The sequence below is a fragment of the Deltaproteobacteria bacterium genome, assembly GCA_016709225.1.
GTDB classification, from domain to species: domain Bacteria; phylum Myxococcota_A; class Polyangia; order Nannocystales; family Nannocystaceae; genus Xiheibacterium; species Xiheibacterium phototrophicum.
Genome location: JADJEE010000001.1, coordinates 2,249,188 through 2,479,873, shown reverse-complemented (window position 1 = coordinate 2,479,873; position 230,686 = coordinate 2,249,188). Strand labels below are relative to the sequence as shown.

General features: G+C 71.5%; 181 protein-coding genes and 2 pseudogenes (2 of these 183 running past the window's edge). 96 read left to right on the top strand and 87 right to left on the bottom strand.

Annotation, left to right across the window (positions count from 1 at the left end):
- The 8 genes from IPH07_10030 to IPH07_09995 form a co-directional block, all read left to right on the top strand.
- Positions 1-41, top strand: the final stretch of a protein-coding gene (locus IPH07_10030) for an FRG domain-containing protein (GenBank protein ID MBK6917727.1). The gene continues 751 nt to the left of window position 1, outside the view; 41 of the gene's 792 nt are visible here — the last part of the coding sequence; the start codon falls outside the window, past its left edge; the stop codon is at positions 39-41.
- Positions 38-1,216, top strand: a complete 1,179-nt coding sequence (locus IPH07_10025) for a DUF262 domain-containing protein (GenBank protein MBK6917726.1) — start codon at positions 38-40, stop codon at positions 1,214-1,216. Before IPH07_10030 ends, IPH07_10025 begins: the two co-directional genes overlap by 4 nt.
- A 141-nt stretch (positions 1,217-1,357) precedes the next feature.
- Entirely contained in the window at positions 1,358-2,389 is a 1,032-nt protein-coding gene (locus IPH07_10020; GenBank protein MBK6917725.1) for a hypothetical protein, read from the top strand.
- Positions 2,390-2,393: 4 nt separating this feature from the next.
- Positions 2,394-3,107, top strand: coding sequence for a hypothetical protein (locus IPH07_10015; protein ID MBK6917724.1), 714 nt, complete (start codon positions 2,394-2,396; stop codon positions 3,105-3,107).
- Positions 3,108-3,358: 251 nt separating this feature from the next.
- Entirely contained in the window at positions 3,359-4,162 is an 804-nt protein-coding gene (locus tag IPH07_10010; protein MBK6917723.1) for a hypothetical protein, read from the top strand.
- 847 nt (positions 4,163-5,009) lie between these two features.
- The gene (locus IPH07_10005; GenBank protein ID MBK6917722.1) at positions 5,010-9,410 is read left to right on the top strand and encodes a DEAD/DEAH box helicase; all 4,401 of its coding nucleotides are present in this window, start codon (positions 5,010-5,012) and stop codon (positions 9,408-9,410) included.
- A gap of 158 nt (positions 9,411-9,568) precedes the next feature.
- Positions 9,569-10,762 carry an acyl-CoA dehydrogenase family protein gene (locus IPH07_10000; GenBank protein ID MBK6917721.1) on the top strand — a complete coding sequence of 398 codons (1,194 nt, stop codon included), beginning with the start codon at positions 9,569-9,571 and terminating at the stop codon, positions 10,760-10,762.
- 13 nt (positions 10,763-10,775) lie between these two features.
- Positions 10,776-12,770 (top strand): SRPBCC family protein, encoded by a 1,995-nt coding sequence (locus IPH07_09995; GenBank protein ID MBK6917720.1) that lies wholly within the window; start codon positions 10,776-10,778, stop codon positions 12,768-12,770.
- A 69-nt stretch (positions 12,771-12,839) separates the two neighbouring features.
- On the opposite strand, the gene IPH07_09990 is transcribed toward IPH07_09995, so the two are convergent.
- The 5 genes from IPH07_09990 to IPH07_09970 all read right to left on the bottom strand — a co-directional run bounded on the left by IPH07_09990 (position 12,840) and on the right by IPH07_09970 (position 18,210).
- A complete protein-coding gene (locus IPH07_09990) occupies positions 12,840-13,766 on the bottom strand; it encodes a tetratricopeptide repeat protein (GenBank protein ID MBK6917719.1) in 927 nt (308 codons plus the stop codon).
- A 192-nt stretch (positions 13,767-13,958) separates the two neighbouring features.
- On the bottom strand, positions 13,959-15,674 hold the full coding sequence (locus tag IPH07_09985; protein MBK6917718.1) for an amidohydrolase family protein: 1,716 nt from the start codon (positions 15,672-15,674) through the stop codon (positions 13,959-13,961).
- A gap of 213 nt (positions 15,675-15,887) precedes the next feature.
- Positions 15,888-16,211: a hypothetical protein gene (locus IPH07_09980; protein ID MBK6917717.1), complete on the bottom strand. Its 324-nt coding sequence runs from the start codon at positions 16,209-16,211 to the stop codon at positions 15,888-15,890.
- Positions 16,212-16,227: 16 nt separating this feature from the next.
- Positions 16,228-17,052, bottom strand: coding sequence for a hypothetical protein (locus IPH07_09975; GenBank protein ID MBK6917716.1), 825 nt, complete (start codon positions 17,050-17,052; stop codon positions 16,228-16,230).
- Between the two features lie 114 nt (positions 17,053-17,166).
- The gene (locus tag IPH07_09970; GenBank protein ID MBK6917715.1) at positions 17,167-18,210 is read right to left on the bottom strand and encodes a heparin lyase I family protein; all 1,044 of its coding nucleotides are present in this window, start codon (positions 18,208-18,210) and stop codon (positions 17,167-17,169) included.
- 175 nt (positions 18,211-18,385) lie between these two features.
- On the opposite strand from IPH07_09970, the gene IPH07_09965 reads away from it, so the two are divergent.
- The gene (locus IPH07_09965) at positions 18,386-19,372 is read left to right on the top strand and encodes a hypothetical protein (GenBank protein MBK6917714.1); all 987 of its coding nucleotides are present in this window, start codon (positions 18,386-18,388) and stop codon (positions 19,370-19,372) included.
- Here IPH07_09965 and IPH07_09960 read toward each other — a convergent pair.
- The 5 genes from IPH07_09960 to IPH07_09940 form a co-directional block, all read right to left on the bottom strand.
- Positions 19,339-19,743: a hypothetical protein gene (locus IPH07_09960; GenBank protein ID MBK6917713.1), complete on the bottom strand. Its 405-nt coding sequence runs from the start codon at positions 19,741-19,743 to the stop codon at positions 19,339-19,341. The two genes, IPH07_09965 and IPH07_09960, sit on opposite strands and share 34 nt — an antisense overlap.
- A complete protein-coding gene (locus IPH07_09955; protein MBK6917712.1) occupies positions 19,727-20,236 on the bottom strand; it encodes a hypothetical protein in 510 nt (169 codons plus the stop codon). The genes IPH07_09960 and IPH07_09955 overlap by 17 nt, the downstream gene beginning before the upstream one ends.
- Positions 20,237-20,309: 73 nt before the next feature.
- Positions 20,310-21,989, bottom strand: coding sequence for an energy-dependent translational throttle protein EttA (gene ettA / locus IPH07_09950; GenBank protein MBK6917711.1), 1,680 nt, complete (start codon positions 21,987-21,989; stop codon positions 20,310-20,312).
- 102 nt (positions 21,990-22,091) lie between these two features.
- A complete protein-coding gene (locus IPH07_09945; protein MBK6917710.1) occupies positions 22,092-22,895 on the bottom strand; it encodes a hypothetical protein in 804 nt (267 codons plus the stop codon).
- Between the two features lie 158 nt (positions 22,896-23,053).
- Positions 23,054-23,710, bottom strand: coding sequence for a DUF882 domain-containing protein (locus IPH07_09940; protein ID MBK6917709.1), 657 nt, complete (start codon positions 23,708-23,710; stop codon positions 23,054-23,056).
- A 125-nt stretch (positions 23,711-23,835) separates the two neighbouring features.
- Between IPH07_09940 and speA the strand changes: the two genes are divergently transcribed.
- Positions 23,836-25,752 (top strand): biosynthetic arginine decarboxylase, encoded by a 1,917-nt coding sequence (speA, locus tag IPH07_09935; GenBank protein ID MBK6917708.1) that lies wholly within the window; start codon positions 23,836-23,838, stop codon positions 25,750-25,752.
- Positions 25,753-25,769: 17 nt separating this feature from the next.
- Here the strand turns inward: speA and IPH07_09930 are convergent, their stop codons facing one another.
- Positions 25,770-28,529 (bottom strand): serine/threonine protein kinase, encoded by a 2,760-nt coding sequence (locus IPH07_09930; protein MBK6917707.1) that lies wholly within the window; start codon positions 28,527-28,529, stop codon positions 25,770-25,772.
- A gap of 65 nt (positions 28,530-28,594) precedes the next feature.
- Between IPH07_09930 and IPH07_09925 the strand changes: the two genes are divergently transcribed.
- Positions 28,595-29,218 carry an extensin family protein gene (locus tag IPH07_09925; GenBank protein MBK6917706.1) on the top strand — a complete coding sequence of 208 codons (624 nt, stop codon included), beginning with the start codon at positions 28,595-28,597 and terminating at the stop codon, positions 29,216-29,218.
- Positions 29,219-29,271: 53 nt separating this feature from the next.
- Here IPH07_09925 and IPH07_09920 read toward each other — a convergent pair whose 3' ends face one another.
- The 6 genes from IPH07_09920 to IPH07_09895 form a co-directional block, all read right to left on the bottom strand.
- On the bottom strand, positions 29,272-30,219 hold the full coding sequence (locus tag IPH07_09920; protein ID MBK6917705.1) for a hypothetical protein: 948 nt from the start codon (positions 30,217-30,219) through the stop codon (positions 29,272-29,274).
- The gene (locus IPH07_09915) at positions 30,216-31,136 is read right to left on the bottom strand and encodes an alpha/beta fold hydrolase (GenBank protein ID MBK6917704.1); all 921 of its coding nucleotides are present in this window, start codon (positions 31,134-31,136) and stop codon (positions 30,216-30,218) included. Before IPH07_09915 ends, IPH07_09920 begins: the two co-directional genes overlap by 4 nt.
- Positions 31,137-31,141: 5 nt before the next feature.
- Positions 31,142-31,519 carry a RidA family protein gene (locus IPH07_09910; protein ID MBK6917703.1) on the bottom strand — a complete coding sequence of 126 codons (378 nt, stop codon included), beginning with the start codon at positions 31,517-31,519 and terminating at the stop codon, positions 31,142-31,144.
- Between the two features lie 107 nt (positions 31,520-31,626).
- Positions 31,627-33,036: an aminotransferase class V-fold PLP-dependent enzyme gene (locus tag IPH07_09905; protein MBK6917702.1), complete on the bottom strand. Its 1,410-nt coding sequence runs from the start codon at positions 33,034-33,036 to the stop codon at positions 31,627-31,629.
- Complete coding sequence (locus tag IPH07_09900) at positions 33,033-34,433, bottom strand: amidohydrolase family protein (protein MBK6917701.1); 1,401 nt, start codon at positions 34,431-34,433, stop codon at positions 33,033-33,035. The genes IPH07_09905 and IPH07_09900 overlap by 4 nt, the downstream gene beginning before the upstream one ends.
- Positions 34,430-35,995, bottom strand: a complete 1,566-nt coding sequence (locus tag IPH07_09895) for an amidohydrolase (GenBank protein ID MBK6917700.1) — start codon at positions 35,993-35,995, stop codon at positions 34,430-34,432. Before IPH07_09895 ends, IPH07_09900 begins: the two co-directional genes overlap by 4 nt.
- 86 nt (positions 35,996-36,081) lie before the next feature.
- Between IPH07_09895 and IPH07_09890 the strand changes: the two genes are divergently transcribed.
- From IPH07_09890 to IPH07_09875, 4 genes are all read left to right on the top strand, one after another.
- Positions 36,082-37,029, top strand: a complete 948-nt coding sequence (locus IPH07_09890; protein MBK6917699.1) for a prenyltransferase — start codon at positions 36,082-36,084, stop codon at positions 37,027-37,029.
- Positions 37,026-37,790, top strand: coding sequence for a ferrochelatase (locus IPH07_09885; protein ID MBK6917698.1), 765 nt, complete (start codon positions 37,026-37,028; stop codon positions 37,788-37,790). Before IPH07_09890 ends, IPH07_09885 begins: the two co-directional genes overlap by 4 nt.
- 2 nt (positions 37,791-37,792) lie before the next feature.
- Positions 37,793-39,139 (top strand): glutathione-disulfide reductase, encoded by a 1,347-nt coding sequence (gene gor, locus IPH07_09880; GenBank protein MBK6917697.1) that lies wholly within the window; start codon positions 37,793-37,795, stop codon positions 39,137-39,139.
- 90 nt (positions 39,140-39,229) lie between these two features.
- The gene (locus IPH07_09875; protein MBK6917696.1) at positions 39,230-39,478 is read left to right on the top strand and encodes a hypothetical protein; all 249 of its coding nucleotides are present in this window, start codon (positions 39,230-39,232) and stop codon (positions 39,476-39,478) included.
- A 70-nt stretch (positions 39,479-39,548) separates the two neighbouring features.
- Here IPH07_09875 and IPH07_09870 read toward each other — a convergent pair whose 3' ends face one another.
- The 4 genes from IPH07_09870 to IPH07_09855 all read right to left on the bottom strand — a co-directional run bounded on the left by IPH07_09870 (position 39,549) and on the right by IPH07_09855 (position 45,744).
- Complete coding sequence (locus IPH07_09870) at positions 39,549-40,031, bottom strand: hypothetical protein (protein ID MBK6917695.1); 483 nt, start codon at positions 40,029-40,031, stop codon at positions 39,549-39,551.
- Positions 40,032-40,322: 291 nt separating this feature from the next.
- Positions 40,323-41,813: a carboxypeptidase regulatory-like domain-containing protein gene (locus IPH07_09865; protein MBK6917694.1), complete on the bottom strand. Its 1,491-nt coding sequence runs from the start codon at positions 41,811-41,813 to the stop codon at positions 40,323-40,325.
- A 188-nt stretch (positions 41,814-42,001) separates the two neighbouring features.
- On the bottom strand, positions 42,002-42,931 hold the full coding sequence (locus IPH07_09860; GenBank protein ID MBK6917693.1) for an alpha/beta fold hydrolase: 930 nt from the start codon (positions 42,929-42,931) through the stop codon (positions 42,002-42,004).
- A gap of 47 nt (positions 42,932-42,978) precedes the next feature.
- Positions 42,979-45,744 (bottom strand): fused MFS/spermidine synthase, encoded by a 2,766-nt coding sequence (locus tag IPH07_09855; GenBank protein ID MBK6917692.1) that lies wholly within the window; start codon positions 45,742-45,744, stop codon positions 42,979-42,981.
- 202 nt (positions 45,745-45,946) lie between these two features.
- Between IPH07_09855 and IPH07_09850 the strand changes: the two genes are divergently transcribed.
- Both IPH07_09850 and IPH07_09845 read left to right on the top strand, forming a co-directional pair.
- Positions 45,947-46,495, top strand: coding sequence for a hypothetical protein (locus IPH07_09850; protein MBK6917691.1), 549 nt, complete (start codon positions 45,947-45,949; stop codon positions 46,493-46,495).
- Positions 46,492-47,598 carry a hypothetical protein gene (locus tag IPH07_09845; protein ID MBK6917690.1) on the top strand — a complete coding sequence of 369 codons (1,107 nt, stop codon included), beginning with the start codon at positions 46,492-46,494 and terminating at the stop codon, positions 47,596-47,598. The genes IPH07_09850 and IPH07_09845 overlap by 4 nt, the downstream gene beginning before the upstream one ends.
- Before the next feature lie 13 nt (positions 47,599-47,611).
- Here IPH07_09845 and IPH07_09840 read toward each other — a convergent pair whose 3' ends face one another.
- From IPH07_09840 to IPH07_09825, 4 genes are read right to left on the bottom strand one after another with little or no spacing between them, the layout of a single operon-like run.
- Complete coding sequence (locus tag IPH07_09840; GenBank protein ID MBK6917689.1) at positions 47,612-48,106, bottom strand: cytochrome P460 family protein; 495 nt, start codon at positions 48,104-48,106, stop codon at positions 47,612-47,614.
- Positions 48,103-49,401 carry a hypothetical protein gene (locus tag IPH07_09835; protein MBK6917688.1) on the bottom strand — a complete coding sequence of 433 codons (1,299 nt, stop codon included), beginning with the start codon at positions 49,399-49,401 and terminating at the stop codon, positions 48,103-48,105. Before IPH07_09835 ends, IPH07_09840 begins: the two co-directional genes overlap by 4 nt.
- Entirely contained in the window at positions 49,398-50,579 is a 1,182-nt protein-coding gene (locus tag IPH07_09830; protein MBK6917687.1) for a hypothetical protein, read from the bottom strand. Before IPH07_09830 ends, IPH07_09835 begins: the two co-directional genes overlap by 4 nt.
- Positions 50,580-50,581: 2 nt before the next feature.
- Positions 50,582-51,619, bottom strand: a complete 1,038-nt coding sequence (locus IPH07_09825) for a hypothetical protein (GenBank protein ID MBK6917686.1) — start codon at positions 51,617-51,619, stop codon at positions 50,582-50,584.
- A 144-nt stretch (positions 51,620-51,763) separates the two neighbouring features.
- Here IPH07_09825 and IPH07_09820 point away from each other — a divergent pair, with 144 nt between their 5' ends.
- The 3 genes from IPH07_09820 to IPH07_09810 all read left to right on the top strand — a co-directional run bounded on the left by IPH07_09820 (position 51,764) and on the right by IPH07_09810 (position 56,239).
- Entirely contained in the window at positions 51,764-53,500 is a 1,737-nt protein-coding gene (locus tag IPH07_09820) for a nucleoside kinase (protein ID MBK6917685.1), read from the top strand.
- Between the two features lie 188 nt (positions 53,501-53,688).
- Positions 53,689-55,911 (top strand): bifunctional salicylyl-CoA 5-hydroxylase/oxidoreductase, encoded by a 2,223-nt coding sequence (locus IPH07_09815; protein MBK6917684.1) that lies wholly within the window; start codon positions 53,689-53,691, stop codon positions 55,909-55,911.
- A 16-nt stretch (positions 55,912-55,927) separates the two neighbouring features.
- Complete coding sequence (locus tag IPH07_09810) at positions 55,928-56,239, top strand: hypothetical protein (protein MBK6917683.1); 312 nt, start codon at positions 55,928-55,930, stop codon at positions 56,237-56,239.
- On the opposite strand, the gene IPH07_09805 is transcribed toward IPH07_09810, so the two are convergent.
- On the bottom strand, positions 56,236-57,915 hold the full coding sequence (locus tag IPH07_09805; protein MBK6917682.1) for a VCBS repeat-containing protein: 1,680 nt from the start codon (positions 57,913-57,915) through the stop codon (positions 56,236-56,238). The two genes, IPH07_09810 and IPH07_09805, sit on opposite strands and share 4 nt — an antisense overlap.
- A 210-nt stretch (positions 57,916-58,125) precedes the next feature.
- On the opposite strand from IPH07_09805, the gene IPH07_09800 reads away from it, so the two are divergent.
- Both IPH07_09800 and IPH07_09795 read left to right on the top strand, forming a co-directional pair.
- The gene (locus IPH07_09800) at positions 58,126-58,884 is read left to right on the top strand and encodes a hypothetical protein (protein ID MBK6917681.1); all 759 of its coding nucleotides are present in this window, start codon (positions 58,126-58,128) and stop codon (positions 58,882-58,884) included.
- A gap of 1 nt (position 58,885) precedes the next feature.
- Positions 58,886-60,379, top strand: coding sequence for a hypothetical protein (locus IPH07_09795; GenBank protein ID MBK6917680.1), 1,494 nt, complete (start codon positions 58,886-58,888; stop codon positions 60,377-60,379).
- 10 nt (positions 60,380-60,389) lie between these two features.
- Here the strand turns inward: IPH07_09795 and IPH07_09790 are convergent, their stop codons facing one another.
- From IPH07_09790 to IPH07_09775, 4 genes are all read right to left on the bottom strand, one after another.
- Positions 60,390-61,049 (bottom strand): rRNA methyltransferase, encoded by a 660-nt coding sequence (locus tag IPH07_09790; GenBank protein MBK6917679.1) that lies wholly within the window; start codon positions 61,047-61,049, stop codon positions 60,390-60,392.
- A complete protein-coding gene (locus IPH07_09785) occupies positions 61,025-62,242 on the bottom strand; it encodes a beta-propeller fold lactonase family protein (protein MBK6917678.1) in 1,218 nt (405 codons plus the stop codon). The genes IPH07_09790 and IPH07_09785 overlap by 25 nt, the downstream gene beginning before the upstream one ends.
- Positions 62,243-62,297: 55 nt before the next feature.
- Complete coding sequence (locus IPH07_09780) at positions 62,298-62,669, bottom strand: hypothetical protein (GenBank protein ID MBK6917677.1); 372 nt, start codon at positions 62,667-62,669, stop codon at positions 62,298-62,300.
- Between the two features lie 121 nt (positions 62,670-62,790).
- Positions 62,791-63,957 carry a hypothetical protein gene (locus IPH07_09775; protein MBK6917676.1) on the bottom strand — a complete coding sequence of 389 codons (1,167 nt, stop codon included), beginning with the start codon at positions 63,955-63,957 and terminating at the stop codon, positions 62,791-62,793.
- Between the two features lie 4 nt (positions 63,958-63,961).
- On the opposite strand from IPH07_09775, the gene IPH07_09770 reads away from it, so the two are divergent.
- From IPH07_09770 to IPH07_09750, 5 genes are all read left to right on the top strand, one after another.
- Positions 63,962-65,386, top strand: a complete 1,425-nt coding sequence (locus IPH07_09770; GenBank protein ID MBK6917675.1) for a hypothetical protein — start codon at positions 63,962-63,964, stop codon at positions 65,384-65,386.
- Positions 65,383-66,603, top strand: a complete 1,221-nt coding sequence (locus IPH07_09765) for a hypothetical protein (GenBank protein MBK6917674.1) — start codon at positions 65,383-65,385, stop codon at positions 66,601-66,603. Before IPH07_09770 ends, IPH07_09765 begins: the two co-directional genes overlap by 4 nt.
- 1,046 nt (positions 66,604-67,649) lie before the next feature.
- Positions 67,650-70,097 (top strand): methylmalonyl-CoA mutase, encoded by a 2,448-nt coding sequence (gene scpA / locus IPH07_09760; GenBank protein ID MBK6917673.1) that lies wholly within the window; start codon positions 67,650-67,652, stop codon positions 70,095-70,097.
- The gene (gene meaB, locus IPH07_09755) at positions 70,094-71,098 is read left to right on the top strand and encodes a methylmalonyl Co-A mutase-associated GTPase MeaB (protein MBK6917672.1); all 1,005 of its coding nucleotides are present in this window, start codon (positions 70,094-70,096) and stop codon (positions 71,096-71,098) included. Before scpA ends, meaB begins: the two co-directional genes overlap by 4 nt.
- Before the next feature lie 137 nt (positions 71,099-71,235).
- Positions 71,236-72,708 (top strand): hypothetical protein, encoded by a 1,473-nt coding sequence (locus IPH07_09750; protein MBK6917671.1) that lies wholly within the window; start codon positions 71,236-71,238, stop codon positions 72,706-72,708.
- A 67-nt stretch (positions 72,709-72,775) separates the two neighbouring features.
- Here IPH07_09750 and IPH07_09745 read toward each other — a convergent pair whose 3' ends face one another.
- The 9 genes and pseudogenes from IPH07_09745 to IPH07_09705 form a co-directional block, all read right to left on the bottom strand.
- Entirely contained in the window at positions 72,776-73,957 is a 1,182-nt protein-coding gene (locus IPH07_09745; protein MBK6917670.1) for an acyl-CoA/acyl-ACP dehydrogenase, read from the bottom strand.
- Between the two features lie 2 nt (positions 73,958-73,959).
- Complete coding sequence (locus IPH07_09740; GenBank protein MBK6917669.1) at positions 73,960-74,796, bottom strand: enoyl-CoA hydratase family protein; 837 nt, start codon at positions 74,794-74,796, stop codon at positions 73,960-73,962.
- A gap of 209 nt (positions 74,797-75,005) precedes the next feature.
- Positions 75,006-75,365, bottom strand: coding sequence for a transposase (locus tag IPH07_09735; protein ID MBK6917668.1), 360 nt, complete (start codon positions 75,363-75,365; stop codon positions 75,006-75,008).
- A gap of 215 nt (positions 75,366-75,580) precedes the next feature.
- Positions 75,581-76,564 carry a transposase gene (locus tag IPH07_09730; protein MBK6917667.1) on the bottom strand — a complete coding sequence of 328 codons (984 nt, stop codon included), beginning with the start codon at positions 76,562-76,564 and terminating at the stop codon, positions 75,581-75,583.
- A 79-nt stretch (positions 76,565-76,643) separates the two neighbouring features.
- Positions 76,644-77,042, bottom strand: coding sequence for a RidA family protein (locus IPH07_09725; protein MBK6917666.1), 399 nt, complete (start codon positions 77,040-77,042; stop codon positions 76,644-76,646).
- A complete protein-coding gene (locus IPH07_09720; GenBank protein ID MBK6917665.1) occupies positions 77,039-77,821 on the bottom strand; it encodes an SDR family oxidoreductase in 783 nt (260 codons plus the stop codon). The genes IPH07_09725 and IPH07_09720 overlap by 4 nt, the downstream gene beginning before the upstream one ends.
- Before the next feature lie 16 nt (positions 77,822-77,837).
- On the bottom strand, positions 77,838-80,873 hold the full coding sequence (locus IPH07_09715) for a hypothetical protein (GenBank protein MBK6917664.1): 3,036 nt from the start codon (positions 80,871-80,873) through the stop codon (positions 77,838-77,840).
- Positions 80,874-80,933: 60 nt separating this feature from the next.
- A complete protein-coding gene (locus tag IPH07_09710; GenBank protein MBK6917663.1) occupies positions 80,934-82,103 on the bottom strand; it encodes an EAL domain-containing response regulator in 1,170 nt (389 codons plus the stop codon).
- 132 nt (positions 82,104-82,235) lie between these two features.
- A pseudogene (locus IPH07_09705) lies at positions 82,236-83,558 on the bottom strand (cytochrome C).
- Between the two features lie 407 nt (positions 83,559-83,965).
- On the opposite strand from IPH07_09705, the gene IPH07_09700 reads away from it, so the two are divergent.
- From IPH07_09700 to IPH07_09670, 7 genes are all read left to right on the top strand, one after another.
- Positions 83,966-84,874, top strand: a complete 909-nt coding sequence (locus tag IPH07_09700) for a branched-chain amino acid transaminase (GenBank protein ID MBK6917662.1) — start codon at positions 83,966-83,968, stop codon at positions 84,872-84,874.
- Between the two features lie 16 nt (positions 84,875-84,890).
- On the top strand, positions 84,891-87,674 hold the full coding sequence (locus IPH07_09695; GenBank protein MBK6917661.1) for an MMPL family transporter: 2,784 nt from the start codon (positions 84,891-84,893) through the stop codon (positions 87,672-87,674).
- A gap of 216 nt (positions 87,675-87,890) precedes the next feature.
- Positions 87,891-88,670, top strand: coding sequence for an outer membrane lipoprotein-sorting protein (locus tag IPH07_09690; GenBank protein ID MBK6917660.1), 780 nt, complete (start codon positions 87,891-87,893; stop codon positions 88,668-88,670).
- Positions 88,671-88,682: 12 nt separating this feature from the next.
- Positions 88,683-90,548, top strand: a complete 1,866-nt coding sequence (locus IPH07_09685) for a hypothetical protein (protein ID MBK6917659.1) — start codon at positions 88,683-88,685, stop codon at positions 90,546-90,548.
- 49 nt (positions 90,549-90,597) lie between these two features.
- Positions 90,598-91,974 (top strand): penicillin-insensitive murein endopeptidase, encoded by a 1,377-nt coding sequence (locus IPH07_09680; protein ID MBK6917658.1) that lies wholly within the window; start codon positions 90,598-90,600, stop codon positions 91,972-91,974.
- Between the two features lie 569 nt (positions 91,975-92,543).
- Positions 92,544-92,903 (top strand): hypothetical protein, encoded by a 360-nt coding sequence (locus IPH07_09675; protein MBK6917657.1) that lies wholly within the window; start codon positions 92,544-92,546, stop codon positions 92,901-92,903.
- Between the two features lie 52 nt (positions 92,904-92,955).
- Positions 92,956-93,573, top strand: coding sequence for a gamma carbonic anhydrase family protein (locus tag IPH07_09670; GenBank protein ID MBK6917656.1), 618 nt, complete (start codon positions 92,956-92,958; stop codon positions 93,571-93,573).
- Between the two features lie 11 nt (positions 93,574-93,584).
- Here the strand turns inward: IPH07_09670 and IPH07_09665 are convergent, their stop codons facing one another.
- Positions 93,585-94,115 carry a hypothetical protein gene (locus tag IPH07_09665; protein MBK6917655.1) on the bottom strand — a complete coding sequence of 177 codons (531 nt, stop codon included), beginning with the start codon at positions 94,113-94,115 and terminating at the stop codon, positions 93,585-93,587.
- 184 nt (positions 94,116-94,299) lie between these two features.
- Between IPH07_09665 and IPH07_09660 the strand changes: the two genes are divergently transcribed.
- Positions 94,300-95,217: a serine/threonine protein kinase gene (locus IPH07_09660; protein ID MBK6917654.1), complete on the top strand. Its 918-nt coding sequence runs from the start codon at positions 94,300-94,302 to the stop codon at positions 95,215-95,217.
- A gap of 98 nt (positions 95,218-95,315) precedes the next feature.
- Positions 95,316-96,182: a hypothetical protein gene (locus IPH07_09655; protein MBK6917653.1), complete on the top strand. Its 867-nt coding sequence runs from the start codon at positions 95,316-95,318 to the stop codon at positions 96,180-96,182.
- Positions 96,183-96,186: 4 nt separating this feature from the next.
- Here IPH07_09655 and IPH07_09650 read toward each other — a convergent pair whose 3' ends face one another.
- Together IPH07_09650 and IPH07_09645 are read right to left on the bottom strand one after the other, a co-directional pair.
- A complete protein-coding gene (locus IPH07_09650) occupies positions 96,187-96,810 on the bottom strand; it encodes a CPBP family intramembrane metalloprotease (protein ID MBK6917652.1) in 624 nt (207 codons plus the stop codon).
- Positions 96,807-97,757, bottom strand: coding sequence for an FAD-binding oxidoreductase (locus IPH07_09645; GenBank protein ID MBK6917651.1), 951 nt, complete (start codon positions 97,755-97,757; stop codon positions 96,807-96,809). The genes IPH07_09650 and IPH07_09645 overlap by 4 nt, the downstream gene beginning before the upstream one ends.
- 74 nt (positions 97,758-97,831) lie before the next feature.
- Here IPH07_09645 and IPH07_09640 point away from each other — a divergent pair, with 74 nt between their 5' ends.
- The 26 genes from IPH07_09640 (at position 97,832) to IPH07_09515 (ending at position 128,139) form a co-directional block, all read left to right on the top strand.
- Positions 97,832-99,535, top strand: a complete 1,704-nt coding sequence (locus tag IPH07_09640) for a 1-acyl-sn-glycerol-3-phosphate acyltransferase (protein MBK6917650.1) — start codon at positions 97,832-97,834, stop codon at positions 99,533-99,535.
- Positions 99,532-100,467, top strand: coding sequence for an NAD(P)-binding domain-containing protein (locus tag IPH07_09635; protein ID MBK6917649.1), 936 nt, complete (start codon positions 99,532-99,534; stop codon positions 100,465-100,467). Before IPH07_09640 ends, IPH07_09635 begins: the two co-directional genes overlap by 4 nt.
- 2 nt (positions 100,468-100,469) lie before the next feature.
- Entirely contained in the window at positions 100,470-101,615 is a 1,146-nt protein-coding gene (locus IPH07_09630; GenBank protein MBK6917648.1) for a hypothetical protein, read from the top strand.
- 78 nt (positions 101,616-101,693) lie between these two features.
- Positions 101,694-102,320 carry a hypothetical protein gene (locus IPH07_09625; protein ID MBK6917647.1) on the top strand — a complete coding sequence of 209 codons (627 nt, stop codon included), beginning with the start codon at positions 101,694-101,696 and terminating at the stop codon, positions 102,318-102,320.
- Between the two features lie 198 nt (positions 102,321-102,518).
- Entirely contained in the window at positions 102,519-103,517 is a 999-nt protein-coding gene (locus IPH07_09620; protein ID MBK6917646.1) for a PDZ domain-containing protein, read from the top strand.
- 211 nt (positions 103,518-103,728) lie between these two features.
- A complete protein-coding gene (locus IPH07_09615; protein ID MBK6917645.1) occupies positions 103,729-105,171 on the top strand; it encodes a sigma-54-dependent Fis family transcriptional regulator in 1,443 nt (480 codons plus the stop codon).
- Positions 105,172-105,203: 32 nt separating this feature from the next.
- Positions 105,204-106,271: a hypothetical protein gene (locus IPH07_09610; protein MBK6917644.1), complete on the top strand. Its 1,068-nt coding sequence runs from the start codon at positions 105,204-105,206 to the stop codon at positions 106,269-106,271.
- Positions 106,268-108,814 (top strand): type II secretion system secretin GspD, encoded by a 2,547-nt coding sequence (gene gspD / locus IPH07_09605; GenBank protein ID MBK6917643.1) that lies wholly within the window; start codon positions 106,268-106,270, stop codon positions 108,812-108,814. The genes IPH07_09610 and gspD overlap by 4 nt, the downstream gene beginning before the upstream one ends.
- A gap of 39 nt (positions 108,815-108,853) precedes the next feature.
- A complete protein-coding gene (gene tadA / locus IPH07_09600; protein MBK6917642.1) occupies positions 108,854-110,761 on the top strand; it encodes a Flp pilus assembly complex ATPase component TadA in 1,908 nt (635 codons plus the stop codon).
- Between the two features lie 6 nt (positions 110,762-110,767).
- Positions 110,768-112,015: a type II secretion system inner membrane protein GspF gene (gene gspF / locus IPH07_09595; GenBank protein MBK6917641.1), complete on the top strand. Its 1,248-nt coding sequence runs from the start codon at positions 110,768-110,770 to the stop codon at positions 112,013-112,015.
- A 76-nt stretch (positions 112,016-112,091) separates the two neighbouring features.
- Positions 112,092-112,595: a prepilin-type N-terminal cleavage/methylation domain-containing protein gene (locus tag IPH07_09590; protein MBK6917640.1), complete on the top strand. Its 504-nt coding sequence runs from the start codon at positions 112,092-112,094 to the stop codon at positions 112,593-112,595.
- A 6-nt stretch (positions 112,596-112,601) separates the two neighbouring features.
- Entirely contained in the window at positions 112,602-113,426 is an 825-nt protein-coding gene (locus IPH07_09585; GenBank protein MBK6917639.1) for a prepilin-type N-terminal cleavage/methylation domain-containing protein, read from the top strand.
- The gene (locus IPH07_09580; GenBank protein ID MBK6917638.1) at positions 113,423-114,193 is read left to right on the top strand and encodes a prepilin-type N-terminal cleavage/methylation domain-containing protein; all 771 of its coding nucleotides are present in this window, start codon (positions 113,423-113,425) and stop codon (positions 114,191-114,193) included. The genes IPH07_09585 and IPH07_09580 overlap by 4 nt, the downstream gene beginning before the upstream one ends.
- Positions 114,190-114,879 carry a prepilin-type N-terminal cleavage/methylation domain-containing protein gene (locus tag IPH07_09575; protein MBK6917637.1) on the top strand — a complete coding sequence of 230 codons (690 nt, stop codon included), beginning with the start codon at positions 114,190-114,192 and terminating at the stop codon, positions 114,877-114,879. Before IPH07_09580 ends, IPH07_09575 begins: the two co-directional genes overlap by 4 nt.
- Positions 114,879-116,255 carry a general secretion pathway protein GspK gene (locus IPH07_09570; protein MBK6917636.1) on the top strand — a complete coding sequence of 459 codons (1,377 nt, stop codon included), beginning with the start codon at positions 114,879-114,881 and terminating at the stop codon, positions 116,253-116,255. Before IPH07_09575 ends, IPH07_09570 begins: the two co-directional genes overlap by 1 nt.
- A 12-nt stretch (positions 116,256-116,267) precedes the next feature.
- Entirely contained in the window at positions 116,268-118,106 is a 1,839-nt protein-coding gene (gene pilM / locus IPH07_09565; protein MBK6917635.1) for a pilus assembly protein PilM, read from the top strand.
- Positions 118,107-118,109: 3 nt separating this feature from the next.
- Positions 118,110-118,700 carry a hypothetical protein gene (locus IPH07_09560; GenBank protein MBK6917634.1) on the top strand — a complete coding sequence of 197 codons (591 nt, stop codon included), beginning with the start codon at positions 118,110-118,112 and terminating at the stop codon, positions 118,698-118,700.
- On the top strand, positions 118,697-120,169 hold the full coding sequence (gene gspN, locus IPH07_09555) for a type II secretion system protein GspN (GenBank protein MBK6917633.1): 1,473 nt from the start codon (positions 118,697-118,699) through the stop codon (positions 120,167-120,169). Before IPH07_09560 ends, gspN begins: the two co-directional genes overlap by 4 nt.
- A 30-nt stretch (positions 120,170-120,199) precedes the next feature.
- Entirely contained in the window at positions 120,200-121,096 is an 897-nt protein-coding gene (locus IPH07_09550; protein ID MBK6917632.1) for a formamidopyrimidine-DNA glycosylase, read from the top strand.
- Complete coding sequence (locus tag IPH07_09545; GenBank protein MBK6917631.1) at positions 121,093-121,446, top strand: cytochrome c; 354 nt, start codon at positions 121,093-121,095, stop codon at positions 121,444-121,446. The genes IPH07_09550 and IPH07_09545 overlap by 4 nt, the downstream gene beginning before the upstream one ends.
- Positions 121,436-123,061 carry an apolipoprotein N-acyltransferase gene (lnt, locus tag IPH07_09540; GenBank protein ID MBK6917630.1) on the top strand — a complete coding sequence of 542 codons (1,626 nt, stop codon included), beginning with the start codon at positions 121,436-121,438 and terminating at the stop codon, positions 123,059-123,061. The genes IPH07_09545 and lnt overlap by 11 nt, the downstream gene beginning before the upstream one ends.
- Positions 123,058-123,765, top strand: a complete 708-nt coding sequence (locus IPH07_09535) for a 16S rRNA (uracil(1498)-N(3))-methyltransferase (protein MBK6917629.1) — start codon at positions 123,058-123,060, stop codon at positions 123,763-123,765. The genes lnt and IPH07_09535 overlap by 4 nt, the downstream gene beginning before the upstream one ends.
- 54 nt (positions 123,766-123,819) lie before the next feature.
- Entirely contained in the window at positions 123,820-124,965 is a 1,146-nt protein-coding gene (locus IPH07_09530) for a hypothetical protein (GenBank protein ID MBK6917628.1), read from the top strand.
- On the top strand, positions 124,962-125,498 hold the full coding sequence (locus IPH07_09525) for a hypothetical protein (protein MBK6917627.1): 537 nt from the start codon (positions 124,962-124,964) through the stop codon (positions 125,496-125,498). Before IPH07_09530 ends, IPH07_09525 begins: the two co-directional genes overlap by 4 nt.
- A 38-nt stretch (positions 125,499-125,536) precedes the next feature.
- Positions 125,537-126,673 carry a hypothetical protein gene (locus IPH07_09520; GenBank protein ID MBK6917626.1) on the top strand — a complete coding sequence of 379 codons (1,137 nt, stop codon included), beginning with the start codon at positions 125,537-125,539 and terminating at the stop codon, positions 126,671-126,673.
- Positions 126,674-126,720: 47 nt separating this feature from the next.
- Positions 126,721-128,139, top strand: a complete 1,419-nt coding sequence (locus tag IPH07_09515) for an alkaline phosphatase family protein (protein ID MBK6917625.1) — start codon at positions 126,721-126,723, stop codon at positions 128,137-128,139.
- Between the two features lie 180 nt (positions 128,140-128,319).
- On the opposite strand, the gene IPH07_09510 is transcribed toward IPH07_09515, so the two are convergent.
- The 4 genes from IPH07_09510 to IPH07_09495 all read right to left on the bottom strand — a co-directional run bounded on the left by IPH07_09510 (position 128,320) and on the right by IPH07_09495 (position 134,431).
- Complete coding sequence (locus IPH07_09510) at positions 128,320-130,413, bottom strand: sulfatase-like hydrolase/transferase (GenBank protein MBK6917624.1); 2,094 nt, start codon at positions 130,411-130,413, stop codon at positions 128,320-128,322.
- A 71-nt stretch (positions 130,414-130,484) separates the two neighbouring features.
- Positions 130,485-132,167, bottom strand: a complete 1,683-nt coding sequence (gene thiC, locus IPH07_09505) for a phosphomethylpyrimidine synthase ThiC (GenBank protein MBK6917623.1) — start codon at positions 132,165-132,167, stop codon at positions 130,485-130,487.
- A 127-nt stretch (positions 132,168-132,294) separates the two neighbouring features.
- Positions 132,295-133,758, bottom strand: coding sequence for a right-handed parallel beta-helix repeat-containing protein (locus tag IPH07_09500; GenBank protein ID MBK6917622.1), 1,464 nt, complete (start codon positions 133,756-133,758; stop codon positions 132,295-132,297).
- 85 nt (positions 133,759-133,843) lie between these two features.
- Positions 133,844-134,431 carry an FHA domain-containing protein gene (locus tag IPH07_09495; protein MBK6917621.1) on the bottom strand — a complete coding sequence of 196 codons (588 nt, stop codon included), beginning with the start codon at positions 134,429-134,431 and terminating at the stop codon, positions 133,844-133,846.
- A 91-nt stretch (positions 134,432-134,522) separates the two neighbouring features.
- Here IPH07_09495 and IPH07_09490 point away from each other — a divergent pair, with 91 nt between their 5' ends.
- Entirely contained in the window at positions 134,523-136,727 is a 2,205-nt protein-coding gene (locus tag IPH07_09490) for a protein kinase (protein ID MBK6917620.1), read from the top strand.
- Positions 136,728-136,754: 27 nt separating this feature from the next.
- Here IPH07_09490 and IPH07_09485 read toward each other — a convergent pair whose 3' ends face one another.
- Positions 136,755-137,753 (bottom strand): hypothetical protein, encoded by a 999-nt coding sequence (locus tag IPH07_09485; GenBank protein ID MBK6917619.1) that lies wholly within the window; start codon positions 137,751-137,753, stop codon positions 136,755-136,757.
- Positions 137,754-137,817: 64 nt separating this feature from the next.
- On the opposite strand from IPH07_09485, the gene IPH07_09480 reads away from it, so the two are divergent.
- The 5 genes and pseudogenes from IPH07_09480 (at position 137,818) to IPH07_09460 (ending at position 143,905) form a co-directional block, all read left to right on the top strand.
- On the top strand, positions 137,818-139,275 hold the full coding sequence (locus IPH07_09480) for a hypothetical protein (protein MBK6917618.1): 1,458 nt from the start codon (positions 137,818-137,820) through the stop codon (positions 139,273-139,275).
- On the top strand, positions 139,235-139,987 hold the full coding sequence (locus IPH07_09475; protein ID MBK6917617.1) for a leucyl/phenylalanyl-tRNA--protein transferase: 753 nt from the start codon (positions 139,235-139,237) through the stop codon (positions 139,985-139,987). Before IPH07_09480 ends, IPH07_09475 begins: the two co-directional genes overlap by 41 nt.
- Positions 139,988-140,198: 211 nt before the next feature.
- Positions 140,199-140,879: pseudogene (gene nudC / locus IPH07_09470) on the top strand (NAD(+) diphosphatase).
- A 96-nt stretch (positions 140,880-140,975) separates the two neighbouring features.
- Positions 140,976-142,604 carry a DUF1592 domain-containing protein gene (locus tag IPH07_09465; protein MBK6917616.1) on the top strand — a complete coding sequence of 543 codons (1,629 nt, stop codon included), beginning with the start codon at positions 140,976-140,978 and terminating at the stop codon, positions 142,602-142,604.
- Positions 142,601-143,905 (top strand): DUF1552 domain-containing protein, encoded by a 1,305-nt coding sequence (locus IPH07_09460; GenBank protein ID MBK6917615.1) that lies wholly within the window; start codon positions 142,601-142,603, stop codon positions 143,903-143,905. The genes IPH07_09465 and IPH07_09460 overlap by 4 nt, the downstream gene beginning before the upstream one ends.
- A gap of 38 nt (positions 143,906-143,943) precedes the next feature.
- On the opposite strand, the gene IPH07_09455 is transcribed toward IPH07_09460, so the two are convergent.
- The 4 genes from IPH07_09455 to IPH07_09440 are packed head-to-tail and all read right to left on the bottom strand — an operon-like array spanning position 143,944 to position 146,836.
- Positions 143,944-144,471: a hypothetical protein gene (locus tag IPH07_09455; GenBank protein ID MBK6917614.1), complete on the bottom strand. Its 528-nt coding sequence runs from the start codon at positions 144,469-144,471 to the stop codon at positions 143,944-143,946.
- A 31-nt stretch (positions 144,472-144,502) separates the two neighbouring features.
- Positions 144,503-145,258, bottom strand: a complete 756-nt coding sequence (locus IPH07_09450) for a hypothetical protein (protein ID MBK6917613.1) — start codon at positions 145,256-145,258, stop codon at positions 144,503-144,505.
- The gene (locus IPH07_09445; protein ID MBK6917612.1) at positions 145,245-145,814 is read right to left on the bottom strand and encodes a sigma-70 family RNA polymerase sigma factor; all 570 of its coding nucleotides are present in this window, start codon (positions 145,812-145,814) and stop codon (positions 145,245-145,247) included. Before IPH07_09445 ends, IPH07_09450 begins: the two co-directional genes overlap by 14 nt.
- 32 nt (positions 145,815-145,846) lie before the next feature.
- Positions 145,847-146,836, bottom strand: a complete 990-nt coding sequence (locus tag IPH07_09440) for a hypothetical protein (protein ID MBK6917611.1) — start codon at positions 146,834-146,836, stop codon at positions 145,847-145,849.
- A gap of 240 nt (positions 146,837-147,076) precedes the next feature.
- Here IPH07_09440 and IPH07_09435 point away from each other — a divergent pair, with 240 nt between their 5' ends.
- Together IPH07_09435 and IPH07_09430 are read left to right on the top strand one after the other, a co-directional pair.
- Positions 147,077-147,838 carry a VOC family protein gene (locus tag IPH07_09435; protein ID MBK6917610.1) on the top strand — a complete coding sequence of 254 codons (762 nt, stop codon included), beginning with the start codon at positions 147,077-147,079 and terminating at the stop codon, positions 147,836-147,838.
- Between the two features lie 195 nt (positions 147,839-148,033).
- The gene (locus tag IPH07_09430) at positions 148,034-150,322 is read left to right on the top strand and encodes a hypothetical protein (GenBank protein MBK6917609.1); all 2,289 of its coding nucleotides are present in this window, start codon (positions 148,034-148,036) and stop codon (positions 150,320-150,322) included.
- A 117-nt stretch (positions 150,323-150,439) separates the two neighbouring features.
- On the opposite strand, the gene IPH07_09425 is transcribed toward IPH07_09430, so the two are convergent.
- From IPH07_09425 to IPH07_09410, 4 genes are all read right to left on the bottom strand, one after another.
- A complete protein-coding gene (locus IPH07_09425; GenBank protein MBK6917608.1) occupies positions 150,440-151,699 on the bottom strand; it encodes a M48 family metalloprotease in 1,260 nt (419 codons plus the stop codon).
- Positions 151,700-151,705: 6 nt separating this feature from the next.
- Positions 151,706-152,140 (bottom strand): tellurite resistance TerB family protein, encoded by a 435-nt coding sequence (locus IPH07_09420; GenBank protein MBK6917607.1) that lies wholly within the window; start codon positions 152,138-152,140, stop codon positions 151,706-151,708.
- A 65-nt stretch (positions 152,141-152,205) separates the two neighbouring features.
- Positions 152,206-153,729 (bottom strand): sigma 54-interacting transcriptional regulator, encoded by a 1,524-nt coding sequence (locus IPH07_09415; protein ID MBK6917606.1) that lies wholly within the window; start codon positions 153,727-153,729, stop codon positions 152,206-152,208.
- A 77-nt stretch (positions 153,730-153,806) separates the two neighbouring features.
- Entirely contained in the window at positions 153,807-154,484 is a 678-nt protein-coding gene (locus IPH07_09410; GenBank protein ID MBK6917605.1) for a molybdenum cofactor biosynthesis protein MoaE, read from the bottom strand.
- A 325-nt stretch (positions 154,485-154,809) separates the two neighbouring features.
- On the opposite strand from IPH07_09410, the gene IPH07_09405 reads away from it, so the two are divergent.
- From IPH07_09405 to IPH07_09380, 6 genes are all read left to right on the top strand, one after another.
- A complete protein-coding gene (locus tag IPH07_09405) occupies positions 154,810-155,649 on the top strand; it encodes a hypothetical protein (protein ID MBK6917604.1) in 840 nt (279 codons plus the stop codon).
- 222 nt (positions 155,650-155,871) lie between these two features.
- Positions 155,872-156,858 (top strand): ketoacyl-ACP synthase III, encoded by a 987-nt coding sequence (locus IPH07_09400; GenBank protein ID MBK6917603.1) that lies wholly within the window; start codon positions 155,872-155,874, stop codon positions 156,856-156,858.
- 49 nt (positions 156,859-156,907) lie between these two features.
- Positions 156,908-157,543 (top strand): phospholipase D family protein, encoded by a 636-nt coding sequence (locus tag IPH07_09395; protein MBK6917602.1) that lies wholly within the window; start codon positions 156,908-156,910, stop codon positions 157,541-157,543.
- Positions 157,544-157,552: 9 nt separating this feature from the next.
- Positions 157,553-157,951, top strand: a complete 399-nt coding sequence (gene queD, locus IPH07_09390) for a 6-carboxytetrahydropterin synthase QueD (GenBank protein ID MBK6917601.1) — start codon at positions 157,553-157,555, stop codon at positions 157,949-157,951.
- Between the two features lie 300 nt (positions 157,952-158,251).
- A complete protein-coding gene (gene rpmB / locus IPH07_09385) occupies positions 158,252-158,488 on the top strand; it encodes a 50S ribosomal protein L28 (GenBank protein ID MBK6917600.1) in 237 nt (78 codons plus the stop codon).
- 75 nt (positions 158,489-158,563) lie between these two features.
- Positions 158,564-160,009 carry an amino acid permease gene (locus IPH07_09380; protein MBK6917599.1) on the top strand — a complete coding sequence of 482 codons (1,446 nt, stop codon included), beginning with the start codon at positions 158,564-158,566 and terminating at the stop codon, positions 160,007-160,009.
- On the opposite strand, the gene IPH07_09375 is transcribed toward IPH07_09380, so the two are convergent.
- The 5 genes from IPH07_09375 to IPH07_09355 all read right to left on the bottom strand — a co-directional run bounded on the left by IPH07_09375 (position 159,999) and on the right by IPH07_09355 (position 168,627).
- Entirely contained in the window at positions 159,999-162,023 is a 2,025-nt protein-coding gene (locus IPH07_09375; GenBank protein MBK6917598.1) for a thioredoxin domain-containing protein, read from the bottom strand. The two genes, IPH07_09380 and IPH07_09375, sit on opposite strands and share 11 nt — an antisense overlap.
- A gap of 108 nt (positions 162,024-162,131) precedes the next feature.
- Positions 162,132-163,550, bottom strand: a complete 1,419-nt coding sequence (locus IPH07_09370) for a hypothetical protein (protein MBK6917597.1) — start codon at positions 163,548-163,550, stop codon at positions 162,132-162,134.
- Complete coding sequence (locus IPH07_09365) at positions 163,547-165,079, bottom strand: insulinase family protein (GenBank protein MBK6917596.1); 1,533 nt, start codon at positions 165,077-165,079, stop codon at positions 163,547-163,549. Before IPH07_09365 ends, IPH07_09370 begins: the two co-directional genes overlap by 4 nt.
- An 8-nt stretch (positions 165,080-165,087) precedes the next feature.
- Positions 165,088-166,377 (bottom strand): phosphopyruvate hydratase, encoded by a 1,290-nt coding sequence (gene eno / locus IPH07_09360; protein MBK6917595.1) that lies wholly within the window; start codon positions 166,375-166,377, stop codon positions 165,088-165,090.
- A gap of 147 nt (positions 166,378-166,524) precedes the next feature.
- A complete protein-coding gene (locus IPH07_09355; GenBank protein ID MBK6917594.1) occupies positions 166,525-168,627 on the bottom strand; it encodes a DUF4573 domain-containing protein in 2,103 nt (700 codons plus the stop codon).
- Between the two features lie 153 nt (positions 168,628-168,780).
- Between IPH07_09355 and IPH07_09350 the strand changes: the two genes are divergently transcribed.
- Positions 168,781-170,091: a homoserine dehydrogenase gene (locus tag IPH07_09350; protein ID MBK6917593.1), complete on the top strand. Its 1,311-nt coding sequence runs from the start codon at positions 168,781-168,783 to the stop codon at positions 170,089-170,091.
- A 51-nt stretch (positions 170,092-170,142) separates the two neighbouring features.
- Here IPH07_09350 and IPH07_09345 read toward each other — a convergent pair whose 3' ends face one another.
- The 5 genes from IPH07_09345 to IPH07_09325 form a co-directional block, all read right to left on the bottom strand.
- Positions 170,143-170,451: a hypothetical protein gene (locus IPH07_09345; GenBank protein ID MBK6917592.1), complete on the bottom strand. Its 309-nt coding sequence runs from the start codon at positions 170,449-170,451 to the stop codon at positions 170,143-170,145.
- A 79-nt stretch (positions 170,452-170,530) separates the two neighbouring features.
- On the bottom strand, positions 170,531-173,683 hold the full coding sequence (locus tag IPH07_09340; protein ID MBK6917591.1) for a hypothetical protein: 3,153 nt from the start codon (positions 173,681-173,683) through the stop codon (positions 170,531-170,533).
- Between the two features lie 137 nt (positions 173,684-173,820).
- Positions 173,821-174,954, bottom strand: a complete 1,134-nt coding sequence (locus IPH07_09335) for a VCBS repeat-containing protein (protein ID MBK6917590.1) — start codon at positions 174,952-174,954, stop codon at positions 173,821-173,823.
- A gap of 241 nt (positions 174,955-175,195) precedes the next feature.
- Positions 175,196-175,651, bottom strand: a complete 456-nt coding sequence (locus tag IPH07_09330; protein ID MBK6917589.1) for a hypothetical protein — start codon at positions 175,649-175,651, stop codon at positions 175,196-175,198.
- A 222-nt stretch (positions 175,652-175,873) separates the two neighbouring features.
- Entirely contained in the window at positions 175,874-176,044 is a 171-nt protein-coding gene (locus tag IPH07_09325; GenBank protein MBK6917588.1) for a hypothetical protein, read from the bottom strand.
- A gap of 772 nt (positions 176,045-176,816) precedes the next feature.
- Between IPH07_09325 and IPH07_09320 the strand changes: the two genes are divergently transcribed.
- From IPH07_09320 to glpX, 3 genes are all read left to right on the top strand, one after another.
- Positions 176,817-177,101, top strand: a complete 285-nt coding sequence (locus tag IPH07_09320; GenBank protein ID MBK6917587.1) for a hypothetical protein — start codon at positions 176,817-176,819, stop codon at positions 177,099-177,101.
- Between the two features lie 81 nt (positions 177,102-177,182).
- A complete protein-coding gene (locus IPH07_09315) occupies positions 177,183-177,614 on the top strand; it encodes an acyl-CoA thioesterase (protein MBK6917586.1) in 432 nt (143 codons plus the stop codon).
- A 39-nt stretch (positions 177,615-177,653) separates the two neighbouring features.
- Positions 177,654-178,610 (top strand): class II fructose-bisphosphatase, encoded by a 957-nt coding sequence (glpX, locus tag IPH07_09310; protein MBK6917585.1) that lies wholly within the window; start codon positions 177,654-177,656, stop codon positions 178,608-178,610.
- 6 nt (positions 178,611-178,616) lie between these two features.
- Here glpX and IPH07_09305 read toward each other — a convergent pair whose 3' ends face one another.
- On the bottom strand, positions 178,617-179,405 hold the full coding sequence (locus IPH07_09305; protein MBK6917584.1) for a DUF1080 domain-containing protein: 789 nt from the start codon (positions 179,403-179,405) through the stop codon (positions 178,617-178,619).
- 77 nt (positions 179,406-179,482) lie between these two features.
- On the opposite strand from IPH07_09305, the gene IPH07_09300 reads away from it, so the two are divergent.
- Entirely contained in the window at positions 179,483-180,376 is an 894-nt protein-coding gene (locus tag IPH07_09300) for an ROK family protein (protein MBK6917583.1), read from the top strand.
- Here the strand turns inward: IPH07_09300 and IPH07_09295 are convergent.
- The 7 genes from IPH07_09295 to IPH07_09265 all read right to left on the bottom strand — a co-directional run bounded on the left by IPH07_09295 (position 180,368) and on the right by IPH07_09265 (position 190,829).
- Entirely contained in the window at positions 180,368-181,552 is a 1,185-nt protein-coding gene (locus tag IPH07_09295) for a hypothetical protein (protein ID MBK6917582.1), read from the bottom strand. The two genes, IPH07_09300 and IPH07_09295, sit on opposite strands and share 9 nt — an antisense overlap.
- A gap of 122 nt (positions 181,553-181,674) precedes the next feature.
- Positions 181,675-182,343 carry a hypothetical protein gene (locus tag IPH07_09290; GenBank protein ID MBK6917581.1) on the bottom strand — a complete coding sequence of 223 codons (669 nt, stop codon included), beginning with the start codon at positions 182,341-182,343 and terminating at the stop codon, positions 181,675-181,677.
- A gap of 261 nt (positions 182,344-182,604) precedes the next feature.
- Positions 182,605-183,567, bottom strand: a complete 963-nt coding sequence (locus IPH07_09285) for a prolipoprotein diacylglyceryl transferase (protein MBK6917580.1) — start codon at positions 183,565-183,567, stop codon at positions 182,605-182,607.
- 103 nt (positions 183,568-183,670) lie between these two features.
- A complete protein-coding gene (locus IPH07_09280; protein MBK6917579.1) occupies positions 183,671-187,207 on the bottom strand; it encodes a hydantoinase B/oxoprolinase family protein in 3,537 nt (1,178 codons plus the stop codon).
- A gap of 1 nt (position 187,208) precedes the next feature.
- Complete coding sequence (locus IPH07_09275; protein MBK6917578.1) at positions 187,209-187,727, bottom strand: gamma carbonic anhydrase family protein; 519 nt, start codon at positions 187,725-187,727, stop codon at positions 187,209-187,211.
- Between the two features lie 92 nt (positions 187,728-187,819).
- Positions 187,820-188,578: a hypothetical protein gene (locus IPH07_09270; GenBank protein MBK6917577.1), complete on the bottom strand. Its 759-nt coding sequence runs from the start codon at positions 188,576-188,578 to the stop codon at positions 187,820-187,822.
- Positions 188,579-188,612: 34 nt separating this feature from the next.
- Positions 188,613-190,829, bottom strand: coding sequence for a hypothetical protein (locus IPH07_09265; GenBank protein ID MBK6917576.1), 2,217 nt, complete (start codon positions 190,827-190,829; stop codon positions 188,613-188,615).
- A 145-nt stretch (positions 190,830-190,974) separates the two neighbouring features.
- Here IPH07_09265 and IPH07_09260 point away from each other — a divergent pair, with 145 nt between their 5' ends.
- Positions 190,975-192,615 carry a hypothetical protein gene (locus IPH07_09260; GenBank protein MBK6917575.1) on the top strand — a complete coding sequence of 547 codons (1,641 nt, stop codon included), beginning with the start codon at positions 190,975-190,977 and terminating at the stop codon, positions 192,613-192,615.
- Positions 192,616-192,633: 18 nt separating this feature from the next.
- Here the strand turns inward: IPH07_09260 and IPH07_09255 are convergent, their stop codons facing one another.
- The 6 genes from IPH07_09255 to IPH07_09230 form a co-directional block, all read right to left on the bottom strand.
- Positions 192,634-193,506, bottom strand: coding sequence for an efflux RND transporter periplasmic adaptor subunit (locus IPH07_09255; protein MBK6917574.1), 873 nt, complete (start codon positions 193,504-193,506; stop codon positions 192,634-192,636).
- Complete coding sequence (locus tag IPH07_09250) at positions 193,490-195,709, bottom strand: peptidase domain-containing ABC transporter (protein MBK6917573.1); 2,220 nt, start codon at positions 195,707-195,709, stop codon at positions 193,490-193,492. The genes IPH07_09255 and IPH07_09250 overlap by 17 nt, the downstream gene beginning before the upstream one ends.
- On the bottom strand, positions 195,706-197,160 hold the full coding sequence (locus IPH07_09245; GenBank protein ID MBK6917572.1) for an HlyD family efflux transporter periplasmic adaptor subunit: 1,455 nt from the start codon (positions 197,158-197,160) through the stop codon (positions 195,706-195,708). The genes IPH07_09250 and IPH07_09245 overlap by 4 nt, the downstream gene beginning before the upstream one ends.
- Positions 197,161-197,172: 12 nt before the next feature.
- Entirely contained in the window at positions 197,173-198,477 is a 1,305-nt protein-coding gene (locus tag IPH07_09240) for a lanthionine synthetase C family protein (protein MBK6917571.1), read from the bottom strand.
- Positions 198,474-201,767: a lantibiotic dehydratase gene (locus tag IPH07_09235; GenBank protein ID MBK6917570.1), complete on the bottom strand. Its 3,294-nt coding sequence runs from the start codon at positions 201,765-201,767 to the stop codon at positions 198,474-198,476. Before IPH07_09235 ends, IPH07_09240 begins: the two co-directional genes overlap by 4 nt.
- 69 nt (positions 201,768-201,836) lie before the next feature.
- Positions 201,837-202,046, bottom strand: a complete 210-nt coding sequence (locus IPH07_09230; protein ID MBK6917569.1) for a hypothetical protein — start codon at positions 202,044-202,046, stop codon at positions 201,837-201,839.
- 263 nt (positions 202,047-202,309) lie between these two features.
- On the opposite strand from IPH07_09230, the gene IPH07_09225 reads away from it, so the two are divergent.
- Complete coding sequence (locus IPH07_09225; protein MBK6917568.1) at positions 202,310-202,795, top strand: RNA polymerase subunit sigma-70; 486 nt, start codon at positions 202,310-202,312, stop codon at positions 202,793-202,795.
- The gene (locus IPH07_09220; GenBank protein ID MBK6917567.1) at positions 202,792-205,911 is read left to right on the top strand and encodes a protein kinase; all 3,120 of its coding nucleotides are present in this window, start codon (positions 202,792-202,794) and stop codon (positions 205,909-205,911) included. The genes IPH07_09225 and IPH07_09220 overlap by 4 nt, the downstream gene beginning before the upstream one ends.
- Positions 205,912-205,915: 4 nt before the next feature.
- On the opposite strand, the gene IPH07_09215 is transcribed toward IPH07_09220, so the two are convergent.
- Positions 205,916-206,848 carry a hypothetical protein gene (locus tag IPH07_09215; GenBank protein MBK6917566.1) on the bottom strand — a complete coding sequence of 311 codons (933 nt, stop codon included), beginning with the start codon at positions 206,846-206,848 and terminating at the stop codon, positions 205,916-205,918.
- A gap of 104 nt (positions 206,849-206,952) precedes the next feature.
- Here IPH07_09215 and IPH07_09210 point away from each other — a divergent pair, with 104 nt between their 5' ends.
- A complete protein-coding gene (locus tag IPH07_09210) occupies positions 206,953-208,032 on the top strand; it encodes a hypothetical protein (protein ID MBK6917565.1) in 1,080 nt (359 codons plus the stop codon).
- A gap of 132 nt (positions 208,033-208,164) precedes the next feature.
- On the opposite strand, the gene IPH07_09205 is transcribed toward IPH07_09210, so the two are convergent.
- From IPH07_09205 to IPH07_09185, 5 genes are all read right to left on the bottom strand, one after another.
- On the bottom strand, positions 208,165-209,082 hold the full coding sequence (locus tag IPH07_09205; GenBank protein MBK6917564.1) for a hypothetical protein: 918 nt from the start codon (positions 209,080-209,082) through the stop codon (positions 208,165-208,167).
- A 159-nt stretch (positions 209,083-209,241) separates the two neighbouring features.
- Entirely contained in the window at positions 209,242-211,188 is a 1,947-nt protein-coding gene (locus tag IPH07_09200) for a sulfatase (protein ID MBK6917563.1), read from the bottom strand.
- Between the two features lie 89 nt (positions 211,189-211,277).
- On the bottom strand, positions 211,278-212,237 hold the full coding sequence (locus IPH07_09195) for a diguanylate cyclase (protein MBK6917562.1): 960 nt from the start codon (positions 212,235-212,237) through the stop codon (positions 211,278-211,280).
- 57 nt (positions 212,238-212,294) lie between these two features.
- Positions 212,295-213,683, bottom strand: coding sequence for a protein kinase (locus tag IPH07_09190; protein ID MBK6917561.1), 1,389 nt, complete (start codon positions 213,681-213,683; stop codon positions 212,295-212,297).
- Between the two features lie 71 nt (positions 213,684-213,754).
- Positions 213,755-214,870 (bottom strand): DUF3108 domain-containing protein, encoded by a 1,116-nt coding sequence (locus IPH07_09185; GenBank protein ID MBK6917560.1) that lies wholly within the window; start codon positions 214,868-214,870, stop codon positions 213,755-213,757.
- 174 nt (positions 214,871-215,044) lie between these two features.
- Here IPH07_09185 and pdxA point away from each other — a divergent pair, with 174 nt between their 5' ends.
- The 5 genes from pdxA (at position 215,045) to IPH07_09160 (ending at position 221,300) form a co-directional block, all read left to right on the top strand.
- On the top strand, positions 215,045-215,971 hold the full coding sequence (gene pdxA, locus IPH07_09180) for a 4-hydroxythreonine-4-phosphate dehydrogenase PdxA (GenBank protein MBK6917559.1): 927 nt from the start codon (positions 215,045-215,047) through the stop codon (positions 215,969-215,971).
- Entirely contained in the window at positions 215,971-219,036 is a 3,066-nt protein-coding gene (gene uvrA, locus IPH07_09175; GenBank protein MBK6917558.1) for an excinuclease ABC subunit UvrA, read from the top strand. The genes pdxA and uvrA overlap by 1 nt, the downstream gene beginning before the upstream one ends.
- A gap of 117 nt (positions 219,037-219,153) precedes the next feature.
- Positions 219,154-219,384 (top strand): DUF4266 domain-containing protein, encoded by a 231-nt coding sequence (locus tag IPH07_09170; protein ID MBK6917557.1) that lies wholly within the window; start codon positions 219,154-219,156, stop codon positions 219,382-219,384.
- 22 nt (positions 219,385-219,406) lie between these two features.
- Complete coding sequence (locus IPH07_09165; protein MBK6917556.1) at positions 219,407-220,621, top strand: DUF3570 domain-containing protein; 1,215 nt, start codon at positions 219,407-219,409, stop codon at positions 220,619-220,621.
- 202 nt (positions 220,622-220,823) lie between these two features.
- Positions 220,824-221,300, top strand: a complete 477-nt coding sequence (locus IPH07_09160; GenBank protein MBK6917555.1) for a TlpA family protein disulfide reductase — start codon at positions 220,824-220,826, stop codon at positions 221,298-221,300.
- A gap of 98 nt (positions 221,301-221,398) precedes the next feature.
- Here the strand turns inward: IPH07_09160 and IPH07_09155 are convergent, their stop codons facing one another.
- Together IPH07_09155 and IPH07_09150 are read right to left on the bottom strand one after the other, a co-directional pair.
- Positions 221,399-223,000: a sodium:calcium symporter gene (locus IPH07_09155; protein ID MBK6917554.1), complete on the bottom strand. Its 1,602-nt coding sequence runs from the start codon at positions 222,998-223,000 to the stop codon at positions 221,399-221,401.
- A gap of 25 nt (positions 223,001-223,025) precedes the next feature.
- On the bottom strand, positions 223,026-223,670 hold the full coding sequence (locus IPH07_09150) for a Crp/Fnr family transcriptional regulator (protein MBK6917553.1): 645 nt from the start codon (positions 223,668-223,670) through the stop codon (positions 223,026-223,028).
- A gap of 319 nt (positions 223,671-223,989) precedes the next feature.
- On the opposite strand from IPH07_09150, the gene IPH07_09145 reads away from it, so the two are divergent.
- From IPH07_09145 to IPH07_09120, 6 genes are all read left to right on the top strand, one after another.
- Positions 223,990-224,673 (top strand): prepilin-type N-terminal cleavage/methylation domain-containing protein, encoded by a 684-nt coding sequence (locus tag IPH07_09145; protein MBK6917552.1) that lies wholly within the window; start codon positions 223,990-223,992, stop codon positions 224,671-224,673.
- A 13-nt stretch (positions 224,674-224,686) separates the two neighbouring features.
- Positions 224,687-225,364 carry a prepilin-type N-terminal cleavage/methylation domain-containing protein gene (locus tag IPH07_09140; GenBank protein ID MBK6917551.1) on the top strand — a complete coding sequence of 226 codons (678 nt, stop codon included), beginning with the start codon at positions 224,687-224,689 and terminating at the stop codon, positions 225,362-225,364.
- Positions 225,361-226,950 carry a prepilin-type N-terminal cleavage/methylation domain-containing protein gene (locus IPH07_09135; GenBank protein MBK6917550.1) on the top strand — a complete coding sequence of 530 codons (1,590 nt, stop codon included), beginning with the start codon at positions 225,361-225,363 and terminating at the stop codon, positions 226,948-226,950. Before IPH07_09140 ends, IPH07_09135 begins: the two co-directional genes overlap by 4 nt.
- An 82-nt stretch (positions 226,951-227,032) precedes the next feature.
- Entirely contained in the window at positions 227,033-227,746 is a 714-nt protein-coding gene (locus tag IPH07_09130; protein ID MBK6917549.1) for a hypothetical protein, read from the top strand.
- A 49-nt stretch (positions 227,747-227,795) separates the two neighbouring features.
- Positions 227,796-229,340 (top strand): HAD-IG family 5'-nucleotidase, encoded by a 1,545-nt coding sequence (locus tag IPH07_09125; protein ID MBK6917548.1) that lies wholly within the window; start codon positions 227,796-227,798, stop codon positions 229,338-229,340.
- 212 nt (positions 229,341-229,552) lie between these two features.
- Positions 229,553-230,686, top strand: partial view of a type IV pilin biogenesis protein gene (locus IPH07_09120; protein ID MBK6917547.1) — the beginning only. Its footprint extends 2,871 nt past the window's final position; the window shows 1,134 of its 4,005 coding nt (coding positions 1-1,134); its start codon is at positions 229,553-229,555; the stop codon falls past the right edge of the window.

Here is a 230,686-nt window from a genome sequence, read left to right as displayed (position 1 = left end):
TTGCAACTGAGCTTGCGCGAACGGAAGGGTGGAGAACGTGAACAAGAAGGCACTGCCGCGCAAGGCTGTTGACGCGCTTGAAACTGAGGTGTCCGACGCGCGCCGAACAATCGCCGCCGACGGTTACCCGATGAGCATCGGCGAGCTGACAAATCTTTATAGAGAGGGCGAGCTTGTCATTCGACCCGAGTATCAACGCTTGTTCCGATGGTCGATTGAGCAACGCTCAAGGCTGATCGAGAGTATCTTGCTCGGAATCCCTCTCCCTTCCATTTTTGTTGCGCAGCAAGAAGGCGGCAAGTGGGAGCTAGTTGACGGTCTTCAACGAGTCTCCACTATCCTCGAGCTGCAGGGCGAGCTGCGAGGCGTCGACGGCAACGCGCTGCCACCCATGGTGCTTCGTGAAACAAAGTACTTGCCGGCTTTGGAGGGGCGCCGGTGGGAGCATGCCAATCCCCAGCAGAGTCTCTCTGCTGCTCTGAGACTAGACATCAAGCGAACAAAAATCGACCTCAAGATCATCAAACGCGAATCATCGCCACAGTCAAAGTATGATCTGTTCCAGCGGTTGAACAGTTACGGATCGAATCTCACGCCGCAGGAGCTTCGTTCCGCTCTGCTCGTGGCGGTTTCGCCCGAATTCCTTGCATGGTTGGAGAAGCTCGCGCGACACAAGAGCTTCGCCGAGACCACCTCACTCAGCGAGCGACTGCTCGAAGAGCGATATGACTTGGAGCTCGTGGTACGATTCATCGTGCTACACTCACGTGGTCCCGAGCAGCTTAGTCAAGCCGCTTTGCGAGACCTCAACCAGGTCCTGGATCGAGAAGCAGTCGCGCTTGCAACGAAGTCGCCGCGCGGAAGCACGCAACTCGAAGCGACGTTCGTCAAGACGTTTGATACGATCGTAGCAAACGGTGGAGATGCAGTATTTAGACGGTGGGACTCTGGCAAGAAGGCTTTCGTCGGATCGTTCTTGAACACGGCGTATGAGATCATCGCGCTGGGCCTCGGATATCATGTTGCGGCTGGCACGCAGCATAGAAAGGACCTTCTTGAGGTTGCCAAGGAAGTGTGGGCCCTGCCTGAGATGGCGAGGGGCTTTTCGACAGGGCGGTCGACAGAAGCGCGACTTGCCGGCTTCGTACCGCTTGGCCGAAAGGTCCTGACCCCAAAATCAACAGCCAAAAAGGTAGGAAAAGGCCTCAAGAAGTAAAGTGCTTACGCGCGCCGCCCAACAAGCCGCTGAAGCTGACGGCCGCTTCGCGGCCGCAGCTTAGCGCCTATTCGTTGTACGGACGAGGAGCAACATGCTGGTTCGCGCACCCTCCACGGCGCAAGATGAAGGACTCACGGGATGACCATCTCAGCCAAGACGCGCAAGATGCTGTGGGGCCGTTGCGCGAGTCGCTGCTCGTTCCCAGAGTGTCGGCGCGAACTCGTGATGGACATCGCGGAAGCTGACGACCCGACCGTTGTCGGAGAGGAGGCGCATATCGTTGCTCGCGAGGCGGACGGCCCGCGGGGCGCTAGTTCGATGACCGCCGATCAGCGCGATCTCTACGGGAATCTCGTGCTCTTGTGCAGCATCCACCACAAGATCGCCGACGACAACGAACAGGCCTATCCGGTGGCTCGCCTTCACGAAATAAAGAAAGCCCACGAAGACTGGGTGCGCACCTCTCTTGCGGGGTTCGATCCGATCGCACAGCGCGAAGAGGAGCAGCTGATCGGCTACGTAGATGAATGGGCCGAGAAATGTGAACTCGACAACTGGAAGAACTGGACGTCCTGGATATTTGGGGGCGGTCAACCGCAGCTACGCGTCGAGCGTGCCAAGTCGCTTCACGCGTGCGCAGAATGGCTGTTCAACCGTGTCTGGCCGAACAGGCACCCACGCGTCAAAGAAGCGCTTGCAAACTTTCGGTGGGTCTTGAACGACTTTCTCCGCGTCATGCACTCCGTGTCGACCGAGGAGGGGCGCGACGAGAACAAGGTCCTTGTTGTTGAGAAGGTCTACAAAAAGATGGTCAAGTGGGATCGCGAGGAAGAGAAACGACTCTCCGTCCAGTTCGAGTTCGCGGTCGACTTAGTAGAGGATCTCTGCTTCGAGTTGACGAGAGCTGCAAACTCGGTATGCGATGAAGTCCGCAGGCACCTACTTCCTGGCTACCGGCTTACCGAGGGCGTCCTTCTTGTGGAACGCGGCCCGGACATGAGCCTTCGCACAAGCATACTACGCGCTGAGTATCCCCCGGAGACGGATCCTGCCGACGCATATCCCGGCCTACAACGGTTCTTTGTCGAACGTGCGACGAGAACCCCCGTGATCGGCAGCGGGGAACCCCCAGAGCAGCTCAAGTGGGCAATCTTTGGTTTCACGCCGTAGTAAGATGAACGACGACGAAGACAACTCCGCGCGAGAAGAGGCCGCTCCGACTCACCTTGTCGGCAGCTCAGTGCGCTACCTACACCAGCGGGCGTTGTTCCGCGAGAGAGCGGTCACGGCATTTGAGAACGACCACCCTCGAGGAGAGTTCATTCTCGAAGCCGCGGGGGAGATCGTTAGCTCCCGCACGCTCTTCTTGTCGGACCGCGACCTTCGCCAGATACAAAGCGGGCCACAGATTGCAAGCCTGATCGTGTCATACTGCAGGACGCACTTCATCGCGGCGGACCTGATTCGTCAAGCCGAACTCATCGAGGCAACGACCCTGGCGAGGAAACAAATGGAACTGCTCGCGCGCGTGCGCGAGCTCGAGACCGCAGCCCCCGCCAGCCTTGAAGGGAGAACGCCTAACCTGCGGCACCTCGTGACGAAAGTGAAACGACTCTACGACTCTTACTCATCGATCGCGCACTCCGCTAAGGAAGAGCCCTTGCGCTTCCTTGGCAGCCGCGAGCGAGAAGACGGTGAAGGCTGGAACGCCCTTCTATACCCTGAATCGGACCACAACGCATTTGCCGCCGCTCACACGCTTGGACTCCTCGCGCTTGAGTTTGAATTGTGTGCGGACGACTTCTGCCGACGCGCTGCCCCGGATGCCCCACAGCCTGAAACCACCATTGTCCTCCATGCGCTTCATCAAGCCCTACTCAGGTACTAAAGGCCGCTGCTTGCCATGCGCGTGCACCTCGCTTACCCGGACGCCGTCCAACATGCCGTTGCAGCTGACGAGTCACGCGGGCTTCGCCCGCGCGGCTCGCAGCTGAACGCCTAATCGTTGGACGGATACTGACCAAGGGAGTGGGGCCGCAAGAAGCGTCTCGACGCCGGCAGCCTTAGTTGTCGCCTCGTCTGCGGCGGCGGCCGTCCGCGGCCCCGGCACGGGGGCCCAGGACGCGATAGACTGTGTCGATGGCCGAGTCAGAGTCCACGCCGCAAGCGTACCCCGTCGCGTTCTCCGGAAAGCTCATAGATTTCTTTCCCTCGACTGACGAGCGGTCCGCGTGGATGCTGCGCCTTGCGATCCTCCGAGATGATATGGGGCACGAACTCGGAAAGCTCGGCGTGCGCCAGGACGCCAGCGACGAGGAGACCTGGGTGTCATCGTACACCCTGCGCAAAATCGCGATCACGATCGCTGAGGTGCGCCGCCTGTTCGGAACGCAGGTCGCTACTTGGCTGAAGAAGAGCCGTTCGCGGTATTCGCCGGCATTCCTCAAACAGTTCGCCGAGTTCAGGCGCAGAATCGATGCCGGGTACAACGCAACCAAGACCATCCGCGACAAACTAGGCGCACACTTGGATCTCTGCGAAGACCCGGAGGCGGTCATCAGCGCTCACGCCAAGCTTCCTTGTCGCGCGCGGATCGACCTATCTAACGCAGCCAACACCTCCCTCCGACCACTGACAATCAACTCCCTCCTGTTCGCCACCCCAGAGGCAAAGACGCTGAAAGAGGTGCAGGAACTGCAATCCAAGACCGCTCAGGCGGTGATCCAGGCTATCTCTCCGATCGTTCACGGGATCGATACGCTGCTCTACATTTTCTGGAACGAGAATCACGTCGGCGCGTCACGTGCAGACGGAGGCGACGGGCCGCTCGCAGTCCTGCCCGATGGAAGAGAAGTTCGGGTGCGCCGGCCCGCAAAGCAGGCCGAGGCGAAAACCGGGCGCCCGAAGTGGTCGCGGCGCAAGAAGCGAGGCGACAGCACCTGACCGCGTGCCTGGTTGTCCGTGAGCCGGCCTGCAGGAGGTGCCTCGATCGGTGAGCAACCGGGATGATCGGTAACACTGACCCGGGTACATGGGTAACACTTCTGGTCATGGGTTGCGGCCTTGTTCCGTGCGGAAATCGACCCCCCGGTGATCCTACCCGACGCCTCGTCGAAGCGACCGAGCAAGGTTGTGTAGAACAAGATGTTCCAGAGGCCGTCGTCGACCTCCTCGAGGGCGATGTACTCCCCGTTGAGCGCCTGGCTGAGAATGACCTGGCCGGACGCGAGGCGGAAGCACCCTGCGTTCGAGACTCGCCGGACCTCGCAGTGACCAGGATATTCGGGCGGCGCGATGCGCTTCGGGAACGGCCTTGTCGACGGCACCCAGATCGAGCCGGGCGTCGCGTCGCCGAGGGCCTCGTGCGGACGCTCGTCGTTGAAGCTTGAAGCGACGTCGGAACCCGTCGAAGCGACGCTGCTGCGCGGCGTGGTTCGACGAGGGCGGACGCGCCGTCTCGCGCTTCAGCGTGCGGTGCATGCGTTCGTGCGCGCCGTTCTGTTGCGCTGGAGCGCGACGTCACTCGGTGCGGCGCTTGCGACCGAAGTCACCCCGAGGTCCGCGGGCCCTCGGTGCGGCGGGGTTCGATCCGCGATGCGCCGTTCTCCGGCGGCTGGAAGCCGAAGTCCGCCACGAGTTCCATGCCTTCCATGCTCTCGGTCGGGCGGCGATGCTCGTGCGTCGGGCGCCGGACCCGGGGTCTCGAGTCGGCTCGGGCGCCCGCAGATCGGTGGATGGCTCGACGGTGCCTCCGACGCACGATCGGGCGCTACACTGCGCGCCGTCGACGATGGATCACTTCGGGCCCGCGACGCGGCGTTGGTTCGCGCAGACCTTCGACGCACCGACGCCGGTGCAGGTCCGCGGCTGGCAGGCGATCGCGGCCGGTCGTCACGCGCTCTTGGTGGCGCCGACCGGCTCGGGCAAGACCCTGGCCGCGTTCCTGTCGAGCATCGATCGGCTCGTGCAAGCGCCCGCGCGCACGCCGGGCATCCGCGTGCTGTACGTGTCGCCGCTCAAGGCGTTGGTGCACGACATCCACCGCAACCTGCAGCGGCCGCTGGCCGGCATCGCCGCGGCCGCGCAGGCGCTCGGGCTCCAGCCGGCACTGCCGCGGGTGGCGATCCGCACCGGCGACACGACCGCGGGCGAGCGCGCCTCGATGCTGCGGCAGCCACCCGAGATCCTCGTCACCACGCCCGAGTCGCTGTTCCTGATGTTGGGCTCGCGTGTGCGCGAGCACCTCGCGACGGTCGAGACCGTGATCGTCGACGAGGTCCACGCGCTGGCACCGACCAAGCGCGGCGCTCATCTGGCGCTATCGCTCGAGCGCCTGGTGGACTTGTGCCCGCGCGAGCCACAGCGTGTGGGGCTCTCGGCGACCGCGCGGCCGCTCGAGGAGGTCGCGCGCTTCCTCGCAGGGGCACGGTCCGTCGAGATCGTCGACTGTGGCACGCGCCCGGATCTCGACATCGAGGTGGTGGTGCCGGTGCCCGACATGACGCGGCCGAGCGTCGACGCCGTGGCAGCGCCACCGATGAAGCAAGGCGGCGTCGCGGTGGCGCCGGCGGGGCTCGGCGAGCCGCTGGCCAACAGCATCTGGCCGGCGATCCACCCCCGGCTGCTCGAGATCATCCGCGGCGCCGCGACCACGATCGTCTTCGTCAACGCGCGCGGCCTGTGCGAGCGGCTCGCGCAGCGCCTCAACGAGCTCGCGGGTGAGCCGCTCGTGCGTGCCCACCACGGCAGCCTCGCCCACGCCCAGCGCACCGCGATCGAGGCCGCGCTCGCGAGCGGTGAGATCCGCGGCATCGTCGCGACCAGCTCGCTCGAGCTCGGCATCGACATGGGCACCATCGAGCGCGTGGTGCTGGTCGAGTCACCCGGTGCGGTGTCGCGGGGCCTACAGCGGGTCGGTCGTGCCGGGCACGGCGTGGGTCAGCGCAGCGTCGGGCGGCTGTTCCCCAAGCACCGCGGCGACCTGCTCGAGTCGGCGGTGGTGGTGCAGCGCATGCGCGAGGGCGCGATCGAGGCCATGCACGTGCCCCGCAACCCGCTCGACGTGCTCGCGCAGCAGCTGGTCGCGATGCTCGGCGTCGGCGAGGCCACGCTGGGCGAGCTCGCGGCGATGGTGCGTCGCGCCCACAACTTCGCGCAGCTGCCCGACGCGGCCCTACGCGCGGTGCTCGACATGCTCGCGGGTCGCTACCCCTCGCACGCGTTCGCCGACCTGCGGCCGCGGGTGGTGTGGGATCGCGAGCACGATCGGCTGGCCGCGCGCCGCGGTGCGTTGCAGCTCGCGCTGCAGAACGCCGGCACGATCCCCGATCGCGGGCTCTACCCGGTGCACGCCGGCGAGGGCGGGCCGCGCGTGGGTGAGCTCGACGAGGAGATGGTGCACGAGTCGGCGCCCGGCCAGGTCATCACGCTGGGCGCGAGTGCGTGGCGGATCGACCACATCACCCGCGATCGCGTGGTGGTATCGCCCGCGCCCGGCGAGAGCGGGCGGCTGCCGTTCTGGCGCGGCGACGGCCCCGGGCGACCGCTCGAGCTCGGTCGCGCGATCGGAGCGCTGACGCGCGAGCTGGCCAGCCGCAGCGGCGACGAGGCGCTGGCGTGGTTGCGCACCGCGTGGTCGCTCGACGCGTGGGCGGCCCAGAACCTGCTCGCCTACGTGCACGAGCAACGTGACGCCACCGGCGTGGTGCCGAGCGATCGCGCGATCACGATCGAGCGCTTCCGCGACGAGGTCGGCGACTGGCGGGTCTGCATCCTGTCGCCCTTCGGCGCCCGCGTGCACGCCCCGTGGGCGCTGGCGATCGAGGCCGAGTTCGCGGCGCGGCACGGGCTCTCGCTGCAGACCACGTGGAGCGACGACGGCATCGCGCTGCGCATCGTCGAGGTCGAGGAGCTGCCCTCGCTCGAGTGGCTGCTGCCCGATCCCGAGACGGTGCAGGAGCGCATCGTCGCGCAGCTCGCCCACTCCGCGCTGTTCGCCGGGATGTTCCGCGAGAACGCGGCGCGGGCGCTGCTGCTGCCACGACGCCGCGCGGGGCAGCGCACGCCGCTGTGGGCCCAACGACTGCGATCGCAGCAGCTGCTGGCGGTCGCGCGCGAGCACCCGTCATTCCCGATCGTGATCGAGACCTACCGCGCGTGCCTGCAGGACGTGTTCGATCTGCCGGCGCTGGTGGAGCTGCTGCGCGGGGTCGCGTCGCGGGAGATTCGGGTCGACCACGTGCAGACACCCTCGCCGTCACCGTTCGCGCGCCAGCTGGTGTTCGCCTACGTCGCGGCGTTCATGTACGAGGGCGACGTGCCGCTGGCCGAGCGCCGCGCGGCCGCACTCGCGCTCGACGAGGGCCTGCTGCGGGAGCTGCTCGGCGAAGAGGCGCTCGCGAGCGTCGCGGCCATGCTCGACCTCGACGCGCTGGCCGAGCTCGAGTCGCAGCTGCAGGGCACCGCGCCCGATCGACGCGCCCGCGATGCCGACGGCCTGCACGATCTGTTGCTGCGGCTGGGGCCGTTGCATGCATCGGAGCTGGCGGCGTGCTGCGTCGGTGACGACGAGGCTGCGACGACCTGGATGCGCGAGCTGTTGGCCTCGCGCCGCGCGGTGTGGATCGATCTCGCCGGCGTGCGCACGGCGGCGGCGATCGAAGACCTCGCGGCCCTGCGCGACGGCCTCGGTGTCGCGGTGCCGCCGGGGGTGCCGGAGGTCCTGCTGGCGCCGCGACCCGGCGCGCGCGCGGAGCTGCTCGCACGTCACGCCCGCAACCGCGGTCCGTTCGCCGTCGCGGGGCTGTCGCTGCGTTGGGGCGTCGAGCTGGGGCCGGTCGTGGACGCAATGGTGGCCACGCGTGCGCTGGTGCGAGGCCCGCTGCTGCCGGACGCCGGCGAGCTGGTGTGCGACGCCGAGGTGTTGCGTCGACTCAAGCGCCGCAGCCTCGCGCGCCTGCGCGAAGAGATCGCAGCGGTCGACGACGAGGTCTACGCGCGCTTCTTGCCCAGCTGGCACGGCCTCGATGCCGCGGCCGGCGGTGCCAGCGTGCTCGACGATGCACTCGCGCGGCTCGAAGGCATGCCGCTGTCGTGGCACGAGCTCGAGCACGCGATCTTGCCGGCGCGCGTGCCCGGCTTCCACGCGCGCATGCTCGACGAGCGCGGCGCGAGCGGGGAACTGTGCTGGGTCGGACACGGCACGCTGGGCGGTGACGACGGACGCGTCGCGCTGTACCGACGCGCGCAGGTCGGGCGGCTGCTGTCGCCGCCGACCGTGCCCGAGGGCCTGGGCCCGATCCCACTGGCGATCCTCGATCATCTGCGCCACCGCGGCGCGTCGTTCGTGGTCGAGCTCTCGCGCGTGCTCGGTGCCGAGGTCTCGCTCGCGCAGCTCGAGGACGCGCTGTGGCAGCTCGCGTGGGCGGGCCTGGTCACCAACGACACCTTCGCGCCGCTGCGCGCCCACGGCCCCGCGCGCGGGGCTCGCGGCAAGGTCATGCGCACCGGTGGCGGCCGTTGGTCGCTGGTCGCAGAGCTCATCGGCACGCCGATTGGCGACACCGAGCGCGCGCTGGCTCGCGCGCAGATGCTGCTCGATCGCCACGGCATCGTCGCGGCCGACGTGATCGCGCTCGAGGCGGAGCCGGGCGGCTTCGCGGGCGTGTTGCCGGTGTTCCGCGAGCTCGAGCAGGCCGGTCGCGTCCGACGCGGCCACTTCGTCGCCCACCTGCGCGGCGTGCAGTTCGCGAGCCCGGGCGCGGTCGATCGGCTGCGGGCCGAGCGGGAACGCGAGGGCCTGCATGCGCGCGTGCTCGCGGCCGCCGATCCGGCGCAGCCGTGGGGCGCGAGCCTGCCGTGGCCGCTGCGCGTGGGCAGCGACCGTGCGGGCGTGCGTCGGGCCGCGGGCGCGCGCGTGATCGAGGTCGACGGTGCGCCGGTGCTGTTCCTCGATCGCGGCGGCCGGCGCTGGATCAGCTTCGCCGCCGCCGATCGACCCGAGCTGCTGGCGGCCGCCATCGCAGCGCTGCCCGCGATGGTGGCGGCGTCGTCGGGCCGCAGCCTGCGGGTCGAGAGCATCGATGGCGAGCCGGCCCGCAACCATCGCATCGCCGCCGCGCTGCGCGAGGTCGGCTTCGCCTCCGAGCTGCGTGGCCTCGTGCTCGAGGTGCGCCGCGCCTCGCGATCTTAGGGCGGCGCCCGGTGCGGGTCATGCGATGCCGTCCGCGACGTCGGCAGATCGCAGGCATCGGTGGTTCGGCCGCGATCGCCGCGGCAATTTTTCTTCGTCACAAACGCGGTGGGGCGCCCCAATACGGGGCGCCGTAGGGCGCGCCCGAGAAGTCGCCCATGGTTTCATCCACCGCATCACCCTCCCTCGTCACCGCTTCCGCCACCCATCTGCTCGATGCCACGCGCGCGTTGCTTCCGCTCGTGCGGGAGTTCGCTGCACAGGGCGAGATCGATCGCCAGCTGCCGCGTGGCCTGGCGGACGCGTTCAACGACGCGGGCATCTTTCGCATGTGCCGGCCGCGCGAGCTCGGCGGCCTCGAGGTCGACCCGCTCACGATGATGCAGGTCGTCGAGGCCATCGCGCAGGTCGATGGGGCCGCGGGGTGGTGCGCGATGATCAGCGGCTCCGGCAGCGCGTTCGATGCCTTCATTCCGAAGGCGGGCGGCCGCGAGATGTACGCCGATCCACGCGCCGTCACGACCGGGGTGTTGGCGCCCAGCGGCCGTGCGACCCCGGTTGGCGGCGGCTTTCGGGTGTCGGGTCGCTGGTCGATCGCCTCGAACTGCCGCGCCAGTGACTGGCTCGGGGGTTCGAGTGTGGTGTTCGAGGGTGACCGGCCGCGGCTGGGCCCGGGCGGGATGCCCGAGGTGATCGTGCCGATGCTCGCGGCCGGCGACTGCCGCATCCACGACACCTGGCGAACGATGGGGTTGCGCGGGTCCGGCAGCCACGACTTCGAGTGTGTCGACGTGTTCGTGCCCGAGCAGCGCGTGATTCGGGTGCCGATGCTCGAGCCGTTCTACGAGGGGCCGTCGTTCACGTTCCCGTTCTTGGGGTTGCTGGCGGCGAGCATCGCCTCGGTGGCGCTCGGCATCGGTCGCCGTGCGGTCGACGAGCTCGAGGTGGTGGCGAAGTCGAAGACGCCGTTCGGCGGTCTCACCCCGTTGTCCGGTCGCGCGACGGCGCAGCTAGCCGTGGCCGAAGCGGAGGCAGCGCTCGCCTCGGGCCGGGCGTTCCTGTTCGACGAGGTCGGGCAGCTGTGGCGCCACGCGCTGGAGGGGCGCGCCGCCAGCCCGCTGCAGCGCGCCCGGCTGCGCCTCGCGGCGACCAACGCCGTGTCGTCGGCCGCCCGCGCCGTCGATCTCGCGTACACGACCGGCGGTGCGTCGGCGATGTACGAGCGCAGCCCGCTGCAGCTCGCGTTCCGCGATGTCCACGCGATCACCCAACACTTCACCGTGGCCCCTGCGTCGCGCGAGCTGCTCGGCCGCGCGTTGTTCGGACTGCCCGTCGAACCCCACCTGCTGTGAGCCCCGGAGGATCATGAAGACCGTCTTCAAGCTGATCGGGGCCCAAGCGCGGCTCCTGCAAAGCCACTCGTTGTTCACGCAGTGGTTCGCCAACCCGTCGATCTCACCGCAGGGCAAGCTCTCGTTCTGCCCGGCGGCGATCGACTTCGTCATGGGGTTTCGCGACCTGAATCGCTACTTCGTGCGGTACCCCGAGCCGCGCAGCGAGCTCGAGCGCGCGCTCAACGAGCACGCGGCCGAGGACGCGACGCACTCCGCCTTGTTCCTGACCGACTGGCGGCTGCTCGGGGTCGACGAGGCACTGGGCTGGGCCCCGCGCGACATCTACTGGTGGATCACCAGCACCGACACGCTCGAGGCGCGCCGCCTCGACTTCGAGCTCGCGTCGCTGGTCCATCGCAATCGCGACCCTCGGCTGCGTTTTGCGATCATCGAGTCGATGGAGGCGGCCGGCAACGTGTTCTTCCGCCAGACGGTGCCGTTGGCCACGCAGATCGAATCGGCGCGGGGCATCGAGCTGCCGTACTTCGGGCAGTTCCACCTCGACCGCGAGACCGGACACCTGCAGGCCGGCGACGAGAAGCTGTTCTTCGCCGAGCCGCTGTGTGACGAGGAGCGCGCGCGAGCGACCGCGTTGGTGCTGCGCACCTTCTCGATCTTCCACGCGCACTTCCGGGCCTGGGAGGAGCACGCCCGCCGGTTCGTCGCGGGGCAGCGGCCGCCGCAGCCGGCGGTGGCCGCCCGTGCCGCCGCCACGCTGCGGCCCGCCGCCGCGCACGACGTGTCGGCCGCGATGTCGCTGTCGCATCCCGCCCATCCCTCTGGCTACGGCGAAGGCCTGCGTGATCACCTGCAGGCGGCGTTCGACGAGCTGTGGGCGCATCCGTTCCACGCTTGGATCCGCAGCGGCCCACACCCCGGGTTCTTGCCGATGATCCGGTCGTTCTTCCTGCAGTGGGTGGTCGACGACTGGACCTGTGCCGACTGGTTCCTGCTCGACACCACCTACCCGGATCCGAAGACCCCGCTCGAGCGCGGCATCAACCGACTCTCCCAGCTCTACGCGGCCGAGATGAATCGCCGCTACGTCGAGTGGGAGACGCTCGGGTTCGACGAGCTGACCGGTTGGACCGCAGCCGACGCGCTCCAGCACTACTGGCTCGACGAGCGCGTCGAGGAGCACCGCGAGGTGTTCGCCGATCTCCGCAAGCTGACGCTCGATCACCCGTCGCCGGTCGCTCGCTACTGGATCCTGAAGTCGTTCGTGCGCTTCGGCGACGCGTTGATGCACTCGATCGGTCACGCAATGGCGCACCATGGCGTGGCCACCGAGGCATTCCTGGCGTTTGCGGGCCAGCCCGAGCGGATGCACCCCGACCTGCCGCCCGATCCGGAGGCCGACCTCGCGGTGCTGCGACTCGAGACCGAACCGATGCGCCCCGAGGACGCTGCGCTCGCGCACGAGCTGCTGCGGGCCACGCATGCGCAGGAGGCCCGCCGCGCGAGCATCACGTGGCGCGTGCTGCAGGAGCGCCGGTATGCGCACCTCGGCCCCGTGACCGCGCCCGCGATCGACACCACGACAGAGTTCGCGCTCGAGCGCAGCCTTGCGGCGAGCGCCGAGGCGGTATGGGAGATCCTCGGAGACTTCGGCGCGGCGGTGCGTTGGGGCGCGCCGGCGATGGAGACCTGCGTCGTCGAGGGCGCTGGCGTGGGGGCGGTCCGCAGCTTGTCCGGGCAAGGCCTGACGGTGCGGGAGCGGCTGCTCGCCCACGACCACGCCGCGCGCCGGCTGTCGTACTCGATCCTCGAGCCGCACCCGCTGCCGTTCGCCGACTACGTCACCACGATCGAGGTGAGCCCGCAGGGACCGGGTGCGTGCCGCGTGCGGTGGAGCGCCCGCTACTTGCCCAAGGGGTCGCCAACGTCGGCGAGCGAGCTGCTCGCGAAGGTGTACGACGCGAACATCGCGGGCGTGCTGCGTGCGCTCGGCCACATCGCGGCTTGAGCGTCGCGATGGCGCGCGGGCGGGCGCCAACTCCTGGGGCCGCCGATGGGATCGGCGGCGGCTCGCGACTCACGGTGTGGTCGCGAGCCGGGCGTGCCGCGCCGCGGCGCGGCCGTGGCCCTTGGCCTCGTGGGCCTGCGCGAGCATCGAACGCAGCTCGCGATCGCGGGGCTCGAGCTGCAGCGCGAGCTCGAGGTGCTCGATCGCGGCGGCGAGCCGACCCGCCTCGTACTCGAGGCGACCGAGACCCGCCAGCGCGGCGCGGTTGCGGGGATCGAGCTGTAGCGCCTCCTCGAACGCGGCGCGGGCCAGGCGAGGCATGCCGGCCGCGAGGTTGCGTTGCCCTCGCAGCGCGACGCGGCGTGCGAGCAGCCGCGGCGGCTCGGTGGTGGTGGTGGCGGCGGCCGTCACCACGGGCACCATCGCGGCCTGGGCGACCAACGCGGGGTCGTAGTGCAGCTCGACCGCATCGCTCGCGACGGCCGTCGAAGCGGCGGCGGCGTGATCGCTGCGGCCGATCATCGCGAGCGTGACCGCCAGCGCGGAGAGGCCAGCCGACAGCGCGGTGTAGCGCCACCACGGCCAGCGACCCGGCACGCGAGCGACGAGCGATCCGCTCGACACGCTGGCGACGGTACTGGACTCGGCCCGCGCGACGCGGCCCGGGTGCACGTGCGGACGGACCACCGCGGTCGCGCGCGCGACCACGGTCGGTGCCGCGGGATCCGGCGCGACCGCAGCGACGACGGGCGCGGCGACGACGGGCGCCGCGACGACGGGCGCCGCGACGACGGGCGCCGCGACGGCGGGCACCGCGACGACGGGCGCCGCCACGACGGGCGTCGCGGGCTCGTCCTCGAACACCAGCGCGGCGTCGATCTCCTCGAGCGACATGCCGGGATCGGGCTCTGCCTCGATCAGCTCGGCGTCGAACTCGACGATGGACTCGCTGGCGTGCACGACCGCGGCGCGCGGCGACTCGCGGGGGCTCGCCACCGTCGGGGGCGGTGCGACGCGACCGCGGCTGGGGTGCGGCAGGGGGGCGATCGACGTCCGAATGGCCATGACCCGACGTATTAAGAACTGAAATAGACGTAAGTCAAGAACCAAAAAATACGCTCGATAAAGAGCGCCGGCGGGATCCCCAAATTCGCGCGGAGCGGGTCCCATGGGCACCTGCGAGGCGCCTCAGCAGGCATCACCCTCGGCGAGGGGGCAGGGATCGCACGCGTCCCCGATGCCGTCGCCGTCGGCGTCGGCCGGGCCCCCGTCGAGCGGGCGGACCGGGTCGAATACGCCGGGGCAGAGGTCGTCGCCGTCGGCGATGCCGTCGCCATCGCGATCGCCGTCGGGTCGTCCTTCGTACTCGCCGGCGCGCCGAGGCTCGCAGGTCGGCTCGTCGTCGGGCGTGTCGCAGAAGAAGAGCGGATAGCTGGCCTCGATCGCCGCGCGCACGTCGGCGAGGGTCGCCACGCCCTGGGTGTCGCGCGCGACGCAGGCCCGCTTGGCGACGCCGCAGACGTCGAGCGTCTCGCACATGCTGCCGCCCGAGAAGCCCTCCGTCAGCAGGCCGTCGTCACCGAACAACGGCACGCCGCCACGCATCACCAGCACGACGTCGTCGGGCGCCGCGTCGATCACCGCGCGATGATCGAGGTGGGCGTCGCCGCGGAACACCGCGACGTCACCGACCCGGCCGGCCGCCAGCACGCCCAGCACCTCGCCGGCGCCGACCGCCCGCGCGGCGTGCTCGGTCGCCATCTGCCACAGCTCGCGATCGCCGAACGCATCGCCGAAGTAGTCGCGGTCGAGGGTGTCGGCGCACTGCAGCTCGCGCTGCATGTTCATCGAGCCCGACGCGACCCAGTCGGTGCCGAGCGCGATCGGCAGGCCCATCGCGCGCATGGTCGTGACCGGCGCGGTGTTGCCGTAGAGCACGACGTTCGAGCGCGGCGACCACACCAGCATCGCGCCGGCGTCGACCATCGCGGCGATGTCCGGTGGTCGCAGGCCGACGCCGTGGATCACGGCGGTCTGCGGGCCCATGAGATCCTCACCGGCGGCGCTGCCGGTGCACGTGAACTCGTTGGCCGCGGCGGGGTTGATGCCCTCGGCGATGTGGGGCAGGTACGCGTGGCCCTGGATGCTCGCGCGCGAGGTCGGCGAGCTGCCGTAGTCGCAGCCGAGCTCGCGCTGCTCGCCGCTGGCGTCGTCGAGCGGGAAGGTGTCGGAGTCGGCGACCGGCAGCGACAGGCCTTCGGACAGGCCGAAGGTGTCGAGGTTGCGCAGCAGGGCCGCCTCACCGCCGGCGCTGGCGGCCGCGGTCGCGCCGCCCATCACGAAGCGCAGCTCGGCGCCGAGCACCTCGTTCGCGCTGGCGCCCGAGTTCGTGTGCAGCGAGGCGTGGCCGTTCTGGCCCTTGCGCCAGTCGTGGCGATGCTCGTAGCGATCGACGCCCTGGCCGATGGGCGCGTTGTTGGCGTAGGTGATGTGATCGTGGGGATTGACGAGTCCGGGTGAGATCACCGCGTCGCCGCACTGCAAGACCCGCGCAGATGCGGCCCCTGTGGTGCCGCTGCAGTCACAGTCGACGCACGCGATCGTGCCGCTCGAGTCGATGAAGACCTCACCGCCGCGCAGCACGCCTTCGCCGTCGAGCACGGTGCCGCGCAGGATCGTGCCGGCGGTGCCGGCCCGCTCGACGATGCAGCTGCCGGCTGCGTCTGGCAGCGGATGCGCGGCGCACTCGAGCACCCGGCCGGCGTCATGGCTGCCGTCGGAGTCCGTGTCGCCACCGGAGTCGTCGCCGCTCGCGTCCGAGGCGCTGTCGGTCATGGGCCCGTCGTGGCACGCGCTCGCGGCGGTGAGCAGCGAGAGCCACGCGAGCGCGTGCAGGGGATCCATCGGCCGCGACATCGCCGGACGGTATCACCGCCCGGCGGGTCGCTGGCGGCTAGTACCTCGACACAGGGATTGTGACGGGCCATAACACCGCCCTGACCGCGCCTCGCTGCGTTGCCGCACCTTGGAATACGCCCGGTATTCCGGCGGCACGGCGCCTTGCGGAGTCGCGGCCATGACGGCGTTCTGACCCATCACAATCCCTGTGTCGAGGTACTAGCGCGGGGTCGGCATCGGGGTCGGCGGCGGCGGTGCAGGCGGCGAGGGCGGCATCGGCGGGGTGGGGTTGGGGTTGGGCTTGGGCTGCGGGTCGGGCTGCGGCGAGGGGTCTGGTTTCGGTTGTGGCTTCGGGTCTGGTTTCGGTTCTGGCTTCGGATTTGGCTTCGGTGGCGCGAGCGCGGCATCGCACGCGCCAGCGGTCGCGTGCGCCAGCGGGGCGTCGCTCGGCAGGCTCGGCGCGGCGCCGAGTTGCAGGCCGAGTTGTAGGCCGAGTTGTAGGCCGAGTTGTAGGAGGACGAGCGGGATGAAGGTGACGGGCATCGGTGGGCTCCTCGGGTCAGCGGGGCAGCGGCGTGCCGAGCACGCCCGCCCCCAGTGCAGCGGGTCGATGGGAGGTCGCGCGGCGCAGCGCGAGCACGATGGCCGCGAGCGTGCACACCACGGTCGCGATCGCGGCCGAGAGCATCGCGGTGCGATCGAGGTCGCGATCGGCGACCCAGATCGCCGCCGCCGCCCACGCGACCACCGCGGGCACGAGGAACTGTCGGAAGCCGACGCCGAGTGCGAGGCCGATGCCGGTGGCGGCCGCGAGCATCACGGCCGTCCACTGCGCGGGCCGCAGCGGGCCGCCGTGCCAGCCGAACGCGACCAGCGTGGCGGCGACGTCGGCGATGGTGGCCACGCAGATCCATCCGGCGAACAGCGCAAAGGGGATCGTGATCGCGAAGCGGGCCTTGCCGGCCTCGACCGCCGCGCTCGCGCGACGCAACATCACCACCGCGCTGACCAGCGCCACGGCGATGAGCACCACGCTCGCGATCATCCATTCGTGGCGGAACACGGCCACCCACAGCGCGGCCACGACGTTGCCGATCATCAGCGGCCACGCGAGGCGATCGTAGATCACCATGCTGCGCCGCGACGGCAGCAGCGCGACCACGCAGTGCACCAGGAACGCGCCGTAGATGAGCCCCCAGATCGCGAACGCGTAAGGGGCCGGCGTGAACAGGTTCTGGTAGCGGCGGCTGACCTCGCCGACGTCGTGGCCCCACGGCGAGAGCACATCGACGAGGTTGCTGTAGGCGATCGCCAGCGCCACCACGACGAGCGTGATCCAGCGCAGCGCGGGGGCACGGGCGGAGCGTGGGTGCGGATGCGGCATCGCTGCCAGCGGTCACTGCACCGTGGATGCCAGCTCGACCACGGACGTCGATGCGATGCTTGGCCCGCGCGCGAGCGCCCCACCGGGCGATCACGCCGCGGGCAGCCCTCGTCGTCAGCGACGGCGACGTCGCCGCGCACCGGCACCGAGCACGGCGACCACGAGCCAACCGGCCGCGCCGCCGGGCGCTTGGGAGCTGCAGCCGCAGCCACCGCTGCCATCGCCGTCGGCCGCCGCACCACCGCTGCTGTCGCCGCCGCTGCCGCTTTCGGTCGTCGTCGCGCCGGTCTCGCCCGCGCTCGCGCTCGCGCTGGCGCTCGCTCCGGTGGCGCTGGCGGAGCCGCTGCCGCCGGCGTCGCCGTTGCCACCGCCCGTGCTGCCGCCGCCGGTGGTGCTGCCGTCGCCGGCCGAGTCGCTGCCGCCCGAGCTGCTCTCGCCGCCTGCGGGCGTCAGCTCGGGGTGGACGTCCTCGTAGCTGTCGCCCTCCACGGCGTCATCGATGTAGATGACCGGGACGTCGTCGAAGTCGAAGTTGCCGCGCAGGAGTCCGAGCTGCGTGAACGCGGCGTTGGTGTCGGCGAGCGTGGCGACCGCGGCCGCGGTCACGACCTGCTCGCCGTCGAACCACACGTCGACCGCGCCGAGCTCGGGATCCTGCGACCACGCCAGGTGGATGGCGACGCGGTGCCAGCTGCCGGCGGTCGCCACGTCGGCCTGCCAGTGCTCGACGTAGTCGGGGTAGCGGGTCGCGAAGGTCACCTGCTCGCCGGTGATGTTCCATACCAGCAGCTGGTGGTAGCTCGCGGCGGTCTCCCAGTAGCCGATGCTCTGATCGACGTCGGCGCTCAGGGTCTCGGGGAGGTAGAAGCTCCATGCGAACCATGTCTGCGCGCCCTCGTCGGTGCGACCGCGCGCCGGCGTGTGGTGCAGCTCGACCCGGCGCAGCCCGTTGTTGGGCCAGATCGCGTCGTCGTGCAGCTCGATGCGCGCCGCGTACTGTCCCTGCGCCACCACGTCCTGCACGACGGTGATGTAATCGACGCCGTTGACGTTGGCGTTGAGCAGACCATCGAACTGCGAGAGGTCGTTGGTCTCGAAGTCACCGACCCACACCGGCGCCGCGAAGGCGAGGGTCGGCAGCAGCAGGAGCGGGGGCACGGCGAGCATCGAGGCCAGGCGCATGGGGGCATTTCGCGCCCTCGTCGCGGAGGATGTCAACCGTGGCATCGCGGGGTGCCGCGTGCGTACGCCGTGCTGCGTGCGCTACACTGCCACGCGCGTGGATGTTGGTGGTTCGAGCCCGCGTGGGGCCGGCGGGGTCGAGCCATCGCACGTGATCGCGCGTCGGCGGTCGTCATCACCCACGCGCGCGTCGCCGTGGGTGCTCGCGACGCTGCTCGGCGTCGCGGCGATCGCCGCCGTGGCGTATCCGTTGCTGGTCTACTCGGTGACGCTGGCGAGCCTCGGCCTCGCCCACGTCCTGGTCGAGCTGCGGGTGCTCGACGTGCGCTACCGGCGGGTGCTTGGTGCCGCGGCGCTGCGGCTGGTGGTGCTCGCGCTGGCGTTTGTGTTCGCGGCCCGCTGCGCCGCGACGGCGGGCTGGATCACCCGTGCGCTCGCGTCGCGCCTCGAGCTGCTCGCTGGCTGCGCGTCGGTGTTGGTGCTCGTTCCCCGCGCGCTGCGGCGTCGTGGTGCCCACGCGATCGTCACCGTCGCGGTCGCGGCCGCGCTGGTGTCATGCGTGCTGTTCGTGTCGCCCATCGCGACGCTGCTGGTGCTGGCGGTGCTGCACAACCTGACGCCGTGGCCACTGGTCGCGGCGACCACCGAGCCGGCCCGGTGGCGGCAGGTCGCATGGGGCGGTGCGATCGTCTTCGTCGCGGTGCCGTTGCTGATCGCGACCGGCCTGCCGTTCGCGCTGCTGCAGGGCCTCGCCGCACCCGAGGCGAGCGTGCTGCCCACCGGCCCGCTGTTCGAGCAGTTCTCCGCCTTCTGGGGCCCACCGCCGCTCGAGCACCCAGCGCTGGCGATGCATGTGTTCTGCGCGTGCGCCTACCTGCAGTGCGCGCACTATCTCTTCGTGCTGTGCGTGCTGCCGTCGCACGCACCGGCCGCACAGCGCGTCGACGGTCGCGTGGTCGCGACGCTGGTCGGTGTCGGGCTCGTGGTCGCGCTCGCGTACGCGGTCGATTTCGTCGGCGCACGCGCGTGGTACGGCACGCTCGCCGGCGTGCACGCGTGGGCGGAGTTCCCCGCGCTGCTGCTCGCGCTCGACGCGTTCTGGCCTCAGTGGGCGCGCAGCATCAGCCACACGCCATAGCCGAACGACGCGACGTTCATCGCCAGCGAGGTCACGATCGCGGCGCGCCACCGCAGCCGCAGCGCACCCCGCAGCAGCACGGCCTCGACGATCACCACCGCCGACTCCACGAGTGCGGCGCGGGTGGCGAACGGCAGCAGCGGCGCGAGCCCACGGTTGCTCCACCAGGCGAACGGATGGGTGACGAGGCTCACCGCGAAGGCCATCACGCACACCCGCCACGCCGCCGGGGGCGGCTCGTCGTCGCGACGCCCCCACGCGTTCGTGCGGGTGGCGAGCCACAGACACGCGATGCCGATCGGCATCTCGACCAGCAGCGTGCGCAGCAGTGCGTCGGCCTGGGTCGTGGGGCACCTACGCGCGTGTGCCACTCGGGCGGCGGCGCGCGAGGCCGACCAAGCCCAAGCCGGCGAGCACCGACACCAGCAGCCACGGACCGTCGTCGACGCCGCCGCTCGAGCAGCCCTTGGGGGTGTCGGTCTTCGCGGGGGTGTCGGTCTTCGCGGGGGTGTCGGTCTTCGCGGGGGTGTCGGTCTTCGCGGGGGTGTCGGTCTTTGCGGGCGTGTCGGGCGACGGTGCGGCGTCCTTGGCCGCGCCGCCGACCTGGCAGAGCAGACACTCGACGCTCACCGGCTTCGGCGGTGGCCCGGCGCTGTAGTCGTTGCGTCCGCACGTCGACTTCGCGCACGTGCCGGCCTTGCCGGCCGCCTCACAGGCGTCGCCTTCGTTCTTGCCGCGGCAGCCGGCCTCCTCGTCGGAGATGATATCGGCCTGGGCCGTGCCCGCGACGCCCAAGGCGAGCAGCCACGCGGCGGTGGGCAGGCATCGGACCAGCGCGGCTGCGGGAACGCGTACGCGGAACATGGCGAGATGCTAGCACGCCGGCGACCGACCCGCGCCGTGCGGGCCGGCCGGTGGCCGCGCCCGATCGACGGGGCTAGCGGGTCAGCTTGCGGTACTTGATGCGCTTGGGCACCAGTGCGTCCTCGCCGAGTCGCGCCTTGCGGTCGGCCTCGTAGTCCGCGAAGTTGCCCTCGAACCACGTCACCTGGCTGTCGCCCTCGAAGGCCAAGATGTGCGTGGCCACGCGATCGAGGAACCAGCGATCGTGGCTGATGATGACGGCACAGCCCGGGAACGACGCCAGTGCCTCTTCGAGGTGGCGCAGCGTGTCGACGTCGAGGTCGTTGGTGGGCTCGTCGAGCAGCAGCAGGTTGCCGCCCTTCTTGATGAGCTTGGCCAGGTGCACGCGGTTGCGCTCGCCGCCCGAGAGCTCGCCGACCAGCTTCTGCTGATCGGCGCCCGTGAAGTTGAACTTGCCGACGTAGGCGCGCGCGTTCATCTCGACGCCGCCGAGCGGGAAGGTCTCCTGGCCCTCCGAGATCTCCTCGTAGATGGTCTTCTTGGCGTCGAGCGAGTCGCGGCTCTGATCGACGTAGGCGATGTCGACGGTGTCGCCGATGACCACGGTGCCGGCGTCGGGCTGCTCCTGCCCGACGATCATGCGAAACAGCGTGGTCTTGCCGGCGCCGTTGGGGCCGATGACGCCGACGATGCCGCCGGGCGGCAGCGTGAAGCTCATGTCCTCGAACAGCAGGTTGTCGCCGAAGGCCTTCTTGACGCCCTTGACCTCGACCACCTTGTTGCCGAGCCGTCGCGAGAACGGGATCTTGATGTCGGTGGTGTCGACCTTGCGCTCCTGCTCCTCCTTCAGCAGGTCGTCGTAGGCCGCGATGCGGGCCTTGCTCTTGGCCTGGCGCGCGCGTGGGCTCATGTTGATCCACTCGAGCTCGCGGGCGAGCGTGCGCTGGCGGGCGGCCGAGGCCTTCTCCTCCTGCTCCATGCGCTTGCGCTTCTGATCGAGCCAGCTGGAGTAGTTGCCCTTCCACGGGATGCCCTTGCCGCGATCGAGCTCGAGGATCCACTCGGCGACGTTGTCGAGGAAGTAGCGGTCGTGGGTGATGGCCACGATGGTGCCGGGGTAGTCGTGCAGGTGGCGCTCGAGCCACGCCACGCTCTCGGCGTCGAGGTGGTTGGTGGGCTCGTCGAGCAGCAGCATGTCGGGGCGCGCCAGCAGCAGGCGGCACAGTGCGACGCGGCGGCGCTCACCACCGGAGAGCTTGGTGACGTCGGCGTCGCCGGGCGGCGTGCGCAGGGCATCCATCGCGATCTCGATGGTGCGGTCGAGCTCCCAGCCGTTGCCGGCGTCGATCTTGTCCTGCAGCTTGCCCTGCTCCTCGAGCAGCTTGTTCATCTCGGCGTCGCTCATCGACTCGCCGAGCTTCATGCTGACCTCTTCGAAGCGCGCCAGGGTGCGCACCATCTCGCCGACGGCCTCCATGATGTTGCCCTTGACGTCCTTGGCGGGGTCGAGCTGCGGCTCCTGCTGCAGGTAGCCCACGCTCGCGCCCTCGGCGGCCCACGCCTCGCCGCGGAACTCCTTGTCGACGCCGGCCATGATGCGCATCAGCGTCGACTTGCCGGCGCCGTTGCCACCCAGCACGCCGATCTTCGCGCCCGGGAAGAACTGCAGGTAGATGCCCTTCAAGACCTCCTTGCCGCCGGGGTAGGCCTTGCCGAGGTCTTTCATCGTGTAGATGTACTGATACGACGCCATGGGATGCTGCTCGTGCTCGTGCCCTCGCGGCCTGTGGTCGCGTGACGCGACCGCGGCTCGGGGGGCGCGAGCATAGCACCGCGGGCGTGCGCGGCGTGGCGGCTAGTCGCGTCGTCGACGTCGACGCAACAGCACGGCCCACAGCAGCGCGAGTGCGCCGTGCTCGGGGCGCGGGCTCGCGGTGCAGCCGCATCCACGCGGCGTCTCGCCGGTCGCACCTGCGCTGCCGGTGCTGCCATCGGCCGCCGCGGTGGTCGTGACGGTGGTCGCGAGGCCGTCGTCGCCGGTGCCCATCGCGACGCTGGTGATGCGCACGTCGAGGTTCTTGCCGGCGTCGCCGTCGGGATAGATCGCGAACGCCCGCAGCCCGTGGTTGCCCTCGGTGCCGGTGACCTCCCACGTGCACAGCGATGCGGTGCAGACCTCGCCCCACGCGACGGTGTCGACGAACAGCTGCACGAACATCACGTCCTGCGCGGCGCAGCTGCAATCGTCGCAGCTGCAGCGCGGCACCGCCTCGACCACGACCTCGAACGGTGCGGCCAGCTCGGCGCCGTCGGCCGGCGATGCGAACGTGACCGCGTCGTCGCCGGTGGGGCAGCCACAGGCGCCGTCGTCGGGGCCGCCGCTGTCCTGCGCGCCGGTGCTCGTGCCCGCCTGGCCGCCGGTGCTGCCGGTGTCGGTCGAGCCGCCGCTCGTGCCGTCACTGCCGGTCGAGCTGCCGCTGTCGCTCGCGCTGCCCGAGGACGACGCGCCGGCGGTCTCGCTCCCACCGGTCGAGCCGTTGCTCGCACCGCCGGAGCTCGAGCCGCCCGAGGAGCCGGAGCTGGTCGCCGACGCGGCGGTGGGCAGCAGCACCGCCCCGAGGGCGAGCGCGAAGAGGAATGACGGGCAAGGCGAGCGCATGGGGGCGTTGCGCGCGGCAGTCCACGCGCGCCCCTCGATCGTAGGGGATCGGGCCGCCACCTTGCGACCATTCGGCGAAAGCGACGGCGTGCGTCGACGCGCCGGCCAAGCCCTGGTCCCACGCGCGACGTACTGCAGCTCACGCACGGGCGGCGGCGTCAGCCCTCGCCGCCGGCGAGTCGGCAGCCCCGCGCGACCGCGGCCTCGTAGCTGGTGCGCTCGGCGGTGCCGTCGTCGAGGTCCGCCTGCGGCGTGCGGCTGTAGCACGGCACCTGGTCGGCGCCCGAGTAGTCGACCCACAGGGTCGCGCGATCGCGAACGTCGAGGTGCACGAAGGTGCCGTTGGGGTAGTAGCCGACGCCGACCTCGGCGAACGAGCCCCGCAGGACCTCGAACAGCCGCCGCTTGCCGACCCCCGACACGCGGATGTCGGCCGCGCGCCCGCGGGTGTGGTTGCTGCGCGCGGTGTGACGGCTGACGTGGCGATAGCCCGACACGATCTCGATGGTCGACTCGGGCCAGTGGGCTTGCACGGCCACCAGCAGCGTCGCCAGCCGCCAGTGGGTCGGGTGGTCGACGCCGCTGCGGGGGTCGGTCATCAGCGCGCGCAGCTCGGCGAGGGCGTCATGGCGCAGACGCCCAGCGTCATCGAACACCGCGATCGTGTGCAGCTTGCCGCGGCGGAGGATCTGGAGCGGTGGCGCAGTGCGGGGCTCCACCGGCGCGATGCGTTCGTGGGGATCGAGGGCGGGCGCGGCGGTGGCCGGCGCTGCGGGGCCGATCGCGACGAGCAGGGCGGTGAGTGTGGCGAGCACGTCACATCGGCATCGAGCAATCGCGGTGCCAACCGACGGTCCCGCATTGGGGCCGTGCGCCCGCGGCCTGCGCCGCCTTCGTTTCGGGCTTGCGTCGCGACGCCCGCGGGGGGTACCTAGCTGCCGTGGACACGCCCTCGGTCACGTACGCGATGGAGAACTCGCTCAAGCGCTACGGCGTCGACCGCTGGGGCGCGGAGAACGTCGGGGTCAACGACGCGGGGCACCTGCTCTACAAGGCGCCGAGCCTGCCGCCGGTCGACCTCCACGAGATGGCGATGTTCCTCGAGAAGCGCGGCATCCGGACGCCGTTCGTGGTGCGCTTCCCGAGCATGATCCACGGCCAGATGGAGCGCCTGAAGAAGGCCTTCGACGCGTCGATCAAGGAGAACGCGTTCGTCGGCGACTACACCGGCGTGTTCCCGGTCAAGGTCAACCAGCGCCGCGCGGTCATCGAGGCGGTGCTGTCGGCCCCGAAGGAGCTCGGCTACGGGCTCGAGGCCGGCAGCAAGCCCGAGCTGCTGATGGCGATGGCGCGCGAGCCCCATCCGACCGCGCCGCTGCTCATCAACGGCTTCAAGGACCGCGAGTTCATGCGCATGGCCTACCACGCGGCCGAGCTGGGCCATCACGTGGTCGTCATCATCGAATCCATCCGCGAGGTCGTGCGCTTCGGCGAGGTCGGCCGCGAGCACAACTGGCGCACGCGGCCCGATCTGGGCGTGCGCGCCAAGCTCTACACCAAGGGCAGCGGCCGCTGGCAGGGCTCGGGCGGCGAGACCTCGAAGTTCGGCCTCACCACCAACGAGATCCTCGAGGTCGTGCGGCGCCTGAAGGAGTGCGACCTGGTGCACCACCTGGTGCTGCTGCACTTCCACATCGGCTCGCAGATCACCCGCATCAAGCGCATCAAGCAGGCCGTCCGCGAGGGCGCGCGGCTGTACTCCGCGCTGCAGGCCTACGCGCCGCAGCTGCGCTACCTCGACCTGGGCGGTGGTCTCGGCGTCGACTACGACGGCAGCCGCACCTCGTACCCATCGTCGGCCAACTACACCATCGAGGAGTACGCCAGCCAGGTGGTGTTCGAGGTCTCGGCGGTGATCGAGGAGACCGAGGCCAAGCCACCGACCATCGTCACCGAGAGCGGCCGTGCGCTGGTCGCCAACCACGCGCTGTGCATCACCGACCTGCGCGAGGTCCAGGGCGAGCTGCTGCAGATCCCCGACAAGCACGAGGACGAGCACCGCCTGATCGACGCCCTGCGCGACACCCTCGAGCACATCACGGCGAAGAACTACGAGGAGTACTTCCACGACGCGATCGATCTCCGCGACGAGGCGCTCGAGCTGTTCTCGACCGGCTACCTGACCATCGAGGACCGCGCCAGCGCCGAGGGCCTGTTCCAGCGCGTGCGCATCAAGACCACCAAGATCCTCGAGTCGCTGTCGCGGCCGTCCGAGGAGATCACCGAGTACATCTCGACCGCGCAGCACAAGTACCTGGCGAACTTCTCGATCTTCCAGTCGCTGCCCGACGCGTGGAGCATCGATCACGTGTTCCCGGCCGCGCCGCTGTCGCGCCACGGCGAGCGTCCGACCCTGATGACGCAGATCGTCGACATCACCTGTGACAGCGACGGCTGCGTGAACACCTTCGCGCATCCCGACGAGAACCTGCGGTTCTTGCCGTTGCACGAGCCCAGCGACAAGGCCGAGCGCTACTACCTGGGCTTCTTCATGACCGGGGCCTACCAGGACAGCCTCGCCAACGATCACAACCTGTTCTCGCGCACGCACGAGATCGTCGTGCGCAGCTCGATCGATCCGCCGGCGCTGCCGGGGGTCGAGCGCATCCCCTACAACAACGTCTTCCTCGACGTGAAGATCGGCGCGACCAACGAAGACGCGCTGGCCGCGATGGGCTTCGACGTCGAGAGCATGCTGCACGAGGTCCGCAACCGTCACCGCGTGGCCGAGACCACGCTGGGCGAGTCGTGGGCGCTGGGGCTGCTGCAGAGCTACCCGTACCTCACGCGCGAGTAGGGTCGGCGCCGAGCGCCTCACGGCGCCAGGGGGCAGTCGCTCGCGTGCAGCTCGCGTTCGCCGTTCAGGATCTCGATCTCGCGATCGTGGCCACCCTCGGTGGCCCATCGCAGACCCGCGGCGACCGCCGCGTGGGCACGCTCGCATGCACCCGCGCGGGCCCACGCCGCCGCCTCGTTGGAGAACGTCAATGCGAGATCGCGGGCGTCGTAGGGCGCGTGCCGCAGCAACAGCGCCCGCGCCTCGAGGGCGTCGGCGACCGCACCGGCGATGTCGCCGAGCTCCATGCGCGTGTAGCCACGCGAGACCTGCGTGAGCGCGTGGGTGATGTCCGAGTCCGCGGTGGCGGCCAGGATGCCGTCGTACACCACGATGGCGCCGGGGTTGTCACCCGCATCGCCGAGGAGGTTGGCGTAGGTCGCCTGCAGCATGAGCATCTGCGGGTGGGTGGGGTCGAACGAGTGGGCGGCAATCTCGACCGCCCGGCGGGCGGCTGCGAGCGCGGCGTCGATGTCGCCCCGCTCCCGTAGCACCCGCGAGCGCAGCTTCTCGACGGACGCGCGTCGTGGGTGGGTGGGGGCGCCACGCAGCGCCGCGCCAGCCTCCGCGAGATCGAGCTGCTCGAGGGTCTCGTCGAGCTCGCCGGTGTGCGTGAGCGCTTCGGCCAGGTCGATGCGCGCGATCGCGGTCGGCAACGCATCGGGCCCGCGCAGCTCGAGCGCGCGTCGGACGACCTCACGGAACGCGGCGACCGCGTCCTCGGCGCGTCCGATCTCGCGCAGCACGACCGCGTGGTTGGCCGCGATCACGAGGCAGCGCTCGCCGCAGTGGTTGCGCTCGCAGTCGTCCGACAGCTTCTGAAGCTGGGCCTCGATGCCCTCGATGTCGCGCTCGACGATCTCCGAGGTCGCCCGCTGCATGCCGAGGTGGACGGCCTCGCACGTGGTGAACTCGGCCCGCGCTGCGCTGGCATCAAAGTGGCGCCGCCACAGCGTCGCACGCTCCACGTCGCCGCTCTCGGACGCCAGCGTGGCGAGCTCGACGGCGGCCTCTGCTGCGGTGCGGTGCACGTCGAGGGCGATCGCGCGGTGGTAGGCGTCCTCGAAGGTCTGTTCCGCGAGGCCGACCTGGCCGAGGTTCTGCTGCATGCCGCCGATCTGGTACTGCAGCGCCGGCAGCAGGGCCGATGCCGCGGGGGTGGCGACGGCCTCGTCGCGCGCGTCGAGGGCGAGCCGAAGGCCCGGGTCCAGCAGGTTCGCGTTCCACAGCGCGCGGGCCGTGGTCGCGCGGTCGCGCAGCGCGAGCACGGCGGGGTCGTCGACGCCCGCCGCGTCTGGGCGCTCGGCGCAGCTCGAGGGCGTGGTCAAGCCCGCGATGGTCGCGAGCGCCGCGTGGGCGGCTCGCTCCTCCTGCGACAGCGCCTCGATCGTGGCGCCGACCTCGGTGGTCGCGTCGTGCAGGCACACATCGTCGCCCGCGGAACCGGAGCGGCAGGCCCCGGCGATCGCGGCGCGGAGCTCGGCGACATGGGCGTCGAGCTGCGCAACCACGTGTCCGGCCCGCGCTGCGTCGTCGACCGACGAGACGAATCGCTGCAGGCGCTCGCGGGCCGCCGGCGTCCACGCGGCGTCGAGGCGATCGCGTCCGGCACACGGCGCCTCGCGGTCGCGCGTCGGCATGGTCACCACGGCGAGCACGCCGGCGACCGTCGCGGCCGCGGGCCAGCGCAGGCGCGCGCGTCGGGGTGGCGCGAGCTCGGCCATCAACGCGCGCATCGATGGCCAGCGATCCTCGGGCGCCGGTGACAGGCCGCGCATCAGCGCGTGGTGCAGTCGCCGCGGCAGCTCACGCCCGGCGCGGGCGCGCGCGGGCTGCTGCGCCTGCTTGGCTTCGAACAGCGTCTGCATCGAGCCCGCGAACGGACGCGTGCCCGTCAGCGCCTCGTACAGCGCCACGCAGAACGCGTACTGATCGCTGCGGGCGTCGAGCGTCGCCCCGCGATGCTGTTCGGGCGGCATGTACAGCGGCGTGCCGACCACGGTGCCGTCCTCGGTGATGCCGGTCGCGAGGGTCTCGACCAGCTCATGGCCGATCGCCGTCGCGGGGGCGCGTCGCGGTGCCCCCGGGTCCTCGCCGCCGCGGCGGGCGAGCCCGAAGTCGCCCACCCGCACGCGACCGTCGTCGCCCACGAACACATTGGCCGGCTTGAAGTCGCGGTGGACCATGCCGGCTTCGTGTGCGGCGGCGAGCCCCTGCGCGGCCTGGTCGAAGACCTCGAGGATCGCCGCGGTCGTGCGCCGGCGCGTGAGCCACTGCGCGAGCGTGACGCCGACGATCAGCTCCATCACGATGAACACGCCCGCGTCGGGATCGTCGTCGATCGCGTAGCTGCCGACGTCGAACACCGTGACCACGTGGGGGTCGGACAGTCGCGCGAGCGCACGCGCCTCTTGGGCGAGCCGTTGCAGGGCCATGCGACCGCTCGGGCCCGAGTCCGCGCGCACGAGCTTGATCGCCACCTCGCGCGCCAGCTGGGGATCGTGGGCCAGCCAGACCTGGCCCATCGCGCCTTCGCCGAGCTTTCGGATCAAGCCATAGCGCGGCAAGCGTGGCGGCACGTCGGACCCGCGCGCTGCGGGCGTCGACGAACCCACGCGGGTCTGATCGGGGTCACTCGCCGCGTCGCGGCCAGCGCTCGCACCCGAGGTGTCCATCGTGGTGTCCACCGTAACATGGGCGTGCATCGGCTTCCTCGTTGATCCTCGCCGGCGGTGCACGAGTGCGTCGACGTGCGCTCGTCCGCGCGGTGCTACACTCGTGGTCGCGCGCGCGCGCCGACGTCATGACGAATCTGCTCACGACATGGCTGCTTGTGTGGCTCGCGGCCGCGCCGGTCAAGCGTCCGAACATGCCCGTGGGGTGGACGTGGCCGCCGTCGAAGGCGATGAAGTCCGCCGGCGAGCGCTGCCTGCGACGGCTCGACGATGCGTCGCAGGACTACCACCGCGCCGAGCCGGTGAAGGCGATCACCACGCCGGTCACGATCCCCGCGCTCGCGCTCGGGGAGCTGAGCCTGGTGCCGCTCAAGGGCAAGGGCAGCTACCCGATGGATTGCCACCTCGCGGCCGCGCTGCGCGACGTCGCGCCCGCGCTCGCGCAGCTCGGCGTCGCCGCGCTCGGGTTTCGCACGCTGCACGAGTACCGCCGCGTCCGCAAGCACGGACGCACCACCAACATCCTCAGTCGTCACGCCCTGGGCCTGGCGATCGACGTGTTCGAGGTGCGGCTCGACGACGGGCGCGTGCTGCAGGTCGAGCGCGACTGGGCCGACGAGCCGCTGCTGCCGCTCGTGGTCGCGGTGTTCGAGGGGGCCGACGCGTTTCGGACCCCGCTGACGCCGGCCAACGACCCCGACGATCACGGCGACCACGTGCACCTCGAGGCGCACATGCGCATCGATCCCTGACGCCGCGGCTCGCGGCTGCGCGTCGAGGTCGCGCGTGCCGGCGGTGGCGGCGATCAGCGCGAGCGACGGAACTGCGGTCGACTGGGCTGCTGTCCCAGTGCGCGCTCGAGTCGGGTCACGCGCTTCGCGACGTCCTCGTGCACCGCGTGCCACTCGAGCGCGGGCGGGGTGTCCCCGAAGCGGACGCGATGCTCGAGCTCGTGCTGCAGCGCGCCGCCCCAGAAGGTGGTGCGGTTGCCCGAGCCGCAGCCGAAGCTGGGGCGATCGGCGGCCGCGGCGGTCAGCGCGGTGACGCGGTGCGCGTGGGTGATCGCGTCGGGGCCGACCACGAAGCCACCGGAGAAGCAGCCCTGCAGCACCACCAGCTTCTCGGTCGCGTCGGGCAGGCGCGCCAGCGCAGCGCGCAAGGTCGCGGGGCTGAAGAGCAGCGCCGCGTCGGGCGTGCCCGAGCGACGCGCGTCGAGCAGCGCGGCGGTCTCCTGCACGCGCAGCGCAGGGTCGCCATCGAGGGCGAGCGCGGGCTGCCGCAGCCACGCGCGCTCCTCGGGCGGCAGCGTCCACGTGCCCGGTGCCTCGTCGAGGCTCGGCACGCCGTGGCCGCTCACGTAGAGGTACAGCCACGGCGGCGCCGCCTGGGCCAGCTCGGCGAGGTCGGCCAGCACGACCGCGGGGCTGGCCTCACCGCAGCCCGCCAGCGCCGGCGCGAGCCGACGGTACTGTCGACGATCGCGTCGCAGCGCGCGGCCTTTCGGCTTGGCCCAGTAGCACGCGATCGCATTCTCCGACAGGCCGGCGCCGCGCCACAGCTTGCGCTGGCGCACCACCTCCTCGGCGAAGTTGGCGACGTCGTCGCCGCCGGCGACCAGCATCACGCGGGTGTCGGGGCCGATCGATTGCGGCGTGTACGGGGCCGCGACGATCCGCGCGAGCGCGGCGTCGCGGCCGTGCGCGCAGCCGCTGGCGAGCACGAGCGCGAGCGCGAGGCGATGCGCCACCTTCACGACGTCACCTCGCCGGCGTGTCGGCGTAGGAAATCCGCGAGCGCGGGCGCCACGCAGCCCCCGTGATCGCCGTCGACCTCGCGGATCTCGAGCGGTGCGTGCACGCGCGCGGCCGCGGCCGCGAGCGCGTGGGCGTTGTCCAGGAACGGCGCGTCGTCGCGGCCGATGTACGCGACATGCGGGTGCACCATCCGCGACAGCTGCGGGCCCAGCACCCGCAGCTCGCCCTCGCTCGGCACCGCGGGATCGAAGCGCACCAGCTGGCGGTCGTCGTCGCGCGCGGCCCAGCGGACGAAGGTCGCCGGCGTGTACAGACCCGCGATGCTGGTGGTGCTCGCGACGTCGGCGTCGGCGCGCAGGCTCACCAGCGCCGCCAGGCCGCCGCCGATGCTGTGGCCGACCACGTGGATGCGCCGCGGATCGACCCCGGGCTGCCGCGCGACCCACTCGATCGCCGCGACCGCGTCGTCGAGCTCACCCCACAGCAGCTCGAGCTCGCCCGGGTTGCCGTTCTCGCCGCGCAGCGACGGCGTCATCACGACCATGCCGGCATCGAGCAGCGGTCGCACGTGTTCGAAGTCCGACGGCACCAGCGAGAAGCCGCCGTGCAGGTAGACCACCGCGGGGCGCGGGCCTGCAGCACCCGCTGGCCGCGCGAAGTAGGCCTGCAGCTCGAGCGCGCCGCTCGGGTAGCGCACCCGCTCGGCGCCGGAGGGCGCGGCCGGCAGCGTGCGACGCTCGGGCGCGGGCGCGGGGCGCAGCAGCACCGTCGGGTGGCGACGGCGTGCGGCCTCGAAGTCCGCCGTCTCGGTATCCGCCGCCGCGGCGGGGCCGGGCGCCTCGACCGGATCCGTCGATGCCGCGCTCGCACAGGCGCAGGGGATCGCGGCCGCCAGCACGCCGGCCATCGCGGCCACGCGCCTCAAACGTGCGCCACCGCTTCGATCTCGACCTTGAAGTTGTACGGCAGCCGCCGCACCTCGACACAGGTGCGGGCCGGCGGCGCGTCGCCGGGGAAGAACTCGGCGTAGATCTGATTGAACGCCGGGAAGTCGTTGAGGTCGGTGAAGTACGCCGTGACCTTGACGACCTTCGCCATGCTCGAGCCCGCGCGCTCGATGGTGCGGCGCAGATTCTCGAGCGTCATGCGAGCCTCGTGCAGGAAGTTGCCGGGCTTGATCGCCAGGTCGTCGACGTCCACCGCCGCGTGGCCGGAGGTGTGGATCCAGCCATCGTGGGTGCGGTGCCACGAGAACACCGGACCATGCTCGAGCGCTCGGGGATCGCGTCGCGACTTCATGGGGGTCGCCCAAGCTATAGCGCACTTGGCCCGCGTCCGTCACGCCGGCGCGGTCGCGAGGATGTCCTCGAGGGCGGCCTCGACGTGCGCGCCGTGGGTGCGGAAGCTCAACACGCACGCGCGCAGCGTGAAGCGGGGCGCCGCGGGCTCGCCCGGGTCGGCGCCGTCGCGGCCCGGCACCACCGTGCTGGAGAGGTGGACCCGCGCGCGCGCGTTGATCCGCGCGAGCCAGGCGGCATTGCGAGCATCGTGCGCCTGCGCCGATTCCTGCGGCGCCCGGCGGGCCCGCCAGGCCACGCACGACAGCTGGGGGCCGCGACGATCTCGATCGGTGCGCCGGCCTCCGCGGCCGCGCGCAGGCCCGCGTGCAGGCGGTCGGCGAGCCGTAGCTTCTCGGCCAGCGCGTCGCGAAAGGCCGCCGCGCCGTGTAGCAGCAGCGGCAGCCACAGCCGCAGCCCGCGGAAGTCGCGGCTGAGTTCGGGCCCATGGTCGGTCGGGCTCGGCGCCTCGCCGCCGCGATCGAGCGCGTCGAAGTCCTGCAGGTACGGCGCGTGGAGCTGGTGGGCCGCCCGCAGCGCGGCGCCGTCGCGCACGAGCAGCGCGCCGGTGCCATAGGGCAGGAACATGCCCTTGTGCGGATCGAAGGTGATCGAGTCGGCGCGCTCGATGCCCCGCAGCCGCGCGCGGCCGTCGTCGCACAACACGAAGGCACCGCCGTAGGCGCCGTCGACGTGGTGCCACAGCCCGCGCTGCGCGGCGATCTCGGCGATCGCCAGCAGTGGATCGATCGCGCCGGTGTTGGTGGTGCCGGCTGTCGAGACCACGCACAGCGGCCGCAGACCCGCGGCGCGATCGGCCTCGATCGCGCGCAGCAGCGCGGCTGCGTCCATGCGGAACTGGGCGTCGCACGGCACGTGGCGCACGTTGGCGGCCGGGATGCCGGCCACGCGCACGGCCTTCTCGATGCTCGCGTGGGCCTGCGCCGAGGTGTAGACGATCGCGTCGTAGAGGTGGCCGTCGTCGCCGAGCACCGCGTGGCGGGCGGTGACGATGGCGGCGAGGTTCGCCAGCGAGCCGCCCGAGGTCAGCAGCCCGCGCGCGGTGCTCGGCAGCCCGAACTGCGCGGCCAGCCACGCCAGCACGTCGGCCTCGAGGCGGCACAGCGCGGGGGCGGCCGCGGTCAGGCCGGTGAAGCGGTTGAGCAGGCACGCCAGCAGGTCGGCGAGCGCCGCGGTCGGGATGCCGCCGCCCGGCACGTACGCGAGGTAGCCGGGCGAGATGGTGTTGAGCGAGGCCTCGCTGGCCGCGAGCACCTTGTCGATGAGCGCCGCCATGCCGCCCTCGTGGGGCGCCTCGGCGAAGGGCGTGCTCACGGCCTGGGCGACCGCGTGGCCCTGGGCCCCGATCGCGCCGTGGGCCGGCGCCGCACCGGCGCGTTCGATCGCGTCGAAGCCGGCGGTCGCGACCAACGACAGCCACGCCTCCAGCTCGGCGCGGCTGGGCTCGAGTGCGCTCACCGTCGCACCCGCGGCAGGTAGCGATCGCGCAGCGCACTCTGGCGCGAGCGCATCGCGATCGCGTTGCCGCGGATCCACACCTGCTCGGGGCGCTGCGACAGCTCGAACGGATCGCCGCCCCACACCACGAGGTTGGCGACCTGCCCGGGCGCGACCTTGCCGTAGTGCGCGTCCATGCCGTACGCCCGTGCGGGCACCGAGGTGATCGCCGCCAGCGCGCGGTCGGGATCGAGCCCGTACGACACCGCGAGTCCGGCCTCTTGCGTCACGTTGCGCGCGTTGTGGGCGTCGCCCAGCACCGCCAGGCCGACCTCGACGCCGGCGGTCGCGAGCTTGGCCGCGTTGTCGATGCGAGCGCCGAGATCGTCGAGACCACCCGGCAGGTTGTTCGACGGCTGCACGAACACCGTGATCTTCGCGGCCGCGAGCTCGTCGGCGAGGCGCCACGCCTGCGCGCCGCCGATCACGACCACGCGCAGGCCGGTCTTGGCCAGCGCGATCGCGGCCCGCAGATCGGCGACGCCGTCGGCCGACAGCACCAACGGCATGCGCCCGTCGATGACCGGCACCAACGCTTCGAGGTCGAGCCGGTGCGCACTGAGGTGCCGCGACTGATTGCGATCGTAGGCGCCCTTGTTGCGGCGGTGGAACGCGACGTCGTCGAACAGCTCGCGCAGCTCGAGCAGCGCGGCGGCGCGCGAGCCCGCGACCGACTGTCCGAGGTGGGCGCGCATGGCCACCTGCGGCCGCGACACCAGCGACGGCGCACCCACCAGATCGATCCACGCGACCTGGCCCGAGACCAGCCCGCCCTGGGGCGTGACCGCGGCGCTGGTGATGCCCTCGATGGCGTTGACGTCGAGCAGCGCGCTGTCGTCGTGGATCGCCGAGCTGGCGTCGAACGCCGCACGCACCGGATCGGGCACGCTCGGTGCGTCGTCGCGGGTGCTGCCCTCGGCGTCGATCTCGACCAGGCCGATGCCGGTGTCGACCGCGACGATCCCCGGCGTGACGATCTTGCCGGTGAGATCGATCGTGCGCGCACCCGCGGGGATCTTCGCGCGCAGCTCGGGTCCACCGACGGTGGCGATGCGGGTGCCGCGGAGCTCGATGACCGCATCGGCGGTGCGGCGGCCGTCGCTGCGCAGTTCGGCGCCCGTGAGCCACACGGGCGCGCCGTCGCGATCGAAGGGGAGACGATCGCTGCGACGCACGCTGGTGGGCGCGGTTGCGGGGCGCGGCGCGGTGGCGGGGCGCGGCGCGGTGGCGGGGCGCACCGCCGCGGTGCTGCCGCGCGGGGCCGAGGCCGGCGGTGCGGCGATCGCCGCGGCGGTGCCGAGCCACACCGCGAGCGCACCGAGGATCATCATCGTCGTGCGGCTGCGTGCACGGCTCATCGTCCACCTCCACGGACCTCGTCGGTCGCCTCGTAGCCCAGCTCGAAGTCGGTGCCACCGCCGGGCAGCGGGTGCTCGCGGTCGAACACCAGCTCGCCCTCGATGTAGACCTGCACGGCCTTGGTGTAGACGCTGAACGGATCGCCGTCCCACACCACGAGGTCGGCCTGCTTGTCCTTCGCGAGCGTGCCGACCTTGGCGTCGATGCCGAGCGCCCACGCCGGGTTGGCGGTGATCCAGCGCAGCGCCTCGTCGTCGGCGATGTCGAGCCCGGCGCGACGGCCGGCCCACAGGGCCTTGCTCGCCTCTTGATTGAGGTGCTGCATGCCCACGCCGCTGTCGGAGTGGATGATCGCGCGGGCCCCAGCGGCGGCGATCATCGCCGCGTTCTCGCGGATGCCGTCGAAGGCCTCGGCCTTGAAGCCCCACCAGTCGGCCCACACGCTCGCGGCAGTGCCGGCCGCGGCGAGCTCGGGGGCGATCTTGTAGGCCTCGACCGCGTGGTGGAACGAGCGGATCGTGAAGCCGAACTCGCGGGCGAGCGCGAGCATCCCGAGCATCTCGTCGGCGCGGTAGCAGTGGTTGTGCACGAGGATCTCGCCGCGCAGCACCCCCGCGAGGGTCTCGAGGCCGAGGTCGCGCGCGGGCGGATCGGGCGGGTCCTTGGGCTCGCCGGCGGCGTCGGGGGGCTGCTTGGCCGCGTCGCCACTGCTGCGCGGCGGCGGCTGCTCGGCGCGCGCGCGATGGGCCGCGAGCTTCTCGCGGTAGCGATCCCAGCTGAGCTGGTACTCGCGCGCCTTGAGGAACGCGGTGCGGTAGCCGGCGACGTTGCCCATGCGCGTGGCCGGTCCGCCCTTGTCGGCGTAGTAGCGCTTGGGGTTCTCGCCGCACGCCATCTTGAGGCCCGCGGGCGCGTCGGCCATGCGCGCTTCGTCGATGCCGCGCGCGCCGGGGTAAGTCTTCACCGTGACCGAGCGGCCGCCGATGAGGTTGCCGGAGCCGGGCAGGATCTGCATGGTCGTCACGCCGCCGGCGCGGGCGCGATCGATCTGGGGATCCTGCGGCCAGTAGGCGTCCTCGGCCCGCACCTGCGGTGTGACCGGCGTGACCATCTCGTTGCCGTCGGAGTGTGCGGCGAACGAAGGCGCTGCGTAGACACCGAGATGCGAGTGGGTGTCGATGATGCCGGGCGTGATGGTGCGGCCGCGGGCATCGATCACGTCGGTGCCGGCGGGCACGTCGAGCCCGGGGCCGACCGCGACGATGCGATCGCCGCGCACCAGCACGTCGGCGGCGTCGTAGACGATGCCGGTCGCGGTCATGACCTTGGCGCCGCGCAGCATCCACGTGCGCTCGATGATCGTCGTGGGCGCGGTCGCTGCGGGCTCGCGCGGCGTGGCGGTGGCCTCGGGGGTGCGCGGCGTCGTCGTGCGCGCGCGCGTGGGCGTGCACCCGAGCACCGCGCATGCGAGCGCGAGTGCGATCGCGGCGCCGCGGAGCCGAGGGCGTCGGGGGCGTCGGGGGCGGCGTGGGGGGCGAGGCAGCGGCGACGAGGCTCCCATGGCGCGGTCACGTTGCCACGGCGGGCGGCGGGGTGTCGATGCGGCGCTGGCAAGCCTGCGGTCGCGGGCTATCATCCGCGCGGCCCATGTCCGAGATCCCCACAGGCACCTGGGCGCGCTGCGTGTACGCGCTCAAGCCCAAGAGCTGGCCCAAGCTGCTGGTCGCGGCGGCGTTCGGACAGGTGCTGGGCATCGCGGCGGCCGGGCGGTTCGACCCCGGCGGCGCGGTGCTTGGTTTCGCCTTCACGCTGTTCGACCTCGCGTTCGTGGTGCTGCTCAACGACTGGGGCGACCGCGAGGTCGATGCGCTCAAGCGGCGACTGTTCGAGCACGAGTGTTCGCCCAAGACCATTCCCGACCGCATCCTTCACCCGCGCTCGGTGTGGCAGCTCGGCGCCGGCGCGGGCGCGATGGCGCTGGCGGTCGCGAGCATCGCCGAGTCGGTCGCGCTGCGGCCGGGCGCGCTGGTTGGCGCGGCGCTGTGCATGCTGGTGTTCGTGGCCTACACGCTGCCGCCCTTGCGGCTCAACTATCGTGGCGGTGGCGAGCTGCTGGAGCTGGTCGGGGTCGGCTTCGCGCTGCCGTGGTGGAACGCCTACGTGCAGTCGGGCAGGGCGACGCCGCCACAGCTGGGCTGGCTGCCCGCGTTCGCGCTGCTGGCCTTCGCGAGCGCGCTGGCCAGTGGGTTGTCGGACGAGCACAGCGATCGACTGGGGGGCAAGCGCACCTTCGCGACCATGTTCGGCGCCGCGCAGGTGCGGCTCGGGGTCGAGGGCCTGGTGGTGGCCGCGATGTTGGTGTGGGCGGCGATGGGCAAGCTCGCGCCCCACCTCGCGCAGTGGTGGACGACCGCGCCCGCGGTGCTGCTGATGAGCTGGCTGCATCGCGATCTCGCCGCGGCCAGCCGGGCCGCGGACATCGACACCGCCGCCGGCATCGCGCGCTACAAGCAGGCGCTGCACCGCTGCATCTGGTGGGGGACGCTGGTGTTGGGCGCGACGCTGTGCCTGGCGACGTGGTGGGGGCGATCGTGAGTGCCCGCATCGCCACGCTGGCGCGGCTGCGTCGCCACGACGATGCGCTCGCGGCCAGCCATGGTCCGCTGCGCACGCTGGCCCCCGATCGCGAGCGGGCGCACGGCGCCGCCGAGATCTGCGAGGCATTGTTCGGCGAGGCCGAGGCGCCGGCGTTGATGGCGGCCTTCGCCGACGGTGCGATCGCGTGGCGCGAAGCCATCGCCGAGGCCTTCCCCGGCAACTTGCTGTGGGACTGCGATCGACCGCTGGCGGTGTGGTGGCGCCGCAGCGTCGCCGACGTCGCGCCGGTCGCGTGCGCGGCGGCGCTGCTCGGGCAGGCCACCGCGCTGCAGCACCAGTTCGGCCGCGGCACCGCGCTGTCGTTCCGCTACGCCCACGACTTCCTCTACGGCTTCGACTGGGCCAAGTGGGTCACGCGGGCGCCGGCCGAGCGCGGCAGCATCGGCCCGTTCGATCCCGCGTTCCTGCAGAGCATGCGGGTGCGCGGCGACGAGCTGATCACGCTGCTCGCCCGCGGCGGCGATGTCCGCTACCGACCGCTGCAGCGCGACCAGCCGCGCAACCCGTTCTCGTTCTCCCGCGAGCCCGCCGACGAGCTCGCGCTGCACCGCGCGCTCGCGGCCGATCAAGTGATCCCGGTGGCGGCGTGGTCGATCGACGGTAACGAGCGCTGGACGCGGCCGTTCTCCCAGCTGCGTCGCGAGCGGGCCCAGGCACTCGGGCTCGTGCCCGCCGACGCGATCCCGCGAGGAGCATGACGATGCGCCACTACGACTACGACCTGCTCACCATCGGCGCCGGCTCGGGCGGTGTCGCGGCCAGCCGCCGCGCCGCCAGTTACGGCGCGAAGGTGGCGATCTGTGAGGACCGTGCGGTCGGGGGCACCTGCGTGCTGCGGGGCTGCGTGCCCAAGAAGCTGTTGGTGATGGCCTCGATGGTGCGCAGCGAGCTCGACCTCGCCGCCGGCTTCGGCTGGGACGCCCACGGCAGCTTCGACTGGTCGCGCCTCATCGTCGCGAAGCGGGCGGAGATCGAGCGGCTCGAGCACATCTACGAGCGCATGCTCGGCGACGCGCGGGTCGAGATCCTGCGCGGGCGCGGGGTTTTGGTCGATCCGCACACGGTCGAGATCGATGGTCGCGAGGTCACCGCGGCGCGCATCCTCGTCGCGACCGGTGGGCGACCCTGGTTGCCCGGCATCCCCGGCATCGAGCACGCGATGAACTCCGACGACGCGCTCGATCGCCAGAGCCTACCGGCGCGCGTGGTGATCGTCGGCGGTGGCTACATCGCGGTCGAGTTCGCTGGCATCTACCGCGGCATGGGCTCCGAGGTGGTGATGCTGGTGCGGGGCGAGGGCATCCTGCGCGGCTTCGACGACGACGTGCGCACGCACCTGCAGCAGCAGCTCGCGCTGCGGGGCATCGAGATCGTGGAGCGTGAGGAGCTGCAGTCGATCACGGCCACGCCCGCCGGGCTGCAGCTGCAGCTCGCCGGTGGCGCGCAGATGGCCGCCGACGCGGTGCTGGTCGCGACCGGTCGGGTGCCCAACACCGAGGGCATCGGGCTGCACGAGCTCGGCATCGAGGTCGACACGCTGGGGCGCATCCCGGTCGACGAGTGGTCGCGGACCTCGAAGCCGAGCGTGTTCGCGATCGGCGACGTGACTGCGCGTCCGCAGCTCACGCCGATGGCGATTGCCGATGGGCGTGCCTTCGCGGACAGCGAGTTCGGTGGCCGCCCGCGCACGGTCGCGCACGAGGGCGTGGCCTCGGCGGTGTTCAGCCAGCCGCCCTGCGGCGTGGTCGGTCTGACCGAGGCCCAGGCGCGCGCGCGTGGGGCCGTGCGGATCTATCGCACGCGCTTCCGACCCATGAAGCAGGCCTTCGCCGGCATCGAGCAGCACATGATGATGAAGCTCGTGGTCGACGACGTCAGCGACCGCGTGCTCGGCGTGCACATCGTCGGGCCCGACGCGCCCGAGATGGTGCAGGGCTTCGCGGTCGCGGTGCGCTGCGGCGCGACCAAGGCCCAGTTCGACGCGACGCTGGCGATCCATCCCACCGCGGCCGAAGAGCTGGTGACGATGGCCAAGCCGGTCGCGTGACGGTCGGGGGCGGGCGTCGACGGGTGTCGCGCCACCGGGGCGCGGGCCGCCGGACCCTGCGACCGCCGGCGGTGCGCTACCGTGGATCCCGTGACGGACGCGACGTACGAGGACGTGCTGGCGGCGCTGCACGACGGGCAGCGGTTCCAGATCGGCGGTGGGCGGATCTTCCCGACCTACGCGGTGTGCGACGGTCAGCTCGTGGTCGAGTGGTCCGACGAGGGCCATGTCGAGCAGCTGCCGTGCGACGAGGCGACCCTGCGCCGGGCGATCGCCGAGGCACCGGGCGCGTTCGCCGATCTCGTGCGTTGGTGGAGGGAGGGCCGCGGCGCGCCGTGAATCGGTCTCGAGCTCGCGACGCGCCACGTCGACCGCGACGGCGAGCCGCTGCCCGGGTGACGCGCCGCTCCTACGTGCACTCGCAGGTCCCGGGTGCGCCGGCTTCGATCCCGCAGGCCGACCAGCCGAGCATGATCACCGCAGGGCAGGGCAGCGCGGTGCCGTCACACTCGACGCGATAGACGTCGTCGCCGGAGAACCACAGCGGCCCTTGGGGTCCTTCGCCGGTGTGCAGCGCGGCCACGCAGATCGGTGGATCGGCGGCGCAGGCGTTGCCGGGCACCAGCGGCTCCGCGAGCGCGCAGCCGAGCTCGCCGGCAGGCGTGTCGAGCGTCGCGAAGCCTTCGCACTCGCTGGCCGTGAGGGCAGCGCATCGAGCCACGAGCCACTCGGAACAGGTTGCCGGCACGGTGCCGCCGATCTCGTCACAGGGCGTAGCGTTGCCACTCGTGCCGGTCTCGGTCGCGAGCGCCGAGTTGCCGTCATCATGGTCGCTCGGTGCGTGGTCGCAGGACATGGTCCCAAGCGCGAATGTCAGAATGATTCGTCTCATTCCTGCTCCTCTTGCGTCGTCGGCCTTGCGGCTCACGGGCAAGGGTGGGGTGGGTACTGACTCGGTCATGCGCCCATCCAACTCAGCAGGACGAACGCCTGAAGGGTACCAACGCTCCGCAACAGACGGGAGACGGGAGTCGGTAGACGGGCGACGTCGGCGCGCGCCCGCAGCTCACGCCGATGGCGATCGCCATCGGTCGTGCGTTGCGGAGCGACCAAATGCCCAGTTCGACGCGACGCCGGCGAGCCATCGCACCGCGGCCGAAGCGATGGTGACATTGGCTCCGCGTCAGCCCGCCGGCGTGGGCGGTGGCAGCGGCACCTGACAGGTACCGATCTCGAGGATCAGGTACATGAGCACCAGCTCCTGTGGCGAGAGGCCGACGTAGGTCTCCCACTCGGTGGTGTGGTAGCTGGTGAAGAGGATCTTGCCGCAGCCGTACTCGCCGGTGACCGTGAGCGGCCACGCCTGGTCGGCAGGCGCACCGTCCTCGCCGCCGCCGGGGCCTTCGATCCAGACCTTGTGGCCGACGTCGATCATGTTGCCTTGGCCATCGTCGACCAGCACCGGCGGTGTGCTCTCGATCGTCGACCACAGATCCTCGAGCGGCACGTGGGGCAGCTGGCCGAGCGTGGGGTGGCCACCACCGGGATTGAGCGGGTTGATGTCGGCGAGCGAGGGCGGTAGCGCGTCGAGCCACGCGAGCAGGGCATCGTCGAGCACGGTGCCGTTGGTGTCGAAGGCGTCGAGGTAGGGACCTCCCGACCAGCCGTCTTGCCAAAAGGTCTGGTACTGCCCGAAAGGTTCGTCGAGCCAGGCGAGCGACCAGTCGGCGACGTACCACTTTCCGCCGGCGGCGACCCATGCACGGATGTTGTCGAGCTGGGCCGGGGTGAAGGCAGCGTTGCCCGACGCGCAGGGTACGAACACGATGTGGTACTTCGAGAGCGCATCGGCGTCGCTGACCAATGCCTCGAGCGTGCCCATCGACATGGTCGTGATCGGGTTCTGCGGCGTCGACCCGAAGTTGTCGGCATGGTTGTCCCAGACGTCGAAGGCCTCGGTGCCGGGTGCGAGGTGCTGGCCGCTGCCGTCGAGCTCGCCGAGCCCGAGCTTTGCGAGCGCGTCCTGCAGCGCATCGTAGTCACCCCACGCCAACGCGATGTTGGGCATCCATTGGCCCTCGTCGGGCGCACGCCGGTTGGGCAGCCGGGTGGACTCGGACGCGGCCGCCTGTCCACCGGCGGCGAGTTCGATCGGGGTCGCGCGCATGAACTGGCCCTTGCTCACGACCAGCCACTGCGATCCCGCCACGGCCGACAGCGAGAAGCTGCCGTCCGCGCCGGTGATCGCGTGCGGCGTGTCGCACGGCACCTCGATGCACTCGAGGCAGTAGACCTCGTCGGGCACGCCGTCGGGTGGCTCGTCTTGCACCCACACGAGTGCGCCGCTGATCGGAAGCTCGCCGTTGGGTGCGGTGACGATGCCGTGCAGCTCGGCATTGCCGCCTGGCAGCGGCGGACACTCGCCGCCTTCGCCCGCGCCGTCGCCGGACTCGGGGCTGCCGACGTCGAGGCTGGGTGGGCCACCACCGTCGCTGCCATCGTCGACGCCGTCGTCACCGGCCGAGGGCGACCCGGAGGCAGTGGTCGGTGCTGCAGGGCCGTGGCTGTCGGTGCCCGCGCCGTCGAACGGCGAACCCTCGTCGCGGGTGGTGTTCATGCACGCGACGAGGGTCAGCGGCAGCACGAGGGAGCGATGCGGAATCCTGATCGGCATGGGTGCGGTGGCGTCCTCTTGCCCTGTATCGGCCCCGCGAGCCCCGATCCCGTGACGCATTCGGAGGCCTGCGCGACCGTCGTGACCGCGAGCACGTCATGGGAACCCGCGCATGCGCTCGATTCCGCCGCGAACCCGGGCGCGCGCGACCAAGTGACGCCCGACGAGAGCGTCGACACGTCCCATGGCTACCGTGCGCGGCCGGGTTCGCGGTCGGTCTCGTCGAGGAAGGCCTCGAGCTCGGCCACGAACCGGCGCGGGTGCTCGGCGTTGGGCAGGTGTCGCGCGCGCGGGATGACGACCAGCGGCGCGTCGAGGTCGGCGGCGAGGCGTCGGCCGACCTCGATCGGGAACACGGGATCGTGCGCGCCCCAGATCGCCAGCGTCGGCTGCGTGGGCCGAGCGAGCGTCGCGGCGAGTCGTTCGAGCTCGCGCTCGAGGTGATCGAGCAACGCGCGCTGATCGGCGCGATGCGGGTCGTAGAGCTCGGCGACGACACGACGCGCGACCGCATCGGGCAGCCGCGGCGGACGATGCGATGCGATGCCGACCAGGGTGCGGACGCCCGCGGGCGTATCGGGCACCAACAGCGCGGCCGCCGATTCTGCTGCGAAGCGTCCCAGCATCGCGCGATGATCGTCGATGGACCACGCGTGGCCCGGCGAGTCGACCATGACGAGCCGTCGGACACGGTCCGGGTGGGCGCCGGCGAGGGCGTAGGCGACCAATCCGCCGTACGAGACGCCGACGACGTCGGCTTGCTCGATGTCCAGCGCGTCGAGCAGACCGATCAGCGCGCGCACCTGGTGATCGAGGGATGGATCGCCGTCCGGTCCGCTCGAGCCGCCGAAGCCCAGCAGGTCGGGCACGACCAACTCGTGACGGCGCGATAGCTCGCGCAGCTGATGGTCCCATTGCCACAACGCAGAGGCACCGAAGCCATGCAGCAGCAGCAGCGGGCGCCCGTGACCGCCGCGCCACACCGCGAGGGAATCGCGGCCCAAGCGGTGCTCGGCGTGGACGAGGCCGGCCGTCGCAGCCCTCCGCATCATCGCGCGCTCGTGCAGGTGCACCACGTTGCAGCCCGCGAGCAGGAGCACGAGCAGCGCGCGGAGCATGGGGGCGTTGGGTCGCCGAGCACCTGTGAGTGCCACTCTCGCCCGCGTCACGGCCCCGCCTGCGGTTCGAAGCGCGCCTTGGCCTCGGCCAGCGCGGCCTCGAAGCGCGCCGTGTCACCGCTGGCACGCAGGTGCGCGAGCCACAGCTGCCAGAGCCGCTGGTCGTCGGGCAGCGCCGCGAGCAGCTCGGGCAGCACCTGCTCCGCGATCGCAGGGTCGCGACGCGCGGCCTCGACCAACATGCCGCGCGCGGCGGTGAACTCGGGCGCAGCCGCGAAGGCCTCGCGCCACGCCGCGATCGCGTCGGCCGGGAAGGGCGGCGCGCCGCTGCGGCCGGCGGCCTCGTGCTCGTCCTCGGCATCGGCGCGCAGGGACTCACCGCGCAGGTACGCCGCCAGCGCGTCGCCGAAGCGGTCGATGTCGGCGAGCACGGCGGCGCGCCGATCGTCGCTGGCGATCACCAGCTCGGGCGCCAACGGCTCGCGCAGCTCGAGCACGCGCGCGAGGTTCTCGCGGGCGTGGGTGCCCATGCCCTCGTACGCGACCTCGGGGGCCAGCAGAGTGATGCGCGGCCACAGATCGGTGTTGAGCGGCGCGTCGCCGCACAACTCCCGCAGTCCCGCGGGGCCCAGCAGGTGCGAGGCCAGCAGATCGCGCGGGTCCTGCATCAGCAGCTCGGCGTAGACCGGCGCGCGGAGCTTCGCCGCGAGCGCGTCGACCTCGATGCGCAGCGGCTCGCCGCCGCTGCGAGCGACCAGCGCGAGCGCAGGCGTACGCACGTTGTAGATGCCGAGGAACGCGTGCGCGTCGGGGAACACCGCCTGGAACGTGCACGCGACGATCGGCAGCGTGCGCAGGTCGAGCTGGTGCAGCGGCAGCCACTGCGCGAACAGGCCACCTTCGCGCAGGTGCTCGCGCACGTGCTCGAAGTGCTCGCGGGCGTAGAGGCTGCCGGCGCCGTCGATGCCGGGGTGGAAGAGGTCGGCGACGATGACGTCCCAGCGCTCGGGGCTGGCGGCGACGAATCGGCGCGCGTCGGCGGCCACCAGGTGCACGCGTGGGTCGTTCGTGACGTCGGCGTTGGTGCTCGCGAAGCTCGGCAGCGCATCGAGCACGGCCGGCGACAGCTCGACGGCATCGATGCGCTCGAGCCCATCGAAGCTGCGCACCGCACCCAGCGTCGCGCCGGTGCCGAGGCCCAGGAACAGCGCCGTCTTGGCCTGCGGCGCGAGCAGCAGCGGCAGCTGGCCCATGCGGCGCTCGCCGAACGACAGCGCGCCACCCATGCGGAAGTGCTTGCCGATCTGCAGCCGGCGCAGCGGCGTGGCGCCACTGCGCTTGGCGTCGCTGCGCTCGGGCTCGATGCGCTCGCTCACCACCACCAGGCCCATCGCGCTCTCGCGCTGCGAGATCACGCGCCAGCCCTCGTCCGGGGCGACGAACACCATCGAGCTCGGGCCCAGCGCGGTCGCGGCCACCACCACCACGATCGCGCCGATCTGCTGCAGCGGGCGGAAGCGGCGGAACCACGTGAACACGCCGAACACCAGCAGGTAGGCGTAGACCACCAGGTAGAACGCGTCGCGATAGCCGAGGCTGATCGGCGCCCAGACCCCGAACACGAACGGTGCGATCGCACCGCCGACGGTGTTGAGCGCATAGGCGCGACCGAGCCCCGAGGGCGCGACCAGGCCCATCGTGTGGCTGAACAGCGCGCCCATCAACACGGTCGGCACCCCGAACACGCAGCCCGCCGCGGTCAGCTCTGCCAGCTGGTGTCGCGACGCGCTCGATCCGTCGGGGGCGAGCTGTTGCACGATCGCATCGGCCTGCGCGAGCGCGATCGCGGCGACCACCGTCGACAGCGCCAGCGCCAGCAGCAGCACCGCGGCCGCGGTCGCCGGCCGTCCGTGGGCGAGCGCGGGGCCGCGGGCGCCCCACGCCCAGGCTCCGATCGCGGTGCCGGCGAGGAACACCGCGAGCACGTTCGCGAAGGTGTAGATGGTGTTCTCGAACAGCTGCGACAGCACCAGCGTGCCGATGACCTCGAGGCCCACGCCGACCATGCCGGCACCGAACACCAGCACCAGCAGCGGGAGCGGCTCGCGGGCATCGGGATCGGGGTCGCGCTCGGCCGAAATCGCTGGGGCCTCGTCGTGCTTCGGCGGCGCGCGGGCGGCCGGCTGCTGACGACCCCAGCTGCGCGCCAGCGCGGCCGCGCCCGCGCCCGCACAGGCCAGCGCGATCGCACCGCCGCCCAGGCCCAGGGTCGGCACCACCACGTGCACGCCGAGCAGCGCGCCGAGCACCGCGCCTGCCGTGTTGGCCCCGTACAGCCGCGCGACGCCGCGGCCATCGTCGTCGCCGACGCACGCGCGACGACGGGCCTCGGTCACGCACGCCAACGTCGCGCCGAGGCACAGCGTGCCGGGCATCATCGTGAGCGCAGCGATCGCGATCGCGGCCGCGAGCACACCAGGGTTGCCCTGATCACCGGCGTGCGGGCCCATCCACCGCGGGATCGCTTCGCCCAGGGCGTGCAGCAGGTACGGGCTCACGATCGCGAACGCGGCCGCGGCCAGCTCGAGCCGCACGAACAGCCCCAGCGGATCGGCGCCGATGGCCGCGCGTCGGTGCAGCGCGAGCGCGCCCACGGCCATGCCGCCGAAGAAGCCCGCCAAGGTGGCGAGCACGCCCAAGGTCTCGCTGCCGAGCATCGGCGTCAGCAGCCGCGTCCACACGATCTCGTAGCCGAGCGCAGCGAAGCCCGAGCACACCACGGCGGCGAGCAGGCGTGTGTCCGAGCGGGGCAAGCCGCGCCCAGCATACGACGGGCGCGCCCCCCTTGGTCCTCGCCCGCTGCTCCGGCCTCGCGCACGATGGTGGGGGCCGCGCCCGTCGTCGCGAGCGCGCTCTCGGGCTCGCACGCGTTCCCCGGACCTCGCACGCGCCGAGGGTTCGACGCTATGCTTGCTTCGAGAAGTGGTGGCAGGGCTGGGACGATGGCGGCACCCGGTGGCGGGCGTGGAGCTGGTGGCAGTGGCATGGCTGGCCGCCGCGTGTCCGGCCGAGCCGACCCCGCCGCCAGCCGAGCCGCGGCTGGTGGCGCCGTTCGGGGGCTGGCGACGGGTCGAAGATCCCGCGCAGGATGCCTTCGCGGCCATGCGCCCCGCCGATGTGACCTGCGACCCCACCGGGGTCGGCATCGAACAGCTGGGGCTGTCGTTCGAGATCAAGACCGGCCTGTGCGACTACGCCACCGTCGCCCAGCCGAGCGCGTCGGTGCTGCGGGTCGGCGACGTGCTCGGCATCCGCGGCTGGCACGACGAGCTGCAGGCGCCGATGCCCAGCGAAGGCTTCGTCGGCGTCGCCATCGACGGCGAGATCCTCTGGCACACCACAGCCGCGATCCCCGGACCCTACGGCATGTTCCGCGGCGACCTCGAGATCGACGAAGAGCTGCCCGAGGGCACCGAGCTGCAGGTGCACATCCACAACCACGGCGTGAACTCGTGGAACCTGCTCGACTGGAAGACGCTGGTCGACGACGGGGACGCGCCGTGATTGCGCGCGTGATCCCGGCGGCCGCGCTCTTGCTCGCGGCCTGCGAGGCCGAGCCGCCCTGCAACGCGCGCGCGGGCGCGGTGTGTCCGGTCGCGGGCACCGGTGAGCTGGGCTTCGACGGCGACGGTCGCAAGGCCACCGCCTGCGATCTGTTCTTGCCGTCCGCCGCGCGGGTGGGCCCCGACGCGCGCACCTGGGTGATGGACTTCAACAACCATCGGCTGCGGGTGATCGACGACGCCGGCCTGCTGCACACCCGCATCGGCAACGGCTTCCATGCGGTCGCCGACGTGACCGCGCCGCCGCTCGAGACCCCACTCGAGAACCCCATCGACTTCGACTTCCTCGCCGACGGCCGCGTGGTGTTCGTCTCGTACCACGACCCGCGGGTGATCGTGCTCGAGCACGACGACACGCTCCGGGTGATCGCGGGCACCGACGAGGTCGGTGTGGTCGGCGACGAAGGCGATGGCGGTCCGGCGATCGCGGCCTCCTTCATCCAGCTGGACGGCATCGTGGTCGCGCCCGACGACAGCATCTACGTGTCCGACTCGCTGGCCAACCGCGTGCGCCGCGTCGCCGATGGCAACGTCACCACGGTCGCGGGCACCGGCGAGAAGGGCTACGGCGGCGACGGTGGCCCCGCCACGGCCGCGATGCTGCAGTGGCCGACCGCGCTCACGCTCGACGACGCCGGCAACCTCTACATCGCCGATACCTTCAACCATGCGGTGCGCCGGGTCGCGCCGGACGGCACCATCGACACCGTCGCGGGCGGCCACGGCGAGGGCTTCGCCGGCGACCAGGGCCCCGCCCGCGCGGCCCAGCTGTCGCAGCCCTACGGCGTCGCGTTCGACGACGACAGCGGGCAGCTGTTCGTCGCCGATCGCGGCAACTTCCGCGTCCGACGGGTCGACGACGCGGGCGTCATCACCACCGTCGCCGGCGACGGTCGCGAGGGCAGCGGCGGCGATGGTGGCCCCGCCATCGACGCGAGCTTCGCTTACCTCGCGCGGGTGTCGCTCGCCCGCGACGACGACGGCGCGTGGCTGCTGCTCGCCGACCAATCCAACTCGCGCGTGCGACGGATCGACCTGCGGTAGCCGCGGCGGGCGCTCACGGCAGGATCGCGCAGGTGCCGTCGTAGCCGTCCGGCGGCACGCCGCAGCCGGTGTGGCACGCGATGCACCGCGGCAGGTCCTCGTCGACGACGGTGCGATCGGGATCGATGGTCTGCCAGTGCCAGTCGAGCTGGTCGGGCGCGCTGCCAGCCTCGCGCTTGACCATGATCGTCCAGCGCACGATGTCGCCGCTGCAGGTGGTGTCGCCGAAGTCGTACTGCGGCTTCACCACCACCGCGCCGACCGGGAACGGTGCGTCGCGATCGAGGTAGGGCCCCAGCGCCGCGTCGTCGACCACGATCCGCACGTTGTCGAGATCGTGATCGCCGCTCGGCATGCACGGCCGTACCTCGGTGTAGCGCGCGGCCCAGTCCTCGGGCAGCAGCGGCTCGGGGGCGGGCGGCGCATGCGGGTCGGGCTCGCACGCACCGGCCAGCGCCGCCAGGGCGGCGAGGACCAGTGCGAGCGGTCGTCCACCACCTCGCGTCACGGCAGCGGCACCTGTCGGATGACGTTGTTGCCGGTGTCGGAGACCAGCAGCCGACCGTCGGCGTACTCGATGCCGAACGGCAGGTTGAGCAGCGCCTCGCCGGCCGGACCACCATCGCCTTCGAAGCCGTGCTCGCCGCACACGCCGACCACGGTGTCGATGGTGCCGCTGGGATCGATCGCCCGCACGCAGTGGTTGCGGACGTCGGTGAAGTACAGCGTGCCGTCGTCGCCGAACGCGAGGTCGACCGGGAACGACAGCTTGGCGTCGAGCGCCGGACCACCATCGCCGGCGTAGCCGCTCTGCGGCGCGCCGTCCTTCGGCGGCTGCCCGGCGACGCGGTGCACCACGCCGTCGGCGTCGATGCGACGGATGAGGTGGTTGCCGGTGTCGGCGAAGTAGAGCTCACCCGTGGGCGAGAACACGATGCGGCCCGCCGGCGACGCCGACTGCCCGAACGGCTGCGACATCCGCAGCTCGCTGGCGGGGATGTCGTCGCCCGAGTAGCCCGGCGTGCACGGCTTGCCGCAGTACATCATCGGATCGCCGCAGGTGTACTTGCCCGAGGGTCCGTTGTCGCCGCCGGGGCACTCGACCGGCTCCTCGCCGTCGGGGCAGGGCCCGGGGCCGCCGGGCGCGGGCGCGTCGATGATGCAGCGCCCGGCGAGCTTCGAGATGTTGCCGGCGTGGTCGACCGCGCGCAGCACTTGGTTGGCCTGATCCATGATCACGAGGTTGCCCTCGGGGTCGTAGGCGATCGAAGCCGGCAGGTCGAGCGAGGCCGTGCTGGCCGGGCCGTCGTCGCCGAAGTAGGCCCGCTTGCCGTCGCCACAGGCGTCGGTCACGGCACCGGTGGCGCGATCGATCATGCGGATCTTGCTGTTGTGCCACGCCGCCATCACGATCGAATCGCCGCTCGGGTCGAAGATGATGTTGGTGGGGTGGTTGAAGTCACCGTTCGCGGGATCGTCGAGGCTGCCGCCCAGCTCGCCGCGACCGGCGACCCACTCGACCGTGCGCGCGTCGGGGTCGAACAGACGCAGGCGGTGGTTGTTCCAGTCGAGCACGTAGATGCTGCCGTCGGGCGCGGTCAAGGTGTCCTGCGGCAGCGCGAACTTGGCCGCGAGCGCCGGCAACACCGTGGAGTCGGCCTCGCGGTCGTAGCCGTTCTCGCCGCTGCCGATGATGGTGCAGATGTCGCCCACGACGTCGGGGTTGCAGTGCTTCGCCTCTTCTTCGCAGGCGACGACGCCGAGCGCGAGCGACAGGAGCAGGGTCGGCTTGATCGCGTTCACTTGGCCACCTTCACGATCCGCGAGTTGAGCGTGTCCATCACGTAGAGGTTGCCCTCGGGATCGAAGGCGATGCCGAACGGACGCCGCAGGCGGGTCTGCGTCGCAGGCCGGCCGTCGTCCTCGTCGAGGCCGAGCTCACCGGTCCCGACGACCGTGCGGATGGTGCCGCTGACCAGATCGATCGCGCGGACCTTGCCGTTGTCGGTGTCCGCGAAGTAGAGCTGGCCGTCGGGGCCGAGCTCGAGATCGCGGGGGCTGCGGAGCTGGGCCATGGTCGCGGGCCCGCCGTCGCCGCTGTCCCCCGCGGTGCCGGTGCCGGCGAGGCGATCGATCGTGCCGGCCGCCAGGTCCATCACGCGAATCGTGTGCTGGTCGGTGTCGGTGATGTAGAGCTTGCCCTCGTGGAAGAGGATCCCACCGCTGGGGTTGGGGTTCGAGCCGCGCTGCCACGAGAACTGCGCCATCAGAGCTGGGCCGCCGTCGCCGCTGGTGCCGATCATGCCGTCGCCCGCGATGGTCTCGATGACACCCGCCGGATCGATGTGGCGGATGCGTCCGTTCTGCTGATCGACGAGGTAGAGGTTGCCGGCCGGATCGTAGGTCGCGTCGTTGACCTGGCGGAACAACGCGCCCATCGCCGCGGGTCCGCCGTCGCCGGCAAAGCCGGCTCCGCCGCCACACATGACCTTGGTGTAGCCGGTGTCGGCGTCGACCTCGAGCAGCTTGTGGTTGTGCCACGCGACCACGAGCACGTTGCCGTTGCTCTCCTGCAGCAGGTTGGTGGGGTGGTTGAGCAGCCAGTCATGACCCTCGGCACCCTCGGGCCGGATGCCGTCGAACGGGCCGTCGCCGGGGAACAGCGGATCGACCGAGCCGACCATGCTCTCCACGCTGTCGTCGGGGAGCACGCGACGGACCAGGAAGTTGTTGAAGTCGGTGAACCACGCGGTGCCGTCGTCGAGGAACAGCAGGTCCTGGGGCTGGTTCACGTAGGTCTTGCGACGGTGCTCGCCGTCGCCGTTGTAGCCCTCCTCGGCCATGCCGAGCCAGGTGCAGGCCGCCCCCGAGGCGAGGTTGCGACAGGAGCGATCGACGTCTTCGTCGTCACCGCCGTCACAGCCGGCCGCGGCTGCGCACGCCAAGCACCACACCCATTGCTGCATCAAGCCACGTCGCATCGCTATATGCCTCCCTCGGGCACCGCGGCGCCGCGGTGCAACAACACGCCCTCGGACAGCGGTGACGTCAGCGTCTGCCCGCCGACGACCCAGAGTCCGCCACTTTCATCGATCCAGGAACCGTGCAGGCTCTGACGCACGCGCAGTCCGGGATCCTCGACAACCCACATGCCTTGATGGCGGATGTAGACCGTTCCTTCGAACCCAACCGCGACGCCGGTGCCGTCGTCGCCGAGCGTGACACCGGCGAGGCCCATCGGCGGGGGCGTTGGCGTCACGTCGTGCCAGCTCGTGCCGTCGTCGGACTCGACGATGATGCCGCTGGCGAGCCCGCCGACCGCCGCCCACAGCCCGCCGTGCTCGTGCACGGTGAACAGCGACGAGCCCACGCCGGTGTCGCCCGGCGTCAGCGCGGCACCGTCCCAGTGCAGCGACACGCCGTTGCTGCCGACCAGCCACACGTCGTTGGCGGCGGTGCCGTAGGCCTTCCACAGCGCCGCGTTGGTGGGCACGTCGGCCGGCAGCGAGGCCTCGGCCTGCCAGCCGTCGCCGACCAGCCGCCACGCGAAGCCACCGCTGGCGTCCGAGTCACCGCCGACGGCCCACACGTCATCCGGGCCTGCGCCCCAGATGCCGTACACCGTGCCCGTGCCAGGGGTGTCCATGACCTCGTAGGTGTCGGCGCGGTGCCGAACGATCACGCCGCCGTTGCCACCGAAGTAGATCGTGCCATCGCCGGTGCCGAACACCCACCACAGATCGCCCTGCGTGAGCCCGGTCGACACCCGCGTCCAGGCGTCGCCGTCGAAGTGCAGCACCAGCGGGCCGCTGCCATCGCGCGCGTCCGCGCCCACGGCCCAGACGTCGTCGTCGGCACGGCCCCACACCGAGAGCAGCGCGCCCGGCAGGTCACGCTGGACCAGCTGCCAGCCGTCGTCGGACGGCGTGGTCCCGTGCTGGCTGTCACAAGCCGTCAGCGCGCACGATGCCGCCACGCCGAGCACCATCCGGAACACGACCGCGCCACGCAACGAGTCCACCACGTGGGGGGAAGGCTAGCACCGCGGTTCGGGCATCGGCAACGTCCGCGCGTCGGCGGCCACCGCCTCGGTACCGCCGCACCCACGCGAACGCACGAGCGCCACGTCGACCGCCGCGGGTTCGTGCGAGACTGCGACCACGCCATGGATCGACCGCTCGATCGCGTGTCCCCACCCGGCCCGGCGGGCCGCACCCACGTCACCGTGCGACGCGATGGCGGCGCGCACACGGTTCGCGCGGGGACCCCACTAGGGGAACTCCTACCCGCCGAGGTCGACGGCGAGCTCACCGTCGCCGGGCTCATCGACCACCGGCCGTACTCGCTGGTGACGCGCGTGTGGTCCGACGCCGAGCTCGCGCCGATCACCACCGGGCACTGGGAGGGCGCGCGGATCCACCGACGCAGCGTGGGGTTGCTGCTGCTCGAAGCCGCCGCACGGGCGCGGCCGGGCGTGCGGCTGTCGATCGAGCACTCGCACGGCTACGCAGTCGCGGTCGCGGTCGCGGGCGCCACGGAGCCGCTCGACCTGCTGGTCGCGGCGCTCACGGGCGAGATGATCGCGCTGGTCGATCGCGATCTGCCGCTGCTCGAGCAGTGGTGGTCGGTCGAGGACGCGCGGGAGCATCTGCGCGCGGCCGGCTGGCACGACGCCGCGGCGTTGCTCGAGACCCGCCGCCACGCCGCGGTCGCGATGTCGTCCTACGGTCGCGTGTTCGCGCCGCGCTTCGGCGCGCTCGCGCCCCGTACCGGCATGCTCGGCGAGTTCTGTCTGCTGCCCGATCTCGACGGCTTCCTGCTCGTGCACGGGGTCATCGACCCCGCGTCCGATCGCGGCGACGCACCGGCACCGCTGGCGCCCGCCGGCCAGGCCGCCGCCTGTGCGGCCGCGCGCGCCGGTGCGCCGGCGCTGCGCGATCATCTGCACTGGCTCGACACGCTCGGGGCCCGCAGCGTGGCGGCACTCAACCGCGCGTGCATCGGTGGTCGCGTGTCGCAGCTGATCCGCGTGGCGGAGGGCTACCAGGAGAAGCGCATCGGCCAGATCGCCGACGCGATCGCGGCGCGGCGCGGCGAGATCGGCGTGGTCTGCATCGCAGGCCCGTCGTCGTCGGGCAAGACCACCTTCATCGAGCGACTGCGGGTGCAGCTGCAGGTCGACGGCGTGGTGCCCAAGGGCCTCTCGCTCGACGACTACTACGCCGATCGTGACGCGATGCCCCGCGGCTCCGACGGCGACTACGACTTCGAGGCGCTCTCGTCGCTCCGCCTCGACCTGCTGCGCGACCACGTGCGGGCGTTGCTCGACGGCGAGCACGTGCACACCGCCCGCTACGACTTCCACACCGGGCAGAGTGCTCCGGCCGGTGGCCCCGAGATCCACCTCGGTGGCACCGAGGTCCTGCTCGTCGAGGGCATCCACGGCCTGAACCCCGCGCTGCTCGGCGCGGTCGACGAGCGTCGCATCTTTCGCATCTTCGTGAACCCGCTGGCGCAGCTGCCCTTCGACGCGCTCACACGCCTGCATGCCTCGGATCTACGGCTGCTGCGTCGCATCGTCCGCGATCGTCACGGCCGCAGCACCGACGCGGCCGCCACCATCGCGCGCTGGCCCTCGGTGCGTGACGGCGAGCGCCGCCACATCTTCCCCCACCAGGGCCGCGCGCACGCGGTGTTCGACTCGTCGCTCATCTACGAGCCCGCGGTGCTGCGGGTCTACGCCGAGCGCTACCTGCTCGAGGTGCCACCGGCCCACGCCAGCTATGCCACCGCGTTCCGCCTGCTCGAGCTGCTCGATCAGTTCGTCACGATCTATCCCGACCACGTGCCGCCCAACTCGATCCTCCGCGAGTTCATCGGCGGCGGCGGCTTCGAGGCCTGACGCCCGCGCGGCCGCGTGGGGTGCGACGCGTGCTGGCCGTCCCGCGCCGTGCTCGCGCGTCAGGCGTGAAGGTTCTCACCCGCGCGACGCGAGTGCGCGCAGGCTGTGCCGCCCGATCCCCCCGCCGCATCGCGACAGCCGTGGCGCCCGGCCGCTACCATCACGCCCCGAAGAACGAGGGCAACGACGTGAAGATTGCAGTCATCGGTGGTGGTCCTGCGGGGTTGTACTTCGCGCTCTTGCTGCGGCGCAGCGGTGCGTCCCACGAGATCGTCGTGGTCGAGCGCAACCGCGACGCCGAGACCTTCGGTTGGGGCGTGGTGTTCTCCGACGAGACGCTCGGCAACTTCCTGCAGGCCGATGTCGAGACCCACCAGCGCATCACCGACGGCTTCGTGCACTGGGATCGCATCGACACCCACTTCGGCGGCCGCGTGATCAACTCGGGCGGGCACGGCTTCTCGGGCATCGCGCGGCAGCGGCTGCTGACGATCCTGCAGCAGCGCTGCGTCGAGCTCGGCGTGGAGCTGCGCTTCGAGCACGAAGTGCCGGGCCCCGAGGCGTTCGGCGACGCCGACCTGGTGGTCGCCGCCGACGGCATCAACAGCCGCACGCGCACCGCGATGGCCGAGCACTTCCGCCCCGACATCGTGCCCGGTGCAGCCAAGTTCATCTGGCTCGGCGCCGATCGAGCCTTCGACGCGTTCAAGTTCTTCATCACGCGCACCGAGTTCGGGCTGGTGCAGGTGCATGCGTACCCGTTCGACGCGACCCACAGCACCTTCATCGTCGAGACCCACGAGCGCACCTGGCGGGCGCTGGGGTTCGATCGCATGTCGGTCGCCGACAGCGTGGCGTGGTGCGAGCGCACCTTCGCGGCCGAGCTCGCGGGCGCGCGGCTGCTCACCAACAAGAGCGAGTGGATCAACTTCCGCCGGGTCCGCAACGGCACCTGGCACCACGGCAACGTGGTGCTGATCGGCGACGCCGCCCACACCGCCCACTTCTCGATCGGCTCGGGCACCAAGCTCGCCATGGAAGATTCGATCGCGCTGGTCGCCGCGCTGCGGGAGCACGGCGACGTGCCGAGCGCGCTGGCGGCCTACCAGGCCGCGCGCTGGGTCGAGGTCGCGAAGCTGCAGAAGACCGCCGAGACCAGCCAGGCGTGGTTCGAGCACATCGATCGTCTGCGCGACGCCGATCCGCTGGAGCTCACGATGGGCATGATGACGCGCAGCAAGCGGGTCACCCACGACAACCTGCGTCTGCGCGACCCCGAGTTCGTGGCGCAGGTCGACCGCCACTTCGCGCACCAGGCCGGGGTCGGGCTCGATCAGGCGACGCCACCGCCGATGTTCACGCCGCTGCGCCTGCGCGGTCTGACGCTGCCCAACCGCGTGGTGGTGTCGTCGATGTGCCAGTACTCCGCGCGTGACGGCAGCCCCGACGACTGGCACCTCGTGCACCTGGGCAGCCGCGCAATCGGTGGCGCAGGCCTGGTGATGGCCGAGATGACCGACGTCAGCGCCGACGGGCGCATCACCCTGGGTTGCACCGGGCTGTACGACGACGCCCACGTGGCGCCGTGGCGTCGGATCACCGACTTCGTGCATGCCAACGCCGCGGCGAAGATCGGTGTGCAGCTCGGGCACGCCGGCCGCAAGGGCAGCTGCGTGCTGCCGTGGGAGGGCGACGATCGTCCGCTCGCGGGCGGCTGGCCGTTGCTGGCGGCCTCGGCGATCCCCTACCTGCAAGACGGCGTGGTGCCCAAGGCGATGGACCGCGCCGACATGGACGCGGTGCGGGCCGACTTCGTCGCTGCGACCACGCGCGCGCTCGCGGCCGGCTTCGATCTGCTCGAGCTGCACATGGCCCACGGCTACCTGCTCTCGACGTTCTTGTCGCCGCTCACCAACCGCCGCGACGACGACTACGGCGGCACCATTGCGCAGCGGCTGCGATTCCCGCTCGAGGTCTTCGATGCGGTGCGCGCGGTGTGGCCGCAGGACCGCCCGATGTCGGTGCGGATCTCGGCATGCGACTGGGCCGAGGGCGGCATCACCGACGACGACGTGCTGGCGATCGCCACCGCGCTGAAGCAGCACGGCTGCGACGTGCTCGATGTCTCGACGGGGCAGACCGTGCGCGAGGCCAAGCCGATCTACGGCCGCATGTACCAGGCGCCGTGGAGCGAGCTGGTGCGACGCGAGGTCGGCATCCCGACCATCACGGTCGGCAACGTGCAGAGCTGGGACCACGTCAACACCCTGCTGGCCTCGGGGCGCGCGGACCTGGTCGCGCTCGCACGACCGCACCTGTTCGACCCGTACTTCACGCTGCACGCGGCCGCCGAGCAGGGCTACCGCGGCGTCGTGTGGCCCAACCAGTACCTGTCGGCGCGTCCGCGCTAAGCTGTCGACGCCCACGATGGTGCGCGCACTCGCCACGACGATCGGCTTCGGGATCGGGCTTGCCGCGGCGCCGGCGTGCAAGCCGGTGACGTGGCAATGCCGCCACGACTACGAGTGCACCATCGAGGACGTGCAGCCGGGTGTGTGCGAGCCAGACGGCTGGTGCAGCTTCACCAACACGCGGTGTCCGTCGGGGCGGTGGTACGGCGATCTCGCGGGCGATGGGCTCGCACGGACGTGCGTGGCGGAGACGCCGGGCAGCAGCAGCAGCAGCAGCAGCAGCAGCAGCAGCGGCAGCAGCAGCGACGGCAGCAGCAGCAGCAGCTAGCCCGGCGGCACCGGATCGCACACGCCGCCGTTCTCGATCTGCGCGTTGGTGCGGAACGTGTTCAGTGCCTGCCAGCTCGGCACCACGTGCTGCGGGATCGTCGAGTCCTCGCGCACGTTGGTCACGTAGTACGCGTGCTGGTTCCAGATGCGGCGGGCTTGGATCCACCGGTCGTCGACGTCGCGGATCGCCTGGAGTGCGGGCAGACCCGTCGACGACACCACGAGGATCTCCGCGGAGCCGTCGTTGTCGATGTCGGCGACCACGGGGTACTCGCTGATGGTCGGGCTGCCGCGGGGGATCGTCAGCAGCACGGCGCCGGTGAGGCCGTCGTAGATGTTGAAGGCCTGCTCGTCGGCGTACATCGCCTCGGCGATGCCGTCGCCGAGGAAGTCGAACGCGGTGCCCCCGGCCGCGCCCGAGAAGTCCGCGACCATGACCTGCCACAGCACGTCGGCGGCACTCGGACCCTTGTAGACCGCATAGGCCGACTGCGACGAGCTGGCCCAGTCCGAGCGTTGGTCGCCGTCGAAGTCGTGGATGGTGCCGGGGCGCTGCCACACCAGGTACGAACTCGCCGCCACGCCGGTCGGCGTCACCGGGCCGTACTTGATCTGGCCGTCGTGCTCGACCATCCATAGCCCGGTGCCCGAGGTCACGAAGATCTCCGGCTGCGGATCGTCGTCGAGGTTGCCGACCTGCGGGATCGACTGCGCGGTGATGGTGGGGTAGTTCTCGAAGTAGACCTGCCCGCCGGCGCGGTACGCCGAGTGACCGGTGATGACCTCCATCGTGCCGTCGCCGTCGAGATCGGCGGCGGTGCTGGCCTCGAGCTCGCCCGGCGACGGGTTGGGGTACTGCCACAGCAGCGTGCCCAGGTGGTCGTAGACCTCGTGGTTGAAGACGATCTCGACGTCGCCGTCGGCGTCGAGGTCGTGCAACGCGACGGCGCCCGACTCGCGGTAGAACTGCGCCGCGGCGTCACCGTCGGTGGCGTTGGCCCACTTCACGGTGCCGTCGTGCTCGAACGCCTTGAGGCGGAAGACGCCGCCGGCGTTCCAGATCGCGACGATCTCGGGCAAGCCATCGCCGTCGATGTCGCCCAGCGCCGGCGTGGCGGTGCACGAGACCGACTCGGTGGGGAGGATCGAGAAGTGCTCCACGCCGGTCTCGCCGTCGAGGATGTGGACGAAGCAGGTGGTGCCGTAGCTGATGCCGGCGTTGGAGATCAGCACCACGTCGGGCACGTCGCACAGGTCGATGGCGCCGTCGCCGTTGTCGTCGGTGAAGTTGGCGACCAGCGGCGTCACCCAGCTCTGCTCGTTGGCCCCGAAGCTCCACTGCACCTCGGGCGTGAAGCTGTCCGGGGGCGCCTCGCTCTCGCAGTCGCCCACGGCGTCCATGTTGTCGACGACCTTGCAGAGATCGACGGGGCTCGAGTCGCTGGCCATGCCGTCGGTCGCTGCGACGTCGAACTTGGCGCCACCACCCGAGCTGTCGACGCCGCCGGTGCCGGTGCCGAGGGTGGTGCCGCCGTCGGTGTCACCGACGCTGCCGAGGCTCACGCCGGTCGCTGCTGCGGGCTCGTCGCGGATGTCGGTGCCACACGCGACGCCGGCGAACAGCGAGAGCGCTGCAGGGACGAGCAACCACGGGGCGACGCGAAGGTGGGGCAAGGACGAGCTCCCGAGACCAAGGTGAGACGCGTGCGCTCGCCGGTTGGACCGGTTTCGCGCAGGCCATTCAAAGATAGCACCACAACCGCGTCGCGAGCTCCACGCGCCTGTCGTGCGCGCCGGATTCCGCGTTTCGCGGGGGGCTATGCCGTGGCATCGTCGGGCGCGATGGATCTGTTCGCCCGTGCTCGTCGTCGAGCTTCTCGGACCATGCCCCTGCGCAGCTGGGCCCGCGGTCGCAACCGCCACGGCGCCACGCTCGCAGCGGTGCTCGCCACCGTGGCCCTCGCACCACTCGCGGTCGAGGCTGCGCCCAACGTGCAGGGGGCGAAGGACAAGCGGTTCCGACTGCACTTCGACTTCAGCCTGTTCGACTTCAGCCACGTCAACGCCAACGGCGGCAATCCCAACGACCCCAACGACCGCATCAACACGATCGGCTTCGGCGTCGGGCGCCCCAAGCCGACCGACGGCTTCGCGCCGCGCAACGTCTTCGGCGTCGGCTTCGGCTACGTGTTCTTGCGCGACCGCGCGGTGGTCGGCGCCCGTGCGGCGATCCTCGTCGACGGCAACGACGTCGGCGACCGCAACGGCAAGTCCACCACCTCGTCCGGGCTGCTGGTGCCGTACTTCCACTGGATGTTCCTGCCGGGTCGCTGGGTGCGTCCCTACGTCGAGGGCCGGGTCGGCTTCGGTGGCGGCACCGACACCCACGGCGAGGACATCGACGGCGACCAGAACGTCGAGCGGGTGACGAACCACATCATCTTCCCGAACGTCGGCGTCGGCGGCGGCGTGCACCTGTTTCCGGTCGACTTCTTCTCGGTCGACCTCGGGCTCGACATGGACTACCTCGCGCCGCACACCCGACGCACCTTCGAGAACCCCGATCGACAGGACACCGACTGGGCCAAGGCCGCCGACGTGCTGGTGTTGTCGATCCGCCTGGGGGCCTCGGTGTTCTTCTGACGTGAGTGGCTTCACGCGCGAGGGTCAGCGCAAGGGCGGCACGCAGGCCGTGCGGCACGGCATGCTGGCCCCTGTGATGCCGACGACCCGCCGCGCCCTGCTCGTGCTCGCCTCGCTCGCCGCCTGCACCGATGCGCCCGCGCCGGCGAGCGGCGAGGACGACTCGAGCGGCGCGACCGCCGACGACACCGGCACCACCGCGGTCGCGACCGATGCCGGCTCGAGCGGCAGCGGCGTCCCCGACGATGCGCCGCGATTCTACGAAGACGTGCTGCCGCTGGTCGCCCAGCACTGCCAGGGCTGCCACGTCGCCGAGGGCATCGGTCCGTTCGATCTCACCGACTACGCGACCGCGGCCGCGCTCGCGCCCTCGATCGCGGCGAGCACGGCCGCACGGCAGATGCCGCCGTTCGTCGCCAGCAACACCGGCGAGTGCAACACCTTCGCGAACGCGCGCTGGCTCGCCGACGACGAGATCGATCTGCTGCAGCGCTGGGCCGACGCCGGCGCCCCGGAGGGTGACGCCACGCTCGCGCGCCCGCAGCCGCCCGCACCCGAGCAGCTGGCGGGCGACGACATCGTCACACTGAAGAGTCCCGCCGGCTACGCGCCGGTCGCCGACGACGCGGGGCCGGCCGACGACTACCAGTGCTTCCTGGTCGATCCGCAGGTCGGTGACACCGCGCGCTATCTCATCGGATACGAGGTCGTGCCCGGCAACGCCCAGGTCACCCACCACATGATCGGCTTCCTGGTCGACCCCAGCGCGACCACGCCACTGGGCGGCACCAACGGCAGCCTGATGCAGTCGCTCGACGACGGCACCCCTGATCAGCCGGGCTGGGACTGCTTCGGTGCCGCTGGCAACGGCGTGCTGGTCGAGGGGACCCCGGTGACGTGGGCGCCCGGCGGCGGCGCTTTCAACTTCCCGGCCGGCACGGGAATCCGCATCGACCCCGGCTACGTGCTGGTGCTGCAGATGCACTACAACCTCGCCGCCGGCAGCGGCAGCGATCAGAGCGAGCTGCGCCTGTCGATGGTCGACGAGGTCGAGCGCGAGGCCGTCAACGCGCTCGACGATCGCTTCCTGGCCACGCTGTTCAACGGCGGCGGCGTGACGCTGCCGCCCGGCGAGAGCTCGACGGTGTGGCAGTGGCGGGCGCCCCTGCGCGAGTGGGACAGCCGCATCAGCGCGTGGCCGCAGGTCGAGCTGCTCGGCATGCTGCCGCACATGCACGCGCTCGGGCGACGCATGCAGGTGACCATCAAGCGCAGTGGCGACGACGCGGAGTCGTGCGGCCTCTACGTCGACCGCTGGGATTTCAACTGGCAGCAGGCGTTCATGTACGACACCCCGATCCTGCTCTCGCCGTCCGACCAGCTCGAGATCACCTGCGAGTGGGACACCTCGAGCCGGCAGTCACCGGTCGCGCCCGGCCTGGGCACCAGCAACGAGATGTGCTTGCTCGGGGTCTACGCCGCGGCCGCGAAGTAGCCTCGCCATCTCAAGGCGTCGCGTCGTCGCCGGGCACCCAGCGCAGGCACCACGCGTGCATCGCGATGGCGGCGGCGGCCGAGGCGTTGATGGAGCGCGTCGAGCCGTACTGCTCGATCGAGATCACCTGCGCACACGCGCTGCGTGCCGCCTCCGACAGGCCCGGGCCCTCCTGCCCGAACATCAGCACGCACGCCCGCGGCAGCGTGGCGGCGCGCAGAGGGGTCGCGCCCGGCAGGTTGTCGACGCCGACCATCGCCAACCCGCGTGCGGCCGCCCATGCCGTGAGCGTCGCGAGATCGTCGTGGTGGTGCAGCTCCTGGTAGCGCTCGGTCATCATGGCGCCGCGTCGATTCCATCGCCGCCGTCCGACGATGTGCACGGCTGCGGCCGCGAAGGCGTTGGCGGTGCGTACGACCGCGCCGATGTTGGCGTCGCGGGTCCAGTTCTCGACCGCGACGTGGAACGCGTGTCGCCGCGGTGCGAGGTCGGCGACGATGGCCTCGACCCGCCAGTAGCGATAGCGGTCGATCACGTTGCGGCGGTCGCCGGCGGCCAGCAGCGCGGGGTCGTAGCGAGGGTCGTCGGGCCACGGCGGCGGATGGGGCGGCGCACCGACGATGCGCGGGTCGTCGTCGTCGTCGCTCACCGCACCACGGCCTCGATCCACATCGGCTCGGGCGAGACGTCGATCACGGCGCCCTCACCGAGGCTGCCGTCGTCGGCGATCACGTGGGTGACGAGCGAGCCGTCGCCGAGACCACCGACGTAGATGAAGCGTCCGCCCGGCTCGATGGTGAACGCGCGCGGGGTCGGTGCGGTCTCGGCGTGGCCGAGCGGCGTGAGCTCGCCGCCCTCGACCGCGAAGATCGCGAGGCTGTCGTGCCCGCGGTTGCTGGCGTACAGGAAGCGGCCGTCGGGGGTCAGTCGCAGCTCGGCGACGGTGTTGGCGTCGTCGGACATGCCGCCCGGTAGGGTCGAGACCGTGCGTGGGTCCGACAGCCGGCCGGCGGCGGCGTCGTAGTCCCAGGTGGTGACGCTGTCGTCGACCTCGTTGCCCACGTAGGCGTGGGTCGCGGTGGCGTCGAACACGAGGTGCCGTGGGCCACCGGTCGGCTCTTGCACCTGCGCCGGCTCGTTGGGCGTGAGCGCGCCGCTGACGTCGTCGTAACGGTATTGACGGATCTCGCCGGAGCCGAGGTGCGGCACGAACACGAACGCGCCGTCGGGTGCCGGCACGATCGCGTGCGGGTTCTGCCCGACGTTGTGCTCCGCCGCGGGGTGCTCGGCGACCGAACCGCCGTCGACGGCGAAGCTGGCGATGCGGTTGGCACCGTAGTCGGCGACCAGCAGGTGCTGACCGCCGGCCGCCAACGACAGGTAGACCGCCTCGATGTCGAGGCTGGCCGCGCCCAGCGATGTCGGTGTGCCGTCGGCGGCGAGCGAGAGCACCACGACGCTGCGGGCCCCGAGGTCGCCGATGAACAACAGGTCGCCGCGGTGGGTCATCGGGCCGAGGTGCTCACCGGCCGGCAGCACGTCGACCGGTTGCGGCGTACCGGTCGCGAGATCGACCTCGAAGTGGTGGAGGTTCGCGCCGCTGGCCACGTACAGCGCGAGCGGTGCGTCGCTCGGGAGGTCGCCGCTCGAGCTGTCGCTGTCGTCGACGCCGCTGACATCACCGCCGCTGGCATCGTCGCCCGACGATCCCGGGGTCTCGTCGCCCGCGCTGGTCGAGCCGTCGCCCGGGCCCCACGTGCTCGCGACCGTGACGGCACCGGTGGTGTCGGTGCCACCGCCCGAGGCCGGGTCGCGGCCGCAGGCCAGCGCGAAGAGGACCGGACCGAACACTCGCGCACGCATCGGCGCGCAGGATACCGCGGGCACCCTCGCCGCGGGGGGCGAGGCGGGCACCCCGTCAGCTGCGACGTACGTAGGTGCCGCCGGTGCCGTTCTTCGCGTTCGTCATCATGAGCGTGTCGTCGTCGACGAACTCGATGCGCTGGCGATCGGCGCGTAGGCGGCGACCATCGAGGAACTCGATCGACGGCTCGATGAGCAAGCCATCGGCGCGATCGTCGACGACCTCGTAGGGCCCTTCGATCGGCTTGCCGCCGTGGGGATAGCTGTGGCTCATGCGCTCGGCATCGAACTCGATGGTCTGCCCGGGGTTGTCGGTGCGCTCCCAGGTGCCGCGCAGCCGCGTGCGATTGTCCTTGCACGCCGTCGCCAGCAGCAGCGGCAGCGAGAGCAGCACCGCGGCGAGACGGGGGACGCGTCGGGCCATCATGGTGGAGGACGGACGGACCGGGTCGCCAGTTGCACCAAGCGGCCCCGGCTTTCGACGCCGATCGGCCGTGGCGCCGACCGCCTCGGGTGTGCGGGCGCTCACCGGCGTCGCGGGGCCGGCGTCAGCGGCCGTAGCCGAGCGCGGCGAGCTCACGAATTTTGCGGCTCGCCGCCGCGCGCAGGGCCGAAGGCGCGTCGTCGGGCCACGCGGTGATCTCGAAGAGGTTGAGCCCCTCGCGCTCGGGCTCGGGCCGCTGATAGCTGAGGTGATAGACGTTGCCGACCCACCGCTGCGCCAGCCAGGCGCGGAGGTTGTCGGCGCGCTGCACCACGTAGCGGTAGTCGCGGTTGACGTGCCAGATGAGTAGCGTTCGCAGCACCGCCGCGCCGTCGGCCATGGGCAGCCCGGCGAGGTTGCGACGGAAGTTCTTGGGGTACAGCCGCCAGTACTCCTCGGCGTTGCTGAGGTAGAGCACCTCGATCGACATGCCGGTTGCGGTCGCGGCTTCGCTGATGCCAGCCAGGCCCCGCTCGCCGGCGAGGTCGACCAGCATGGCGCGCGTGCGTCCGCCACGGACCAACGCCCGCACGTGGTCGAACTGTGCGACGTCGGTGAGCCAGCACGGCACGCCGGCGTCGCGTGTGTGCTGCACCGTCTCCGCGAGGCGGGCAGCCACCGCTGCGCGTTGGCGGCGGTACAGCGCGCGCAGCTCGACCCGGTCGCCGCTGGGCGCGTGGGTGTCGATCGCCGCGTGGGCGTCGTGCCGGCCCTCGCGGGACCACAGCGCCAAGAAAGCCTCGGGGTCCTCGGCCTCGAGCAGCAGCGCACGGTAGATGCCGTGCAGCTGCACGACCTCGGGGTCGTAGTCGACCAGCCAGCCGAAGCTCGAGCGCGCCCAGCCCATCAAGAGGTACGCCTGATCGCTGCCGACGCCGAGGTAGCCGCCACCGCGGCCGCGCACGGTCGGCTCGAAGGCGTGCAGTGCGTGCTCGTTGCTGGTGAGGTAGTGGCGGCCCTTCGCGTCCTGCGTGACGCCGCCGAGCTCTGCGGGGACGTCGTCGGCGGGCGAACCGAACAGTCGCCGGCGATCGGCGTCCGGCAGCGGCTCGAGCACGACCGCGTCGTCGCCGGGCGTACCGGTGTGCGCGGCGGCGTGCTGCGCCAGCGGCTCGCGCTGCTCGAGCCGCGGCACCGCGGGGTGGCAGGCGACGCCGAGCGTGGCGATTGCCAGCAGACACTTGACCGCACCCAGGATCCGCGGCCAGCGTGCACGGGTGCGCGGCTGCATCGGCGTGGTGCTCACATCGGCGCTCGCCTGCCGCAGCGAGTCGGTGCCGACCGGCGCCGCGGCGCCGGAGCATCGCCAGGCACTGCACGCGGGCGAGCAGGGCCCCGCCGCGCCAGCGGACGTGTCACATGGCCCCGCCGCGCCGCTCGTGCCCGTGCACGGCGAGCACGCCCCCGTGATCGCGGCCGCGCACGCCGTCGCGGTCGCCCATGTGCTCGGTGCCGGCACCGTCGATCCCACCGCGGTCATCGAGGGCGGCGACGCGCCGCCGTGGACGTTTGTTCCGATCGAGCCCGGGAGCTCGGCGGCGCCGCTGCAGCGACTGCACGCCGCGCTCGCACGCAGCGATCGTGAGCCCGTGCGCGTCGCGATGTTCGGCGCCTCGGGGACCGCGGCCGACACCCATACCGCCTACGTGCGCGCGTACCTGCAGGCGCGTTTCGGCGACGGTGGTCCGGGTTGGGTGCCACTGGGGCGCGCCCATGCGTGGTCGCGTCACGCCGAGATGACGCTCGCGGCCAGCTCCGGGTGGCAGACGCTGCACGGGGTCGGGCACGGTCACCACGGCGACGGTCGGTTGGGGCTCGCGGGGCTGGCGTTCGAGGCCCGCGGTGCGCGACGCTGGGTCGAGCTGCGACCGCGCGGCGATCGGGCCCGCGCCGTCACGCGGATCGAGGTGTTCGCGCTGGCGCAGCCCGGCGGTGGCCGCATGGAGCTGCGCATCGACGACGGGCCTGCGCGGGTGCTCGACACCGCAGCGGCCACGGCGACACTGCTGCGCGAGCGCATCGAGGTGCCGGCGGGTCCCCATCGCCTGCGCATCACGACGCGCGGCGGTGGTCCGGTGCGCCTGTTCGGCGCGGTGTTCGAGGGCGATCACGGGGTCGTGGTCGACACCCTCGGGGTCGATGGCGCCCGCGCGCGCGACTGGGACCGCTGGGATCCGTCGCTGTGGCGCGCGTCGCTCGAGGCCCGTGCGCCGCAGCTGGTCACGCTGGCCTACGGTAGCAACGAGGCCGTCGACGACGAACCGATCGACGCGGTCGTGGCGGCGATCGCCGCCGACGTCGCGGCCACGCGCTCGGCCGCACCCGACGCCGACGTGGTGCTGCTCGGGCCCGGCGACTTCCCGCTGCGCGACGCCGCGGGCGTGCGGCCACGGCCACGCCTGGCGGCGATCGTCGGGGCGCTGCGGGCCTGGCAGTCGGCCCAGCCGCTGGGGCTGTGGGACGAGCTGGCGTTCATGGGCGGTCCCGGAAGCATGGCGGCGTGGGTCACCCACGTGCCGTCGCTGGCGCGCGACGATCACCTGCACCTGCGACCGCAGGGCGCGGCGGTGAAGGGTCACTTTCTCTGCGATGCGCTGCTGTTCTCGTATGATGCCGACCGGGCCGCGGCGTCGCCGAGTGGACCCGCGCCGCCGCGATGATCACCGGACTCCTGCACGCGCTGCTGTTGTGCGCCACCGCCGTGTCGGAGCCCGGCCCGCCCGCGCCCGTGATCGAGGACCCCAGCGGCCACGCACTCGACGGCCTCTTCGCCGCGCTGGCGACGCTGGAGGATGACGGCCGCGGTCTGGTGCGGGTGATGCACGTCGGCGATTCCTCGATCGGGCTCGACGGTCTGCCCCACGCGCTGCGCAAGCGCATGCAAGGTCGTTTCGGCGACGGCGGGGCCGGCTTCGTGATGCTCGATCGCGAGTCGGCCAACTACGAGCACCGTGCCGCCTCGCTCACGGCGAGCGGCTGGTCGGTCTGCTACATCGCCTACAAGTGCGATCCGAGCGGTCGCTACGGCTACGGCGGCCACGTCTTCCGCGGGCGCGACGGCGCGACCACGCGGGTGAGCACGCGCAGTCGTGGGCCCCACGGTCGCCGCGTCAGTCACATCGAGCTGTGGTACGGCGCGGATCCCAAGGGCGGCACCTTGCATGCGCGCGTCGACGGCGACGACTGGCTCGAGCTCGACACCCGCAGCGACGCACCGATCGAGCGCTGGCACCACTTCCACGTCGAGCCGGGGCCGCACCGCTTCGAGCTGCGACACGGCGGTGTCGGCAAGCCCCGCGCCTACGGCGTGGTGTTCGAGACCGACGGTCCCGGTGTCGTGTGGGACACGATCTCGATGATCGGCGCCTTCACCCGCCGGCTGCTGTCGTTCGACGCCGAGCACGTCGCCGCGCAGGTACGCCACCGCGATCCGGCGCTGGTGGTGTTCGGGTTCGGCGGCAACGATCTGCGTCGCTTCCACATGGGTCTCGACCCCGCGGTGTTCGTGCAGGAGTTCCGCGCCGCGCTGCAGCTGGTGCGGGCCGGCGATCGCGCCCGCGCCTGCCTGGTGGTCGGCGTGATCGATCATGTGCGCGCCGGCCCTTCGCCGGTGCACCCCCGCGACACCCGCGCGATGATTGCGGCCCAGCGCGAGGCGGCGTTCGCCGAGGGCTGCGCCTTCTTCGATGCGGTGGCGGCGATGGGTGGGCCCGGCTCGATCCGCGCGTGGCGTCGTGCCGACCCGCCGCTGGCCGAGCCCGATCTGCAGCACCTCTCGATGCGAGGCCGCGACGTGATGGCCGAGATGATCTTCCAAGGCCTGATGACGCGCTTCGACGGCTTCCGCCGCCGCGGCGGTGGTGAGCGGCGGCCGTAGTCGCGCTCGCGCTCGCGGCCCTCGTTCGTCACGCCGTTGGGGGTAGGCAAGCGCGCGGTGCTTCCGCCACACTCTACCGCCGTGGGTGAGCCATTCGATGCGATCGAGTTCGAGACCTGGCGTGCCCGTGTCGAGCGGGGCGAGACCACACTCGCGGGGCTGACCCGCGGCGCGCTCGAGGGTGTGGGCGTGCCACCGCTGGCGACCGCCCGCCCGCACGCGGCCACCCGCGCGGTGCCCTCGCGTGCGAGCGCGAAGACCCAGGTCGTGCTGCGAGCGCTCGACGACGGGCCCTCGCCGTCGTGGCTGCCGGCGGCCATCGACGGCGTGTGGCTCGCGGTGGGCCGCGGCCAGCGGCTTGCACCCGAGCGCGTGCTGCAGTGGCGCGCGCGGCTGCCGGTGGGGCTGTCGCTGTTCGTCGACGGCGACGCCGAGCCGTCGCGACTGTTGGGTCTCGAGGGCGTGACGGCGTGGATCGATCCCTGCGGTGCGAGTGACATCGGCGAAGACGCGTGGTCGCGCGATGCGATCGCGCGGTGGGTCGCCGACCCGCACGCGTTCGTGTGGGCCTGTGACGGCGCGGCGTGGCACGACGCCGGCGCGAGTGCGGTCGACGAGCTCGCGGCCGCGCTCGGTGGCCTGCTGGTGGCAGTGCGGGCCCGCGAGCGCGCGGGGCACACGGCGTTGCCCGAGCCCGGCGCGTGGATGCTGCGGCTGGGGCTGGGCGGCTCGTTGCTGATCGATGTCGCCAAGCTCCGCGCTGCGCGGGCGCTGGTGACCGCGGTGCTCTCGCGGCTCGGCGGCGCGCCGCCGCAGCTGCAGCTGTGGGCGCGCAGCGGTCGACGCAACCGCGCCGCCACCGACGTCGACACCAACCTGGTGCGTGCCAGCCTCGAGGCCTTCGCCGCCGTCAGCGGCGGCGCCGACGGGATCCTGCTCGAGCCCCATGATCGCCGTCCGGCGAGCCTCGACGACGCGGGCCGCTGGGCCCGCAACATCGTGGCGCTGCTGCAGCACGAGTGCCACCTCGATCGCGTCGCCGATCCATGGGCGGGCGCGTGGGCGATCGAGGACACCACCGCCGCGCTGGCGGCCGCCGCGTGGGCGCGGGTCCGTGGCTTCGAGGCCGCCGGCGGCCTCGGCGAGCCCGCGGTGCAGACCCAGCTGCGCCGCGACGTCGCGGCCACCGCGGCAAAGCGGGTGGCCGCGCTGGTCAGCGGCGAGGAGGTGCTGGTCGGCGCGACCCGTTGGCCGCCGCCCGATCGGTGCACCGATCATCCACTCGCCGAGCCCGGCGTGCTCGCGCTCGAACGACTCGCGCAGGAGGCAGGTGCACGATGAGCGCGCTCGATCGCTTGCTCGCGCACGACGCCGCGGCCCTGCTCGAGGTGCCCGCGGCCGCAGCCGTCGACGCGCGCGGCCCGACCACCACTCCCGAGCGCATCACGGTGCCGTGGCGCCCCCACGCCGAGCTCGTCGAGGCTTCGGGGGCGATGCCGGGCTTCCCACCGTTCCTGCGCGGGCCCTACCCGACGATGTACCTCGAGCACCCGTGGACGATCCGCCAGTACGCCGGCTTCTCCACCGCCGAGGACAGCAACGCGTTCTACCGGCGCAACCTCGCCGCGGGCCAGAAGGGCCTGTCGGTCGCGTTCGACCTCGCAACCCACCGCGGCTACGACTCGGATCATCCCCGCGTGGTGGGTGACGTCGGCATGGCCGGCGTGGCGATCGACTCGATCCTCGACATGCGCATCCTCTTCGACGGTATCCCGCTCGATCGCATGAGCGTGTCGATGACGATGAACGGCGCGGTGCTGCCGATCCTCGCGCTCTACGTGGTCGCCGCCGAGGAACAGGGCGTGGCTCCGGCGCAGCTGTCGGGCACCATCCAGAACGACATCCTCAAGGAGTTCATGGTGCGCAACACGTTCATCTATCCGCCGAAGGAGTCGATGCGGATCGTGGGCGACATCTTCGCGTTCACCGCGGCCCACATGCCGCGCTTCAACAGCATCAGCGTATCCGGCTATCACATGCAGGAAGCGGGTGCGACCGCCGACATCGAGCTGGCCTACACCCTCGCCGACGGGCTCGAGTACGTGCGCACCGGCATCGCCGCGGGGCTCGCGGTCGATGCGTTCGCACCCCGCATCTCGTTCTTCTTCGGCATCGGCATGGACGTGTTCATGGAGGTCGCCAAGCTGCGGGCGGCCCGGCGGCTGTGGGCCGAGCTCATGCGCGACGTCGGCGCAAAGGATCCGAAGTCGTGGATGTTGCGCACGCACTGCCAGACCTCGGGCTGGTCGCTGGCGGCGGCCGACCCCTACAACAACGTCGCGCGTACCGCCTTCGAGGCGCTCGCCGCGGTGCTCGGCGGCACGCAGTCGCTGCATACCAACTCGTTCGACGAGGCGCTCGCGTTGCCCACCGAGCACAGCGCCCGCATCGCCCGCAACACCCAGCTGGTGCTGCAGCACGAGAGCGGCGTGACCGCGAGCATCGATCCCACCGGCGGTAGCGAGTACGTCGAGTACCTCACCCAGTCCCTCGTCGCGCGCGCGCGGGCCCATCTGGCCGAGATCGCCGAGATGGGGGGCATGGCCGCCGCCATCGCGCAGGGCATCCCCAAGCTGCGCATCGAGGAGGCGGCCGCGCGCACGCAGGCCCGCATCGACGGTGGCGAGCAGATCGTCGTCGGCGTCAACGCGCTCGCGCTCGCACACGAGCGAACGATCGACGTGCTGGCGGTCGACAACGCTGCGGTCCGAGCCGCGCAGCTGCGCCGGCTCGCCGAGCTGCGGGCGGGTCGTGACCCGGTGGCGGTGTCGGCCTGCCTCGAGCGCCTGCGCGCGTGTGCCCGCGGCGGCGACGGCAACCTGCTCGCATTGTCGATCGACGCCGCACGTGCACGCGCGACGGTCGGCGAGATCTCGGCCGCGCTCGAGGACGTCTACGGCCGTCACCAGCCCACGTCGCAGGCGGTCGCCGGCGTATACTCGAACACGTTGGCACCGACCGGCACCGATGCCGCCGCAGCGCTGGCCCGCGTGCAAGCGCGGGTGTCGGCGTTCGCGGAGCGCAATGGTCGCCGCCCGCGACTGCTGGTCGCGAAGATGGGCCAGGACGGCCACGATCGCGGCGCCAAGGTCATCGCGACCGGCTTCGCCGACATGGGCTTCGACGTCGACATCGGGCCGCTGTTCGCGACGCCGGAGGAGACTGCCCGCGCCGCGGTCGAGAACGACGTGCACGTCGTCGGTGTCAGCTCGCTCGCCGCGGGCCACCTGACGTTGGTGCCGCAGCTGCGCGCCGCGCTGGCGGCGGCCGGCCGCCCCGACATCGTCGTGGTGACCGGCGGGGTGATCCCACCCCGCGATCACGAAGCGCTGCGGGCCATGGGCGTCGCGGCGGTGTTCGGACCCGGCACCGTACTGACCAGTGCGGCGGGCGAGGTGCTCGACGTGCTCGAGCGCGCGGAGCCCCGGCCATGAACGATCCGGGCGATGCCGATGCGGCGGCCGTCGCGGCACTCGTGGCCGGCGATCGTCGGGCGCTCGCCCGCACCATCACGCTGCTCGAGAGCACCCGCCCGTCCGACCGCGTGCGGGCCGATCGCGTGCTCGCGATGCTGCCGGTCGACGTCGCGGCCCCGGCCTCGCGCATCGGCATCTCGGGCGCGCCGGGGGCCGGCAAGAGCAGCTTCATCGACACCTTCGGCATGGAGCTGCTCGCACAGGGGCACCGCGTCGCGGTGCTGGCGATCGATCCCAGCTCGGCCCGCAGCGGCGGCAGCATCCTGGGCGACAAGACCCGCATGGCCCGGCTCTCGCGCGAGCCCAACGCGTTCATCCGACCGACGCCGGCGCAGGGCCTGCTCGGCGGGGTCGCCCGACACACCCGCGAGTGCATGCTCGTGTGCGAGGCCGCCGGCTTCGACGTCGTGTTGATCGAGACCGTCGGCGTGGGCCAGTCCGAAGTGGAGGTCGCCGACCTCGTCGACACCGTGGTGGTGCTCCTGCTCGCGGGCGGCGGCGACGATCTGCAGGGCATCAAGCGCGGCCTGCTCGAGTGCACCGACATCGTGGTGGTGCCGAAGGCCGACGGCGAGGGGCGGGCCGCCGCGATGCGGGCGGTGGCGACGTTCCAGCACGCGCTGTCGTTCGTGCCACCGCGCGTGGCCGGGTGGTCACAGCCGGTGCTGGCCTGTTCGGCACTGTCCGGAGATGGCATCGCCGCTGTCCGCGAGGCGATCTGGCGCCACCGTGCGTGGCTGCGGGAGGGCGGCCAGCTCGAGGCCCAGCGCGCGGCCCAGCGACTGCGGTGGACCGAATCCGCGGCGATCGAGCTGCTGCGCACGGAATTCCATCGCGATGCCGAGGTCGCGAGCCTGATGCGCGACCTCACACCTGCGCTCTCGAACGGCAGTCTCGCCCCCGATGCCGCGGCACGGCAGCTGGTCGCGTGCTTCCGTGGTCGCCCCGATCCGACGTGACGCGCGCGGGGCAGGGAACCCGCGAGCGGTGCTCGGCGTGCGATGGGCTGACGCGAGCGCCCACGGTGCCCGCGGGTCGGTTGGGACCGCCCCGCGGTTGTTGCACTGCGCGCAGCCTGCGACCACACTCTCGCCCCATGTCGATGCGTCGAAGCTTCTCCCTTCCTGGTTGCTCCGTAGCACTCACCGCAGCGTTCGCGCTGGGTTGCCCCTCCGACGAGCCCGCCGCCACCTCGGATGGATCGAGCTCGTCCGGTGATCCGTCGACCTCGACCGACCCGAGCGCGACGATGACCAGCACCACGATCGCCGACAGCTCGAGCTCGTCGGGCGCCGACTCGTCGAGCTCGGGCTCGGGCGTCGACAGCTCGAGCAGCTCCGGCGCGGCCGCGGCTTGCGGCGACGGCACGCTGGACGACGGCGAGGAGTGCGACGACGGCAACACCGCGATCGACGACGCCTGCACCGCGACCTGCACGGTGCCCTACGAGATCGTGTGGCAGGCCTCGCACAACGGCTCGGCCTCGAACTTCGACTCGGCCGCCGACGTGCTCGTCGACGCCGACGGCAACAGCTACGTGCTGGGCCGCGAGCGCGTGACCGATCAAGCCTCGAACCTGTGGCTGCAGCAGTACATGGCCGACGGCACCGAGGGTTGGACCGTGAGCTTCGACGGCACCGACTCGCTCAACGACAGCGGCGCCGGGCTGACCATGCTCGCCGACGGTGACTTCGTGGTGGTCGGCACCACCGAGTCGACCATGACCGGCGACGACATCCTCATCCTGCGGCTCGACGGCGCCACCCAGATGGTCGAGTGGCAGGTCGTGGTCGACGGCCCCGGCGAGGGCCCGGGCGACAACGACGACGCCGACAGCGCGTCGGACGTGGCGATCGATGCCGACGGCAACATCTACGTGTCCGGCAGCATCCGCATCGGCACCCAGGACTGGGACTTCTGGCTCGGCAAGTACGACGACGCCGGCAACGAGCTGTGGACGGCGACCTACGCCGGCGCCGCGGGGGCCCGAGACTTCACCCGCACCGTGCAGATCGACGACGCCGGCGTGGTGTGGCTGCTGGGCAACGAGCGCCAGGCCAACGACGACGACACCGGCATCGTGCTCGCGTACGACGCCGACGGTGTGGCCCTCGACGCCGACACCCACGAGTTCGATCACTTCATCAACGACATGGCCTTCGACGCCGACGGCAACGTCGTGGTGGTCGGCTCGAACGTACCGGCCAACACCTTCAACGACTTCGTCACCGCCAAGTACGACGACACCTGGACCGAGCTGTGGAGCGTTTCGAAGGACCTCGCCGGCAGCGACGACTTCCCGATCGGCCTGTCGGTCGGCGCGAGCGGCAACGTCTACGTCGCGGGCGCCGGTCAGCGCGTCAACGAGAGCTTCAATGCGGTGCTGGTCGCCTACGACGCCGACGGCGCGCCGCTGTGGGGCGACGAGTGGAACGTGATGGACGCCGACCTCGACGAGCAGTTCTCGGCCACCGCCGAGGACGCCAGCGGCGACCTCATCGTCGTGGGCTACGAGACCGTGCTCGGCGAGCAGAGCAACGCGCTGGTGCGCAAGTACCACGCGCTGTGATGGCGCACCGTGGACGCCCGCAGCCCGCGGGCGTCCGCGTCCGTCGGCTCCGCGCGAGGTGGGCCCGCTAGCTGCGGAACAACGCGCGGGCGATCACCAGCTTCTGGATTTCGCTGGTGCCCTCGTAGATCCGCAGCGCTCGGATCTCGCGGTAGAGCCGTTCGGTGACGTGTCCCACCGTGACGCCGAGGCCACCCAAGCACTGCACCGCGCGATCGATCACGCGCTGGGCCGACTCGGTCGCGTGGAGCTTGGCGAGCGCGCTGTCCTGGGGACCGGCACGCCCGTCGTCGCGAAGCACCGCGGCGCGGTAGACCAGCATCTGCGCAGCGACGTGATCGGTCGCGACCTCGGCGATCGCGAAACGCAGGCCCTGCTGGGTCGCCAGCGGCTTGCCGAACTGCACCCGCCGCTGCAGGTGTGCGACCGCCTCGGCCAGCGCGCGGTCGGCCAGGCCCAGCGCGGCGGCGCCCACGGAGATGCGAAAGACGTCGAGGGTCCCGAACGCCAGCGACAGGCCGTCGCCCACCGCGCCCAAGCGATGGGCCGCGGGCACCTGCACGTCGTCGAGCCGCACGGTGCCGATCGGGTGCGGGGCGATGACCTGGATCGGCGTGACCGACAACCCGGGGGTGTCGCCGGGCAGCCAGAACGCGCCGAAGCGGGGCTTGGCGGCCGGGTCGTCGCCGCCCTCGCGGGCGAACACCACGTAGCTGTCGGCGCACGGTGCATTGGAGATGAAGCACTTCTCACCGCGCAGCCGCACGCCGCCGTCGGCGTCGGGGACCGCGAGCGTGCGCATCGATGCCACGTCGCTGCCGGCCTCGGGCTCGGTGAGGGCGAACGCGCAGATCCGCTGGCCCGCGACCACGCCCGGCAGCACCTGCTCGCGCAGCGCATCACTGCCGCCCTTCGCGATCGCGTGACTGCCCAGGCCCTGCATCACGAACGCGTTGTCGAGCGCACCGCTCTCGCGCGCGAGCCACTGCCGCACGATGCACAGCGCGAGCGTGCGCAGCTGCGGCGAGCTCCCGCCCCACGCCGCCGGCACCACCTCGCGCAGCAGGCCCGCGGCGGCCAGCCGCTCGACGTAGGTGCGCGTGGCCGCGAGGTCGTCGCGCTCGTCGACCGGCGCGGCGCGCAGCTCGGCGCAGAACCGTTCGAGCCGATCCTCGAGCGCGCGCCACTGCGCCGGATCACCGGGGATGAGGCCGAGCTGCCGTTCGAGGATGCGAGGATCGTCGAACATGGTCAGCGCCATCCCGGTGGACGCCCGGCCTTCCACGCCTCGTGGGCCTCGCGGAAGTCGGGGTGTTGCATGCAGATGGCCTGGGCCTGCGCCTCGGCCTCGATCGCGGCCGCGAGCGGCAGCTCGAGCTCGCCACCCAGCATCTGCTTGGTCATGCGCAGCGCGAAGTGGGGGCCGGCCGCCAGCTTGCTCGCCAGCGCGAACGCGGCGGCGTCGACCAGCGCAGGGTCGTCGTCGTCGACCACGCGGGTCGCGAGCCCGATCTGCTCGCAGCGCTCGGCCGGCACGCGCTCGCCGAGCATGAGGATCTCGCTGGCGTGGCCGAGCCCGACCACCCGCGGCAACAGCCAGCTCGCGCCCATGTCGGCGCCCGAGAGCCCGACCTGCGGGAACAAGAACGCGAAGAACGCGTGGCGACCCATCACCCGCAGGTCGCTCGCCAGCGCCATCACGGCGCCCGCGCCCGCGGCGACCCGCTTGACGCTCGCGACGATCGGCAGCCGGCAGCGGCGCATGTTCGCGATGAGCTCACCGGTCATGCGCGTGAACGCGAGCAGGCCCTCGGTGTCGCGTGCGAACAGGTGGCCGATGATGTCCTCGACGTCGCCGCCGGAGCAGAACGCCTTGCCGCGGCCCTGCAGCACCAGCGCCCGCGCGCCCTCCGGGGCAGACGCGCGACGGTCGACGCTCGCGAAGAAGTCGGTGAGCTCGCGGTAGACCGCGAAGGTCAGCGCGTTGTAGCGGTCGGGGCGATCGAGCGTGATGATGCCGACGCGATCGCGCTCCTCGTAGTGGAAGTGCTGCGGCTGCGGCGGTGACGACGGCGGGTCGTGGGGCATGTTGGCGTCCTGAAGCGGAGGTGGGCTAGCAGGCCGTGGTGAAACTCCGCGACACGATAACACCGCCCTCGGACCCCTTGGCGGCGTTGCTCGGAGCTCGAGATACGCCCGGTATCCCTTCGTCCTCGCGTCTTGCCACGGGGTCCGATGACGGCGTTCTCGCGCCACGGAGTTTCACCACAGCCTGCTAGAGAAGCGAACCGCTAAAGTCACGCGGCAAGTGCGGCCTGCAGCTCGATGAGGTTGGCGACGGCGGCGTGGCGCCGGAGGTCGAGCGTGTTCTTGCGGGCGCCCTTGTATCGCGCGCGGTCGCTCTGGAGGCCGCCGATGCGTGCGAGCCTGTGCTCGACGACGACTCGAGCGCGAAGATGCTGTCGTCCGTGCTCCAGTCGCTCTGCGAGCCTCGAGTTTGCGATGCAGGCTCTCATGGGGTGGATTCGGATCGCGCGACCAGCCTTGGCATCAGTGCATCGCGCTCGTAGGCGACAGCGATCGCAGGTCTCGGCACCGAAGTACGCGGTGGGAGTGTTGGCGGAGTACTCGGCCTGTTTGCCAGACGGACAAGTCACGAGTCGTCGGCGAAGGTCGATCTTGAAGGCGCTCTTGCCGAAGCGTCCATGCTTGTTCTGCTCGCGCCAGGGACGACAACGGACTTGCACACCGTCTCCGATCGAGCGCGGCGATCTCGGGATGTGCAAGAGCCGCGGTCGATGAAGAGCTCGTCGAGCTCGCCGTAGGGCGCTACTACTTGGTCAACGAGTGAGGTACAGCCTCGCGTTCCGGGTTAGTTGGCGGGTCGCGCTTCGGCTGCGAGCACGAGCGGCGCGTCGATCGAAGTCGCGATGTAGCGCTTGTAGCCGTTGAAGGCCTGTGAGCGGGTTTTTCGGCCGTGGCGCATCTCCGGGTCGCCGACGGAGCAGACGCGGTCTTCAGCGACGCCCTTGCGGATCCGTACTCGTCTCGGTCGCTCGGGATCGGGCTCGGTATCTTGGTGGAGGACGCGCTCGAGCAGAACCGCGGCCTGCTCGACCTCACGCTCCTTCATCGCGTCAGGAGCCCGGGCGCGTGCCCAGTCCAGCAGCGCTTGTGCTTCACCGACGAGTCGTTGCAGCGCTTCACTACGCTGGTCGCGATCATCCCAGTCGATGTCCAGTGCAGCCTTGATGCTGCTGCCCTGCAGCAGCGTGAGCCTGGCTTCGGCGATGATCGTGTCCTCCTCGACCGCAGCGATCTTCGCAAGTGCACTGACGAGCTTACCCATCGCCTGTCCGATCAAGTTCCAGGTGTCAGCGACGCGGCCGCGACCTCGCAGCGGCGATGAGTCGAACGCGGCCTTGAGCTTCTGCCAACCGAAGCCGCCAGTCCTCTTCGCGAGCTCGACGGTGCGCTCGAGCAATCTGCGGTCGAGGTCGTGCGCGGCCATCCGCTCGCGGAAGCGCGGCAGACTACCCTGCCCGAACGGAGCCTTCTCTTCGCCAAGTAGCCCCAGCACGAGCTGCCAGCGCGGATTCATCTCGGCTTCTTCGACCGCAGCGGCGTCGCTCGTCTGGGTGTACGCCTGCAACAGCACGACCATCGCCAGCAGCGCCGGCGGTACGGGCTCTTGACCGCGCGGCTCGTAAGCCCGAGCGAGCTCCTCTTGGAACTCCGGCGTGAACAGCTCGGCTCGGATCTCTCGCAGGAACACGAAGAAGCGGCTCGGCTTGCGCATGCGCGCCACCAGCCGCTGCTCCTCGGCGCTCAGCTTCGTAGGGACCTTCCACAGCATCGTGAGTGACCTCGCTCGCCAAACGAGATCACAGCGACACACCCTTGTCGATCCCCCTCGACCTTAGCGGATCGCCTCTCTAGGGGAGCACCGCGAGGCCCTGGATCTCGACCAGCGCGCGGTCCTCGACCAGCGCGGAGACCTCGACCAGCGCCATCGCGGGATAGTGGCGTCCGAAGTGCGTGCGCCAGATCGACGACAACGCCCTGGTAGCCGCGAGGTAGCGCTGCTTGTCGGTGACGAACACGGTCAGCGAGATGACGTCGCTGGCGTGGCCGCCAGCGGCCTCGACCACCGCGACGACGTTGGCGAGGCACTGCCCGAACTGCGCGTCGAGCTCGTCGGAGACGATGCGCTGCTGGGCGTCCCACGCGATCTGGCCCGCGATCGCGAGCAGCTCGCCGCGCTTGGCCATGCCGTTGACATAGCCACGCGGCGCGGCCCAGTCGGCGGGTTGGATCGGACGTGCGTCGCTCATAGCGTGGTCTCTCCCCCATCGAGCGCGAGCGCCTGGCCGTGCACGGCCGCGGCGGCCGCGGACACCAGGTACACGACCATGGCGGCGACCTCGTCGGCCGTCACCAGGCGGTGCTGTGGCGAGAAGCGGGCCAGCTCCGCGCGCGCATCGGCCTCGCTGCGACCCGTGGTCGCGCCGATGCGCGCCGCCGCGTCGCGCACGATGTCGGTGTCGACGAAGCCCGGGCACACCGCGTTGACAGTGACGCCGCGGGTCGCGTACTCGGCCGCGATCGCCCGCGCCAGCGCGAGTACGCCGCCCTTGCTGGCGGCGTAGGCGGCGGTGTAGCGGTAGCCCTTGAGCGCGGCGGTCGAGGCGATCATCACCACCCGACCGAAGCCGCGCTCCGCCATCCCCGGCACCAGCGCGCGGCACAGTCGAAACGGCGCCTCGAGGTTGATGCCCATCACGCTGGCCCAGGTCGCGTCGTCGGTTCGGCGCAGCGAGGCCGAGGGGGCGATGCCGGCGTTGCACACCAAGACGTCGATCGGCATGCCGGCGACCTCGTCGACCAGCGCGGCGCGGCCCTCGGGCGTGCCGAGATCGGCGGCGATGCTCGCGAGCACATCGGCGCCGCGGTCACGGGCGGCGGCCGCGACCTCGGCCAACGCCGCACTCGTGCGGGCGGTCAGCACCAGGTCGTGGTCGCCCGCGAGGCTGGTGGCGACGGTGGCTCCGATGCCGCGGCTCGCACCGGTGACGAGCGCGAGCCTGCGCGGGGCGCCAGCGGGTTGGTTCATCGCGGGCGGCAGTCTATCAGGGCCGAGCGTCGACCGCGAACAGGGCCACGTCACGCAGCCACACCGCATCATCGTCGTCAGCGGCGAGCAGCCGCACGGACCACCGCACCGCCGACACGTCACCGCGCCAGCGCAGCCGCGGTGATTGCCAGCTGCGCTCGCGGCTGGCCGGTGCAGGGACGCTCGCGACCAGCACGTCGTCGGCGCGCAGCTCGAGCGTCGCGGGTCCCGACAGCGCCGTGGCCGACAGCGCGATCACGAGGTCGACCGCGTTCACCCGCGGATCCATCGGCTCGACATCGAAGGACACCGGGAGCTCGCGCGAGACCTGCAGGCTGACGCCGCGGATCGGGGTGCCACCGGCGATGCCAGGGCGCCAACGCGAGAGGCCGCGACCGAAGCGCCAGCGCACCGGCGTGACCGCGTGCCCGAGATCGTCGGGCGGCAGGAACGCGACCGTCTCGGGTGGCTGCACGAGCGCGGTCGACTGCTCGCGGCCGAGCAGCATCACCTCGTCGACGCCGCCGAAGCGACAGGGCCCGTCGCCGCGGGCCCTCGCGGCCCCCCACAGCCGCATGCGCTGCGGCGGATGGGCGACCGAGAACGGGCCCAGCGTCGTGCGCGAGCGGGCCGCGGTCGCGAGCAGCCCGGTGCCGCGCAGCTCGCCGTCGATCTCGACCCGCCACTGCTCGTTCTCGCCGGCGGTGCCCGGCAGCGCGCGCACGACCACCGCACCGACCTCGAAGTCGACCCGCGGCAGCTCGAGCTCGAGCGGCAGCTCGGGCTGTAGGCATCGCGCATCCTCACCGGGTGCCGCATGCAGTCTCGGCACCGCGGCGCCGCGATCGACGACCACGCGACCGTCGGGATCGAGCCGCACGTGCGCGACCTCGTCCTCACGTGCGACCACGACCTCGAACAGCGCCATGCGCAGGCTGTCGCGCGTCACCGCGGTCGGCAGTCCGTCGTCGCGTGGGGTCAGGCGATCGGTGACCAGCTCGAGCCCGACCGCCGGCAGCGCGACGAACGGCGGCGGTAGCAGATCGTCGATCGCCGCCTCGGCCGTGTCGCCGCGCTCGGGCATGCTGGCGTGGGTGGCCTCGCCGAGCAGCAGGAACACCCGTGGCGCGGCGCGCCCGTGGCGTGCCGGGGCCGCGACCATCAGGCTGTAGAGGCTCGCGAACGCGGCCTCGCGGGTATGGTACGGCAGCACCGCACGGCCGTCGCGGACGGCCAGCGCACCGGCGACCTGGTTGAACGTGTGCCCGTGGTGCCAGCCCTCGCCACCGGCGATGACGATCGCGTCGGCGGGCACGCGCTCCGCCAGGGCGTCGACGATGCGACCCGCGCCCGCGTACTCGCGCAGGCGCAGCTGCGGCGCGCGCAGCCACGGCCAGGCGATCGCGAACAGCCACATCGCCGCGAGCCCGGCCGCCAACGCGCCCCGCAGCGGGGGCACGCGGGCGCCGGCATGCGGCAGCAACCTCGCGAGCAGCGCGGTCGCGCCGATGCAGGCGAGCGGCAGCAGCTCGGGCACGAGGTAGCGCCCGTAGTAGTAGAGGCCGAACTTCGGCAGGCTGCGCGCGCCGTAGAGCACGACGGTTGCGACCACCATCGCGAGGATCGCCAGCAGCCAGCCGGTCGCCGCGTCGTCGTCACGCCATCGCCATCGCCACAGCGTGAGCACCACGCCGAGCCCGCCCGGCACGAGCAGCGCCGGGCCCAGGGCGGGCAGCAGCGCGTCGAGCCGCGACCACGGCGGGTGGGGTGGCCCCGCGCGCACGGCCCAGGCCGCGAGCGCGAGCACCAGCGCGAGCGCCAGCGCCGGCACGCACAGCCCTCGCAGCCGTGGCAGCCACGGCGACGCCGCCAGCCGCCCGCGCGGTCCGAACACCAGCTCGTCGACGCTCCACCAGATCGCGACTGCGATGCCGGTTGCGACCACCAACGCCATCGGCGACGGGCTCGCGCCGCCGCTGGGCAGGCGCGCCAGCTCGTCGTGCAGGTAGGGAAACACCGACGACGCGTGCGCGAGCACGCTGGCCGCGAGCATCGCGAGGAACACCGCGGTCGCGCGATGACGCGTGCGACCGTGGGGCAGCAGCCACAGCACCGCCAGCATCGGCGCGGCGGTGATCCATGCGTTGCCGCGCACCCATGCGGTCGCGCCCAGCGCGAACGCGGTCAGCGTGAGCTCGTCGTCACCGCGGTCGCGGGCACGCAGCGCTGCGAGCACCGCCACCAACGTGAGCAGGCCGGTGAGCGGCTCGGTGAGGGTGTTGCGATGCACCCACGTCGACAGCGGCGCGATGCTCGAGGCCAGTGCGGGTAGCAGCGCCAGCGCCGGGTTCGACCACAGCCGTCGCGACACCGCCCACAGCGCGAGCACCCCGAGCACGCCCTCGACGAGCACCAACAGCGACGGGCCGAGCACGGGCGCGAGCCAGTACGACACCGCCATCGCGCTGGGGTGCAGGTGGAAAAACTGCGGCACCACGAGGCCGCGCTCGCGATCGGCGAGGTACCAGCCGGGGCGGTAGCCGGCCTCGTAGATGTCGTCGCGCCACGCCTCCGCGCGTCGCGGATGGAGCCCCAACAGATCGTCGTCGTGATCGGTGGCCGCGTCACGGACGATCGGATCGACCATCGCGTGATCGCCCTCGCGCGCCGACCACTGCGCGCGCAGCAGGTAGGTGCCCTGATCGCGACCGGCGAGCTCGTATGGCATCGGCGGCCAGCGCAGTGCGGTCGCGCCGAGCACCAACGCCGCGCCCAGCAGCCAGTGCCACCGCCCACCGGCGTCGGCAGCCGGCGTTCGGGCAGGCGCGCGCCAGGGAAACCACGCCAGCGCCAGCGCGGCGCAGGCCAGCGCCACCGCCCCGGGCGTCAGCCACCCGCACAGACCGAGCAGGCTCGCGATCACGCCGACCACCGTGATCGTGACGCTCGGCACGATCACCAGCGCGTCGAGTCCAAGGCGATCGTGCGCGCGCCAGCGCCACAGCTGCGCGAACACGAACGCCGTCAACGCCAGGGCCAGCGCGAGCGCCATCGCGCGCGAGCATACGCGCGCCGGCGCGGGCGTGCATCCGCGCCGTATGCCGGCGATCCGTCAGGCCGCGCGCTCTTCGGACAGCCGCGCGAGCACCTCGTCGGAGAGCGCCGGACGGGCGTAGTAGTAGCCCTGCAACAGGCCCGCGCCGCAGCGCCGCACGCACTCCGACTCGGCGGCGGTCTCGATGCCCTCGGCGACCACGTGGGTGTCGGTGGCCTCCGCGAAGCGGCACAGCAGATCGAAGAGCCGTTGCTTGCGCGGCGTCTTGTCGATGTCGCGCACGATGCTCATGTCGATCTTGATGAAGCGAGGCTGCAGCGCGGCCAGCACCGACAGCGAGCTGTAGCCCGAGCCGAGGTCGTCGACCGCAATCGAGAAGCCCCGACCCAACACCGCCTCGATCGATCGCTCCCAGCCCTGCGCGTCGGTCAGCGAGCTGCGCTCGGTGATCTCGAAGACCACGCGATCGCAGCACGACTGCAGCAGCGACAACCGCTCGCCGAGGCCGTCGGGATCGCCGAGCTCGTGGGGATGGAGGTTGACGAACAGCTTGATGTCGCGGGGCAGTCGCGTCAGGATGTCGCGCGCACGCATCGCCACCGCGAGCCCGAGCCGACCGATGAGGCCGTGCTCCTCGGCGGCCCGCAGCACCGACAGCGGTCCGTTCAGCACCGGGTCGGCGCTGCGCAGCAGCGCCTCGTAGGCGAACACGGTGCCGTCCGGCTGGACGATCGGCTGCAGCGCGAGCTTGAGGTCGGGGCTCGACAGCAACGAGACCAGCCGCACCCGCGCGCTGGCCCGGTGCACCCGCTGGAGATCGCCGAACGCCTCGAGCAGCCGTTGCTTGCTGGTGAGGGCGTCTTGCACGACCGCCGCCAGCCCCGCGGGGCCGATCGGCTTCTCGAGCAGGTGCGTCGCCATGCCGACGTTGACGGCGTCGAGGGTGGTCTCGAGATCGAGGCTGCCGGTCAACAGCACGCGCGTGCAGACCGGTTGGATCACGCTCAAGCGCTGCAGCACCTCGATGCCGTCCATGTTCGGCATCGAGCGATCGACGATCGCGAGATCGAGCAGGCGCTCCTTCGCGATCTCCAGGGCCGAGGCACCGTCGCTGCTCTGGATGACCTCGTGCCCGTCGGCTTGGATGAGCGAGGCGACGGCGCGGCGAACCGCCGGGTCGTCATCGACGACCAGCACGACGGCCGAATGGTTGCTGTCGTTGGGCAAGTTGCGGTCTCTCCACCGCGGCGCATCGTCCATCGACGCGCGCATCCAGAGCATCAGATCGGGCCACGCCGGGTTCGCGAGGTTGGGGCTGCGGGCGCGCCGCGGCTCGCCCGCGCCGGCGCCGGCCCCAGCTCACAGACAAAGCAGGTAGGCCACGAGGTCGTCCTTCTCCTGCGGCGACAGCTGCAGCTGCAGCACCAGGTTGAAGAACTCGACCGCGTCGTGGAGCGTCGGCAGGCGGCCGTCGTGCAGGTAGGGCGGGGTGTCCTTGATGCCGCGCAGCGGGAAGTTCTTGATCGGACCCTCCGGGCGCCCGACGTAGAACCGCTCGACCTGCAGGTCGTGCATGTAGTCGTCGACGAAGGCCGGGCCGCCGTGGCAGGTCCCACACTGGGCCTTGCCGAAGAACAGCGCCTCACCGCGCAGCTCGGCCGGGGTCGCCTTGGCGGTGTCGAGCCGCATCATCGGGGTCAGCTTGGGCGCGGGCGGGAAGTCGATGATGGCGTTGAAGTCGCCCATCCGATTGCTGACCTGCCGCTGCGCCGCGCGGGCGCCGAGCGCCTGCATGAGTGCCGGATCGCCGTCGAAGTATTCCTCGACCTCTGCGAAGTGGTCCATCGAGCGGATCGATCGCTTCGACGACAGCTGCATGAGGTTGTAGTTGCCGCGCATGCTCGGGGTGTCGGTGCGCAGACGCGCCTCGTTGGGCCGGGCGTCGGGCGCCAGCTCGAAGGCGCCGTTGGTGTGGCCGTTGACGTGGCACGAGAAGCACGCGACCCCGACGCTCGGCTCGGCGGTCACGCGGTGGTGGGTCTGGTTGAACCACGTCGTCGGCGTGGGGCGCAGCAGCTCCTTGAGGCCCTCCATCTGCTCGCCGGTCAGCAAGCCGTCGAACAGCTCGAAGTAGTTGCCGAGCGTGACCTCGCGACCGCGGGTGACGTCGCCGAGCTCCTTGTGCGTGGTCAGGAACAGCGGCGGCGGGAACTCGGGCAGGTACCCGTCCGGCATGTCGTGATCGAGGTCGATGCGCTCGAACTCCGGGTGCACCACCAGCCACTCGCGTGGGAACACCATGTGCGCCGTGGTCTGCAGCGGGTGTGCGAGCGGCTTGTAGGGGAACAGGTCGCGCTCGCGGATCTCGTCGGGGGTGAGCCGTGCGAGGTCTTCGAAGCGCTTGATGGCGTCGGGTAGTCGCGCGACCGGGCCCGCCATCACCGGCTTGCCGCCGGACATGGTCGCGCCCGCGATCGCGCGGCCGTTGAAGTCGAACCGTGACGCCATGTACGTCGCGACGTCGGCCATCAGCAGCGGCTTCTGCTTCGCGTGCAGCTCGACCCACGCGTCCCAGCCCATCGGCAGCTCGGGGGAGCCCCACGACGATGCACCGCGGCCGGCGTAGCGCCAGAGATCGAAGGGCGTGCGCGTGCCCGGCGGACCGCCGGGGTAGGGCATGAGCAGCTCGGCGGCGTTGGGACCGAGGCCGAAGTCGCCGCTGCGGGTCGCCGCGTAGCCGGCCGGCGTCTGCTTCAGATAGAGGTCGCCCGGCGACGGCTCGCGCGGCGCGATCGGATCGTGGCTCGGCGTGACCGCGGCGATCGTCGCCGCGTTCGATGCCGTCGGCGGCGCGACGTCACCTGCCGGCGACGTGCAGGCACCTGCGAACGAGACCACCACGAGCCATCTGCGCATGGCCCTTGGATTGCGCACGGTGATGCGGCGTCGTCAAGGCGCGTTCCCTCGTTCGCGGCGCAAACTCACGGCCTCGAGCGGCGCGCGCGAGGAGGCGCGCCCGATCCACGATCGAGCCTCGGGGTTTTGACCTGGCTCCCCGCGCGCTCCTTCTGGCATCCTCCCCGACAACGATGACCACGTACTTCGACGGCAAGTGGGTCGATGACGCCGATGCGACCGTGAACGTGCGGTCGCGCGCGCTGAACTACGGCCTCGGCTGCTTCGGCGGTGTACGGGGATACCTGGCCGACGACGGCCGGCAGGTGCTGGTGTTCCGTCTCGACGCGCACGTGCAGCGGCTGGCCGAGTCGGCCCGCGTGCTGCACCTGCGCATGCCCGGCAGCCTCGCCGACGTCGCCGAGCTGCACCTCGAGCTGCTGCGGCGCAACGAGGTGCACCACGACGTCTACATCCGGCCGTTGTTGATGCACAACTCGACCGCGATGGCGCCGGTGCTCGACGAGAGCACCACCAGCTTCACCATCTACTGCCTGCCGCTCAAGCGATACATCGACAAGGACGCGATCGACGTCTGCATTAGCTCGTGGCGCCGGGTGGCCGACAACGCGATTCCGGCGCGCACCAAGCCCACCGGCGCCTATCTCAACAGCGCGCTGGCCCGGCGCGAGGCCTTCGACGGCGGCTTCGACGAGGCCATCTTGCTGACCGAGGCCGGCAAGGTCTCCGAGGGCAGCGCCGAGCACGTCTTCATGGTTCGACGTGGGGCGCTCGTGAGCCCGCCGTCGACCCAGGACAACCTCGACGGCATCACGCGCCGCAGCCTCATCGAGATGGCGACCCAGGATCTGGGCCTCTCGTTCAGCGAGCGCGAGATCGGACGAACCGAGCTCTACGTCGCCGACGAGCTGTTCTTGTGCGGCACCGGGGCGCAGATCACCCCGGTGCGCAGCGTCGATCGCCGCACGCTCGGCGATGGCGGCATCGGCCCGGTCACGCGACGCCTGCAGCAGCACTTCGACGACGTGGTCCACGGCCGCGTCGCCAGCCGCAAGCACTGGCTGTTCCCGACCTGGGGCTAGCACGCGGAACCCTCCGATGGCCGACGCCGGTTCCACGCCGCGCACCGACGTGCACCCCATCGTGCGGGCGCGGTGGGCCATCTTGCTGGTGTTCGCGGCGCTTTGTGCCTGGCTGATCCCCGGGGTGACGTCGCTCGAGCACGACGACGATGTGCTTGCGTTCCTCCCGCCCGAGCACCCCGATGTCGTGGCTTTCCACGAGGTCGCGGATCGCTTCGGCATGCTCGAGGTGGCGCTGGTCGGCGTGCGTGCGCCGGCCGGCGAGGATCTGCTGACCGCCGAGCGTGCGGAGGCGGTGCGCTCGCTCTCGCAGGCGCTCGCGGGACTGCCGGGTGTCCGGCTCGTGCTCGACTACCCCTCGCTGCCCGATCTCAAGGTCGAGGGCGACACACTCGCGGTCGATCCCCTCGTGCCCAAGGGCATGGCCGACCCGGCCACCATCCGCGCGCGCGTGCTCGGCAGCCGCGATGCGGTCGGCAACCTCATCTCGGCCGATGGCACCGCCGCGACGCTGCTGGTGTACCTGTTGCCGCCCAGCGAGCTACGCGGTGAGCGGGCCGCGCGGCTCGATGCGATCCGCGAGACCGTGGCGGCCCACTGGGACGCAGAGGCCTACTTCGGCGGGGCGCCGTTCGTCGAGATGACCGCGGCGACGTCGTCGCGCAGCGACAGCCAACGGCTGTCACCGATCGTCATCGCCGTGCTCACGGTGGTGTCGGCGATCCTGTTGGGTAGCGTCACCGGTGCGCTGCTCAACCTGGTCGTGGCGGGCATCGGCGTGGCGCTGGTGGTCGGCGCGCACGGGCGCTTCGGCGAACCCTTCACCATCGTGTCGAGCACCACGCCGGTCATGATGGTCGCGCTCGGCGGTGCGTTCGGCATGCACCTCATCTCCGGCTACCAGCGGCAGCAGGGCGATGCGGCCGCGCGCGCGAGCGCAGCGCTGCGCGAGCTGTGGGTCGCGGTGGTGTTGTCGGCGGCGACCACGGCAGTCGCATTCTTCGCGTTGATCGTCATGCCGCAGGTGCCGATGCGGCGCTTCGGGGTCGTGACCGGTGCGGGCGTGCTGGGCCTGCTGCTCATCGCGCTCTTGGTGCTGCCGGCGTTGCTGTCGCTGCTGCCTGCGCGCTGGCTGGCCTACAAGCCGCCGCGCAAGCTGCCGCTGCCCTTCCGGCCACCGGCGTGGCTGCTGCTGGCGTTGGCGATCGGCTGTGGCTGGGCGGCCACGCGGCTGCGCGCCGATGCGGACACCCGCAACGTGTTCGATGCCCACAGCGAGCCCGCGCGCACCGACGCCTTCTTCAACGAGCACTTCGGCGGCTCGCAGTTCATTCAGATCGCCATCAATGCCGACATGCGCGAGCCGGTGGTGCTGCGGGCGATCCGTGACCTCACCGATCAGCTGCGGATCATCGACGGCGTCAGCGACGTGCGCTCCCTGGTCGAGCCGGTCGAGATGCTCACCGAGGGTTTCGGCGGCCGCCACGGCCTGCCGCGCGACGAGGCCCAGGCCCGGCGGGTGCTCTCGAACCTCGCCGATCACCCGGCGATGTCGCAGCTGCTCGTGCCCGATCTCGAGGGCGCGATCATCCACGTCAAGCTCGCACCGCGCAGCACCGAGGCCTTGTCCGAGATCACCCGCGCGGTGCGTGCGGTCGTGGCCGCCGCGCCGGCCGGGCCACTGGCGGTGGGCAGCCACGATGACCCCGAGGTGGCCGCCGACCAACGACGCACGGTGGAGCAGCGCGTGCAGGCGCAGTTCGGCGTCGAGCCCGAGACCTTCGCCACGCTGCTCGACCCCTCCGTCGCCGAGGCGGCGATGCGCACGGAGGCGGCCCGCCTGCGCGACCGCGCGTTGCTGACCGACGAGGTGATCGAGCCGCTCACGCCCGAGGAGATCACCGGCGTCGAGGTCGAGCAGCTGTTGGCGCGCCGCGGCGACGCGCTGCGGTCGTACCTGGCCGAGCGACTGCCGCAGCTGGTCGCGCGGGACCCGGAGGGCCCGAAGTACGTCGCGCGCGAGCTCGAGCGCTGGCTCGACGATGCCCGGGCGAGCGTGCGGATGTCGGCGATTTGCGAGCGGCTCGGGCTTGCGAAGACCGACGCCGCCGCGGCCAAGCCGGTGGTCCCCGAGGGCCTCGAAGGTCTCGGCTTCGACGACGGGCCTGCGGCCGTCGTGATCGCGCAGGGCAGCCCCTGCGGTCGCTTCGCCGACGTCTTCTCCGAGCTCGATGATCCCCACTGGGCGGTGCCCGTCGGTGCTGCCACCCCGCCGGTGCGCACGCTGCCGTGGCGGGTTCAGCTCACTGGTCAACCGCTCATCGGCGAGGCCTACGCCGCCAGCGTGACCGACAGCCTGCTGCGTTCCACCGTCGTCTCGTTCCTCGCGCTCGGCCTCGTGCTGCTCATCGGTCGCCACGGCCGCGCGATCGTGCCGGCGACCTGGACCGTGCTCGTCACGATGGGCGTCATCGCCATGCTCGGTCATCCCATCGGGGTCGGGACGTCGATGGTCTCGTGCATCGCCATGGGTGCGGGCGTGGATTTCGCCATCCACTTGAGCGTGCGCGCCCGCGTCGCGACCTCGGATCACCCCGGCGAAGAGGCGGTCGACGAACTCGGCGGTGTGGTGGTCGTCACAGGCCTGCAGCTCGCCGCTGCGTTCGCGGTGATGCTGGCCTCGGAGATGCCGCCGCTGCGACAGTTCGGGGTCGGACTCGCGATCGGCCTGCTGCTGGCCGCGGCCGGTGCCGTGTCGTTCGCACCGATCCTGCACCCACGGCGTCGCCGGGACCGATAGCCGCGACCGCGGCGTCGGTGGGCAATCGCTTGCACATGGGCGCGGCCGCACGCGAGCGGGTGTCGCATCGACGCAACACCCTGGATTCGGCAGTGATCCGGAGGGCTTCGGCTCCGGCGTCGAGGACCCCTGAATCCACCCGCACAGGCCCCGTCCAAGGCCGAGCCGCGCGAGCCTCCCACCCCCCTCGCTTGGTACACTCGAAGGACCCCGCCGATGACGATGAAGACCACGCTGCTCCTGGGCTTGCTCTGTGCCACCGCGGGTCTGCCGGTGGCCGATGCCAGCGCGAACGTGGCCGCGGCCGTCGCTGCCATGGGCGTCGATGCCTCGCAGATCCTCGCCGAGGTCGACAAGCGAGCCGCTGCCTTCTCGGACCAGAGCTACAAGGCCTCGATGGAGATCATCAAGTCGGGCCAGCTGAAGAAGCGGTTGGAGTTCACCGCGGTGATGAAGGGGCTCGACAAGCAGCTGATCCGCTTCAGCGCCCCGGGTGACGTCGAGGGTATGAAGGTCCTGATGGAGGATGCCAGCAACCTCTATCTCTACCTCCCCGAGTTCAAGAAGGTCCGCCGCGTGGCCGCCCACGTGCAGAGCCAGGGCTTCTTGGGCAGCACGTTCACCTACGAGCACATGACCCAGGTGCGGCTGTCACCCCACTTCAAGGCCGAGATGGGTGGCAAGGAGGGGTCGATCACCACCCTCATCCTCACGCCGAAGGACGGCGTCGAGAGCAGCTACTCGAAGATCGAGATCACCATCGACGGCTCCAAGGGCGGCGTCACCCGGCTGCGGTACTACGACAGCACCGGTGCCGACGTGCTCGAACAGAACCGTGAGGACTGGGTGAAGATCGGCGAGCAGCTGGTGCCCACCCGCATCAGCATGCTCAACATCAAGACCGGCGATCTCAGCGTCATCAAGATGACGGACATCGTCGTGAACCAGGGCGTCGACGACTCGATCTTCTCGCGCCGCGAGCTGCTTCGAGAGTAGAATCCACGTCGCTTGGCGGCTGCGTTCGCACTCCTCGCACTCCTCGGCGGCTCGCCGGTCCTCGCCTACGCGCCGCCGCTGCGGCGCGACTACGAAGGCGCCCGCGCGGTGAGTCCTCGGCTCGCGCGCAACGAGCCCGCGCCCGCCGAGGACGATCTCGGCATCCCCGAGGGTGAAGACCTCGACGCCGAGGATCTCGAGGCACCCACCCCGGCCACGCCCCCCGACGGCCCGACCGCGCAGGATCCCAGCGGCGACGGCAAGACCGGCGACGGCAAGACCGGCGACGGCAAGACCGGCGACGGCAAGACCGGCGACGGCAAGACGGAGACCGCGCCAGGCGAGCTGACGATCGACGACGTGTTCGGCACCGCCGCCGAGCACAAGGACGTCGTCGAGCAGCCTGCCGCCGGCACCAAGGACGCTGGCGCCACCAAAGGCCGCATCGGCAGCAAGTTCGACGGCAAGCTCGACATGCGCGTCCGCGTGGTGTCGAGCGCGTACTACGACATCAATCGGGTGGATCAACGTGGCTTCGGTCGCCAGGAGAACCGGCTGGAGTTCCAGTTCGCCTACAAGCCCGATCGCCACCTGCAGATCGTCGGCGACGTCGAGCCGGTCTTCTTCGGGCTCGCGCAGACGCCCGAGCTCGACGACCTCGCGACCCAGCGCCTGCTGACGCCGTTCCACATCGAGAGCGATGCGGCGTACATCGCCCTCATCGATCTACTGCCTGGGCTCGACATCAAGGTCGGCCGTCAGATCGTGGTGTGGGGCACCGCCGACCGCTTCAACCCCACCAACAACATCAACGCCGACGACCTCGAGGATCGGCCGCTCTTCACCGAGCCGATCGCCAACCAGATGGTCGTGGTCGACTACGCGCCGCTGCAGGACAAGCTGTGGTTCGAGGGCGTGTACGTGCCGACGTTCTTCCCCGCGCTGCTGCCCCCCTCGGCCGCGGCGGCGCTGAAGGACCCCCAGACGCCGGTGCCGTTCGCGAGCGACGCCGACGAGGCCAAGATCGGCAACTTGCAGAACCTGCTCGCGATCCAGCCCGGCCTGGTGCCGAGCGTGTCCGGTCACGTTCGGCAGCCGAGCAAGCGCTTCACGACCGGCCAGAGCGCGATCAAGCTGGGCACCTCGCTCGGCGGCGTCGACATGTCGATCTCGTACTACAACGGGCGTCACGACATCCCCACGCCGGTCGACGTGCAGTCGTCGCGCAAGGACCCCCAGGTCGGGCCCAACACCACCAAGGAGTGTTGCTACCGCTCCGACGTGACGCTCATCTACCCGCGCATGCAGGTGCTCGGGCTCGACTTCGCGACCCAGCTGCCGTTCCTCAACAACATGGGCCTGTGGGGCGAGGGGGCGCTGTTCTTCCCGCAGCGGCAGTCGCTCAGCATCGAGTTCCCGCTCAGCATCGACGTCACCACCGGCAAGAACGACGACGGCGTGCAGAACCCGGTGCGCGGGATGGTCGGGCGGACGATTCGATCGACGCCGTACATCAAGGCCACGGCCGGGCTCGACTACACCTTCGGCAAGCACGTGTATGTGCAGGCCCAGTACCTACGCGGCTTCATCGACGAGTTCGGGGCCGATCACATCGGCAACTACCTCGTCGGCGGCGCCGACTTGATCTTCTTTGGTCGCCACTTCATCTTCCGCGCCTTCGGCGTGGTCGACTTCCCCACCGGCAAGGGGGACCGCGGCTCCTACGTGGTCTACCCGGAGCTGATCCTGGTGCCGCCGTGGGGCAGCGTGACGTTCGAGATCGGTAGCTTCTTCCTGCTGGGCAAGCCCGACACGAAGTTCGGGCAGAAGGCGGCGGGCTCGTCGATCGCGTTCTTCAAGGTCGTGGGCGTGTTCTAGCCGCGGTCGGCTGTGCACGGCAGGACCGGCCGATCTACACTGGCAGGCGGTGAGCACGTCGCCTGCGTCCGCGATGCTGTCGTGGCTGGCCATGTCCGGCCTCGCCATGGGCGTGGCGTTCGTGGCGATGGCGTGGCCCGAGAGCGACGACTGGGAGGACGCGCTGTGGGACCGCATGCCCACCGACCCCAAGCCGAAGTCGAAGCCCGAGCCGGTCGCGACCACCGAGGCCGACGGTGCCGGCGAGTCGGGTGACGACGCGGGGTCCGACGACGAGCCCGGCATCGACGGGCCGATCCCGGTCATCGACGTGCCCAACATGCCCGATCCCGACTCGGTGATCGACGAGCTGCCCGCGGAGGGCGACGGCACCCGACGCGGGGTCGAGCGGATCGACGTCGGCGACGGTCGCATCGCCGCCGCGCATGGCGAGGGCGACTGGGTGATCCACCGCGTGGTGCCGACCGAGACCGTCGCCCAGATCGCGTACCGCTACGGCGTGCGGCCCGACGCGCTGCGCATGTGGAACGGCATCAAGGCCGGCGAAGAGAAGCTCAAGAACGGCGCGCGCCTGAAGCTCAAGCCGCGCAAGGTGCCGCCGCCACGGCGAAAGTACGCCTACTGGATCCAGCCCGGCGACAGCTGGTGGAGCATCGGCACCACCTTCGGCGTCGACTCGCGCGACCTCCGAACCGCCAACCGGCTCGCGCCGCAGCGGCCGGCGCTGGGGACCACGGTCGATGTGTGGATCGACCCGGTGGTGTACCTGTGGGTGTCCAGCGAGACCGATCCGGCGGTGCCGGCTTCGGTGCGGCTCGGCGCGGTGGGCATCGGTCCGCCGCAGGACGGTCGCCTCGTCAACGGCGTCCAGCTGCCGACCCACGACGCCTATGCGCTCAAGCTGCCGCCATCGGCCTACGGCACCACCCACGCGGTCGCGCACGTCGTGAAGGCGATGGACGAATTCCACGGTCGCAGCGAGTACCGTCGCAAGCTCATGATGGGCTCGATGAGCGGCAAGCACGGCGGCCCGCTCACGCCACATCGCTCGCACCAGACCGGTCGCGACCTCGACATCCGACTGCCGCTGCTCGAGACCGTGCCGGAGCACTGGTCCATCAACCCCAAGCGCGTCGACTGGGTCGCGCTGTGGCACCTCATCGAGTCGTTCGACGTCACCGGTCAGGTCGTGATCATCTTCCTGGACTACGACATGCAGGAGTACGTCTACCGCGCCGCCGCCGGCATCGGCGTCGACGAGGAGCGACGCAAGCAGGTGCTGCAGTGGCCGCGTGGCAACAAGGCCAACCTCGGCCTCGTGCGCCACAGCCCCGGCCACGAGGCCCACATCCACGTGCGGATGACCTGCGGCCCCAACGAGCCCGAGTGCGTCTCCGAGGCGGACTTCGACATCGACGCCGACTGAACATCGGCCCTGCGGGCGTCGCCCGTGATGGCGCTCGCCCGCGCGGATCAGGCCGTGATCGCGTCGGCGATGCGCGCCAGCGTGCGGCGCTGCGTCGCGTGGAGACCCTCGCCGTGTTTGCCGAGGCCCGCGAAGGTCGCGGCCAGCTGCTTGCGTGTCGCCGCGCGCGGCGGCGGGCGAGGGCGATGAGCGTGTTCGTGCAATCCTCGGGTTCACCCGCGGTGTTCACGATGCGCAGGATCGCGGTCTGGGCCCAACCCGGCGCGTGCTGCAGCAGACCGGGCAGCGCGTCGAGCAGCCCGTCGAGGTAGTCGTCGTCGAGACCCTCGAGCAGGTAGAACACGCTCCACAGCGCGCCGTGGGGGTCGTCGTCGTCGAGCACGCCGAACATCGCCGGCATCAGGCTGCGCTCGACCACCTCTTCGAGCCGCGCGACCAGCCGTGGCAGTTCGTCGCCGAGGTCCTCCTCGCTGCGCGAGAACAACGAGATGCGCGCAAGCACCTCGCTGGCGCTCAGCCGCTCGAGGCCCGGCAGCGCCGCGCGGCGCCCGACGACCTTGCGCGCCGGGGTGCCCGCCGCCGTCGCCTGCGTGGCCTTCGCGACCGGCTTTCCCTTCGCGACCGGCTTTGCCTTCGCGACCGGCTTTGCCTTCGCGACGGGCTTTGCCGTCGCGACGGGCTTTGCCTTCGCGACCGGCTTTGCCTTCGCGACCGGCTTTGCCTTCGCGACCGGCTTTGCCTTCGCGACCGGCTTCGCCTTCGCGACGGGCTTTGCCTTCGCGACGGGCTTCGCCTTCGCGACTGGCTTTGCCTTCGCGGCGGGCTTCGCCTTCGCGACCGGCGGGGTCGTCGCGGCCTTCGCCGGGGATCGGGCAGGGGTCCGTCGCGTCGTCATCGGGGCACCCATAGCGCGACGATGGCGACTCTGACAAGCCGTGCGCTTGCCAGCGCGGGCCGGCGTGGTCGAGCATGCGAGTGGACATGGCCAGTCGCACCGTCGTCGATTCGATCACCCGCGTCGATGGTCCGCCGCCGGAGCTCCCGCTGCTCGAGGCGCGGCTCGACGCGCTGCGGCAACGCTTCCCGCGCGCACTGCTCGAGCGCTACGTGGACCGCATCCCGCGGGTCGGCGACCGCGTCTACCTCGCAGCCGGTGCGGCGCTGGTCGGGGACGTGGAGCTCGGCGACGACGCCAGCGTGTGGTTCGGCTGCGTGCTGCGGGGTGACGTCAACCGCATCAGCATCGCCGAGCGCAGTAACCTGCAGGACGGGGTCGTCGTGCATGTCGGCGATGCCGACGCCACCCTCGTCGAGCCGGAGGTCGTGGTCGGCCACCGGGCAGTGCTGCACGGCTGCCGCATCGGCGGCGGCACGTTGGTCGGCATCGGCGCGGTGGTCCTCGACGGGGCGCGCGTCGGCGAGGGCTGCGTGATCGGGGCAGGCGCGGTCGTCACGGCCGGCGCCGAGATCCCCCCGCACAGCCTCGTGCTCGGGACCCCCGGCAAGGTCGTGCGCACGCTCGACGCCACCACCGAGGGCTTCCACCGCGCGCTGGCCATGAAGTACGTGCGCTTGGCCCACAACCACCGCGTCGGCTGAGCCGCCCGGCGTCACGCGCCAGTGGATGCGCTGCCCCCGGTGCCCGCCGTCGCGCCCGAGTCGCTGCTGCTGCCGCTGTCGCTGCCGCTGTCGCTGCCGCTGCCGCTGTCGCCGAGCGAGGTCGTGCCCCAGTCGGTCGCGGTGCCGTCGGTGCCGGCCGAAGCTCGGCACAGGCCGTCGACGGGATTGCACTGCAGGGATGCACAGCACGACGTGTCGTCGATGCACCAGCGATCGAGCGCGTCGACGGGGACGCACTCGGGCACGCACGACGCCGCGCCCATGCCGACACCGCCGCCGTCGTAGGGCGCCACGCAGAACCCCCCCGCACAGTCTTCGCTGCGCTCGCAGGGAACCGGCCCGTCGTAGGTGGTGCCCACCTCGCCGGTGCTGGACGTGCCCAGCGGGACCTGGGAGTCGTTGCCGGCGTCGCTGGCCTCGGTCGGCAGGGCGTCGACGCGCTGACAAGCGACCGCCGCGAGCAACGGCGCGAGGGCGAACCACGTCGCGCACCCGCGCGCATCCCGAGGCGATCGGACCATGACGCCGACGAGCCTACCAGAGCACACCTCGCACCGGCATTCGCGGCTGCGCCGCGCCATCGATCTGCCCACACCCCTCGGCCTGCGCTGGCGAGCGCGTCGCAGGTTTGCCACCATCGCCATGGTGGACTCCGAGCGTCCGGAACGTTGGGCTCGCCGGGTGACGGTGCCCGGGGTCGCGCCGATGGCCGGCCCTGCACCGGTGCGTGCCGTGACGCCGATGCCGGCGGTGGGCGAGCTGCACGCGGGCATGCAGCTGTCCCATCAGAAGCACTACGACGTGGTCGAGTGCGTGGCCGAGGGCGGCATGGGGCGCATCTATCGCGCCTACGACGCCTCGATGGATCGCTACGTCGCGCTCAAGCTCCTCAAGCCCGAGATGCCGGACTACGTGCGACGACGCTTCCGTCGCGAAGCCGTGCTCGCGGCCAATTTCTCCCATCCCAACCTGCCGCGCGTGCTCGACGTCGGTGTCGTGCCCGGCACCGCGCTCGAGTGGATGACCATGGAGTACCTGCGGGGCCGCGATCTCGGCCGCGTGATCGAGCGCGGCCGTCTGATGCCGCTGCCGCTGGTGGTGGACATGTTCTGCCAGACGTTGGAGGCGCTCGACTACATCCACACGCGGCAGATCGTCCACTGCGACATCAAGCCCGACAACATCTTCATCACCCGCGACAGCATCGATCGGCGCATCGTGATCGTGAAGCTGATCGACTTCGGGGTCTCGCGGAACCTCGAGACCGACGAGCCGACCGAGCAGATCGCCGGCGATCCGCTCTACATGGCGCCCGAGCAGACGGCCTACCGCGCGCGCTTCGACCACCGTGTCGACCTCTACGCGCTAGGCATGTCGTTCTACGAGTCGCTGACCGGACGGCATCCGTTCCAGGATCGACTCGACGAGCCGGTCGAGTCGCTGCTGCGCATGCAGATCGAGCGTGATCCGGAGCCACCCTCGTCGGTGCTGCCGCCGGGCCCGCCGCGCCAGGTCGATGCCATCGACGCGTTCTTCGCCAAGGCCTGTGCGAAGGATCCTGCACGGCGGTTCCAGGACGCCCGCGCGATGCGACACGCGATGCGTCGCCTGCTCGATCCGTGACGCGAGCCCACCGCAGCGGGGACGGCCGAGCTTGGCCGCTTCGCCACGGCCCTGCTAACCTGGCGTCTGTGCTGCGCTGGCTTGCCCTGAATCCGATCGTGCTCGCGACTGCTGTGCTGCTCGGCGGCTGTGGTGGGGGCGGCTCCGGCGACGGCAACGCGACCAGCGGCGACGGCTCGACCACCAGCACCGGTGGCAGCGGTGGCACGAGCACCTCGACCACCGCCGGCAGCGACGCGACCGCGGCGGACTCGAGCAGCACCACCGCCGATCCACCGGAGGGCGAGTGCGTGCTGTGGGCCGACGAGTGTGGGCCCGATCAGAAGTGCGCGCCGTGGTCGCTCGAGGACGACCAGATCCCCGACTCGATCCGCTGCTGCGCGGCCGCGGACGATCCCGATCTCGCCGGCGAGCCGTGCACGATGCAGGAGTACAACGGCAGCTGCCTCGACAGCTGTGAGCGCGGCGCGACCTGTGTGCTCGACGACCAGGAGGGCCTGACCGGTCAGTGCCGCCTGTACTGTCAGCCCGGCGGCAACGACTGTCCGCCGGACGAGACCTGCAAGACCTTCTTCGAGCTGCTCAACGACGTGCCGACCGTGCCGCTGTGCATGGAACAGTGTGATCCGTTGGTGCAGGACTGCAGCGTGCCGGGCTGGGTCTGCATCCCGGACTCGCCGACCCAGGCCGGTCAGAGCGGGTTCATCTGCGTGGCGCCCCCGCCCGACGAGCCCTACGCGTACGGCGATCCGTGCGCGCTCGCCAATCAGTGTGACGCAGGCCTGGTGTGCGTGGTGGCCGACCGGCTGCCGTCGTGCAGCTTCACGTCGTGCTGCACGTCGTACTGCAGCTTGTCGGAGGGCGACGCGGGCTGCATGGCGCTCGATCCCAACCTCCGCTGCATCGACTGGATGGCCCCCGATCCCGCCTGGGAGGACGTCGGCGTGTGCGCGCTCCCCGAGTGACGGCTCACTCGTAGCGTGCGACGAACAGCACCAGCACGTCCCACGCGAGGTGCATGGTGAACACGGCTGCGAGGCCACCGCGGCGCAGCGCGAGCGCACTCCACAGCGTGCCGCAGGCGAACGCGGCCAGCAGCAGCACCGCAGGCCCCGAGCCGAGGTGGGCGAGCGCGAACAACAGGCCCGCGGTGGGTGCGGCCGACCACCACGGCATGCGCTGTGCGAGCAGCCAGGTCGCGCCGCCGCGCCACACGATGTCCTCGGCGATGGTGATGAAGGGCAGCAGCACCACCACCGCCGGCATGGGGAGCTGCTCGGTCCACGCGTAGATCGACTGCGTCTGCGCCAACAGATCGGTGCCGCGCAGCATCACGGTCGCGGCCTTGCCGAGCACCCACAGCACGAGGGCGCCGAGCAATCCCAGCAGCAGCTCGCGCGGCGGTGGTCGCAGCAGCGCACGCCAGGGCAGCGGCAGCCAGCGCAGCGCGAGCACGGCGGCCACGCCCTCGATCGCCGCCATGCGCAGCCACACCGAGGGCACCCATGCGGGCAGGGCGATCATCGCGACCATCACGCCGGCGAGCCACAGCCACGCGCCGGTGGTCGCCCGCGGTGGGCCGGCCTCGGTCATGGCGGGCCGGCGCGGGCCTGCAGCACCAGGGCAGCAACCTCTTCGGCGCAACCCCACGACAGCGTGACACCGGCGCCACCGTGGCCGTAGTCGTGCACGATCGTCCGACCCTCGCGGCGCTCCGCCTCGAGCCGCACGCTCGCGCGCCCCGGCCGGAGTCCGACCACGTCGGCGAGTCGTGTCGCGCCCGCGAGGGCGGGCACCAGCGCCTGGCAGCGCGCAATGATCGCGTCGGCGAGCTCGGGTCGTGCGCGCAGGTCCTCGTCGCCCTCGTCGGCGCTGCCACCCAGCACGCAGTCGTCGCCGCGCGGGACCACGTAGCTCATGCCGCGGGGGTCGTCCTCGTCGATCACGATCGCGTCGACCCCGGGGTCGCGCACGTGCACGAGCTGCCCGCGGATCGGATAGAGCCCGGTATCGCCACACAGCTCCCGCGCGCCGAGCCCTGCGCAGTTGACCACGATGCCCGCTGGCGCGTCGTCGAGGCGGGTGAGCACGCGTTGCTCGACGCCGACGCCGGCGTGCTCGAGCCGCGCGAGCAGCCACGGCAGATACACGCGGGTGTCGATCACCGGAGCCTCGAAGGCCCAGCCGAAGGCGGCTCCGGGCGGTAGCTCGTGGGGGGCGGCGTCGCGCAACGCCGGCAACGCATCGGCCCACCACGGCCGCGCTCGACGTTCGCGCAGGATCTCGATCGCCGGCCGCACGCGGATGCCAGTGCCGTGCTCGCCCGCGAGCGCCACGAAGCGGCGGTGGCTGGTGGCGGCCCAGCCCAGCACGCGCGACGGCGGCTCGGCCTTGTAGGGGTACCAGAACGCCGCCGCGACGTTGGAGGTCGTGCGCGGCGGCAGCTCGCGGGCCCACAGCGCGACCGCCAGCCCGTGCTCGCGCAGCCGCAGGGCACAGGTGAGTCCCGACACGCCGCCACCGACGACCAGCACGTCCACGCCCGACAGACTAGCACCGCCGACGGGTCGCTCGGGTAGCGGCTGCGCGTGGCTTTTCGGTATCCTGCGCGCGCGTGATCAAACTGCTGCCGACCAAGCCGTTGCGCCTGCCGCGGCTGCGCACCTACGTCCCTGCGCCCTCGGACCCGAAGATCTTCTGGTTCAACAGCGAGCGCGACGACATCGTGAGCGAGGTCGTGCGCCGCATCATGGAGCGCTACCAGAGCGACGAAGACATCGAGCTGTGCCTCAACGACGCCGCGTACAACGAGATCCGCCGGCACGAGGCCCGCACCGACGAGGGCGCCAAGGGACGACTCGAGTACTGGCGAGGGATCGTGCGGCGGCTGAGCCGGATGTCGTCCGAGGGGCGCCACGAGACCCTGCGCGAGTGCGCCACGAAGATGGCCTACGACGTCGCCGGCAACTTCGACCCGCGGGTCTACAAGTTCGCCGCCAAGGCGGTGCCGTCGCTGCTGACCGGGGTGATGAACCCCTCGGCGATGATGAAGTCACTGTTCGACTCGGGCGCGCGCCTCGACGAGCTGGTCTCGGCCCAGGGGCCGCTCGACAAGCTGCGGGCGCTGCAACGCAAGGGCACGATGGTGCTGGTCCCGACCCACGCCTCCAACCTCGACTCGATCGCGGTGGCGTGGGTGCTGCTGCGCGAGAACCTCTCGCCGGTGGTGTACGGTGCCGGCAAGAACCTGTTCTCGAACCCGCTGGTGTCGTTCTTCATGCACAACCTCGGGGCCTACCGCGTCGACCGACGCATCAAGGCCGCGCTCTACAAGGACGTGCTGAAGAGCTACTCGAGCGTGATGATCGAGCGCGGCTACCACTCGCTGTTCTTCCCCGGCGGCACGCGATCGCGCTCGGGCGCGATCGAGCGCCGGCTCAAGCTGGGGCTCGCCGGTAGCGGCGTCGAGGCCTTCAGCCGCAACTATGCCCGCGGTATCAAGCGCCCGGTCTACTTCGTGCCCGCGACCATCAACTACGCCCTCGTGCTCGAGGCCGAGACGCTCATCGACGACCACCTCAAGGAGGCAGGTCGTCACCGCTACATCATCGAGGACGACGAGTTCTCGCGGGTCGAGCGCTGGATCTCCTTCTTCAGCCGCTTCCGCGCGCTCGAGAGCGCCTGCATCATCCGCTTCGGAGAGCCCATCGATCCGTTCGGCAACCATGTCGACGACGAAGGCCGCTCGCTGGCGCCCGACGGGCGAGTGGTGGACGCCGCCAGCTACGTGACCCGGCGGGGGCAGCCCGTGGTCGACCACGCCCGCGACGCCGCCTACACCCGCGAACTCGGCGAGTCGATCGCGCAGCAGTACGAGCGCGAGACCGTGGTCATGCCGACGCAGCTGCTGGCGCACGTCATCTTCCGCCGCATGGTGCGGGCCACGCCGGGGCTCGATCTGTTCTCGCGGCTGCGCCACCGCGGCGACATCGCGATCCCGATCGACGAGCTGGCCCACGAGGTCGGCACCGCGCGCGACGCCCTGCTCGGGCTCGAGCAGGCCGGTCGCGTGCATGTCGACGCGCTGCTGCGACGCGAGCACCCCGAGCGCATCATCGAGCGCTGTCTGGCGACCTGGGACGGCTACCACCTGCGGCCGGTTGCGCGGACCTCGAGCGGCTCGATCCTCGCCGAGGATCCGAACCTGCTGCTCTACTACTCCAATCGCGTGCGCAACTTCGCGATGGACCTCGCGGGTCCGAACGACGCCGACCGCAACGCGGCGCGCGACATCGCGGTGACGGAGGTGCGGGCATGACTCGCGTGGCGGTGCTCGGAGGCGGCGGCTTCGGCCGCGCGCTCGCGATCCAGGCGGCCCGCGCGGGCCGCAGTGTCATCCTGTGGAGTCGCAGCTCGCGTGAGGCGCTGCCCGACGGCGTACAGGCGACCACGCAGCTCGCCGACCTGGCCCAGGCCGAGCTGGTCTTCGTCGCGGCGCCCTCGATCCACGTCGAGGGCCTCGCGCGCGAGCTCGGCCATCACCTCGACGGCGCGCACCTGCTCGTGCACGTCAGCCGGGGGCTCTTGGGCGACGAGCTGATGCCGCTGACCCAGCTGCTGCGCGCGGTCACGCCGGTGCGCCGCGTCGGCGTGCTGGCGGGCCCGCTGGTGGCGCGCGCGCTGGCGCAGGGCGAGCCCGGCGGCGGGGTCGTGGGCTCGCTGTTCCCCGAGGTCGTCGAGGCGGTGCGCGATGCGATCGGTGGTCCGACCCTGCGCATCTACGGCACCCAGGACGTCGTCGGCGTCGAGGTCGCGTCGGCGATGGTCGGCCTGTTCGCGCTGGCGATCGGCTACGCGCAGGGCCGCGGCTTCGGGCCCGCGACCACGGCGATCCTCGCGACGCGCGGCATGGCCGAGGCCGCGCGGGTCGGCCTCGCCTGCGGCGCGGTCGAGCGTACGTTCTCCGGGCTGGCGGGATTCGGCGATCTGCTGGCCGCGGTGGCGGGCGATGGCCGGCCGGAGTCGGCGTTCGGGCGCGTGCTCGCCGAGGGCGTGCCGCTGGGCGAGGCGGCCGCGAAGGCCGGTGCCTTCGTCGAAGGCGCCACGATCGCGGCGCAGGTCACCGCGTTCGCGAAGCGACGTGATCTCGAGGCGCCGATCGCCGCTGGCATGGCCGCGCTGCTGTCGGGCGAGGCATCCGGGGCGACCGTGCTCTCGCAGCTGATGAGCCGCCCGACCCGGGGCGAGTGACGGTGGCCGAGGCGGACGGCGGCGGAGCCATCGAACGACCCGAGCCGCGGGCGGCCGTGCGTCGCTTCGGGCGTCGGGAGCGGCTCGCGAGCTGGGCGGGGCGCCACGTCGACGGCGTGGTTCGACGCGCGCTGCGGGCGTTGTTCGTGCGTCGCGGCATGCCGTTCATGACCGCGGACGAGCTCGATCGCAGCCTCGCGATGCTGCGCTGCTACACCGACCCCGCGGTGCTCGCCGATCCCGATCGCCTGCTGGCACCGCCAGCCGAGCTGCCGCCGCTGCACGAGCACTGGCGCCGTCGCGTCCGCGGCGGATCGCATGCCCACCTCTCGTTCGTCACGCCGTACCAGCCGGTGCACGCGCTCTACGCCGCCGAGTATCGCCGCTACGACCGACTCGACCAGGTCCACGTGTTCGCGTGGCAACACGACCGTCCGCCTGCGGCGTCGATCATCATCAACCACGGCTGGGGCCTGGGTACCAAGGCGGTGCACGAGCTCGAGTTCGGCATCCCGTGGCTGTTTCGGGAGCTGGGGCTCGATGTCTACTACTTCGTCGCGCCGTTCCACTGGCTGCGAAAGCCGTCGCGCGCGCGCTTCTCGGGCGAGCTGCACCCCTCCCCGAACCTCATGCGTACCAACGAGGCCTTCGTGCAGACCGCGATCGAGCTGCGCACCATCATCGGTCAGGTGCGTGCGCACGCGGCCGCGCCGGTGGGGATGATGGGCTCGAGCCTGGGTGGCTACACCACCGCGCTACTGGCCTCGATCGACGATCGACTCGACTTCGCGGCGCCGATCCTGCCGCCATCGTCGCTCGCCGATCTGTTCTGGGAGCACGGCGCCGACGATCCGGTGCGACGCCACGCCGAGGCGATGGGCATGACGCAGGAGCGCTTCCGCGACGCGTGGGCGCTGCATTCGCCGCTGCGGTATCGACCCAAGGTGCCGTGGCAGGGGCGCATGATCGTGTCGGCGGTGGGTGACGGCTTGGTCGGCGAGCATCACGTCGAGCCGCTGTGGCAGCACTGGGACCGACCCCATCGCGTGCGCTTCGCGGGCGGCCACATCCTGCAGGTCTACCGCGGGCAGTACCTGCGCGAGCTGGGGCGCATGCTCGCGCGGCTCGGCATCGTGCGGCGGCAGTGATCCGCGGTCGCGATCGGAACTCCAACGGAGGCGAAGCGGCGCCGACGAAGTGGCCCGCTCGCACCAAGGAGTCCGACCGTGAAGATCCTGCAAACCTCCATCGCCGCGCTCGCGGCCTGTCTCATCGCTTCGTCCGCGCAGACCGCCCACGCCGGCAGCTGCGACTCCGGCACCAAGATCATGGCCGACGTGTGGGCCGAGCACGACGAGGTCGTGAAGAAGCTCGGCTGTGCCATCGTGGCGGTCGCGAGCGAGGGCGTCGTGCCGCCGAACATGTGCCTCGATGCCGCCGACAAGACCGCGAAGGTCGCGACGCAGATGATCGCCTTCTGGAACAAGATGGCGGGCGACGGCTGGGCGAAGATCGGGCCCCGTGAATTCAAGCTCGGCGGGGTCAACAAGGGCACGCTGGTCTCGACCGGCGGTCGCATGTTCATCACCAGCGCGCCGCTCGAGAAGGATGGCCTCGACATCAAGATCAAGAAGACCGACGGCAAGGCCAAGACCCACGTGACGATCTGCAAGGACAACCACGGCAAGAAGACCAAGCTCGCCGAGTTCGACATCGAGAACGGCAAGGACAACGTCGGCAAGGTCTTCAGCCGCTCGCTGTCGGGCGTGCGCGGCCACCTCGTGTCGGTGCACCTCGACGCCGGCAGCGTCGCGAACACCTTCAGCTACGAGCTGACCGGCACCAAGCGCTGAGGTCCATGCGTGGATGTCGGTGTGCCGCGGCCGGCGACCGCCGTCGCGGCACGCCGGCGTCGCCCGGGCTGACGCGCCGTCGCGGCCCACACGTGGGCCACTGACAAAGCGTCACGCCACCGGTGACGCCGGCGCGGCGCAAGTGGGCCGAAGCGGCCGGGTTCGCCGGTGGCGGGGCGCTTGCTCCCTTCGTCGGGCATGCACGCGCTGCTGCACCGCCGCTTCTGGGTCATTCGTTTCCTGGGTGTCGCGATGGTCTCCGCGTTCGCCGGCAGCGCCGCCAGCAACGCGCTCGCGCTCGCGATCGTCGACGGCACCGCGGCGCTGTTGCCCGCCGCCGGCGACGAGGCCGGCAGCGAGGACGAGGAGATCGACGACGAGCCCGCCATCGCTGCCGCTGCGCAACCCAAGCCGCGCGCCGGTCTCACCCGTGATCGCTCGCGGCAGGCCGCCGCCAGCACGCTGGGTGGCTACAACCCGTTCTGCCCCACGTGCGTGCCGAGCACGCCCGCCGGTCCCGAGCTGCTCGCGCAGGGCGGCCCCGCATCCGGAGGGCTCGCGACCGTGCCGACCAAGCTGCCGCTGCGACTGTCGGCGACGATGGAGGCGGAGTCACCGTCGGCCTCGTTGGCGACGATCTACGACGTCGAGCGCGGCGTGGTCGGGGTCTACGGCGTCGGTGACGAGATTCGTGCGGGTGTCGTCGTGACCGCGGTCGAGGGCGGGCGCGTGCACATCCGTCGCGACGTCGGGCTCGAGCTGATCGAACTCGGTGTCGCGCCGGAGCCTGCGGCTGCGAAGCCGACCGAGCAGGCCGCGGCCAAGCCGGCGGACAAGCCCAAGGACGGCGGCGATCCATCGCTCGACGCGATCCAGTGCGCGAGCGATCGCGAGTGCGTGGTCGAGCGGGCGTTCGTCGAGGAGATCCTCGCCAACCCGGCGAAGTTCGCCGCACAGGCGCCGCGGCTGATGCCGGCACCCGAGGGTGGCTTCAAGGTCGCGGGCGTGCGCAAGAACAGCCTCGCGAGCAAGCTCGGCCTCAAGAACGGCGACGTGTTGCTGGCCGTCAACGGCGAGGCCTTGGGCGGCCTCGACGACGCGATCGGACTGGTCACGAAGCTGCGTCGCGCCTCGAACCTGTCGGTGACGATCGAGCGCAAGGGCGCCAGCCTCGAGAAGCACGTCGAGATCCGCTAGCGCAGCCCGGAGCCCCGACGCCCACGCCGCGCCGGGCCCGGCTCGTGCCGGCTCGTCCCTGCTGTGACAGAATGTCTGCGACCCCTGGACAGCCGGACAAATCGGCGGCAGGCCCCCCCGGCGGTCGAACTCAAGTTGCTGGAATCACAACGTCCCGGCGCTCGGCGTCGGGCTTGCTCAGCGGAGACCCACCATGCACCCTGTCACGCCCATGCAGCCCACCGCGACGGTCCTCGTGGTCGACGACGAAGCCAGCATCGTCGACGCCCTGCGGGCGGTGCTCGAGAAGGAGCAGCTCCACGTGGTCACCGCGGGCAACGGCCACGAGGCGCTCGAGGTGCTCCGCCGACAACGGGTCGACGTGATGGTCACCGACCTGCGGATGCCCGGCATGGGCGGCGATGATCTGCTGAAGGCGGCGAAGGCGATCGTACCCGAGGTCGAGGTCATCCTCATGACCGCGTACGGCACCGTCGAGGCGGCGGTCGATGCGATGAAGCGCGGCGCCTACGACTTCATCGCCAAGCCGCTCAAGCGCGCGCAGGTGGTGGCGGCGGTGCGCAAGGCGCTCGATAAGGTCGCGCTGGTGGCCGAGAACAGCAAGCTGCGCGCGCAGCTGGCCGCGGCGACGTACCGCGAAATCGTCGGCAACAGCCAGGTGATGCGCGCGACCCTCGAGGTCGCGCGGCAGGCCGCGAACTCGACCGCGACCGTGCTGCTGCTGGGCGAGAGCGGCACCGGCAAGGAGCTGCTGGCGCGCTACATCCACGCCCACAGCCCCCGGGCCTCGCGCGCGTTCATCCCCGTCAATTGCGCGGCACTGCCGGAGTCGATCCTCGAGTCGGAGCTGTTCGGCCACGAGAAGGGCGCGTTCACCGGGGCCGTGCGCAGCCGCGAGGGCCGCTTCGCGGAGGCCCACACCGGCACGCTGTTCCTCGACGAGATCGCCGAGATCACCGCGCCGGTGCAGGTCAAGCTGTTGCGCGCCCTGCAGGAGGGCGAGGTCGAGCCGGTCGGTGGTCGGACCCTCAAGGTCGACTTCCGCCTGGTCTGCGCGACCAACCGCGACCTGGTCGAGGAGGTCAAGACCGGCGGCTTCCGCGAGGATCTCTTCTACCGCATCAACGTGATCCCGATCCGCATCCCGCCGCTGCGCGACCGCATCGAGGACGTGCCGCTGTTGGCCGAGCACTTCCTGCGGGTGTACGCCGCCAAGCACGGCAAAGCCGTGGCACAGTTCGCCGACGAGGCGCTCCACACCATGGGGAACTACGGCTGGCCAGGCAACGTGCGCGAGCTCGAGAACGCGGTCGAGCGCGCGGTCGTGCTGTGCAAGGGCACCCGCATCGGCGTCGAGGACCTGCCGCCCGAGCTGCGCGACCCCGCGGCGCCCAACGGCCGCCAGATCACATTCTCGGTCGGCACGCGCATCGAGGAGATCGAGCGCCGCATGATCCTCGAGACGCTCAAGTTCACCCGCGGTGACAAGCGGCTGGCCGCCGACCTGCTCGGCATCGCGACCCGCACCATCTACCGCAAGCTCGAGTCGGGCTTCGTGTCGGTCGGCGCCGAGCCGCCCGCCGAGCGCCGCGCCGCGAGCCCAGCCGCCGCGGCGGTGGTCGACGAAGGCGACTCCGACGAGGTCCTGCACTGAGCTGGCCGCGGCCGCGGCAAACGAGGTCCTCCATGGAAGCGCTCTTCAAACGCCACTTCTGGATCGTGAAGCTGCTCGGCATCGGTGCCGCGGCCGGGCTGGCCGCCAGTGCGGTTGCCAACGGCATCGGCAGCTCGGTGTTGCTGGTGAACAAGGCCGACGAGGCCAAGGGCGAGGGTGACACCGACGGTGAGGACGGCGAGGACGAAGAACTCGCCGAGCTGGACGGCAAGCGTGCGCTGCCCGGCATGGCTCCGGCCGGCGGCGCTGCGAAGATCGGCTCGTCGAAGGCCAGCAAGGATCGCGCGGCCGAGCAGGTCCGCAAGTACAACGTCTTCTGCCCGACGTGCCTGCCGCCCGAGCCCGAGCCCGGCAGCCCAGCGGATCCCAACGCGGGTCCGCGCTTCGACGCCGACGGACGCCCCATCGGCCCGGTGGTGAAGCCCGGCGAGGTCAAGAGCAGCCTGCCGCTGCGTCTGCAGGCGACGATGGAGTCGACCGATCCCGAGCTGTCGCTGGCGACCGTGTACGACGCCGAGAAGGGCTCCGTGGGCTTGTTCGGCGTCGACGATGTGATCCGGCCCGGGGTCGTCGTCACCGCGGTCGAGCAGGGCATGCTGCACCTGCGCAACAACGCGGCGCTCGAGTACATCGAGCTCGGGGGTGTGATCCCCGAGCCGGCGGTGAAGCCCGCGACCGAGACCAAGGACGAGGCCAAGCCCGACGAGGAGAAGAAGGACGAGCGGTCCATCCCCGGCGCCGAGGACTCGATCAACTGTCCCAACGAGAACCTCTGCATCGTCGAGAAGGCGTTCGTCGAGCAGCTGCTGGCGAACCCCATGCAGCTCGCGAAGCAGGCCCGCATCGTCCCCGCCAAGGAGGGTGAGGTCGGGTTCAAGTTCTACGGCATCCGCAAGGGCAGCCTCCCCAAGCTGCTCGGGCTCAAGAACGGCGACAAGCTCGTCGCGGTCAACGGTGAGGACCTCACCGGCATCGACCAGGCGATGGGCCTCTACACCAAGCTGCGTCGCGCATCGAACCTCCAGGTCACGATCGAGCGCAAGGGCAAGACCATGAACAAGGAGATCCAGATCCAATGAGCGCTCGCTCGATCGTCGCGTTGGCGACCACGATGGGGCTGTGCCTGCCGCAGCTGGCATGGGCCGCACCCGCCGCTGCGCCGACGCGTGGCACCGGAGCCCCGCGGGCGCCGTCCTCGGCCAAGCCGGCGGCGGATCCCAAGGACACCGCCGGTGGCCGTGGTGGCGGCACCGCGCGCCCGGCCGCGGAAGACGACGGCGGCGGCGAGCTCTCGGGTGACGAGGGCGGCGGCGGCCCGGCGGGTCACAACATCTGCCGCAAGCAGCCGCGCGGGGCCAAGTTCCGCATCACGCTGCCCAAGGAGGCCGAGCTCGACGATCTCGTCAACTGGATGATGAGCGTCAGCTGCCAGAAGTTCATCTGGGACCCCAAGGTCCGTGGCGGCAAGGTCACGATCCTCTCGCCCGAGGCGGTCACCGTCGAGGAGGCCTACGCGGCCTTCTACGCGGCGTTGCAGACGATGGGGCTCACCGTCGAGCCCTCGGGGCAGTACTTCAAGATCGTCGAGACCGCCGACGCCAAGGGCAAGACCCTGCCGGTGTACGGGCCCGGCGGCCGGGCGCCCGACAACGATCGCTACGTGACGCAGCTGTACCGGGTGACCAGCGGCAACGCCGGCGACATCGTGACGCTGCTCGACAAGCTCAAGACCAAGCAGGGCAGCGTCGATCAGATCGGCGAGCTCGTCATCATCACCGACACCGGTGCCAGCGTCCGTCGTCTGCTGAAGATCGTGCAGCAGCTCGACGACCCCAAGGTCTCGGCCGAGAAGATCTTCTTCTTCCAGCTGCGCTACGCCGACCCGGAGGCGATCGCGGAGACCATCCGCGAGATCTTCGGCGAGAAGGGCGGCACCGCCAAGGGCAGCACCGCTGCCAAGCCGTCGAGCGCCAAGGGCCGCTCGAGCTCGAGCGCAGCGAGCACGACCTCGAGCACGGACCTCGGGTTCTCGCGCGTGATCGTCGACGAGCGCACCGGCACGCTCATCATTGTCTCGCAGGAGCAGGACTACCACGTCATCCGCAAGCTCATCGAGCAGCTCGACGTGCCGCTCTCGGGGGGCACCGGCCGCATCCACGTGGTCAAGCTGCGCAACGCCGACCCCGAGGAGGTCGCGAACGTGCTCACGCAGCTGGGCTCGGGTGCGCAGCAGCGCGGCCGCGGCGCGGGTGCGCAGGGCGGTCGACAGGGCCAGCAGAACCAGCAGAACCAACAGCCGCAGACGCCGGCGGGTGCTCAGCCCGGCGAGACCTTCTCGGGTGACATCCGCGTGACCGCGGATCCGGCGACGCGTTCGCTGGTGATCCTCGCCTCGCAGGCCGACTACGAAGCGCTGCGCGAGGTGATCGACGCACTCGATGCCGAACGCAAGCAGGTCTACCTCGAGGTCTACCTGCTCGAGCTCAACATCGACAAGGTCATCGAGGCCGGCGTGGGCGCGCACTTCGGTGCTGGCTTCAACGTCGACGCCGCGGGCACCTCCGGTCAGGGCGTCGGCTTCGTCGCCAACGCGCCGTCGGCCAAGGCCAACTCGCTGGTGTTGAACTCGGGCATCCTGCCGGGCCTCGCGGCCGGCGTGCTGGGCCCCCAGATCCCCGGCTCGGGCGCGCTCACCGGCCTCGGGCAGGACATCCCCGCGTTCGGCGTCATCATCCAGGCGCTGCAGACCGACAGCGACGTGAACTTCGTCGCCGAGCCGCACCTCTACACGGCCGACAACCAGGAGGCGAGCATCGAGGTCGGGCGCAACGTGCCGACCCCCGGTGCGGTCAGCTTCAACCCCGGTGGTGGTGGCCCCGGCGGCGGTCTGGTGCCGTTCCAGTCGATCCAGCGCCAGGACGTGTCGCTGTCGGTGAAGGTCACGCCGCACGTCAACGACGGCAAGACCGTCACGCTCGACATCGAGATGGAGAACAACGAGATCGCCGACGTCAGCCCGACGCTCGGCGTGACCACCACCAAGCGTCGACTCAAGCTCGAGAAGGTCGTCGCGCGCGACGACCAGCCGGTGGTGCTGGGTGGCTTGGTGCAGGAGGTCGAGCGCGAGAGCGTGTCGCAGGTGCCCGGTCTCGGTCAGGTGCCGCTGCTCGGCTGGCTGTTCAAGAGCAAGCGAAAGCAGCGCACGAAGGTCAACCTGTTGATGATCCTCGTGCCGCACATCCTCGAGACGCCGGACGACGCGCGGCGGATCCACAAGCGCCGCATGGACGAGCGCCTCGAGTTCCTCGAGCGCTACACCGCGTTCAAGCGCCGCGACCTCAGCACCAACATCAACTATCGCAAGAAGGCCGGTTTGCTGGCGTCGGTCAACGCCGAGGCCAACCGCATGCTCGACGAGGAGGCCGCGCGCGCGACCGCCGAGCTCGAGATGCAGCGCACCGAGATCACCGGCGAGATCGGGCTGTCGCCGGCGCGCTACGAGGAGGAGGCCGACGACGGTGGCGACACCAACGGCAGCCCGTCGTCCCCGCCGCCCACGCCGACCCGCCCGACCCCGGCGATGCCGACCACGCCGACGCAGCCGCCGCGCAAGCCCAACTGACGTCGCGGACGCAACGTCCCTCGCAAGACCCGCACGACCATGTCCACGCAGACCCAGCCCGCGATCACGCCGCCCTCGGGACCCGCACCCGAGATCGCCGAGCTCATCTCGAGCGCGCTCGCGCCCGCGCCGGCACCGCTCGGACCGCTGTTGCAGCCGGGCGTGCGACCGGACGCGCGCCCGATCGGCGAGCTGCTGATCGAGGCGGGCGTGTGCACGGTCGAGGCGTTGGCCGAGGCCCTCACCGCGCAGCACCTCGAGGACGAGCGCGTGGGTGAGACCCTGGTGCGGCTGCGCCACGTCAGCGAGTTCGACGTGTGTCGCGCGCTCGGCCGGCAGTTCGCGCTGCCGTGTGTGGAGCGCAGCGCCGTGGATGCCGTGCAGGACGAGCTGGTCGAGCGGCTGCCGATCGGCTACGCGCGGCACAACTCCGTGCTGCCGTATCGGCTCGATCGCGACGCCGGCACCCTGCAGGTGTTCGCGGGCGACCCCACGCGCCTGCTCGACCTCGACGACCTCGCACGGATCTACGACGCCGAGGTGCTGGTCACGTTGATGCCACCGTCGGCGCTGGCCGAGCTCATCAACGCGGTCTACGCCCGCCGCACCAAGGACGTCGACCTCGAGAAGAAGGAAGAGGCCTTCGACGAGGAGGACGAGGACATCCTCCACGCCTCGGCCGAGGACGCGCCGATCATCCGCTTCGTGAACGGCCTCATCTTCAACGCCAGCAAGGAGAAGGCCTCCGACATCCACATCGAGCCCGGCGACCGCGAGATCACGGTGCGCAACCGGGTCGACGGCGTGCTGCACGAGGTCAAGCGCGCACCCAAGGCCCACCACGCCAGCATCATCGCCCGCGTGAAGATCATGGCTGGCCTCAACATCGCCGAGAAGCGACTGCCGCAGGACGGCCGCATCCGCCGCAAGATCGCCGGCAAGGAGGTCGACATGCGCGTCGCGACCGTGCCGACCGCCCACGGCGAGCGCGTGACCATCCGTCTGCTCGACAAGAGCGCGATGGCGCTGTCGCTCGACGCCATCGGCGTCGCGCCCGATCACTTTCGCATCATCGACGAGGTCATCCACCGCCCGCACGGCATCTTCCTCGTCACCGGCCCCACCGGCTCCGGCAAGACGACCACGCTGTACTCGTGCCTGGCGCGCATCAATCGTCCCGACCTCAACATCCTGACGATCGAGGACCCCGTCGAGTACCAGCTGCAGGGCATCAGCCAGGTGCAGGTGCAGCCGAAGATCGATCTCACCTTCGCGGGCGGCCTGCGCTCGTTCCTGCGCCACGACCCCGACGTCATCATGGTCGGCGAGATCCGCGACCTCGAGACCGCCGAGATCGCGATCCAGGCCTCGCTCACCGGTCACTTGGTGCTCTCGACCATCCACACGAACGACGCCGCCACCGGCATCACACGCCTGGTCGACATGGGCGTGCAGCCGTTCCTCGTCGCGTCGTCGTTGGTGGCGTTGCAGGCCCAGCGACTGGTGCGGCGCGTGTGCACCGGCTGCGCGCGACCGGTGCGTCCGGCCGCGCAGGACCTGCTCGACGTCGGCATCGATCCCGAGCGCTTCTTCGCCGGCGAGCCGGCCTTGAGGGCGCCGCTGCTGGGCGAGGACGGCCTGCCGATCCCACTGGTCGCGCCCGCGGGGCGCAGCGTGCCGCCGCCGGGGCTGTTGTTCGAGAACAACCCCCAGGGCTGCGAGCGCTGCGGCAACACCGGCTACAGCGGTCGAACCGGCGTCTACGAGGTGCTGCAGATCACCGAGGAAATTCGCCGGCTCGCGATCCGCAACGCCGACAGCAGCCAGATCAAGCATGCCGCTGTCGAGGCCGGCATGCGCACGCTCCGGGACGACGGCGCGCACAAGATCCTGTGCGGCATGACGACCATCGAAGAGGTCATGCGTGTGACCGCGGAGGAGGTCTAGCGCTCCATGCCCGCGTACGCCTACCAGGGGATGACGAGCAAGGGGCGCGCCGTGAAGGGCGTCGCGACGGCCGAGAACGTCGGCGTGCTCAAGGCCTCGCTCAAGCGAGACGGCGTCTTCCTCACCCAGGTCACCGAGACCAACGCCCCCGGGGTCGCGCCGTCGCCCGGCGCCGCCGCCGATCGCAACGTCGACCTCTCGGGCCTGTTCGACCGCGTCACCCCGAAGATGGTCGCCGCGACCACGCGTCTGCTCGGGACCCTTCTGCACGCCGGCGTCACGCTGCCCGAGTCGCTGAAGGCCATGACCGATCAGGTCGAGAGCCAGCGCCTCAAGGGCATCCTCAGCGACGTCGCGGTGCGCGTGAACGAGGGCTCGTCGCTGGCCGACTCGCTCTCGCGCTACCCCAAGGTGTTCCCGCAGCTCTACATCAACATGGTCCGCGCCGGCGAGGCCTCGGGTGCGCTCGAGACGGTGTTGTTCCGGCTCGCGGAGTTCCTCGAGAAGCAGATCGAGATCCAGGGCCGCGTCAGCAAGGCGCTGATGTACCCGATCGTGCTCGCGATCCTCGGCGCCGGCATCGTCACGGTGCTGATGGTGAGCATCGTGCCGAAGATCACCGGCATGTTCGCCGACATGCAGGCCGAGCTGCCATGGAACACGAAGCTGCTCATCTGGCTGTCGGACTTCATCTCCGGATTCTGGTGGCTCATCCTCATCGGGATCGTCGGTGGCATCTGGCTGTTCCGGCGCTGGCGGGCCAGCCGCGCCGGCAAGTGGGTGGGCGACACCATCCTGCTGGGGCTGCCGGTGGTGGGCGAGTTGGTGCGCAAGATTGCGATCGCTCGATTCGCTCGTACGCTGTCGACGTTGCTCGCGTCGGGTGTGCAGCTGCTCGCGGCACTCGACATCGTCAAGTCACTGCTGGGCAACGTCGTGCTCGAGCGCGTCGTCGGTGAGGCCCGCGACAACATCCGCGAGGGCGAGGGCATCGCCAACGCCCTCAAGCGCAGCCGTCAGTTCCCACCGCTGGTGACGCACATGATCGCGGTCGGCGAGCGCTCCGGCCAGCTCGAGCAGATGTTGACCGATCTCGCCGACGCCTACGACCGCGAGACCAACCAAGCCATCGACAAGTTCACCACGCTGCTCGAACCCCTCACCATCGTCATCATGGGCGGCGCCGTCGGCTTCGTGATCTACTCGATCATGCGGCCCATCATGATGATCACCGAGATGGCGGGGAAGACCTGATCTTGGTCGCCCACCACCTCTCGCTCCGCCGCCGGAGCTCCATCGGACCGCGCCCGCGGTCACAACCGAGACCACCATGAACACCCAGGCCAACAACGACCCGACGCCCATCGCGACCCTCGCCCCGAACCCCGCTGCTCGCCGCCGTCGCCGGCGGAGCCGCCGTCGCAGCGGGCAGCGCAGCCAGCTGGGCATGACCCTCATCGAGATCATGGTCGTGCTCGCGATCATCAGCCTCATCCTCGGCGGTGTCGGCGTGATGGCGTTCAACCGCTACAAGGACGCCCAGCTCGAGGACGCGCGCAACAACGCGGTGCAGGTGCACCAGCTCAGCGAGCAGTACCAGCTGCAGAAGCGCAAGTGCCCCAAGAATGTCACCGAGCTCAAGGCCGCGGGCTTCGCCGCGCGAGAGGCCAAGGACCCGTGGGGCAACGAGTTCGAGATCCGCTGCGAGCAGGGCGGCGGCATCCTGGTGGTGTCGGCCGGTCCCGACGGCCAGGCCAACACCGAGGACGACATCAGCAGCGACGTCGCGGCCGGCGGCAACCAGGGCGACACCAAGGACGCCAAGGGCAAGTAGTCGACGATGCTCGGCCCCACGCCACTGCACCGCCGCCGCCAGGCCGGCATCACGCTCATCGAGATCCTCATCGTGCTCGCGGTGCTGGGTCTGATGGTCGGGATGCTCGTGGTCGGCTTCGGTGCGGGCAAGCAGGCCGAGGTCGGGCGCGCGACCAACCAGATCGCCAACACCATCCGCTACGGCTTCGACAAGGCGCGGGTCTCGGGCTCGTACTATCGCCTGCTGATCGACCTCGAGGACGGCAGCTTCACGCTGCAAGAGGGCGACGACGCGATGTACCTGCCGGCGACCAATCGCGACGGCGAGATCGTCCAGGTCGACGAGCGCAAGCTCGAGGAGCGGGCCGATCGCGACAAGCGGGCGGAGGAGTCGTTCAACCGCTCGGTGCAGTCGGCGGCCTACCGCGACGACCCCGACGCCGCCGGTGGCAGTGGCGGTGACGCGGAGGTCTACCAGGCCCAGCCGCGCAAGGTGCCGCGCCGCAAGCCGCCGCTGTTCGGCGCCTTCGAAGAGGAGAACACGCTCACCGGCCTCACCAAGCCGGTCGCGTTGCCCGAGGGCGTGCACGTCTCCTACGTGCGCACCGCCGATGATCTCGAGCCCATCACCAAGGGCCAGGCCAGCCTCTACTTCTTCCCGCGCGGGCGCACGCAGAAGGCCCACATCCAGATCACGTCCGACGACGACACCGTGGCGTACACGATCGTGGTCGAGCCGCTGACGGGGCGCGTCAAGGTCGTCGACGGCCTCGAAGACCTGCAGCTACCCGACGACATCCACGACGAGAAGGACGCCTTGGGCCGGGAGACCCAGCGACGGAGCCTATGATGCCCCCCTCCAGCGACACGGGCGAAGCGGTGCGCGTGCAGGCGCGGCGGCGACGCGTGCGCAAGTTCGCGGGCTTCACCCTGCTCGAGGTGTTGGTCGCGGTCGCAATCCTCTCGATGTCGCTGACCTCGATGTTGTCGTCGCAGATGGCGGCGATGCGGGCGACTCGCTACGCGCGCGACGTGTCGGTGGCGGCGTTCCTGGCCGAGTCGAAGCTGCTCGACCTCGAGTCACAGCTGCAGATCGACGGCTGGGGCAGCGACGACAAGACCTTCGACGGCGACTTCAGCGAGGAGGGCTGGCCCGACATCCGCTACGAGTGCCTCATCGACTTCATCGAGGTGCCGGATTTCAACGTCCTGCAGCAGGCCGCGCAAGCCGGCGAGACCGACGGCGACGGCGGCGGTGGACCCTCGGCCTACGTGGCGACCGCCGACGATCAGGCCTTCGCCGGCATGGGCATGGTGTGGCCGATCGTGAAGGGCGCGATCGAGCAGTCGATCCGCAAGTCGTCGTGCCGCGTCATCTGGATCGACGGCAAGATCGAGCAGGACTTCACGGTCGAGACCTTCTGGACCGATCCGAAGCAGCTCATGCAGCTGCCCCAGGCCGGCGGCGAGGTCGACGAGACCGACGACTCCCGCGAGGACGGCACCCAGGATCCGACCAAGCCCGGTGGTGCGGGCGGCACGACCCCGGGCTCGACCCCCACCGGCAAGCCCGGCATGTCGCCGACCAGCGGCACGCTGCCCGGAGGTCGCAAGTGAGCCGGCGTCGCCACCAGCGTGGCATCACGCTGATCGAGGTCATGATCGCGCTGGCGGTGCTGTCGATGATCGTGGTCTCGGTGTGGAGCGGCTTCCGCGGCACCATGAGCGGCATGCAGGCGACTGAGGAGATCCAGAACCGCTACGCCATCGTGCGCAACGGCCTCACGCGCATGCAGTCCGAGCTGATGATGACGTACCTCTCGCACAACCGTCCGCTCGACGACGTGCGCCAGTACACCCTGCTCGACGGCGTCGACAACAGCAGCCGCGACGACCTCACGTTCTCCACCTTCGCGCACCTGCGCATGCGCAAGGACGCCAACGAGAGCGACCAGTGCGTGCTGCAGTACTTCATCGAGAAGGACCCGCAGGACCCGCAGCGCACCCACCTGTTCCGCCGCGAGAGCCGACGGCTCACCGGTGACAAGGCCGACCAGCTCGACGAGTACTTCCCGGCCTACGTCATGATCGAGGACGTCGAGGAGTTCGACGTGAAGTACTGGGACGACCGCCAGCGCGAGTGGCTCGACGAGTGGCGCACGACTCGCAACGACATGCAGCCCGATCGCTTGCCCACGCGCATCAAGATGAAGCTCGTGGTCAAGGACGGCAGCGACCGCGTCACCTTCACCGCGCAGGCGGCCCTGCCGATGCAAGAGAAGATCGACCTGGGGAAGGACTGATGAGCGTGCCCCGCGACACCACGCCCGATCCTCTTCGTCGCAGCGCGGCGCGCCGTCGCAGCGCGGCGCGCGGGGGCCGTGGTGCCCGTGCCGGTGGCGATCGCCAGCAGGGCGTGGCGGTGCTGCTGGTGTTGGCGTGCCTGGCCGTGCTCGCGCCCTTCACCGCCACCTTCAACTACCAGGCGCGGGTCGACTGGCAGTCGGCCGTCAACGTGCGCGACGAGGTCGCGGCCCGCAACATCGAGCGCGGTGCGATGCAGCTCTCGCTGCTGCTGTTCGAGATCCAGCGCATGGTCTTCAACCAGCGCCAGTTCCGCGACTTCATGGGCACGATGGACATCACCCAGGTCGCGCCCTACCTGATGGCCGCGTTCGGCACCGCCGATGGTGCGCAGGGCCTGGGCGATCTGGTCGGCATCGACACCACCGCGCTCTCGGGTCTGGCGCTCACGACCGGCAGCTTCGAGTACCGGGTCACGGCCGAGAGCGGCAAGATCAACGTCAACTGTCTCGCCAAGCAGGCCAAGGCCGGCGAGAAGGACAACCCCGCCGGCTTCGCGACCGAGACCCTCGAGGCCCTGATGTCGCCGACCCTGTACGACCCGCTCTTCGAGGAGGAGAAGAGCGACGGTCAGTACTACGCGCGCACCGACATCGTGCGCGCGATGGCCGACTACGTCGACGATGATCGCAGCCGCTTCGACATCATCAAGCTGCGCTCGGGATCTGCGGCCGAGAACGACCGCTACGGCGAGCTCTTCGACCCCTACCTCCCCCGCAACGCCCGGCTCGACAGCCTCGAGGAGCTCCACCTGGTCGCCGGCGTCGACGACGACTGGATGTCGGCGTTCTCGCCCGAGCTCACCGTCTACGGCGCGTGCAAGGTCAACCTCAACTTCGCGAGCGCCGAGCAGATCGCCCTGGTCATCCGTCACTCGGTGTCGGCCAGCGATCGCTGGAAGACCGAGGGTGAGAACTTCATGCTCAAGACCATGCCGCTGGCGAACTACGTGGTCGACATGCGTGAGTTCAACCTGTTCGAGAAGCTCGACGACTTCAAGGACCTGGTCGCCAAGCCCGACCAGTACATGAACCCGATGCTCGCGCTCGGCGGCAGCCAGTCGAGCCAGCAGCAGCAGCAGCTGCCGCGGGTGCCCGAGGGCATCGAGGTGCGGGTCAACCCGCCCAAGACAGAAGAGGACAACTACGGTGCGCTGAAGGAGGTCGCGACCGTCGCGGCCGAACGGATCTACCGCATCGAGGTCATCACCACCGTCAACGCCGTCAACAAGCGCCTGACCGCGGTCTACGACATGCAGTACGCACGGTCGCAGAGCCAGGGCAAGGGTGCGTGGTTGCACGTGCGCGAGGACTGATCGGGAGCTTCCATGGCGCACAAGTTCGTCGGCATCGATCTCGGATCCCACCGCGTGAAGCTGGCGGTGGTCACGTCGGGGCTGCGCGGGGTCCAGCTGGTCGACACCTTCGAGGAGCCGGTGCTGGCCGCGGCGCCCGAGGCGGGCAAGGGCGACGACGTCGACCCGTACCTGCCTGCGCTACAGGCTGCGCTGCAGGGGCTGCGGGCCAAGGGTCTGCTGTCCGAGTCGGTTGCGGTCGCGCTGCCGCCCGGCACGCTGTCGTACCGCGTGCTGACGTTCCCGTTCGCGGAGGAGCGGCGCATCGCGCAGACCATCGCGTTCGAGGCCGATGGTCAGTTCCCCGAGCCGCTCGACCAGCTCGCATACAGCCACGTGGTGGTGCCGAGCGGGCAGGGCAGCGGCCGCGCGCTGATGGTCGCGACCAAGCGCGAGCGGGTCGATCAGCTCGCGACCATCTTCAAGCGCGCCGGCTCGGACCTGCGCGCGGTGACCTCCGGTGCGACCGCGCTGACGCAGGTGCTCGAGGCCGAGCCCGGACCGTTGCCCGCGGGCGCGGCCGAGCCCGGCCTCACCGCCGTCACGCTGGTACTCGACCTCGGGCACAACAGCACCGAGTTGTTGGTGGTCGGCGCCAAGGGCCCGATCGCGGTGCGATCGGTGCGCCGCGCGGGCCGGCACGTCACCGCGGCGATCGCCAAGGGCTACGGCCTCGACCTCGCGGCAGCCGAGGCGGCCAAGCGGGCCGACGCCTTCGTACCCCATCGCGGCCACGATCACCTGAGCGACGAGCAGCTGCGCGCGGGCACGCTCATCGCCACCGCGATCGAGCCGCTGGTGCGAGAGATCGAGCAGACCCGCATCTGGCTGCGCACGACCTTCCGCTGCGAGGTGACGCGGCTGGTGACCACCGGCGGCGGTGCGCACCTGGGCGGGCTGGCGGCGTACCTCACCGAGCACACCGGCCTGCCGTGCGGCGAGGGGCGGGTGAAGCCGCAGGCCAATCTCCGCGGCGTCGAGGGCCGCGATCTCACCAGCTATGCGGTCGCGATCGGAGCCGCGTGGGGGGCCGCGAGGCGGCCGCTCATCCAGCTGCACGATCCCCACGCCGGGCAGGCCGACGCCGGCTGGATGCAGGAGCGCATCGCGTCGCTGGCCGCGATCGGCGTCGCCGTCATGGCCTTCGGTGCGCTCGACACCATCGTGCGCGTGAAGGCGCTCGACGCCGAGCGCGAGGCCTACGTCGAGGAGCTGCGCGAGACCACCACCAAGGTGCTCGGCGCCGACGTGCCGGCCGCCGAGGTGAAGAAGAAGCTCGACGAGGCCGATGGCCAGGACGTCACCTCCGTCATCGCGCAGCGTGGCGCGCTCGAGGTGCTCGCGTTGCTCGCACAGGCGGCGACGCCGAGTGACCACGGCCGCGTGCCGATGCCACCGCCACCGGGTCAGACCGACGACGGCGCCACTGCGGGTGACACCGAGGGGGGCGGCGCCGATGGTGGCGAGGCCGCCGCGACGGCGACCCCGACCCCGGCGGCGCCCGAAGCCGCCGCCGAGACCATCGACGCCAAGGCGGGCGTGGTCACTTCGGATGAGCTGGTGTTCCTCAACGTCGACATCCGCGAGCGCAAGATCGAGCTGCGGCTGCAGGCCAAGCGCGCGTCGGCGCAGACTCGACTCGCCTACAAGCTGCGCGACATCGCGTGCCTCTCGAACATCGAGAAGGGCAAGGTCAAGGGTGAAGACCTCAAGACCTTCGACATGAGCATGGACAACAACTGCTACTACGCCAGCTCGCTCGGCAGCGGAGACTCCGCGGCCGCCGGCGACGACGACGAAGGGGGGACCTGACCCATGGCAGTCGCAACCGGTGGCGGTGCATGGTCGCGGATGACCCCGCGCGAGCGCACCTACGTGATGGTGCTGGTGCTGACCTTCTTCGCGATGGCGACGGTGGTGCTGCTGTACTTCCGCGGCACTGCGCTCGACGAGACCGAGAAGGAGATCGACGGCTATCGCCGCGCACTCGACGACCTGCACACCCGTGGTGCGGTCTACAAGTCGAAGATCGAGCAGAAGCAGGCCCGCGAGAAGGCCATCTCGGTCGAGTGTGCGCAGTTCGCCACGCTGCTCGACGAGGCCAAGGCGGCGGTCGAGAACGTCAGCTTCTCCAACGAGGAGGAGCAGCCCTCGGTCGACGTCGGTGCGGGGCTCACCAAGTGCAGCTACAAGTTCGACGCCAAGAGCATCACGCTCGAGGATCTCACCAAGCTGCTGACGTTCCTCGAGAGCCGCCCGGGGCAGCTGATCTCGACCGAGAACCTGGTCATCCGCTCGCTCGGCGCCGCCGAGGATCGGCTGAACGCCGACATCACGCTCATCAGCTTCCGTCGCGAGGGTGAGGCCCCCGAGGATGGCGCGGAGCTGCCCGAGGAGGGCCCATGAAGATCGGACTCAAGCTCCCAGGCCTGACGCTCACCAAGGGCGACGTGCCCACCGACGGCAAGGGCGGCATGCGGGCGTTCGCCCGCCGGCTGCGCTCGATCGCCGGCTGGGGTGCCATCTCGCTGGCGTTCTTCCTGTTGTTCACGTGGCTGTGCCTGCCGACGCGGGCGATCGCGTGGCGCATCGGCCACGAGGCCCGCAAGGCCGGCTACATCATCGACGTGCGCGACGTGTCGGTGTCGCTGCTGGGCAACATCACGCTCGAGGATGTGACCTGGACCTTCGAGCCGTCGCGACCCGACGCGGTGCCGGGCAAGTTCCTGCTGACCACCGTCGACGTCGACGTGTCGTTCCTGTCGCTGCTGGTCGGCAACATGGACATCGACGTCGAGGCCCATGCCGTCGACGGCGTCATCACGGCCCACTACGAGCGCGACGCCGAGCAGTCGTCGATCCAGATCGAGGTCGCCGATCTCCCGCTGTACGACGTGCCCAAGGCGCGCCAGGCCCTCAACGCCCCGCTGTCGGGGCTGTTCGCGCTCAAGGTCGCGCTCGAGATGCCGGGCAACAAGTTCTCCAAGGCCGCGGGCACGATCGAGCTCACCTGCGCGGCGTGCTCGATCGGTGACGGCGAGGCCAAGCTCTACATCCCCGGCAGCAAGGGCTTGAAGGACGGCACCGTCATCCCGCAGATCGACCTCGGCACCTTCACCGGCAAGATGGTGGTCGAGAAGGGCAAGGCCACCACCGAGGGCCTGATGGAGACCAAGAGCGAGGACATCGAGCTCTCGGTCGAGGGCGACATCGAGTTCAAGGACCCGGTGCAGAAGTCGCGCATCGACATGACCTTGAAGCTCAACCTGACCGAGAAGCTGCAGCAGCGCAGCGAGAAGCTGCGCCTGGTGTTCCAGGGCGCCGACGCCAAGTCGCGGCTCGATCCACCCGAGCAGGGCCTCGGCTACGTGCTGAGCGGCGCCATCTCGAACCCCAAGTTCCGCGGCATCAAGGCCAAGACCGCCCGCGACTCGCGGGCCGAGAAGCGTGCACGGCAGGCCAAGCGCGACGCCGCCAAGCGCAAGAAGGACGAGGCCAAGGGCAAGCCCAAGCCGGGCGAGACCGACGCCAAGGACGACGCGAAGGCGGAGATCGACGCCCGCCCGTCGCTGCCCGGCGGGCCGACCCCGCCGATGCCGCCCACCGGCGGCGATGCGATGCCGACGCCGACCAAGCCCGGCGCCAACCCACTCGACGTCGAGAACGATCCGCCGCCCGGTGGTGCCACCACCGCGCCGCCCTCGGAGCCGCCACCGTCGGAGCCGCCGCCGTCGGAGCCGCCCCCGCCCGATCCCAACGTCGAGCCCCCGCCGCCGGACTCCGGCGAGCAGAACGTCGAGGAGGTCCCGACCATCCTGCCGCCCGATGGCAGCTTCGGTGGCTCGGGCGGGCCGATCGGCGAGCCGGTGCAGTGATCGCTTCCTGATACTCTTGCGACTGCAAGGGTGCCGGAGCTGCCGGACATCACGGTCTACGTCGAGCGCCTCGCCGACAAGCTGAAGGGCGCGACCCTCGAGGTCCTGCGCCTGTGCAATCCCTTCTTCCTACGCACCGTCACGCCGCCTTGGCAGTCGGTGCAGGGCTGCCGTGTGCAGGGGGTGTCGCGGCTGGGCAAGCGCATCGCCATCTCGCTCGAGGGCGAGCTGCACCTCGTGATGCACCTGATGAAGCTCGGTCGGCTCAAGTGGGACGCGCGCGGCAAGGCCCCCGGCCTCAAGCTCTTGCACGCGAGTCTGACCTTCGACCGCGGCAGCCTGCACGTGATCGAGATTGGTCCCAAGAAGCGCGCTTCGCTGCACGTCGTGAAGGGCGACGGCGCGCTGGCCGAGTTCCGCCCGCTGGGCATCGAGCCGCTGGCGTGCACGCTGGCCGAGTTCACCGCGGCGGTGCGCCGCGAGAACCACACCCTCAAGCGCACGCTCACCGATCAGCGCCTCATCGCGGGCATCGGCAACGCCTACTCGGACGAGATCCTCCACGCCGCGAGGCTGTCGCCGGTGCAGCTGAGCACGAAGCTCGACGACGACGCGATCGCGCGGCTGTGGCAGGCCACCCGCGCGACCCTCGACCGCTGGACCGACCAGCTGCGTGCCGAGGTCGGCGACGGCTTCCCCGAGAAGGTCACCGCGTTCCGCGAGGGCATGGCGGTGCACGGCCGCTTCCGCGAGCCGTGCCCGGTGTGCCAGACCGCCGTCGAGCGCATCGTCTACGCCGACCGCGAGACCAACTACTGCGCGCGCTGCCAGACCGACGGCAAGCGCCTGGCGGATCGCGCGCTGTCGCGGCTGCTCGGTCAGGACTGGCCACGCACGCTCGAAGAGCTCGAGGAGCGGCGCGGATGATCGCGCGGTGGCTCGCGCCGGTGCTGCTCGTGCTCGGCGGCTGCGGTGGGTCGGCCGAGGTCACGCCTGCGGCCCGGCAGCGCGCCGCAACCATCTGGTCCGAGCGCTGTGCCAACTGCCACGGGCCCACCGGCCGCGGCGATGGCCCCGGCGCCAAGCTGTTGCCCAAGGCGCCGCGCAACTTCGCCGACGCGACCTGGCAGGGCAGCGTCGACGATGCCCGCATCGCGCAGGTGATCGTCGACGGCGGCCTGCGCTACGGGCTCGACTCGAACATGGCGGCGAACCCCGACCTGCAGCGTGAGCCGGCGGTCGTGTCGGCGTTGGTGGAGCTCATCCGTGGCCTCTGATGCCGACCACGCGACCGTGCGCGACGTGCCGCTGGCCCGCGACGCGTGGGTGCTCGCGATCGCGTCGACCGGCAGCCTGGCGCTGGCGCTGGGGGCTCCGCCGGGCGGCAGCGTGTGGAGCATCTGGCTCGGCTTCGCACCGCTCGCATGGGCGGCGATGCGGCTGCGCACGCGCGGCGTGGGGCGGCGCTTTTTCGCGGGGTGGCTCGGTGGGCTGTGCGTCGGGCTGGTCGGCTTCCCATGGTTCGGCGAGATGCTCGAGCGCTTCGCCGGCCTACCGAGTGCGGTGGCGTGGTGTGGCCAGCTCGCGTTCTCGGCCTGGACTGCGGTGCCGTTCGGGCTTTGGGTGGTCGCGTTCGGCGACGCGCCGGTGCGCGGTCGCTGGGCATGGGTGTGGCCGTGCGTGCTGTGGGTCGCGCTCGCGACCGTGTGGCCGGCGGTGTTCCCGTACACGCCGGTCATCGGCTTCGCCGAGGTGCCGCAGTGGATGCAGGCCGCCGAGCTCTTCGGCGTCGCGGCGTGCGAGGCCCAGGTGGTCGCGTCCGGGGTGCTGCTTGCGCGCACGGTGATGCCCGGCGATCGACGGGCGCGTGTGCAGCAGGGCATCGTCGCACTGGCGCTGCCGCTGGCGTCGCTCGGGCTGGGACAGCTGCGGATGGACGCCGTCGATCGCGAGCTCGCGGGCGCGCCGAAGCTCGACGTCGGCATCGTGCAACCCAACGCGCCGCTGCTGGCCCACGACCCTTTCGACAAGATGGCGCGCCTTTGGAGCATGTCGCTCGAGCTGCAGAACCAAGGCGCCGAGCTCATCGTGTGGCCCGAGGCCGGCACCTTCCCGTACCGCACCTACCGCCCGTTCGTCCGCGATTTCGTCGAGCCCAGCCGTCGCGTGATGCGGGTCCACGAGACACCGACCATCTTCGGCGCCGCCAGCATCACCCGCGGCGAGCGCTACGAGTACAACACGGTGTACGCGATGGACGGCGAGGGCAACGTCGTGGGCGCGTTCGACAAGAACATCCTGGTGCCGTTCGGCGAGTACGTGCCGCTCATCGATCCCGACTGGGCCATCGATCAGATCCCGAGTATCTCGCACAACCACGCCGGCGAGGGCCCGGCGCGCTTCGAGATGGCCCTGGGCACGCCGCCGCGCACGGTCGCGCTGGGGCCGGTGGTCTGCTACGAGGACATCTTCATCGAGTTCTCGCGGCAGGTCGCGGCGCAGCCGGGCGGCATCGATGCGTTCGTGAACGTCACCATCGACACGTGGTTCGGCTTCACCGCCGAGCCGTGGGAGCACCTCGCGCTGGCGCAGTTCCGGTCGGTCGAGCACCGGGTGCCGATGGTTCGCTCGGTGGCGGCGGGGCCGGCCAGCGCGATCGATGCAACGGGGCGGCTGGCGGCCTCGCTGCCGCTGCGCGACCCGAGGATCGGCGACCCGATCCCGCCGGAGTCGTTGCTCGTCGAGGTCGCGCTGGCGCGCAACACCGCGAGCGCACCGACCGTGTTCGCGCGGGGCGGCTGGCTGGCGCGGTGGTTGTGCCTGGCGTGGGTCCTGGGCCGCGCCGCCGCTGCGCTGTGGCGGCGACGTCGCGCCCGACGGAGCGCGGCGTGAACCTGCTGCTGCTGCCGCGTGGCAGCGTCGACGCCGACGGTGGCGCGCACGTCGTCGGCGATGCGGTGGCGCACGTGCGACGCGTGCTGGGCAAGGGCGTCGGCGACATCCTCAAGGTCGGCGAGCGCGAGGGTCGAATCGGCAGGGCGGTGATCGAGTCGCTCGACGATGACGGCCTGCGGCTGCGATGCACGCTCGACGCCGACCCGCCGCCCAAGCTGCCCGTGACGCTGGTGTTGGCGCTGCCGCGGCCGCCGGTGCTGCGCCGCGTGCTGCAGCACGCGACGACCATGGGCGTCGGTCGCATCGTGTTGTGCAACGCCGCGCGCGTGGAGAAGAGCTACTGGGGCAGCCCCGCGCTGCTGCCGGACGAGATCGATGCGCAGCTGCGCCTGGGGCTCGAGCAGGGCCGCGACACCGTCGCGCCCAGCATCGAGCAGCGCCCGCGCCTGCGACCGTTCGTGGAGGACGAGCTCGCCCACGCTGCGATCCCGCGACGCTGGCTCGCCGATGGCGACGGCCGCACGCCGGTGCCGTGCGACGTGCGCGAGCCGAGCATCGTCGCGATCGGACCCGAGGGTGGCTGGGTGGACTTCGAGCGCGAGCTGTTCACGGCGGCGGGCTTCACCGCGGTGACGCTCGGGGTTCGGCCGCTGCGGGTCGAGACCGCGGTGGTCGCCATGCTCGCGCGACTGGCGGTCTGACGCGCTCGCCGCGAGCCCACCTTGGGCGCGGGCTCGGTGCTACCTTTGCGGCCGGTGACGACCTCGCGCACCCGCCTCGCCGCGGCCCTGGGCCTGCTCGGCGCCTGCTTCCAGGGCGAGGGCACCATCGGTGCGGTGTGCAGCGAGGCCGCCGATTGCGGTCCGCGGCAGGCGTGTCGTCACGAGCTGTGTGGGCGCTGCGGCAACGGCAGCCACGAGGCCGGCGAGGTCTGCTACGCCGACGCGATCGCGATCGACGACACGCCGGTGTTGTCGTCGCTCCGGGTGGTCGACCTCGACGACGACGATCGCGACGAGCTGCTGGGCCTCGATGATCAAGGCGCGCTGCAGTGGATCCGGCCCGCCGGCACGGCCTTCACCGCGCAGGCGCTGCCGCTCGCAGAGGTCACGGCGTTCGTGGTGACGGACCTCGACGACGACGGCGACACCGACGTGCTCGCCGCCGTCGGCGACGGCGTGATCGCGCTGCTGCGGGACGGCGAGTCGTTCACCGCCGCGGCGCCGCGCAGCCTCGGTCACACCACCATGGAGCTGGCGTTGGTGCCCACGGACGCAGGCCTGCTGCTGGTGTCCGTCGACGACGAGGGCGGCGCCTTCGCGGCGCCGCTCGTCGGCGACGCGGCACCGGTCGCGATGCCCTCGCTCGGGACCGCCGTGCACCTGGGGCCCTCGATCTACGTGGACGGGGACGACCACGCCGATCTGGTGATCGTCGATCACCGCGGCAACCGGCTGCAGGTGCTGATCGGCGACGGCGCCACGCTGGTGCCGGGCGACACCATCGGGGTCGGCCGCGGGCCGCGGGCGGTGCTCGCCTGGGATCGCACCGGCGACGGGCATCGCGACTTCCTCACCCTCGATCACGAGGGCCGCACGGTCACGTTGGTCGACGTCGACGACGACGGCTCGTTGTCGGTGTTCGGTGCGCTGGCGATCGCGGCGGCGCCCACCGGCGTCACCGCGATCGACGTCGACTTCGACGACAGCACCGATCTCGTGGTCTCGAGCGAGCGCGGGCTGTGGCTGTGGCGCGGGCCGCAGGGGCAAGCGATCGACGCGGTGCCGCTGTTCGAGACGCCCGCCGACGGGGTCTGGGCGGTGCGCTTCGGCGTGCTGCCGGTGTTCGACCTGCTGGCGCTGCGCGAGGGTGTGCCGCAGCGGTTCGAGGTCGACCCATGAGGCCTGCCCGTGTGCTCGCGACGTGGCTCGCGTGCGTCTTGCTGGCCGCCGACGTGCGCGCGGCGGATCCCCGCGGCTACGGTGGCCCGACCGCGGTGGCGGGGCCCGAGCGCGACGATGTCGACACCAGCGCGCCTGGCTCGCCGCCGGCCGAGGACGTCGCGGGTGCGACCGTGCCCCCGCCGCGCCTGCAGCCCGCCGCCACGCCGGTCGCGGACGCAGCACCGAGCTTCGTCACGGCGCCGCGCAGCAAGGCCTCGGTCGTGGGCGCGGTGTTCATCGCCGTGACCGCCGCCGGCTGGGTCGCCACCGTGATCGGTCTGTCGATGGGCGAAGGGGTCGACGACGCGCTGCAGCCCCTGCGCGGCCGCGACGATCTCGAGCGTCGCCGCGACCTGCTGCGCCGGGGTGCGCTCGCAAACCGGCTCGCGATCGGGGCTGGCATCGCAGCCTCGGTGTCGCTGGTCACCGGCATCGTGTTGATGTCGATCGGCCGCCGACGGGAGCGCCGCCGGGCGGCGCAACAGGACTGACCCCCGCTCGCGCGACGCCGTGGCATGCTGGCTCCGACGTGGAGCGCAGCGTGACCTCGGCCGAGCCCGCGCCGGTGGCCGTGCGGCCCTGGCTGCGCGGCGGATTCTGGGACACCACGGTGCTGGCGTACGGCTGGGTGCCGTTCTACCTGTGGTGCGTCTTCGGGCTCGGGCTCGGCCGCGAGGGTTGGGGCCTGCCGGCGCTGCCACGGGGAGCGCACCGCTCGGCGTTTGCGACCGCGGTGGTGATCGCGTTGGCGATCACCTACGTGCATCGCCACTACACGTTCATCCTCGTCTACGGCGACCGTCGCAGCTTCGCCGCGCGCGCGCGTGCCTACGTCGGGGCGCCGGTGGTGGTGTTCGGCCTCGTCGCGCTGGCGCGCGCCTCGATCGATACCCGCGTGTTCGGGGTCTCGCCGTGGCTCGTAGTCGCGGTCATCACGGGCGCGTGGAACGTGTGGCACACGCTGCAGCAGCGCTACGGCATCGGGCGCATCTACGCCGCCAAGCTCGATGCGATCCGCGGCCCACGGCCCACGGTCGCGTCGGGGCGCCTCGATCGTCTGCTGCTGTGGTCACTCGCGCTCCTGACCGCGTGCGTGCTGCTGGTGCTGCGCACGTCGAGCTTTGGCGGCCATCGCAGCGCGCGCGACCTGCTGCGGGTACTGGCGCCGGTGCTGCGTCCACCGTTGGGATCGCTGTGGCTGGGGCTCGTCGCGGTGCTCACGGTGATCGTCGCCGTGCGGTGGGTGCGGGCCGACGTCGCCGGGGTCGCGCGACCGTCGTTGCTGCTGCCGCGGTGGAGCTTCGTCGGCTCGACGGTGGCGCTGCTGGCGGTGTTCGTCGTCCACGGTCCGATCGTCGGGTACCTGTGCTTCGGCACCGCGCACGCGATCGAGTACGTCGGCTTCGTGCACCACTTCGCGGCCCGCAAGTACGAGCGTGAGCGCGGCAGCGTGGCCGCGGCGGTGTTCGCCTCGCTGTGGCGCGCGCCCCTGCCGGTCGCGGTGCTGCTGCTGGCGTTCTGGCTGGCCCGCGACGTCCGCGACGAGGCGATCTACGTCGTCTACTACATCTCGACCTCGCTGCTGCACTTCCTCTTCGATGGCTGGATCTGGAAGGTCCGCGCGCCGGAGGTGCGTCAGCCACTGCTACGGGCCCGGGGATCCTGACGGTGTCTTCGCCTCCACCCGCCGCCTCCGCGCCGCGCCGCACGTCGATGCCGTGGCTCATCGCGCTCGCGCTGCTGCTGGCGCTGGCGTCCTACTTCGGCCGGCGGGCCCTGATCGCGGGCTTCTTCCGCGACGGCGTGCCCGCGGCCGCGCCGTGGCAACGCGAGGTCACCGGGCCCTCGCTGCCCGCGGCGCCCCACGTGCGGGTGGTGCTGCTCGATGGGTTGTCGCGGGCCCACGCGCAGACCCTGCCGAACTTGAACCGGGCGTGCGAAGGCGGGCTCACGCTGGCGGTCGATGTCGGCTTCCCGACGGTGTCGCTCCCGGTGCAGCACGTGCTGTGGACCGGCCGCACGCAGCAGCAATCGGGGGTGCTGTACAGGATCCCGCGGCTCGATCCGCCGCCGGTCGATGCCCTGCCGCAGCGCGTCGACGATGCGATCGCGGTGGGCGAGTCGCACCGCGACATCGTGCACAGCTTCGGCTTTGCGACCACGCTGCCACCGCTCGGTCGCGACGACATCGAGCCGGTCGGATCGCGCTGGCGCACCGAAGAGTTCGTGCCCGCTGCGACCGCGGCGGTCGCCAGCGATGCACGCCTGGCGTTCGTGCACGTGCTGCGCATCGACGAGGCCGGTCACCGTGAGGGCGCCGGTTCGCAGGCCTACGACGACGCCGCGCGTGAGGCCGACGCGATGCTGGCCGAGTGGCTCGCAGCCGCGCCCGCCGACGCGCGGTGGATCGTGCTGGCCGATCACGGCCATCGCGAGGGCGGCGGTCACGGCGGCGCCGAGCCGGAGATCCGCGTGGTGCGGGCGTGCATCTTCGGCGGCGCGCCGCTGCAGGTGCCATCGCCGACCGCACCGATTCACCTGGTCGATCTGCACCGCGCGTTGGCCGACATGCTCGGGCTCGAGCCCGACGCCGACGCGCCCGGTCGCGCACTCGCGACCGCGATCGACGAGCCCCGCGTGGCGCAGACGCTGCCACGGCCGAGCCCGGTGGCGTGGGTGACCGCGCTTGCGGTGCTGCTCGCGGGCGTCATGATCGGCGTGGCGCAGGGCTCGGCCCGGCCCGCGCTCCCGTGGCTGCCGCTCGCGGCGGTCTCGGTGTGGCTCGTCGACGGTGCGATCACGCTCTCGAACCCCGTCGTCTACCCACCGCTCGGCCGCGACGTCCTGCTCGCTGCGACCCCGGGCCTGCTGTGGCTGCTCACTTGGAGCGCACGCCCTCGCGACGCGCGGAGCCTCGCATCCGCGGCCGCGCCGGCCTGCGCGGCACTGCTCGCGACGGCGATCCTCGCCGGCGTACCGGCGGCGCTCGTCGGCGGTCCACCGCCGCTCGTGCCGACCTGGACCGCGTGGTGCTCGGTGCTGTTCACGATCACGGCCGGCGGCGCGCTCGCGGTCGCGATCGGGCAGGGGATCGCGTGGGGGCGGCGGCCGCGGTCGGCGACCGCCCGCTAGTACCTCGACACAGGGATTGTGATGGGTCAGAACGCCGTCATGGCCGCGACTCCGCAAGGCGCCGTGCCGCCGGAATACCGGGCGTATTTCAAGGTGCGGCAACGCAGCGAGGCGCGGTCAGGGCGGTGTTATGGCCCGTCACAATCGCTGTGTCGAGGTACTAGCTCGGCGGTCGCGCGATCACTCGTCGTCGGCGCCGGCCTGGGCGAGCTTGTCCCGCGCCCGGCGGCCCTTGCTGCTGCGATCGATGTTCACGCTCGAGAGGGTGCCGTAGGCGGCGTGCAGCGCCTGCAGCAGCGTCGGGTCGCCGCCCGAGAGGTCGTGGGTCTCACCGAAGTCGGCGGCGAGGTCGTAGATCTCGGCGACGTTGTCGTCGCGGCGGACCATGAGCTTGTGGGGCCACATGATGACGCCGTACTGGTCGGTCTCGTTCAGCGGCAGCGGGCGCGTGCGGTGGGTGAGCTCGGGCGGTGCGCCGTCGATGAGGTACGGCACCAGGCTCTCGCCGTCGACGGCGGGCTCGGGCTGCCCCATGAGCTCGAAGAGCGTGGGGTGGACGTCGATGAGCGAGACCGGGCGATCGATCGTCGCGGGCGCGAAGCCGGGCACGCGGATCGACATGGGCACGTGCACGAGCGCGTTGTAGACGAAGCGGCCGTGGTTGTCGGGCAGGCGCGGATCCTCGCCGAGGCCTTCGCCGTGGTCGCTGACCAGCACGATGATGGTGTTGTCCCACAGACCACGCTCGCGCAACGCGGCCATCACGGCGCCGATCTGATCGTCGACCACGCGGACCAGCAGGCGGTAGCGCGAGGGCTTGTCGGTCGCCGCTTCGGCGTCGGGGCCGACCGCCTCGCGCAGGCGGTTGGTCTTGATCTCGTGGTGCTCGTGGACGTCGAAGTAGTGCAGCCACAGGAAGAACGGCTGCGAGGGCTCGAGTCCGTCGAGGAATCGCAGGCCGAGCTCGGTGGTGCGGGCGCCGGTGGTGTAGCTGCCGACGTCGCGCTCGTACATGTCGTTGACGATGCGGTCGTAGCCGTCGAGGCCGCGCGTGAGCATGGCCTTGCCGACGTAGCGGATGACCTCGCTGGGGATCACCGCGTGGGTGCGGCGGCCAGCGGCGTGCATCGCCTCCGCGAGGGTCGGCGCGGCGGTGGCGAAGGGGTCGATCTGCCCGGTCAGCACGCCCGACATCGACAGATCGGTGCCGGCCGCCGGCGCGAAGGTGCGCTCGAAGCGGCGCGAGGCGTCGAACAGCGCGAAGAAGTTCGGCAGCGCCGCACGGTTCTCGGGCGTGTCGGCGAGTACGTCGGCACGCAGGGTGTCGACCGCGATGAGGACCACGTTGAAGCCCCGCGCGGCCTTCAGCTGCGCGATGACCTCGGGCCGCTCGCGCCACGCCACCAGCTGCTCGTGGTGCTCGGTGTTGGCCTGCACGATGGCCTGGGCCTCGGGCGGCAGCCCGCTGACACCGTCGCAGTTGTCGTCGATGCCGTTGTCGGGCAGCTCGGCGACGCCGGGATTCACCGCGGCGTCGAGGTCGTTGCAGTCGCCGCCGCCGAGCACCGCGGAGTACTCGTCGCGATCGAGGTCGAACACCGAGCGACATAGGCGCACCAGCATGCGGCCATGCATGCCGGTGGTCGCGACCGTCACGCGCTGCTCCTGCGTGGCGAGCCCACGGGTGAGGCACGCGACCAAGCCGACGTCGATCACCACCAGCCACACGCGGCCGCCGTGGATCCACAGCGGTCGACGGCTCGGCCACGCGCCCACGCGGCGCAGCGCGATCGCGGCGCCGAGGCCTGCGACCACGCACTCGACCACCAGCAGGAACGTGTGCACGTCGGGGTACTCGCTGCGCTTGACCCGGCGCGTGACGACGTCGATCGCCACTGCGGTGAGCAGCAACCCCACGGCCAGCAGCCAGGCGCCGCCGCGCTTGGCGTGCAGCCACGTGCCGAGCCCGATCGCGACCGCCAGCGCGGCCCACAGCACCACTGGCAGCAGCACCGGCGCCCACGCGGCGCCCGGCAGGGTCTGCGCGAACGCACCCTCGAAGAGGTGGCGCGAGGTCGGGACCGTCGCCAGCAGGCTCGGCAGCGCTCGCAGGCCGGCGCGTGCCCACGCCGGCATCGCGCGTGCGCGCAGCAACGACTCGACCAGTGCGATCACGATGCCGCACAGCGTGCCGCCGGCCAGCAGCAGCGCGGCGATCGTCGCGACCGTGCCGAGCCCACCGTCGCGCAGCAACCACAGTTCGAACGGCGCCACGAGACAAGCACCCACCACACCGATGGCGACGTCGCCCGGTGCCAGCAGGTGCGGTGTCTGTGGCGTCGCGCTCAATCGGTGGCTTCGGCGGGCGCTGGGTCGTGGCCGGCGACGGCCGGCAGGTACAGCTCACCCCCGTGGGCGCGGAACTCCGCGGCCTTCTCCGCGAGGCCCTGTGCGACCGCGGCCTCGTCGGCCAGCGCACGCACGTCGGCGGTGAGCTTCATCGAGCAGAAGTGCGGGCCGCACATCGAGCAGAAGTGGGCGGTCTTGGCCGGCTCCGCGGGCAGCGTCTCGTCGTGGAACTCGCGCGCCCGCACCGGGTCGAGCGCGAGGTTGAACTGGTCGTGCCAGCGGAACTCGAAGCGTGCCTTGGACAGCGCGTTGTCGCGGTCCTGCGCGCCGGGGTGGCCCTTGGCCAGGTCGGCGGCGTGGGCGGCGATCTTGTACGTGATCACGCCCTCGCGCACGTCGTGCTTGTCGGGCAGCCCGAGGTGCTCCTTGGGCGTCACGTAGCAGAGCATCGAGCAGCCGAACGAGCCGATCATCGCGGCACCGATCGCCGAGGTGATGTGATCGTAGCCGGGCGCGATGTCGGTCGTGAGGGGCCCGAGCGTGTAGAACGGTGCCTCGTGGCACAGCTCGTCCTCGAGGTCCATGTTCTCCTTGATCTTGTGCATCGGCACGTGGCCGGGGCCCTCGATCATCACCTGCACGTCGTGGCGCCACGCGACCTCGGTGAGCTGACCGAGCGTGCGCAGCTCGGCGAACTGGGCCTCGTCGTTGGCGTCGGCGATCGATCCCGGTCGCAGGCCGTCGCCCAGCGAGAACGAGATGTCGTACTTCTTCATGAGCTCGCAGATGCGCTCGAACTCGGTGAACAAGAAGTTCTCGCGGTGGTGGTGCAGGCACCACTTGGCCATGATCGAGCCGCCGCGTGAGACGATGCCGGTGACGCGCCTGGCGGTCAGCGGCACGTATCGCAGCAGCACGCCGGCGTGGATGGTGAAGTAGTCCACGCCCTGCTCGGCCTGTTCGGCCAGCGTGTCCATGAACACGTCGATCGAGAGGTCCTCGACCTTGCCCTTGACCTTCTCGAGCGCCTGGTAGATCGGCACCGTGCCGATCGGCACCGGCGCGTTGCGCAGGATCCACTCGCGGGTCTGGTGGATGTCCTTGCCGGTCGACAGGTCCATGACCGTGTCGGCGCCCCAGCGGATCGCCCACTGCAGCTTCTCGACCTCTTCTTCGATCGACGAGCCGACCGCGGAGTTGCCGATGTTGGCGTTGACCTTCACCAGGAACTTCTTGCCGATGATCATCGGCTCGAGCTCGCGGTGTCGCACGTTGGCGGGGATGATCGCGCGACCGGCCGCGACCTCGTCGCGCACGAACTCCGGCGTCACGCGCTCGCGGATCGCACAGAAGCGCATCTCCTCGGTGATGACACCCGCGCGCGCGTAGTGCATCTGCGAGACGTTGCCGTCGGACGCCGCCAGGCGCGGCTCGAGCCACGCCGCGCGGCGCGGTGGCAGGCCCTTGCGCGGATCGGGGTTCTCGGGGCCAGTGGTGTCGTAGACCCGCAGCGGCGGCTCGCCACCGGCGAGGCTGATCTCGCGGAACGGAACCCCGAGCTCGCCCTCGCTCACGCGGGTCGAGTTCGGGAAGGTCTCGCTGACCGGCGGTAGCGGTTGCACGTCGCGCACGTTCGGGTCGGCGATGCGCAGCCGTCCGGGTCTCGAGTCGCTGGTCATGTCGGATCCTCTCCCCATCGGTCATCGCTCGCGGTGCGGCCCCGCGTGACTGCGGGCCCTTCTCGTGGCGTGGCCTGGCACCTCGGGCGGCGTCGCGCCCGGGGTGGGGGACGATACCCGAACTCGGTCAGCGCCGCATGCGTCGGCGCCGAGCGCCCACGAGCAGCACCAGCCCCGCGAGCGCGGCGTGCGGGGGCGCATCGCGGTGGGTGCAGCCGCAGCCACCACCGTCGCCGTCGTCGGAGCCGCCGGCCGAGCCATCGCCCGATCCGCTCTCGCTGCCATCGGCGGATCCGCCGGCCGTGGCAGATCCGCCCGAGGCGCTCGCACTGCCACCGGTGCCTGCGGTGTCGCCGGTGCCATCGGTGGGATCACCGGTGCCGGAGTCCGCACCGCCCTCGCTGCCGCTCTCGCCGACCGGCGGGCCCATGCCGAACTCGTAGGCGCCGATGTCGATCGCGTCGACCGCGGGCCGCGGCTCGGTCGCCGCGGGATGGAGGTAGTGCAGCGACGCCGTGAGATCGAAGCCGTCGGCGCTGCCGGGCGCGACACCGGCGTCGATCGCCGGCGATCCGTCGGCGAGGTGATAGTCGAAGCCGGCTTGGTCGACGAGCCCGGGCATGTCGGTCTGCAGGTTGCCCTCGTCGGTCACCACCGGGCTGGTGCCGCCGTCGATCTGCAGCGTGGTGCCCGCGCCGACGAAGAGGTTGTTGCGCAGCACCACCTCGTCGGCCACGTGGACGACGACGAAGCCCGGCGCCGCGGCGTTGTCGTTGACGATGGTGTTGTTCACCATGAAGAGCCGCAGGTCGTCGTTGGTGCCGCCTTCACCCTTGTAGTTGACGATGGTGCCGTGGTTCTCGGCCATCGGGCCCTGCTCGATCAGGTTGCCGACCAGGATCGACAGGCCGCCCTGGGGCAGATCGACGAGGTACGAGCTGGTGCCGTCCTGCTCGTCCATGAGCCGGTTGTAGAGGATGTGGTTCACCTGCGCGCGCGACTTGAGGGTGTGCCCCGAGTAAGCGTGGTGGCTGTAGTTGCCCTGGAACACCAGCGAGGTCGCGGTGCCGATGTACACGTTGTGTTCCTGGCCGGAGCCGGGGTTGCCGTTGTGGTCGAACTCCGAGTCGTAGATCTCGACGGTCGCGTCCTCGCCACCGAGGATGCCGTTTTGGTTGTCGTGGAAGTGGCAGTCGCGGACCACCAGGGCGGTGCCCTGCATGCGAATGCCCGCGCCGTTGTTGTCGGCGACCGTGGCCCCGGAGAACTCGAGGTGCTCGATCGTGACCGCCTGCGCGCCGGCGTTGATGAGGATGATGCCCTTGCCGTTGCCGATGTTGCTGGTCGACGACACGTGCGCACGGGCGTCTCCGACCCCGCGCAGGGTGATGTCGCCGGCGTCGATCACGACGATGTCGTCGACATAGTCCCCGGGATCGATCTCGATCACGTCGCCGGGCGCGGCCGCCTGCACTGCGGCGGCGATGGTCGTGTAGGGCTTGTCGCTGCCGACCTGCAGGGTGTCGGCGTGGGCGAGCATCGGAACGAGCGCCAGCTGGGCGATCGCGGGCGGCACGAGGCGGCGCAGCATGGTCAGGGCCTTTCGCGAGGGGGACGGAGGCCAACACTTTAGGCCAGCGCCGCCGCCGGGGGCCATCGGAAGTTCTGCCGATGCGTCAGCGGCTGCGCATGGCCTCGCCGAGCAGCCGCGCGAGCAGCAGACGTGAGCGCACGTCGAGGCGCTCGTAGATGTGCTCGAGGTGGGTGTTCACGGTGCGCAGGCTGATGTGCAGCCGCGTCGCGATCTCCTGCGAACGCAACCCGTCGGCCACCAGTGCCGCGACCTCGCGCTCGCGGGGGCTGAGCTGGGCGATCGCGGCCCGCGCCCGGGCGATCGACTCGAGCTGCTGCAGTTCGGCGGCGGTCGCCCGCACGAACTCGAACTCGGCCGCGCCGAGCTGGATCAGCTCGCCCCCGCGCAGTGTCGTCGACTCGACCGGCACGCCGTCCACCAGCGTGCCGTTGGTGGAGCCGAGATCGCGCACGACCACCTCGCCGCGGGCGTCGACCTCGAACACCGCGTGGCGCCGCGAAACCCCCTCGATCGGCAGGTGCAGCCCCAGCTCGGCCTCGCGGCCGGCCTCGAGCTGCCCGGCGAGCGTCACCACCAGCGCCGCGACCGGCTCGCTGCGACCGACCAGCGCCGGGCGTCGCGGTGGCGCGGCCTGGCGGTTGGGCGCGACGGGTGTGGTCGAGTCGTCCACGGCGGCGGCAGCTGCAGGGTATCAAAAGCGCGGCGGCGATCTGCGGGCGACGGCCCCGGCTGTGCCACACTTGGACGCTCGGTCGTCTGCGATGTCGAGTGGTCCGCAATCGTCATCACCCTCGGATGCCACGCCGGTGTTCGCACGGGCGCCCGCGACTCCGGTGGTGGCCACGGCCGATCCCGAACAGTCGCCAACCGTCGCGCTGCGGGCCGGAGCCGACGAGGACGCGCCGACGCTCGGCGTGCGTGCGCGCGCGGCCAGCTCCGGTCGCCTGGCCCGTGGTGCGATGCTGGGTCGCTACGTGCTGCTCGGGCCGGTCGGTTCGGGCGGCCTGGGCGACGTGTTCGCGGCCTACGATCCCGAGCTCGATCGGCGGGTCGCGATCAAGGTCTTGCGTGCGGCCGGCGAGCTCGAGCTCGCGGCCGGCGACGCCGCGACGCGGATGCTGCGCGAGGGCCAGGCGATGGCGCGGCTGCGCCACCCCAACGTCGTGGTCGTGCACGACGTCGGCTGCGAGGACGATCGCGTCTTCATCGCGATGGAGTTCGTCGAGGGCGGCACGCTGCGGCGCTGGCTCGGCGACGCGCCGCGCAGCTGGACGGAGATCCGCGAGGTCTTCCTGCAGGCCGGGCAGGGGCTCATCGCGGCCCACGACGCCGGGCTCGTGCACCGCGACTTCAAGCCCGCCAACGTGATGATCGAGCCGGGTGGTCGGGTGGTCGTGCTCGACTTCGGGTTGTCGCGGCGTGTCGACGGCGAGCTCGCGGACGCGACCGACGGCACCGACGTGGGGACCGCGTCGAGCTCGCTGCTCGGTCGCGCGGTGACCGAGCATGGCACGCTGATGGGCACGCCGCCGTACATGGCCCCGGAGCTGTTCGACGGCGGCGTGGCGAGCCCGCGCTCCGACCAGTTCGCGTTCTGCGTGTCGCTGTACGAGGCGCTCTACGGCCGTCGTCCGTTCGTCGCCGACACCCTCGAGCGTCACGTCGAGCTGGTCCGCGCGGGCCTGCGCAGCCGCGACCGCCCGCGCCGCGAGGTCCCGCCGTGGCTGCACCGCGTGGTGTTGCAGGGGCTCGCGCCGGACCCCGAGCAGCGGCTGCCCGAGATGCGCGCGATGCTGACGGCGCTGCAGCACGATCGGCGACGGCGACGGCGCTGGCTGACCGGACTGGCGATCGCGCTGCCGTTGTCGTCGGCCGCGGTCGCGGCCGCAGCGATCCTGCTGCGGCCCGAGCCGACCGCGATCGAGCGCGACGCCGTGGCGCAGCTCGCCGACGAGGCCCGCGCCGCGGCGGCGCTGGGCCACTACGTCTACCCGCCCGCCGACGATCCCGACGCGGCCACCGCGTTCGCCAAGGTGCTCGAGCTCGAGGCCATGACCGGGCCCGTGGCCGAGGACGCGCGCGCGCGTGCGGGTGAGCTGCGCACCGAGCTCGCCGACGCGCTCGCGCGGCTCGGCGACACCTACGCGGCGCGGCCCGGCGGGCGCCCGTTCGCGTCGGACTTCTACGGTGCGGCGCTGGTGTTCGACCCCGGCCGCGAGGCGCTGCGCGAGGCGGTCGAGCTCACCCCCGGTGAGCTCGCGTCGCTGCGCGATCGGGCGGCGACGCGCGACTTCAGCCCGTCGGAGCTGATCGCTGCCGAGGCCTTGAGCGCGCTGGCGACCGACGACGAGACCGCGCGCGCCAAGCGAGTCGCGCGCGTGCTCGATCGTCGTCGGGGTGCGGCGAGCACGGCCGCGCGGCTCGAGGCGGTCGCACCGGCGGCGGCACCCACCGCGCCACCGCGGGCGGCCGCTGCGGCGTCGTCGGCCGCGGTCGTGTCGCCGCCGACACCCGCGGTGCTTGCGGGGGCGCCACCGTCGGCCGCAGCACCGACGCCAACGCCGGCGGCCGTGCCGAGTGCGGCGCCCCGCGACCCCGCGGTCGCCCGCGCCGCGGTCGATGCCGGCGACGCGGCGCTGCGTCGCGGTGAGCTCGCGGAGGCCGAGCGAAGCTTCCGGCGCGCGCTCAAGCAGGATCCCGGCAGTGTGGGCGCACTGCTGGGGCTCGCGCGGGTGCACTTCAACCGTCGCGAGTTCAAGGACATGGCCGCGCTGGCGAAGCGTGCGATCGAGCTGTCGCCGCGCTCGGCCAGCGCGCACGCGTTGCTGGGCGACGCGCACTTCAAGATGTTCCGCTACGACGAGGCCCGCAGCGCCTACGAGCGCGCGGTCGAGCTGGGCTCGAGCGCGGCCAAGCAGGGGTTGGTGCGCGTGCGAGCGGCGCTCGGCGAGGCGACGCCGCCGTGAGCCCGCGGCCGCTCCTTCATCCGCAACTCAGAACCACAGCGCAGCGCCGCGCAGCTGCGCCCGCGAGCGGCGCGGCGCGGCGCGGCGATCGTTGCGACCGAGCACGCACAACGTCACGCCCACCGCGATCGCGGCCGCGCCGATCGCGACCGCCACCGCGCCGCCGGTGCGCGTGCCGTAGAGGAAGCGGCACTCGCCGTTGGCGTCGGCCTGGCAGTCGCTGCGGTAAGGGCGGCCGTCGAGCACGAGCAACGCCGCGCCCGCGGCGACGCCGGCGATCCCGATCGCGATGGTGCTCGCTCCCGCGACGGTCCGTCGTCGCCGCTGCGCCTGTGCCCGTCGCTCCGTCGGTGACGGGGCCGCGCGCACGAGCTCATAGGTGACCGCCCGTGAGGTCCCGGCGGGGGCGTCGAGCTCGAGCTCGCGTGGGACGAAGCCCGGGCTGCGGATCACCAGCACATGGGCACCGGGCGCGACCGTGAGGGTCTGCGGGCCGACCCCGCGGGGCTGACCGTCGAGCTCGAGCATCGCGGCGCGCGGGGTGCCGTCGATGATCAGCTGAGGTGCCGCCTGGGCGCTGTTCTCGAGGGTCTGGCCCAGCGACGCGGCCTTGGCCGCGGTGAACTCGACCAGCTCCTCGAAGCCGCACAGGCCGCAGCGTCCGCCCGCGGTCGCGACCGGCGTGTCGCCGTCGCCGGCCCACGCCCGCAGCTGCACGGTGTGGTCGCCGTCGGGCAGCACCTGCACGTCGAGATCGATGACGAAGGTGGCGCCGCGCGAGTCGACAAGGGCTGCGCGGCAGCGACCGTCGTCGCATCGCTTCGCCTCGCTGCGCTGCGGCTCGAAGCCGGCGCGGGCCAGGCCGTCGAGCAGCGCCGCGTCGATCGCCTCACGCAGTCGCTCGGGCAGCTCGCCCGTCACCGCGGTCGGCTGCAGCACCACGCGTGCATCCGCCGGCGTCGGCGATGCGGGCACGCCGGCATCGACCAGCACGACCGCGAGCAGGCACGGGGCGAGACTCGGCACCTTCGCGATCGAAGGTAACACGGCGGCTGCGTGGGGCCGCTGTGCTAGCATCGGCGCCACGCACGTGAGCGCCGACGCGGATCCCCGACCGCTGCAGGTCGTCGCGCGAGCCCCCGGGGCGACGCCGGCGAGCCCGCGCGGTCGCAGCCCGGCGTCGTGGCTGGCGCTGCTGCCCGCGTCGGCGTTGGCGGGGTGCCTGATCGACAACCCCCGCTGGCAGGCGCCCGCGGCCGGCAGCAGCGGCGCCAGCGAGGACGGCGGATCCGACAGCGGCGGCCTCGAGCCGTCGCCGGGCTGCGATGCGCTGCCGCCAGCACCTGCCGACGCGGTCGCGCTGACGCCCGACGACGCGGCCACGCTGCCCGATCGCATCGAGTCCGCCGCGCCCGACACCACCTTCGTGCTCGCGCCGGGGGTCTACGTGCTGCCGCGTGGGCTGACGATCACGGCCGCAGGCGTGACGCTGCGCGGCGTCGGCGACGATCCGACCGCGGTCTGGCTCGACGGCGCCGGCGGCAGCTTCGATCTCGTGCGCATCGCCGCCGACGACGTGACCATTGCCGAGCTGGGCCTGCGCGCCACCGCGGGCTCGCTGGTGGTCGTCGAGCCGTCGACGTCGTCGATCACGGGCACGCGCCTGCATCGGTTGGTGCTGCGTGACGCCGCGGCCGCGCAGCTCCGCGTCGATGCCGACGCGAGCGCGGGGTTCTTCGCCGACGACGGCGAGGTGGCATGCAGCGACTTCGGGCTCGGCGATGCCTTCCGCGCCGAGCAGGTCGCCGCCTGCAACGTCGGCGCGATCTCGATGACCGCGACCGCCGACTGGGTCGTGCGCGACAACCTCGTGCAGGGCTTCTGGTGCGCCGAGCACAACGCGCTGCCCGCGGTGCGCGTGGGCTTCGGTGCCCGCGGCACGCAGATCGAGCGCAACCTGTTCGTCGACGACTGGCGCCCGCTGGTGGTCGGCGACTCCGGGCCGCCGGACGGCAGCGCCGACGGCTGCCTCGATGCGACGCCGCCGCTGCGCCCGTTCGACGACGCCCAGTGTGGCGCACAGTACTGGGGGCACATCGGCGGCGGCGTCCGCAACAACCGCGTGTGGACCGGCGGGCCCGGCATCGCGACGCTCGCCAACGTCGACAGCGGCATCTCGATGTGGTGCGTCTGCGGTGGCGACGTCGTGCACAACACGGTGGTCGCCACGCTCGCGGTGCTGTCGTCGATCGAGTATCGCTACGCGCGCTCGCGGCTGCGGCTGGCCAACAACCTCGTGACCCACGCGATCTGGGCCCGCGACCCCGCGGCCGTGCAGCTGGGGCAGTCCAACGCGACCGACGTCTCGCTCAACCTCTTCGTCGCGGCCCTCGAGCCGCCGCCGCAGCTCGATCTACACCTGCGCGTCGACGCGACCGCGGCGCGGGACGTCGGCGTGGTGCTGCCGGCGCCGGCGGTGCTCGACGACTTCGAGCTGCAGCCCCGCGATGCGCGGCCCGACTACGGCGCCGACGAGTACGTCCCTTGATTCCTCCACGGTGACGACGCGCGTGTTCCGACTCCACGACGCCCTCGTGTTCCCCGACCCCGCGCTCGCCGACGACGACGGCCTGCTCGCGGTCGGCGGCGATCTCCGCCCCGAGCGACTGCTGTTGGCCTACGGCAACGGCATCTTCCCGTGGTACAGCGAGGGTCGCCCGATCCTCTGGTGGTCGCCGGCGCCGCGCTTCGTGCTGTTGCCGGGCGAGCTGCACGTCGGCCGGAGCCTGCGCAAGGCGGCGGCGCGTCGGCCCTACCGCATCACCCTCGACACCGCGTTCGACGACGTGATGGCCCACTGCGCCCGCGCGCCGCGACCGGGCCAGTTCGGCACCTGGATCACCGCCGACATGCGCCGCGCCTACGGCGAGCTGCATCGCCTGGGCTACGCGCACAGCGTCGAGGCGTGGTCCGGCGACCAGCTCGTGGGCGGACTGTACGGTGTCGCGTTGGGCCGCGCGTACTTCGGCGAGAGCATGTTCGCCCACGCGCCCGACGCCTCCAAGCTCGGCTTCGTCACGCTGGTCGAGCAGCTGCAGCGCTGGCAGTTCGAGCTCGTCGACTGCCAGGTCCACACCGAACATCTCGAGCGCTTCGGCGCGCGGATGTTCGAGCGCGTGGACTTCCAGACCCGGCTCGCGGCCGCGCTCGCGCACCCGCATCGACCGGGACCGTGGCGCTTCGACGGGCCCGAGGGCTGACCGGCGCCCGCACGTGGTCGAGCGCAAGGGAGGAACGACCTGCGGGCCCCCGACGCGTCGCGTCGACGTTCAGCGTATCGCCGGGCATGCACGCCGCCGGTGGTTCTCGCCGCGCTATGCTCTCGATCGCTCGAGATGGCCTGCTCTCCCGAAGCTCCATGGATCCCGCTCACCGGTGCCGGCCTCGATCGCGCGGCCCATCGTCGTCGCGATGCGGCGTGGATCGCCACCGCACGAGCGTCGGCGCGGGCGCGGGTCCTCGTCATGCGTGGCGGTGCGTTGTTCGTCGACGCGGTCGAGCGGAGCCTTCGACGGCGGCGCTGCGGCCACCGCTCGGGCGATGTTCGAGTGGCACCGTCACCACCGCCACTGCAGTCGCTGCGGCGCGCCGTCGCACGCGGTCGATGCCGGCTGGAAGCGGTGCTGCGACGCGTGCCGAGCCGAGCACTTCCCGCGGACCGACCCCGTCGTGATCATGCTGGCGGTGCGCGACGCACGGTGCTTGCTGGGCCGCCAACGCACCTGAGCACCGGGGCTGTGGTCGTGCCTCGCCGGCTTCGTCGAGCCCGGCGAGACGCTCGAGCAGGCCGCAGCGCGCGAGGTGCTCGAGGAGACCGGCATCCGCTGCGGACGCGCCGAGTACCTGTTCGGCCAGCCATGGCCGTTCCCGTCGTCGCTGATGCTCGGCCTGCTGCTCGAAGCGCACAGCGATCGCATCACCGTCGACGACGAGCTCGAGGACGCGCGATGGTTCAGCCGCGACGAGGCGATCGCCATGCTCGAGCGGACGCACCCCACCGCGTTCGCGCCCCCACGGTTCGCGGTGGCGCACCATGTGCTCCGGGCCTGGATCGAGCGCACCGCCGCAGCGCCGCCAAGGTCGCCGGCCTGACGTCGATCGCGATCTGCACGTAACCGTGCTCGCGCACGCGGCCCGAACCCACCCCCCGCGTTGACACGTCGCGCATGTGGCCGCTACAAAGAGACGATGGGCCCGACACGTACGCCTTCGCTCGTGATCGCGTCGCTCGTCTGCAGCTGTTACGCCGGTGTCTCGGGCACGGGCGCGGACGGGTCCACCGGCGCGGCGACCAGCGGCGTCGACACGACCGGCGTCGACACGGCCGGCGACAGCACCGGCGAGCCCGCGGACTGCAGCTCGACGCAGAGCCCGGGCGCACCGGTGCCGATGCGTCGGCTCACTGCGCTGCAGGTGCAGCGCAGCGTCGCCGACATCCTCGGCGTGACCATGCCGCTCGAGGTCGACGACGAGAAGCTCTTCACCTTCAAGAGCAACGTCTCGAGCGCGGTCGACTTCGCGGGCGCGCGCGGCTATCTCGATTTCGCCGAGGCCACGGTGCTCGCGGCCGATCGCTCGATGTGCGCCGAGCCCAGCGTCGCGTGCACGACGTGGCTCTTCGACGATGTCGGCCGCCGGCTGTTCCGCCGCCCGCTCAGCTCGGGCGAGCGCGCCGGCTACGAGGAGCTGTTCGCCGCGGGCGCAGCCGAGGACGGCGGCGGTCCCGAGGGCGCGCGGTGGGTGCTCGAAGCGATGCTGCAGAGCCCCAGCTTCCTCTACATGGACGAGGTCGCCCGCGCCGACGGCTACCTCGACGATCACAGCATCGCCTCGCGCCTCGCGCTCACCCTGTGGGGCGCGAACCCGGACGCGGCGCTGCTCGATCGCGCGGCGGCCGGCGAGCTGTCGACGCCGGAGCAGGTCCAGGCCGAGGCCGCGCGCTTGCTCGCCGATCCCCGCAGCGTGGGCGGCCTGACCGACTTCGTCGATCAATGGCTGCGACTCGAGCGACTGAACGACCCCGATGCGCGGCCGGACCTCGAGGCCCTCGGTGCCGAGACGCTGGCGGCGATGCGGGCGGAGCCGGTGCAGCTGCTCTCGCTGGTGCTCGCGCAGCAGGGCGACATCACCACGTTGTTCACCAGCAGCGAGACCGCCACGTCGCCATTGCTGGCGCCGCTGTACGGCGCCGACCTCGTCGAGGCCGGCGAGACCACCATGCTCGATCCGAGCCACCGTGCCGGGCTGCTCACGCTGCCTGGCGTCATGGCGGCGCTGTCCCACGCCGAGGGCACGTCGCCGACGCTGCGCGGCTTCAACGTGCTCGCGAACGTGCTGTGCACGCCGCCACCGCCACCTCCGCCCGGGGTCAGCGTGACGCTGCCGGAGATCGGCCCCGACGCGACCACGCGCGAGCGGCTCGAGGCGCACTTCAGCGATCCATCCTGCGCGGGCTGCCACGCGCCGATGGATGGCATGGGCTTCACCTTCGAGAGCCTCGACTGGCTGGGTCGGTACCGCGAGGCCGAGCACGGCAAGCCGATCGACGACGCCAGCACCTTCCCGCTCGACGGTGTCGACGTCTCCGTCGAAGGTCCGGTCGAGCTGGCCGCCGTGCTGGCCGACAGCGGCACGGCTCCGACCTGCATCGCGCGGCAGTGGACCAGCTACGCCGCGGGCACGCCCGACAAGGAAGCGACCGCGTGCCTCATCGAGCAGCTCGCCGCGGACGCGCGCGAGCCCGACGGCCTGCGCGCGTTGATCCTCGGGTTGGTCGCGTCCGACTGGTACCGCATGGCCCCGGAGATCGCACCATGAAGACGCCTCGGCTCCCGTCACGTCGCGCCTTCCTGGGCGGTTCGATTGCTGCTGGCAGCGCGCTGTCGCTGTTCCCGTGGCTGCGGGCTGCGGCGGCCCCGGCCTCACCGCGGCTGCTGCTGTTCTTCACCCCCCACGGCACCGTGTGGGACCAATGGCGCCCGACGGGCGGCGAGACCGACTTCGCGTTGTCGCCGATCCTCGAGCCGTTGGCCGCCCATCGCGAGCGCATGGTGATCGTCGACGGCGTCGCGCTCGACGTCGGCACCGAGTACTACATCCCGCACACGTACACGATGCCGCTGCTGTGGACCGGCTCGCCGATCGACACCAGCACGGCGGAGTTCTGCCGCGAAGACCACGGCCAGTGCTTCGGCTGGAACACCGGCGTGTCGGTCGATCAGTTCATCGCGTCGCAGCTCGCGGGCCCGCCGACGCCCTATGGCTCGATCGAGCTCGGGCTGGGCTGCGGCGGTCTGCACCCGGCCACGCGCATGATCTACACCGCGCCCGCGATGCCGCGCAGCCCGCTCGACTCGCCCGAGCTCGCGTTCTCGACGCTGTTCGGGGCCATCAACCCCGACCAGCTCCAGGCCGAGAAGGACGCCCGCCGCCGCGCCAGCGTGCTCGATCGTGTGGTCGCCGACTTCGGTGAGCGCAGGGCGACGCTGTCGGCCGCCGACCAGGCGCGGCTCGACGCGCACGGCGACAGCATCCGCGAGCTCGAGCTCACGCTCACCGCCGTCTGCGAGGCTCCCGAAGCGCCGGTGGGCGTCGACAGCCAGACCGCGATCGATCGCCAGTCCGACCTGATGGCGGCCGCCCTCGGCTGTGGCCTCTCGCGGGTCGGGAGCATGCAGGTCCGCATCGCCGACAACGACAACACGCTGTACCCGTGGCTCGGTCTGACCGAGGGCGGCCACCACACGACGTCGCACGACTCGAGCGCGGGCGCGCAGGCGACCCTCGCGGGCCTCTACCGCTGGTACGCCGAGCGCTTCGCGTACCTGCTCGATCGACTCGCCGCCACGCCCGACGCCGACGGCCGCTCGGTGCTGGACAACACCCTCGTCATCTGGGGCTCCGAGCTCGGTCGCGCGTGGGATCACGACATCGGCAACGTGCCGTTCGTGTTCGCCGGCGCGACCGATGTCCTGCGGGGCGGTCGCTACCTCTCGGGCTCGCCGATCGTGCACGGTCGCGTGCTGGTCTCGGCCTGCCACGCGATGGGGCTGACCGGGGTCGAGCAGTACGGCACGCTCGACACCGGCAGCGGCCCGCTTCCGGGGCTGTTCGTGTGAGTCGTGGGTGAACGCGACGCGTTCACCCACGGCCGTTCTCAGCAGGTGACGCACTCGCAGTGGATCGTCCGCTGCGGCGGGTCCGGCAGATCGACGCACGCCGTGAACGGGTCCACGCAGTACTCGGCCGCGCACGCGCAGTCGAACTCGGCATCGCAGTCCGCCGGCCACGGCACGCAGAAGTACTCGACGCCGAAGGCGACCTCGCCGACGCAGCCCTGGTCGGGGCCACACTCGCTGCAGTCGGCGACCGCAGTGCCGGTGGTGCCGCTGTCGCCGTCGCCGCTCGACGACGCGCTCGAGCTGGCTTCGGAGCCGCTCTCGCTGGCTTGCGTGGCGCTGCTCGAGGACGCGGGATCGGAATCGGTGCCGGGGTCGCCACTGGCGTCGCTCGACGTGCCCCCGTCGGTCTGGGTGCCGGCGGCGCTCGAGGTGGCCGTGCCCATCGACGAGCCGCCCCCGTCGGTGCCGGTGGTGGCGTTGGAGCTGGAGCCGACGTCCCCAGGATCGGTGGCACAGGCGAGCAGCACGGCGAACGACAACACGGTGGTCTTGGTCGAAGTCATGCAGCGAGTTCCCGGGTGGCGCCCGGCTCCGTCACTGCGATTTCGCAGCGGGCCACATCGACGCGCACGCGCGGCGCACCGCGGCGGCGTAGGGCGAGCGCGGGTGGGCACGCACGAACGAAGCTGCGCTGGCGGCGGCCGTCGCTGCGCCGCCACGACAGCCGACGATCGCGAGCAACGCCTCGCGGTCCTCGAGCATCGCCCCGCGCGGGAACTCGCGCGCGTGCTGCCGCAGCAGCGCCAAGGCTTCGGGGTCGTCGCCGGCGTCGACCGCAGCGCGGATGCGGGACAGCAGCGCGGTCTCGAGGAACAGCTGCTCGGCGAGCGGCGGCGTGGGCGTGGACGCGGCGGGGGGTGGCCGTGGGCTCGACCGGGTGGGCGACCGCGAGCCCACGCTCGACGGGCTCGCGATCATCGGTGCAGCGGGCGCGCGAGGGTGCGGATCGGTGGCCGCGGGCGCCGGCAAGACCGCTGGCCGCCGCTCGCGGGCCGGCAGCGGCGGCGTGGCGACCGGAGCGGCCGCTGCCTGCGTGGGCGTGGCGGCGTCGTCGCGCCGCGCGACGGAAACGTGCAGCAGCGATGCGGTCGCGATGGCGATCGCGACTGCGGCCGCGAATGCCAGCATCCAGCGCGTCCGTGGGTGCACGACGACCGGCTCCGCCACGGGCGCTTCGTCGAGGCGGGCGAGCGTCGCCTCGAGGTTGCGGCGCCGACGGCCGGGATCGGGCGAGCGTGACGCGCGGAAACCGTCGAGGGCCGCGCGGGCCTCGGGACTAAGCCTCGCCATGGTCGGCCTCCCGTCGCCATCGCGCCTGGTGGCGGGCCAGCGCGCGCTCGAAGGCCCGCCTCGCCAGGCGCAGTCGCGAGTAGATCGTGTTGAGCTTGCCGTCGAGCGCGACGGCGATCTCGGGCGCGCTCAACCCCTCGAGCTCCGCGAGCACGAAGACGTCGCGCTGATCTGCGGGCAGTGTCGCGAGAAAGTCCTCGACGAGGTCCGCGGCCTCTCGGTGCGCGATGAGATCATCGGGCAGCGGCACATCGGGGCCGGGCAGGATCCGCAGCGGTGCGGCGCGGGCGGCCCGGGCCCGGTACTTGTCGGCGACCCGCCGCGCGATGCCGAAGAGCCATGCGCGCAGGGGCACGGCGGGGTCGTAGCTGCGCCAGCGTCGGTGCACCACGATGAACACGTCCTGGGTCGCGTCGTCCTGCGCGGGACGGCCGACGCCGAGGTACCCGAGCGTGCGCCACACGAAGTCGTGCTGCGCCGCGAACACCTCCGTGAACGCACCGACCTCTTCCACGGGAGCGGACACCTCGTCGGGATCGGTGGAGACCACACGCACCGCTGCGCAATCCCGGGGATGGCGAGCTTCCGTCACGGAATCGTCCTTCGGCGGATGCCCAGCCGCACCTCGAGTGTCGCGGCGAGTGCCCCGGCCACCGGCGCGACCGTGTACTGGCGGCCGCCGTCGCGCAGCTCGAAGCGGGGGCGCACGGCGATGGCGTCGAAGGCCCCGCGCACGCCCAACGCCACCCGCGGATGCAGCGGCCACAGCAGCGCCAGCTGCACGCCCGCCGCCACGAAGGGGCGTCGCGACGTTCGTGGCAGCGGCACCTCTCGTCCGACGCCCACCGCGACCCCGACGTGGAGGCCAGCCATGGCGACGAGCTCCACCGGCCCGAGTCGCCACGAGGGGCCCAGGTTGGCGCCGACCGTGCCGGCCCCGACGGCGACCCGGGCGCTGCCCGGCGAGGGGCCGATCGCGGCCTCGCGCGGGGCCCAGTAGCGGCCGATCAGCTCGGCGCGCCAGCGCGGCCGCAGCACCGCAACCCCACCGCCGACGCCGACCCCGACGCGTGGCAAGCCGCCCAGGCGCAGCGACACCTCGGCGAGGATCGCCGCTTGCGTCCGTGGCGATGCGGGGATGCGTGCCGCCACCGGCTGCGGCGTCGGCGGGCGAGGCTGCGTGGGCGCGTCGGCAGCGGGCGCCGGCGCCGGGGGCTCGTCGGGCGCCGGCGTTGCCTCGGGAAGCGCTGCGGTCGTGCGCTCGGCGTGCACCATCGCGACGATCAGCACCGCTGCCTCGGCCACCGTGTCGCAGCGGTCGGCCTCGAGCCGCCGGGTCGTGCTGCCCGCGTCGGTCGTGACCACCAGCATCGCGACGTAGCCGGTGCCTTCGCGGGCCACGAGCGCCTCGCCGCGCGTGACCTCGCTGCCGCCCTCGCCGTCGACGCCCACGCGCGCCGCCAGGCGGTTGCCGACGTCTTGCGCGCTGGGACATGACGGCGGCGCCTCCCAGCCCAACGTCGCGGTGCCCGGCGCAGCGCCGGTGAGCCACGCCGCGAGTGCTACCGCTGCCGCCACACCGAAGCTCTACCGCTGCGGCGACACCGACGTCCACCGTCGATCGTGCGCCCGCGCAGCTGCCGACGCTCGGTCGTGGGCATCGTGTGCGCGCCGCCACGCTCGCGTGCGGCCCCTGGGCGAACGACGTCCCAACGCCCGTGCTGAGCCTCGGGTCGTGCGGCTTGCCGGCGCATCGTTGCAGCCGATAGAACCGTGCGCGCGTCTCGGCCAACCCCGAGGCCGAAGGAGTGTTTCGACATGAACGACATCGTGCATCGCCCCGGTCAGTTCGTATGGCGCGAGATCCTGACGCCCAACCCCGATGACAGTGTGCGCTTCTACGGCGAGGTGCTGGGGTGGAAGACCGAGCGCGCCCCCATGGCCGACGGCAAGACGTACACGATGTTCAAGCTCGGCGAGCAACCCGTCGGCGGTTGCTTCGAGCTGCCCGCACCCGGAGTGCCGCCACACTGGGCGCTCTACGTCTCGACCACCGACGTCGAGGCCAGCGTGGCGAAGGCGACCGCCGCCGGCGGCAAGGTCATCATGGGTGCGACCGACATCGAAGGCTTCGGTCGCTTCGCGACCTTCAGCGATCCGCAGGGCGCGGTGATCAACGTGTGGTCGTCGCCGCGTGGTGATGGCGAGCGCGCCGCGGATGCGCAGCCGCAGACCGGCGAGTTCTGCTGGGAGCAGCTCAACAGCAGCGACCCGAAGGCCGCGCACGCCTTCTACGGCCAGCTGTTCGGCTGGACCGAGTCGAGCTCCGGCGCCGGCATGGAGGTCTGGTCGGCCGGCAACGTGCAGGTCGCTTCGCGCATGCAGACCCCGCCGGGTGTGCCGTCGCACTGGCTGACCTACGTCGTCGTCGATGCCCTCTCCGCCGCGAACGCGCGGGTGGAGAAGCAGGGCGGCAAGGTGTTGATGCCGAAGATCGACATCCCGACCGTGGGCTCGATCAGCGTGATCCAGGACAACGTCGGGGCCATGCTGGGCTTGTTCGAGATCCCCGCGCGCTGAGGCGCGTCTGGGCGAGCGGCGCGGATCCAAGGGTTCGCGCCGCCGTCGGGCGCCGGCGTTGCGATCTGCCCCGCAGCGGCCGTGGCGCTCGGCGTCACGCGGCCTTGCGCGCGCTGCGACCCGCGATTGTGCGCGGCGCCGGCCCGCGGCTTTGCGGTAAGCTGGCGGCCTCGGAGTCAGCGATACGCCATGTCCATGAAGCGAAGAACCCTTGGAATCAGTGTCGGAGTACTCGGTTCGCTGGCGGCGGCATCGTGTGCCGATCCCTGCCTCGACGACGGCCTCGGCCAGGACCCGGGCAGCGGCAACTGCCCGGTCGTGACCGGCACGCAGACCGACAGTGCCACCGGCGACAGCGACGGCATGACCGACAGCGAGACCGCCGGCGGCGCGTGCATGGACGGCGAGCGCAACGGCGACGAGACCGACATCGATTGTGGCGGCAGCTGCCCGGCCGGCTGTGGCGACGGCGAGGGCTGCACGGTCGACGCCGACTGTGCCTCGGGCGTTTGCGAGGACGGCACCTGCCAGCCGCCCCCGACCTGCAGCGACGGCGCGCGCAACGGCGACGAGACCGACGTCGACTGCGGCGGCACCTGCCCGGACGGCTGCGATGACGGCGAGGGCTGCATGGGCGACGGCGACTGCGTCTCGGGCCACTGCGACCCCGCGACGATGACGTGCGGGCCCGGTGGCGCGTGCGACAACGGCGTGCAGGACGGCGACGAGACCGATGTCGATTGCGGCGGCTCGTGCCCCAACGATTGCAAGGACGGCGACGGCTGCAACGAGGACGCCGACTGCATGTCGATGCAGTGTGATCCCACGACGATGACCTGCACCTCGTGCGGCGACGGGGTCCAAAACGGCGACGAGACCGACGTCGACTGCGGCGGCAGCTGTCCGCTCGGCTGCGGTGACGGCGACGGCTGCATGACCGACGCCGACTGCCTCTCGGGCGAGTGCGATCCGAAGACCATGACGTGCCTGCCGCCCGCGACCTGCCGCGACGGCGTCCGCAACGGCAACGAGACCGACATCGACTGCGGCGGCGACACCTGCCCGGGCTGCGACGACGGCGAGGACTGCATGGTCGGTAGCGACTGCGTCTCGCAGGTCTGCGATCCCGACGCCGACACCTGCACGCCGGCCTCGTGCACCGACGGCGTCCGCAACGGCAACGAGACCGACGTCGATTGCGGCGGCGACACCTGCCCGGGCTGCGACGACGGCGAGATGTGCTCGATCGACGGCGACTGCGCCTCGGGCTCGTGCGACGAGCTGGGCATGGTCTGTCTGCCGCCGGCGTGCGACGACGGGGTCGAGAACGGCGACGAGACCGACATCGACTGCGGCGGCAGCTGTGCCGCCGACTGCGAGGACGGCGAGGGGTGCCTCGTCGGCGACGACTGCGTCTCGCAGGTCTGCGATCCGCTGACGCTCACCTGCTTGCCGCCGGCGTGCGACGACGGGGTTCAGAACGGCAACGAGACCGATCTCGACTGCGGCGGCAGCTGCGGTGCCACCTGCGACACCGGCGAGGACTGCCTGACCGGCCTCGACTGCATCAACGGCGTCTGCGATCAGGACACCAACACCTGCGCGCCGCCGCTGACGGTCTCGGCCGCGCCGTCGTGCTCCGACTTCGCGGGCTCGCCGGTGCAGCTCAACGCGGTTGCGGCCGGCGGCACCGGCAACTACACCTTCTCGTGGTCGCCGGCCGCCGGGCTCGACGATCCCGACATCGCCGACCCGCTCGCGAGCCCGACCGGGTTCCAGACCTACACCGTCACGGTCGACGACGGCGTGAGCCTGGCCCAGGACACCGTCACCGTGGTCGACGCCAACTCGTTCGACCTGCAGAACAACTGCACCCTCTTCCAGGGCGACATCGATGCCGGCTCCGCGCCGGCGTCGATCACCTACGACATGGGCGGCACGCGGGCCTGCGAGAACGGCAACAACGACTTCGGTCTGCACCTGTGCGATGGCGTGGTGTTCGAGGACGTCTCGCTCGAGGGCGTCATCGGCGTCAGCAACCACGGCGGCGACGACGACATCATCGGCCTGGTGTGGGGCGCCCAGGACAGCTCGCACTTCTACTCGATGTCGTGGAAGCGCCAGTCGCAGAACTTCTTCGGTTGCTCGGTGCCCGCCGGCATCACCGTCAAGCGGGTCGACGCCGCCGACTTCGCATCGGTCGGTGGCGCCGACATCTACTGCCCGGCCGACACCGCCGACTCGACCTTGCTGCTGGCCCCCGCGGCGACCACCACGGCTGGCTGGGCGCAGGGCCAGACCTATACCGTGACGATCGACTACCTCACCACCGGGAGCACCGTGACGGTGGTGCGCGACAGCGACAGCGTCCAGATCGCACAGTTCGCCGTGGCCGACACGACGTACCCCAGTGGCGCGTTCGGCTCGACGACCTTCTCGCAGATCAACGCCTGCGTCGGGCCGCTGCACGCGTCCTGCCTGTAGGCCCGCGCCCGAACGACCGACGGCGTGCGACCCCGGTCGGGGTGGCACGCCGTCGTCACATCGGCGTTGCGATGCGGCGCGCGCCCCCGGTCAGGGGCGTGCGACGATCGGCCGGTGTCAGTCCATCGGGTGGGCGGACGCCTGCAGCGTCTGCTCGATGACCGACGGGTCGACGCCCAGCCGCCAGGCGATGCGGCCCATCTCACCCAGCTCCCACTGGTCGACGCTGCCGTCCGCGGCCGCGACGATCGTGAGGTGCTGGACCAGCTGGGCGCGCCTTGCGAACGGCACTTGGTTGGCGGCGTCGAACTTCTGCTCGAGCTCGGCGCGGGCGGCCTCGGCGTTGACCGGACCCCAGGTGTCGTCGGTACCCAGCAGCGTGCGCAGGGCCTTGAGCTCGCTGTCCTCGATGGTGCCGTTGGCCGCGGCCACCGACACGCCGGCGCAGTAGAGCATCCGGCGCATGAGCGTGGACTCCTCGTTCTTCTCCTCGAGGTAGCCGGGCTCCATCAGCGACAGGTCGCGCTCGACGATCGCTTCGACCTCGTCGTCCGAGTAGCCGTCGTCGCCCTGGCCGGTGAGGCTGCGGTACGTGCGGCTCTTGCTGAACGCGACCACCGCGCGCACGCGCAGGGGGCTGTACGGGTGGGTGCTGAAGCAGTCGAGCGTGTCGTCGTCGTGGCGGGGCTTGCTGCGGGCCTCGGGCGCCGACGCGAGCGACTCGACCTGCGTCGCGTAGGCCTCGAGATCGGTCTGGACCCGCGGCGACGACAGCCCCGAGGCGAGCTTGAAGAAGCCGCTGGCGGCGGCGACCGGGTCACCGGCGCAGACCAGGCCGACGCGGTCGGCGGTGATCTCGGCGCTGCGGCACCACAGGTACAGGCGCAGCGCGTTGTAGCGGGAGACCATCTGGCCGGCCATGTCCTCGACCGCGGCGGTCGCGGGCATCGGGATGCCGAAGTGGTCGAACGCCATGTGGCCCATCTCGTGGCCGATCACGAAGCGGAGCTCCTCGGGCGTGAACACCTCGAGCAGTCGCGACGAGATCACGATGATGTGCGGGCCACCACCCGGGTTGCGGATGGCGCCCGCATTGAACACCGGCTCCGGCCGGACGTAGACCTCGACGGGTGCGCTGAAGCCGAGCAGCTCGCGGCAGTGCGCGAGCGAGTCGGCCACCTCGGGGGCCATGCCCCGCGTGAGGCGCAGTGCGCCGGTGAGGAGCTGACGGCGCGACACGAAGCCGTAGCCGCTGGAGAGCTCCTCGATCTTCTTGAGCGCGTACTGGATGTCGCGCTCCTCCATCAGCTCTGCCCGCAACGTGCGGTCGCGGCGAGCCTGCAGGATGGTCCGGTCGGGCAGTGTCTTGGTTCCCATGGTCGGTTACTTCGCGTACTTGAGCGAGAGCACCCAGATCACGGTCTGCGCGGTCTGGTCGTCGACGCTGAGCAGACGCTGCATGGTGGTGAGGAGCTGGTCCTCGTTCTCGTCGACGTCGCCCGAGGCGAGCGCGATGTCGGCGGCGAGCACGAAGGCCTTGGTCTTGAGCGCCTGGCTCGAGAACTCGGTCAGCGCGTTGACCGACTCCTTGAGGCTCGGGTACTTGCGCACCATCTTCTGCGCGTCGGCGATGACGTCACCGAAGTCGCGCTCCTTGAACTCGGGCAACGTCATGGCGAAGCCCTCGACGGTGGCGATCTCCTCGTCGTCGATGTAGCCATCGGCGCCCGCCATCAGCAGCATGGCGTGGACGAGCAATACGTCGTCCGTGGGCTTCTTGGTGGACGTCATGCCGGTGAGGCGGGACAGCAGACCCATGGTGGAACTCCTTTGCTCGGTGTACGAGCTTCGCACGGGACCGTAGCGCATTCGGGGCCGCGGCTTCAACCGCGTTCGCCGTCGTCGTCGTGCGCCGTGGAGGCCGGGTCTGCGGTGCCGGGCAGGGGGGCGCCGGTGGGCGTGGCCGCGGCGGTCGAGCACGCCGCGGCCGCGTCGGCGGGGCTGTGCACGGCGTGCACCGCCGGCCCGTCGTCACCGCGGCGCAGCCGAGCCCCGAGCGTGCTGCGGGGGATGCCGAGCGCGAGCGCGGCACGACGGATGCTGCCGTGGTGCTCGACCAGCTGCGCCAGGGTCGCGCGATCGAGCCGACGTCGCGGACGGGCCGGCGCCAGCGTGGCCAGCAGGCGCGGCGCGTCGTGGGCGATGCTGGTGAGCGACGGCAGCTCCGGCGGTGGCAGCAGTGCCTCGGCGGTGATCGGCCCGTCGTCCATCGCGGCCGCGCGCACCACCGCATTGCGCAGCGCACGGATGTTGCCCGGCCACGGGTGGCGTGCCGCCAGCTGGCGCACACCGGCAGCGAACTCGACCGCGCGACCGAGCTCGCGGGCGGCGTCGCGGGCGAAGTACGTCAGCAGGCCGTCGATGTCCTCTCGACGCTCCCGCAGCGGTGGCACGCGGACCATGAGCACGCCGAGGCGATGGTAGAGATCCTCGCGGAAGCGACCCGCGGCGACCATGCTCGGCAGGTCGCGGTGGGTCGCACAGATCACGCGCACGTCGATCGACTGCTCGAGCTCGCTGCCGATCGGCTGTACCCGCGAGGTCTCGAGCACGCGCAGCAGCTTGGCCTGCTGCAGCAGCGGCAGCTCGCCGATCTCGTCGAGGAACAGCGTGCCGCCGTCGGCCCGCACGAACGCGCCGGCGTGGGCGCGCAGGGCCCCGGTGAAGGCACCCCGCGCGTGGCCGAACAGCTGGCTCTCGGCGAGGCTGTCGACGATCGTGGCGCACGACAGCGCCACCAGCGGTCGCGTTGCGCGGGGCGAGTGGCGGTGCAGGTACTCGGCCGCGAGCTCCTTGCCCGCGCCGGTCTCGCCCAGCAACAGGACCGGCCGCTTGGTCGCCGCCACCCGGCGCAGGGCCGCGGTCATCGCGGTGAAGGCCGGGCCGCTGCCGACCATCGCGGCCGCGTTGCGCTCGCTCGCCGATCCCAGTGCGCGCGCCGGATCGCCGGTGGCCGCCGATGCGCCGGCGTCGACACCCGCGGCGTCGACGAGCTCGAGCAGCGTCCGACCCACGCGGACGCGCACGCCCGGTACCCAGGGGCACGCGTCGATGCGGACCTCGTCGAGCCAGGTGCCGTTCTTCGAGCCGAGATCGACCAGCATCGCGTGGCCGTCCTGCAGGTGGACCTCGGCATGGTGGGCACTGACATAGGGATCGTCGACGACCAGCGTGCAGCCGCGATCACTGCCGATGCGGAGCAGACCCCGCAGCGGCACGCGGGGGCCGCCGCGCAGGCCGATCCACAGCGGCTGCGCGCGGCCAGGGGAGGGGGCCAAGGTCACGGTCGGAGTCGACGGGCACGGCGGTCGCTTGGCCACGTCGATGAGGTTCGACCAGCGCGACATCACCGTTGCGATCCCGCGGGCGGCCCGCCCCCCGGGGTCGTGTGCGGCCGTTCAGGGTGTGATCGAGCGCGACGCGTTCACGGCCCGAGGCCGATCCACACCGCACCGTCTTCGGCGATCTCGCGCTTCCAGATCGGCACCTCGCGCTTGAGTGCCTCGATGGCGAGTCGACAGGCCGCGAACGCGGGTGCGCGATGGGGCGCGGCCGCAGCGATGACCACGGCGCACTCGCCCAGCTCGAGCCGCCCCAGGCGGTGGTGGATCGCCAGCCGCGTGCTCGCGACCTCGTCGGTCACGCGTGCGGCGATGCTCCGCATGCTCGCGAGCGCCATGGCCTCGTAGGCCTCGTACTCGAGGTACTGCACCACGCGTCCGCGGCTGTGCCGGCGCACGTAGCCGCAGAAGCTGGACACCGCGCCCATCTCGGGCCCCGCGACCGCGTCGATCACGTCGCCGGTGCGCAACGGTGCGTGGGTCAGCAGCAGCGGCGGGACCCCGTCGTGCCCGCCCGACACCGGCGGGATGAAGGCGATCTCGCCGTCGTGGGGGACGATCGCGTCCGCGGCGACGAACTCCTGTGCCGCCGCCACGCGGCAGGCCGGCAGCACCGTCGCGATGCGCGGATGCTGTGCGGCCGCGGCCGCGAGCAGCTCCGCGACGGTGCAGGTCGCGGGCGCACGCACCGCGATCGACGACGCGCCCATGCGTTCGCGCAGCGCGGCGAAGATCAAGATTTCGTAGACGATCTCGGTCATGGGGGCTCCGGCAGCAGGGAGATCGCCGGGGCGATCGCAACTTTCGCCGACCTCGCCGCGATCGTGTGCACGCGATCGCCTGGGCTTGCGGGGAAATTGGGGCGTCGGCGCGCGCGATCATAAGCTATCGCCGTTGACCTCTGCGATGCCGCCTCGAAACGGGCGAGCCCTCTGGCTCGCGCCCAACGACGTCGCCAGTGCCGGTGATTTGGTTCAGACTGAGCCGGCCCGCGCACTCGCCTCCGCGCGCCCGCCGGTGTGGGCGGCCCCGCCGCGCGCGTCGGGCCCGACGTTGGTCCCCGCCGCACCCTACGAACCACCGACGATGTCGAGCTCGTCCCGCGATCCTGGTCGACGTCCGCGCTCCGTGCCGCGCATGGTGCCGCCGCGTCGCCGCGAGCCGGCGGTGGTGGACGACCCGCTCGCGATCGACGAGCTCGGCGTCGGCACCGACGACGAGCCGCTGCCGGTCGCGTCGCCCGACGACGACCTCGCCCGTCGCACTCTGCAGGACCGCCTCGCGGCCTACCTCGGCAAGGGCCGACCACGCGTGGTGCTGACCGACAACACCCACACGATGGTGTCGATCAAGCGCGGCGACGGCGTGGTCACGTTCCGCGTCCACCACATGTTCGTGGCCGCACCGCCGCCGGTGCTGCGGGCATTGGTGCGCTACGCCGAGACCCGCGACGCCGCCGCGGCGCGGCTGCTGCGGGCCTTCATCGATCACCACGAGACCCACATCCGTCGTCGCGAGGGCCCCAGCCCGCAGGTCTGCGACGTGCAGGGCAAGCACCACGACCTCAAGGACATCTTCGACGAGCTCAACGCCCACTACTTCGGCGGTCGCATCCGGGCCCGCATCACCTGGGGCCCCCGCAGTGCCCGCAAGCGCACGCGCGACACCATCAAGCTCGGCAGCTACACCTTCGAGGACGAGCTGATCCGCATCCACCCCGTGCTCGACGCCAGCGACGTGCCGCGCTTCTTCGTGGCGTGGATCGTCTACCACGAGATGCTGCACGAGGTGCACGACATGCCGGTCGTCGACGGGCGCCGCGTCTATCACACGCCGGAGTTCCGCCGCGCCGAGGCGCAGTTCGAGCGCTACGCCGAGGCCGTGCTGTGGGAGCGCACGCACCTCGCCAAGCTGCTCGAGCGCTGACGGCGGCGTTGCACCGTCGCTGCCCGCGTCGGGATCGCTCGACGCGAGCCCCGACACGCGCACCCGAGCGGGCTCTCGCGCGCACCCGCGGTCGAAAGCGCGAAAGCGGCGACGTGGGGCGTCGGGAGCGGATCCGACGTGATCTGACCGATCGGTTGACACGCGGGGTCGCGGTCGGCTACGGCAGTAGCGCGCCGGTCTCGTAGCGCGCCCCTTTGGTGATTGCCCGTGAAGAACATCAAGATCATCGGCACCGGCCGCTACCTCCCGCCGAAGGTCGTCACCAACGACGACCTGTCGCGCACGATGGATACCTCGGACGAGTGGATTCGCGAGCGCACCGGGATCCGGGCCCGGCGCGTGGTCGAGGGTGACACCGCGACCTCGCACCTCGCGGCGCGCGCGATCGAGAACGCGTGCCACGATGCCGGCATCGAGCCCTCGCAGCTCGACGGCATCATCGTGGGCACCTGCTCGCAGGACACGCTGTTCCCGTCGACTGCGTGTTGGGTGCAGGACCACCTGCAGATCCGCGGCATGCCGGCGTTCGACGTGATGGCGGGCTGCTCGAGCTTCCTCTACGGCCTCGAGATCGCGTCGAACTGGGTCGCCGGCAACCCCGACAAGCGCGTGGCGGTGTGTGGCGCCGAGGTCTTCTCGAAGATCCTCAACTGGGACGATCGCCGCACCTCGGTGCTGTTCGGCGACGGTGCCGGTGCGGCCATCGTCTCGGGAGGCCACGGCGACAGCGGCATCATGGCGTCCAACTGGGGCAGCGACGGCACGCTCGCATCCATCCTGCAGGTGCCCGGCGGTGGCACGCGGATGCCGGCCTCCCACGCGAGCGTCGACGAGCGCGCCCACACCGTGCACATGGAGGGCAGCAAGGTGTTCCGCCACGCCGTCACGGCGATGAGCCAGGGCCTGCTCGAGGCGCTCGCGACCGCTGGCGTGACCGCCGACGACGTCGACGTCTTCATCCCGCACCAGGCCAACCTCCGCATCATGGAGGCCGCGCGCGAGCGGGCCAAGATCCCGCTCGAGCGGGTGTTCAGCGTGCTCGACGACTACGGCAACATCTCGGCCGCGTCGATTCCCGTCGCGATCTCCGAGGCCCGCGAGGCCGGTGTGCTCAAGGACGGCCAGGTGCTCGCGATGACCGCGTTCGGCACCGGGCTGACCTGGGCCGCCAGCGTCATGCGCTGGTAGGCGCATTGTTGGCGGCCAGCCGTCGCGCTGGGCTAGCGTGGTCGCGACCATGGCGAACCGCGGCAGCCCACCAGCGATGCGAGCCGTGTGGGGCACCGAGCACTACGAGCTCGTCGTGCGCCGCGTGCTCGCGGCCCGCACCAGCGTGTGGATCGCGACCGCCAACGTGAAGGAGCTGATGGTCGAGCCCCACGGGCGGCCGCGGGCGCGCTACCACTCGGTGCTGGCCGAGTTCGATCGGCTGGCTCGCGACGGTGTCGAGCTGCGGCTGCTGCACGCGGGGCTGCCGTCGGGCCCGTTCCGTGCGCAGTTCGACGCGCTGCCGCGGCTGGTCGCCGGTGGACTCGCGCTGCGACAGTGCGCGCGCGTGCACATGAAGACGGTGGTGGTCGACGGCAGCTGGGCCTACGTCGGCTCGGCCAACTGGACCGGCGCCGGCCTCGGCGCCAAGGCCGACGGTCGGCGCAACTTCGAGCTCGGGTTCGTGACGACGCAGGAGGGCACGCTCGATGCCGTGCAGGCCCACTTCGATCGCATCTGGCGCGGCGGTGAGTGCAGCGACTGCCGCCTGCGCAGCTCGTGTGAGGCGCCGCTCGACCTGCCGCCGCCGCGGGCGAGCGGCGCGACCACGGTGGTCGCGATCGGACGTCCGCGCGGCTTGAAACCCGCGGCGCGCCGGGCATAGACTCCGCCGATGGCCACGCACCGTCGGCAGTACGTCATTCGCGTGCAGACCGAGTTCGCCGCCGCACACCTGTTGCGCGGCTACGCCGGCGCGTGCGAGCGCATCCACGGCCACACCTGGAAGGTCGAGGCCGAGGTCGCGACGCGCGAGCTCGACGAGCTCGGCATGGGCCTCGACGTCCACGAGCTGCGCCGCGGACTCGAGGCCATCACTGGCGAGCTCGATCATCGGCTGCTGAACGAGGTGTCGCCGTTCGACGAGGTCAACCCGACCGCCGAGAACGTCGCGTGCTTCGTCTATGCCCGGCTCGCGCGCACGCTGCAGGCTCGCAGCGGTGACCGGGTGCGGCTGCGGGCGATCACCGTCCGCGAGGACGACCGCAGCAGCGTGACGTACTCCGAGGAGTAGCGTTCGCGTCGCCGCCTGCGCGTCCGGGGGCGTGCACGATCCCCCGACGATCTGCGCCGATCCCGGTCGCTGGTCTCGCAGGCATCGGCGCCGCCGATTGCCTCGCGGACGGCTCGGGTGGGCCGTCGGGCACCTCCGCGGGTCCCCACGCGCCGCCACGCGCCGCCATGCGGCGCCGCCCTCGGCCAGGCTTGACAAGCCAGGGGGCCCAAGCGACGCTCCGCGCCCCGGCACCCACCCTGGCCACCGCACCACGCGGTGCCACGCGGACTTCGGCGCTCGGGATCAAGCAGGCACGTCATGTCCAAGGAATGCATCGTCACCGGCAAGAGGCCCGCCCCGGGCATGAACGTCAGCCACTCGCACGTGCGCACCAAGAAGCGGCTGCTGCCGAACCTGCACACCAAGCGGTACTGGGTCGCGAGTGAGAACCGCTGGGTGAAGCTCAAGCTGTCCACCTCGGGCATGCGCAACATCGACAAGCGCGGCATCGACACCGTGCTCGCCGAGCTCCGCGCGCGCGGCGAGAAGATCTAGCTCGCGTCGATCGCCTTCGCCCCTTGGCGCCGACAGGGTCGCGTTCTTGGGGGCGCTGGTTCGAGGAGCACGCGCATGACCGCGTCGCCGGCCGAGGGCACGTTGCGACGCACCGCCGGTGCCGTGACGCTGTGGTCGCTCGGCGTCGGCTACGTCATCTCGGGCGACTACTTCGGGTGGAACTTCGGGCTGCGCGAGGGGCTGCCGGCGATGCTCGCGGCCACCGCGATCATGGCCGCGATGTACCTCGCGCTGTGCTTCTGCATCGCCGAGCTGGCCTGCGCGACGCCGGTGGCCGGTGGTCCGTTCGCGTTCGCGCGGCGGGCGTTCGGACCCGCGGGCGGCTTCTTCACCGGCTTGGTGGTCGCGCTCGAGTACACCATCGCGCCGGCCGTGATCGCGGCGGGCCTGGCGGGCTACGCCCAGGGTTGGCTGACGGCGATCGTGCCCGAGCACGCGGCCGCGCTGGCGTCGTGGACCCCGGTCGTCGCCTATGCGTCGTGCATCGCGATCAACCTCGCCGGCGCCGCGGTGTCGCTGCGGGCATTGTTCGTCGTCACCGCGCTGGCGGCTGCGACCCTGCTCGCGTGGGCACTCGCGGTCGCGCTCGCGCTGCCCGACGACGCGTGGTCGCGGCTGCTCGCACAGCCCGGTGCCCCGTTGTCGCCGCGTCGCATCGCGGCCGCACTGCCGGCCGCGGGCTGGTTCTTCCTCGCCATCGAGGGCGTGCCGATGGCCGCCGAGGAGAGCCGTGACCCCGTACGCGACCTGCCGCGGGGGATGCTCGCCGCGATGGCGACGCTGGCGGTGTTCGCCGCGATGGTCGCGCTGCTGGGCCCGCTGGCCACCGGGGTCGCGCCGCTGGCCGAGTCGGGCAACCCGCTGCCGGCCGCGATCGAGGTCGGCTACGGCCGCGGCGTGTGGTTCACGATCGTCACCGCGGTCGGCAGCCTGGGGCTGTTCGCGAGCATGCTCTCGATCGTCTACGCCTACTCGCGGCAGATCTTCGCACTCGCGCGGGCGGGACACCTGCCGCCGTGGCTCGCCCGCACCAATGCGCGCCAGGTGCCGGCCGCGGCGCTGGTGGTGCCGGGGGTGGTGGGCCTGCTCGCGCTCGCGATCACCGGCTGGCTCGCACCCGACGGGGTCGCGCCGGCGGACCTCTTGATGCAGGTGGCGGTGTTCGCTGCGCTGGCGTCGTACGTCGCGATCGCGGCCAGCTTCTGGCGGCTGCGCGGACAGGCACCGACGCTGCCGCGACCGTACCGCACGCCCGGCGGCCGCGTGACCGCATCGGCGGTGATCGTGCTGGCGGCGGTCGCGTTGCTCGGCGCGGGGCTGTTCGGCGTCGCGGCCGGCCATGCGTTGCTCACGTTGCTCGCCGTGCTCGCGGCCGGCGGCGTGTACTTCGTGGTCGTGGTGCGGCCGCGGATTGCCGGGCACACGCTGGCGCAGGAGCTCGCGATCATCGCGGCGGCCGAGCACGGTGCGGCCGCCGCGGACGACGACGCTACTTCGTGAGCGCGGCGTCGATGACGGCGGTGAAGCGATCGATCGGCTGCGCGCCCTTGATGGTGGTGCCGGCGACGGCGTAGGACGGCAGTGCCGCGAGGCCCAGCGACGCGCACGCGGCGGTGTCCTCCTGGATGCGCGCGCGCAGGGCCTCGTCGGTGCGCGCGAGGTTCCATGCCTCGAGCTCGATGTCCGCCTGTGCCGCGAGCTTGGCCAGCGCGGCCTCGCTGCGCGCGCTCTTGTTGGCGTACAGCAGGTCGTGGAGCTGCCAGAACTTGTCCTGGCGCGCGGCCGCGATTGCGGCCAGGTGCGCGGCGTCGGCGGTGTGCCGGCCGCCGGGCGCGTTGTGGCGGAACTGGATCGCGAGCGCATCGCCGTAGCGCTCGCGAAGGGTCTGCAACACCTTGGCTCCGCGTGCGCACGCAGGGCAATCGAAGTCGGTGCACGCGACGATGGTGACCTTCGCCTTGGCGGGGTCGCCGAGCACCGGCGTGTCCGCGATCGCGCCCTCGGCCGCGGCCGCCGCGGCGTTGCCGGCCGTGGGCGCGCCGGCGGCCATGCGCGGCGCCTTGGCCACGCCCTCGATGATGCGATAGCCCCGCCAAGACTTGCGCATGGCCTCGTAAAGCTCCGCCGCGGCGACGCCCTCGGCCTTGGCGAAGGCGGCCGCCTTGGTGGCCTCCTCGGCGATGAGGGCGTCGATCTGCTCGACCGTGGTGTCGTGGCCGACGAAGCGGCCGTTGATGAGGAAGAACGGCGGCGGCGCGGTGCCACGGACGGTCTCGATCACCGCGCGGTCCTCCTCGAGCATCGCTGCGACCGCGGGGTCTTCGACATCGCGATCGAAGCGCTCGAGGTCGAGCTCGACCTCGCGGGCGTGGCGACGCAGCGGTGCGCCGGCGATGCCCTTGCCGGCCGCGACGAAGCGCTCGTGCAGCGCCCAGGTCTTGTCCTTGTCCTGGCGACCGGCCGCGATCAGCGACTTTGCGGCCGCGATGGTCTCGCGGGTGCCGGGCAGGAAGCGGAACGCGATGCGGATCTCGGGGTGCTTCTGCTTCACCGCGCGCAGCGTCGGGAAGGCGGCGTCGCCGGGCTCGGTGCCGTAGTCGATGTACGCGATGAGGGTGACGGCGGCGTCGTCGGGACCCACGCTCGGGCGATCGGCGCCCACCGGCACCGCGTAGTTGGCCTGGGCGCTGGCCTCGCCCCGCTTGTGCTCGGGGTCGAGCTTCGGCGGCGTGCCGGCGCCGGGGGTCGCGGCGCGCATGAAGTGGGCGTAGAGATCCTCGCGCTTGGCCCCCGCGGCCATCAGCGCGCGCGCGACGACGATCTCCTCGTCGACGATCTGCGCGATGGTTTCTGCATCCTTCGCGCCGCTGAACTTGCGGCCGTTGACGAAGAACGTCGGGGTCGACGACAGCTCGAGTACGCTGCCCTCCTGCATCTGCTCGCGCACGCGTGCGCCGGTGGCGGGGGCCGCCAGTGCGGTCGCGAACGCGGTGCGATCGAGGCCGATGGCCTCGGCGTGGGCGAGCAGGTCGTCGTCGCCGAGCTTGCTGCGGTCGGCGAAGAGGCGATCGTGCATCTCCCAGAACTTGCCCTGGGCCCCGGCGGCCACCGCCGCACGCGCGGCCGGCTCGGCGTGGGCGTGCATCGCCAGCGGGAACTGCTTGAAGACCAGCCGCACGTCGTCGGGGTAGCGGGCCAGCACGCCGGACAGCTGCTCCGCCAGGCGCCCGCAGAAGGGGCACTCGAAGTCGCTGAACTCGACGATGGTCACCAGCGGGGTCGTCGCGCCGGTCATCGCGTCGTCGGCGTCGTAGTCGACGCGCATGCGCTCGCCGGTGACGATGCGATCGAGGCTGCCGTCGACCGCGTTCGGATCGGTGCGGACGACCGGCGCGGCGGCGGCTTTCTCGGCGCGCTGGCGACCGCGATGCGGGCGGCTCTCGATGCAGCCAGCGGGGACCACCAGCGCCAGGAGCACGGCGGCGCACAGGGAGGATCGGAGCGTTGCGTTCATGGTCGTCTCGCTTTGGGGCTGCCGGTGCGCGTCGATCGTCACGGCCGCGCCGGCGCGCCGGGATGGTAGCCCACCGCCCGCGGCACGGGCGGCCCGCCACCCACGTCGTCAGGTCGCCGGGCCGTCGAAGGCCACCACCGGCACCAGCTTGGCCGCCTGCGCCCGCGCCTGCGCGTCGAGACCGGCGACCGTCCACGCCCAGCCCGGCTCGCCCTTGCGGGGCTCGAGCCAGCTGCGGGTCCACGTCTCGAGCGCTGCGGGCGTCGCCGCGAGCATGGCCGCGGCGTCCTTCGCCATCGCGCCCGCGATCTGCGGGTCGGACTCCGCCAGATCGATCGACTGCGCGAACAACCGCGTCCAGTCCTCGCCGCCCAGGCTGGCCTCGACCACGCGCGCACCCAGGTAGAGCTGCGCGGCCTGGAACAGGCGCTGCCGCGGCTGGCGGGTGCCCGCGAGCGCAGCGAGCCCGGCGACCTCGCGGCCGAGGTCGCGCTCCACGGCGCTGCGCGAGATCACGGCCGCGACGATCCACACCGCACGATCGCCGGCGACCACCAGGCTGGCGTCGATCTCCTCTTGAGCCACGCGCTGCGCGAGGCGTGCGAGCGCGCGGGTGCTGGCGTCGGCCAACGGCAGCGTCCGGCCCAGCACGAGGATGGCCTCGCCGCCGCCGGCGCGGCCTTCGACGTACGACAGCGGCGTCGGTGGTGCGGCGAGCAGGCGCGTGCCGGTGCTCGCCGGCGCCTCGTCGCGCGCGCGCAGACGTGCGATCGCAGGGGCAACGGTGTCGCTGCGCTCGCTGCTGCGCCACAGCTCCGACAGTCGACGCAGCTCGGGCTTCGCCGCGTCCGCGGTGCCACCGGCGTGCACGATCAGCACGCCGCGGAGCGGATCGGCCAGGCGCTGCCACGGCTCGAGCAACGCCTGGCGCCCCAGCGCACGCAGTCGATCGAGCTGCACGAGATCGTGGTGGCCGAGCAGCTGGGCGACCGTCGCCGCGGTCGCGAGCTCGAGGTTGGTGGGCCGTGCATCGCCCGACGAGAGCCGCACGCGGGCCGATTCCAGCGGGTTGGCGCTGCGCAGCGCGAGCGTGCTGCCGAGCTGCGCGAGCACGTTCGGCAGGCGATCGCCGGGGCCACTGGCACAGACCTCGAGGCGATCGGGCCCGGGCTGCAGCTGCACGGTGATGCCCTGCTTCTGCAGCCGACGCTGCCACTCGAAGCGCAGGTATTCGCCGGCGATCGCGATGCTCTCGGGCGACGGCGCCGGTGCGAGGCCGCCGGTCGGGAGCAGCAGCCGCACGTGGGCCATCACGGCGCCGGGCTCGTGCAGCCAGAACGTGACCAAGCCGTCGTCGAGGGTGCCGCGGGTGGGCGCCGGCCACGGTGGCGCGAGGGCGGCGAGCGCCTCGGACTGCTCGGGCACCGGCTCCTCGTCCCAGACCTCGGCGACCTTGCTCTGCTGCCTGCGCTTGCACGACGCCAGCGCGGCGGCGAGCCCCAGCACGGCATGGCGACGGGTGATCATCGCGGCACCTCGGTCGCTGCAGGGGTCGTGGCCGGCGCGGGCCCGCGGGTGGGGTCGACGGCGTGCACCGCCGCGGCGACATCGAGCAGCGGGGCCAGCGGCTCGGGCACCGGCGACAGTGGCATCGCCAGCGCGCTGGCCCCCAGCAGCTGCGACAGCGGTCGCATCGGCGAGGCCTCGGCGGCGACCGCCGTGGTGCGGGTGCGCGCGAGGTGGCGCGCCAGCGGCAGCGGCGTGCGCAGCTCCTGGGCCAGCTCCGCGACGATGCGGTCGCGCTCACGCTCGAAGATCGCGAGGTCGTCGGCGAGCAGTCGCGCCTGGCGTCCGCGGGTCAGCGCGAGCGGGTCGTCGACGCCGGTCGCACGCACGAGCATGACCGCGCGTCGCGGCTCGTCCTCGATCGCGCAGCGCAGGCGCGCGCGGGTGGGCTCGCTGGTGTCGCGCTTGAGATGGTTGAGCGCGCTGCACACGACCTGGGCCCACGCCGCGCTCGCCACGTCGGCCGCGATCGGCCACACGAAGGTGCCGCTGGTGCCCTTGGCCTCGATCACGCGCGGAGCGCTGCCCTGGCGCGTGGGCGCGGTGCGGTCGCGGGCGCGTCGCGGCGTGGCCGGCAGATCGGCGAAGGCCGCCAGCGCCAGCGCGTAGACCTGGTCGGGTGCAATCGGCGAGACCAGCACCAGGGTCGCGCGGTCGTAGGTGAAGCGCTCGGCGAGCTGGGCCTCGATCGCGCGGGGCTTGAGCGCCTCGAGCTCGGGGGTGACGACGCGGCCGTCGTGCGCGATGCCGGGGGCATCGTGGGCGGCGGCGCGCACGGCCGGCGCTACGGTGCTGCCGCGGCCGCGATCGCGTCGGGCCCAGCGCAGCGCGTCGCGCCACAGCGGTTCGCTGACCGTGGGTGCGCGCAGTCGCGACGCCTCTGCGCCGAGCACGTCTTGCAGCAGCGACGCGGGCACCAACGCCTCGAAGCGTACCTGTGCCGCACCGACCGCCAGCGAGGTCACGCCGCCACCGTCGTGGATCATCCGCGCGATGCCGCCGGGGGCCCAGTCGCGGTTGCCCTCGAGCAGCTGGAACGTGAGCGCGTGGACCAGCCCGGGCAGCTCCTTGGGGTCGTCCTCGGTGCCGGTCTCGATCGCCAGCACGCTCGCGGCGACCGGCAGCGTCAGATCCTGCGCGACCACCAGGCGGAGTCCGCAGGGCAGCACGGTGTCGATTGCCAACGACTGCGTGCCGTCGTCGCTACGTGGACTCGACTCGACGTCCTCGCCGGTGGCCGGCGGGGTCGCGGTGGCCGGCGGGGTCGCGGTGGCCGGCGGGGTCGCGGTGGCCGGTGGTGTCGCGGTGGCCGGTGGTGTCGCGGTGGCCGGCGGGGTCGCGGTGGCCGGTGGTGTCGCGGTGGCCGGTGGTGTCGCGGTGGCCGGTGGCGCCGCGACAGCCGCGGGCGTCGGGGCCAGCGCGGGCACGGCCAGGCACGCGGCCAGCAGCCACGGGGCCACCGTCGCGCGCGCAGGCCGGGGCGCTGCCACGGGTGCACTCATGCGCGTCGCAGCGACTCGCGGCCGGCGAAGCGCGCGGAGGCCCCGAGCAGCTCGTGGATCCGCAGCAGCTGGTTGTACTTCTCGACGCGGTCCGAGCGCGACGCGCTGCCGGTCTTGATCTGACCGGCCTCGCACGAGACCGCGAGGTCGGCGATGAAGTCGTCGCCGGTCTCGCCGCTGCGGTGCGACACGATGCAGCGGTAGCGCGCCCGGTGGGCGGTGCGGATCGCGACCTGGGTCTCGGTGAGCGTGCCGATCTGGTTGACCTTGACGAGCAACGCGTTGGCGACGCCCATCTCGATGCCGCGACGCAGCCGCACGGGGTTGGTCACGAACAGATCGTCGCCGACCAGCTGCACCCGCGCACCGAGGCGATCGGTGAGGGTCTTCCAGCCGTCCCAGTCCTCCTCGGCCATGCCGTCCTCGATCGACACCAGCGGGAAGCGATCGGCGAGATCGGCGTAGAGCTCGGTGAGCTCGCCGGCATCGAGCTGGCGGCCGCCCTCGCCGGCGAGGGTGTAGACCTGCTTGTCGCGGTCGTAGAACTCCGAGGCCGCGACGTCGAGCGCGAGGCTGATCTGCTCGCCGGGGCGGTAGCCGGCCGCCTCGATCGCGCGGGTCAGCAGCGCGAGCGCCTCGCCGTTGGTCGCGAGGTCGGGCGCGAAGCCACCCTCGTCACCGACCGCGGTGGTCTTGCCGGCGTCGTGCAGCAGCTTCTTGAGCGCGTGGAAGGTCTCGACCCCGGCACGCAGTGCATCCGGGAAGCTGTCGAAGCCGTGCGGCACCAGCATCGACTCCTGGAAGTCGAGGTTGTTGTCGGCATGGGCGCCGCCGTTGATGACGTTCATCAGCGGCACCGGCAGCGTGCACGCGAGCGTGCCGCCGAGGTAGCGGAACAGCGGCAGGCCCACGTCCTGCGCGGCGGCGCGGGCGTTGGCGAGCGAGACCCCGAGCAGTGCGTTGGCGCCGAGCGAGCGCTTGTTGGGCGTGCCGTCGGCCGAGCACAGCGCGGCGTCGACCGCCGCCTGATCGATCGCGTCGAGGCCGATCACGACCTCGGCGAGTCGATCGGTCACGTTGGCGACCGCATGCAGCACGCCCTTGCCGCCGAAGCGCGACTTGTCGCCGTCGCGCATCTCGTGGGCCTCGAACTCGCCGGTGCTGGCACCCGAGGGCACTGCAGCACGTCCGACGTTGCCGGCTTCGGTGGTGATTTCGACCTCGAGGGTCGGGTTGCCGCGCGAGTCGAGGATCTCGCGGGCGTGCACGTCGACGATGCTGCTCATGCGGGTGGGCTCTCGCTTTCGCGGTGGCGCGGCGGAGCGTAGCACGGCCGCCACGGCGCGACGCGAGCGGGCGATCGGGCCCGCCTCGCGCGCGACGAGGGCCGGCGCAGCGGGCGATCGTCACCCGCGTTCGCCTTGCGCGGCGCCTCAGCTGCGTCGCCGTCGCACGCGACGCAACAGGCCCAGGCCCACCACCGAGGCCCACGGCAGACCGTGCGCTGGATCCCTCGACGGGTCGGTGGTGCAGGCGCAGCCGAGCGGCTCTTCGCCCGTGATGCCCGCGGTGTCGCCGGTGGCCTCGGTGTCGCCCGCGCTCGCGGTGTCGCTCGCGGACGCGGTGGCACCCGATGCCGACGCCGATGCCGACGCCGACGCACCGTCGGTGGTGTCGGCGACGGTGTCGCTCGCCGAGGCGCTCGCGTCGGTGGTCGCGGTGGTCGTGGGGCCACCGCTCGCGCCGGTGCCACTGGACTCGCCGCCGCCGGTCGAGCCACCGCCGCTGGTCTCGGCACCACCGGTCGAGCCGGCGCCGGTCGAGCCGGCGCTGGTGGTCTCGGCGCCGCTGGTGGTTTCCGCACCGCTGCTGGTCTCACCGCCACCGGTCGAGCCCGCGGAAGGATCGACGCCGGTCGAGCCTGCGGAGGGATCGATGCCGGTGGAGCCCGCCGAAGGATCGATGCCGGTGGAGCCCGCGGAAGGATCGATGCCGGTGGAGCCCGCCGAGGGATCGATGCCGGTCGAGCCCACGGACGGATCGATGGCCGTGTCGCCGCCGGAGGGATCGATGCCGGTGGAGCCCACCGACGGATCGACGCCGGTCGAGCCACCGCCCGAGGGATCGATGATGCCGGTCGAGCCACCACCCGTGGGATCGATGATGCCGGTCGAGCCACCACCGGACGGATCGATGGTGCCGGTCGAGCCACCGACCTCGGCGAGCGTGGTCAGCACGACCTCCTCCATGTCCCACTGGCCATCGGCATCCACCGCGCGCACCTCGAAGGTGTAGACCGAGAACGGCAGCAGGTCGGTCAGCGCGAGCGTGCCGGAGTCGGCGCCATCGAGGGTCGCGGCGGGGCCCGAGGTCTGCGTCCACTCCCACGTGATCGCGTCGTCATCGATCACGCTCGCGACCAACTCGACGGGGTCGCCGTCGATCGTCGCCGCGAGGTCGTCCGGTGGGGTGACGTCGGGGCGGTCGAGCGAGAGGAACCACGAGTACACCCCGTCGGCGTCGTTGGCCGCGGCGTACGGGTAGAAGTCGGCCGCGATGCCGCAGCCCTGATCGCTGGGCCACTCGGCGTTGGGGAAGCCCGAGTTGACGGGGTCGATGGCCTGGACCCACGCGAAGTGACCGACGTTGTCGAACATCGAGATGCGGCCCGGCGGGTGCGGGTCGCCCACGCGGTTGGTGCACGCGGCATAGCCGGGGTAGTTGCCCGGGTGCTGGTACATGTCCTCGACCTGCACCATCCAGCAGGGGCTGAAGGTGCCGACGCCGAGGTTGGCGTTGTTGTCGTTCTCGCCGTGGAAGATCCACAGGCCGGTGTCCTCGAAGTTGCAACCGACCTCGGTCGGGAAGATCACGCCGCCGGGCATCGGTGCGACCGCGGTGAAGCGGCGCGCGTGCACGTTGACGTACTGCAGCACGCCGCGGCCACCCTGGCTCATGCCGGTGAGGTAGAGCCGCCGCGGATCGACCGGGTAGTTGTCGATGATGTACTCGAAGAAGGCGTCGAGCTCGGCGATGTTCCACTCGGTGGTCGAGAACGGCGGCACGTCGTTCTGCGGCGACACGAAGATGAACGGTCGATCGCCGTCGTCCCACGCGCCCACGCGCATGTGCTGCTGCGGGCCCCAGGTGAGGTTGCGGCACAGGCCGTCGCCGCCACACGCGGCCGCGTCGCAGACGTCGGTGTTGCCGGGGCACACCGAGACGTCGTCGTACTCGCCGATGCCCGGCAGGAACACCAGCAGCGGCAGGGTCTCGCCGGGCGCGAGGTCGTCGTAGTTGCTCGGCAGGTACTCCCAGTAGCCGAGGCCCCACGGATCGCCGGGGTTCATCGAGATGCCGCGCAGCTCACCCGGCGTGATGTCGTCGGGGTAGGGCGGTGCGGCCTGGGCCTCGCGATCGAGGCCGAGGCCGATCGTCAAGCAGCCCACCATCGCGAGCGCCAGCCGGGTCCGCCTGGTCGCGCGGCGTCGTGCAGGGTTCGATCGCTCCTCGATCCACATCGATGTCAGGGTCACGTGGACATGATAGCGGGCTGCGCCGTGCGAGTGTGCGCGCGCGGGGTCCAGGCGGCCCGCCGGGGACTCGTTGTCACCGGCCTGACATTCGCCGGCTCGGCACGGCCGCATTGACGCGGGAAAACCCGGCCGGCTACCTTCGCCCCCACCCACATGCGCAGCATCGCGATCGGCCTGCTGGGCGCGGGCAACGTCGGATGCGGCGTCCTGCAGCTCCTTCGTGACAACCACGACGCGATCGCCCAGCGCATCGGCGCCAAGGTCGTGGTCAAGCGCGTGCTCCTGCGTGCACCGGGGCAGCGGCGCGCATTCGAGCTGCCCGCGGCGGCGAAGACCTGCGACGCGGCCGAGGTGCTCGACGATCCCGACATCCGCGTGGTCGTCGAGGTGATGGGCGGACTGGAGCCGGCGCGCAGCTACGTGCTGCGGGCGCTCGCGCACGGCAAGCACGTGGTGTCGGCCAACAAGGCGCTGCTGGGTACCCATGGCAAGGAGCTGTTCGCCGAGGCCGCCCGTCGCGGGGTCTCGATCCACTTCGAGGCCGCGGTCGCGGGTGGCATCCCGATCCTCCGAACCCTGCGGGAGGGGCTCGCCAGCGATCGCATCCTGGCGATCACGGGCATCGTCAACGGCACTTCGAACTTCGTGCTCGATGCGATGACGCGGGCGCGCCGCGACTACGCCGACGCGCTGCTGCAGGCCCAGGAGGCCGGCTTCGCCGAGGCCGATCCCACCATGGACGTCGACGGCACCGACGCCGCGCAGAAGCTGGCACTGCTCGCCCTGGTGGCGTTCGGCATGCGGGTGGATCCGGGGGCGATTCCCACCGAGGGGATCCGACGGATCCAGCCGATCGACGTCGAGGCCGCCGCGACCCTCGGCTGCGTCATCCGCAGCATCGCGCACGCCGAGGTCAGCAACGGGCGGCTGCGCGCGCGCGTGCATCCGACCCTGGTGCCCAACGCCCACGTGCTCGCGGGCGTGCACGGCAGCTACAACGCGGTGCTGGTGCAGTCGGCCGCGCTCGGTCGCAGCCTCTACTACGGCCGCGGCGCCGGCATGATGCCGACCGGCACCGCGGTGGTCAGCGATCTGGTCGAGGTCTGCCGCGCGGTGGTGGCCTTCGCCGATCGCATGCCGCCGCCGGAGTCGCTGCCCAACATCGTCGACGTCACGCCCGCGCCCTTGGACGACGAGCGGCACGAGAACTATGTGCGCGTCACCGTGCCCAACGTGCCCGGCGTGCTCGCCAGCGTCGCGAGCTGCCTCGGCCGCTGCGGCGTCAGCATCAAGCGACTGAACCAAGACCCGCTGGGGCCGGGCCTGCCGGTCGACATGGTGCTGGTCACCGAGGCGGTCGCCGATGTCGACCTGCGCGCGGCGTTGCGGGAGATCGATGCGCTGGAGACCACGCTCGCGCCGGCGTTGCGGTTGCGGATCCTGCCGCCGGATCCGTTGGATTGATCGCGGTGGGCGGGGGCGGTGGTCGATCCGCCGGGCGCAGCCGCGGGGACGTCATGGACAGGCTCCGTTGGGGCGGTTGTCGGCGACCAACGGATGGACCTCGGTCGTTGTCGCAGCGAGCGTGTCTGCAAATGCCCGGGCTTCGCACTCGTCCAAGGACGCGTTCCCGCTGATCTCGAGATCCGCGGCCATGTCGATGCTCGCCAGCTTTCCGCTGCGATGCGGATCGAGCGCTGCCAGAGATGCGATTCGCAGATTGTCGATGATTCTGAGCTGATTCGAAACTGCGGCGAGGTTCTCGAGGCCGGAGAGATCGGCAAGTAGTGGATTCGCATGAATGACGATAGAGCCGCCAGTCACATGCTCCAATCCGCGGAGCGACGAACGCGAGCTGGCTCGCTCGCCGCGATGCCGTGCGGCTGCTGGGGGGCAGGGGGCGTCACTCGCAGGTGACCGACTTTGTCGCGCTGCGCGTCGCTCCGCGGGCGTCGCGGGCGACGGCCCGCAGCACGTGGTCGGTGGTGACGTCGATGCTGGTGGTGCCGGCGTCGAGCAGGACGTCGTCGACGTACCAGCGCAACGACTCGAGATCGTACTCGGCATCGAAGGTGTCGGCAGTGAGCGCGACGGTGTCGGGACAGTCGACGGTATCGGCGACGGTGATGGCAACCTCGGGCGGCGAGCCGAGCCAGCTGGTGGCGACGAGATCGAACGTGGCGGTGACCTCGGCGACCTCGCCGTTGCAGGGCACATCGATGTGGACCTCGAACTTGCCGTACGCAGGGATGACCGCCCAGCCTTCATCGAGCATGAGGCCGACGCCATCTTCGATGGGAAGGAACGTGTCGAAGGTCATCGAGTCGACGCTCGTGTGCGCGTCGAAGACCAGGCCGCCCGGTGGCACCGCGGTCCAGTCGGGCAGCGCGTGGGAGCGGATCGCAAACGCCGGCTGCGCGAGCGTGAGCGCGAGGCTGTCGAGGGTGTGACTGACGGTCTCGCCGCCGCACGTGAGCTCGAGCGTGACGGGATCGCCCAGCGCGACGTCGGCGGAGCCGATGTACGTGGGGCACGGGGCGGTGCCGCTGCCTTCGACGCAGGACGAGAACCCGAGGCTGCCCGAGAGCAAGCCCTGCACGGGCTCGGTGGCGTTGGGGGAATCGAGGGTGATGATGCCGTCCATCCCGTAGGACCACTCCTCGCCGCGGCCGAGGCCTTGGCGGGCCTCGGTGGGCCGGAGCAATCGGTTTGCGCAGATGTCCTCGTCGAAGTGCTCGCAACAATCGGTGCGCAGGTTGCAGTCGAGCGACTCATCCTCGAAGAGGCCACTGCCATCGGTCTGCGCGGGTGGGATCTCGAAGTAGGCAGCGTGGCTGTCGGTGGTGATGAGCGACGGGGTGATGAAGCCGCTCGCCGCGGAGCACTCGGCTGCGACGTCGGGATTGGCGGCGTACTCGAGCTCGCAGGCCTGCTGACAGCGCGCGAGCACGAAGTCGAGGTCCTCGGTGGTGGGCTCGTCGAGGTTGCGGATCATGCCGGGGCGGGTGTGCACGGCCCAGCCGGAGTAGCTGCCGCCCGGGAGCACGACCAGGGGTGGGTCGACGGCGGTAGTCTCGATGTCGCCGGGGTCGCACGCGCGTGGGCTCCCGACCGGCTCGGCGGAGCAGGACACCTCGGTGACGGTCAATTCGTCGATCTCGCAGCGCCACATGCCGCTGCCATCACCACCGCCGGTGAAGCCGCACGGCGGGAGGTCCTCGACCATGTCGAGCGGCGAGTCGGTGAACTCGATCGTGTCGAGGATGACGCGCGCGGGGTCGACGGGCTCGTCGAAGGTCAGGATAATCTCGTCGATCTCGTCTGTACCGAACTCGCACCAATCGCCGAGGTTGAACCGCACTGTCTGCATCGCCTGAACCGACGGGCATGACGAGCCCTCAGAGGAGTTGTGGTATTGCTGCGGGAGGCGCCCCGTCGAAAGCGCGACGCTGCGGTCGATGCCGCCGCCGCGCGCGAGGCTGACGTCGAAGCGGACGGGCTCGTCCGACACCGCGTGGCAGACATCGCCGAGTTCGAGGACGTTTCCCGCGCGCAGCGATAGATGCGTCATCTCGCCCAGTTCGAGGTTCGCGGGCACCGGGATCCGCAGCTCCCCGACCTGGTCGGGAGCGCCGTACTCGACACCGAGGATCCGCGAGTCCACCGCCCTCGATATTCCGAGGCCGGATGTGATCTCCTCCGCCGCATCGACATCGAGCGTCATGTCGTCGGGGGTGTCGTCGATCTCGGCGCCGTCGATTTGCTCGAAGAACTCGACCGGGTGACGATACTGCGACGGCGGCGCGAGCATGTTCTTGATCCGCGGTTCGTCGATGCAAACGCCGCCGGGTGTCGAGGCGCAGCCGGGTGTATCATCGCAGCCGGCCCCGACGATGCTGCAGTCGACATCGGCATGCAGGCTGTACGGCTCGAGCGGGGCCCACAACGTGTCGTCGAGCACCTCGGCCGGCCAGGCCTCCGTCGTCGCGTACGACCACCACAGATCGTCATTCCCATTGAAGACCTGCGAGCGGATGAACTCGGGGATGTAGCCCTGGAGGGCTGCAAGCGCGCGGCCCGTCCCGCCGAGGTCGCTGAAGCCGTCATGAGTCGTCCCGTCGACCCACACCACGGCGCGAGGTGCCGAATAGCCGGCCGCGTCCGCCTCCGGCGCCAGTTGGTCGAAGTGTTCGCCTGGCCTCCCACCGACTTGCCCATCGGTCGTCGAGCCGAAGAACAGCGCGGCGGCGGGTGGCGCCGCTGTGAGGTCGAGGGTCGCGATGCCGCTGGGGTTGCCCGCCGCGAGCATGACATATCCCCGCACGGCGAACGGACGCAGGATCGACGCCTCCGGCTCTTGCCCGGACCGGTCGGCCAAGTCCAGCAGGTCGCCGGCACCCGAGCTGTGGCCGACCAGGATGACTTCGCAGCGCAAGGAATCGCCGAACGCCGCCCACACGGCCTCGAGCGCGCACGTCGCATCCTCGTCCCTGTCGAGCTGTTCCAAAAGGTCCACATTGAGGACCACGAAGCCCATGGACACCAACAACTCGATCAGGTTCGAGTAGAGCCCGGCGTTGAAGCCGTTGCCGTGTGCGAGCACGGCGAGCGGTGCGGTCGTCGGCGACGTGGGCCAGCCTCCCGGCGCGAAGATCTCGAAGTCCGGTGGAGTGTCCCGCAGATAGCACGGGCACGCATTCGCGAGATCAAAGGTCTCGGGCAAGCTGACCTGCGTCACCTCGAACGGGCCCTCCGGTGCCGCGCCCGGCTCGCCGCAGCCCGGGTCCCGTGTGATCGCGGCGCAGACCTCGGGGTCGCCGCCCGTCGGGTCGGCGGAAGTCCCCGACTCGTCGGCCGTGCCGGTCGACGCGGTCGTGGTCGTCGAGATGTCGCCACCGTCCGAACCGCTCCACGTCGACGTACCCGTGAACCCAAGGGTGCCGCCGGTCGTCATCATCGTAGCGACGGCGTCGCCGTCGACATGACACGCCGTCTTGGTCAGGACGAACAGCACGCACGGGCCGAGCGCTCGAGCGGGAATGCGAGATGCGGACATGGTTCTGGCCTCCTTGGCGATCGGTGGTGGTCGGTACTGGTTTGCGCGGCACACGAACGCGCGCGACGATCGGCGCGTCGAGGACCGTGCAGCCAATCACAAACTCTTCGAGGGCCCATCGGGCAGCGCGTCGTGGGTCAGGGTGGACCCGAGATCAACACCTCGGTACTCTGGTCGGCGGTCGCCACCATCAGGTCGTCGATGCCGTCGCCAGAGATGTCGCCGACCGCGGAGAACTTCACGATCATCGGGAGCGCTCCGCTCGGCAGGTAGTCAACGAAGCTCGGCTCGCCCGTTGGATCGACGATGACGGTGCGACCCGCGAGGATGTCCGTTCGGCCGTCGCCGTCGATGTCGGCGAAGGTCCACTCCCAGACGTTGGCGCCGTCGACCCCATCGGGCCCCATTGGGAAGCTGTTGGCGTCCCACACATACGTGGCCTCGGCCCAGGACTCACCGCCAAGCCCGCGCATGATCAGCATGTGCCCTTGCGTGGTCATGAGCGCGAGGTCGATCAGAGCATCGCCGTCGAAGTCGCGCGCCACCATCATCTCGGCCCAGAACACGAAGCCATCCTTCGTCTGTGGCGACCTGCCGGAGATCTGAACTTGCATTTGTTCGACCTGCGCCGCGCCGCGGATGAGGTAGAGGCGCCCCTCCAGACCCGACTGCTGGCAGTCGGTCGAGACCACGAGGTCCTCGTAGGGATCGCCGTCGGCGTCGAGGGCCGCGATCGCCAGCCCGAAACCACACGCCTCGAGGTTGTACTCGATCGGGTCCCCGACGAAGACGAACCCGTTGTCGGTCCATTCCATGACGCGCAGCCGCGGCCGCCCGCCTTCGGGCTGGAGCAACGACTCCGAGACGATCACCTCGTCGACGCCGTCGCCATCGACATCGGCTGCCGCCCAGGGTGCGTGAGCCTGCTCGGACGAGTACATCGTCGTCGCACCGTTGGTGAGGCCCTTTGGGGTGCTGACGAAGCGCCGGAGCTCGTCGCCGAAGTACAACACGTCGTCGTGGCCGCGAACTATCCCGCTCGTCGCGTGGAAGCTAGAACCCGGGACCCCGACGAGATCGTCGAGCTGCGGCTGCGGCTCGACGACCACACCCGCACCGTCCCAGCCGATCATCGACGCCGACTCGAAGTTGTGGCCGATGAAGAAGCGGGGTTCGCCGCCCAGCCCGAAGCGTCCGTGCGGGCCCGGAAATGCCGTGCCTTCGAGCGTGAAGCGTCGATAGCACCACGGCTCGTTCGCAATGTTGTCCACGCAGCCCGAGCTTTCACTGGTGCTGGAGACTTCATCCGCGCCCGAGCTGTCCGCATCGCTCGACGTGTCGCCGGAGGCCGCTGCGTTCGAGGTGGAGCCCGTCGCGCTCGCGGTGGAACCCGTCTCCTCCCCGGATGTCGAGGTCGACGGCGGCGACGGCCCACAGGCGAGCACTGCCGCGACCCACCACGGCGACGCCCAGCGGGTCACCGACAATGGGCTCGACCAGCGCCGCTCCCACTCAAGCATCGCCGCGGTCCTTGCCGGATGCCGGATGCCGGATACCGGATGTGGTCACCCGCGCTTCAATGCCGGTGTCGCCAACTCCGTAACGAGTCAAATGGGTCAGCGGCCCCGTTTCCGGGTATTCCCCACCCGGCCCGAACCGACCGAACAGGCCCCGGTCCGGAGCTGCATCGACCGCGAACGCCCGATAGCACCACGGCTCGTTCGCAACATTGTCGACACACCCGCCCGCGCCGCCCGAGCTGCTGCTGTCCGCGCTCGAGCCCACCGTGACCGACGCGCCTCCCGTGCTCGTCGCACCCGTCAGCGTCTCGCTCGAGTCGTCCCCATCCGCGGTCCCGCCGCTCGCGTCGCCCGAGCCGCCGCTGCCACCGCTCGTCCGCGGCCCACAGGCGACCGCAAGCGCGAAGGCCCCGAGCAGCAGCGGCGTTGTCGCGTGGGGTCGGTACACGGGCAAGCGTCCTTCTCGCCGGCCGCGTCCGAGCCAGCCGCAGGACACAGGATGTCGAAAAAAAGAAAAAAGGTCGAGGAGAAATGCGTGTGTGCCTCGGCGCAATCCGGCGGCCGCTGGACGCCACGTTGCCGTGTTGGTGTCACAGCGCGCCCGGGGCCCCCCGGACACGCGGGGGCCCAGACCGCAGCGCTCGTTCAGGCCGCTCCTGTGAGGGCCTCGTCAGGCTGGCCCAGAGATCAGAACCTGCGTCACTGGGTACGTGTTGAGAACGATGTCGTCGATGCCATCCCCGGAGATGTCCCCCGCCGGCAGGATATCGATCACCGGTGCGAACACCCCTTCGGCGACATAGTCCTCGAACACCGGCGAGCCCAGCGGATCGAGGTTCACCGTCCGCCCCGCGAGGATCTCCTTCGCGGCGTCGCCATCCAGGTCTGCAAAATCGAACTCCCAAACATTGTCGTCATCCAGCGACAGCGGGGTGTCGGATGTCTACACCACAATCGATGACCCGAACTTCCCGTCGCCCTCCGCCACGAACAAGTCGAGCTCTTCGATGTTGTCGAAGATGACGTCGTCGAGACCATCGCCATTGACATCCTCGACGTGCGATCGGTAGCCGGGCACCTCGGTCTGGACGAACTCAGGATGCCAGCTGCTGCAGCTTCAGCAGGGATGTCGCAACTCAAGCGCGGAGCCTCCAATCTCACACGCTACTATCAGGTGTCCTAATGCTCCGTGTGAATCATCCGCGCGCGCACCGACGAGTTCGGACGTCGGCCTCTTGCCTGCTGACGACCTGCCTCTGCGTGATCGCTTGTGGTCCGACCCGGGGGCCGGACCATGGCGACGAGGCCGAGCGCTAGGCCGATGCGATGTGCGGGGCGATCGAGGCGTGCGGCTGCCAGCTGCGGTACGGCGACGCCGATGCGTGCCGCGAGACCCTGGGCGGAGCATTCGCGCAGGCGCAGGCGAACGGACTTGCGATCGACCACAGGTGCTTCGACGGCGTGGTCGCGAGCGGCGCGTTGGGCGATTGCAACGAGACTACGCACTGGCCGTTTCTCGAGTGGAACTGCGCCGTGCTGCATGGACGCAAGCGGGAGGGCGCTAGCTGCGACCCGACTGGCGCGAGTGCGGTCTCGCCGTTCCGCGTGGACGAGTGCGCCCCCGAGCTGCGCTGCGCGCAGGGGCTGGCTCGATCGCGGTCGACGGTCCGAACGTCTACTGCCAAGGCCTCGGTAGCGCCGATGTCGGCGTGTGCGCCGTGACCCTCGCCGCGGGCTCGGCGTGCGACCCTGCCGACAACTTCGCCTGCGATGGCGAGCCGATGTACTTCGGCTGGTGTGATCCTTCGACCGCGACCTGCCGCACGCGTGCACCCGCGGTGTGCCTCGCCGACGGGAACGTCGCCGGCTGGCGCATCGGCGCCGCTGACATGCCGTGATCCGCTTCTCGGGCCCGCGGCATCCGTGCTAACCCCCGCGCCATGACGACTCCACTGCTCCCCGAGCTGTCGCGCGAGCACATGCGACCGTGCGCCCACGTGCGGGTGCTGTTCGCCGACACCGATCAGATGGGCGTGGTCTATCACGCGTCGTACCTGCGCTACCTCGAGCTCGCGCGGGTCGAGCTGTGCCGCAGCGTCGGGCTGGCGATCCCCACCTTCGAGCCGCGTGGGCTGGGCTTGCCGCTGACCGAGGTCGCGGTGCGCTACCGCGCGCCCGCGCGCTACGACGATCGCATGACCGTGCACTGTGCCGTGTCGCTGCTCACGCGCGCGCGGCTGCACTTCGACTACCTCGTGACGGTCGAGCCCGGCGATCGCGAGGGCCTCGCGCAGCCGATCGACCTCCTGTGGGCGCAGACGCGGCATGCGTGCATTCGGCTCGCAGACGGCCGTCCCGAACGGCTGCCGCGCGATGTGGTCGCACTGCTCGAATCCTGCTATTCACGGTAGCCGCCGATGACCCAACACCACGATGAACTCGAGCCCAAGATGGACCGCCGCCTCGTGCTGGAGTTCGTGCGGGTCACGGAGGCCGCCGCGATCGCCTGCTCGCATCTCATCGGGCGCGGCGACAAGGACGGCGCCGACGCCAAGGCCGTCGAGGCCATGCGCGCGGCCTTCGATCGCGTGCCGGTCAGCGGTACCGTCGTGATCGGCGAGGGCGAGCGCGACGAGGCGCCGATGCTCTACATCGGCGAGCGCGTGGGCTCGGCCGACGAGAACTACCCCGAGGTCGACATCGCGGTCGATCCGCTCGAGGGCACCAACCTCTGTGCCGAGGGTGGCCCCGGCGCGCTCGCGGTGCTGGCGGTCGCGGCCCGCGGCCACCTGCTGAACGCGCCCGACACGTACATGGAGAAGATCGCGTGCGGCCCCGAGGGCATCGGCGTGGTCTCGCTGCGCAAGACCCCGGCCGAGAACGTGCGCGCGCTGGCCGAGATCAAGGGCCGTCGCATCAGCGAGATCACGGTGGTGGTGCTCGAGCGCGACCGCCACGTGAAGCTGGTGGAGGAGCTGCGCGGCGCCGGTGCCCGCGTGCACCTCATCAGCGACGGCGACGTCGCGCCCGCGGTCGCGACCTGCCTGCCCGACAGCGGCATCGACATGGTCTGCGGCACCGGTGGCGCGCCCGAGGGCGTGCTCTCGGCGGCCGCGCTGCACTGCATGGGCGGCTTCTTCGAGGGCCGCCTCAAGTTCCGCAACGAGGGCGAGCGTCAGCGTGCGATCGCGATGGGCGTCAGCGAGCCCGATCGCCTGTTCGCGATGTCCGACCTGGTCCGCGGCGAGGTCATCTTCGTCGCCACCGGCGTGACCTCGGGGCCGCTGCTCAAGGGCGTGCGCCGCATCGGCGATCGCCTGCACCTGCAGACCCTCGCGATGCGCAGCTCGACCGGCACCGTGCGCTTCGTCGACACGACGGTCCGCGCCGATCGCTTCCACACCTGAGCGCGGCTACCGCGGCCCGATCGCGGCGACCGTGAGATCGTCGAACACCGTCGCGGCATCGCCCTTGGTCCATAGCCCGATCATCCCCGCCTCGGGCAGCGATTTGTCGTCGGCCGCGACCACCAGCTTGTCGTCGACGAAGCACTCGATGTGATCGCCGACCATGGTCACGCGCAGCGCGTGCCAGGCCTTGGGGTCGAGCTCGAGCGGTGCGGCGGCGATGTCGACCCGCGCGCCGCCGATGAGCGCGTAGACGCGGAAGTTGTTCTCGACCGGGTTGTGGCGGGCGATGTAGTGGTCGGCCTCGCCCTTGGCGCGGAACATGACGCCGCCGCCTTGGTTGTTGCTGCCGCTGCGCGCCGCGAGCATCACGTTCAGCTCGACGTCGCCGTAGCGGGTGCCGTCGACGAGCGCGAGGTTGTAGCTCTTGTTGGTGCCGACGGTCTTGGTCACGCCGAAGGCGTGCGGCGGCGACGGGGCCTCGGGGTCTTCGACCACGGCCCACGTCGCCGGTGGATCGACCACCTCGCCGGCCGCGACCACGCGGAAGCCCTTCGCGACCGCATCGACCGCGTCGTCCTCGAAGCTCCAGCTGCGCACCTCGGCCGCCGGTGGTGGCGCGGCGGTGGTCGGCGCGGGCTCGTCGGGCTTCGCGGCTGCCTTCGCGTCGGGCCCGAGCTCGGGCGCCGCGGATGCCTTGGTCTCGGCCTTGGTGGCCGGCGCGGCGTCGGGCTTGGCATCGGTGCCGCCGCAGGCGACCAGGGCGAGGGTGAGCGCGACGGTGCGTCGGTTCATGTGCGGGCGAGCATAGCCAAGCCGCGCGCACGCGTGGGCGCGGCTGCCCCCGGGCCGTGCGATGCTCGTGGGCGCTCGTGCGCATCGGCATCGACCTGGGCGGCACCAAGACCGAGATCCTCGCGCTCGACGACCAGGGCGGCGAGCGACTGCGACGCCGCGTGGCGACGCCGTCGCACGACTACGACGCCATCATCGCCACCATCGCCGCGCTCGTGCACGACGCGGAGCGCGAGCTCGGTGCAACCGGCACCGTCGGCGTCGGCATCCCCGGATCGATCTCGCCGCGCACCGGCCTGGTCCGCAACGCCAACACCCAGGCCTGCAACGGCCGGCCGCTGCGTGAGGATCTCGAGCGGGCGCTCGCCCGCGGGGTCCGCCTCGCCAACGACGCCAACTGCTTCGCGCTCTCCGAGGCCACCGACGGCGCAGGGCAGGGCGCGGCGATCGTGTTCGGCGTCATCCTCGGCACCGGCTGTGGCGCGGGCGTGGTCGTCGATGGCCGCGTGCGCGCGGGTGCCCACGGCATCGCCGGCGAGTGGGGCCACAACCCGCTGCCGTGGGCGCGCGGCGACGAACTGCCGGGGCCGGCGTGCTGGTGTGGCAAGCGCGGCTGCATCGAGGCGTGGCTGTCGGGGCCCGCGTTGCTCGCCGATCATCGCCGCAGTGGCGGCGCGGCGGTGCGCGACGTGCCCGCGATCGTGGCCGCGGCGCAGGGCGGCGATGCGCCCGCGATCGCCTCGCTGCAGCGGCACCTCGATCGACTCGCGCGCGCGCTCGCGACCGTGGTCGACGTGCTCGACCCCGACGTCATCGTGCTCGGCGGCGGCGTCGGTCAGCTGCCGGGGCTGTGCGAGGGCGTGCGCGCGCAGATCGGCGCCCACATCTTCTGCGACTACGCCGATGTCACCGTTCGCACGCCGGTCCACGGCGACGCCAGCGGCGTGCGCGGGGCCGCGTGGCTATGGTGAGCGACGCCGACGGCGACCGGCCGCGACCGCGGTGACCAGCGCGAACGGGGCCCAGCCCGGTGCGGCGTCGCGCACCGAGCACGCGCAGCCGCTGGGATCGCTGCCACCATCGCCGCCGGTTTGCTGGCCGGTGGCGCTCGCGCTGCCGTCGGTCGCCGAGGCCCCCGACTCGCCGCTGCCACCGCTGCTGGCGCCCGCGTCGTCGCCGGTGCCCGAGCCCGAGTCCGAGCCGCTGGTGTCGCAGGGCGTGCCGATGAAGCTGCCGCCCTGATCGCACGCGTCGGGGTTGTCGGCGTTGATCACCAGCATCGGATCGGCCTGGTACGTGGTGTACTCGCGGCCCATCGGATCGACGAAGACGATGCGGATCATCGCGGACTCGCCCCACATCCCCTCGGGCGGGGTCAGCTCGAACATCCACGCGTCGCCGTCGATCGCGGCGTCCTCGAGGTACGGCACCCACTGCGGCTCGGCGTCGGTGAGCGCCCACGAGGCCGTGAAGGTCGTGCCCGGCAGCGCATCGACGCAGCCCTCGATCAGCACCTTGTCGTTCTTGTAGGGGGTGAGCTCGCCGGTGACGACGGCACCCGCCGGCCCGATCGCATCGGGATCGCCGTCGAACACCTTCACCACGCCCGGACGCAGGTGCCAGATGTTGAACACCGGCTCGTAGGTGTAGCCGTAGAGCGTGTACGGCCCGGCCGGCACCGCGCTGGTGTCCCAGTCGACGCCCGCCGACGCCGAGGCGAAGGTGATCGGACGACGCTCGTCGTCACCGATGATGCGGTACCAGCAGCCATCCCACGCGGGGTTGCCGGTCAGCAGGTCCTGGGGCTCGACGGTGCCGGCCATCAGCAGGTTCTTCGCGACCGCCGCGTCGATGTCGTCCTGCGTGATCCAGCTCGGCAGGAAGTCCTGCGGGTGGTGGGGCCGGCAGTAGGCGAAGAACTGGTGCGTGCGACTGTCCGCCACCTCGTCGGCCGTGACGTCGGTGTCCTCCATCGGGATGTCGTACGGCAGATGGAAGGTCGCGTTCGCGCTGCGGTCGTGCAGCGTCATGCACGGCACGTCGTTCCACACCACCGGCGTGCGCGGGTGGGTGCCGTTGCTGGCGGCGGCCACCGCTGGCAACAGGGCCCCGAGGCTCGCCAGGACAACGACGCGCGACGCGATCACGATCCAGGACTACTCCAAAGCCGAGCGCGCCGACAAGGGGCGAAATGCCTGCTCGGGACGGTGGCGGCCGCAGGATTCACCGGCGGCCGCCTCCAAACGCGCCAACTCCAGGGCGCGGCGCTTCAGCCGGCGGTGAAGGCGGCGGTGATCTTCGCCAGCGCCTCGGTGCCCTTGGCGGGCAGGCCCATGACGGTCGACTTGGCCTCGTTGACCGTGGTCTTGATGTCGACGTCGAGCTTCATCACGGCGTCGAGGTCGGCCTGGATCTTGAGCTTCTCCTCGGCCTTGGTGAAGGGCGAGCTGAGCTTGGCCTGGAACTTCGCGGTCAGCTTGGCGACCAGCGCGGCGGCCTTGGCCCCCTGCGCGACGATGTTCTTGGCGGCGACCGGCACGCGCTGCGGGGTCTCCTTGAGGCCGATGCCGATGCCCTTGATGGTCGCGAGCACGCCCTCGATCTCGGCCTTGGCGTCGGCGCCGATGTCGAGGTTCACCGCGATGGTGCCGTCCTTGAGCGAGGCCGAGGCCATCGCGCGCAGGCCCTTGGGATCCACGCCCAGTCGCTCGGGCATCGTGGTGACCTGATCGATGACCACGTCGACGTCGGTGATGGGCTTGAGCACGCCATCGACCTCGGCCTGGATCGCGACCGGGATGCCCTTGAGCTCCTCGAGCGGATCCTTGTCGGACTCGGCGGCGTCGTCGGGGTTCTTGGTTTCCTTGTCCTTCTTCTGGCAGCCCAGCGGTGCGGCGGTGAGGACGACGAGGGACAGCAGTACGGCGGTGCGGGTCATCGGGGGGTTCCTGGTTCGGGGTCTCGGGGTCGGCGCGAGGTCGAGGCAAGGGGAGCGTGGCCGCGAGGGGAGCGTCATCGCACCCTCGGGTCACGCCCGCCGCCACGTGGACTCACCGCCCGTTCGAGGGAGCAAGACGTGGGTGTGCACGCCCGGTTGCAGCGGCGGTGGGGCACATCGCCGCGGGAACGCACGAAGGCCCGCCCAAGCGCGATCGTGCGCCGGGGCGGGCCTCGAGAGGACGTACGTTCGCGGGGGATCTCAGGCGTCGGCGCCGGAACGCGCGTCGTCGTCGTCGTCCCTCTCGATGGGCGCGGGGGGCTTGGCGTCCGCATCCGCGAGCTTGGCGTCGGGCTTGTCGCCCTGCTCCCGCTTGCGACGCTCGCTGTCCTTGAAGTACGCGGTGTCGCTGGGCTGCGGCTTGCGGAAGAACACCAGGTAGATGCCGGCCAGCAGGAACGCGATGCAGAACCACTGCGCGGTGGTCAGCCCGGAGTAGCGCGCGTCCGGGGTCGGGATGACCTTGGTCGAGATCTCGGTCGCGCGCATGAAGTCGAGCAGGAAGCGGAACGGCGCGTAGGCCATGACGACCGTGCCGACCAACCACCCTGGCTTGCGCTGCAGCGGCTTGCCGACGAAGTAGATCAGCGTGCACAGCGTGACCGCGAAGCAGAACTCGATGAGCCCGAGGTCGTAGCGGAAGCTGCCGTCGGGCCATGGGCCGACCGAGAAGAAGGTGCCCTCGGGCACGATCTGGCCCGGGTGATCGTGGACCAACGAGCAGCCCGCGCGACCGAAGCACCAACCCACCAGCAGGCCGAAGATCGTCGCATCCGCGTACACGATCACCGGCTGCTTGTGCTTCTTCAGGTAGTACATCATGCCGATGAACGCGCCGAAGAAGCCGCCCACCGACGACAGGCCGTTCCAGATCGCCAGCAAGACCCACGGGTTCTCGCGCACCTGGTCGGGGAAGTAGAAGAGCACGCTGACCCAGTGCGAGATCACGAACGCGAAGACCAGCATCCAGAACAGGTAGTCGCGGAAGAAGAACTCGTCGATGTCGCGGTCCTTGGCGTACTTGAGGCACTGCTTCCAGCCCAGCACGACGCCGACGGCGACCAGTGGCCCGAAGACCTGCAGCTTCAGCGGCCCGACGAACGGCAGGTCCTTGACCAGCGTGTAGTCGGGCACGTGGATGTACGGGATGAGCGCGTGCAGCATCGTGGCCGAGGGACCGTAGCCCAAAGCGGCGCGGATGCCAAAGCCGGCCCTGGGCATCGCTGCAGGCGCTCGCGCGGGGGAACGCCGGTGGCACGCAGGGTTGCTACGCGGGTGTGTCGCCGTCGGGTGGGCCGAAGCCGCCGCCCCCCGGGGTCTCGACGATCACGCGATCACCGGGCTCGACGACGAATGCGATGCGCCCTGGCAGCGCGCGCGCGCCCCAGCGGGTTTGGCCGCACGCGCCGGGCTCGCCACCGCCCAGGCCGAACGGCGGACGCACGCGACGATCGGCGAGCAGCGACACCTCGAGCGCACGATCGAACTCGAGCTCGCGCACGATGCCATCGCCGCCGCGCCGGTGTCCGCGACCACCACTGCCGCGACGGACCGCGAAGCTGCACACGCGCACGCCGGTGCTCGCCTCGAGGATCTCAGGGTCGGTGATGCGGGTGTTGGTCATGTGCGTGTGCACGGCGTCGCGACCGTCGGCGTCGGCCGTCGCCCCCTCGCCGCCGCCGATGGTCTCGTAGTAGCCGAAGCTGCCGTCGCCGAAGGTGAGGTTGTTCATCGTGCCCTGGCTGGCGGCCTTGCGCCCGAGCGCCGCGAGCAGCACGTCGACGACGCGCTGGCTGGTCTCGACGTTGCCGGCCGCGACCGCGGCGTCGGGTGGAGGATCGAGCAGTGAACCGGCGGGGATCGTGAGCGTCACGCCGCGCAGGCAGCCGCGATTGAGCGGGATCGCCTGGCCGACCAGGGTCCGCAGCACGTAGAGCACCGCCGCGACCGTCACGGCCCGCGGTGCGTTGGCGTTGTTGGGCACCGCGGCGTCGGTGCCGGTGAAGTCGATCGCCAGCGTGCGATCGCGGATCTCGAGGCGCACGGCGATGCGAGTGCCGTCGTCGCTGCGATCGTCGAACGCGTAGGTGCCGTCGCCCAGCGCCGCGATCGCGTTGCCGACCGCGAACGCGGCCTGGTCCTGCACGTGGGCCATGTACGCGTGCACGCGCGGCAGGCCCTCGCGCAGGGCGAGCGCGTGGAGCAGCAGCTCACCGCGGCGGTTGGCGGCGATCTGCGCCTGCAGATCGGCGAGGTTCTCGTCGGGGCGCCGCGCGGGCCACGGCCCCGCGGCGAGTGCCGCCCGCAGCTCGTCCTCGCGCCAACTGCCGCCACGCACGATCGGCAGCCCGCGCAGGACCACACCCTCCTGCGCGAGGGTGACGGCGTGCGGCGGCATCGAGCCCGGCGTGATGCCACCGACGTCGGCATGGTGGCCGCGGCTGGCGACCCAGAACGACAGCGCACCGTCGACGAAGACCGGCGTGACCACGGTGATGTCGGGCAGGTGCGAGCCGCCGCCGGCGGGGTCGTTGGTCGCGAACACGTCGCCGTCGCGGGCGCCCGGGTGTTGGCGGGCGATCGCGGCCACGCTCTCGCCCATCGCGCCCAGGTGCACCGGCAGGTGCGGCGCGTTGGCGACCAGGTTGGCTTCGGCGTCGAACACCGCGCACGAGAAGTCGAGCCGCTCGCGGATGTTGGTCGACGAGGCGGTGCGGCGCAGCACCACGCCCATCTGCTCGGCGATCGACATGAAGCGGTGCGCGAAGATCTCGAGCGTGATCGGATCGCGCGCCAGCGAGCTGGGCGTGACGACGTCGGCGGCCGCGGTGTCATCGAGCAAGAGCGTGCCGTCGTCGCCGATCGCGAGCGACCAGCCCGGCTCGAGCACCAGCGTGCCGGTGTCGTCGAGCACCAGCGCAGGCCCGTGCACGTCCACGCCGGCGGCGATGTCTTCGCGGTGGAAGACCGGCGCGTCGTGCCAGCGCTCGTCGATGAACACCCGCTGGTGACGTCGCGGTCGCGGCGGTGGACCGGGCGGTGGTCCCGGCGGTTGGGGCACCGCGCTCGGCACCTCGAGCCGCACGCGCACGGTCACGCACTCGACGATGGCGTCGTCGCGGCGCCAGCCGAACGCGCTGGCGTGGGCGTCGTCGAAGCGCGCGCGCAGGTCGTCGGCGTCGAGCGGCAGCGGCAGCGTGTGCTGCGTGCCGCGGTAGCGCAGCTCGAGCGTGCGGTGCACGGTCGGCGTGCCGCGCTCGCCTTCGGCGACCAGCGCCGCGCGGCCGCGTTCGACCAGCGCGTCCGCGTGGGCGAGGGCGTGACGCACGGCCACGTCGTCGAGCACGCGCGCGGCGAGATCGGCCTCGCCATGCCAGCCCCGCGGCGCCTGAGCGATGCCCCACGCCGACAGTGCACCGGCCAACGGCGGCAGCAGCACGCGCGCGATGCCGAGGCTGCGGGCGAGCGCGCAGGCGTGCTGGCCCGCAGCACCGCCGAAGGCGACCAGCGCGTGGCGGCGCACGTCGTGGCCGCGGGCCACGCTGACCCGCGTGATGGCCTCGGCCATCGCATCGACGGCGATGCGGAAGAAGCCGGCAGCGATGCGCTCGGGCGCAGGCGCGTCGTCGCCCCACTGCGCCGCGAGTTGCGCGAGTGCGGCATGCGCGGGCGCGGCGTGCAGCGGCAGTGCGAAGCGATCGCCGACGAAGCGACCGAGCACGAGGTTCATGTCGGTGAGGCTCGGCGAGCCGTCGCCGCGGCCGTAGCACAGCGGGCCCGGCATCGCGCCGACGCTGTCGGGGCCGACCCGCAGACGCCCGTCGACGATGCGACACACCGAGCCACCGCCGGCCGCGATCGTGTGCACGTCGAGCATCGGCGCGTGCACCCGCACGTCCGCGGTGGTGGTCTCCCACGTGAGCGTGGGCTCGCCGCCCTGCACGCGGGTGACGTCGGTCGAGGTCCCGCCCATGTCGAAGCCGATGACCTCGCGCAGGCCGTGCCGTCGCGCGAGCGCGGCCACGGCCAGCACGCCGCCGGCGGGGCCCGAGAGGATCGCGTCGCGACCACCGATGCGGGCGACCGGCGCCAGCGCCCCCGACGACTGCATGACCGACAGCGTGCTGCCGGGCAGCGCGTCGGCCAGGCCGGTCAGGTACGCGCGCAGCAGCGGCGTGGTGTAGGCATCGACGATCGCGGTCTGCGTGCGCGCCAGCAGACCCAGCTGCGAGCTGACCTCGTGGCTGGCGACCGCATATCGCAGGCCGGCCTCGCGCGCCGCCGTGAGCACGGCCTGCTCGAGCGCGGGCGCGCGGGTGCCGAACGCGACCGCGACCGCGACGCTGTCACAGCCGCCCGCTCGCAGGGCCTCGAAGCTGCGCGCGAGCGCGTCGCCATCGGGCCGCGCGAGCACGCGACCGTCGCGATCGGCCCGCGCGTCGATCTCGATCACCTCGGCGTGCAGCCGCGTCGCCGGTGGGATCGACAGCGCGAAGATGTCGGGCCGGGTCTGGTCGCCGATGACCGGCAGGTCGGCGAAGCCGCGCGTGATGACGAGCGCGCAGCGGGCACCCTTGCGCTCGAGCAGCGCGTTGGTGGCGACGGTGGTGCCGAGCCGCAGCTCGAGCGGGGGGATCGGTGCGTCGTCGCCGAGCGCGAGCACGGTCCGGATCGCCCGCAGTGGCGCGTCGTCGGTCGACAGCAGCTTGCACACCACCGGCGCGCCGCCGCCCGGCGGCAGCGCGACGCAGTCGGTGAAGGTGCCGCCGCGATCGACGAAGAAGCGCCAGCGTCCGGCGGCCAAGCTAGACCCCCGGCTCTTCGAGGTACTGCGCGCCGCGGGTCACGTACGCGCGCCACGAGTGTGCGATGAACTCGAGGTCGGCATCGGTGACGCTGCGGACGATCCGCATCGGGTTGCCGAACACCACCGAGCCGGCCGGGATGCGCTTGCCCGGCGGCACCAGCGTGCCCGCACCGACGATGCAGTTGGACTCGACGATCGCGTTGTCGAGCACGATCGCGCCCATGCCGATGATGGTCTCGTCCTGCACCGTGCAGCCGTGCAGCGTCACGTTGTGGCCGACCGTGACGCGCTCGCCCACGGTGGTGATCGAGCGGCCCTCGAACATGTGGATCACCGTGCCGTCCTGGATCGACGAGCACGCGCCGATGCGGATCGGCCCGTCGTCGCCGCGCAGCGTCGCGCACGGCCACACCGTCGCCGACGGGCCCAGCACGACGTCGCCGATCAACACCGCGGCGGGGTGCACGTAGGCGGTCGGGTCGATGATCGGGGTGATCCCGCGGAAGCGTTGCAGCATCGTCGCGGGAGGTTGTAGCGCGGATGGGGGTGGACGGGCACCCCGCGGGGCCCTGCGGCGCCGCGGCTTCCGCAGGACGCGATCCATCGCGGTCAGTCTCTGCGCAGGACGAGGAACTGGTAGAACGCGACGCCAAAGTCCTCGCAGCCCCAGGGCTGACCATCGTCGACCACGGTCAGGGCCTCGCCGACGCGCATCTCGAAGCTCGTCGTCTGTGCGGATTGATGGTCGAAGACCTCGACGTCGTCGTCGAAGCCGGTGAACGAGAGTCGGTTGCGGCCGAGTGGGGGAGCGCAGCGGGCGAGGCGTTCTTGCTGCGCGCAGCGCTGCTCGGCCGGACTCGTCACGCGCGCGCCCGGCCACAGGCCGTGCGACGATCCGGTCGCGAGCTCGACGTCGACGTAGGAACCGTCCAAGCCGGCGAGCAGCAGCGCACCGCCTGTCGCGAGCGAGAACGCGGTGACCGGGGAGTGGCCTGCGTCGACGTAGAGCGCCAGGTCGACCTCCGCGTTCTCGACCAGTGCCGCGGGGACCGCCTCACCGAGGCCCGCGATCGTGAGGCCGACCTGCCACTGCGGCGCGGGCCCTTCGCCGCCGGTACACGTCAGTTCGATGGTCAGCGCGCCGTCGACCAGTTCCGAGATCTGCACGATGGCGCACGGACCGGAGTACGCCCTGGCGGTGTAGCCGTTGTCGGGCTCGACGGTCATGGCGACGGCGACGTCGGGGATGCTCGGCGGAAGGCACTCGGGCCACGTGGCCGCGGTGTCGCCCGCGGAGGTGCTGTCGTCGCTCGCGTCGGACGTCGCGCTCGCCGTGGTCGACCCGGTCGAGCTGCGTCCGCCGTGCATCACCGCCGCGTCGTCGCCGACGCGACGCCGCGCGTCACGGTGCGAAGATCGGCAGCGCGTCGAGCCCCGCCGTGAGCGCGCCGTCGAATCGTGACTCGCCGCCGCCGCCTTCGTAGGTGAGCGTGCCGCCGAAGACATCGTCGTCGAATCGCACGCTCGCGCTCGCGCCACCTTGGAATTGCAGGTCGACGCCGTGCTGACCGCCGCCGCTGAATGCGTCGACGCCGAGCAGGCGGCCGGGCGGGGCCAGCACCACGAGGAAGCGATTGTCACCACTGCTGCCGTGCAGATCGAGTCGCCAGCCGCCGAGCATGTCGCGGTTCTGTGCGCTCCAGTCGACGATCGACGACGACACCGAAGCCGGGAACACCGGCCGCACGTCGAGCCCGTCGGCGCCGGCATCGATCGCAAAACCCTGCCCCTGCGCGACCGGGGCCGAGGGCGCGTTGAGCTGCCACGTCGGCACCGCGCCGCCGCCGGTGTCGACGCGATCGAACACCACGAACGTGCCCTCGTCCTCGAGCATCACCACCTCGCGCTCGCTACGAAGGACCGCGGCGGCGCCGGCATAGATCGGTGTGATGTCGGCCGCCAGGTAGAGGATCTCGGGCGTGTCGCGCAGCGCGACCAGCTCGGCGGGATCGTGCTCGGCGACCATCGGTACCACGGCGCCGCCGTCGTCGATGCGCACGAGATTGTGCACCGCCTCGTCCTGCACGATGCCGGAGTGCGAATCCACGTTGGCGTCGTAGCCGAGCCAGCTGCGGCGATAGATCAGCAGCGAGCCCTGATCGCGGTGGGCGTGGCTCTCGGTGTAGGGCCCGGCGAGAAAGCCCATCCAGGTGGCGTCGCTGCTCCACGCGGTGCGGGCGAACACGCTGCCGGTGCCGGGTGCGTACCAGGTGTCGTGCAGCTGCGACAGCGGCGCGGTCGGCAGCGATGCATCGGCGTACATGAAGTCGACGGCGTACATGAAGCCCTGGGTCATTGCGGGCACCGAGCAATCGGCGAGGAATTGCTGCACCAGCGGCGATAGTGGATCGTCGGAGCCGACCAGATGCTGCAGCACCAGCAGGTACGCGCGGTGGTAGTCGAACAGTGCCGCCGTCGAGTCGCGCGCGTGATCACCGATGGGGGCGATGCGATCGAGGGTCGGCACCGTGGTGTGCAGAAAGTTGATCAGGCTGTCGTGGGTGTGCGGCGTGAGATCCCAGATGCGCTCGCCGGTGCTGGCCTGCCAGAGATCGTAGAGCGCGAACAGTCGCCACATCGCGACACCGTAGCCGGTGCCCTCGCGCGATCCGCCGCCCTGAAGCTCGGCGGTGAAGCGCGGCACCAGCTGGTCTTCGATCTTGGTGGTGCGGAAGGTGTCGATGAAGCCTTGGGCCTGGTCGTTGTCGCCGTAGCTCGCCAGGCCCAGCAGCATCGTCGCGCGCAGGAACGAGTAGTAGTAGTTGTTCGAGGGGTTGTCGATCGACCACCCGCTCCACGGGAACGACTGCCCACCCCAGCTGGCCTGCTCGGGGTGCCACACGTTCCACACCGCGGTGTTGGCATAGTCGATCCAGCGCGCGCGCTGCTCGGCATCGACGTCGTCCCAGCACCAGTCGAGCGTCAGCGCGAGGTCGCCGATGTGATCACCGACGTAGAGGTAGCTGTCACCGGCGACCTCGGCGACCTCGCCGGCGGCGATGCGGGCCTCTTCGCCGGCGACCCACGCGTCGATCTGCGCGACCGCGTACTCGCAGTACTGCGGCGCGCCCGTGAGCGTGCCGAGCAGCGCGGCGTCGCTGGCCTGGAACTCGTACCAGTCGGCGCCCTGCAGCTGGCCGTCGACCATGTCGCGGAAGCGGACCGCGGCCGCGGTGTCGTCGTCGAGGGCGGCGGTCAGGCGCGCGCGGTTGGCTGCGTCGAGGTAGATGCGCGGGTGGCCCTCGGGGATCACCGGCCCGGTGTCGTCGGTGGTGTCGACGCCGGTGCCGTCGCTGCCGGAGTCGGCCGCGGTCGCGCTGGCGCTGGCGCTCGCACTCGCGCTCGCACTCGCGCTCGCGCTGCCGTCGGAGCCGGAGCCCGAGTCGGCGCTGGCGCTGCCAGGGCCCGTGTTCGTGCCGTCGTCGTGGTCTCCCCCACCGGCGTTGCACGCGAGCGCGAGCGAGAGGGCGAGGGCAGGGGCAATGCAGGTCCGATTCACCCCTGCGTCTGCGACGGACGACGCGAACTCCCGCCACGGGCCGTGCATGTGCTCGCTCACGTGCGGCGATCGTGGGTGCAGTGGCGGGAATCCACGCCAGCCGTCGCAAGGCCCGAGCGTGACCTGTGATCGTCCGCGTCGTCCCCACGTCCTCTCCTCCGTGCAGTCGCCACCTTCGCGGGTGAGCCGCGTGTGCGCATGGCCCGTGTGCGCATGGATCGTCGCCGCGGGTCTCGTCGTTGCCTGCGGTGGCGCCGACGGTGGCGCCTCGCCGGCGTCGTTCGGCGATCCCGGCAGCGATACCGCAGCGGGCTCGAGCGAGGCGACCGCGGCGAGCTCGGTCGGCAGCACCGACGCCGCGAGCAGCGGGGGCGCCAGCGTCGGCACCGACGCCGCCGACACCACGGTCGGCGACACGGCGGATGCGAGCGACGACACCGGACTGCCGCCCGCCGACGCCGTGACCGTGCAGCTGGTGCCGCAGGACGGGGTCGCGGGCACGCAGCGGATCAACTTCGCGGTGCCGCTGTGGCCGGCCGCGGTGACCGACGGCGACGCGGTGACCGTGCGGCACGACGATATCGACCTGCCCTGCTCGCGACGCACCCTCGCGCTCCACCGCGACGGCAGCGTGCGCGCGGTGCAGATCCAGATCGAGCTCGACGTCGGCAGTGGCACCGAGATCGAGGTCGCGTTCGGCGAGGCGGGGGCGACGATCGACGCGATCGCGGTGGCGGACACGCTGGTCACGCCCGACGGCACCCAGGGCCCGCGGGTGTGGGCGCTGTTGCCCGCACAGTGGCTCGCCGACAGCGGCGTCACCGGCCCGCAGCTGCCGGTCGCGGCGACCACCGGCGACGCGACCGCGTGGGCCGAGCGGTGCGACTACGAGGCCTGGGGCTACGACGCGTTCGATACCGCCGCCGGCGACACCGGCTCGTGGCTGTACGATCGCGGCACGGCGCTGTACCGCGGCTACGCCCGCAGCGGTGAGCTGGTGCCGCTGCAGTCCGCCTACCGCGAGACCGCGCGCTACGTCGCCGACAGCAGCGGCAGCGGCGACGCGCTGCAGATCCCGGTGCCCGGCGCGGCCGACGATCTGAAGTACCACTACGCGCAGCACGCCGCGATCCACTACCTGCTCACCGGCGACGATCGCTTCCGCGAGTACGCCGAGGACCTCGCGGCCCGCGTACACACGCTGTGGCCCGACCCCGGCTACGGCGGCGGCGCCGACTTCTGGACCGAGCGCCACGCCGGCTTCGCGTTGCTGGCGTACGTGTGGGCGGCGATGGTCAGCGATGACGAAGCGGCGAGCATCGACGCGTGGGCCGACGACGCGGTCGCGGCCTACCTCGCGGTGCAGCAGGACTTTCCGCCCGGCTACGACGACGCCGACGCGCGTTGCTTCGCCCACGAGGCCGAGGCCCACGGCGAGGACTACGGCTACGTCGGCTGCAGCCCGTGGATGAGCGCGATCCTGGCCGACGGCCTGGACGCGTGGATCCGCGAGCGCGACGACGCGACCGCGGCCACGGCCAAGCAAGCGCTCGCGCGCTTGGGTCGCATCGTCGCGCGCGACGGCCTCGATGGCGACGGGCGCCCCTACTACTGGATGGGCGTCGGCACCGATGCCGACGAGATCGACGAGTACGACGAGCACTGGGGCGAGAGCGCCTATGTCGTCGCGCTCGCGTGGTGGCACGACGGACGCACCGACGACGCGCTGCACGACGCCGCGGCCGCGCTGGTCACCGGCTTCGCGAACCATGGCGAGATCGGTCAGCTGCGCAGCTTCAACTGGCAGTGCCGCAGCGCGGTCGCGACGCCGTGGTACCTGCAGTGAGTCGGCGCCGGGCGCCGTTTAGGGATCGCGCGGCTGCACGAACACCGCGGTACCGATCGCGGGCGTCGGCGCGTCGGCGTCGCGCAGCGCCAGCTCGATCGGCACTTGCTCGGTGACGAGGTCGAGCTCGGGCGCGCGACGGCGGATCGTCGCGTGCCAGCGTCGGTCATCGCCGCTCGACACGACGAGCGGGGTGTCATCGGCGATCGCCGAGAGCGCGGCGGCATCCAGCCCGACGCGCACACCCACCGCACGCGGGTCGATGACGCGCAGCAGGGTGGTCCCCACCGCGACGCTCTGGCCCGGCTCGACCATCCGTGCCGCGACCACGCCGTCGATCGGCGCCCGAACCGTCGCAGCGTCGAGGGCGTGGCGGGCGCGGCGTTGTTCCGCGCGCGCCGACTGCAGCGTCGCGCGGCCGAGCGCGAGCTGTGCGGCGGCCTGATCGCGCTGGGCTTCGCTGACGTGCAGCTGGTGGGGCGTCGCGTGGTTGGCGGCCGCGAGCGCGCGCGTGGCCGCGAGCTCGGATTCCGCCACGCCCAGCGCAGCGCGTGCGCCGGCCAGCTCGGCCGTACGCGCCGCCACGCCGGCGTCGGCGATCGCGAGCGCGTCCTCGAAGGGCTGGGCGTGGAGCCGCACGAGCGGCTCGCCGGCGTGTACGACGTCGCCGACGTCGACCTCGACAGCGTCGATGGTGGCCGTGACCGCCGCGGCGACGTGGTGACTGCGCGTCGACACCACCACGCCCGTCCAGCCGGTCGCGCGCGCGTCGATGGTGGTGGTCGCGGCGGCCGGTGGCGAGGGGTCATCCGGCGTCGGTGCGGCCTCGTCCCGCGCGGCGCAGGCCATCAGGACCGTCAACGACAGCGCCCAGTCACGCGCACGCGCCATGGCTCGCTCCTTCGTGGGGGGCGACGCCGGTTCGCTCGGCGGCGTGGACCAGCCGTGCGAAGCGGGTGTCGCCGGTCGAGAGCTCGGTGAAGTCACCGCTCTCGACGATGCAGCCATCCTCGAGCACCACGATGCGATCGGCGAAGGCCAGCGTGCCGAGGCGGTGCGAGATGATGATGCGGACGCAGTCGAGCCGCGCGAGCGCAGCCATGATGCCGCGCTCGGACACCGCATCGAGCGCGCTGGTGGCCTCGTCGAGGAGCAGCACGCGGGGCCGCCCCAGCAGGGCCCGCGCGAGCGCGACGCGCTGGCGCTGGCCACCGGACAGCGAGGCGCCGCCGTCGGACACGGGCGTGTCGTAGCCCAGCGGAAGCGCGGCGATCTCGGCGTGGATGCCGGCCGCCTGCGCGGCGGCCTCGACCTGCTCGAGCGTGGCGTGGGGATCGGCCAGCGCGATGTTGTCGCGGATCGAACCCCCGAACAGGTACGGCGTCTGCAACACCACACCGACGTTGCGCCGCAGCGCCGTGAGATCGAGCGACGCCAGCGGCCGCCCGTCGAAGGCGATGGCGCCGCTGCTGGGCAGATGGAGCCCGACCAGCAGCGCGGCGAGCGAGGACTTGCCGCAACCCGAGCGCCCGACCAGTGCCACGCACTCGCCGGGTGCGATGTCGAGGCTGACGCCGTGCACGGCGTCCCGCGCGGCGCCCTCGTAGCGGAACGAGACCTCGCGCAGCGAGATCGCGCCGCGCAGCTCCACGCGTGGGGATGGCCGCTCGCCTGCGGCGGCCTGCTCGGGGGCCGTCTCCAGCACGTCGGCGATGCGCTCGATGTGACCGCGAAGGCCTTGCAACGTCATCGCCGTCTCGACCAGGGAGGCGAGCGGCGCGAGGAAGCCCAGCGCGAGCGAGTTGACCGCCAGCATCGCGCCCACGCTGAGCTGGCCCCGCATCACCTGGTGGGCGCCGACCGCCAACAGCGCGATCGGAGCGCCGTTGCGCAGCAGGCCCAGCGCCGCGTCGAGCACCGCCTGGAGGCGCCCGCGCGCGAGCGAGACGTTGAGCTCGTCCGTGAACAGGTTCGACCAGCGCTCGATCGCGCGGGCCTCGGCGCCGCAGACCTTGAGGGTCTGGATGCCTGCGAGGATCTGCACGAGCTCGTTGTGCGAGCGCGACTGGGCGTCGAGTTCCTCCGTGGTGAGCTCGGCGATCCGCAGGCGCGCGAGCACGAATACGGCGATCTGCGCTGCCGCGATCGCCGACACCCACCAGCCCAGGCCGGGCGCGAACGCAAACACCAGCACGAGGTAGAGGAGCACGAGCGGGCCGTCGAGCAACGCCGAGAGCGCGTGGGTCGTGAGGCGCTCGCGCAGCATGCGGTTGCTGGTGACGCGCAGGATCAGGTCGCCGGCCGAGCGGCGAAGAAAGAACGCGAACGGCAATCGCACGAGGTGACGCAGGAAGCCGCCGGTCAGCTCGGTGTCGAGCTGCGTGCGCAGCTGCAGCAGCAAGAGCGCTCGGATCTGTTGGGTCAGCATCTGCATCACCAGCAGCGCCGTCGCGCCAGCGGCGAGTCCGAGCAGCAGCCGCAGATCGTGCTGCGGGACCACCCGATCGATCACCACCGCCGTGGTCGCCGGGAGTGCCAGCGCGAGCGCACGTAGCAACAGCGAGCCGCCGACGATCCGTACCAGCACCCGCCGGGCGCTGGTCACCCGCGCGAGGTACGTGCGCAGCGGCGAGCGGCCAGACGCGCCACGCTCGGCGTGCAGGTCGGCCGTGGGCTCGAGCACGATCGCGACCCCCGTGAAGCTGCTGCGGAAGCGTGCGAGCGGGACCCTCCGACGCCCGCGCGCGGGATCGAGGATGTCGACGCCGCCGCCGCGAAGCCCCTCGAACACCACGAAGTGTTGGAACTCCCAGTGCAGGATCGTGCCTGGACGCAGGTGCCCGAGGTCGTCGAGATCGAGCCGGATACCGCGCCCCTCGAGCCCGAGGGTGTGCGCCGCCTCGAGGATGCCGGCGGCGGAGCAGCCGTCGCGGCCGTTCGCGAAGGCGCGGCGCACGTCGGCGAGGCGCAGCGGGCTGCCATGGGCGCGAAGGACCATCGTCAGACACGCGGCGCCGCAGTCGGCCCACTCGAGCTGCGACACGAACGGGATACGCAGTCGCCGATCGTTGCGGCGACGACCTGCAATGCTCATGGCGCCTCCTGGTCGGGCCACAAGGACTGGAGCAGGGTCTCGCGCGTGATCTCGACGCGCGCGCGGGCTCGCATGCCGTCGTGGAGCTCGAGCGCGCCCCGGCTGGTGGGGTAGTGACGCGAGTCGAGTGTCGCGGTCGCGAGCACGACCGGGCCGTCGAGCTCGAGCACGTCGGCGTGGGCGAGCCCGAGGTAGCGGCGTGCCTCGCTGGGGCCGATGACCTCGTCATCGACGCTCGTGAGGTGCACGTGCAGCTGCTCGCCGCCGGCCTCGCGCAGGTCGAGCGTCAGCGGCTGACCGGCGCGGAGCCGGCCACGCTCCTCGCCCGGCAGCAACGCGAGCACGCGCAGCGGGGCCTCGGCGTCGTGCAGCGTGAGCAGCTCGTCGCCGGCCACGACGAGCTGTCCGAGCCGCGCTCGCACGTCGCCGACGACACCGTCGACGGGTGCGCGCAGCTCGAGCGAAGCGCGGGTCGTCTCGGCCAGCGAGAGCTCGCGCTGCAGCTGGGTGACCGCGGCGGCGGTGCCGGTCTCGTGTGGTGCACGCAGTCGTCGGCGCAGCTCGGCCTGCAGCCGCAGGCGCAGGACCTCGAGCTCGCGCGCTTGCCCGTCGTCGTCGAGCCGGAGCAGCAGATCCCCGCGACGCACGAGCTGACCCGGCACCACGTCGACCGACGCCAGCGTGCCGCCGCGCTGCGCCGCGACCCGACGACCGCCGTGGACGGTGACCAGCGCGGGCCCCTCGGTCCAGCGCTCGACCTCGTAGGTCGCAGCGCCGACCAACGCGACGAGGGCGAGCGCGCACAGCGTCCACACGCATACCCGCAGCCAGGTGGGGACCACGCGCAGCACGCTGCCGTGCGCCGTCGCGTTGCGTGCCTCGAGGGCCTCCGATCGGAATCCGTCGTGGCCCCGCTCCGCACGCGCGCCGGCCTCGCACTGCAGACGTGCCTCGAGCAGCGACAGCGCGGGGGCCAGCGCCTCGGCGAGGGCGTCGAGCCAGCGGACCTCGTCGGGCGCGAAGCGTCGTCGACCGTCGCGGGTCACCAGCATCACCGCGTGCATGCGCCGCGGCCCGTCGGTGACCGGGGCCGCGAGCACCGTCACCGGCCCGCGCGCGGCGGGGTCGTCGACGCTGGGCTCGAAGCCCTCGGCCCGCGCGTCGGTCACGAGATGCAGGACGGCCCGCGATCGCGCGACCTGTCCGACCACGCCGCCCGCCGGTGCGAGCTGTCGATCGCCGTCGCGTTCGCACCACCAGGCGTCGCTGTCGGCGTCGTGGAACACGCAGCGCACGCGATCGCAGGCGCACATGCCCGCGATGCAGGCCTCGATGCGGGCGGCGGCCTCCGCCGGGCCGTCGCAGGCCGCGACCGCGGCGGCGCACCGCAACGCTCGCAGGCGCGCCTGCTCGCTGCCGATCTCGTCCTGCACTGGGGTTGCCTGGTCCATGGCTTCGCCCGACTACGAGAGCAGCAGCAGGCGATCCCACGCCGGTTCGGTGTCGTCGATCATCGCCAGCAGCGCGAGGCCGATCCCCGATGCGCCCTCGAGGAAGCCCGCGTGGTCGCGTACGCCCGGGTCTCGACCCCGCGGGTGGCGATAGCCACCGACGCCGGTGCCGGGCTGGCGACGCGCCAGTGCGTCGGCGAGCCATCGCTGCGCGGCGGCTCGGCACGCAGGCTCGCCGGTCGCCGCGTGCAGCCGCGCGAACAGCTGCGCGAGACCGGCAGCGCCGTGGCACAGCGAGGTATCGACGACCCCGGCGGTGTCGGGCTCGCGCTGTGCGGCGAGGCGGGCGAGCGCGCGCCCGTGCTCGATCCACGCCGGGTTGGCGCGCACGCGGCCCGCTCGCACGAGCGTCAGCGCGATGCCGAGATCGCCGTAGCACCACGCGAGGCGTGTGGGCTGCGGTTCCGCGCGGGGCCGCAGCACGGCGGGGAATCGCGCGTGGGGGTGCGCCACGATCGGCTGCGCGAGCAGCCATCCGATCGCGTCGTCGACCAGCGTCGCTGCATCGCGGTGGGTCGGCCCGCTCGCCAGGTCGTCCTCGAGCACGCCGACGATGGCGGCGATGACCCCTGGCACGCCGTGCGCGAGCCCGAGGTCGTGGTGCCCGTCGGGCGAGTGCGGCCGGGTCTGCGGGCTCAGCTGCGCAGCGGTGGTGAAGTACGTGCGACCGCAGGGCGTGCCGGGCTGGGCCAGCTGGGCGAGCGCGGTGACGGTGGGCTGCAGCAGCGCGCGGCCGTTCGCGCCGCGCTCGCGGGCGTAGACCAATGCGCCCGCCAGTCCCGACACGAGATCGAAGCAGGGCACCAGCCCGGTGAGTCCGCGCGCGAGTCCATCGTCGAGGCCGGCCAGCGGGTCGTCGCCGTCGTCGGTCGCCGCGACGTGTTGAACCGCCCACGCGGCGCCCGTGTAGCCCTGGTAGAGCGACGCCGGTCCGGGCCGTGACGCCAGCGTCGTCAGCGTCTGCTCCAACAGGTGCCGGCTGGCGGCGCACGCCAGGTCCGCGGCCCGTGGCGCGCGGTCGGCCAGGTATTGCCCCCAGTAGGCCAGGAACAACGCGGCGCCCGGGGCCCCGCGTCCGAGCGACAGATCGCCGTGCAGCTCCGCCGGTGATTCCACCGTCGCGCGGATCAGATCGTCGGCGATGGCGCGCACGGTGGCCTCGACGGCCGTGCGGGTGCGCTCGCCGTGCGCGTCGGTGTCGAGGATGCCGCGCCATTCAGACGCGCGCGGCTCGGGCGGTGGGCTGGCGGGGATCATGCGAGAGCTCCGGCGTGACGCGGTGCGGCGGCCTGCACCCGTGCGCGGGCGAGCAGCGACTCGTAGGCGCGCGCGAGCAGGTCGTAGAGCACGACCTCTTGCGCGCGATGGGCCGCGCGGAGCAGGCGGTTGCAGATCAAGTGCACCCACGTGCGGACGAGGTCGTGCAGCGGCACCCCCAGCTGGTCCGACGCGGCCAGGCGCGTGAGTGTCGCCAGCGCCGGCCGCACGACCACGGTGCGGCGGCGCAGCGCGGCGCAGGCGATCGCCAGCGCGTCGTCGAGCCCGTCTCGATCCACCAGCAGCGCCTCCACGCGTGCGTGCCGACTGCGGTAGGCCGCGGAGAGTTGGCGGCGAAATCCGGTCTCGACGCCGAACTCGCGGTGGAACGCGTCGCGGGCCGTCCGCGCGAGCTCGAGCTTCGCTGGCAGCGCGAGCCCGAGATCGTCGAGCAGCATGTCGATGCTGCAGACACAGGCCTGCCAGCGCAGCGCCCGTGCAGCATCGCCGCCATCGGCTTCGAGCGCGGCGAGGATCTCGAGCGCGGCGTCGCTGTCGGCGGCGAAGAACCGCTCGCTCGCGGACAGCCCCGCGGCGCCCCCGTAGCGCTCGAGCTCGGGCTCGTAGGTGTCGAGCTGCACGCGCGCGACGCTGCCGTCGGCGATCCACTCGGCGAGCGCATGTCGCAGCCCGACGATCCCCAGCGTCAGCAAGCGCTCGGGATCGCCACGCCAACGCACGCGGAGGTGCGGCTCGGGATCGGCGTAGCGCAGGAAGAACCAGCGATCGACTTCGGCAGTGGCCCGCAGCTTGGTGGTGAGCGGCGCGACCACCGACTCGAGTACACGGTCGGCGTGGGCATGGCCCACGTAGATCTTGGCGTAGAGCCACTCGCTGCCCGGCACCAGCACACGGGGGGCCACGGCGCGTGGGCGTGGCCGCTGGGCGGTCGTGCGCGTTGGTTCTCCGGCGCGCGTGAACGGCACGCACAGCTCATGGGTGAACGCACCCTCGGGCCCGCGCACCGCGACGTGCTCGGGATCGGGGACCAGCTCGCGAACGATGACGGCGGCACGACCGCGCAGCAAGTGGGCGAAGCTCTCGACGCTCGCCGGGTTGTCGAGGTCGACCGCGAGGATGTGATCGCCATCGGCGAGCTCGATGTACCGCGGCAGGCGGGCGCGCTCGCGCAGGCTCGCGGCCGCGGCCATCACGGTCGCGCGGCGAGCCGCGGCCGCCACCGCGCCACGACCGGCACCGTGGGCGGCCGCGACGAGCGGGGCCAAGCTGTCTTTGTGCAGACGCCAGCGTGCGCGCGAGAACGCGAGGTTGCGCCAGCACACCCGCGGCAGGAAGCCGAGCGCATCCAGTGGTCCCCAGCTCCAGCCGGCGCGGGCGATGCCCTGGTCCTGCAGCGCGCACAGGAAGCGGTAGGTCGGCAGGTTCGGGCCCGCGTACGCGTGCGCCGTCGACAGCCTCGGCACCACCTCGCAGGCGAGCCGGCGCGAGCGCAGCACCACGCGGTCACCCTGCACCGAGACCAGCAGGTCGTCGATCGCGAGCCGCCTTTCGGGTGGCGCGCCCGAGCTCCCGAGGAATTCGATCTCGTACTGGCGCAGCACCGGCCGCGCGACGACGTTGCCCACCCGACCCTCGCTGGTGTGCACGACCTCGGCGAACACGGCCTCGGGGCGCAGCCGCTGTTCGGCGGCGACGTGCTCGTCGACACACGCGCGCAGCTCGGGATCGAGATGGCAGAAGCGCCCGAGCAGGCGCGCGCCCGAGGGGCCGACCACGCCTTGTAGATGCAGTGTGAAGGCGCCGCGGGCGATGGCGTCGGCGTCGCGGCCCTCGATCACGGCGAGGGCCGCGAACGCGTCGGGCAGCGGCGCGATGGCCTCGCGGGGTGTGAGTGCCGCGATGTCGTCGTCGTCGAGCTCCAGGCGCATCTGGCCCCGTGGCAGCTGCTCGAGACGCCGCGACAGCCAGTCGTGACGCGCCGACCAGGTCGCGCCACCGCCACCGGGACGCGGGAACGCGAGCCCCGCCAGCAGTGGCTCGGCGAACACCGCCGGATCGTTGCTGGGCTCGAACCCAACGCCGACGTCATGGTCGAGCGCGACCGCCAACGGCACCTCGCGACGATCGAAGCGGGCCTTGAATGCCTCGCGGAAGCGCTCGAGCCCGGGCGGCTGCGGCGAGGGCGAGATGCGGTGCAGCATCGCGATGCCCTCCTCGAGGGTCGCGCGCACCCGCGGGCAGATCGTGATCTCGGCGGGTTTGAAGAGGTCGACCTGGAACAGTCGGCCGGGCACGATGGTCGCCGGCGCGGCACTCAGGCCGGCCGCGATCGCGTCGTAGCGCGTCGGGTCGATGCCGACGCCGTCGCGATCGATCGCGGCGAGGTCCGTGAGGGCGTCGCGCAGCAGCGTGCGCGCGTCGGACTCGGGCGCGCCGAGGTCGAGCCGGCGCAGCAGCACCGCACCGGGCTCGTCGCCGGTGGTCGGCGGTGCCAGCACGGGTCGCAGGATGCCCACCTCGCACAGCTCGCGGACGAACCCCGCCGCCTCGTCCTCGTCGAGCGTGGCGTCGCTCCCACGCAGGGCCTCGATCAACGTGCGCGTCGCGGCGCCACTGCGCGCGGCCGCCAGCACGACGTGCACGGCCTCGTGGGCGTCGACGTCGACCAGCGTGTGCGTGCGGTGTCCGCCGGCACTGCTCGCCGCGACATATCGCAGTCGCCCCGCGCTCTCGTAGAGACTGTCGTTGGGCACGAAGCGCAGCGCCGCCGCCACGCCTTCGTCGCGGGCCAGCGCCTCGCTGAGCTCGTCGATGAATTGGCCGTCGAGCCGGGTGCTGCGGCGGTAGTCGAGTCGCGGCGCCAGCTGTAGGACGGTCGAATCTCCGAGACGCCCCACCGAGACCCCCGAGAACAGACCGAAGGGGGTCGCGCGGGTGCTCATCCGCGAGAGGTAGCGGACCAGGGCGCGCTCGGCCTTCGAGCCGCGCTCGCTGTCGGGGTCCTCGCGCCACAGCGGGATGGACTCCGCGAGGCTGGGCGAAGCGACGACCATGGCCTCGCGCACCGCGGGATCGTCGAGCCACGCGGCGAGGCGTGCCCGGAGTCGACGCATGCGCGACTCGATGTCGCCGTCGTCGACCTCGCACCAGCGCGTGAAGACCTGCTGCGGCAGCAGCGGCGTACGCACCACGAAGCGACGATTCATCACGAAAGGGTGTTGGGCTGCGCACATGACGAGGCTCTGGTCGACGTTGGTGATCGCGGGCATGCGTGGGCAGTTGCGGGACCGGAGAACCGGTCCCGCGTCCCCGCCGGCGAGGCCGGCGAGGTGAGGGCGCTACGGGCCCTGGGTCTGCGGCGTGCAGTCGCCGCAGTCCGAGAAGCACGTCGAGCTCGTGTGCGGAGGCAGGCAGGCTGCGCCACTGTCGCTCGGCGCGGTGTACGTCGAGGTTGGGCCGTGGGTCTTGATCGTGATCCCGCCCGTGGCCGCGCTGAGGTTGCGGACGGTCTCCGTCCGCAGACCCAGCTTCATGTGCTTCTTCTTCATGTGCTCTCGCTTTCTGCGCCCGCCTGGAGCGGGCACGGGCACTCATTGCAGCGCGCGCGCAGGAACATGACGAAGCGCCGGCACGCGTGCCCCCGCCGTTGACTGCGCGATCGCAGAGGAATCACGTGCCGCGCGCGACGCGGGCGTCGGCTGTCCGCGGGCGGCCGATCGGTCTACGCTGGTGGGGCATGGCCAGCGAGGTCGAGCCACCGGACGACGCGTGGGGCCGAGCCCCACCGCAGGTCTCGGCCACCAGCTGGTCGATGATCTACGCCGAGCTGCACGGGCTCGCCCACGGGCTCATGCGGCGGGAGCGGGGCGATCACACGCTGCAGACCACGGCGCTCGTGCACGAGGCGTGGCTTCGCGTCGGTGACGATCCGTCGTGGGGCAGCCGTGGCGAGTTCCTGGCGGCCGCGGCCCGAGCCATGCGCTGCATCCTGGTCGACCACGCGCGCGGACGCGGTCGGGTCAAGCGCAACGCGGGCCGTACGACCGAGCCGCTGGACGACCTCGCGATCGCGGACGCGTACGGCGAGGTCGTGGATCTGCTGGCGCTCGACGCCGCGCTCGATCGCCTGGCCGAGCGCAACGAGCTGGCGGCACGGATCGTCGAGCTGCGCTTCTTCGCCGGCATGGCGCACGCCGAGATCGCTGCGGTGTGTGCAACGCCGCTGCGGACCGTCGAGCGCACGTTTCGGCTCGCCCGCGCGACGCTGTATCGCCACCTGCGAGAGCCCGGCGCATGAGCGCGGAGCCGGACGAGGCGGGCGAGCTGTTCCTGGCGCTGGTCGAGCTGCCGCCCGATCGACGCGCCGAGCTGCTCGCTCGACGCTGCGAGGGGCGGGAGCCGCTGCGTCGCGAGGTCGAGGCGTTGCTGGCCGCCGATGCCGACGCCGGCGACTTCCTCGAGCCCGTCGACCTCGGCCTACCCGAGGCGCCGCGGCGTGCGTGGCTCGAGGGCCGCACCGTCGGTCAGTACCAGGTCGAGCGCGTGATCGGCATGGGCGGTATGGGCACCGTCTACGCCGCGTGGCAACGCGCGCCGCGGCGGCTGGTCGCGCTCAAGCTACTGCGCGCGGGGTTCGACGCCGACGCGCTGCGCCGTCGCTTCGTGCAGGAGGCGGAGATCCTCGGCCGCCTGCGACACCGCGGCATCGCGGAGATCTACGAGGCCGCCACCTACGACAGCGAGCTGGGCCCGCTGCCGTACTTCGCGCTCGAGTACATCCCGCACGCGCGCTCGATCACCGCGTGGGCCGACGACGCCGGCATCGATCGATGCGGTCGCGTCGCGGCGATGGTCGAGGTCTGCCGCGCGGTCGCCCACGCCCATGAGCGTGGGGTCCTGCACCGCGATCTCAAGCCCAGCAACATCCTGGTCGGCGACGACGGCCGGCCCAAGTTGATCGACTTCGGCGTCGCGCGATTGCTCGACGGCTCGGCGCGCGGCGCCACCCTCGGTACCGGCATCGGCGAGCTGGTCGGGACCCTGCAGTACATGAGCCCCGAGCAGTGTGCAGCCGACGGTCGCGAGCTCGACGTCCGCACCGACGTACACGCGCTCGGCGTGATCGCGTACGAGCTGGTCGCCGGCGGGCTGCCGTACCCGCTGCAGGGGCTCGCGCCGGCCCTGGTGGCCGCGCGCATCCGCAGCCACGAGCCGGCGCCACCGACCGCGGTGGCCGGTCCGCGGTGGCGCGCGCTCGATGCCGTGATCCTCACCGCGCTCGCGAAGCAGCCCGCGCATCGCCACGCGAGCGCGACCGCGATGGCCGACGAACTCGAGCGGGCGTTGCGGGGCGAGCCGGTGCGCTCGCGACGATCGGCGCGGGTCCACGCGCTGCGCCGCGCGGTATGGCGGGCGCGTCGGGCGGTGCCGGCCGCGTTGGCGACCGGCGGCATCGCGTTCGCGCTGGCGGGTCGCGGTCCGCATGACGCGGCGGAGTCCGGCGACGAGCCGTCGACGCTCGGGCCCGCGCCCATCGGCGATGCCGCCGACGACTACGCACACCAGATCGCGGTGGCCGAGCGCGCGCTGGCCGGCAACGACCTCGCGCGGGCCAAGCTCGCGCTCGGTCGTTGCGCACCCGCGGCGCGCGGCTGGGAGTGGCATCGGCTGCTCGCGCTCGTCGACGGCAGTGCGCACCTGCTCGCGCTCGGATCGCCGGTGCGTCGGCTGGTGCTCGACGGCACGCAGCAATGGCTGTACGCCGTGACCGAGGACGGCCGCGTGCACGGGCTGCGCCGCCGCGCGGGCGAGCGCTTGGCCTTCGACTCTGGCTGGCAGGTGGAGACCGGCGACGACCTCGACGCGATCGCGATCGACGACACGGGCGGTCGCGTGTTCGTCGGTGGTGACCGACGACGCGTGCACGTCATCGCGGCCGACGGTCGCGACGCCGGCAGCTTCGCCGACGGGCCCAGCACCGTGGTCGCGCTGGCCTTCGCGCCGCACCGCGGGGAGCTGCTGGTGACGCGCCAGGACGGCAGCTTCGAGCGCTGGGATGTCGAGCGGCGCACGCAGGTGTTCGCGACCCGGCTCGCACGGCGGCTGGCGCCGTTGGTGCTCGACGGCGACGCGGTGTGGGCGGCGACCGAGCGCGGCGCCGTGCGGCTGGCGTGGGCCGATGCGCGCGTGCTCGAACAGCGCGACGATCCCCAGGGGCCCGAGGCCGTGGCGGTGTCCGACGGCGAGCTCCTCACCGGCGGCTGGAGGCGTCACGTCGTCGCGCACGCGGCCGATCGAACGGCGCGGACGTGGCCCGATCTCGCCGACGGCGTCCTCGATCTGTGTGCGCTCGACCGCCGGCGGATCGCGGTCGCAGGTCGCGACGGCCGCGTGACGCTCTGGCAGCGGGGCGAGGGTGTGCTCGAGCGGACGCTGCGAGGCCACGACTTCGCCGTGGAGGCGCTCGCGTGCAGCGACCAGGGGTGGCTCGCCTCGGGCAGCGCCGACGGCACGGTGCGGCTGTGGTGGTCGGACGCGCCGCCCACCGAGCTCGCGCCGCTCGCCGACGACAAGCTGCACGCGCTGGCGTGGCGCGCCGACGGTCGGGTCCTGTTCGGCGGCGGCGGCCCGCAGTGGGGGCGAGCCGACGACGACGTGCTGCTGGCGTTGGGGGCCGATGGTCGCGTGATCGCCCGCGCGCGAGACCACCTCGCCACCATCGACGCCGTCGCGAGCAGTCCCGACGGCGCGTGGGTTGCGAGCGCCGATCGCCGCGGTGAGCTGGTCCTGCGTGCGTCGCCGCAGCTCGACGTGCAGTGGCGGCGGGCAGCCCACGACGGCGGCGTCGCGGCGCTGGCGTTCGCCGACGATGCTGCGCGCGTGGCCAGCGTGGGCGTCGACGGCACCATCGCGCTGTGGGCGGTGCGCGACGGCGAAGCGCTGGCGCGGGTCGACGCGGGCGTCGGTGAGTTGCGCGACGTGGCCTGGCGCGGCCCACGGATCGTCGCGGTCGGGCAGGGTGGCCTCGCGCGCTGGCAGCCCGGTGGCGGTACGCCGCAGCGCGACACGGTCGATCACGGGCTGGTCGCGATCGCAGCGCTCGGCGCCGACGCATGGGCGATCGGTCGCGACGACGGCACACTGGTCGCGCTCACCGACGACTTCGCGCGGCGCTGGCAGGCGCCGACCTTCGGTCGCGCGGTCGTGGACGTCGCCGTCACCCCCGATGGCCGCCGCATCGCCGTCGCCGGCTGGGACGCGAAGATCCGGCTGCACGACGCCGCCACCGGCGAGCTGCTGCTCACCGTCGGCAGCCACGAGACCCGCGCGACCGCGGTCGCGTTCGCGCCCGATGGCCACACGCTGGCGTCGGCCGGCTTCGACCGCCGCGTCCGCCTGTGGCGCGCACCCTGAGCGCTCAGAGCAGCACGCCGCGCTCGGGCACCAACGCCGGTGGCAGCTCGGTCTCGCCGAGTGACGCTCGCAGGTTGCGCTCGATCGACCTCGACAACGTCGCCAGCGGCAGGTCGTTGGGGTCGAAGCCGAAGGGGTTCTCGAGCTCGTCGCCGATCGCATCGAGGCCCAGCAGCGCGTATGCGATGAAGCCGACCACCACCGGCGTGAACACACCGATGCCGTCGACGATCCCGAACGGCAGCGTGAAGGCGTAGATCGCGACGATGCGATGGATCAACACCGAGTACGACGCGGGCAGTGGCGTGTTGCGGATGCGCTCGCAGGCGCCGAGCACGTGCACGAACGAGGTCAGCGAGATCTCGAGCACCGGCACCAGGTGGCGATCGAGTCGGCCCTCGCGGCGGGCCTGCGCGAGGATCTCACCGAGCTCCTCCACCATCGCCACCGGGGGATGGTGGGCGGCCAGGACCTTGCGCCGGGTGGCCTCGTCGAGCAGACCGGTGACCTCGCTGCCGGCCGACTCGCTGCGCAGGTGATAGCGCAGCAGATGCACGAATGCGGCCGCGCCGTGGACGAGGCTGCGGTGGCGAGCGTCGGGCGTGGTCGCGCCGGCGGCGGGCTCGACCAGGGTGAGCACCTGCCGCGTGAAGCTGCGCGAGGTGTTGACCAGCTCACCCCACAGCTTGCGACCCTCCCAGAAGCGGTCGTAGCTGGCGTTGTTGCGGAAGCCGAGGAAGATGCCCAGCGCGACGCCGACCAGCGAGAACGGCAGCGGCGACAGCACGTCGAGCTTGACCTCGAAGTGGACGTGCAGCCAGGTGGTCACCGCCGCCGCGGCCATCACCAGCGCGAGTCGCTGCCAGATGCGTTGCAGCGCCGTGCCCCGCCAGGGGCTGAGTTGCTTGAGCCAGCTGCGCTGCTCGACGATGATCATCTGCGCGTGGGCCGACAATACCTCAAGCCCGCGCTGCCGCGGTGCAGGCCGAGTTCGGCGGGGCCCTTGCGCGCGCGGGCGATTTGCCCGGCATACTGGCGAGCATGTTGCCCTCGCGTTCGCTCCCGCTCGCGCTCGTGCTCGCCGGCGTCGGCTGTGGTGATTCCGAGGGCCGCGAGCCCGGGGGCTCCGGCGTCAGCGGCATCAGCGTGGGCTCGCCGGCCAGCGGTCCCGGTAGCGACGGATCCGCGGGCAGCGACGACGACGCGTCAGCCTCGGGGGCGAGCGCCGGGCCGGTGCTCGACGTCGGCGCGGCCAGCAACGCCTCCGCCGAGGAGGGCGGCGGCGGCGAAGGCTGCACCAAGGTCGACTTCTTGTTCGTGATCGACAACTCGTCGTCGATGGGCGACGAGCAAGACGCGCTCATCACCAGCTTCCCTGGATTCATGCTGACGATCCAGAACACCCTGACGCAGGCGCAGGACTACCACGTCATGGTCGTCGACACCGACGCGGCATGGGGTGGCGAGTGCGAGCTGCTGTGCCCGCTGTTCGGCGGGGTCTGCCCCGCCAACCCCGGCTATCCCTGCGGCCAGGGCCCACCGTCGCCGTGCGATGCGACGCTCGGCGCGGGCGTGAACTACCCCCAGGGCTCCGACGCGACCAACATGCTGTGCTCGTTCTCCAGCGGCAAGCGCTACATGGACGTCACGGAGCCCAACCTACCGGCGGCGTTCCAGTGCGCCGCCAAGGTCGGCAGCGACGGCGACAGCGACGAGCGTGCGGCCAGCTCGATGGTATCGGCGCTGTCGGACGAGCTCGCGCAGCCTGGCGCGTGCAACGAGGGCTTCATCCGCGACGACGCGATCCTCGTCATCACGATGATCACGGACGAAGAAGACAAGGGCTCGACCGGCATCCCCGACGGATGGTTCGCCAACGTGATCGCCTCGAAGAAGGGCGATGCCACCGCGATCGTGATGCTGGGCCTCATCAACGACGTGGACCAGCCGGCGCCAGTGTGTGCCGCGGAGGTCGAGGACGCGGTCAAGCTGCGCACGCTGGTGGAGATGTTCCCCAACCACATTCGCGGCAGCGTGTGCGAGCCCAGCTTCAACGGCTTCTTCGAGCAGGCGGTCGCGCTCATCGACCAGACCTGCGACGACTTCACACCGGCCGGTTGAGCCGTCGCGGCGGCCGTTGCCGGGCGAGCGTCAGGGGTCGAGCCGGGCGAGCGCGCGTCGGACCAGGGGGTCGTCGGGCAGGAGGTCGGCGACGCAGTGCATCAACGCGACCGCGCTGGTCGGCGGTCTCGCTCAGGGCGGGGGCAAAACGCAGCGACCGATCCCCGGGTTGCACACACCGTCGCCGAGTTCGGGAACGAGCTGGCAGCTCGTGCCCGCCACGAGCGCGCCGCACGGATCGATTGCGTTGGTGTCGCACCATGGCGTGCAGCAACCCTGGCCCGCGCAGTCCGACAACGCGTCCGCGGGTGCACACGCGAGCCCTGCCTGACAGGAAAGGTCGCTGTCGCACGGCTCCCCGATCGCCGCGTCCCCGGCGTACGTGCTGCACTCGAATGCACCGTCGATGTCGATGCAGGAGCGGCCGGGTCCGCAGTCGTCCTGGCCGGGATGGCAGATCGGTCGACACAGGGTCAGCACGCCGTCGTTGCTGATGTGGCACGCGTCGCACGCGGTCGTGCAGCCCGGGTCGGCGCGCGTGCCTGCGCAGAAGCCGACGCAGACACCGGTGTTGGTCGCGGGATCGACCTCGAAGCACATCGCGCCCAGCTCGCAGCTGTCGATGCCGCTGACGCCGCTACCCTCGACCGTGCACGGCTGCCCGATCGCGTCGGGCGACGCCTCGAGCGGAGAGCAGCGCGTCGCGTTCCACGCGTTGCCGCCGTCGTTCGCCCACGGCATGCACTTCTCACCCTCAGGGCAATCCTGAGCCCACACGTCGCAGTCACTGCAGTGGGTGAAGCAGACCGTGTCGGTGCCATCGTCGATGAAGCTGACGAAGGCGTTGCTGCTGGCGGTCTCGCCCTGCGTATCCTCGCCCGGGCCCTGGGTGGTCACCGTGCTGCCCACCGAGGTCGGGTTGGGTGGCACCTCGTCCGTGGTCGACGAGGGTCCGCCGGTGGCAGTCGAGCCGGTGTCGTCGCCGTTGGCGTCCTCGCCCGAGACCCCCGGGGGTGCCACCACCGGGCCACACGCGAGCGCCCCAAGCACGACGATGCAAAGACTACGAATCGACATATTTCCAACATAACCCAGCGCGCTTGTCCGCTCAAGCACGGATGTATCTGTGCCCGCGCTCGCAATCGTGCCCCCGACGGAACGCGCGTCGCGACCCGCTCTAGTACCTCGACACAGCGATAGTGATGGGTCCTAGTGTCGTCGCTGTTCTTCGAAGGGCACCCGGACGTTGCGGTGCCAGTGCACCAACGCGCCGACCAATCGCCGCCGCAGGCCGGCCTCGAGTGTGGGCGCGAGGTCGTGGGTCTCGGCGGGGTCATGGGCGAGGTCGAAGACCGCGATGCTGCCGGTCGCGGGCGTGCGGATGACCTTGTACGGCCACAGCACCATGCCGTGCTGCGGGTCGTCGACGGCGCGGTGCTTCTCGAACATCACGGGTGGGTGGGGACCGTTGGCGGTGCCACGCAGCCACGGCACCAGCGAGACCCCGCGCAGGCTCGGGTCGACGGGGGCCCGCAGCAGCTCGAGCAGCGTCGGCACCACGTCGATGAGCGACACCGGCTCACGCACGCGCGCGGGCGGCAGCTGCGGGCCGGAGATGATGAGTGGCACGTGCACGAGCTCGTCGTAGAGGTTGTTCGAGTGGTAGAGCGCGCCGTGATCGCGGGCGGCGTCGAGGCCCTCGCCGTGGTCGGAGTGCAGCATCACGACCAGCTCGCGACCCGGCCGACGCGCGCGCACGCCCGCGAGCAAGCGACCGACATGCTCGTCGACAAAGCGGATCTCGTGGTCGTAGAGATCACTGTAGCGCTCACCGAAGCTGGGCGTGCCGGGGTGCTGCTCGTAGCGAGAGTGTGGATCGCCGTAGTAGGCCCACAGCAGCAGTGGGCGTGTCTCGTCGGCGTGGGCGTCGAGCCAGGTCAGCGCCTCGTCGGTGATGAAGTCGCTGCAGCTCATGTGCAGCGGTGGCCCGCGCTCGTCGAGACACGCGCACGACCAGTGCTCGAAGCCCTGGCTCAGCCCGAAGTAGGGCCGCAGGTAGCGGATCGAGTGGAACGCGGCGGTCGCGTAGCCGAGCGCGGCCATGCGCTCGCCCAGCAGCGTCTCGCTGTCGTAGATCACCGGCCACTCGCCGCCGTTGCGACCGATCTCGGTGATGTAGCGGCCGATCAACAGCGGCGGGATCGAGAAGCGCGTCGAGGGCCCGGTCGATCGCGCCTGCTCGAACACCACCGCGGTCTGGGCCCACGCGTCGATGTTGGGCGTGGTGTCGCGGCCGTAGCCGTAGCTGCCCAGGTGATCGGCGCGCAGGGTGTCGATCGTCACCAGCAGCACGTCGGGGCGCGGGCCGATCACGGCGTCGTCGGTTGCGCGCGCAGATGCCGTCGGGGGCGGCGGCGCGAACAGGGCCTCGAGCTCGCGTTGCTCGGCGGCCTCGAGGTCGGCGCCGTCGCAGTCCTGATCGATGCCGTCGCCGGCCCGCTCGATCGCGTCAGGGCCCCGCGCGGGATCGTCGTCGTCGCAGTCGCAGGCCTGGGCGCACAGCCACCGCCCGGCACCGTCGTGGTCACGATCGCCGAGCGACGCCACCACCGTCGCGACACGACCGGCGATGCGTGCGTCGGCGCGCACGCGGGTGATGCCGGCGTCGCGCTCGTCGGCGGTGTGCAGCCACGTCGCGGCGACGCACAGCAGCACCAGCGAGGGCCCGGCCCGCCCGACGAACGCGGGCAGGCGTGCGCTGCCCCACCAGATCGCGATCGCGACCAGCGGCAGCAACGCGAGGCGTGGATCGATCGTCCGCCAGTCGATCTCGCGATCGTGTCGCGCCCACGCGAGCGCGAGCACCAGCACCACACCCGCGTACGCGGCCGCCCGAGCCGTGCGCCCGGCGGCATGCCAGCGTCGTGTGGCCCACGGCTCGAGCCCACCACACAGGCAGCCGCACGCGATCGCGGGCAGCAGCAGCAGCACCATGCTGGTGGCCCACGCGGCCGCGGTCGCCGGCGGCGTGGTCGTCGCGGGGGCGCCGATGAGGTCGAGGGCCGAGACGCCCGCCAGCACCATCGTGGCCCGGGCCGCGCCCGCGCCGGCAGCTCGCCGGTACGCGGCGGCTCGGGTGTCTGCATCGGCCACCACGATCGGCGCGACGGTAGCACTCGCGCTCGCGAGCGCGCTGCGAATGTTCCCGGGTGAGCGGCGCCGCGGCCGACCAAGATGGCGCGGCGTCAGCCGTCGGTGCGGGCACACGCCAGGCGCAGCAGCGACCCGGCCGAGTAGGCGCCGTCGTCACCGTTGGCGCCGAGCCCCGCGCGGCCGATGCGACAGCCCAGCATGGCGGTGCGGCACTCGTCCTCGAGGCGCGCGACCACCGGCTCGCAGCGCGAGACCTCGGTCTCGGGCAACAACACCGCGAAGAGGTCACGCTCGATCCGCGCGACCAGGTCGACGTTGCGGCACGCGCCCTCGAGGATGGTCGCGAGCTTGGCTGCGACCTCGTCGCGGGTGGCCCCTGCGCAGCGCAGCGCCAGGAGCGTGAGCGGTCGCTGGTAGCGGTGGGCGCGGGCGACCTCCTGCTGCAGTCGATGGCGGAAGTAGGTCGCCGAGTAGACTCCGGTCTGGCCGTCGCGCAGATCGAGGCGTGTGCCGACCGCCTCGTTCGCGACCTCGGGATCCTCGCGGCGCCACGGTGAGGCGCCGCCATGGCTGGCGCCGCCGTTGGTCAGTCGCACCAGCAGGTGCGTCCGCGCGAGCAGCTCGACGTGGCTGCCGAGCCGCAGGAAGTCGCAGCCCGAGCGCGCGTACGCGTCCTCGATCACGGCGTCGTCGACGGCGTCCTCGAGCACCGCGACCAGCGGCAGATCGGCGGTGCGAGGATCGCTGCCCAGCACCTCGAGCGCATCGACGCACGCGTCGATCGGGGTCGACAGCGACACGTAGACCACGTCGGGCAGGAACGATGCGGCGGCCTGGGGCAGGTGCGTGCACTCGCGGGTGATCGCGATGCGTCCGACCCGGTAGCCCGCGCGACGCAGGCAGCGCTCGAGGCCATCGGGGGCGTGGCCAGGGCGCAGCATCAGCACGCGACCGGCGCCCCCGAGCGACGACATCGAGGCCAGCTCCTCGGGGCTCCAGTGCTGGGGCAGTTCCGGGGCAGCGGTCGTTTCGGCGAGTTCGGCGGGGTCCACGGACGACGCCATCGTCCGCCAGGTGTCCGGACTTGAGCCGCCGATCGTCGCGGCGCTTCAGCCGGTGAAGCGCGCGAGGTTGCCCAGCACCACCAGCCAGTAGTACGCGCCGCCGCCCACCGCCACGAGGAGCAGCAGCACGATCCACGTGGTCGCGTTGCCCTCCTTGCGCGGCGCCGGCGAGGGCATCCGCGTGGGCGCGCGCGGGCCCTTGGCGACCGGGTGCGGGCCCGAGGGCTGCTGCACCACCGGCGCACGGCTGGGCGCCACTGGCTCGGCGGGTCGCGCCGGTGGCTCGTGATCGGCGCCCAGGGCCATCGACGCGTTGCTGCCGTGGGCGTCGTCGAACGCGTCGAGCGACAGCGGTGCGGCCGGATCGTAGGCGGCGGTCGCCGCCATCATCGAGTCGAGCGGCTGCGAGCCGGTCTCGGGCGCGTCACCGTCCTCACCGAGCGACTGGAAGTTGAGGAATTCCTCGTCGATGAGCTTGAGGATCAGGCTGGTGCCGCCGACGCTCGCGTCCGCGTCGCTCGGCTGATCGTTGCGCATGTCCTCGAGCAGCTCGGCGAAGGCACGCGCGCTGACCTTGAGGCTGCGCGAGAACAGGAACCCCAGCAGGTCGTCGGCGAAATCGGCGGCCGCCTGGTAGCGGGTGTCGAGGTCGCGGGCGAGCGCCTTGCGGACGATGCGTTCGAGCTCGGGGGCGACCTCGGGGTTGCGCTGCTGCAGGGACGGCACCTCGGCCGCACGCACGCGCTCGACGGTCTGGTAGTCGGTCTCGCCGAGGAACAGGCGCTCACCGGTGAGCATCTCGTAGGCGAGGATGCCGACCGCGAAGATGTCGGAGCGTGCGTCGACCTCGTGCCCGTGGGCGGCCTCGGGCGAGAGGTACGAGAACTTGCCCTTGACCACGCCCGGGTCGGTCGACTCGAGCTGCGTCGAGGCCTTGGCGAGCCCGAAGTCGGTGAGCTTCACCTCGCCGTTCCACGAGAACAGGATGTTCGGCGGCGAGATGTCGCGGTGCACGATGCCGAGCGAGCGCCCGGTCTCGGGGTCACGCAGGTGGTGCGCGTAGTGGAGGCCCTTCAGGATCTCGCCCAGGATCCACACCGCCAGGTGCACCGGCATCGTCGTGCGACGCTTGCCGAGGTACTGCAGCACGTGCTTGAGGTTGGGCCCCTCGACGTACTCCATCACGATGAAGTAGGTCGAGGAGCTCTTGCCGATGTCGAACACCGACACGACGTTGGCGTGGCTCAGGTGCAGCGACAGCCGCGCCTCGTCGAGGAACATGCGGACGAAGCGGTCGTCCTTGAGCAGGCCGGGAAGGATGCGCTTGATCGCGACCTTCTTCTTGAAGCCCGCCATCGACTCGGCCTCGGCGACATAGACCTCCGCCATGCCGCCGGCATCGAGCTTGAAGAGTGGGCGATAGCGATCGGCCATGAGGTCGAAGAGGAGTCGGGTCCGCGCGGGATTGTAGCGCCATCCGCCGAGCTGCGGCGAATCCGAGGTGCCTATCGGCTGCGATCACCCTCGGCTCGAGTCGGCGGATCGTAGCTGGTGAGCTCGAGCCGCAGGGCCCCGACCCACATGTCGCTCTCCATCGCGAGCGGAATCCGGCGGGCGTCGGCGGAGAGCCATGCGCGCATCGTGAACACCCGCTTGCCCGGCAGCGGCTGGTCGAACGGATCGACCCGGGTCAGGGTTCCCGTGATCGGCACGACGTCGTGCTTGCCGAGCCCGAGCGCCTTCGCGACGCTGGGCATGCGTTCCATGGCCGCGCGCGGCAGCGCCTCGACCTCGATGCGCATCAGCGTGGTGCCGTCGATGACGTGGGTCTTGGCGCGGTCGCCGGGCTCGAGCCGCTGCGCCCGGACCCACGCCATCGCGCCCAGCGGGTCGAAGGTGTCGACCGGCGTGCGCTTGAGGTGCTTGCGCGACTTGCCGTCCTTGACGTCGTCGATGCGGACCTGGCCGCGGCCCTCGTAGCTCGCGGTGGTGACGCGTCGCTTGTAGCCGACGGGGCTCCAGCCGCCGTAGACCAGCACGTTCTCGGACCACACCGTCGCGCCCGAGCGGGCATCGAGCAGCGTGACCATGTCGTCGGTCACGGTCGCCAGCAATGAGACGATGCCACTGGTGCTGGCGTGACCCTCGAGCCGGAGGATGGGCGCGCCGCTGGGCGGGCCGCCCCGTGGATCGGCCTCGATCGCCACCACCGTGGCCTCCGCCAAGCCGGCGCTGTTGCCCGCGAAGGTGACGTCGAACCGGAAGCGCTCGCCGACCCCCAAGGTCGCGCCGAAGTCGTCGGGGGTCTGCGCCCGCGGACTGCGACGCCGAGCGTCGCGCAGCGGTGGATCGACCAGCGCGGCGGTCCATCCCACGGTGTGCCCGCCCGCGCGCACCGGCTTGCCGTCGGCGCGCGCGGGCGCGACGACCGGCGGCGCATCGAGACTCGGCATCGCGCTCACGTCGGTCGCCGGCGCCTCGCCGGTCGGGGCCGCATGGGTGGCGGCGGCGTGGGGGGCCAACGAGAACCCCGCGAGCACGACCGCGGCCCACACCATCGCGCGCGCGCGACCACGTGGGTGCCCGGAGCTGCGTGCGCGGCGATCGTGCGCGGCGATCATCGTCTCGTCCGGTCCGGAGGCTACCACGCCCGCGGCGACGCACCCTTTCGGGGTGGGCCGTGGGCCGCCCTCGTCGCGACGCGGGCGTGGGGGCGCGAGGGGGCACGGGCGCCCGCGCGCACAACGACGCGTTGCGGGTCTTCGCGGCCGGCTGTTAGAGTGCGCGGCCCCAAAATGACCCCACTCGTGCTCACGCAGGGCGACCCCGGCGGGATCGGCCCCGAGCTGCTCCTGCGGGTCGCGGCCGAGGAGCTGCTGCGCGACGGCGATCGCGTCTTCGGCGATCCGACCGTGCTCGCGGAGCTGGCGGCGCAGCTGGGGCCCTTGCGCCCGTGGGCGGCGCGGGGCTGGGCGACGCTGGCGCGCCACCTCGATCGTGCCGCGGCGCCCGGCATGGGCCAGTACGCCGCGCTGGTGGCCGCGACCGAGGCTGCGCTCGCGTCGATCTCCCGCGGAGCACCGGTCGCGATGGTGACCGCACCGATCGACAAGGCCCGCGCGCAGGACGAGGGCCTGGTGCACCCCGGCCACACCGAGTTCCTCGCCGCGGCGGCCGGCGTCGACGACTTCGCGATGCTGATGTGGGGGCCGATCCTGCGGGTGGCGTTGGCGACCATCCACCTTCCGCTCGCCGAGGTCCCGCGTCGCCTGGGTGTCGCCGAGATCGTCCGGGTCGGGCGCTTGCTGGCCGACGAGCTGCCGCACTTCGGTGACAACCGACGCATCGGCGTGCTCGCCCTCAACCCCCACGCTGGCGAGAAGGGCCGCCTGGGCGACGAGGAGATCCGCGTGATCGCGCCGGCGATCGAGGCCCTGCGTGGGGCCTGTCCGGGGATCGAGTTCGTGGGCCCGATGCCGGCCGACACCGCGTTCGGCATCCACGCCCGCGGTGAGCTCGCGGCGATCGTCGCGATGTACCACGATCAGGGCCTGGGGCCGTTCAAGCTGCTGCACGGCAGCGACGGCATCAACGCCACCCTCGGCCTGCCGTTTCGCCGCGCCTCGCCCGACCACGGCACCGCGCGCGACATCGCCGGACGCGGCGTCGCCGATCCGAGCAGCATGTTCGCCGCGGTCGCGTACGCCCGGGGGCGCGGCTGATGGCGCGCGCGCCGGGCAAGCTCGCCGCGCCGCCGCCGACTCGGTCGCGCCGCACCGGCACGCGCAAGGGCGATCTGGCACCCGCGCCCGCGCCCGCGCCGGCCAGCCGGGCCCGCAGCGGTCGGTCGAAGGCCCCGGCCGTCGTCGCGTCCGAGTCGGTCGCGTCGCCACCGTCGACCTCGACGTCGACCGCATCCGGATCGAGCGCGCCGGTCTCGGCGGCGGCCAGCTCTGCGCTCGCGAGCGGCTTCATCAAGATCCGGGGTGCCCGCACGCACAACCTCCGCGGCGTCGACCTCGACCTGCCGCGCGGTCGCCTGGTCTGCATCACCGGCCCGAGCGGATCGGGCAAGAGCAGCCTCGCGTTCGACACCGTCTTCGCCGAGGGCCAGCGACGCTACGTCGAGAGCCTCAGCGTGGCGGCGCGCACGTTCCTCGCGCAGCTGCCCAAGCCCGACGTCGATCTGGTCGAGGGGCTGTCGCCGACGGTCGCGATCTCGCAGGACGCCCGCGGCCGCAACCCTCGCTCGACGGTCGGCACCGCCACCGAGATCCACGACTTCCTGCGGCTGCTGTTCGCCCGCGTCGGCGTGGTCTACAGCCACAAGACCGGCAAGCCGATGAAGCGCCACGGCGTCACCGAGATGGTCGACGCGGTGCTGGCGTTGCCCGACGACACCCGCTTCTCGGTGCTCGCGCCGGTGGTGGTCAACGCCGCGGGCGATCACGCCGACCTGCTCGAGGACCTGCGCCGTCGCGGCTTCGTGCGGGTCGCCATCGACGACGAGGTCTGCGATCTGGCGCAGGACCTGACGCTCGATCCCGGCGTGCGTCACACCATCGAGGTCTACGTCGATCGGCTCAAGCTCAAGCGTGACCCCGAGTCGTCGCTGCAGGCGCGGCTGGGCGACTCGATCGAGCTGGCGCTGGGGCTGACCGGCGGCGTGGTCGAGATCCTCACGGTCGATGGCACCCGCCTGCGCTTCTCCGATCGCTACGCCGAGCTCGACGAGGGCATCGCGTATCCCGAGATCACGCCGTCGCTGTTCTCGTACAACTCGCCCGCCGGTGCGTGCCCGCGCTGCGACGGGCTCGGCGTGCAGCGGGTCTTCGACAACGCGCGGCTGGTCGAGCCGCGGCTGTCGCTGCGCCAGGGCGCGGTGCGGCCGTGGGCACGGCGCGGCGGCGCTGGCCAGCAGCGGCTGCTGGCGGCGCTGGCCGAGCACTTCGACATCGATCTCGACACCCCGTTCGGGGAGCTGCCCGTGGCCGCACAGATCGGCGTGATCGAGGGCACCGACGCGGTGGTCGCGGGGCTCGAGCGCCCGTTCGAGGGCGTGCGTGCGCAGCTGACCCGACGCCTGCGCGAGCTCGAGGCCCGCGCCGGCGACGACGGCGACGACGAGCCCGACGGCATCGACGACGTCGAGGCCTACACCACCGACGTGGTCTGCCCCGAGTGCGAGGGCGAGCGGCTGTGCCTGCCGGCCCGCATGGTCCGCATCGGTGCGCACAACATCGCGGCGCTCGGACGCATGCCCCTCGATCAGCTCGCCGCCACCCTCGGCGGGCTCGAGTTCGCCGGCGAGGCCGGCGAGATCGCCCAGGCCGTACTCGGCCAGGTTCGTGCGCGGCTCAAGTTCCTGCTCGAGGTCGGGGTCGGCTACCTGACGCTCGATCGCCCGGTGATGACGCTGTCGGGCGGCGAGTCACAACGCATCCGCCTGGCCACCCAGGTCGGCGCGGCGCTGGCCGGCATCACCTACGTGCTCGACGAGCCCAGCATCGGCCTGCACCCGCGCGACAACGATCGCCTCATCGCGACGCTGCTGCACCTGCGAGACCTCGGCAACACCGTGATCGTGGTCGAGCACGACGAGGCGACCATGCGCGCCAGCGACTGGTTGGTCGACATGGGCCCGGGTGCGGGTCCGCTCGGCGGCCGCGTGGTCGCGGCCGGACCCACGCACGAGGTGCTGGCGCACCCGCGTTCGCTGACCGGCGCCTATCTCAGCGGCCGCATGCAGATCGAGCTGCCCAGCCAGCGCCGACGTCCGCGTGGGCCCTCGGTGTTGGTCCGCGGCGCCCGTGGGCACAACCTGCAGGACGTCACCGTGCGGTTCCCGATCGGGCTGCTCACGGTCGTCACCGGCGTGAGCGGCTCGGGCAAGTCGAGCCTGGTGATCGACACCCTGCTGGCCGAGGCCGCGCGCGTGGTCAATGGCGCCGCCCGTCCGCCGCTGCCGTGCGACGGTGTCGACGGGCTCGAGCACATCGACAAGGTCATCCACGTCGATCAGTCGCCCATCGGTCGCAGCGCCCGCAGCAACCCCGCGACCTACACCGGCATCTTCGCCGAGCTGCGGGGTGTGTTCGCGTCGCTGCCGGACGCGAAGATCCGTGGCTGGCAGCCCTCGCGCTTCTCGTTCAACGTCAAGGGTGGCCGCTGCGAGGGCTGCCAGGGCGAGGGCGTCAAGCGCATCGAGATGCAGTTCCTCGCCGATCTGTGGGTCGTGTGCGAGGTCTGCGGCGGCAAGCGCTACAACCGCGAGACGCTGTCGGTCACGATGCGCGGCAAGACCATCGCCGACGTGTTGGCGATGAACGTGGCCGAGGCCTGCGACTTCTTCATCGCGCACCCCGGCATGCGCCAGAAGCTCGAGGTGCTGCGCGACGTCGGGCTCGGCTACCTCGCGCTGGGACAGAGCGCGCTCACGCTGTCGGGCGGCGAGGCCCAGCGCATCAAGCTCGCCCGCGAGCTCGCGCGCAAGTCGACCGGCCGCACCCTGTTCGTGCTCGACGAGCCGACCGTCGGCCTGCACTTCGGCGACGTCAAGCAGCTGCTCGGCGTGCTGCAGCGGCTGGTCGACGAGGGCAACACCGTGGTGGTCATCGAGCACGATCTCGACGTCATCAAGTCGGCCGACCACGTCATCGACATCGGGCCCGACGGCGGCAGCGGCGGGGGCCGCCTGGTCACCAGTGGCACGCCCGAGTACGTCGCGCGCAGCGAGCACGGGCACACCGCGCCGCACCTGGCGGGCGCGCTGGCCCGCGCGCACTGACGCCGGGGTCGGGGCGACCGCGCGCGGCCCCACCGTGGGCGCGCAATCGCTTCGCGATCCCGCCGTTGCTTCGGGCTTTGCCGAAGCTCGTGCCGTCGATCTATAAACGTAGCCCGAATGCGGTCGCGGACGATCGAGCAGGGGCGGTGGATGGCGCTGGCGCTGGTGGTGACCTCGGCCTGCGCCGCGGTGCCGCAGAACCGCCGCGAGTACCTCGCCGATCCGACGATGGCGCTGCAGGACGATCCGCTCGAGGCACGGGCCAACCGCAAGCTCTACACCTCGCGCGAGGGCGCCGCCGGCGGTGATGCACGTCCAGCGGGCGGCGGCTGTGGCTGCTCGAACTAGGCGCGAACGCTGCCGCGCGGGGTTGATCGCGGTCGGCTTCGGGCTCGCGCTGGCGCGGCCGGTCGCGGCGGCCCCGGCTGCGTCTGCGGCGGCCGAGTCACCGCCGAAGGCCGTCTCGATCGACGGTCTGTGGCTGCGGCTGTCGTTCTTCGATCAGTACGGCCACGGCTTCCAGTCCAAGGCCGGTCCGCCGCAGGGGCCGGGCTCGCAGCGCATGACCGTGGTGCAGCCGATGGGCATGGTCGCGCTGCGCCAGCGCAACCCGAGGTGGAGTCACCAGGTGGCGTTCGCGCTCGACGTCATCTCGGCGGCGTCCCCCGATGGGCTCGACGCGGTGTCGTCGGCGTCGCGACAGAACGAGGCGGGGGAGATCGACGTCGCCACCACGTACGACTCGCAGCGCCGCGGCAAGTTCACGATGCGCTACGGCGTGCACTTCGAGGAGCCGTGGCGCTCGTTCTTCGTCGGCGGCGGCTGGGTCGGCAGCTTCTTCGAGGACAACACCACGGTCGGCGTCAACGCCACCTACGTCTTCGACTGGTTCGACTACATCCACCCGCTGGGCTGGAGCCCCAAGGGCCAGGAGTACCGCATGACGTCGAGCGACAATCTCACGCTCACGCAGGTGCTCTCGCCGACCACGCTGATCTCGGGCTCGTACGGCCTGACGTTCCAGTCGGGCACGCTGGCGACCACGTGGAACTCGATCTACGTCGCCGACGCACCGACCACCGGCTGTTCCGACGACAACGGCCAGAAGCCGGCCTACGATTGCCCCAATCGGAGGCCCGAGGTGCTGCCGCGCAGCCGCACCCGCCACGCGCTGGCGCTGCAGCTCAACCAGCACATCCCGCGCACGCGCACGACGATCAAGCTCGGCTACCGCTACTACGCCGACACCTTCGATCTCCGCGCCCACACGCCGTCGGTGATGCTCTATCAGTGGATCGGCCGGCGCTTCTACCTGCGCGCGCTCTACCGCTACCACTGGCAGCGCGGGGTCTCGTTCTACTCGAGCGCCACACGCATGGGCCTGCCCGAGGACACACCCATCACCGCCGACAGCGATCTCGCGCCGTTCTCCGCCCACCAAGGCGGCATCAAGGCGGTGCTGTACCTGCAACCGCCCGGCGGGGTCCGCCCGCCCGCCTACCTCGACGCGGGGTTCTCGCGGTACCAACGCAGCAACGACCTGCGCGTGAACGTGTTCTCGATCGGCTACGGCCGCGAGTTCTAGCACGGCGCCTTGCGGAGTCGCGGCCATGACGGCGTTCTGACCCATCACAATCGCTGTGTCGAGGTACTAGCGCGCGCGTGACCGCGTCGTCGGTGGCGAGCGGCGGCCGGACCGCCGCCTTGGCGACGTGGCCCAGATCCCTCGCCAGCGACGCCCGCGTTGCGGTATCAACGCTGGCGCAGACCTGCAGATGCACCCGGTGGTGACACGGCGCGACCTCCTGCTCGGCCTCGGCGCGTCGACGCTGGCCTGCGGCCCCCGCCCGCGCGGTACGCAGGCGCCGGCGGCCGACGGCACCGTCGCGCTGCGTCCGGCCGATGCAGTGTTCGAGCAGGTCATCGCCGGTCGCGTCACCGTGATCGATTTCTGGGCCACGTGGTGCGAGCCCTGCCGCGAATCGATCCCCAAGGTCATCGCGCTCTCGCAAGCCGAGCGCGCGCGCGGGCTCGTGGTGGTCGGCGTCCACGTCGGCCACGGCTTCGAGCAGGCGCTGGCGTTCGCCAGCGAGGCCGGCATCGACTACGCGCTGTTCGCCGATCCCGAGTTCCGCCTCTCGCAGCACTACGGCGCCCGCAACGTGCCGACCGTCGTGGTGCTCGATCGCGACGGTCGCGAGTTGCTGCGTGGCGACGAGGTCGACGACGCGATGCGGCAGACGATCGCCTCGGCACTGGGCTAGCGCGGCCGATCAGCCCCGCAGCACGCGGCGGTAGCACCACAGCGCCAGCGCCCAGACCCCGACCAGCGACACGAACATGAAGATCCACCCGGCGGTCGTCATCGCGGCTGCGCCTCCACGTCGTCGTCGGGCGGATGTCTGCCGTCGACGTCGAGCCCCTGCGCGCGCCAGCGGATCTCGCCGATGCGGGTGATGACGAGCAGCGCCAGCAGCACCACGAGCACGATCGCCAGCGTCGACGCGGCGGCCGGCTCTTCGCCCAGCGCAGTGATGCGGCCGCCGAGGCTCTGCTGGCAGAACGCGGCGAACACCACCAGCAGGTAGGCCGGGGCGATCCACTTCAGCACGATGCGAAACACGCTCGGGATGCGCATCTGCGCGCCCTCGTGGGCCTCGGCGAGCCCGCGGTCGACACCGAAGACCCACGCAAAGTAGATGAGCTGGACGGTCGCGAGCACGAAGATGGTCGCGGTGCCGACCCAGAAGTCCATGGTGTGCAGCGCGATCTGATCGCGGCTGTGATGCAGCGTCCACAGCCCGCCGGCGGCCGTCACCGTCACCACGGCCGCGACCGCGGTGCCGTGCCGCAGGCCCAGCGCCTCCTGCAGGAAGGCCTTGACCGGCTGCAGCATCGACAGCGAGCTGGTGATGGCGGCCAGGAACAACATGAAGAACCACAGCGCGCCGATGAGGTTGCCGAGCGCGCCCATCTGCGCGAACACGACCGGCAGGGTCTCGAAGCCGAGGTCGTACGCCGACGCGACGGTGAAGTTGGCGCCCAGGAACACGAAGGCTGCGGTCACGGTGATCATGCCGCCGAAGCCGACCTCGAAGACCTCGTTGGTCGCGGCCGCGGTCAGCCCCGAGAGCACCACGTCGTCCTTGCGGCGCAGGTACGACGCATAGTTGATGATCACGCCGAAGCCGACCGACAGCGAGAAGAAGATCTGGCCAGCGGCGGCCAGCCAGGTCTCGGCGTTGCTCAGCTTCGCGAGGTCGGGGTTCCACATGAAGCCGAGCCCCGACGACACCGACAGCTCGGGGTGGCTCGGGTCGGGCGTGCCCAGCGTCAGCACGCGCACCAGCACGATCACCGCGCAGATCGCCATCGCCGGCATCGCCCAGCGACAGAAGGTCTCGATGCCGCCCGACAGCCCGCGATACACGAAGTAGGCGTTGAGCGCGACGACGATCAGCCAGAACGTCAGCGTGCTGCCTTGCTCGAGCAGCACGCCGTCGGCGTGCACACCGGCGATGGCGTCGAAGTAGTTGGACGACTGTGCGGTCGCCTCGGCGATGCCGTGGGGCAGTCCGATGCCGCCGTTGGCGAACGCCCACGCGTAGTGCAGGCACCAGGCCTCGACCAGGCCGTAGTACATGTACACGACCACGGGGATCAGCAGGCCCAGCACGCCGAGGTAGCGGGGCAGGGCGCCGCCTCCGATCGCGCCGAGGATCGCCGGCGAGCTGTGGAAGCCCTTGCGACCGCCGTAGCGACCCATCGTCCACTCGGCCCAGCCGACCGGGATGCCGACCAGCACGAGCGCGATGAAGTACGGGATCATGAACGCGCCGCCGCCGTTGCTGGCCGCGACGCCGGGGAAGCGCACGAAGTTGCCGAGCCCGACCGCCGAGCCCGACACCGCCAGGATCACGCCCAGGCGCGTGCCCCAGCGCTCTTGATGTCCGCCGGCACTCACGCGAGCTGCTTCACCGCGGCCGCGTTCACGTCATCGCTCCGAGGCCGTCTTGGTCGCGCAGCACGACCGTGCGTCCGTTCAGATCGAGCAGACCCTTCTTCTTGAACTGCGCCAGGGTGAGGGAGATGGTCTCGCGGGTCGAGCCGATCAGGTTGGCCATCTCCTGATGGGTGATCTTGAGCCCGATCTGCATGCCGTCCTCGCACTCGACGCCGTACTCTTCGCCGAGCTCGAGCAGCAGCGCGGCCAGCTTGGCCTGCACGTCGCGGAACACCAGGTGCTCGAGCTTGGTCTCGATCTGCCGCCGGCGCTCGCCGATCGTGCACGCGAACTGGAACGCGAGTGCAGCGTCGCCGAGCAGCAGCTCGCGGAACGCGTCGCGCGGTAGCTCGGTGATGATCGCGTTCTTCATCGCCTCGGCCATCTCGTCGCGCGGCGTGCCGTCGATGACGCAGAGCTCGCCGAACATGTGGCCGGCGCCGCGGTATGCGAGCGTCAGCTCCTTGCCGTCGCGCGTCACCTTGCTGCACTTCACGCGCCCGCCGTTGATGAAGAACACGCGGTCGCCCGGGTCACCGGGGAGGTAGATGACCTGACGACGCGCGATTTCTCGGATCTCGACGAGCAGTGCGAGCTCGGCCAACGTGTTCGCCGGCACGGTCTCGAACATCGGAATCTTGCGCAGGTACCAGATGGCGCGCTTCTCGTCCTTTGCTTCCTGCTGGGCTGGTTTCGCCATGGTGGTCGTTAAGGTATCCCGGCCGACGAAGCGGCACAATCGTGTGAGCTGGATGACCGGCGGGGGTGACGTCCCGGGAGGAGTTCCGGGGATGGGGGTCCAGGGGGCCGGCATGGCCGTTGCACTCGTGGCCACCGCCCGCCCGAACGCGGCCCGTCCGGGCCCGTCGTCGACGAGCGCTCCGCCCATGATTCCAGCCAGTTGCCAGTCCGTCGCCCGGCCGTCCCGGTGCCCAGATGCGGCCCTGGCTATGAAATCGTTGCACAGCGACGACCGTGGCTTGCGGGGCCCCGCGCCGGCCGGGGTCGGCATCGGTGGACGCCGCCGCGGAGATCTCGGCTTCTCGATGATCGAGCTGATGGTGGTGCTGGCCGTGGTCGCGCTGCTGGCGGTGGTCGCCGCGGTCGGCTTCCGCCGCAACGAGTTCGCGAACCTGCGGGCCCACTTCGTCGCCGATGTCGAGGGCGCGGTGGTCCAGGCCCGCAACGCCGCCGTCGATCGGCAGACCCAGGTGCGGGTGGTGGTCGATCGCTTCTCGGTGACCATCACCGCCTTCGACACCAGCGACGACACCTGGCGACCGGTCGATCGCGTGTCGCTCGTCGACGGCGCTGGCACCTTCGGCAGCGCCGGCACGCTCATCGCCGCCGACACCGGCACGCCGATCGTGTGCGTGTTCGGCCTGACGCCGGGGGTCCACGCGCCGTCGCAGACCGCGACCGTCGACCCACCGGACGACTGCGTCGCCGGCACGCAGACGTTGGTGTTCGAGCCCGACGGCCGCTTCTCCGATCCCGACGGCACCTTCTCGGGGGTGCCCAACGCCGGCGCCACGCTGTGGATCGCCGACCGCACGCTGACCACCGGTACCAAGTACTCCATCGTGCAGATCTACCCAGGTGGCCTCGTGCGCACCTTCGAGCAGCTCGACTGACGAACGTCTCGCCATGCGTGCCCATCTCCAACCGTCCCCCCGCCATCGCGCTGCGCCCCGTCGCGGCGGCGGGCAGCGCGGCTTCACGCTCATCGAGGTGTTGGTCGCGATCGCCTTGTTCGCGATCGCGATCGTCGGGCTGGTCGCGATCGAGGGCCGCAGCGTCGAAGCCCAACGCTCGAGCGCGTTGATGCGGGATGCCGAGCGCGCCGCCCAGCAGGCCATGGCAGAGCTGCAGTCGCGCAGCTTCGTGGAGCTGCTGAGCTACGACTTCGCAGGCAACGCCGCGCCGACGCTGCCGTACGACGACAGCGGTGTCGACGTCGACGCCCGCACCAGCGACTTCCGGCGTCCGCCCGCCGATCGCGACGAGAGCACGAACGTGGTCGGCTCGCTGCGCGACACGTACATCGTGCATCGCTCGGTCGACTGGGTCGTCGACGCCACCAACCCGCCGTCGAGCAACCCGCCGGACCTCACGGTCGATCTGCCGCAGATCAACGCGCTGGTGGTGCAGGTCACGGTGCTGTGGATCGACGACTCGAACTCGAGCTCGCCGCCGCCCGCGAGCCGGACCATCGACACGCTGGTGCCGGCGATGGCCGACCCCAGCGACGCCGCGTACGAGCCCTGGGTCGCGTCGGTGCAGCTGCGGACCGTGCGAGCCAACGACACGGTGGTGTTGCCGTGAGCGCCCGCCGTGCACGCCATGCACGTCAGCGCGGCTTCACGCTGGTCGAGCTCATGGTCGCGCTGGTGGTCTCGGGCATCGTGATGCTCGGCATCTTCGCGTTCTCGAGCGTGCAGCGCACCAATGCGTCGGCCCACGAGCGCAACGTCATGATGCAGCAGGCGCTCGAGGGCGCGATGTGGTCGATCGGTCAAGACGTGCGCCAGGCCGGACTCGGCTTCACGCGCACGTGCACGGAGCTGCGGGTGTGGGACGCGGCCACCAGCCAGCTGGTGAACCCCGGCGCCGGGCTGCCGGCCGACGCGGTCGTCGATCCGGTCACGGGCGAGCGCTACTGGGTGCTGCGCGACGGCCTCCAGGGCCACTGGCGCTCGGGCGGGGCCGTCGATGCGGCCGGCGCGGCCGACAGCTTCGACGTCATCGCCGGCGAGGCCAACTACCTCGGCAACGTCGGTGTGTTCACGATCGACGGCGGCATCGACGGCGCCGCCACGGCGCTCACGCTCGAGACGGCGCCGGGCGCCCTCGACAGCACCAACCCCGCCCACCTCGCACAGGTGCAGCAGCTGTTCCCGCCCGGCACGTTCGTGGTGGTGGCTGCGCGTCCGGGCGCCGCGGTGGTGCCGTTCTCGCCGACCGCCCACTCGCAGTGCCTGCTGCTGCAGGTCACCGACGACGTGCAGCCGGGCGCCGAGACCTACGAGTGGAGCCTCCCGATCGGCGGCACCTCGGGCTTCAACCAAGGCCTCGCGACGATGGTGGGCAACTTCAACGACGAGCCGCCGGCCTGCACCTCCGACGCGTTGCCCGTGGGCTGCGGCGACGACTGGCAGGCCGACACGCTGTCGTCGGTGATGGTGGTGCCGGTCGGCCGCCTGCGCTGGTCTCGCTACGAGATCGACTACTCGATCCCCGCGCTGCCGTACCTGGTGCGCTACGACATCATCGGCTTCCAGGCCGGCGACCTCGAGGGTCTGGGCGGTGTCGACTATCCCCACTGCGCCGCCGGTAGCTGCACTGCACCGCAGCTGCACCTGCCGGGCAGCGACAGCCCGCCGGCCGCGGTCGCGATCGGGCCGATGATCGAGGACCTGCAGATCGCGGTGGGTTGCGATGGTTGGTCGCAGGCCAGCTCCGACGCGCTGTCGATCCGCTACCCCGATGGCGGCTTCGAGGAGCTGGGACCGGCCGAGGGTCCGCTCGCGGGCCTGCCGAACCATCAGGTCGACGAGAACCGCACGGAGAGCGGCCAGCGCGGCACCGACGAGTGGCTCGGCAACGCGCTCGAAGAGCAGAGCGCGCCCGACTGCGTGAACTACGGCAGCGCCGAGTACAACCGCGACGCCTGGGCTGCGCTGGAGTCCGATCCGGGGCCGCCGTTTCGCATGAGTCCGCAGACGGTCCGCATCACCCTGGTCGCCTCGACCGAGGGCGACGAGGGTACAGGCGGGCTCGCGATTGCCGATCTCCCTGCCATCGAGGACCGCCCCGCGATCCCCTCGTTGGTCGGCGTGCGCCAGCGGTTCACCCTGACCGAGCGCTACACCCCCGACAACCTGCGCTGGCGCGACCCCAGACTGCAGTGAGGAGCCCAGGACCATGACCACGCAAGCCCGCCCCATCCGCCCCCGCACCGTCCGACGCGCGCGATCGCAGCGCGGCGCGACCATGGTCAGCGTGATGTTGCTGTCGGTGTCGCTGATGACCGCGGGGCTGCTGGTCGTGCGCAGCTCGGTGCGGGAGGTCGAGCAGGCCGGGCAGCTGGTCGCGCGCGAGCGGGCACTGATGGTGGCGCAGGCGGCCGCCGACCTCGCGGCCGCACAGTACCTGCGCATGGACGGCGACACGCTCGACGCGGCATTGGTCGGCTACAACCCGCAGGCCACCTGCACCGATCCGTGCGGTGACTGCATCCCCGACATGACCGGGATCGCGACCGGTCAGCGCAACGAGCTACTGACCGGCACCGCGGTCGGCTGCGGTGGTCGCCCGTGCATGCGGCAGGGCTCGGTCTCGTACTTGAACGACGCCTCCGCGACGCCGCAGAACTGGTGCGCGGTGCCGTTCCGTGACCTCGTCAGCGGTGGCGACCCCGAGGCGCAGGTGTCCGTGTGGGTCCGCAACAACGCCGCCGATGCGCTCGGGCGCGGCGGCAGCACCTCGTGGATCGACGACGCCGATGGCCGCGTGGTCGTCACCGCCTCTGCGACGGTGCGCAACACCACCGTGACCGTCGAGCAGGAGCTGGTGTTGACCGTCGGCGCCGGCGCGGCGGTGCTGCAGCCCCAGACCCCCGACGAGGGCTATGGCGGCGGCCACAACAACGACAACTCCGCGGTCTCGGTGTGCGCCGCCACCTATCAGAGCGCCGAAGCCTCGTGAGAGTTGTGCACGTCGCGGCGTGCATGCTGTTACGCTGGGCGTCCCCAACGTGTTCTCGGACGCCGACCTACCGACCCCCATCCGCAAGGCACTGCTCGACTCCGGCCTGGAGACCGAGGCGCCGTCGGAGCGGCGGATCTTCACCAACCGCGACCTCAACTTCGACTCGATCTCGGTCATCGGCTTCGACATGGACTACACCCTGGCGATCTACCGCCAGGATGCGATCGAGGCCAAGTCCATCGAGTCGACCACCGCCAAGCTGATCGCCCGTGGCTACCCGGCGGCGCTGGGGGAGGTGCCCAACGACCCGCAGTTCGCCATCCGCGGGCTGATGGTCGACCGCAAGCTGGGCAACGTCATCAAGATGGACCGACACGGCTACGTCGGCCGCGCCTACCACGGGCTTCGCAAGCTCGCGCGTCCCGAACGCAAGGCGATCTACCGCGACCAGCGTCTGGGCCAGGAGCGCGAGCGCTTCGCCGCGGTCGACACCCTGTTCGCGCTGCCGGAGGTCACGCTGTTCGCGGCCGCGGTCGAGCTCATCGACCGCGACCCGGGGCTGTGGGGTGACGGCGGTCCGCCGAGCTACGCCGAGGCGTGGCTCGACGTGCGCGAGTGCATCGACGAAGCCCACCGCGACGGCTCGATCAAGGACCACGTCCGCGACGACCCGGGCCACTTCATCGAGAAGGACCCCGAGCTCGCGCGCACCCTCCACCAGCTGCGCTCGGCCGGCAAGAAGCTGTTCGTGCTCACCAACAGCCTGCTCGACTACACCGACGTGGTCATGAAGTACCTGCTCGACGGCGCGCTGCCGTCGTATCCCGACTGGACCACGTACTTCGACTGGATGGTGGTCGGCGCCGCCAAGCCGAGCTTCTTCACCGACAACGCGCCGTTCCAGGAGCTCGATCCCGCCACCGGTGCGCCGCTGGGCGGGCGCAAGCAGCAGGTGCAGCGCGGCAAGATCTACGGTGGCGGCAACCAGATGGGGCTGCAGGCCAGCCTCGGGGTGTTCTCCGACGAGGTGCTCTACGTCGGCGATCACATCTACGGCGACATCGTGCGCAGCAAGAAGAGCTCGGGCTGGCGCACCGCGCTCGTGGTCCAGGAGCTCGAGCACGAGCTCGAGGTCCGCCGCGACTGGGAGATGACGCTCGGCGAGATCGAGGGCCTGCACGCCCTGCGTGCGCGACTCGCCGACGAGATCGGTGGTCAGCGGTACCTCGCGCGCACGCTGGCGCGGCTCGAGCCCGAGGAGATCGCCCGCGGTGGCGTGAGCCTGCAGGAGGCGACCGCGCTGCTCGAGCAGACCCGCACCGACATCCGTCGGCGCCTCGACTGGCTGCGCGCCTACGAACAGGAGACCCGCGACACCCTCGAGCGCCGCGCCAGCGAGGTCGACGCGGCGTTCAATCCCTACTGGGGCTCGAGCTTCACCGAGCGCCACGACACCAGTCGCTTCGGTGCGCAGGTCGAGTCGTTCGCGTGCATCTACACCTCGCGGGTCAGCAACCTCTCGTTCGCGTCGCCTGCGAAGTACTTCATCTCGCCCCACGGCTCGATGCCGCACTGGAACGGCAAGCGCTAAAGGCCGTGGTCGCCGCGCCCGGCGGCCCGGCACCGGCCTTGCACCACCGGGACCGGCCGCGCCCGAGCCCCCACTCGCGCGCCGCCCGACGCCGCCATGCCGATCATGATTCCGACCACTTGCCTGCTTCGCGGCGCACCCGTGCCGCTGCCCGGTGCGCATCGGAGTGCACCCACCTCGCAGCTTTTTCATAGCGGACGCGGGGTGCGGTCGTGAGGGCGGCGGTGGCGATGGCCGTGCGGGCGTGGGGGCGCCTGCTGGTGGCGGGGGTCGTGTTCGTGCTGGGCTTCGCACTGCTCGGGCCCACGCAGGCGCGGGTGCGGCCGTACTACGTCGCCCAGGGGTCGAGCTTCGGGGCCGTCAAGCCCCGCGTGTTGTTCGTGCTCGACACCTCGGGCTCGATGGGCCTCAAGGCCAACGCCGACGACGATCTCTGCGAGTGGGGCGAGTGCGAGAGCACGGTCGGCAGCGAGACCGCGAGCCGCATCGCGACCGCGCGCGCGTCGATCAACGCGGTGGTCTCGAGCGTCGGCAATGCCGGCAGCTTCGCGCTGATGACGTTCGAGCAACGCGGGCCTCGCGTGCCGCCGACGGTGCCGGCGAAGTGCAGCCCCGGCGCCGCCGAGGAGCGCCGCTTCACGTGGGTCACGCAGTACGAGTACTTCGCCGGCGGCACCTGGCAGGACATCCAGCGCTACCCCGATCACGACGGCGCCTGGCGCATCTGCCAGGGCTCGGAGATTCGCCCCTATCCGTACCTGCGCTGGGACGATCTCGGCGTCGGCGCGGTGATCTCCGCCGACGATCAGACCGGAGACGTCCCGGCGTCGCCGCTCATCGGCACCACCAGCGCGGAGATGACCGCGTGGGCCAACTCGCAGCGCAAGGTGCAGTGGTTCCCGTCGTTCATGGGCGTCCGCATCAATCTCAACGACAGCACCGATCCGGACTCCTCGATCACCCACGCGACGGTGGGCGACTACGGCAACAGCGACGCCACCACCGACAGCGGCGTGCGCGGGCAGGACTTCTACTACTGGCCCTACGTCGACGGCTTTCCCGGCTACGCGCAGTGGCCGGTGCAGGCCAGCGCCAGCGGCCTCAACCGCGCCGGCATCTCGGGTGAGAACGGCTCGATCGAGTCGGGCTGGCTGTATGCGCCGTTCTATCTCGACCTGTCGTCGTCCGGCATCTCGTCCGATCTGTGGGGTCCCAGCTCGCGGAGCTCCGCCAACGCACAGGTGGCGGCGCTGACGAGCCCGATGATCGAAGGCGGGGTCGACACCGTGGGCGGCACGCCATGGGCGAGCACGATCGGCACCATCTCGGGCTCGCCGATCCAGACC

What these genes read in the sequence shown, in the direction of transcription:
- IPH07_10020 (MBK6917725.1), top strand. Translation starts at nt 1,358, where the DNA reads ATGACCATCTCAGCCAAGACGCGCAAGATGCTGTGGGGCCGTTGCGCG.
- IPH07_10015 (MBK6917724.1), top strand. Translation starts at nt 2,394, where the DNA reads ATGAACGACGACGAAGACAACTCCGCGCGAGAAGAGGCCGCTCCGACT.
- IPH07_10010 (MBK6917723.1), top strand. Translation starts at nt 3,359, where the DNA reads ATGGCCGAGTCAGAGTCCACGCCGCAAGCGTACCCCGTCGCGTTCTCC.
- IPH07_10005 (MBK6917722.1), top strand. Translation starts at nt 5,010, where the DNA reads ATGGATCACTTCGGGCCCGCGACGCGGCGTTGGTTCGCGCAGACCTTC.
- IPH07_10000 (MBK6917721.1), top strand. Translation starts at nt 9,569, where the DNA reads ATGGTTTCATCCACCGCATCACCCTCCCTCGTCACCGCTTCCGCCACC.
- IPH07_09995 (MBK6917720.1), top strand. Translation starts at nt 10,776, where the DNA reads ATGAAGACCGTCTTCAAGCTGATCGGGGCCCAAGCGCGGCTCCTGCAA.
- IPH07_09985 (MBK6917718.1), bottom strand. Translation starts at nt 15,674, where the DNA reads ATGGATCCCCTGCACGCGCTCGCGTGGCTCTCGCTGCTCACCGCCGCG.
- IPH07_09980 (MBK6917717.1), bottom strand. Translation starts at nt 16,211, where the DNA reads ATGCCCGTCACCTTCATCCCGCTCGTCCTCCTACAACTCGGCCTACAA.
- IPH07_09975 (MBK6917716.1), bottom strand. Translation starts at nt 17,052, where the DNA reads ATGCCGCATCCGCACCCACGCTCCGCCCGTGCCCCCGCGCTGCGCTGG.
- IPH07_09955 (MBK6917712.1), bottom strand. Translation starts at nt 20,236, where the DNA reads ATGTTCCGCGTACGCGTTCCCGCAGCCGCGCTGGTCCGATGCCTGCCC.
- ettA (MBK6917711.1), bottom strand. Translation starts at nt 21,989, where the DNA reads ATGGCGTCGTATCAGTACATCTACACGATGAAAGACCTCGGCAAGGCC.
- IPH07_09945 (MBK6917710.1), bottom strand. Translation starts at nt 22,895, where the DNA reads ATGCGCTCGCCTTGCCCGTCATTCCTCTTCGCGCTCGCCCTCGGGGCG.
- IPH07_09925 (MBK6917706.1), top strand. Translation starts at nt 28,595, where the DNA reads ATGACGAATCTGCTCACGACATGGCTGCTTGTGTGGCTCGCGGCCGCG.
- IPH07_09910 (MBK6917703.1), bottom strand. Translation starts at nt 31,519, where the DNA reads ATGAAGTCGCGACGCGATCCCCGAGCGCTCGAGCATGGTCCGGTGTTC.
- IPH07_09900 (MBK6917701.1), bottom strand. Translation starts at nt 34,433, where the DNA reads ATGAGCCGTGCACGCAGCCGCACGACGATGATGATCCTCGGTGCGCTC.
- IPH07_09895 (MBK6917700.1), bottom strand. Translation starts at nt 35,995, where the DNA reads ATGGGAGCCTCGTCGCCGCTGCCTCGCCCCCCACGCCGCCCCCGACGC.
- IPH07_09890 (MBK6917699.1), top strand. Translation starts at nt 36,082, where the DNA reads ATGTCCGAGATCCCCACAGGCACCTGGGCGCGCTGCGTGTACGCGCTC.
- gor (MBK6917697.1), top strand. Translation starts at nt 37,793, where the DNA reads ATGCGCCACTACGACTACGACCTGCTCACCATCGGCGCCGGCTCGGGC.
- IPH07_09870 (MBK6917695.1), bottom strand. Translation starts at nt 40,031, where the DNA reads ATGAGACGAATCATTCTGACATTCGCGCTTGGGACCATGTCCTGCGAC.
- IPH07_09865 (MBK6917694.1), bottom strand. Translation starts at nt 41,813, where the DNA reads ATGCCGATCAGGATTCCGCATCGCTCCCTCGTGCTGCCGCTGACCCTC.
- IPH07_09860 (MBK6917693.1), bottom strand. Translation starts at nt 42,931, where the DNA reads ATGCTCCGCGCGCTGCTCGTGCTCCTGCTCGCGGGCTGCAACGTGGTG.
- IPH07_09830 (MBK6917687.1), bottom strand. Translation starts at nt 50,579, where the DNA reads ATGCGACGTGGCTTGATGCAGCAATGGGTGTGGTGCTTGGCGTGCGCA.
- IPH07_09820 (MBK6917685.1), top strand. Translation starts at nt 51,764, where the DNA reads ATGGATCGACCGCTCGATCGCGTGTCCCCACCCGGCCCGGCGGGCCGC.
- IPH07_09810 (MBK6917683.1), top strand. Translation starts at nt 55,928, where the DNA reads ATGGTGCGCGCACTCGCCACGACGATCGGCTTCGGGATCGGGCTTGCC.
- IPH07_09800 (MBK6917681.1), top strand. Translation starts at nt 58,126, where the DNA reads ATGCCCCTGCGCAGCTGGGCCCGCGGTCGCAACCGCCACGGCGCCACG.
- IPH07_09785 (MBK6917678.1), bottom strand. Translation starts at nt 62,242, where the DNA reads ATGCGTGCGCGAGTGTTCGGTCCGGTCCTCTTCGCGCTGGCCTGCGGC.
- IPH07_09780 (MBK6917677.1), bottom strand. Translation starts at nt 62,669, where the DNA reads ATGATGGCCCGACGCGTCCCCCGTCTCGCCGCGGTGCTGCTCTCGCTG.
- IPH07_09775 (MBK6917676.1), bottom strand. Translation starts at nt 63,957, where the DNA reads ATGCAGCCGCGCACCCGTGCACGCTGGCCGCGGATCCTGGGTGCGGTC.
- IPH07_09765 (MBK6917674.1), top strand. Translation starts at nt 65,383, where the DNA reads ATGATCACCGGACTCCTGCACGCGCTGCTGTTGTGCGCCACCGCCGTG.
- scpA (MBK6917673.1), top strand. Translation starts at nt 67,650, where the DNA reads ATGGGCGGGCGCGTGGGCGATCGAGGACACCACCGCCGCGCTGGCGGC.
- meaB (MBK6917672.1), top strand. Translation starts at nt 70,094, where the DNA reads ATGAACGATCCGGGCGATGCCGATGCGGCGGCCGTCGCGGCACTCGTG.
- IPH07_09750 (MBK6917671.1), top strand. Translation starts at nt 71,236, where the DNA reads ATGTCGATGCGTCGAAGCTTCTCCCTTCCTGGTTGCTCCGTAGCACTC.
- IPH07_09745 (MBK6917670.1), bottom strand. Translation starts at nt 73,957, where the DNA reads ATGTTCGACGATCCTCGCATCCTCGAACGGCAGCTCGGCCTCATCCCC.
- IPH07_09740 (MBK6917669.1), bottom strand. Translation starts at nt 74,796, where the DNA reads ATGCCCCACGACCCGCCGTCGTCACCGCCGCAGCCGCAGCACTTCCAC.
- IPH07_09730 (MBK6917667.1), bottom strand. Translation starts at nt 76,564, where the DNA reads ATGCTGTGGAAGGTCCCTACGAAGCTGAGCGCCGAGGAGCAGCGGCTG.
- IPH07_09725 (MBK6917666.1), bottom strand. Translation starts at nt 77,042, where the DNA reads ATGAGCGACGCACGTCCGATCCAACCCGCCGACTGGGCCGCGCCGCGT.
- IPH07_09720 (MBK6917665.1), bottom strand. Translation starts at nt 77,821, where the DNA reads ATGAACCAACCCGCTGGCGCCCCGCGCAGGCTCGCGCTCGTCACCGGT.
- IPH07_09715 (MBK6917664.1), bottom strand. Translation starts at nt 80,873, where the DNA reads ATGGCGCTCGCGCTGGCCCTGGCGTTGACGGCGTTCGTGTTCGCGCAG.
- IPH07_09700 (MBK6917662.1), top strand. Translation starts at nt 83,966, where the DNA reads ATGACCACGTACTTCGACGGCAAGTGGGTCGATGACGCCGATGCGACC.
- IPH07_09695 (MBK6917661.1), top strand. Translation starts at nt 84,891, where the DNA reads ATGGCCGACGCCGGTTCCACGCCGCGCACCGACGTGCACCCCATCGTG.
- IPH07_09690 (MBK6917660.1), top strand. Translation starts at nt 87,891, where the DNA reads ATGACGATGAAGACCACGCTGCTCCTGGGCTTGCTCTGTGCCACCGCG.
- IPH07_09670 (MBK6917656.1), top strand. Translation starts at nt 92,956, where the DNA reads ATGGCCAGTCGCACCGTCGTCGATTCGATCACCCGCGTCGATGGTCCG.
- IPH07_09665 (MBK6917655.1), bottom strand. Translation starts at nt 94,115, where the DNA reads ATGGTCCGATCGCCTCGGGATGCGCGCGGGTGCGCGACGTGGTTCGCC.
- IPH07_09660 (MBK6917654.1), top strand. Translation starts at nt 94,300, where the DNA reads ATGGCCGGCCCTGCACCGGTGCGTGCCGTGACGCCGATGCCGGCGGTG.
- IPH07_09650 (MBK6917652.1), bottom strand. Translation starts at nt 96,810, where the DNA reads ATGACCGAGGCCGGCCCACCGCGGGCGACCACCGGCGCGTGGCTGTGG.
- IPH07_09635 (MBK6917649.1), top strand. Translation starts at nt 99,532, where the DNA reads ATGACTCGCGTGGCGGTGCTCGGAGGCGGCGGCTTCGGCCGCGCGCTC.
- IPH07_09620 (MBK6917646.1), top strand. Translation starts at nt 102,519, where the DNA reads ATGCACGCGCTGCTGCACCGCCGCTTCTGGGTCATTCGTTTCCTGGGT.
- IPH07_09615 (MBK6917645.1), top strand. Translation starts at nt 103,729, where the DNA reads ATGCAGCCCACCGCGACGGTCCTCGTGGTCGACGACGAAGCCAGCATC.
- IPH07_09610 (MBK6917644.1), top strand. Translation starts at nt 105,204, where the DNA reads ATGGAAGCGCTCTTCAAACGCCACTTCTGGATCGTGAAGCTGCTCGGC.
- gspD (MBK6917643.1), top strand. Translation starts at nt 106,268, where the DNA reads ATGAGCGCTCGCTCGATCGTCGCGTTGGCGACCACGATGGGGCTGTGC.
- tadA (MBK6917642.1), top strand. Translation starts at nt 108,854, where the DNA reads ATGTCCACGCAGACCCAGCCCGCGATCACGCCGCCCTCGGGACCCGCA.
- gspF (MBK6917641.1), top strand. Translation starts at nt 110,768, where the DNA reads ATGCCCGCGTACGCCTACCAGGGGATGACGAGCAAGGGGCGCGCCGTG.
- IPH07_09590 (MBK6917640.1), top strand. Translation starts at nt 112,092, where the DNA reads ATGAACACCCAGGCCAACAACGACCCGACGCCCATCGCGACCCTCGCC.
- IPH07_09585 (MBK6917639.1), top strand. Translation starts at nt 112,602, where the DNA reads ATGCTCGGCCCCACGCCACTGCACCGCCGCCGCCAGGCCGGCATCACG.
- IPH07_09580 (MBK6917638.1), top strand. Translation starts at nt 113,423, where the DNA reads ATGATGCCCCCCTCCAGCGACACGGGCGAAGCGGTGCGCGTGCAGGCG.
- IPH07_09570 (MBK6917636.1), top strand. Translation starts at nt 114,879, where the DNA reads ATGAGCGTGCCCCGCGACACCACGCCCGATCCTCTTCGTCGCAGCGCG.
- pilM (MBK6917635.1), top strand. Translation starts at nt 116,268, where the DNA reads ATGGCGCACAAGTTCGTCGGCATCGATCTCGGATCCCACCGCGTGAAG.
- IPH07_09560 (MBK6917634.1), top strand. Translation starts at nt 118,110, where the DNA reads ATGGCAGTCGCAACCGGTGGCGGTGCATGGTCGCGGATGACCCCGCGC.
- gspN (MBK6917633.1), top strand. Translation starts at nt 118,697, where the DNA reads ATGAAGATCGGACTCAAGCTCCCAGGCCTGACGCTCACCAAGGGCGAC.
- IPH07_09545 (MBK6917631.1), top strand. Translation starts at nt 121,093, where the DNA reads ATGATCGCGCGGTGGCTCGCGCCGGTGCTGCTCGTGCTCGGCGGCTGC.
- IPH07_09525 (MBK6917627.1), top strand. Translation starts at nt 124,962, where the DNA reads ATGAGGCCTGCCCGTGTGCTCGCGACGTGGCTCGCGTGCGTCTTGCTG.
- IPH07_09515 (MBK6917625.1), top strand. Translation starts at nt 126,721, where the DNA reads ATGCCGTGGCTCATCGCGCTCGCGCTGCTGCTGGCGCTGGCGTCCTAC.
- thiC (MBK6917623.1), bottom strand. Translation starts at nt 132,167, where the DNA reads ATGACCAGCGACTCGAGACCCGGACGGCTGCGCATCGCCGACCCGAAC.
- IPH07_09500 (MBK6917622.1), bottom strand. Translation starts at nt 133,758, where the DNA reads ATGCTGCGCCGCCTCGTGCCGCCCGCGATCGCCCAGCTGGCGCTCGTT.
- IPH07_09490 (MBK6917620.1), top strand. Translation starts at nt 134,523, where the DNA reads ATGTCGAGTGGTCCGCAATCGTCATCACCCTCGGATGCCACGCCGGTG.
- IPH07_09475 (MBK6917617.1), top strand. Translation starts at nt 139,235, where the DNA reads ATGCGCGGCCCGACTACGGCGCCGACGAGTACGTCCCTTGATTCCTCC.
- IPH07_09465 (MBK6917616.1), top strand. Translation starts at nt 140,976, where the DNA reads ATGGGCCCGACACGTACGCCTTCGCTCGTGATCGCGTCGCTCGTCTGC.
- IPH07_09460 (MBK6917615.1), top strand. Translation starts at nt 142,601, where the DNA reads ATGAAGACGCCTCGGCTCCCGTCACGTCGCGCCTTCCTGGGCGGTTCG.
- IPH07_09455 (MBK6917614.1), bottom strand. Translation starts at nt 144,471, where the DNA reads ATGACTTCGACCAAGACCACCGTGTTGTCGTTCGCCGTGCTGCTCGCC.
- IPH07_09450 (MBK6917613.1), bottom strand. Translation starts at nt 145,258, where the DNA reads ATGGCGAGGCTTAGTCCCGAGGCCCGCGCGGCCCTCGACGGTTTCCGC.
- IPH07_09435 (MBK6917610.1), top strand. Translation starts at nt 147,077, where the DNA reads ATGAACGACATCGTGCATCGCCCCGGTCAGTTCGTATGGCGCGAGATC.
- IPH07_09430 (MBK6917609.1), top strand. Translation starts at nt 148,034, where the DNA reads ATGAAGCGAAGAACCCTTGGAATCAGTGTCGGAGTACTCGGTTCGCTG.
- IPH07_09425 (MBK6917608.1), bottom strand. Translation starts at nt 151,699, where the DNA reads ATGGGAACCAAGACACTGCCCGACCGGACCATCCTGCAGGCTCGCCGC.
- IPH07_09420 (MBK6917607.1), bottom strand. Translation starts at nt 152,140, where the DNA reads ATGGGTCTGCTGTCCCGCCTCACCGGCATGACGTCCACCAAGAAGCCC.
- IPH07_09415 (MBK6917606.1), bottom strand. Translation starts at nt 153,729, where the DNA reads ATGTCGCGCTGGTCGAACCTCATCGACGTGGCCAAGCGACCGCCGTGC.
- IPH07_09410 (MBK6917605.1), bottom strand. Translation starts at nt 154,484, where the DNA reads ATGACCGAGATCGTCTACGAAATCTTGATCTTCGCCGCGCTGCGCGAA.
- IPH07_09405 (MBK6917604.1), top strand. Translation starts at nt 154,810, where the DNA reads ATGTCGAGCTCGTCCCGCGATCCTGGTCGACGTCCGCGCTCCGTGCCG.
- IPH07_09395 (MBK6917602.1), top strand. Translation starts at nt 156,908, where the DNA reads ATGGCGAACCGCGGCAGCCCACCAGCGATGCGAGCCGTGTGGGGCACC.
- queD (MBK6917601.1), top strand. Translation starts at nt 157,553, where the DNA reads ATGGCCACGCACCGTCGGCAGTACGTCATTCGCGTGCAGACCGAGTTC.
- rpmB (MBK6917600.1), top strand. Translation starts at nt 158,252, where the DNA reads ATGTCCAAGGAATGCATCGTCACCGGCAAGAGGCCCGCCCCGGGCATG.
- IPH07_09380 (MBK6917599.1), top strand. Translation starts at nt 158,564, where the DNA reads ATGACCGCGTCGCCGGCCGAGGGCACGTTGCGACGCACCGCCGGTGCC.
- IPH07_09375 (MBK6917598.1), bottom strand. Translation starts at nt 162,023, where the DNA reads ATGAACGCAACGCTCCGATCCTCCCTGTGCGCCGCCGTGCTCCTGGCG.
- IPH07_09370 (MBK6917597.1), bottom strand. Translation starts at nt 163,550, where the DNA reads ATGATCACCCGTCGCCATGCCGTGCTGGGGCTCGCCGCCGCGCTGGCG.
- eno (MBK6917595.1), bottom strand. Translation starts at nt 166,377, where the DNA reads ATGAGCAGCATCGTCGACGTGCACGCCCGCGAGATCCTCGACTCGCGC.
- IPH07_09350 (MBK6917593.1), top strand. Translation starts at nt 168,781, where the DNA reads ATGCGCAGCATCGCGATCGGCCTGCTGGGCGCGGGCAACGTCGGATGC.
- IPH07_09340 (MBK6917591.1), bottom strand. Translation starts at nt 173,683, where the DNA reads ATGTCCGCATCTCGCATTCCCGCTCGAGCGCTCGGCCCGTGCGTGCTG.
- IPH07_09315 (MBK6917586.1), top strand. Translation starts at nt 177,183, where the DNA reads ATGCGACCGTGCGCCCACGTGCGGGTGCTGTTCGCCGACACCGATCAG.
- glpX (MBK6917585.1), top strand. Translation starts at nt 177,654, where the DNA reads ATGGACCGCCGCCTCGTGCTGGAGTTCGTGCGGGTCACGGAGGCCGCC.
- IPH07_09305 (MBK6917584.1), bottom strand. Translation starts at nt 179,405, where the DNA reads ATGAACCGACGCACCGTCGCGCTCACCCTCGCCCTGGTCGCCTGCGGC.
- IPH07_09290 (MBK6917581.1), bottom strand. Translation starts at nt 182,343, where the DNA reads ATGACCCGCACCGCCGTACTGCTGTCCCTCGTCGTCCTCACCGCCGCA.
- IPH07_09285 (MBK6917580.1), bottom strand. Translation starts at nt 183,567, where the DNA reads ATGCTGCACGCGCTCATCCCGTACATCCACGTGCCCGACTACACGCTG.
- IPH07_09275 (MBK6917578.1), bottom strand. Translation starts at nt 187,727, where the DNA reads ATGCTGCAACGCTTCCGCGGGATCACCCCGATCATCGACCCGACCGCC.
- IPH07_09270 (MBK6917577.1), bottom strand. Translation starts at nt 188,578, where the DNA reads ATGCACGGCGGACGCAGCTCGACCGGGTCGACCACGGCGAGCGCGACG.
- IPH07_09255 (MBK6917574.1), bottom strand. Translation starts at nt 193,506, where the DNA reads ATGGCGCGTGCGCGTGACTGGGCGCTGTCGTTGACGGTCCTGATGGCC.
- IPH07_09250 (MBK6917573.1), bottom strand. Translation starts at nt 195,709, where the DNA reads ATGAGCATTGCAGGTCGTCGCCGCAACGATCGGCGACTGCGTATCCCG.
- IPH07_09245 (MBK6917572.1), bottom strand. Translation starts at nt 197,160, where the DNA reads ATGGACCAGGCAACCCCAGTGCAGGACGAGATCGGCAGCGAGCAGGCG.
- IPH07_09240 (MBK6917571.1), bottom strand. Translation starts at nt 198,477, where the DNA reads ATGATCCCCGCCAGCCCACCGCCCGAGCCGCGCGCGTCTGAATGGCGC.
- IPH07_09235 (MBK6917570.1), bottom strand. Translation starts at nt 201,767, where the DNA reads ATGCCCGCGATCACCAACGTCGACCAGAGCCTCGTCATGTGCGCAGCC.
- IPH07_09230 (MBK6917569.1), bottom strand. Translation starts at nt 202,046, where the DNA reads ATGAAGAAGAAGCACATGAAGCTGGGTCTGCGGACGGAGACCGTCCGC.
- IPH07_09225 (MBK6917568.1), top strand. Translation starts at nt 202,310, where the DNA reads ATGATCTACGCCGAGCTGCACGGGCTCGCCCACGGGCTCATGCGGCGG.
- IPH07_09220 (MBK6917567.1), top strand. Translation starts at nt 202,792, where the DNA reads ATGAGCGCGGAGCCGGACGAGGCGGGCGAGCTGTTCCTGGCGCTGGTC.
- IPH07_09215 (MBK6917566.1), bottom strand. Translation starts at nt 206,848, where the DNA reads ATGATCATCGTCGAGCAGCGCAGCTGGCTCAAGCAACTCAGCCCCTGG.
- IPH07_09210 (MBK6917565.1), top strand. Translation starts at nt 206,953, where the DNA reads ATGTTGCCCTCGCGTTCGCTCCCGCTCGCGCTCGTGCTCGCCGGCGTC.
- IPH07_09190 (MBK6917561.1), bottom strand. Translation starts at nt 213,683, where the DNA reads ATGGCCGATCGCTATCGCCCACTCTTCAAGCTCGATGCCGGCGGCATG.
- IPH07_09185 (MBK6917560.1), bottom strand. Translation starts at nt 214,870, where the DNA reads ATGATCGCCGCGCACGATCGCCGCGCACGCAGCTCCGGGCACCCACGT.
- pdxA (MBK6917559.1), top strand. Translation starts at nt 215,045, where the DNA reads ATGACCCCACTCGTGCTCACGCAGGGCGACCCCGGCGGGATCGGCCCC.
- uvrA (MBK6917558.1), top strand. Translation starts at nt 215,971, where the DNA reads ATGGCGCGCGCGCCGGGCAAGCTCGCCGCGCCGCCGCCGACTCGGTCG.
- IPH07_09170 (MBK6917557.1), top strand. Translation starts at nt 219,154, where the DNA reads ATGCGGTCGCGGACGATCGAGCAGGGGCGGTGGATGGCGCTGGCGCTG.
- IPH07_09150 (MBK6917553.1), bottom strand. Translation starts at nt 223,670, where the DNA reads ATGTTCGAGACCGTGCCGGCGAACACGTTGGCCGAGCTCGCACTGCTC.
- IPH07_09145 (MBK6917552.1), top strand. Translation starts at nt 223,990, where the DNA reads ATGAAATCGTTGCACAGCGACGACCGTGGCTTGCGGGGCCCCGCGCCG.
- IPH07_09140 (MBK6917551.1), top strand. Translation starts at nt 224,687, where the DNA reads ATGCGTGCCCATCTCCAACCGTCCCCCCGCCATCGCGCTGCGCCCCGT.
- IPH07_09130 (MBK6917549.1), top strand. Translation starts at nt 227,033, where the DNA reads ATGGTCAGCGTGATGTTGCTGTCGGTGTCGCTGATGACCGCGGGGCTG.